The 228,491-nt window shown below is 62.6% G+C and carries 215 protein-coding genes, 2 tRNA genes and 2 pseudogenes (1 of these 219 running past the window's edge); 111 read left to right on the top strand and 108 right to left on the bottom strand.

The annotated features are described in order from the left end of the window. Nucleotides 1-14 carry the 3' end of an MFS transporter gene (locus LB568_RS12010; protein ID WP_224730224.1) on the top strand. Its footprint begins 1,426 nt before the window's first position, so only the last 14 of its 1,440 coding nucleotides appear in the window; its start codon lies off the left edge, out of view; the stop codon is at nt 12-14. A 14-nt stretch (nt 15-28) separates the two neighbouring features. Here the strand turns inward: LB568_RS12010 and LB568_RS12005 are convergent, their stop codons facing one another. From LB568_RS12005 to LB568_RS11960, 10 genes are all read right to left on the bottom strand, one after another. Further along, the gene (locus tag LB568_RS12005; RefSeq protein ID WP_140571011.1) at nt 29-721 is read right to left on the bottom strand and encodes a response regulator transcription factor; all 693 of its coding nucleotides are present in this window, start codon (nt 719-721) and stop codon (nt 29-31) included. Continuing rightward, on the bottom strand, nt 718-3,447 hold the full coding sequence (locus tag LB568_RS12000) for a sensor histidine kinase (RefSeq protein ID WP_224730223.1): 2,730 nt from the start codon (nt 3,445-3,447) through the stop codon (nt 718-720). Before LB568_RS12000 ends, LB568_RS12005 begins: the two co-directional genes overlap by 4 nt. A 55-nt stretch (nt 3,448-3,502) precedes the next feature. Continuing rightward, complete coding sequence (gene kdpC, locus LB568_RS11995; RefSeq protein WP_224730222.1) at nt 3,503-4,069, bottom strand: potassium-transporting ATPase subunit KdpC; 567 nt, start codon at nt 4,067-4,069, stop codon at nt 3,503-3,505. A gap of 73 nt (nt 4,070-4,142) precedes the next feature. Then, a complete protein-coding gene (gene kdpB, locus LB568_RS11990; protein ID WP_224730221.1) occupies nt 4,143-6,236 on the bottom strand; it encodes a potassium-transporting ATPase subunit KdpB in 2,094 nt (697 codons plus the stop codon). Then, nucleotides 6,233-6,460 carry a hypothetical protein gene (locus LB568_RS11985; protein ID WP_224730220.1) on the bottom strand — a complete coding sequence of 76 codons (228 nt, stop codon included), beginning with the start codon at nt 6,458-6,460 and terminating at the stop codon, nt 6,233-6,235. The genes kdpB and LB568_RS11985 overlap by 4 nt, the downstream gene beginning before the upstream one ends. 25 nt (nt 6,461-6,485) lie before the next feature. Continuing rightward, nucleotides 6,486-8,189 (bottom strand): potassium-transporting ATPase subunit KdpA, encoded by a 1,704-nt coding sequence (gene kdpA / locus LB568_RS11980; RefSeq protein ID WP_224730219.1) that lies wholly within the window; start codon nt 8,187-8,189, stop codon nt 6,486-6,488. A gap of 12 nt (nt 8,190-8,201) precedes the next feature. Next, nucleotides 8,202-8,291, bottom strand: coding sequence for a K(+)-transporting ATPase subunit F (locus LB568_RS11975; protein ID WP_023669708.1), 90 nt, complete (start codon nt 8,289-8,291; stop codon nt 8,202-8,204). Nucleotides 8,292-8,764: 473 nt separating this feature from the next. Further along, nucleotides 8,765-9,070, bottom strand: a complete 306-nt coding sequence (locus LB568_RS11970) for a hypothetical protein (protein WP_224730218.1) — start codon at nt 9,068-9,070, stop codon at nt 8,765-8,767. 300 nt (nt 9,071-9,370) lie between these two features. Further along, nucleotides 9,371-10,333 carry a hypothetical protein gene (locus LB568_RS11965; protein ID WP_224730217.1) on the bottom strand — a complete coding sequence of 321 codons (963 nt, stop codon included), beginning with the start codon at nt 10,331-10,333 and terminating at the stop codon, nt 9,371-9,373. Nucleotides 10,334-10,594: 261 nt separating this feature from the next. Next, nucleotides 10,595-10,684, bottom strand: a tRNA-Ser gene (locus LB568_RS11960). Between the two features lie 303 nt (nt 10,685-10,987). Between LB568_RS11960 and LB568_RS11955 the strand changes: the two genes are divergently transcribed. The 3 genes from LB568_RS11955 (at nt 10,988) to LB568_RS11945 (ending at nt 13,541) form a co-directional block, all read left to right on the top strand. Continuing rightward, on the top strand, nt 10,988-11,824 hold the full coding sequence (locus LB568_RS11955) for a DUF2569 domain-containing protein (RefSeq protein WP_224730216.1): 837 nt from the start codon (nt 10,988-10,990) through the stop codon (nt 11,822-11,824). 150 nt (nt 11,825-11,974) lie between these two features. Further along, the gene (locus tag LB568_RS11950) at nt 11,975-12,298 is read left to right on the top strand and encodes a hypothetical protein (protein WP_013893048.1); all 324 of its coding nucleotides are present in this window, start codon (nt 11,975-11,977) and stop codon (nt 12,296-12,298) included. Nucleotides 12,299-12,551: 253 nt separating this feature from the next. Continuing rightward, complete coding sequence (locus LB568_RS11945; protein WP_013893047.1) at nt 12,552-13,541, top strand: BMP family lipoprotein; 990 nt, start codon at nt 12,552-12,554, stop codon at nt 13,539-13,541. A 321-nt stretch (nt 13,542-13,862) separates the two neighbouring features. Here LB568_RS11945 and LB568_RS11940 read toward each other — a convergent pair whose 3' ends face one another. Both LB568_RS11940 and LB568_RS11935 read right to left on the bottom strand, forming a co-directional pair. Then, nucleotides 13,863-14,270: a hypothetical protein gene (locus tag LB568_RS11940; protein ID WP_224730215.1), complete on the bottom strand. Its 408-nt coding sequence runs from the start codon at nt 14,268-14,270 to the stop codon at nt 13,863-13,865. 22 nt (nt 14,271-14,292) lie between these two features. Further along, nucleotides 14,293-14,502 carry a SlyX family protein gene (locus tag LB568_RS11935; RefSeq protein WP_013893045.1) on the bottom strand — a complete coding sequence of 70 codons (210 nt, stop codon included), beginning with the start codon at nt 14,500-14,502 and terminating at the stop codon, nt 14,293-14,295. A gap of 198 nt (nt 14,503-14,700) precedes the next feature. Here LB568_RS11935 and LB568_RS11930 point away from each other — a divergent pair, with 198 nt between their 5' ends. The 6 genes from LB568_RS11930 to deoA all read left to right on the top strand — a co-directional run bounded on the left by LB568_RS11930 (nt 14,701) and on the right by deoA (nt 20,972). Beyond that, nucleotides 14,701-16,233 (top strand): ABC transporter ATP-binding protein, encoded by a 1,533-nt coding sequence (locus LB568_RS11930; protein ID WP_013893044.1) that lies wholly within the window; start codon nt 14,701-14,703, stop codon nt 16,231-16,233. Next, on the top strand, nt 16,230-17,369 hold the full coding sequence (locus LB568_RS11925) for an ABC transporter permease (RefSeq protein WP_023779296.1): 1,140 nt from the start codon (nt 16,230-16,232) through the stop codon (nt 17,367-17,369). Before LB568_RS11930 ends, LB568_RS11925 begins: the two co-directional genes overlap by 4 nt. A gap of 1 nt (nt 17,370) precedes the next feature. Continuing rightward, complete coding sequence (locus LB568_RS11920; RefSeq protein WP_013893042.1) at nt 17,371-18,342, top strand: ABC transporter permease; 972 nt, start codon at nt 17,371-17,373, stop codon at nt 18,340-18,342. Between the two features lie 78 nt (nt 18,343-18,420). Continuing rightward, entirely contained in the window at nt 18,421-18,813 is a 393-nt protein-coding gene (gene cdd, locus LB568_RS11915) for a cytidine deaminase (RefSeq protein WP_023779295.1), read from the top strand. A gap of 30 nt (nt 18,814-18,843) precedes the next feature. Continuing rightward, nucleotides 18,844-19,653, top strand: a complete 810-nt coding sequence (locus tag LB568_RS11910) for a purine-nucleoside phosphorylase (protein WP_224730214.1) — start codon at nt 18,844-18,846, stop codon at nt 19,651-19,653. Further along, entirely contained in the window at nt 19,653-20,972 is a 1,320-nt protein-coding gene (gene deoA / locus LB568_RS11905; protein WP_224730213.1) for a thymidine phosphorylase, read from the top strand. Before LB568_RS11910 ends, deoA begins: the two co-directional genes overlap by 1 nt. A 16-nt stretch (nt 20,973-20,988) precedes the next feature. On the opposite strand, the gene LB568_RS11900 is transcribed toward deoA, so the two are convergent. The 3 genes from LB568_RS11900 to LB568_RS11890 all read right to left on the bottom strand — a co-directional run bounded on the left by LB568_RS11900 (nt 20,989) and on the right by LB568_RS11890 (nt 23,381). After that, nucleotides 20,989-21,558, bottom strand: coding sequence for a TIGR02281 family clan AA aspartic protease (locus LB568_RS11900; RefSeq protein WP_013893038.1), 570 nt, complete (start codon nt 21,556-21,558; stop codon nt 20,989-20,991). Between the two features lie 96 nt (nt 21,559-21,654). Continuing rightward, nucleotides 21,655-22,284 (bottom strand): uracil phosphoribosyltransferase, encoded by a 630-nt coding sequence (upp, locus tag LB568_RS11895; protein ID WP_013893037.1) that lies wholly within the window; start codon nt 22,282-22,284, stop codon nt 21,655-21,657. 122 nt (nt 22,285-22,406) lie between these two features. Further along, a complete protein-coding gene (locus LB568_RS11890) occupies nt 22,407-23,381 on the bottom strand; it encodes an adenosine deaminase (RefSeq protein WP_013893036.1) in 975 nt (324 codons plus the stop codon). 134 nt (nt 23,382-23,515) lie between these two features. On the opposite strand from LB568_RS11890, the gene ubiE reads away from it, so the two are divergent. The 3 genes from ubiE to coaBC all read left to right on the top strand — a co-directional run bounded on the left by ubiE (nt 23,516) and on the right by coaBC (nt 27,541). Further along, nucleotides 23,516-24,292 carry a bifunctional demethylmenaquinone methyltransferase/2-methoxy-6-polyprenyl-1,4-benzoquinol methylase UbiE gene (gene ubiE / locus LB568_RS11885; RefSeq protein ID WP_013893035.1) on the top strand — a complete coding sequence of 259 codons (777 nt, stop codon included), beginning with the start codon at nt 23,516-23,518 and terminating at the stop codon, nt 24,290-24,292. Between the two features lie 70 nt (nt 24,293-24,362). Next, the gene (gene ubiB, locus LB568_RS11880) at nt 24,363-25,937 is read left to right on the top strand and encodes a 2-polyprenylphenol 6-hydroxylase (protein ID WP_224730212.1); all 1,575 of its coding nucleotides are present in this window, start codon (nt 24,363-24,365) and stop codon (nt 25,935-25,937) included. A gap of 89 nt (nt 25,938-26,026) precedes the next feature. Further along, nucleotides 26,027-27,541 (top strand): bifunctional phosphopantothenoylcysteine decarboxylase/phosphopantothenate--cysteine ligase CoaBC, encoded by a 1,515-nt coding sequence (coaBC, locus tag LB568_RS11875; protein ID WP_224730211.1) that lies wholly within the window; start codon nt 26,027-26,029, stop codon nt 27,539-27,541. 102 nt (nt 27,542-27,643) lie between these two features. Here coaBC and LB568_RS11870 read toward each other — a convergent pair whose 3' ends face one another. Further along, entirely contained in the window at nt 27,644-28,219 is a 576-nt protein-coding gene (locus LB568_RS11870; RefSeq protein ID WP_224730210.1) for an invasion associated locus B family protein, read from the bottom strand. 328 nt (nt 28,220-28,547) lie between these two features. On the opposite strand from LB568_RS11870, the gene LB568_RS11865 reads away from it, so the two are divergent. After that, entirely contained in the window at nt 28,548-28,856 is a 309-nt protein-coding gene (locus tag LB568_RS11865; protein ID WP_224730209.1) for a hypothetical protein, read from the top strand. A 128-nt stretch (nt 28,857-28,984) separates the two neighbouring features. After that, nucleotides 28,985-29,461, top strand: coding sequence for an NUDIX hydrolase (locus LB568_RS11860; RefSeq protein WP_013893030.1), 477 nt, complete (start codon nt 28,985-28,987; stop codon nt 29,459-29,461). A gap of 244 nt (nt 29,462-29,705) precedes the next feature. On the opposite strand, the gene LB568_RS11855 is transcribed toward LB568_RS11860, so the two are convergent. After that, entirely contained in the window at nt 29,706-30,239 is a 534-nt protein-coding gene (locus tag LB568_RS11855) for a GNAT family N-acetyltransferase (protein ID WP_013893029.1), read from the bottom strand. Nucleotides 30,240-30,434: 195 nt separating this feature from the next. On the opposite strand from LB568_RS11855, the gene LB568_RS11850 reads away from it, so the two are divergent. After that, entirely contained in the window at nt 30,435-30,890 is a 456-nt protein-coding gene (locus tag LB568_RS11850) for a DUF2214 family protein (RefSeq protein WP_023779283.1), read from the top strand. Here the strand turns inward: LB568_RS11850 and nth are convergent. After that, on the bottom strand, nt 30,887-31,687 hold the full coding sequence (nth, locus tag LB568_RS11845; protein WP_140571047.1) for an endonuclease III: 801 nt from the start codon (nt 31,685-31,687) through the stop codon (nt 30,887-30,889). The genes LB568_RS11850 and nth overlap by 4 nt on opposite strands. A 22-nt stretch (nt 31,688-31,709) precedes the next feature. On the opposite strand from nth, the gene LB568_RS11840 reads away from it, so the two are divergent. After that, nucleotides 31,710-32,204: a DUF2244 domain-containing protein gene (locus tag LB568_RS11840; protein WP_013893026.1), complete on the top strand. Its 495-nt coding sequence runs from the start codon at nt 31,710-31,712 to the stop codon at nt 32,202-32,204. Between the two features lie 208 nt (nt 32,205-32,412). Here LB568_RS11840 and LB568_RS11835 read toward each other — a convergent pair whose 3' ends face one another. The 3 genes from LB568_RS11835 to LB568_RS11825 all read right to left on the bottom strand — a co-directional run bounded on the left by LB568_RS11835 (nt 32,413) and on the right by LB568_RS11825 (nt 35,230). Next, nucleotides 32,413-33,060: a VOC family protein gene (locus tag LB568_RS11835; protein ID WP_224730208.1), complete on the bottom strand. Its 648-nt coding sequence runs from the start codon at nt 33,058-33,060 to the stop codon at nt 32,413-32,415. A gap of 235 nt (nt 33,061-33,295) precedes the next feature. Continuing rightward, nucleotides 33,296-34,288, bottom strand: coding sequence for a carbon-nitrogen hydrolase family protein (locus tag LB568_RS11830; RefSeq protein WP_224730207.1), 993 nt, complete (start codon nt 34,286-34,288; stop codon nt 33,296-33,298). Between the two features lie 126 nt (nt 34,289-34,414). Continuing rightward, on the bottom strand, nt 34,415-35,230 hold the full coding sequence (locus LB568_RS11825; protein ID WP_224730206.1) for a class I SAM-dependent methyltransferase: 816 nt from the start codon (nt 35,228-35,230) through the stop codon (nt 34,415-34,417). 115 nt (nt 35,231-35,345) lie between these two features. Between LB568_RS11825 and LB568_RS11820 the strand changes: the two genes are divergently transcribed. The 8 genes from LB568_RS11820 to LB568_RS11785 all read left to right on the top strand — a co-directional run bounded on the left by LB568_RS11820 (nt 35,346) and on the right by LB568_RS11785 (nt 41,495). After that, nucleotides 35,346-36,224, top strand: coding sequence for a methylated-DNA--[protein]-cysteine S-methyltransferase (locus tag LB568_RS11820; RefSeq protein WP_224730205.1), 879 nt, complete (start codon nt 35,346-35,348; stop codon nt 36,222-36,224). Between the two features lie 221 nt (nt 36,225-36,445). Continuing rightward, a complete protein-coding gene (locus tag LB568_RS11815) occupies nt 36,446-36,916 on the top strand; it encodes a hypothetical protein (RefSeq protein WP_013893022.1) in 471 nt (156 codons plus the stop codon). A 22-nt stretch (nt 36,917-36,938) separates the two neighbouring features. After that, nucleotides 36,939-37,328: a hypothetical protein gene (locus LB568_RS11810; RefSeq protein ID WP_013893021.1), complete on the top strand. Its 390-nt coding sequence runs from the start codon at nt 36,939-36,941 to the stop codon at nt 37,326-37,328. Further along, on the top strand, nt 37,295-37,804 hold the full coding sequence (locus LB568_RS11805) for a hypothetical protein (RefSeq protein WP_013893020.1): 510 nt from the start codon (nt 37,295-37,297) through the stop codon (nt 37,802-37,804). Before LB568_RS11810 ends, LB568_RS11805 begins: the two co-directional genes overlap by 34 nt. Next, entirely contained in the window at nt 37,773-38,261 is a 489-nt protein-coding gene (locus tag LB568_RS11800) for a hypothetical protein (RefSeq protein ID WP_140571051.1), read from the top strand. The genes LB568_RS11805 and LB568_RS11800 overlap by 32 nt, the downstream gene beginning before the upstream one ends. 153 nt (nt 38,262-38,414) lie before the next feature. Further along, nucleotides 38,415-39,320 carry a ribokinase gene (locus tag LB568_RS11795; RefSeq protein WP_140571053.1) on the top strand — a complete coding sequence of 302 codons (906 nt, stop codon included), beginning with the start codon at nt 38,415-38,417 and terminating at the stop codon, nt 39,318-39,320. A 1-nt stretch (nt 39,321) separates the two neighbouring features. Further along, complete coding sequence (locus tag LB568_RS11790; protein ID WP_224730204.1) at nt 39,322-40,767, top strand: amidase; 1,446 nt, start codon at nt 39,322-39,324, stop codon at nt 40,765-40,767. Between the two features lie 113 nt (nt 40,768-40,880). Then, nucleotides 40,881-41,495: a LysE family translocator gene (locus LB568_RS11785; protein WP_224730203.1), complete on the top strand. Its 615-nt coding sequence runs from the start codon at nt 40,881-40,883 to the stop codon at nt 41,493-41,495. 177 nt (nt 41,496-41,672) lie between these two features. Here the strand turns inward: LB568_RS11785 and LB568_RS11780 are convergent, their stop codons facing one another. Further along, complete coding sequence (locus tag LB568_RS11780) at nt 41,673-42,614, bottom strand: nucleoside hydrolase (protein WP_224730202.1); 942 nt, start codon at nt 42,612-42,614, stop codon at nt 41,673-41,675. A gap of 323 nt (nt 42,615-42,937) precedes the next feature. On the opposite strand from LB568_RS11780, the gene LB568_RS11775 reads away from it, so the two are divergent. Beyond that, the gene (locus LB568_RS11775; protein ID WP_013893014.1) at nt 42,938-43,363 is read left to right on the top strand and encodes an Hsp20 family protein; all 426 of its coding nucleotides are present in this window, start codon (nt 42,938-42,940) and stop codon (nt 43,361-43,363) included. Nucleotides 43,364-43,439: 76 nt separating this feature from the next. After that, nucleotides 43,440-43,694 (top strand): DUF1150 family protein, encoded by a 255-nt coding sequence (locus LB568_RS11770; protein WP_013893013.1) that lies wholly within the window; start codon nt 43,440-43,442, stop codon nt 43,692-43,694. 152 nt (nt 43,695-43,846) lie between these two features. Here the strand turns inward: LB568_RS11770 and ptsN are convergent, their stop codons facing one another. The 6 genes from ptsN to lptC all read right to left on the bottom strand — a co-directional run bounded on the left by ptsN (nt 43,847) and on the right by lptC (nt 49,307). Continuing rightward, nucleotides 43,847-44,311 carry a PTS IIA-like nitrogen regulatory protein PtsN gene (gene ptsN / locus LB568_RS11765; RefSeq protein ID WP_013893012.1) on the bottom strand — a complete coding sequence of 155 codons (465 nt, stop codon included), beginning with the start codon at nt 44,309-44,311 and terminating at the stop codon, nt 43,847-43,849. A gap of 105 nt (nt 44,312-44,416) precedes the next feature. Next, a complete protein-coding gene (gene hpf / locus LB568_RS11760) occupies nt 44,417-45,001 on the bottom strand; it encodes a ribosome hibernation-promoting factor, HPF/YfiA family (protein ID WP_013893011.1) in 585 nt (194 codons plus the stop codon). Nucleotides 45,002-45,346: 345 nt separating this feature from the next. Further along, nucleotides 45,347-46,873: an RNA polymerase factor sigma-54 gene (gene rpoN / locus LB568_RS11755; RefSeq protein ID WP_224730201.1), complete on the bottom strand. Its 1,527-nt coding sequence runs from the start codon at nt 46,871-46,873 to the stop codon at nt 45,347-45,349. A gap of 325 nt (nt 46,874-47,198) precedes the next feature. Continuing rightward, nucleotides 47,199-48,017: an LPS export ABC transporter ATP-binding protein gene (gene lptB / locus LB568_RS11750; protein WP_013893009.1), complete on the bottom strand. Its 819-nt coding sequence runs from the start codon at nt 48,015-48,017 to the stop codon at nt 47,199-47,201. Continuing rightward, nucleotides 48,017-48,607: an LptA/OstA family protein gene (locus LB568_RS11745; protein ID WP_013893008.1), complete on the bottom strand. Its 591-nt coding sequence runs from the start codon at nt 48,605-48,607 to the stop codon at nt 48,017-48,019. Before LB568_RS11745 ends, lptB begins: the two co-directional genes overlap by 1 nt. Then, nucleotides 48,594-49,307 (bottom strand): LPS export ABC transporter periplasmic protein LptC, encoded by a 714-nt coding sequence (lptC, locus tag LB568_RS11740; RefSeq protein ID WP_013893007.1) that lies wholly within the window; start codon nt 49,305-49,307, stop codon nt 48,594-48,596. The genes LB568_RS11745 and lptC overlap by 14 nt, the downstream gene beginning before the upstream one ends. A 357-nt stretch (nt 49,308-49,664) precedes the next feature. On the opposite strand from lptC, the gene sppA reads away from it, so the two are divergent. The 4 genes from sppA to LB568_RS11720 all read left to right on the top strand — a co-directional run bounded on the left by sppA (nt 49,665) and on the right by LB568_RS11720 (nt 52,370). After that, nucleotides 49,665-50,621, top strand: a complete 957-nt coding sequence (gene sppA / locus LB568_RS11735; RefSeq protein WP_013893006.1) for a signal peptide peptidase SppA — start codon at nt 49,665-49,667, stop codon at nt 50,619-50,621. An 80-nt stretch (nt 50,622-50,701) separates the two neighbouring features. After that, nucleotides 50,702-50,986 carry an integration host factor subunit beta gene (locus tag LB568_RS11730; RefSeq protein ID WP_006200394.1) on the top strand — a complete coding sequence of 95 codons (285 nt, stop codon included), beginning with the start codon at nt 50,702-50,704 and terminating at the stop codon, nt 50,984-50,986. Nucleotides 50,987-51,022: 36 nt separating this feature from the next. Further along, nucleotides 51,023-51,367, top strand: a complete 345-nt coding sequence (locus LB568_RS11725) for a DUF1049 domain-containing protein (protein ID WP_013893005.1) — start codon at nt 51,023-51,025, stop codon at nt 51,365-51,367. Nucleotides 51,368-51,404: 37 nt separating this feature from the next. Further along, the gene (locus tag LB568_RS11720) at nt 51,405-52,370 is read left to right on the top strand and encodes an ornithine cyclodeaminase family protein (protein WP_013893004.1); all 966 of its coding nucleotides are present in this window, start codon (nt 51,405-51,407) and stop codon (nt 52,368-52,370) included. Here the strand turns inward: LB568_RS11720 and LB568_RS11715 are convergent. The 3 genes from LB568_RS11715 to LB568_RS11705 all read right to left on the bottom strand — a co-directional run bounded on the left by LB568_RS11715 (nt 52,367) and on the right by LB568_RS11705 (nt 53,965). Beyond that, entirely contained in the window at nt 52,367-52,807 is a 441-nt protein-coding gene (locus tag LB568_RS11715; protein ID WP_013893003.1) for an EVE domain-containing protein, read from the bottom strand. The two genes, LB568_RS11720 and LB568_RS11715, sit on opposite strands and share 4 nt — an antisense overlap. Further along, a complete protein-coding gene (locus tag LB568_RS11710; RefSeq protein WP_013893002.1) occupies nt 52,804-53,199 on the bottom strand; it encodes a VOC family protein in 396 nt (131 codons plus the stop codon). The genes LB568_RS11715 and LB568_RS11710 overlap by 4 nt, the downstream gene beginning before the upstream one ends. 76 nt (nt 53,200-53,275) lie before the next feature. Further along, on the bottom strand, nt 53,276-53,965 hold the full coding sequence (locus LB568_RS11705) for a helix-turn-helix transcriptional regulator (RefSeq protein WP_013893001.1): 690 nt from the start codon (nt 53,963-53,965) through the stop codon (nt 53,276-53,278). A 99-nt stretch (nt 53,966-54,064) separates the two neighbouring features. Here LB568_RS11705 and LB568_RS11700 point away from each other — a divergent pair, with 99 nt between their 5' ends. The 7 genes from LB568_RS11700 to LB568_RS11670 all read left to right on the top strand — a co-directional run bounded on the left by LB568_RS11700 (nt 54,065) and on the right by LB568_RS11670 (nt 61,802). Beyond that, entirely contained in the window at nt 54,065-54,550 is a 486-nt protein-coding gene (locus tag LB568_RS11700) for a DUF1772 domain-containing protein (RefSeq protein ID WP_224730200.1), read from the top strand. Nucleotides 54,551-54,638: 88 nt separating this feature from the next. Continuing rightward, nucleotides 54,639-55,730, top strand: coding sequence for a class I SAM-dependent rRNA methyltransferase (locus LB568_RS11695; RefSeq protein WP_013892999.1), 1,092 nt, complete (start codon nt 54,639-54,641; stop codon nt 55,728-55,730). Nucleotides 55,731-55,747: 17 nt separating this feature from the next. Next, nucleotides 55,748-56,605 (top strand): TrmH family RNA methyltransferase, encoded by an 858-nt coding sequence (locus LB568_RS11690; RefSeq protein WP_013892998.1) that lies wholly within the window; start codon nt 55,748-55,750, stop codon nt 56,603-56,605. A 13-nt stretch (nt 56,606-56,618) separates the two neighbouring features. After that, a complete protein-coding gene (lspA, locus tag LB568_RS11685; protein ID WP_224730199.1) occupies nt 56,619-57,176 on the top strand; it encodes a signal peptidase II in 558 nt (185 codons plus the stop codon). 57 nt (nt 57,177-57,233) lie between these two features. Further along, nucleotides 57,234-58,223: an MDR family oxidoreductase gene (locus LB568_RS11680; protein ID WP_013892996.1), complete on the top strand. Its 990-nt coding sequence runs from the start codon at nt 57,234-57,236 to the stop codon at nt 58,221-58,223. A gap of 129 nt (nt 58,224-58,352) precedes the next feature. Continuing rightward, the gene (locus LB568_RS11675; RefSeq protein ID WP_224730198.1) at nt 58,353-60,641 is read left to right on the top strand and encodes a PAS domain-containing hybrid sensor histidine kinase/response regulator; all 2,289 of its coding nucleotides are present in this window, start codon (nt 58,353-58,355) and stop codon (nt 60,639-60,641) included. A gap of 285 nt (nt 60,642-60,926) precedes the next feature. Further along, nucleotides 60,927-61,802 (top strand): GNAT family N-acetyltransferase, encoded by an 876-nt coding sequence (locus tag LB568_RS11670; RefSeq protein ID WP_041164038.1) that lies wholly within the window; start codon nt 60,927-60,929, stop codon nt 61,800-61,802. Between the two features lie 77 nt (nt 61,803-61,879). Here LB568_RS11670 and LB568_RS11665 read toward each other — a convergent pair whose 3' ends face one another. Then, a complete protein-coding gene (locus LB568_RS11665; RefSeq protein ID WP_013892993.1) occupies nt 61,880-62,512 on the bottom strand; it encodes a trimeric intracellular cation channel family protein in 633 nt (210 codons plus the stop codon). A 111-nt stretch (nt 62,513-62,623) separates the two neighbouring features. Beyond that, nucleotides 62,624-63,256 (bottom strand): nucleotide exchange factor GrpE, encoded by a 633-nt coding sequence (grpE, locus tag LB568_RS11660; protein ID WP_013892992.1) that lies wholly within the window; start codon nt 63,254-63,256, stop codon nt 62,624-62,626. A 237-nt stretch (nt 63,257-63,493) separates the two neighbouring features. Here grpE and LB568_RS11655 point away from each other — a divergent pair, with 237 nt between their 5' ends. Then, nucleotides 63,494-63,697, top strand: coding sequence for a NepR family anti-sigma factor (locus tag LB568_RS11655; protein WP_224730197.1), 204 nt, complete (start codon nt 63,494-63,496; stop codon nt 63,695-63,697). 61 nt (nt 63,698-63,758) lie between these two features. On the opposite strand, the gene LB568_RS11650 is transcribed toward LB568_RS11655, so the two are convergent. From LB568_RS11650 to LB568_RS11625, 6 genes are all read right to left on the bottom strand, one after another. Then, a complete protein-coding gene (locus tag LB568_RS11650; RefSeq protein ID WP_013892990.1) occupies nt 63,759-64,835 on the bottom strand; it encodes an ABC transporter ATP-binding protein in 1,077 nt (358 codons plus the stop codon). Nucleotides 64,836-64,869: 34 nt separating this feature from the next. Further along, nucleotides 64,870-66,978, bottom strand: coding sequence for an ADP-ribosylglycohydrolase family protein (locus tag LB568_RS11645; protein WP_224730196.1), 2,109 nt, complete (start codon nt 66,976-66,978; stop codon nt 64,870-64,872). Nucleotides 66,979-67,004: 26 nt separating this feature from the next. Then, nucleotides 67,005-67,838: a carbohydrate ABC transporter permease gene (locus LB568_RS11640; RefSeq protein WP_013892988.1), complete on the bottom strand. Its 834-nt coding sequence runs from the start codon at nt 67,836-67,838 to the stop codon at nt 67,005-67,007. Beyond that, the gene (locus LB568_RS11635; protein ID WP_013892987.1) at nt 67,835-68,680 is read right to left on the bottom strand and encodes a carbohydrate ABC transporter permease; all 846 of its coding nucleotides are present in this window, start codon (nt 68,678-68,680) and stop codon (nt 67,835-67,837) included. The genes LB568_RS11640 and LB568_RS11635 overlap by 4 nt, the downstream gene beginning before the upstream one ends. A gap of 114 nt (nt 68,681-68,794) precedes the next feature. Then, nucleotides 68,795-70,114 carry an ABC transporter substrate-binding protein gene (locus LB568_RS11630; RefSeq protein ID WP_224730195.1) on the bottom strand — a complete coding sequence of 440 codons (1,320 nt, stop codon included), beginning with the start codon at nt 70,112-70,114 and terminating at the stop codon, nt 68,795-68,797. A 33-nt stretch (nt 70,115-70,147) separates the two neighbouring features. After that, on the bottom strand, nt 70,148-71,149 hold the full coding sequence (locus tag LB568_RS11625) for a LacI family DNA-binding transcriptional regulator (protein ID WP_013892985.1): 1,002 nt from the start codon (nt 71,147-71,149) through the stop codon (nt 70,148-70,150). A 185-nt stretch (nt 71,150-71,334) separates the two neighbouring features. Between LB568_RS11625 and LB568_RS11620 the strand changes: the two genes are divergently transcribed. Next, nucleotides 71,335-72,357, top strand: coding sequence for a fatty acid desaturase (locus tag LB568_RS11620; protein WP_224730194.1), 1,023 nt, complete (start codon nt 71,335-71,337; stop codon nt 72,355-72,357). A gap of 101 nt (nt 72,358-72,458) precedes the next feature. Here the strand turns inward: LB568_RS11620 and LB568_RS11615 are convergent, their stop codons facing one another. The 7 genes from LB568_RS11615 to cysG form a co-directional block, all read right to left on the bottom strand. Then, complete coding sequence (locus LB568_RS11615; protein WP_224730193.1) at nt 72,459-73,079, bottom strand: DJ-1/PfpI family protein; 621 nt, start codon at nt 73,077-73,079, stop codon at nt 72,459-72,461. A gap of 193 nt (nt 73,080-73,272) precedes the next feature. After that, on the bottom strand, nt 73,273-74,880 hold the full coding sequence (locus LB568_RS11610; RefSeq protein ID WP_224730192.1) for a GMC family oxidoreductase: 1,608 nt from the start codon (nt 74,878-74,880) through the stop codon (nt 73,273-73,275). Nucleotides 74,881-74,975: 95 nt separating this feature from the next. Continuing rightward, on the bottom strand, nt 74,976-75,509 hold the full coding sequence (locus tag LB568_RS11605; RefSeq protein WP_140571103.1) for a DUF934 domain-containing protein: 534 nt from the start codon (nt 75,507-75,509) through the stop codon (nt 74,976-74,978). Between the two features lie 232 nt (nt 75,510-75,741). Then, nucleotides 75,742-76,506 carry a phosphoadenylyl-sulfate reductase gene (locus LB568_RS11600; RefSeq protein ID WP_013892981.1) on the bottom strand — a complete coding sequence of 255 codons (765 nt, stop codon included), beginning with the start codon at nt 76,504-76,506 and terminating at the stop codon, nt 75,742-75,744. Beyond that, the gene (locus LB568_RS11595; protein ID WP_224730191.1) at nt 76,481-78,151 is read right to left on the bottom strand and encodes a nitrite/sulfite reductase; all 1,671 of its coding nucleotides are present in this window, start codon (nt 78,149-78,151) and stop codon (nt 76,481-76,483) included. Before LB568_RS11595 ends, LB568_RS11600 begins: the two co-directional genes overlap by 26 nt. 41 nt (nt 78,152-78,192) lie before the next feature. Continuing rightward, entirely contained in the window at nt 78,193-78,498 is a 306-nt protein-coding gene (locus LB568_RS11590; protein WP_013892979.1) for a DUF2849 domain-containing protein, read from the bottom strand. Then, nucleotides 78,495-79,943: a siroheme synthase CysG gene (cysG, locus tag LB568_RS11585; RefSeq protein WP_224730190.1), complete on the bottom strand. Its 1,449-nt coding sequence runs from the start codon at nt 79,941-79,943 to the stop codon at nt 78,495-78,497. Before cysG ends, LB568_RS11590 begins: the two co-directional genes overlap by 4 nt. Before the next feature lie 418 nt (nt 79,944-80,361). On the opposite strand from cysG, the gene LB568_RS11580 reads away from it, so the two are divergent. Beyond that, a complete protein-coding gene (locus LB568_RS11580; RefSeq protein WP_224730189.1) occupies nt 80,362-80,805 on the top strand; it encodes a host attachment protein in 444 nt (147 codons plus the stop codon). 234 nt (nt 80,806-81,039) lie between these two features. Continuing rightward, nucleotides 81,040-82,824, top strand: coding sequence for a cation:proton antiporter (locus tag LB568_RS11575; protein ID WP_224730188.1), 1,785 nt, complete (start codon nt 81,040-81,042; stop codon nt 82,822-82,824). A gap of 11 nt (nt 82,825-82,835) precedes the next feature. Here the strand turns inward: LB568_RS11575 and LB568_RS11570 are convergent, their stop codons facing one another. After that, entirely contained in the window at nt 82,836-83,645 is an 810-nt protein-coding gene (locus tag LB568_RS11570) for an AraC family transcriptional regulator (RefSeq protein WP_013892975.1), read from the bottom strand. A gap of 150 nt (nt 83,646-83,795) precedes the next feature. Between LB568_RS11570 and LB568_RS11565 the strand changes: the two genes are divergently transcribed. Then, complete coding sequence (locus LB568_RS11565) at nt 83,796-84,716, top strand: zinc-binding dehydrogenase (protein ID WP_224730187.1); 921 nt, start codon at nt 83,796-83,798, stop codon at nt 84,714-84,716. A gap of 21 nt (nt 84,717-84,737) precedes the next feature. On the opposite strand, the gene LB568_RS11560 is transcribed toward LB568_RS11565, so the two are convergent. Then, entirely contained in the window at nt 84,738-85,490 is a 753-nt protein-coding gene (locus tag LB568_RS11560; RefSeq protein WP_013892973.1) for an SDR family NAD(P)-dependent oxidoreductase, read from the bottom strand. A 141-nt stretch (nt 85,491-85,631) separates the two neighbouring features. Here LB568_RS11560 and LB568_RS11555 point away from each other — a divergent pair, with 141 nt between their 5' ends. Continuing rightward, on the top strand, nt 85,632-86,003 hold the full coding sequence (locus LB568_RS11555; RefSeq protein ID WP_224730186.1) for a nuclear transport factor 2 family protein: 372 nt from the start codon (nt 85,632-85,634) through the stop codon (nt 86,001-86,003). Nucleotide 86,004: 1 nt separating this feature from the next. Here LB568_RS11555 and LB568_RS11550 read toward each other — a convergent pair whose 3' ends face one another. From LB568_RS11550 to LB568_RS11515, 8 genes are all read right to left on the bottom strand, one after another. After that, nucleotides 86,005-88,263 carry a transglycosylase domain-containing protein gene (locus tag LB568_RS11550; protein WP_224730185.1) on the bottom strand — a complete coding sequence of 753 codons (2,259 nt, stop codon included), beginning with the start codon at nt 88,261-88,263 and terminating at the stop codon, nt 86,005-86,007. A 105-nt stretch (nt 88,264-88,368) separates the two neighbouring features. Further along, nucleotides 88,369-89,358 (bottom strand): lactonase family protein, encoded by a 990-nt coding sequence (locus LB568_RS11545; RefSeq protein WP_224730184.1) that lies wholly within the window; start codon nt 89,356-89,358, stop codon nt 88,369-88,371. 202 nt (nt 89,359-89,560) lie between these two features. Continuing rightward, a complete protein-coding gene (locus tag LB568_RS11540) occupies nt 89,561-90,475 on the bottom strand; it encodes a hypothetical protein (protein ID WP_224730183.1) in 915 nt (304 codons plus the stop codon). Between the two features lie 35 nt (nt 90,476-90,510). After that, nucleotides 90,511-90,657: a hypothetical protein gene (locus LB568_RS11535; RefSeq protein ID WP_013892968.1), complete on the bottom strand. Its 147-nt coding sequence runs from the start codon at nt 90,655-90,657 to the stop codon at nt 90,511-90,513. A gap of 25 nt (nt 90,658-90,682) precedes the next feature. Then, nucleotides 90,683-90,937 carry a GlsB/YeaQ/YmgE family stress response membrane protein gene (locus LB568_RS11530; protein WP_013892967.1) on the bottom strand — a complete coding sequence of 85 codons (255 nt, stop codon included), beginning with the start codon at nt 90,935-90,937 and terminating at the stop codon, nt 90,683-90,685. Nucleotides 90,938-91,195: 258 nt separating this feature from the next. Next, nucleotides 91,196-91,396 carry a hypothetical protein gene (locus LB568_RS11525; protein ID WP_023779242.1) on the bottom strand — a complete coding sequence of 67 codons (201 nt, stop codon included), beginning with the start codon at nt 91,394-91,396 and terminating at the stop codon, nt 91,196-91,198. Nucleotides 91,397-91,490: 94 nt separating this feature from the next. Further along, complete coding sequence (locus LB568_RS11520; RefSeq protein WP_224730182.1) at nt 91,491-92,111, bottom strand: ribonuclease D; 621 nt, start codon at nt 92,109-92,111, stop codon at nt 91,491-91,493. A 78-nt stretch (nt 92,112-92,189) separates the two neighbouring features. After that, nucleotides 92,190-93,575, bottom strand: a complete 1,386-nt coding sequence (locus tag LB568_RS11515) for a M20/M25/M40 family metallo-hydrolase (protein WP_224730181.1) — start codon at nt 93,573-93,575, stop codon at nt 92,190-92,192. A 420-nt stretch (nt 93,576-93,995) separates the two neighbouring features. Between LB568_RS11515 and polA the strand changes: the two genes are divergently transcribed. Together polA and LB568_RS11505 are read left to right on the top strand one after the other, a co-directional pair. Continuing rightward, nucleotides 93,996-96,941 (top strand): DNA polymerase I, encoded by a 2,946-nt coding sequence (polA, locus tag LB568_RS11510; protein WP_224730263.1) that lies wholly within the window; start codon nt 93,996-93,998, stop codon nt 96,939-96,941. A gap of 5 nt (nt 96,942-96,946) precedes the next feature. After that, nucleotides 96,947-97,567 carry a LysE family translocator gene (locus LB568_RS11505; protein WP_140571268.1) on the top strand — a complete coding sequence of 207 codons (621 nt, stop codon included), beginning with the start codon at nt 96,947-96,949 and terminating at the stop codon, nt 97,565-97,567. A 39-nt stretch (nt 97,568-97,606) separates the two neighbouring features. Here the strand turns inward: LB568_RS11505 and LB568_RS11500 are convergent, their stop codons facing one another. Then, a complete protein-coding gene (locus LB568_RS11500) occupies nt 97,607-98,011 on the bottom strand; it encodes a Fur family transcriptional regulator (protein ID WP_224687424.1) in 405 nt (134 codons plus the stop codon). A gap of 255 nt (nt 98,012-98,266) precedes the next feature. On the opposite strand from LB568_RS11500, the gene LB568_RS11495 reads away from it, so the two are divergent. The 5 genes from LB568_RS11495 to amrB all read left to right on the top strand — a co-directional run bounded on the left by LB568_RS11495 (nt 98,267) and on the right by amrB (nt 106,372). After that, nucleotides 98,267-100,468, top strand: coding sequence for a caspase family protein (locus LB568_RS11495; protein WP_224730180.1), 2,202 nt, complete (start codon nt 98,267-98,269; stop codon nt 100,466-100,468). Nucleotides 100,469-100,648: 180 nt separating this feature from the next. Next, on the top strand, nt 100,649-100,969 hold the full coding sequence (locus tag LB568_RS11490) for a hypothetical protein (protein ID WP_013892960.1): 321 nt from the start codon (nt 100,649-100,651) through the stop codon (nt 100,967-100,969). Continuing rightward, nucleotides 100,966-101,673, top strand: a complete 708-nt coding sequence (locus LB568_RS11485) for a hypothetical protein (RefSeq protein ID WP_013892959.1) — start codon at nt 100,966-100,968, stop codon at nt 101,671-101,673. The genes LB568_RS11490 and LB568_RS11485 overlap by 4 nt, the downstream gene beginning before the upstream one ends. Continuing rightward, a complete protein-coding gene (locus LB568_RS11480; protein ID WP_224730179.1) occupies nt 101,670-104,696 on the top strand; it encodes a caspase family protein in 3,027 nt (1,008 codons plus the stop codon). The genes LB568_RS11485 and LB568_RS11480 overlap by 4 nt, the downstream gene beginning before the upstream one ends. Next, nucleotides 104,693-106,372, top strand: a complete 1,680-nt coding sequence (gene amrB / locus LB568_RS11475; RefSeq protein ID WP_224730178.1) for an AmmeMemoRadiSam system protein B — start codon at nt 104,693-104,695, stop codon at nt 106,370-106,372. The genes LB568_RS11480 and amrB overlap by 4 nt, the downstream gene beginning before the upstream one ends. 59 nt (nt 106,373-106,431) lie before the next feature. On the opposite strand, the gene LB568_RS11470 is transcribed toward amrB, so the two are convergent. Beyond that, complete coding sequence (locus tag LB568_RS11470) at nt 106,432-108,264, bottom strand: MORN repeat-containing protein (protein WP_224730177.1); 1,833 nt, start codon at nt 108,262-108,264, stop codon at nt 106,432-106,434. Nucleotides 108,265-108,410: 146 nt separating this feature from the next. Then, complete coding sequence (locus LB568_RS11465; protein WP_224730176.1) at nt 108,411-109,499, bottom strand: trypsin-like serine peptidase; 1,089 nt, start codon at nt 109,497-109,499, stop codon at nt 108,411-108,413. Between the two features lie 400 nt (nt 109,500-109,899). On the opposite strand from LB568_RS11465, the gene LB568_RS11460 reads away from it, so the two are divergent. Beyond that, on the top strand, nt 109,900-110,997 hold the full coding sequence (locus LB568_RS11460; RefSeq protein WP_224730175.1) for a S1 family serine peptidase: 1,098 nt from the start codon (nt 109,900-109,902) through the stop codon (nt 110,995-110,997). Between the two features lie 69 nt (nt 110,998-111,066). Here LB568_RS11460 and mgrA read toward each other — a convergent pair whose 3' ends face one another. From mgrA to LB568_RS11425, 7 genes are all read right to left on the bottom strand, one after another. Continuing rightward, on the bottom strand, nt 111,067-112,113 hold the full coding sequence (gene mgrA / locus LB568_RS11455; protein WP_224730174.1) for an L-glyceraldehyde 3-phosphate reductase: 1,047 nt from the start codon (nt 112,111-112,113) through the stop codon (nt 111,067-111,069). A 133-nt stretch (nt 112,114-112,246) separates the two neighbouring features. Next, complete coding sequence (locus LB568_RS11450) at nt 112,247-113,389, bottom strand: Gfo/Idh/MocA family protein (protein WP_224687431.1); 1,143 nt, start codon at nt 113,387-113,389, stop codon at nt 112,247-112,249. 11 nt (nt 113,390-113,400) lie between these two features. Next, nucleotides 113,401-114,147 (bottom strand): sugar phosphate isomerase/epimerase family protein, encoded by a 747-nt coding sequence (locus LB568_RS11445; RefSeq protein ID WP_224730173.1) that lies wholly within the window; start codon nt 114,145-114,147, stop codon nt 113,401-113,403. A 47-nt stretch (nt 114,148-114,194) separates the two neighbouring features. Further along, nucleotides 114,195-115,292, bottom strand: a complete 1,098-nt coding sequence (locus LB568_RS11440) for an ABC transporter ATP-binding protein (RefSeq protein WP_224730172.1) — start codon at nt 115,290-115,292, stop codon at nt 114,195-114,197. Between the two features lie 2 nt (nt 115,293-115,294). Then, on the bottom strand, nt 115,295-116,215 hold the full coding sequence (locus LB568_RS11435; protein WP_049802444.1) for a carbohydrate ABC transporter permease: 921 nt from the start codon (nt 116,213-116,215) through the stop codon (nt 115,295-115,297). A gap of 7 nt (nt 116,216-116,222) precedes the next feature. After that, nucleotides 116,223-117,116, bottom strand: coding sequence for a carbohydrate ABC transporter permease (locus LB568_RS11430; protein WP_224730171.1), 894 nt, complete (start codon nt 117,114-117,116; stop codon nt 116,223-116,225). Nucleotides 117,117-117,204: 88 nt separating this feature from the next. Then, entirely contained in the window at nt 117,205-118,443 is a 1,239-nt protein-coding gene (locus tag LB568_RS11425) for an ABC transporter substrate-binding protein (RefSeq protein WP_224730170.1), read from the bottom strand. A 404-nt stretch (nt 118,444-118,847) separates the two neighbouring features. On the opposite strand from LB568_RS11425, the gene LB568_RS11420 reads away from it, so the two are divergent. Then, a complete protein-coding gene (locus LB568_RS11420) occupies nt 118,848-119,900 on the top strand; it encodes a LacI family transcriptional regulator (protein ID WP_023763999.1) in 1,053 nt (350 codons plus the stop codon). Here LB568_RS11420 and gndA read toward each other — a convergent pair. The 6 genes from gndA to LB568_RS11390 form a co-directional block, all read right to left on the bottom strand. Next, nucleotides 119,897-121,324 carry an NADP-dependent phosphogluconate dehydrogenase gene (gene gndA / locus LB568_RS11415; RefSeq protein WP_013892945.1) on the bottom strand — a complete coding sequence of 476 codons (1,428 nt, stop codon included), beginning with the start codon at nt 121,322-121,324 and terminating at the stop codon, nt 119,897-119,899. The genes LB568_RS11420 and gndA overlap by 4 nt on opposite strands. Before the next feature lie 127 nt (nt 121,325-121,451). Then, nucleotides 121,452-123,089 carry a copper resistance CopC/CopD family protein gene (locus LB568_RS11410; protein ID WP_224730169.1) on the bottom strand — a complete coding sequence of 546 codons (1,638 nt, stop codon included), beginning with the start codon at nt 123,087-123,089 and terminating at the stop codon, nt 121,452-121,454. Nucleotides 123,090-123,144: 55 nt separating this feature from the next. Then, the gene (locus tag LB568_RS11405; RefSeq protein ID WP_224730168.1) at nt 123,145-123,663 is read right to left on the bottom strand and encodes a YcnI family protein; all 519 of its coding nucleotides are present in this window, start codon (nt 123,661-123,663) and stop codon (nt 123,145-123,147) included. A 38-nt stretch (nt 123,664-123,701) separates the two neighbouring features. Next, the gene (locus LB568_RS11400) at nt 123,702-124,238 is read right to left on the bottom strand and encodes a copper chaperone PCu(A)C (RefSeq protein WP_224730167.1); all 537 of its coding nucleotides are present in this window, start codon (nt 124,236-124,238) and stop codon (nt 123,702-123,704) included. A gap of 97 nt (nt 124,239-124,335) precedes the next feature. Continuing rightward, nucleotides 124,336-124,689, bottom strand: coding sequence for a DUF2946 family protein (locus LB568_RS11395; protein WP_224730166.1), 354 nt, complete (start codon nt 124,687-124,689; stop codon nt 124,336-124,338). Nucleotides 124,690-124,827: 138 nt separating this feature from the next. Next, complete coding sequence (locus tag LB568_RS11390) at nt 124,828-125,727, bottom strand: GntR family transcriptional regulator (RefSeq protein ID WP_023779223.1); 900 nt, start codon at nt 125,725-125,727, stop codon at nt 124,828-124,830. Between the two features lie 248 nt (nt 125,728-125,975). Here LB568_RS11390 and LB568_RS11385 point away from each other — a divergent pair, with 248 nt between their 5' ends. The 6 genes from LB568_RS11385 to LB568_RS11360 all read left to right on the top strand — a co-directional run bounded on the left by LB568_RS11385 (nt 125,976) and on the right by LB568_RS11360 (nt 133,670). After that, complete coding sequence (locus tag LB568_RS11385; RefSeq protein WP_224730165.1) at nt 125,976-127,481, top strand: UxaA family hydrolase; 1,506 nt, start codon at nt 125,976-125,978, stop codon at nt 127,479-127,481. A gap of 63 nt (nt 127,482-127,544) precedes the next feature. Continuing rightward, nucleotides 127,545-128,543 carry an aldo/keto reductase gene (locus LB568_RS11380; RefSeq protein ID WP_224730164.1) on the top strand — a complete coding sequence of 333 codons (999 nt, stop codon included), beginning with the start codon at nt 127,545-127,547 and terminating at the stop codon, nt 128,541-128,543. Between the two features lie 332 nt (nt 128,544-128,875). Further along, nucleotides 128,876-129,868 carry an ABC transporter substrate-binding protein gene (locus tag LB568_RS11375; RefSeq protein WP_013892937.1) on the top strand — a complete coding sequence of 331 codons (993 nt, stop codon included), beginning with the start codon at nt 128,876-128,878 and terminating at the stop codon, nt 129,866-129,868. 192 nt (nt 129,869-130,060) lie between these two features. Further along, nucleotides 130,061-131,614, top strand: coding sequence for a sugar ABC transporter ATP-binding protein (locus tag LB568_RS11370; protein ID WP_013892936.1), 1,554 nt, complete (start codon nt 130,061-130,063; stop codon nt 131,612-131,614). Beyond that, nucleotides 131,611-132,579, top strand: coding sequence for an ABC transporter permease (locus LB568_RS11365; protein ID WP_013892935.1), 969 nt, complete (start codon nt 131,611-131,613; stop codon nt 132,577-132,579). The genes LB568_RS11370 and LB568_RS11365 overlap by 4 nt, the downstream gene beginning before the upstream one ends. A 71-nt stretch (nt 132,580-132,650) precedes the next feature. Then, the gene (locus LB568_RS11360) at nt 132,651-133,670 is read left to right on the top strand and encodes a zinc-binding alcohol dehydrogenase family protein (RefSeq protein ID WP_224730163.1); all 1,020 of its coding nucleotides are present in this window, start codon (nt 132,651-132,653) and stop codon (nt 133,668-133,670) included. A gap of 334 nt (nt 133,671-134,004) precedes the next feature. Here the strand turns inward: LB568_RS11360 and phnF are convergent, their stop codons facing one another. Then, a complete protein-coding gene (phnF, locus tag LB568_RS11355; RefSeq protein ID WP_224730162.1) occupies nt 134,005-134,754 on the bottom strand; it encodes a phosphonate metabolism transcriptional regulator PhnF in 750 nt (249 codons plus the stop codon). Nucleotides 134,755-134,892: 138 nt separating this feature from the next. Between phnF and phnG the strand changes: the two genes are divergently transcribed. From phnG to phnE (LB568_RS11295), 12 genes are all read left to right on the top strand, one after another. Continuing rightward, nucleotides 134,893-135,354: a phosphonate C-P lyase system protein PhnG gene (gene phnG / locus LB568_RS11350; RefSeq protein ID WP_140571276.1), complete on the top strand. Its 462-nt coding sequence runs from the start codon at nt 134,893-134,895 to the stop codon at nt 135,352-135,354. Beyond that, nucleotides 135,354-135,965: a phosphonate C-P lyase system protein PhnH gene (gene phnH / locus LB568_RS11345; protein WP_013892931.1), complete on the top strand. Its 612-nt coding sequence runs from the start codon at nt 135,354-135,356 to the stop codon at nt 135,963-135,965. The genes phnG and phnH overlap by 1 nt, the downstream gene beginning before the upstream one ends. A 1-nt stretch (nt 135,966) precedes the next feature. Continuing rightward, nucleotides 135,967-137,079 carry a carbon-phosphorus lyase complex subunit PhnI gene (locus LB568_RS11340; RefSeq protein ID WP_224730161.1) on the top strand — a complete coding sequence of 371 codons (1,113 nt, stop codon included), beginning with the start codon at nt 135,967-135,969 and terminating at the stop codon, nt 137,077-137,079. Continuing rightward, nucleotides 137,076-137,987: an alpha-D-ribose 1-methylphosphonate 5-phosphate C-P-lyase PhnJ gene (locus tag LB568_RS11335; protein ID WP_013892929.1), complete on the top strand. Its 912-nt coding sequence runs from the start codon at nt 137,076-137,078 to the stop codon at nt 137,985-137,987. The genes LB568_RS11340 and LB568_RS11335 overlap by 4 nt, the downstream gene beginning before the upstream one ends. Continuing rightward, a complete protein-coding gene (gene phnK / locus LB568_RS11330) occupies nt 137,984-138,760 on the top strand; it encodes a phosphonate C-P lyase system protein PhnK (protein WP_013892928.1) in 777 nt (258 codons plus the stop codon). Before LB568_RS11335 ends, phnK begins: the two co-directional genes overlap by 4 nt. A 205-nt stretch (nt 138,761-138,965) precedes the next feature. Next, nucleotides 138,966-139,673, top strand: coding sequence for a phosphonate C-P lyase system protein PhnL (gene phnL, locus LB568_RS11325; protein ID WP_013892927.1), 708 nt, complete (start codon nt 138,966-138,968; stop codon nt 139,671-139,673). After that, nucleotides 139,670-140,287, top strand: a complete 618-nt coding sequence (locus LB568_RS11320) for a DapH/DapD/GlmU-related protein (RefSeq protein ID WP_013892926.1) — start codon at nt 139,670-139,672, stop codon at nt 140,285-140,287. The genes phnL and LB568_RS11320 overlap by 4 nt, the downstream gene beginning before the upstream one ends. Before the next feature lie 83 nt (nt 140,288-140,370). Beyond that, nucleotides 140,371-141,081 (top strand): DUF1868 domain-containing protein, encoded by a 711-nt coding sequence (locus LB568_RS11315; protein ID WP_013892925.1) that lies wholly within the window; start codon nt 140,371-140,373, stop codon nt 141,079-141,081. A 134-nt stretch (nt 141,082-141,215) separates the two neighbouring features. Further along, nucleotides 141,216-142,073 (top strand): phosphonate ABC transporter ATP-binding protein, encoded by an 858-nt coding sequence (gene phnC / locus LB568_RS11310; protein WP_013892924.1) that lies wholly within the window; start codon nt 141,216-141,218, stop codon nt 142,071-142,073. Nucleotides 142,074-142,174: 101 nt separating this feature from the next. Beyond that, the gene (phnD, locus tag LB568_RS11305) at nt 142,175-143,083 is read left to right on the top strand and encodes a phosphonate ABC transporter substrate-binding protein (RefSeq protein WP_013892923.1); all 909 of its coding nucleotides are present in this window, start codon (nt 142,175-142,177) and stop codon (nt 143,081-143,083) included. 55 nt (nt 143,084-143,138) lie between these two features. Further along, a complete protein-coding gene (gene phnE / locus LB568_RS11300) occupies nt 143,139-144,098 on the top strand; it encodes a phosphonate ABC transporter, permease protein PhnE (RefSeq protein WP_013892922.1) in 960 nt (319 codons plus the stop codon). 65 nt (nt 144,099-144,163) lie between these two features. Beyond that, nucleotides 144,164-145,531: a phosphonate ABC transporter, permease protein PhnE gene (gene phnE / locus LB568_RS11295; RefSeq protein ID WP_224730160.1), complete on the top strand. Its 1,368-nt coding sequence runs from the start codon at nt 144,164-144,166 to the stop codon at nt 145,529-145,531. Between the two features lie 234 nt (nt 145,532-145,765). Here the strand turns inward: phnE (LB568_RS11295) and LB568_RS11290 are convergent, their stop codons facing one another. From LB568_RS11290 to LB568_RS11280, 3 genes are read right to left on the bottom strand one after another with little or no spacing between them, the layout of a single operon-like run. After that, nucleotides 145,766-146,617 (bottom strand): sugar phosphate isomerase/epimerase family protein, encoded by an 852-nt coding sequence (locus tag LB568_RS11290; RefSeq protein WP_224730159.1) that lies wholly within the window; start codon nt 146,615-146,617, stop codon nt 145,766-145,768. A 38-nt stretch (nt 146,618-146,655) separates the two neighbouring features. Beyond that, complete coding sequence (locus LB568_RS11285; RefSeq protein ID WP_140571192.1) at nt 146,656-147,843, bottom strand: Gfo/Idh/MocA family protein; 1,188 nt, start codon at nt 147,841-147,843, stop codon at nt 146,656-146,658. 52 nt (nt 147,844-147,895) lie between these two features. Then, on the bottom strand, nt 147,896-148,951 hold the full coding sequence (locus LB568_RS11280) for a sugar phosphate isomerase/epimerase family protein (RefSeq protein ID WP_224730158.1): 1,056 nt from the start codon (nt 148,949-148,951) through the stop codon (nt 147,896-147,898). Nucleotides 148,952-149,352: 401 nt separating this feature from the next. On the opposite strand from LB568_RS11280, the gene LB568_RS11275 reads away from it, so the two are divergent. The 5 genes from LB568_RS11275 to LB568_RS11255 are packed head-to-tail and all read left to right on the top strand — an operon-like array spanning nt 149,353 to nt 153,610. Further along, on the top strand, nt 149,353-150,240 hold the full coding sequence (locus LB568_RS11275; protein ID WP_013892917.1) for a sugar phosphate isomerase/epimerase family protein: 888 nt from the start codon (nt 149,353-149,355) through the stop codon (nt 150,238-150,240). Nucleotides 150,241-150,298: 58 nt separating this feature from the next. Then, complete coding sequence (locus LB568_RS11270; RefSeq protein WP_013892916.1) at nt 150,299-151,468, top strand: mandelate racemase/muconate lactonizing enzyme family protein; 1,170 nt, start codon at nt 150,299-150,301, stop codon at nt 151,466-151,468. 2 nt (nt 151,469-151,470) lie between these two features. Next, nucleotides 151,471-152,190 (top strand): FadR/GntR family transcriptional regulator, encoded by a 720-nt coding sequence (locus LB568_RS11265; RefSeq protein ID WP_013892915.1) that lies wholly within the window; start codon nt 151,471-151,473, stop codon nt 152,188-152,190. 2 nt (nt 152,191-152,192) lie between these two features. Beyond that, entirely contained in the window at nt 152,193-153,179 is a 987-nt protein-coding gene (locus LB568_RS11260; protein ID WP_013892914.1) for a hydroxyacid dehydrogenase, read from the top strand. Between the two features lie 41 nt (nt 153,180-153,220). Beyond that, entirely contained in the window at nt 153,221-153,610 is a 390-nt protein-coding gene (locus LB568_RS11255; RefSeq protein ID WP_013892913.1) for a hypothetical protein, read from the top strand. Nucleotides 153,611-153,635: 25 nt separating this feature from the next. On the opposite strand, the gene LB568_RS11250 is transcribed toward LB568_RS11255, so the two are convergent. Next, nucleotides 153,636-154,931 carry an amidase gene (locus LB568_RS11250; protein WP_224730157.1) on the bottom strand — a complete coding sequence of 432 codons (1,296 nt, stop codon included), beginning with the start codon at nt 154,929-154,931 and terminating at the stop codon, nt 153,636-153,638. Nucleotides 154,932-155,044: 113 nt separating this feature from the next. Between LB568_RS11250 and LB568_RS11245 the strand changes: the two genes are divergently transcribed. Further along, complete coding sequence (locus LB568_RS11245; RefSeq protein WP_140571196.1) at nt 155,045-155,392, top strand: GFA family protein; 348 nt, start codon at nt 155,045-155,047, stop codon at nt 155,390-155,392. Between the two features lie 85 nt (nt 155,393-155,477). Here the strand turns inward: LB568_RS11245 and LB568_RS11240 are convergent, their stop codons facing one another. Beyond that, a complete protein-coding gene (locus tag LB568_RS11240) occupies nt 155,478-156,692 on the bottom strand; it encodes an MFS transporter (RefSeq protein ID WP_224730156.1) in 1,215 nt (404 codons plus the stop codon). 91 nt (nt 156,693-156,783) lie between these two features. On the opposite strand from LB568_RS11240, the gene LB568_RS11235 reads away from it, so the two are divergent. Then, complete coding sequence (locus tag LB568_RS11235; RefSeq protein WP_013892909.1) at nt 156,784-157,770, top strand: AraC family transcriptional regulator; 987 nt, start codon at nt 156,784-156,786, stop codon at nt 157,768-157,770. A gap of 107 nt (nt 157,771-157,877) precedes the next feature. Continuing rightward, nucleotides 157,878-158,309: a DUF4437 domain-containing protein gene (locus tag LB568_RS11230; RefSeq protein ID WP_224730155.1), complete on the top strand. Its 432-nt coding sequence runs from the start codon at nt 157,878-157,880 to the stop codon at nt 158,307-158,309. Between the two features lie 9 nt (nt 158,310-158,318). On the opposite strand, the gene LB568_RS11225 is transcribed toward LB568_RS11230, so the two are convergent. The 7 genes from LB568_RS11225 to LB568_RS11195 form a co-directional block, all read right to left on the bottom strand. After that, on the bottom strand, nt 158,319-159,422 hold the full coding sequence (locus tag LB568_RS11225; protein ID WP_224730154.1) for an ABC transporter ATP-binding protein: 1,104 nt from the start codon (nt 159,420-159,422) through the stop codon (nt 158,319-158,321). Further along, complete coding sequence (locus LB568_RS11220) at nt 159,422-160,525, bottom strand: ABC transporter ATP-binding protein (RefSeq protein ID WP_023763963.1); 1,104 nt, start codon at nt 160,523-160,525, stop codon at nt 159,422-159,424. Before LB568_RS11220 ends, LB568_RS11225 begins: the two co-directional genes overlap by 1 nt. Beyond that, nucleotides 160,522-160,758, bottom strand: a complete 237-nt coding sequence (locus LB568_RS11215; RefSeq protein WP_013892905.1) for a hypothetical protein — start codon at nt 160,756-160,758, stop codon at nt 160,522-160,524. The genes LB568_RS11220 and LB568_RS11215 overlap by 4 nt, the downstream gene beginning before the upstream one ends. Beyond that, a complete protein-coding gene (locus LB568_RS11210; protein WP_023763962.1) occupies nt 160,755-161,714 on the bottom strand; it encodes a carbohydrate ABC transporter permease in 960 nt (319 codons plus the stop codon). Before LB568_RS11210 ends, LB568_RS11215 begins: the two co-directional genes overlap by 4 nt. Before the next feature lies 1 nt (nt 161,715). Further along, entirely contained in the window at nt 161,716-162,621 is a 906-nt protein-coding gene (locus LB568_RS11205; protein ID WP_023763961.1) for a carbohydrate ABC transporter permease, read from the bottom strand. A gap of 67 nt (nt 162,622-162,688) precedes the next feature. After that, entirely contained in the window at nt 162,689-164,005 is a 1,317-nt protein-coding gene (locus LB568_RS11200; RefSeq protein WP_224730153.1) for an ABC transporter substrate-binding protein, read from the bottom strand. Between the two features lie 359 nt (nt 164,006-164,364). After that, on the bottom strand, nt 164,365-165,048 hold the full coding sequence (locus LB568_RS11195; protein ID WP_224730152.1) for a TetR/AcrR family transcriptional regulator: 684 nt from the start codon (nt 165,046-165,048) through the stop codon (nt 164,365-164,367). A 51-nt stretch (nt 165,049-165,099) separates the two neighbouring features. On the opposite strand from LB568_RS11195, the gene LB568_RS11190 reads away from it, so the two are divergent. The 3 genes from LB568_RS11190 to LB568_RS11180 are packed head-to-tail and all read left to right on the top strand — an operon-like array spanning nt 165,100 to nt 167,591. Then, complete coding sequence (locus LB568_RS11190; RefSeq protein ID WP_224730151.1) at nt 165,100-166,296, top strand: Tm-1-like ATP-binding domain-containing protein; 1,197 nt, start codon at nt 165,100-165,102, stop codon at nt 166,294-166,296. A gap of 11 nt (nt 166,297-166,307) precedes the next feature. Next, the gene (locus tag LB568_RS11185) at nt 166,308-167,165 is read left to right on the top strand and encodes a phosphoenolpyruvate hydrolase family protein (protein WP_224730150.1); all 858 of its coding nucleotides are present in this window, start codon (nt 166,308-166,310) and stop codon (nt 167,163-167,165) included. Between the two features lie 6 nt (nt 167,166-167,171). Then, the gene (locus tag LB568_RS11180) at nt 167,172-167,591 is read left to right on the top strand and encodes a cupin domain-containing protein (RefSeq protein WP_031257424.1); all 420 of its coding nucleotides are present in this window, start codon (nt 167,172-167,174) and stop codon (nt 167,589-167,591) included. A gap of 191 nt (nt 167,592-167,782) precedes the next feature. On the opposite strand, the gene LB568_RS11175 is transcribed toward LB568_RS11180, so the two are convergent. Next, on the bottom strand, nt 167,783-168,973 hold the full coding sequence (locus tag LB568_RS11175; RefSeq protein ID WP_224730149.1) for a M24 family metallopeptidase: 1,191 nt from the start codon (nt 168,971-168,973) through the stop codon (nt 167,783-167,785). 62 nt (nt 168,974-169,035) lie between these two features. Then, complete coding sequence (locus tag LB568_RS11170) at nt 169,036-169,257, bottom strand: hypothetical protein (RefSeq protein WP_224730148.1); 222 nt, start codon at nt 169,255-169,257, stop codon at nt 169,036-169,038. Between the two features lie 89 nt (nt 169,258-169,346). Here LB568_RS11170 and LB568_RS11165 point away from each other — a divergent pair, with 89 nt between their 5' ends. From LB568_RS11165 to LB568_RS11140, 6 genes are all read left to right on the top strand, one after another. Then, nucleotides 169,347-170,957: an ABC transporter substrate-binding protein gene (locus tag LB568_RS11165; protein WP_224730147.1), complete on the top strand. Its 1,611-nt coding sequence runs from the start codon at nt 169,347-169,349 to the stop codon at nt 170,955-170,957. Nucleotides 170,958-171,230: 273 nt separating this feature from the next. Further along, complete coding sequence (locus LB568_RS11160; RefSeq protein ID WP_224730146.1) at nt 171,231-172,217, top strand: ABC transporter permease; 987 nt, start codon at nt 171,231-171,233, stop codon at nt 172,215-172,217. Then, nucleotides 172,214-173,044 (top strand): ABC transporter permease, encoded by an 831-nt coding sequence (locus LB568_RS11155; RefSeq protein ID WP_224730145.1) that lies wholly within the window; start codon nt 172,214-172,216, stop codon nt 173,042-173,044. Before LB568_RS11160 ends, LB568_RS11155 begins: the two co-directional genes overlap by 4 nt. Next, nucleotides 173,041-174,045 carry an ABC transporter ATP-binding protein gene (locus LB568_RS11150; RefSeq protein ID WP_224730144.1) on the top strand — a complete coding sequence of 335 codons (1,005 nt, stop codon included), beginning with the start codon at nt 173,041-173,043 and terminating at the stop codon, nt 174,043-174,045. The genes LB568_RS11155 and LB568_RS11150 overlap by 4 nt, the downstream gene beginning before the upstream one ends. Beyond that, nucleotides 174,042-174,827, top strand: a complete 786-nt coding sequence (locus LB568_RS11145; protein ID WP_224730143.1) for an ATP-binding cassette domain-containing protein — start codon at nt 174,042-174,044, stop codon at nt 174,825-174,827. The genes LB568_RS11150 and LB568_RS11145 overlap by 4 nt, the downstream gene beginning before the upstream one ends. Beyond that, nucleotides 174,824-175,330: an L-2-amino-thiazoline-4-carboxylic acid hydrolase gene (locus tag LB568_RS11140; protein ID WP_013892891.1), complete on the top strand. Its 507-nt coding sequence runs from the start codon at nt 174,824-174,826 to the stop codon at nt 175,328-175,330. The genes LB568_RS11145 and LB568_RS11140 overlap by 4 nt, the downstream gene beginning before the upstream one ends. Nucleotides 175,331-175,452: 122 nt before the next feature. On the opposite strand, the gene LB568_RS11135 is transcribed toward LB568_RS11140, so the two are convergent. From LB568_RS11135 to LB568_RS11120, 4 genes are all read right to left on the bottom strand, one after another. After that, nucleotides 175,453-176,208, bottom strand: a complete 756-nt coding sequence (locus LB568_RS11135) for an ATP-binding cassette domain-containing protein (protein ID WP_023763951.1) — start codon at nt 176,206-176,208, stop codon at nt 175,453-175,455. Next, entirely contained in the window at nt 176,201-177,262 is a 1,062-nt protein-coding gene (locus LB568_RS11130; protein WP_023763950.1) for an ABC transporter permease subunit, read from the bottom strand. The genes LB568_RS11135 and LB568_RS11130 overlap by 8 nt, the downstream gene beginning before the upstream one ends. 103 nt (nt 177,263-177,365) lie before the next feature. After that, the gene (locus LB568_RS11125) at nt 177,366-178,343 is read right to left on the bottom strand and encodes an ABC transporter substrate-binding protein (protein WP_224730142.1); all 978 of its coding nucleotides are present in this window, start codon (nt 178,341-178,343) and stop codon (nt 177,366-177,368) included. A gap of 420 nt (nt 178,344-178,763) precedes the next feature. Continuing rightward, nucleotides 178,764-179,669, bottom strand: a complete 906-nt coding sequence (locus tag LB568_RS11120; protein WP_224730141.1) for a sugar-binding transcriptional regulator — start codon at nt 179,667-179,669, stop codon at nt 178,764-178,766. Between the two features lie 288 nt (nt 179,670-179,957). Between LB568_RS11120 and LB568_RS11115 the strand changes: the two genes are divergently transcribed. Continuing rightward, entirely contained in the window at nt 179,958-180,866 is a 909-nt protein-coding gene (locus tag LB568_RS11115; protein ID WP_224730140.1) for a tagatose-bisphosphate aldolase, read from the top strand. 73 nt (nt 180,867-180,939) lie between these two features. Then, nucleotides 180,940-182,409 (top strand): ROK family protein, encoded by a 1,470-nt coding sequence (locus LB568_RS11110; RefSeq protein ID WP_224730139.1) that lies wholly within the window; start codon nt 180,940-180,942, stop codon nt 182,407-182,409. A 23-nt stretch (nt 182,410-182,432) separates the two neighbouring features. Here LB568_RS11110 and LB568_RS11105 read toward each other — a convergent pair whose 3' ends face one another. Next, on the bottom strand, nt 182,433-183,044 hold the full coding sequence (locus tag LB568_RS11105; protein WP_224730138.1) for an NAD(P)-dependent oxidoreductase: 612 nt from the start codon (nt 183,042-183,044) through the stop codon (nt 182,433-182,435). Nucleotides 183,045-183,082: 38 nt separating this feature from the next. Then, nucleotides 183,083-183,721, bottom strand: a complete 639-nt coding sequence (locus LB568_RS11100; RefSeq protein ID WP_224730137.1) for a DsbA family protein — start codon at nt 183,719-183,721, stop codon at nt 183,083-183,085. A gap of 136 nt (nt 183,722-183,857) precedes the next feature. On the opposite strand from LB568_RS11100, the gene LB568_RS11095 reads away from it, so the two are divergent. After that, nucleotides 183,858-184,775, top strand: coding sequence for a LysR family transcriptional regulator (locus tag LB568_RS11095; protein WP_023780636.1), 918 nt, complete (start codon nt 183,858-183,860; stop codon nt 184,773-184,775). A gap of 140 nt (nt 184,776-184,915) precedes the next feature. On the opposite strand, the gene LB568_RS11090 is transcribed toward LB568_RS11095, so the two are convergent. From LB568_RS11090 to LB568_RS11080, 3 genes are all read right to left on the bottom strand, one after another. Then, a complete protein-coding gene (locus LB568_RS11090; RefSeq protein WP_224730136.1) occupies nt 184,916-186,565 on the bottom strand; it encodes a recombinase family protein in 1,650 nt (549 codons plus the stop codon). Next, entirely contained in the window at nt 186,562-186,837 is a 276-nt protein-coding gene (locus tag LB568_RS11085) for a hypothetical protein (RefSeq protein WP_224730135.1), read from the bottom strand. The genes LB568_RS11090 and LB568_RS11085 overlap by 4 nt, the downstream gene beginning before the upstream one ends. Before the next feature lie 253 nt (nt 186,838-187,090). Continuing rightward, the gene (locus tag LB568_RS11080) at nt 187,091-187,720 is read right to left on the bottom strand and encodes a hypothetical protein (protein ID WP_224730134.1); all 630 of its coding nucleotides are present in this window, start codon (nt 187,718-187,720) and stop codon (nt 187,091-187,093) included. A gap of 622 nt (nt 187,721-188,342) precedes the next feature. On the opposite strand from LB568_RS11080, the gene LB568_RS11075 reads away from it, so the two are divergent. Further along, nucleotides 188,343-189,188, top strand: coding sequence for a DUF4336 domain-containing protein (locus tag LB568_RS11075; protein WP_224730133.1), 846 nt, complete (start codon nt 188,343-188,345; stop codon nt 189,186-189,188). A gap of 231 nt (nt 189,189-189,419) precedes the next feature. Here LB568_RS11075 and LB568_RS11070 read toward each other — a convergent pair whose 3' ends face one another. Beyond that, nucleotides 189,420-191,336 (bottom strand): PAS domain-containing sensor histidine kinase, encoded by a 1,917-nt coding sequence (locus tag LB568_RS11070; protein ID WP_224730132.1) that lies wholly within the window; start codon nt 191,334-191,336, stop codon nt 189,420-189,422. Nucleotides 191,337-191,616: 280 nt separating this feature from the next. Here LB568_RS11070 and LB568_RS11065 point away from each other — a divergent pair, with 280 nt between their 5' ends. The 3 genes from LB568_RS11065 (at nt 191,617) to LB568_RS11050 (ending at nt 195,416) form a co-directional block, all read left to right on the top strand. Beyond that, a complete protein-coding gene (locus tag LB568_RS11065; RefSeq protein ID WP_224730131.1) occupies nt 191,617-193,056 on the top strand; it encodes an ATPase domain-containing protein in 1,440 nt (479 codons plus the stop codon). Then, complete coding sequence (locus LB568_RS11060; protein ID WP_224730130.1) at nt 193,053-194,105, top strand: sensor histidine kinase; 1,053 nt, start codon at nt 193,053-193,055, stop codon at nt 194,103-194,105. Before LB568_RS11065 ends, LB568_RS11060 begins: the two co-directional genes overlap by 4 nt. A gap of 678 nt (nt 194,106-194,783) precedes the next feature. Further along, the gene (locus tag LB568_RS11050; RefSeq protein ID WP_224730129.1) at nt 194,784-195,416 is read left to right on the top strand and encodes a tyrosine-type recombinase/integrase; all 633 of its coding nucleotides are present in this window, start codon (nt 194,784-194,786) and stop codon (nt 195,414-195,416) included. Nucleotides 195,417-195,535: 119 nt separating this feature from the next. Here LB568_RS11050 and LB568_RS11045 read toward each other — a convergent pair whose 3' ends face one another. Next, nucleotides 195,536-196,129, bottom strand: a complete 594-nt coding sequence (locus tag LB568_RS11045; RefSeq protein ID WP_224730128.1) for a TetR/AcrR family transcriptional regulator — start codon at nt 196,127-196,129, stop codon at nt 195,536-195,538. Nucleotides 196,130-196,227: 98 nt separating this feature from the next. Between LB568_RS11045 and LB568_RS11040 the strand changes: the two genes are divergently transcribed. The 5 genes from LB568_RS11040 to LB568_RS11020 all read left to right on the top strand — a co-directional run bounded on the left by LB568_RS11040 (nt 196,228) and on the right by LB568_RS11020 (nt 200,185). Further along, entirely contained in the window at nt 196,228-196,599 is a 372-nt protein-coding gene (locus LB568_RS11040; protein WP_224730127.1) for a VOC family protein, read from the top strand. 51 nt (nt 196,600-196,650) lie between these two features. Continuing rightward, nucleotides 196,651-197,541 (top strand): haloalkane dehalogenase, encoded by an 891-nt coding sequence (locus LB568_RS11035; protein ID WP_224730262.1) that lies wholly within the window; start codon nt 196,651-196,653, stop codon nt 197,539-197,541. Between the two features lie 24 nt (nt 197,542-197,565). Beyond that, complete coding sequence (locus LB568_RS11030; protein ID WP_224730126.1) at nt 197,566-198,444, top strand: SDR family oxidoreductase; 879 nt, start codon at nt 197,566-197,568, stop codon at nt 198,442-198,444. A 469-nt stretch (nt 198,445-198,913) separates the two neighbouring features. Then, nucleotides 198,914-199,780 (top strand): NmrA/HSCARG family protein, encoded by an 867-nt coding sequence (locus LB568_RS11025; RefSeq protein WP_224730125.1) that lies wholly within the window; start codon nt 198,914-198,916, stop codon nt 199,778-199,780. Nucleotides 199,781-199,882: 102 nt separating this feature from the next. Next, nucleotides 199,883-200,185 (top strand): putative quinol monooxygenase, encoded by a 303-nt coding sequence (locus LB568_RS11020; RefSeq protein WP_224730124.1) that lies wholly within the window; start codon nt 199,883-199,885, stop codon nt 200,183-200,185. A gap of 201 nt (nt 200,186-200,386) precedes the next feature. Here the strand turns inward: LB568_RS11020 and LB568_RS11015 are convergent, their stop codons facing one another. Continuing rightward, entirely contained in the window at nt 200,387-200,800 is a 414-nt protein-coding gene (locus LB568_RS11015; RefSeq protein WP_224730265.1) for a hypothetical protein, read from the bottom strand. A gap of 27 nt (nt 200,801-200,827) precedes the next feature. Beyond that, nucleotides 200,828-200,941: pseudogene (locus LB568_RS33775) on the bottom strand (TetR family transcriptional regulator); the annotation flags it as partial. A gap of 217 nt (nt 200,942-201,158) precedes the next feature. Here LB568_RS33775 and LB568_RS11005 point away from each other — a divergent pair. The 5 genes from LB568_RS11005 (at nt 201,159) to LB568_RS10985 (ending at nt 205,614) form a co-directional block, all read left to right on the top strand. Beyond that, a complete protein-coding gene (locus LB568_RS11005) occupies nt 201,159-201,944 on the top strand; it encodes a phosphohydrolase (protein ID WP_224730123.1) in 786 nt (261 codons plus the stop codon). An 8-nt stretch (nt 201,945-201,952) separates the two neighbouring features. Then, the gene (locus LB568_RS11000) at nt 201,953-202,567 is read left to right on the top strand and encodes a nuclear transport factor 2 family protein (RefSeq protein ID WP_224730122.1); all 615 of its coding nucleotides are present in this window, start codon (nt 201,953-201,955) and stop codon (nt 202,565-202,567) included. 48 nt (nt 202,568-202,615) lie between these two features. Further along, entirely contained in the window at nt 202,616-203,383 is a 768-nt protein-coding gene (locus LB568_RS10995; RefSeq protein ID WP_224730121.1) for an alpha/beta fold hydrolase, read from the top strand. 103 nt (nt 203,384-203,486) lie between these two features. Next, entirely contained in the window at nt 203,487-203,978 is a 492-nt protein-coding gene (locus LB568_RS10990; protein ID WP_224730120.1) for a hypothetical protein, read from the top strand. A gap of 718 nt (nt 203,979-204,696) precedes the next feature. Continuing rightward, nucleotides 204,697-205,614, top strand: a complete 918-nt coding sequence (locus tag LB568_RS10985; protein ID WP_224730119.1) for an NADP-dependent oxidoreductase — start codon at nt 204,697-204,699, stop codon at nt 205,612-205,614. An 810-nt stretch (nt 205,615-206,424) separates the two neighbouring features. Here LB568_RS10985 and LB568_RS10980 read toward each other — a convergent pair. The 3 genes and pseudogenes from LB568_RS10980 to LB568_RS10970 all read right to left on the bottom strand — a co-directional run. Next, nucleotides 206,425-207,013: pseudogene (locus LB568_RS10980) on the bottom strand (transposase); the annotation flags it as partial. Nucleotides 207,014-207,028: 15 nt separating this feature from the next. Continuing rightward, a complete protein-coding gene (locus LB568_RS10975) occupies nt 207,029-210,700 on the bottom strand; it encodes a hypothetical protein (RefSeq protein ID WP_224730118.1) in 3,672 nt (1,223 codons plus the stop codon). Between the two features lie 175 nt (nt 210,701-210,875). Further along, entirely contained in the window at nt 210,876-212,399 is a 1,524-nt protein-coding gene (locus LB568_RS10970; RefSeq protein WP_224730117.1) for a hypothetical protein, read from the bottom strand. Nucleotides 212,400-212,710: 311 nt separating this feature from the next. On the opposite strand from LB568_RS10970, the gene LB568_RS10965 reads away from it, so the two are divergent. The 3 genes from LB568_RS10965 to LB568_RS10955 all read left to right on the top strand — a co-directional run bounded on the left by LB568_RS10965 (nt 212,711) and on the right by LB568_RS10955 (nt 216,827). Then, nucleotides 212,711-214,570, top strand: a complete 1,860-nt coding sequence (locus LB568_RS10965; protein ID WP_224730116.1) for a hypothetical protein — start codon at nt 212,711-212,713, stop codon at nt 214,568-214,570. Between the two features lie 151 nt (nt 214,571-214,721). Next, the gene (locus LB568_RS10960) at nt 214,722-215,630 is read left to right on the top strand and encodes a tyrosine-type recombinase/integrase (RefSeq protein ID WP_224730115.1); all 909 of its coding nucleotides are present in this window, start codon (nt 214,722-214,724) and stop codon (nt 215,628-215,630) included. A gap of 3 nt (nt 215,631-215,633) precedes the next feature. Further along, complete coding sequence (locus LB568_RS10955; protein ID WP_224730114.1) at nt 215,634-216,827, top strand: IS91 family transposase; 1,194 nt, start codon at nt 215,634-215,636, stop codon at nt 216,825-216,827. Between the two features lie 493 nt (nt 216,828-217,320). Here the strand turns inward: LB568_RS10955 and LB568_RS10950 are convergent, their stop codons facing one another. Further along, complete coding sequence (locus LB568_RS10950; protein WP_224730113.1) at nt 217,321-217,851, bottom strand: gamma-glutamylcyclotransferase; 531 nt, start codon at nt 217,849-217,851, stop codon at nt 217,321-217,323. A 183-nt stretch (nt 217,852-218,034) separates the two neighbouring features. Between LB568_RS10950 and LB568_RS10945 the strand changes: the two genes are divergently transcribed. Together LB568_RS10945 and LB568_RS10940 are read left to right on the top strand one after the other, a co-directional pair. Next, nucleotides 218,035-222,627: a hypothetical protein gene (locus LB568_RS10945; protein ID WP_224730112.1), complete on the top strand. Its 4,593-nt coding sequence runs from the start codon at nt 218,035-218,037 to the stop codon at nt 222,625-222,627. Beyond that, on the top strand, nt 222,611-224,527 hold the full coding sequence (locus LB568_RS10940; protein ID WP_224730111.1) for a hypothetical protein: 1,917 nt from the start codon (nt 222,611-222,613) through the stop codon (nt 224,525-224,527). Before LB568_RS10945 ends, LB568_RS10940 begins: the two co-directional genes overlap by 17 nt. A 426-nt stretch (nt 224,528-224,953) precedes the next feature. On the opposite strand, the gene LB568_RS10935 is transcribed toward LB568_RS10940, so the two are convergent. Together LB568_RS10935 and LB568_RS33465 are read right to left on the bottom strand one after the other, a co-directional pair. Continuing rightward, on the bottom strand, nt 224,954-225,250 hold the full coding sequence (locus tag LB568_RS10935; RefSeq protein WP_224730110.1) for a hypothetical protein: 297 nt from the start codon (nt 225,248-225,250) through the stop codon (nt 224,954-224,956). A gap of 71 nt (nt 225,251-225,321) precedes the next feature. Continuing rightward, a complete protein-coding gene (locus LB568_RS33465) occupies nt 225,322-225,456 on the bottom strand; it encodes a hypothetical protein (protein ID WP_263496985.1) in 135 nt (44 codons plus the stop codon). A gap of 203 nt (nt 225,457-225,659) precedes the next feature. On the opposite strand from LB568_RS33465, the gene LB568_RS10930 reads away from it, so the two are divergent. After that, nucleotides 225,660-226,565 (top strand): Shedu anti-phage system protein SduA domain-containing protein, encoded by a 906-nt coding sequence (locus LB568_RS10930; RefSeq protein ID WP_224730109.1) that lies wholly within the window; start codon nt 225,660-225,662, stop codon nt 226,563-226,565. 371 nt (nt 226,566-226,936) lie between these two features. Here LB568_RS10930 and LB568_RS10925 read toward each other — a convergent pair whose 3' ends face one another. Both LB568_RS10925 and LB568_RS10920 read right to left on the bottom strand, forming a co-directional pair. Next, the gene (locus tag LB568_RS10925) at nt 226,937-227,902 is read right to left on the bottom strand and encodes a DUF4238 domain-containing protein (RefSeq protein WP_224730108.1); all 966 of its coding nucleotides are present in this window, start codon (nt 227,900-227,902) and stop codon (nt 226,937-226,939) included. Between the two features lie 512 nt (nt 227,903-228,414). After that, nucleotides 228,415-228,491: transfer RNA gene (locus LB568_RS10920), tRNA-Met, on the bottom strand.

Here is a 228,491-nt window from a genome sequence, read left to right as displayed (position 1 = left end):
AAGCAATCGGTTAAGTGACGGCTCTCGCCTACTCGACCTCGCGCAGGCGATAGCCGACGCCGGTCTCCGTGGTGATATAGCGTGGCTGGTCGGGGGTCTTCTCGATCTTCTGCCTGAGTTGCCGGACATAGACCCTGAGATACTGCACGTCGGTCGAATCGCCCCAGACCTGCTTCAACAGGAAATGGTGGGTCAGCACCTTGCCGGCATGCTGCACCAGCATGCGCAGGATCTCGTATTCCTTCGGCGAGAGCTTCACCTCCTTGCCCTCGACCTTGACGACGCGCTTGACCAGGTCGACGCTGAGGTCGCCGGTCTGGAAAACCGGCCTCTCGCCCTGCTGCTGGAATTTGTGGCGCAGCGCCACGCGGATGCGGGCGACCAGCTCGTTCATGCCGAACGGCTTGGTGACATAGTCGTCGGCGCCGAGTTCGAGCGCGTTAACGATGCCGGCCTCGTCGGTGCGGCTGGAGAGGATGACGACGGGAATGTCGAGGCCGTCGTCACGCCATTTGCGCAGCAGTTCATGGCCGCTCATGCCCGGCAGGCCGAGGTCGAGCAGGACGAGATCAGGCTTTTCCGTCTCCATCAATTCGATCGCCGCCTTGGCGCTCGGCGCCTCGCTGATGGCATAGCCCTGGCTGCCGAGCCCTACCCGCAGCAGCTTGCGGATCGGCGGCTCGTCATCCACGACCAGTATCCTGACGGTCGAGTTTGTCATGCCAAGTCACCCACATCGTCGGTAGTGGAGGTGTCGAGGTCGGGCGGGATCGCCGGCTTCGGCATGCTGATGGTGAAAACCGCGCCCGGACGGTCGGTTCGGTTCGCGGCTGTGATCGTGCCGCCCATCGCTTCGATGAAACCACGGCAGATCGACAGGCCGAGCCCGGTGCCGGCGCGGACCTGGTCGCGCTTGCGCACCCGGTAGAAGGTGTCGAAAATCCGTTCCACGTCTCCGGGCGGAATGCCCGGCCCTTCATCCATGACCTGCAGGATGACGGAACCATTGTCGGTCCAGCCCTGCACGCGGATCGTCGAGCCGGGTGGGGCGTATTTCGCCGCATTGTCGAGGAGATTGAACAGCGCCTGCTCGAACAGGACGGGATCGACCTTCAACATCGGCAGATCCCGGGAGATGTCGATCTCGGTCTTGTGCTCGGCGATGATCTTCCTCGCCCTCTGCAGGGCCGAGCCGACGATATCGCCGACATAGTGGAAAGCGTAGTTGGGCTCCATCGCCCCGGACTCGATCTTGGTCATGTCGAGCAGATTGGCGATGAAGCGGTTCAACCGCTCGGATTCGTCGAGCACGGTCGACAGCAGCTCCGCCCGATCCTGTTCCGGCAATGCCGGTGCGAATTCCCGCAGCGTGCCGGCCGCACCCATGATGGCGGCGAGCGGCGTTTTCAGATCATGCGAGATCGAAGTGAGCAGCGCCGAACGCAGCCTGTCCGCCTCGGCGGCGAGCTTGGCACGGTCGACGTCGGCGACCAACTGAATACGTTCGATGGCGACCGCCGCCTGGTCGGCCAGCGCGTCGAGCAGGCGCTGCTGCTCTGGCGTCAGCAGCGGACCCTGCTTGTCGTTGTCGAGGCCGACGACGCCGATCGCGGTGCGCCCTGTCCGCAGGGGCAGATAGAGGCGCTTGGCGCCGGGGAGCGTGTCGGCGCCGCGTCCTGCCGCGCGGTTGTGCTCCCAGGCCCAGCGGGCGGCGGCGATGTCGGCCTCGGCCAGCGTGTCGTCGGGCGGATAGCCGGCCTTGACGGTGATCGTTCCATCTTCCGGCAAAAGCAGCACCACGCGCAGCTTCAGCATCGAGGCGATCTGGAAGGCGGTGGCCCACAGAACGTCGTCGAGCGTGCCGGCACCGGCAAGCTTCTTGGAAAAAAGGTAGATGTCCTCCGTGGCCCGCGCCCGCGAGCGGGCGGCGACCGCCTGGCGTTGCACGCGCGCCGTCAGATTGCTGGCGATGACGGCCACGACCAGGAACACGCCGAGCGCGACGATGCTCTCCGGATCCCGGATCGTCAGCGTGTAACGCGGCTCCAGGAAGAAATAGTTGAAGGCGACGGCGCTGGCGAGACAGGCATACAGGGCCGGCCAGAGGCCGCCGGTCACCGCCGACGTCAGCACCCCGATGAGAAAGATGATCGCCAGATTGCGAACGTCGAGAAACTGATCGAGCAGGACGGCGAAGGCGAGCGAACCGGCGACAAAACCCGTGGCGCTGAGATAAGGCCAGATCTGGAACTGCCACTGCTCGTCCGCCGCCTTGACGCTTCTCGACGTCGCCTCGGTGTTGCGCTCGGTTCCCGAAATGACATGGACGCTGATGTCGCCGGCATTGCGGATGAGATCATAGGTGAGCGAACCTTCGATCAATTCGCGCCAGCGCGACCGGGTCGGCCGGCCGACCACGATGTGGGTGAAATTGTTGGCCGTCGCATGCCGCACGATGTCCTGAGCGACGTTCTGGCCGGGAATGGTCGTCACCTCGGCGCCGAGCTGTTCGGCAAGGCGCAGCAATGCCGCGAGCCGGTCCTTGTCCTCCTCGGACATGGCGGCCGAACGAGGCGTATCCACATGCAGCGCCGTCCACGGCGCGCGCAGCCGGTCGGCCAGCCGGCGCGCATAGCGAATGCGGGCCGCCCCGCCCGGACGCGCGTCGACGCAGACGAGCACCCGCTCGCCCGCGGCCCACGGCCCCGGAATGGCGTGGGCCTGCATATGGATCAGCAACTGGTCGTCGACGCGCTGCGCCGTGCGGCGCAGCGCCAGTTCCCTAAGCGCGGTCAGATTGCCCGGCGAGAAATAGTTCTCGATCGCGCGCTGGGCGGTGTTGGGGAAATAGACCTTGCCTTCCTCGAGCCGCTTGATCAGGTCGTCGGGCGTGAGGTCGATGATCTCGACGTCGTCGGCCTGGTCGATGATGGAATCGGGAACCGTCTCGCGCACCCTGACCTTGGTGATCTGGGCGACGACATCGTTCAGGCTTTCGACATGCTGGATGTTGAGCGTCGTGTAGACGTCGATGCCTTGCGTCAGGATTTCCTGGACGTCGAGATAGCGCTTGGGATGGCGGCTGCCGGGCGCGTTGGTGTGGGCGAGTTCGTCGACGAGAACCAGCGCCGGACGCCGGGCGAGGATGGCGTCTATATCCATCTCGTCGAGGATGCGGCCCTTGTAGTCGACCTTGCGGCGGGGAATGACCTCATAACCCTCGACCAGGGCCATCGTCTCCTTGCGGCCATGCGTCTCGACGACGCCGATCACCACGTCCGCGCCGTCGGCCAGGCGGGCACGGCCCGACATCAGCATTTCATAGGTCTTGCCGACACCTGGTGCCGCACCGAGGAATATCCGCAAACGACCGCGACCTTCCCGCTCGGCATGATCGAGCAGTGCGTCGGGAGAAGGTCTGGATTCGTTGCTTCGGTCGTCCGGCATCAGCTTCGATCATGGACGGCGCCAGGGGTACTGTCGATCCCCGGTCATCCCTTCGTCATTTCGCATCGTCGAGTGCGAGGTTGAGCGCCAGCACATTGACGACCGGCTCACCGAGGAAGCCGAGTTCGCGGCCATCGATGTGGCTGTCGACGAGCGCCTTGACCTTGGCCTCGTCGATGCCCCGGGCCTTCGCCACCGTGGCGACCTGGAAGTAGGCGGCCTCGGGGCTGATGGCGGGATCGAGGCCGCTGCCGGACGTCGTCACCAGGTCCATCGGGACCGGCTGGTTCGGATTCTCCGCCTTCAGCTTTTCGGCATCGCCCTTGATGCGATCGATCAGCTTCGGATTGGTCGGGCCGAGATTGCTGCCGCCGGAGGCGGTTGCGTCGTAGCCGCTGCTGCCGGCCGCCGAAGGCCGGCCATGGAAATACTTGTCGCTGGCAAAGCCTTGGCCGATCAGGCCGGAGCCGATGACCTTGCCGTCCTTTTCGATCAGGCTGCCATTGGCCTGGCGCGGGAACAGCGCCTGCGCGATGCCGGTCATGCCCAGGGGATAGATCAGGCCGGTCAGCACCGTGAAGAAGACGATCATGATGATCGCGGGTCTTATCTGGGAGAGCATGGAAATTTTCCTCAAAGCAATTCCAGGAAAAGTGTGAAGCGGTTTCCCGCAGGAATTGCGTTAAAACGAAGAGTTAAGCGAGGCCAAGGGCGGTGACGATCATGTCGATCGCCTTGATGCCGACGAAGGGGACGATGATGCCGCCGAGGCCGTAGACCAAAAGGTTGCGGCTGAGCAGCGCACCGGCGCCGATGGCACGATACTTGACGCCTTTCAGCGACAGCGGGATCAGCGCGATGATGATCAGCGCGTTGAAGATGATCGCCGACAGGATGGCGCTCTGCGGCGTCCCCAGATGCATGATGTTGAGTGCCTGCAGCGGCCCGGTCGTCTGTCCCGGCGCGACATAGAAGACGGCGAACATCGCTGGGATGATGGCGAAGTACTTGGCGACGTCGTTGGCGATCGAAAACGTCGTCAGCGAGCCGCGCGTCATCAACAGCGCCTTGCCGATCTCGACGATCTCGATCAGCTTGGTCGGATCGCTGTCGAGATCGATCATGTTGCCGGCCTCGCGGGCCGCGACGGTGCCGGTGTTCATGGCCACGCCGACATCGGCCTGGGCAAGAGCGGGCGCATCGTTGGTGCCGTCGCCGCACATGGCGACCAGCTTGCCCTTGGCCTGTTCGTCGCGGATCAGCTTCAGCTTGTCCTCGGGCGTCGCCTGGGCCAGGAAGTCGTCGACGCCGGCCTCCGCGGCGATCGCAGCGGCCGTCATCGGATTGTCGCCGGTGATCATCACCGTTCGGATGCCCATGCGGCGCAGTTCTGTGAACCGTTCGCTGATGCCGCCCTTGACGATATCCTTGAGGTGAACGACACCGAGCAGGCGCCCGTCGCGTTCCACCGCCAGCGGCGTGCCGCCGGACTTGGCGACCTCGTCGGCAATGGCCTGGAGGTCGCGGATGGAGTCACTGCTCGGGCGCACGCCATGGGCGGCCGATGCCGACTGGTTGACATGGGCGAGCACCGAATCGACGGCACCCTTGCGCACCGACGAACCGTCGATGTCGACGCCGCTCATACGTGTCTGCGCGGTGAAGGGCACGAAGGTGGCGTGCAGCGTTGCCATGTCGCGGGCGCGAATGGCGTATTTCTCCTTGGCCAGCACCACGATCGAGCGGCCTTCCGGCGTTTCGTCGGCGAGCGAGGCGAGCTGCGCCGCGTCGGCCAGTTCCTGCTCGGTGACACCCTTGACCGGCCGAAATTGCGTCGCCTGGCGATTGCCGAGCGTGATCGTACCGGTCTTGTCGAGCAGCAGCGTGTCGACGTCGCCCGCTGCCTCGACGGCGCGGCCGGACATTGCCAGCACGTTGAATCGCACCAGGCGATCCATTCCGGCGATGCCGATGGCCGACAGCAGCGCGCCGATCGTGGTCGGGATCAGAGTGACGAACAGGGCAACCAGGACGGTCACCGGGATGTAGCCGCCCGAATAGGAGGCGAAGCTCGGGATGGTGGCCGTGGCCAGCACGAAGATCAGCGTCATGCCGACCAGCAGGATGTTGAGCGCGATCTCGTTCGGCGTCTTCTGGCGCTCGGCGCCCTCGACCAGCGAGATCATGCGGTCGAGGAAAGTATGGCCCGATGCCGCCGTGATGCGCACGCGGATCCAGTCGGACAGCACCTGCGTGCCGCCGGTGACCGCAGAACGGTCGCCGCCGGATTCACGGATGACCGGCGCGGATTCGCCTGTTATCGCCGCCTCGTTCACCGAGGCGACACCTTCCACCACCTCGCCGTCCGACGGGATGATGTCGCCGGCCTCGACCAGCACGGCATCCCCGACCTTCAGGCTGGTGCCGGGCACCAGTTTGTATTTCGTGCGGTCCTCACCGGTCAGAAGCTTGGCCTGGGTTTCGGTGCGCGCCTTGCGCAGCGAATCGGCCTGCGCCTTGCCGCGGCCTTCGGCGACGGCCTCGGCGAAATTGGCGAACAGCACGGTGAACCACAGCCAGATGATGATCTGCAGCGTGAATTTGGAATCGCCGCCGCCGGTGATCAGGTCCTTGGCGAACAGGACGGTCGTCAGCGCCGAGACGACGGCGACGACGAACATGACCGGGTTCCTGATCAGGGTACGCGGGTTCAGCTTCCTGAAGGCTCCGCCGACAGCGGGCCATAGGATGCCGGCATCCATGATGCTGGCGGATTTGGACTGGCTCATTTGTTGGCTCCAGTATCGATGTTGTTGGCGGGCACCGATCGCTCGGATGCCGAAAAGGGCGGGCCATAGACCAGCAGCCAGATCACGATCATGACTGCCGCAAGGCCCAGGAATGTGGAGATGGTCGGGAAGGGAGGGGGAGTTGGCTCCCCCTCGTTTCCGGCCCGGGGCCGGCTCTTCCGTCGCATGATGTTGAACCAGGACATGATGTTGAGCCAGGACATGGTTTTGATCCAAAGCTGAGCCGTCTCAGAATGTCTGCCCATGGATCATGGCCAGGTGTTCGACGATCGGTCCGATCGCCAGTGCCGGGAAGAAGGTCAGGCCGGCGACGATCAGGATGACGCCGACCAGCAGGCCGACGAACAGCGGGCCATCTGTCGGGAAGGTGCCGGCCGAGGCCGGGACCGTCTTCTTCGCCACCAGCGAGCCGGCGATGGCGAGCGCCGGGATGATGACCAGGAAGCGGCCCATCAGCATGGTGATGCCGAGCGTGATGTTGTACCAGGGCGTGTTGCCGCTGAGGCCGCCAAAGGCCGAGCCATTGTTCGCCGCCGCCGAGGTGTAGGCGTAGAGCACCTCGGAGAAGCCGTGCGGCCCGCCATTGGCCATGGACGCGACACCCGTCGGCAGCACCACGGCGATTGCCGTGAAGATCAGCATGGCCAGCGGCAGGCACAGTATGGCCAGCATCGCCATCTTGACTTCCTTGGCCTCGATCTTCTTGCCGAGATATTCCGGCGTGCGGCCGACCATCAGGCCGGCGACGAAGACGGCGAGGACGATGAACATCATCATGCCGTAGAAACCGGCGCCGACGCCGCCGACGATGACCTCGCCGAGTTGCATGTTGACCATCGGGATCAGCCCGCCGAGCGCGGTGAAGCTGTCATGCATGGCGTTGACGGCGCCGCACGAGGCTGCCGTGGTGATGACCGCGAACAGTGCCGAGAGGGCAATGCCGAAGCGGCTCTCCTTGCCTTCCATGTTGCCGCCGTCGATGCCGAGCGCATGGACCAGCGGATTGCCGGATGCCTCCGCCCAGTAGCAGATGGCGACGCCGGCGATGAACAGCACGCCCATCGTGGCCAGGATCGCCCAGCCCTGGCGCTGGTTGCCGACCATGCGGCCGAAGACGTTGGTCAGCGCCGCACCCAGCGCGAAGATCGTCACCATCTGGATCAGGTTGGAGATGGCGTCGGGATTTTCGAACGGATGCGCGGCATTGGCATTGAAGAACCCGCCGCCATTGGTGCCGAGCATCTTGATGGCCACCTGCGAGGCGACCGGGCCGAGCGCGAGGGTCTGCTTGGCGCCTTCCAGCGTGGTGGCGTCGACGTACGGACCGAGCGTCTGCGGTATGCCGAGCCAGACATAGACCAGCGTCAGCACGATGCAGAGCGGCAGGAGGATGTAGAGCGTGCAGCGGGTCATATCGACCCAGAAATTGCCGATCGATTTTGCCGAGGCACGGGCAAAGCCGCGGATCAGCGCGACGGCGATCGAGACACCGACGGCGGCCGACATGAAGTTCTGCACGGTGAGGCCGGCCATCTGCACGAGGTAGGACATCGTGCTCTCGCCGCCATAGTTCTGCCAGTTGGTGTTGGTGACGAAGCTGGCGGCGGTGTTGAAGGCGAGGTTGGCGTCGACGGACGCCATGCCGGCCGGATTGTAGGGAAGCACACCCTGGAGCCGCTGCAGGACATAAAGCACCAGGAAGCTGGCGACGCTGAAGAACAGGATGCCCGCCGCATAGGCGGTCCAATGCTGTTCCTCGCGCTCACTGGTTCCCGAAATGCGATAGAGCCCGCGTTCGACCGGACCCAGAACCGGCGACAGGAATGTCCGGTCGCCATTGAAGACGCGGTACATGTAGCCACCGAGCGGCTTCACCAGCAAAACGACGATCCCGCAGTAGACGAGGATCTGTAGCCATCCGTTGAGAGTCATGGTCTTCGGCCTTCAGAAGCGTTCTGGACGAACGAGGGCGTATGTCAGGTAAACGAGCAGGAACAGCGTCACGCCGCCACCAAGAATGTAGTCGACAAGCATCGTTTCGTCCTCGCGTTAAAGAATGTCGCAGGCTTTGATGTAGGCGAAGGAAAGAACGAAAAACAAAATCCCTAATCCGAGAACAACGATATCCATCGCGTTTATTCCTTGCTTTCGCTTTTCTACGTTTCGCCCACTCGAAGCAGGTGGAAATACGTGATACGGCGCGCCACACCTCGATTGGTGAGGGCGTTCGACGTTTTTGCTCGAGATGGAATATGGACCCGATCGCCATAAAGGTTCGAGACGGGGCGAAGCGGAAAGAAATAGGAATTTCATAAAGGTTTTCGGGGCGGCAGCGTGGCTGGCCCCGTGGGACCGCCGGCATCAATGGCGGATCAGCGGGATAAGCAGGACGTGGCGATCACTGTCCCGTCCGGCGACAGAATGATAGCAGGCAAAAGGCGGAAGGCAGCGCCAAACACCGATGTCGGGCGGCTAGGTCCGCGACCCGACCCACGTCTCGCGGCATCCTAGAATCGATCGTTCACCGCTGTGAACCGGGCATGTGCGAATAGGAGCGATGGGTTGCGCTCGAGCCGCACGACCGTGGGAGGCTTTGCGTGAATCCTCTGGCCTTCGGCAAAGGCCAGAGCGAAAGATTTCAACGTGAAAGAGTAGGTGCGCTCCTCGTCATGTTCAACAATTCGCACCAACCACTCACCGTCGGCCTCAATCACTTCAATACGCGTTGCCAGAGGGCCTCCATAACTGGCCAGATAACCATCAACGTTGCGCTGGGGACCAGGCACTGCTTTCCTCCCGATGTGGCGAAACATGCAACTATGCCAATCAAGATATCGGGTGGACTGAAACAGACTATGACATAGCTCACACGGGTTCGGCGGGCACGGGCAATGGCATGCCAACGAGCCCCGAAAGTGAAAGCGCCGGTCGGCGCGGCATTGCCTGAAAGCCCGCGCCGACCTTGGCGGTGGGTTGGGCACCGCCGCAATCCAAAATTAGGCAATTCTAATTGATTGTAACTGTGGCCCAATGAGAGGCCTTTACCCGTCTCCTGCGAGTTCCTAAGAACTCCTCGCAATGCGTTCGGGCCAAGGAGCTTCCGGCATGGACGCTCACGGGTTCGCTGTGAAGAACCCAGCCACGGCCCCCAAGGCGAGTGCAAGCTTTCCGCTCAAAGCGCCATAGGCGGCCGCCGCGAGTGTGCCGGCAGCCGTAGCGATTACAACCGATATCGCCTGCTCCGAGTAAATGCGCAGCGTTCGCGGTCGCTCTTCATTCATAAAAATCTTCGCATTGCTCACAAAGGCCTTATGCAGCTGCATTATGGCCACCATGATGGCAAGAAGGATCGCCAGAAATGCAACGCGCCTGCCGAATGTTAGCTCTGGCAGGGCGGCGATCGAAACAAGCAGTATCAATCCATTGACGTTCAGCCCAAATTTTTTGATTGAGGTGATCGTTCTCGTTAGGCCGCGGTCAACCACAGACTTCAGAAAATCGGCCTCACCGCGCACCCAAGATTCCTGACCGCCCTGAACAAGAATCGCGCTTTCACCTTTTGAATCCAATTCCACCACGGCCATGCGATTTAGATTGGGAGTTTCCTTTTCTTGGATGTTCATGCGCAGATAGTCGATTGTCGGAAGATTTTTGCTGGCCTCAATGAACTGCTCGACGGGCATAGTTCGTCGGGTTTTCCTGTCGTTGAATGTTATGAACAGCTGACCGACTTTGAAGTCTTTGCGAATGGCTGCCACCAGTTCCTGGAAATCGGACCGGAATAAGCGAATGGCACCGAGAGACCTGTTCTCGGTGTGAAGCGTTTCCGTAAGCTCATTTGCAGTTTCGCCAATGCTGACCGAGTCATGCGGATGAAGGAGAAATGTTCCCGCTGTGCCAAGATCGGACTCCCAGTCGCCAACAATTGATCCTTTTGAATTCAGTTCCCCGTTCGCCCGGATCGGGGCCGTCTTGACGTTTGGTTCGGCCTGTATGGGCTTTGCCGTGAAGCGGAAGGCCGATCCATCAAAGCTTCCATCGCCCTCGTAGAGCGCCAAGCCGAACAACTGGTCCATCACGCGGAGCCGTATATTGAAGTTGGCGTCATCGCCCTTCAACTCACAGTAGACGTTACCTGTATTGGTTCCGAATAGGGCCCCCGCCCACCGCTTCGATAATCCTGGCATCTCACCACCCAACTCCAATTCCCGTTCTGACGATAGCTAAATTATCAACGTGGCGTAAGCGAATCTTAGGGCACCCAGTTGGGGCGCACCGCCAAGCAGGGCCAAACAATTAATGCTGCAATATTAGTTATTTACCTGACCATCCGAAAATGGCGGAGAGAGCGGGATTCGAACCCGCGTTACGGTCTCCCGTAAACACACTTTCCAGGCGTGCGCCTTCAACCACTCGGCCACCTCTCCGTCCTTGCATGTCGCGCCGGCCGGTTTCGCCGCGCGGGTTGGGGAGATGCATCTCCCTTGGGGCTGCGATGCGGAACTTCCGCGCCATGGACGCCGCCCAACCAGCGGACGTCCTTCCCCTGCACCTGAGCCGTCGAAGCAACAGGCGCGGGGCTCATCTAGTCGATCCCGCGCCGAATGCCAAGCCATAACGGCAGTCTATTCGCTTTGCCGGCGACATGGGATTTCGCGGGCCGCCGGCAGAGCCGCTTTTGAAGCGCCGCCACCCGAATGATGTGCACAGCCAGGACCGCGGAGGCGGCCGTGCTTGACTTCGCCTCGAACGAACTGTCGAGTGACCGGGAGGCTTTGCGGGGGCACCGGCCGGACATGACGTCAAGAAGTGGAATTCCGGGCAATGCGCCGGACAATGGCAAGGCGCCGTCCGGGCGCCCAGGCAATAGTCCGCGCAACGGCCCAGATAGCGGATTGTCCTTCGTCCCGGTAGCATGGCTCATCTTCGTCATGGCGTGGTCGGTCTACGGTCTGGCGTCATCCTGGTGGCTGTTCGGGAATTCCGGCCTGCCGGACGACATCTTCTATTTCCTCATCGGCGGGCTCATCGTCGACGTCGTCACGATCCTGTGGGGGCTTTACCTGCTCGGCCTCGCCTTTAGCCGCTCAGCGCGCTTCCCGCGCCACTTCATCATCTGGCAGGCCGTCACCATCATCTGGTCGCTGGCGAGGCAAGCCTATGTGCTTGCCTCGCCGAGCTTCGTTTTCTCCGCCGAGAACCTGGCCATCACCGGCGCCGAGATCGCCATCGGCCTGCTTTGCATCTACCTGCTGCGCCGTGGCTCCGGCGCCGAAACCGTCTACGCCAAGCCGGAGACCGAAGCGCCGTCGGTCTTCGTTTCCATTGTCGCAGCCTTGCTCGGCATCATCCTCGGCGCCGTCATCGGCGCCCTCGGCGGTTTTTTCGCCGGCTCGGTGATTGCCGATGTCGCCGAAGTAAGCTGCTTCGAGGGCGGCTGCGGATATTTCGCGGCGTTCATCGGTCTGGCCGGACTAGTGGTCGGCGCCATCGTCGGCGGCATTCTCGCTGTCTGGCTCGTTCACCGGCGCAGGCGCAGGCCAGCCGTACAGGGGCCGGTCGCATAGGGCCAGCCGCATCGCATGGGGAGAGAACGCGCAAGCCCTCAAATTCGCGTATCGTGATTGCGGACCAGTCACACCCACTCTATTTGTCGTTTCGGGACACGTGCCGGCGATCCCTTGGAAAGCGTCCAGCATCGGCCGGGGGAGAGCTTGATGTTTCGTTTCGTCTTTCGGCTTGCTGCCATGGTCGCGCTGTCGGTTTCCGTCATCATGGCGGTGCTCGACGCGACACGCACGGTGGCGGCCTCGGCGCTTGTGCTGACCCCGCTCAACGCAAGCTGGCTGGCCGTCTCGCCGGACACGCGGGCGGCCTTCGAAACCTTCGTCCGCGCCAAGGCCGGTCCGTTGCTGTGGGACGGCGCCATCGCCTGGGTGCTCAACCAGCCGGGATTTGCGGTGTTCGCGGTGCTGGCCTTCCTGCTTTACGCCATCGGCTACAGGCGGCAGCGGCGCACGGGGCAGTTCGCCGCCAACTGATCGATTTGCTGCTCCCTGCCCAGCGACGGGCCACCTCCTGACGGCTTGCGCGCAAGGATCGGACTGCGGCGCGGCTTGGCCGGGGCATGCTTTTCCAAAAGGTCAAAATTCCACGTGAATTTTGTTTCGGGCCGTGCCAGATTGCCCGGGAGCGGGAGGGGAATACACTCCTGGCTGACGTCGCATGCCTGCCGGTGAACCGGGCAGGCAAGCGGTGCGTAACGGAAAAAATAACCGACAGGGTGTGGATCACATGAAACGTATCGTTCTCGGCCTCCTGGCCGCAACCGCAATGGTTCTTCCGGCTTTCGCCGCGGATGTGCAGCCGGCCATCCTTTATGACCTCGGCGGCAAGTTCGACAAATCCTTCAATGAGGCAGCCTATCACGGCGCCGAGAAATTCAAGACCGAGACCGGAACCGCCTATGTCGAGTTCGAGGTCTCCAACGCCTCGCAGCGCGAACAAGCGCTGCGCCGCTTCGCCGAGGACGGCCGCAACCCGATCGTCATGGCCGGCTTTGCCTGGGAGGACGCGCTCAAGGTGGTCGCCAAGGAATATCCTGACCTCAACTTCGCCATCATCGACGATGCCGTCGATCTGCCCAATGTCCGCTCGCTTGTCTTCAAGGAGAATGAAGGCTCCTATCTCGTCGGCATCCTGGCGGCGATGGCCTCGAAGACCAAGAAGGTCAGCTTTATCGGCGGCATGGACATCCCGCTGATCCGCAAGTTCGAATGCGGCTATGTCGGCGGCGCCAAGTCGGCGGGAGCGACCGACGTCATCCAGAACATGACCGGTGACACGCCGGCGGCCTGGAACGACCCGGCCAAGGGCGGCGAGATCGCCAAGACGCAGATCGACCAAGGCTCCGACGTGGTCTACGCCGCGGCCGGCGGTACCGGCGTCGGCGTGCTGCAGGCGGCGGCGGATGCCGGCAAGCTGGGCATCGGCGTCGATTCCAACCAGAACGGCCTGCAGCCAGGCAAAGTGCTGACCTCGATGATGAAGCGCGTCGACGTTGCCGTCTACACCGCCTTCATGGACGGCAAGAACGGCACCTTCAAGGGTGGCTTGCAAAATCTCGGCCTCAAGGAAGGCGGCGTCGACTACGCCCTGGACGACAACAACAAGGCGCTGGTGACCGACGAGATGAAGGCGGCGGTCGAAAAGGCCAAGGCCGACATCATCGCCGGCAAGCTCGAAGTGCACGACTACACCGCCGACAACGCCTGCCCCTATTGATCGGTAGGCACCAGGTTTCGAACCGCCGGGTGAAAGCCCGGCGGTTTTGTTTTTTGGAGGGATCTCGAAGGACGCTGAAGATTGGCGAAGGTCTCGGCGATATCCGATCTCCCCCCTTGCGGGGGAGATGCCTGGCAAGGCAGAGGGGGGTGCTGTCCCTCGGCCTAACAGCCAATTCACCGTTATTCAGAAGTCATTCAGGTTGGCGATCCTTCACACCCCCCCTCTGGCCTGCCGGCCATTTCTCCCGCATGGGGGGAGATGGCAGTTCCGGCGTTGCGGGTCCTTGTTCGCAAGAATCTTATTTGATTGGCTCGCAGGTCAGGGCCGAAGCGCGCTACCCGTCGACCAAAGCCCAGCCAGATAGCCAAGCGCGAAAACCGCGATCAGCACGATGGCGATGATGGCCCCGCGCCGGCCGCCAAGCGAATGCACGCCGACGCCATGGGGACGGTGCTCCAGCTTGCTGATCACCGGCGTCGGCTTCGCCCTGTCCTGGCCGACCACACGCATCTGCGGCAGTTCGGCGATGCGTTGCGTCACCAGCGCCCAATGATTGGCGCCACCTGGCTTTTCGGCGCGGTCGAACATATGCATGCGTTCGGCAAGCTGCACCACCGCGTCGCGGAAGGCGGGGTCGATTTCCAGATCGCGCTCGGCCCGTTCGCGCTCCGCGTCGTTCATAAGGCCAAGCACATAGTCACCGGCCCTTGCGATGCGGTCGCTCATGATTGCGCCCTCCCCTTTTTCCTCACCAATGTGGCGGCTTGGTCACCGGCACGTCGGGAGCGGACTGCTCCTCCAGCGCCAGGAAACGGTCGGTCAACGCGTCGAGCTTGCGCTGCATGCGCTCGATCACCTTCCACTGCTCGGCAATCTGGCCTGACAATTCCTCGATGGTCTTCTCCTGCTCGGCGGCGCGAATTTCCAGCGTCGTCAGCCGGTCGGCGGGCATGGTCATTGGCAATCCCTGGCTTTCATCAAGATGCTGATTTCGGCTCGTCATATTAGCGAATATGAAGGCCAGGGACACGTTGGAAATTGACAAGCGCACCGGGATTTGCCGAGAGTGGACGCCGCTCCGGCCGATTGGCATGGGCGGAGCGTCATGCTAGGCATTTTGACCAAGCGATAAAAAAATAAGAGTGGGACTGGCTGCATGGCGCAAGCCGCGATCGAACTGATTGGCATCAACAAGAGCTTTGGCGCCGTACGCGCCAACCGCGACATCAACCTGGAGATCGCGCGCGGCACCATCCACGGCATCGTCGGCGAAAACGGCGCCGGCAAATCGACGCTGATGTCGATCCTCTATGGCTTCTACCAGGCCGACAGCGGCGAGATCCACGTTGGCGGCAAGCTGGCATCGATCAAGACGCCCAACGATGCGATCGCGCTCGGCATCGGCATGGTGCACCAGCATTTCATGCTGGTCGACAATTTCTCGGTGCTAGAAAACATCATCCTCGGCGCCGAAACCAATGCCTTGCTGAAGAGCAGCATCGCCAAGGCGCGTTCCGAACTGGAGCGGCTCGAGCGCGAATACGGGCTCGAAGTCGATCCCGACGCCATCATCGAGGAACTGCCGGTCGGCCTGCAGCAGCGTGTCGAAATCCTCAAGGCGCTTTATCGCGGCGCCGATATCCTGATCCTCGACGAACCGACGGGCGTGCTCACGCCGGCCGAGGCCGACCATCTCTTCCGTATCCTCAAGCAGTTGAAGGAACAGGGCAAGACGGTGGTGCTGATCACCCACAAGCTGCGCGAGATCATGGCCATCACCGACACCGTGTCGGTGATGCGCCAGGGCACGATGGTGGCGACCCGCGAGACCAAGAAAACCACCGTCGGGGAACTGGCCGAACTGATGGTGGGGCGGCGCGTGCTGCTCCGGGTGGAAAAGGGCGAGGCGGAAGCCGGCGGCGTCAAGCTCGCGGTCAAGAACCTGACGGTCAAGGATTCCCGCGGCGTCACCATGGTCGACGACATCTCCTTCGACGTGCGCGCCGGCGAGATCGTCGGCATCGCCGGCGTCGCCGGCAACGGACAATCCGAACTGCTCGAGGCGATTTCCGGCATCAGGCGCGCCGTTTCAGGCTCTGTCATGCTCGACGGCACGCCGATCGACCTGACGGGTGCCGCCGATCCGGGCGAACTGCGCGACCGGGGCTTGGCCCATGTGCCGGAGGATCGCCACCATGTCGGGCTGGTGCTGGCCTTCGAGGAGAACGAGAATTCGATCCTCGGCTATCACGACGACCCGCGCTATCTCAAAGGGCCGCTGCTCAACATTGAGGCCATCATCGCCGATGCCAAGGACAAGATCGAGAAATATGACATCCGCCCCGGCAATCCGCGCCTGAAGACCGCCAATTTCTCCGGCGGCAACCAGCAGAAGATCGTGCTCGCGCGGGAGATGGAACAGGACCCCGGTGTGCTGATCGTCGGCCAGCCGACGCGCGGCGTCGATGTCGGCGCCATCGAATTCATCCACAAGCGCCTGATCGCCATGCGCGACCAGGGCAAGGCAGTGCTGGTGGTGTCGGTCGAGCTCGACGAGATCCGTTCGCTCTCCGACCGCATCCTGGTGATGTTTGCCGGCCGCATCGTTGGCGAGCGCGGCCCAGAGGCGACCGAAGGCGAGCTCGGCCTGCTGATGGCCGGCGTCGAGCGCCAGGAGGCTGCGGAATGAGCACGCCTTATGCCAAACTGCCGGCCTGGGCCGACTATGGGCTGATCCCGCTGATCAACCTTGCGGTGGCTTTCATCGTCGCCGGCTTCGTCGTGCTTCTGGTCGGCGAAAATCCGTTCCGCGCCGCAATCATCCTGGTCGAGGGCGCCTTCGGCAAGGGAACAGGCATCGCCTTCACCCTCTTCTATGCCACCACATTCATCTTCACCGGGCTTTCGGTTGCGGTGGCGGCGCATTGCGGCCTGTTCAACATCGGCACCGAGGGGCAGGCCTATATCGCCGGCCTCGGCATCGCCATTGTCTGCCTCCCCTTGGACAGCGTGTTCCCGTGGTGGCTGACATTTCCGCTGGCGATCGTCGCTTCGGCGCTTGTGGGCGCGTTGTGGGCGCTGATTCCCGCCTATCTGCAGGCCAGGCGCGGGTCCCACATCGTCATCACCACCATCATGTTCAACTTCATCGCCGCCTCCATCATGGTCTACCTGCTGGTCGGCCCCTTGAAGCCGGCCGCTTCGCAGGCCCCGCAGACGCGCAACTTCCTCGCCGGCGCCGAATTGCCGAAGCTCAACTGGATCATCGAACTGTTCGGCGCCAAGATCCGCTCGGCACCGCTCAACGTCACCTTCCTGCTGGCGCTGGTCATGGCCTTCCTGGTCTGGCTGCTGATCTGGCGTACCAAGCTCGGCTACGAAATGCGCACCTATGGCCACAGCCCGAAGGCGGCGCGCTATGCCGGCATTTCGGAGACCCGCATCATCATCACCGCCATGATGATCTCGGGCGCGCTCGCCGGCATGATGGCGCTCAATCCGGTGATGGGCGACCAGCACAACGTTGCGATCGACTTCGTTTCCGGCGCCGGCTTCGTCGGCATCGCCGTGGCGCTGATGGGGCGCCTGCATCCGGTCGGCATCGTGCTGGCGGCGATCCTGTTCGGCATGCTCTATCAGGGCGGCGCCGAACTCGCGTTCGAGATGCCTGCGATCAGCCGCGACATGATCGTCATCATCCAGGGGTTGGTGATCCTGTTCGCTGGCGCGCTGGAGCACATGTTCAGGCCATACATCCAGGCGCTGTTCGCCTCGTTCAGTCCGGGATCGGTCGGGATGGAAGCGGTCAAGGGAAAGGGTGCCTGAGATGGATGTCTTTATCGCCATCGTGCAGATACTTGACTCGACCATCCGCCTGTCGGTGCCGCTGCTGCTGGCCTGCCTCGCCGGCCTTTATTCCGAGCGTGCCGGCATCTTCGACATCGGGCTCGAGGGCAAGATGCTGGTCGGCGCTTTCGCCGGCGCCGCCGCCGCTTCCGTGTTCCATTCGGCCCTTCTCGGCCTCGGCATGGCCATCCTGATCTCGGTCGCCTTCGCGCTGGTGCACGGCTTCGCCTCGATTACACACCGCGGCAACCAGATCGTCTCCGGCGTGGCTATCAATTTCATCGCCGCCGGATCGACCATCATCCTCGGCCAGGCCTGGTTCCAGCAAGGCGGGCGCACGCCGGCACTCGGACCTGGCGAGCGGTTCGACGCGATCATCTGGCCCGGCGCCGAGGCGGTTCGCGGCGTGCCGATCATCGGCCCAATCTACGCGGAACTGATCTCCGGCCATTCGATTCTGGTCTATCTCGCCTTCCTGATGGTGCCGTTCACCTGGTGGGTGCTGTTTCGCACCCGCTTCGGCCTCAGGCTGCGCGCCGTCGGCGAAAACCCGGCTGCCGTCGACACCGCCGGCATCTCGGTCGCCTGGCTGCGCTACCGCGCGCTGATCTGCACCGGCATCCTCACCGGCGTCGCCGGCGCTTATCTGTCGATGGTGCAGAATGGCGGCTTCGTGAAGGACATGACCGCCGGCAAGGGCTACATCGCGCTGGCCGCGCTGATCTTCGCCAAATGGAAGCCGGTCAACGCCATGTTCGCTTGCCTTCTGTTTGGCTTCCTCGACGCGGCGGCAATCCGCCTGCAGGGATCACCGCTGCCCTTGATCGGCAAGGTGCCGGTGCAGTTCATGCAGGCCCTGCCCTATATCCTCACCGTCATCCTGCTTGCCGGCTTCATCGGCAAGGCGATCCCGCCGCGCGCCGGCGGCGTGCCCTATGTCAAGGAACGCTGAGACCGCACCAGCGGGGAATCGCAGCGGTCGAAATCGGCACCAGCTTTTTGAACAAGATCATGGGAGAGAAGTACTAAAATGTCGCATGATCTGTTCGAGGCGGCCAGGGCCGCCATGGCCAAAGCCTATGCGCCCTACTCGAAGTTTCCGGTGGGTGCTGCCTTGCGCACCGAGGACGGGCGCGTCTTCACCGGCGCCAACATCGAGGTCGCCTCCTATCCCGAAGGCTGGTGCGCCGAGACCACCGCGCTTGGCCACTACATCATGGGCGGCGGCGGCAAGATCGTCGAAATCGCCGTCCTTGCCGAGCGCATGGCCAAATGCTCGCCTTGCGGCGGCTGCCGCCAGCGGCTGGCCGAATTTTGCCGGCCGGAAACCAAGCTCTACCTCTGCGACAATACCGGCGTCGCCGAGACCGTGACCATGGGCGACATGCTGCCCTACGGTTTTCGCGGCGATATTCTCAAGTGAAGAATCGGCTCCAATGAAGGGCAGGCTGGAATGACCGAAAAGGCCGTGGATCGTCTTATCGAAAAGCTGGACGGCTTGGCACCGACCACGGCGCTGGTGCTGGGGTCGGGCCTCGGCGGCTTGGTCGACCGGATCGAGAACCCGATCCGCGTCTCCTATGCCGACCTGCCCGGCTTCCCCAGAAGCGGCGTCAGCGGCCATGCCGGCGAAGTGGTGGCGGGGCTGTTTGCCGGCACGCCGGTGCTGATGCTGTCCGGCCGTGCTCACTATTACGAGCATGGCAACGCCGCGGCAATGCGGCCGGTGCTGGAGGTGCTTGCCGGCATCGGCATCACCAAATTGATCCTCACCAACGCCGCCGGCTCGGTCGATCCCGAGATGCTGCCGGGCTCGATCATGCTGATATCGGACCATATCAACTTCTCCGGCACCAATCCGCTGATCGGCGAGCCGAGCGACCGCCGCTTCGTCGGTCTCACCGAAGCCTATGATGCCGGCATCCGCAAAGCGATTGAACAGGCCGCGAAGGCAACCGGCACGGCGCTGCACAAGGGCGTCTATATGTGGTTTTCCGGCCCGTGCTTCGAAACGCCGGCCGAGATCCGCATGGCGCGCATCATGGGCGCCAACGCCGTCGGCATGTCGACCGTGCCGGAGGTCATCCTCGCCCGTTTCCTTGGCCTGCGCGTCGCCGCCTGCTCGGTCATCACCAACCTGGCGGCAGGCATGACCGGAGCCGAGCTTTCGCACCAGGAGACTAAGGACATGGCGCCGGTCGGCGGGTCGCGGCTGGCGACGGTCCTGCAGCGTGTGTTCCGCGACGGACTGCTGGAGACCTGATGCTTCCGCAGGAAATCATCCGCCACAAGCGCGACGGCCAGAGGCTGCCGGCTCGTGAGATCGCTGCCTTCATCGACGGCGTCACGTCGGGCGCCGTCACCGATGGCCAGGTCGCGGCTTTCGCCATGGCGGTGTTCTTCAACGGCATGAACCGCGACGAGGCCGTGGCGTTGACACTGGCCATGCGCGATTCCGGCGACGTGCTCGACTGGTCGGATCTGCCGGGTCCCGTCACCGACAAGCATTCGACGGGCGGCGTCGGCGACAATGTCTCGCTGATGCTGGCGCCGATCGTTGCCGCCTGCGGCGCCTATGTACCGATGATCTCGGGCCGTGGCCTCGGCCATACAGGCGGCACACTGGACAAGATGGATGCCATCCCCGGCTATGCCAGCCAGCCCGATATCGCGCTGTTTCGCAAGGCGGTGCTGGAAACGGGTTGCGCCATCATCGGCCAGACCGCCGATCTCGCGCCGGCGGACCGCCGGCTTTACGCCATCCGCGACGTCACCGGAACCGTGGAATCGGTGCCGCTGATCACCGCCTCGATCCTGTCGAAGAAGCTGGCCGCCGGCCTCGGCTCGCTGGTGCTCGACGTCAAGGTCGGCAACGGCGCCTTCATGGAGAAGTCGCGCGACGCGACAGCGCTCGCCAACAGTCTGGTCGAGGTCGCCAGCGGCGCGGGATTGAAGGTCTCGGCGTTGATCACCGGCATGAACGAACCGCTGGCGTCCGCCGCCGGCAATGCCGTCGAGGTGCGCAACGCCGTCGATTTCCTGACCGGCCGTTTTCGCGACCGGCGGCTGGAGGATGTGACGCTGGCGCTGGCGGCCGAAATGCTGCAGTCGGCGGGACTGGTATCATCCAACCAGGATGGCATGCGGCGCGCCACGGAGACGCTTGTCAGCGGCCGCGCCGCCGCCACCTTCGCGCGCATGGTTTCGGTGCTCGGCGGCCCCGCCGATTTCATCGAGAGACCGGAAAAATACCTGGCTGAGGCGGCAACCGAATTTGCGGTCAAGGCAACGACCGACGGCTTCGTCACCGGCATCGCCACCCGCGATATCGGCCTGGCGGTGGTTGGCCTGGGCGGCGGGCGCACGCGGCCGGACGACAAGATCGATCCGGCGGTCGGCATCACCAGGCTGCTGCCCATCGGCGCCGAGGTGGGGGCTGGCGAGCCGCTGGCGCTGGTGCATGCCCGCTCGCCATCCGATGCCGAGGCCGCCGCCGCAACCGTGCTTTCCGCCTACACCATTGGGGCTTCGAAACCACCGGCGGATAAAACCGTCATGCGGCGGATTCTGGCGCGCGGTTGACCGGGCCAAACCCTTCCTATTGGGCGAGCAGCAAGGTGCCGTTCTCGGCCTGGTATTTGCCAAGCCTGTTGAGGAAGCTCATGCCGATCAGGTTGGTGTGCAGCGCCTTGTCGTCGAGCACGATGGCCTGCACGTCATTGACGGTGATGCTGCCTATCTGCAGCCGATCGATCATCACCACGGCCGCCTTGATGGTGCCGTTGGCGGTGCTGACCTCACGGCTGAAATCGGACGGATTGAGCGACAGCCCGATCCTGCGCGCCGTCGAGGTATTGACCGCGACCAGTGTCGCGCCGGTGTCGATCATGCCATCGACCTGACGGCCGTTGAGCTTGAAGGTCGATGAAAAGTGTCCGCGCTCGTCCGCCGCGACGACGACCTTGCGGCCGGCCGGCTGCGGCGCCACCGGCTTGTCGGGCACCGATGCCAGGTTGATGTCCGGCTGGGCCTGAGCCTCGGCGTCGGGCTTGGCCGTAACCGCCGATCTCAGAAGGTTTTCGAAGACCTGCGGATTTGACTGGTAGACAACCGGGATCGACGCCGATGTGCCGGCAAAGACACTGAAGATGAGAAGTTTGCGCAGCATGGATCGGCCTTTGTGAGTACCGATCCTTTAGCGCCGGATGGTGTTTGCCGCTTTAACGGGCGCTAAAACCGCGCCGTTGCGTAAACATTTGGTAAATTATTTGGTCCCGTACATGCGGTCGCCGGCGTCGCCGAGGCCGGGCATGATATAGCCCTTCTCGTTGAGCTGGCGGTCGATGGACGCGGTGAAGACCGGAACGTCGGGATGCGCGGTGGTGAAGCGCTCGATGCCTTCGGGTGCCGCCAGCAGGCACAGGAAGCGGATGTTGGTGGCGCCGCGCTCTTTCAATTTGTCGATCGCCGCGATCGCCGAATTGGCTGTCGCCAGCATCGGATCGACGACGATCACCAGCCGGTCGGCCAGATCGCTCGGCGCCTTGAAGAAATACTCGACTGCTTCCAGCGTTTCGTGATCGCGGTAGAGGCCGACATGGGCGACGCGAGCCGCCGGCACCAGGTCGAGCAGGCCTTCCAGCAAGCCGTTGCCGGCGCGCAGCACCGAGGCGAAGACCAGCTTCTTGCCCTCGAGCGTCGGCGCTTCCATGGTCTCCATCGGCGTTTCGATCGTCGTCGTCGTCAGTTCGAGATTGCGGGTGACCTCGTAGCCGAGCAGCAGCGATATTTCGCGCAGCAACCGCCGGAAGCCGGCCGTGGAGGTCTCCTTCTTGCGCATGATGGTCAGCTTGTGCTGGACAAGCGGATGGTCGACGACGGTGACGCCCTTCATGATGTTCTCCTCATGCGTGTCGCCCTATGCGCGCAGGCGCGGCAGGCAGCTCGGACGACCCTAGCGGCTATGCGCCGGCCAAGGAACCGCCTGGGCTCGGTGGACCACAGATTTCGCAGAAATCAGCGCGCCGCCGCGTTCAGCCGGGCAAGAAGCGCGGACTTGGTCTTGCGATCGACGAAAGCGGCCTCGATCGCCGTTTTGGTGACGGCGGCCAGCGCCTTCTCGCTCATCGCGAAATGTTCGGCGGCGATGTCGTATTCGCGCTTCAGCGAGGTCCAGAAATAGGGCGGGTCGTCGGAGTTGAGCGTCACCTTGCAGCCGGCGGCCTTGAGCGCCGGAAACGGATGATCGGCAAAACTGTCGAACACTTTGAGCGCGATGTTGGAACCCGGGCAGCACTCCAAAACGACGCCTTCGTCCGCGATGCGCCGGACAAGATCCGGGTTTTCGATGGCGCGCACGCCATGGCCGATGCGCGAGGGACGGATGTGGTCGAGCGCTGCCTGGACAGTCTCCCAGCCGGTCAGTTCGCCGGCATGGACGGTGATGCCGAGCCCAGCCTCGCGGGCGATCTCGAAAGCCCTGACATAGTCCTCCATGTCGCCGATGCGCTCATCGCCGGCGACACCGAAGCCGGTGACCAGCGGATGCCCGCAGCGCGCCGCAAAGCGCGCCGCCCGCTCGATCGATTCCACGCCGACATGACGCACGCCGGTGACGATCATGCGGCCCTCTATGCCCGTCTTGGCCTTGGCGCGCAGCATGCCTTCGCCGAGCGCGTCGGTATAGGCCTTGGGCGACAGTCCGGCTTTCGCCGCATGGTCCGGCGAGGTGAACACCTCGGAATAGATGGCGCCGTCGCGGGCCAGGCTGGTCAGATAATGGTCGGCCAGCCGCGCATAATCCTCCTCGGTCCGAAACAGATCGGATGAGAAGTCATAGGCCGCGAGAAAGGACGTGAAATCATGCCAGACGAAGGAACCGTTCTGGATATAGGGCGAGGTATCCTTGCCGTATTTCTGCGCCTGGCGGATGACGAGTTCGGGCGCCGCTGCCCCTTCGATGTGGCAGTGCAGTTCCGCTTTCAAAGGCATTCAAACATCCCGTCGGTCAGTCCAGGTCCTTGAAAACCAGCACCTGGAAGCGCGGCTGAACACCGCGCCTTAAACAATAGCGCCCGCACCATCGATCGGCTATGGTCCCGCCGGTTTTATGACGGATCAAAAAAATGTCAGTTGAGAGAACCACGGCCGCGGGCGGCATGGAAACCTCCTATGGTTTCAAGCGTGTAGGGGAAGGCGAAAAGCAGTCCCTGGTCAACGATGTTTTCCACAAGGTCGCCAACCGCTACGACCTGATGAACGATCTGATGTCGGGCGGCCTGCACCGGCTATGGAAGGATGCCATGGTGACGTGGCTGAACCCTCCGAAAAGAGTGGGCTGGAAGGTGCTCGACGTGGCCGGCGGCACCGGCGACATCGCGTTTCGCATCGTCGACGCAAGCCATGGCAACGCACATGCCACCGTGCTCGACATCAATGGCTCGATGCTCGCTGTCGGCCGCGACAGGGCGCAGAAGAAAGGCTTGTCCGGCAACACCGACTTCGTCGAGGCAAATGCCGAGGAACTGCCTTTCGCCGACGCCACTTTCGACGCGTACACCATCGCTTTCGGCATTCGCAACGTGCCGCATATCGACGTCGCTCTGGGTGAAGCGTTCCGCGTGCTGAAGCCGGGCGGCCGTTTCCTGTGCCTGGAATTTTCCGAGGTCGAGATGCCGCTGCTCGACAAAGTCTATGAAGCCTGGTCGTTCAACGCCATTCCCAGGATCGGCAAGATGGTCACCGGCGACGGCGAGCCCTATTCCTATCTGGTCGAATCGATCGCGAAATTCCCCAACCAGGCAAACTTTGCTTCCATGATCACCCACGCGGGCTTCGACCGTGTTTCCTTCCGCAATTATTCCGGCGGCATCGCGGCATTGCATTCGGGCTGGAAGCTTTGAGGCTGCACCGCGTTTCCCATCCTCGATATGGCTCCTGCCTGTTCTTTGAACCGGCCGGATGGATGCAGCCATGAGCAGCGTCGGCGCTGGTTTCAGGCTGGTGCGGGCCGGCTGGGTGCTGGTGCGCGAGGGCGTCGTCGCCGCCTTGCCGGGCGAGGAACTCTCAGGCCTGCCGAAACTCGGCTGGCGACTGGCGCGCCTGTTCACCCGCCGCCGCGCACTGGCCTATGAGCGCAGCGACCGGTTGGCCAAGGCGGTGGTTCGGCTTGGCCCCTCCTACGTCAAGCTCGGCCAGTTCCTGGCGACAAGGCCCGACGTCGTCGGCAACGACATGGCGCTCGATCTCGCCATGTTGCAGGACAAGATGCACACCTTCCCGAAGGTCGAGGCGGTCGCCGCCATCGAGGCTTCTCTCGGGCGCAAGATAGGCGATCTCTACACGCAATTCGGCGATCCGGTCGCCGCTGCCTCGATCGCCCAGGTTCATGCCGCCGAAACCGTCCAGGACGGCGCCGCGACCAGGGTGGCGGTCAAGGTGATCCGGCCGGGCGTGCGCCGCCGCTTCTTCCAGGACCTGGAAAGTTATTTCCTCGCCGCGCGCCTGCAGGAGAAATACATCCCGTCGTCACGCCGGCTGCGGCCGGTGGAGGTGACCGAGACGCTGGCGCAGACCACCAGGATCGAGATGGATCTGCGCCTCGAGGCGGCGGCACTCTCGGAACTAGGCGAAAGCACCAGGAATGATCCTGGTTTTCGCGTGCCATCCGTCGACTGGGAGCGCACCGGCCGCGACGTGCTGACCATGGAATGGGTCGACGGCGTCAAGATGAACGACATTGTCGGCCTCGAAGCCGCCGGCCATGATCTCAAGGCCATCGCCGCCAATCTCATCCAGTCGTTCCTGCGCCATACACTGCGCGACGGCTTCTTCCACGCCGACATGCATCCGGGAAACCTGTTCGTCGAGGCAAACGGCACCATCGTCGCCGTCGATCTCGGCATTGCCGGCCGGCTCGGCAAGAAGGAGCGCCGCTTCCTCGCCGAAATCCTCTACGGCTTCATCACGCGCGACTATCTGCGTGTCGCCGAGGTGCATTTCGAGGCCGGCTACGTTCCGCGCCAGCACAATGTCTCGGCTTTCGCGCAGGCGATCCGCGCCATCGGAGAGCCGATCCATGGCCAGCCGGCCGAGACGATTTCGATGGCCAAGCTTCTGACGCTGCTGTTCGAGGTCACCGAACTCTTCGACATGGCGACGCGGCCCGAACTGATCCTGCTGCAGAAGACCATGGTGGTGGTCGAGGGCGTGGCGCGCACGCTCGATCCGGCCTTCAACATGTGGAAGACGGCCGAGCCGGTGGTCGGCGGCTGGATATCAGGCAATCTCGGCCCGCGTGGCCTGATGGCCGATGCGCGCGACGGCGGCAAGGCGATGCTGGCGCTGCTTCGCCAGGTGCCTGAGCTTGCGGTGCGCACCGAGCGGCTGTCGCGCGAGATCGACCTGATGGCCGAGCACGGCCTGCGCTTCGACGAGAACACCGCCCGCGCCATCGGCAAGGCCGAAGCGCGCTACAGCCGCTCCGGCCGTGTCGCGCTGTGGGTGATCGCGCTGACGCTGGTATATATCGCCTGGAAGATCTTTTAGGCTCGGCTATCGCCATAGCGCCATAGCTTGCGAGCATTTGATTGCATTGATATCATTGCAATCGATCAATCTCGGCAAAGTGCAATCATATGGCAAGCATCACGATCCGCAATCTCGACGATGAGGTCAAGGAACTGCTGCGCCGACTGGCGGCGGACAATAACCGTTCCATGGAAGAACAGGCGCGGGTGATGATCCGGGCCGCTGTCGACGGGCAGATCGGGCCGGCCCGTATCGACCAGATCGGGCCAGCCCGTATCGACCAGATAGAAAAGACCCTGCGCGAGCTGACCAGCGTGCACGGCACGGCGATCCCGGCTGCCGCCCTGGCAGGCAAGATGTCGCCGCGCGGCGCCCTTTCCGGCAAACGCATCCTGCTCATCATCGGCGGTGGCATCGCCGCCTACAAATCGCTCGATCTCATCCGCCGGCTGCGCGAGCGCGGTGCCGCGGTGCGCGTGGTCATGACACTGGCGGCGCAGGAATTCGTCACCACATTGTCGGTCGGCGCGCTCTCGGCGGATCATGTCTTCACCGAACTGTTCGACCGCAATGACGAGCACGATGTCGGCCACATCAGGCTGTCGCGCGAAGCCGACCTTTTGGTGGTCGCTCCCGCCACCGCCGACCTGATGGCCAAGCTCGCCAATGGCCATGCCAACGATCTTGCCTCGACAGTGCTCATCGCCACCGACAAGCCGGTGCTGATGGCGCCGGCCATGAACCCCAGGATGTGGTCACACCCCGCCACCCGCCGCAATCGCGCGACCCTGGGCAAGGATGGCGTCGGCTTCGTCGGCCCGGCCAAAGGCGAGATGGCCGAGAGCAACGAGGCCGGCGAAGGCCGCATGGCCGAACCGCTGGAGATCGTGGCCGCCGTCGAGGCGCTGCTCGATATCGGCCCCAAGCCGCTGGCGGGGCGCAAGATCATCGTCACCTCCGGCCCGACGCACGAGCCGATCGACCCGGTGCGCTATATCGCCAACCGTTCGTCCGGCAAGCAGGGCCATGCGATCGCCGCCGCATTGGCAAGGCTTGGCGCCGACGTGCGCCTCGTCTCCGGTCCTGTCGGCATCGCCGATCCCGCCGGCGTGACGACCATCCATGTCGAACGTGCGCGCGAAATGCGTGACGCGGTGGAACAGCTCCTGCCCGCCGACGCGGCGGTGTTCGTCGCCGCCGTCGCCGACTGGCGCACCGAAAATTCAGCCGATGAAAAGATCAAGAAGGTGGCTGGCGAAGGGCCACCGGTACTGCGCATGGTCGAAAACCCCGACATCCTTGCAGGGGTCGGCCACCACAAGCAGCGACCCCGCCTTGTCGTCGGCTTCGCGGCCGAGACTCAGGATCTCCTGCGCAACGCCGAGGCCAAGCTTTCGAAGAAGGGTGCCGATTTCATCGTTGCCAACGACGTGTCGCAGGAAAGCGGCATCGGTGCTTCGGGCGTGATGGGCGGTGATCGCAACCGGGTGCGGATCGTGTCCGAGGCCGGTGTCGAGGAATGGCCCGAGATGACCAAGGATGAGGTGGCGGCACGGCTCGCCGCCCTCATCGCCGAGCGGCTGAAAACGATCGCCGTCAGAGCAATTCCAGGGAAAGTGTGAAACGGTTTTCCCGGGAAAAGCGCGTAGCGCTTTCCCTTGGGAATTGCGTCAAAACAAAGAGTTAGAGCAGTTCACCGGTTCCGTTGACAGTGAACTGCTCCGTCAATTGGACAGGAGTTCCGCGGTTCGAGCCAGCGCTCCACCGAAACCGTTGAGCGGAATGGAGAAACTCACCGCCTGGCCGGTATCGGCTGCGAAGGCGTCGATCTTGAGCGTCGTGCCCGTCTTGAGCAGCGGCGTGGTGTTGGCATCGAACGCCACCGGCACCAGGCAGCCGACGGCCTGACAGGTGTTGAATGACAGGCTGCCGTCGAGCTTCTGGTCGTCGATGGTCAGGCTGACGCCCTTGGCGAGCGCCAGTCCGAACGGCAAGGCGAGCGTACCCGTCGCGTCATCGCCGGTCTGGCTCGACAGTTCTATCGCCAGCAGGCGCTGGTTGTTTTGCTTGTTGAACTGTTGATGCGACAGGCTGCAGATCTTGTTCGTGCCCGATATCTGGCAGTTGACGGTCCAGTCGCCATGGGTTTCGGACAGTGCCGATGCCCCGCCGGGCAGTTGTGGCGCATCGGCTGCCGGCGGCGCCGCCACCTTGTCGCCCTTGGTTTGCGCCGCCGCTGCCGGCAGGCCGGCGATGCAGGCGGCACCCAGCATCGCCACGAAATACACGGACTTCCGCATCAAGATATCTCCCGCCCAGCTCCGCCTCGAGCCAGCCTGGAAACTGACCTTGAGAGACGTGCTGACTGCATTCTGTTTGACCGTTTCCCCGAAAGCGCCGTTGTACCTGACGGACACGCCGACACCATTGACGCCATTCGTTTCGAGACCGGCGCCAACCCGATAGAGCGGCGAATCGATCGCTTCCGTCAAGTGCAATGCTGGGTTGCCGGGCAGATTCTCCGCCGCCGCGAAGGCAATCCAGGGCGATCCATGTGCCGGCCATGGCATCGCCGGACAAACACCCTATATGCAAGGGATGAACAGGATTTTTTGCAGGAACGAGCGAATGTCAGCGCGTCGAACACCGGCGGCCATTGCCGCGGCGCTATTGGCCGCTGTGGTCCTGGCGGGCTTTGGTCAATCTGCTTCCGCGCAGATCGTCATTCCCTCTGCCAACGGCAATGCCCAGATCCAGCAGAACGACCTGCAGGCCTTGCAGAACCGGGTTCAGCGCCAGCAATTCCAGCAGCAGCAGCAGCAGTATCGTGCCCAGGACCGCGTGGTCGTCCAGCCGCCGCAGCCGGTCGTGCCGCGGGTCAAGCCGAGCTGTCAGACGCAGATAATTGGCAACACCGCCGTGAGCACCTGCCGCTGACAGGCGGCTACCTTCTTTTATTTAGCCGACTTACATGGTAGGGGCCTTCAAGTGCCCCTGCGGCAGTTTGGGTTTTGCAAAGATGCCGCATCACGCTATGGGGCACTGCACCGACTGGATTTTTACGAATGGCAGCCACCAAGAAAAAGGCCGTGCGCAAAGCCAAGAAAGGCGAGAGGATCCGCCAGGTGGCGGCTATCCCCTTTCGGCTGAACGCGCACGGCGGCATCGAGGTGATGCTGGTCACATCGAGAACGACGAGACGCTTCATCGTGCCCAAGGGCTGGCCAATGAAAGGCAAGAGCGGGCGCAAGGCGGCCACCATCGAGGCGCAAGAGGAAGCCGGCGTGCTCGGCAGGACGCTGAAGCAGCCGGCGGGCCTCTATTCCTACTGGAAGCGGCTGGCCAACCGTTTTGTCCGCGTCGACGTCATCGTCTATCTGCTTGAAGTGACCGAAGAGCTTGCCGACTGGCAGGAAGCCAAGCGGCGGCAGCGGGCCTGGCTGGCGCCGGCCGACGCGGCGATGCTCATCGATGAGCCCGATCTCTCGACGCTGGTGAAGACCTTGAAGCTTCCCGAGCCCCTGCCGGTCGACGCTGCCTGAGGCAAGGCCATGGGCAAGCGCACCATCGCCGAGGTCGTCGAAAGCGACGGCATCGCAGCCGCTCTGCCGGCGATCGGCGTCGACTATGCCCAGGGCTATGGGATCGCCATGCCGCAGCCCTTCGATGCCTCGGCGGTGCGCTCGGCCCGAGAAGCACTCCAGCCACAGCCGACACCGCCGATCCTTGAGCCGATCAGGCGCGCAAGCTGCGCCGCAAGGCGGGCCAAGGTCTCCAATCCCGGTTTTAAGGCTGCCGCTCCAGCAGGACCATCGGGGCGTCGTGATAGCTTGTCCGAACCACTTCCCGGTAGCCGCACTTCGTCGCGACGTTCAATGAGGCGGTATTCTCCGGATCGATGATGCAGACGGTTTTCGTGCGCCCGAATGTCTCTTCACCCCATGAAAGCACGCGGCCGACGACCTCGGTGGCAAGGCCGGCGCCATGCACCGTCGGCGCCAGCGCCCAGCCAGCCTCCGGGATACCCTCTATCGATGGCTGGATATCGCGCTTCAGGTCATGAAAACCGGCCTCGCCGACGAAGCGGCCCGTCGCCTTCTCCTCGATGGCCCAGAAGCCGTAGCCGAGCAGCGACCATAGGCCGGCGTGGCGCAGGAAGCGGATCCAGCTTTCCTCGCGCGTGCGTGGCTTGCCGCCGATGAAGCGGGTGACGATCGGATCGGCCCACATGGCGACATAGGCATCGAAATCGCCGAGCCGATGCGCCCGCAGGATGGTTCGCTGCGTCTCGATGACCGGAACGCCGTGCGGATTGTTCATGATGATCTGCCTCGCTGGTCGTCAGCGCTTATCAAATCGCCGCTGCGGCGCAAGGGCCAGGGCGACACGCGCCATCATCCAGGGCGCCGTGGCGCTACACAAGCTCGCTCTGGGAATTTTGTCCGGGAGTGTTATTTTCCCGGCAGGCAGATTCAAGCACCCTTCTGGTGCCGTCATCAAACCAAGGGAACGAGCATGGACACCACCGACCTTGTGCTTGCCATCGTCCATCATCTGCTGGTGTTTTCCCTTGCAGGCATCATCGGCGCCGAGTTCGTGCTGATCCGCGGCGACCTCGCCGCCGCCACGCTCAAGCGGCTCGCCGGCATCGACCGCCACTATGGCATCATCGCTGCGCTGATCATCATCGTCGGCATCGGCCGTGTCTTCTGGGGCCTCAAGGGTTGGGAATTCTACGTCTACAACTGGGTGTTCTGGGCCAAGATGGCGGCGTTTGGTGTTGTCGGCCTGCTGTCGATCATCCCGACCATCCGTTTCATCTCCTGGAACAGGCAGGCCAGCGCCAATCCAGCCTTCGCCGTGCCAGCAAGCGAACTGGCTTCGGTCAAGACCTATATCCGCGCCGAAGCCTTCGTCTTCCTGCTGATCCCGGTCTTCGCGGCGGCGATGGCGCGCGGCTACGGCTATTAACCAGCGGCAACCGTTTCGAGCGGAGCGATCGGCACCAGTGGCGCCGGAATGCTGGTCGTCTTCACCTCCGCCTTGCAGATGTCGGCGATGACGCAGGCCGGGCAATCCGGTTTGCGCGCCTTGCAGACATAGCGGCCATGCAGGATCAGCCAGTGATGCGCATGGCGCATGTATTCGTCTGGGATGATCCTTAGCAACCCCTGCTCGACCTGCTCCGGCGTCTTGCCCGGCGCCAGCCCAAGCCGGTTGCCGATCCGGAAAATATGTGTGTCGACCGCCATCGTATGCTGGCCGAAGGCCATGTTGAGCACGACATTGGCGGTCTTGCGCCCGACCCCGGGCAGTTTGACCAACTCATCGCGGTCGTCAGGCACTGCGCCGCCATGGTCGCGGATCAGCGCTTCGGACAGCGCGATGACGTTCTTGGCCTTGTTGCGCCACAGACCGATGGTTCTGATGTGGTCGCCGACCTTGGCCTCACCCAGCGCCAGCATCTTCTGCGGCGTATCGGCGGCCTTGAACAGGGCTCGTGTCGCCTTGTTGACGCCGGCATCTGTCGCCTGCGCCGACAGCACCACCGCCACCAGCAGCGTGAAGGCGTTGATGTGTTCGAGTTCGCCCTTCGGCTCCGGCCGCTGGACGGAAAAGCGCCGGAATATCTCGTGCACTTCGGCCGGGCTGTAGCGCGACGAACCCCGTGCCGGACGTGGGCGTGGTTTGGCGTTCGAGCCGTCACGCCGGCCGGGAGCGAGTTCTTTTTTGGGCATGGAAGACTCTTTGGACTTGGGGCTCGCCATTCCCTTCCTATAATATCCAGTCATGAGCGACACAAACGCCTCATTCCAGGCCGACGAACCATTCTTCCAGGCACTGCTGACCCCACACCGGTCGCTGGGCAGGACGGGTTTCTTCGTGCTGATGGGAGCGCTGCTGTTCGGCTGGCTGGTGACGGGCGCGTTTTTCCTGTCGCGCGGCGCCTGGCCGGTGTTCGGCTTCTTTGGCCTCGACGTGGTTGCCGTCTACATCGCCTTTCGCGTCAATTATCGGGCTGCCCGCGCCCGCGAGGAGGTGTCGGTCTCCCGCACCAGCCTCGACATCCGCAAGACCGCCCCCTCCGGAAAATCGGAAGCGCATCGCTTCAATCCGTTCTGGGCAAGGTTTTCGGTCGCCCGCCACGCCGAGATCGGGATCACCAAAATGACGGTCGAGGGGCAAGGCCAGAACGTACCAATCGGCGGCTTTCTCGATCCCGAGTCACGCGAGAGTTTTGCGACGGCCTTTTCGCGGGCGCTGGCGACCGCCAAGACGCGCTAGTACCTCTGCGCAGAGGATTTGATGGGTTGCGCCATCAAAGCCTGGGATCAAACATCTAGGGTGTCGCAAAAGTCCTCACGATGTCACCGAGTTCTGCGCCCGACTTACGCGACAGAAATTCCCCTTCAGTTGCAAGGCGGCCGACATGTCGCGAAATTTAGAAATTTCGCGACAATCCAGGGCGGCGCCCGGAGATTCGAGGATATATTCAGTCGGCCGGACCAGCAAACAGTATGAGATTTCCGTCCGGGTCCAGAACAATGAAATTTCGAGCACCCCACGGCTCTTTCTTGAGCGTCTGGTGAAAATCCACTCCGGCGGCTTGGAAATCCAGAAACAGTCGCTTGATCTCGCTTGCGGTGTCGACCGTGATTGAGGCGGAGAGCAGATGTTCGCGTTGTCGTATATCGTCAACAAATACAGGTTCGCAGACCAGCCGCAGCGCGAGCTGCGCTTTGTCACGTGTGACCGCACCGTAGAATGGTGGGTCCCCATAGACGAAGTCGATTGCAAAGCCGAGTTTGTCCGCGAAAAAGCGACACGAAGCTTTGATGTCGGAGACGAACAGTTGCGCGGAGGTGGAACTCAGAATGGGGCGGGGTGCGCTCTGTTTGCTTTGAGTCGTCATGGCATGGGCTCCTGACTTGAGCGCCTGCCATCCCTCGAATCCCAATTGACGTGCGACAAGTTCTTGCGCGTCCATTAGCTTGAAACTGGATTCCAGTATCTGAGTATCGTCGAGGTGCTGAAATCGTGGCAAAGCCGCCCGGATAAGGGCCGCGATCGGATAATACCGCTCGCGATGCCACCGCAAATACTGCTTGGCCTGCTTCTTAAGGTTTTCGAGGTTCGGCATAGGCGCTACCTTTGAAGTTCGCAGGCGGGCATTGCCCAGTCGGCCCAAAGCCGGTGCACCCTGCGTAGCGCGTGATCTCAAAATGCAAAATTCGCGTGAGATCGTCAAGAACCACGCTTTAGTGCTCTCCTGCAACTAATAGTGCGAAACAGAACTTAGGGTTTCCGCGACAAGGTCCTTGCCGTGCGCCGGATGGCCAGCGGAGTAAACCGCCCCGCTGACCAATACCTGTTCGTCAGAACAGGGTGCGGCCGTCGCTCCTCGGATCACTGTTCACCTGATGAGGGGTGTAAAGATCGGCACGAGCCTTTCGCCGCCACGGCCGCGCTGGATGCTCCCGATCAATGGCGATGTCCGCTACAGCAATAGCGGGCGCGCCATCCGACGAGCACTGGGCGGCCCAGTGACCATCGGGTGCCGCGATTCCCGCAGGGGCGGCCACGCTCTGCGGCGCGTGGGCGGAATAGCTGATCCAATACGTATTGCTTGCGGCGTGTCCCAACGTCTCTGCTGCGAAAGCCGGCGCGGCGGAAGGCGTCTCACCTGTGGTCGAAAACAGGATGCAATCCGCATCAAGCCGTTCATACTCGGTGAATATTTCTGGGTAGTGCGTCTCCATGCCGAGCGCGCAGCCGAAGCAGATACCATCGACGTCAAATGTCACCGGAACTTTCCCCGGCGAATACATGAAGGAGATTTTCGTGTTCGATAACATCCGCTCATCGTAGCGAGTCATCAGCTCTCCACGATCAGAGATGACATACAGGCTATTGTGCGGGCGATGCGGCGGGGTGAGCTGATGGACCGACCCGAACACCGTCCATAGCTTAAGCTCCCTCGCAAGCTTGCCGGTCGTGTCCAGTTCTTCACGTAGAACCGCCCAATTAAACCTAGCCCAATCAGAAGGGCCGATTTCGCGGGGTCCGTTCTCGGACATAACCCGCTTGTTGGGAGAGCACGTTGCTCCCTCAGGAAAATGTATAAGTCGCGCCCCGGCTTTATGGGCGTCACGCATCAAGCCCCGCATTTCCATTCCGCTGGCCCGGAGCCCGGAAATATTGCGAGGATCGTTGAAGATCGACGTTTGCGCGACAGCCAGAGGCACCGATTTGGTGTCGGGATGATCCGGCGATGCCCGCCGAATATGTCTGAGAGCTGCGGTGTAAGACTCGCCTGTTTTAGCTGCGCGAGCACGCACGCGGCGTTTGAGATTTCCGTTTTGCGTCATTGTCAGGGCCTTTCACGTCCCGGACGCAAGTTCCCCAGCAACCCGCCCGAAACGATCGGACCAAGACAGCGACCCGAGACGGAAGTCCCTTTGCCCTTCCTTGGGAACTACGGCAAACAACGTACTTCAGAACCTGTAGCGCAAAAGCCTGCCGATCTTGCGCAATGCGGGAATGTGCTTCCAGAGGCGAACGAACAGCTTGGCGGGCCAGCCCATGCGAGCAGCGTGTTCGGGCTTGTAGGCTGGGATATCCTCGACGAACCGCAGCTTCGGAACCGCCAGTTCCAACTCGTGCGGATCTTCGATCGCCCAATGGACCTCGGCGCCTGTCGCCCTGACCGCCGGATTGAGGCGAAGCAGCTTCAGGCCGAAACGGCTATAGGCGTCGAATATCAACTCGCCGCCGGCAAGATGGGAGACAAGCCTCGAAAGCAGGCGTGGCCCTTCTTCGGCCGAGAGATAGGGCGTCAGCCCCTCCGCCACGACGATGGCTGCGCGGTTGCGCGGCACCTCGGCCAGCCAATCGGGATGGGTCAGCGACGAACCGACCAAATGGTAGCGATCGCGTGGCGGGTAAAGTTTGCGCCTGAGTTCGATGACCTCGGGATAGTCGACGTCGAACCAGTCCACGCCTGATGGTGGATCGACCCGAAAGACACGCGTATCGAACCCGCAACCCAGATGCAGCACGATGGCGTCGGGATTTCTGGCCAGAAAATCCTGCACGTGGACGTCCAGTGTCTTGGCCCGGATCGCCAGGCCGATGCCGAGGTTGACGTCGACCTTGAGCCTGGCAAAATCATAGTCGATCTTGCCAACCGCCTCGTCGGCGAAATGGTCCTCCAGCAGCGAATTGGGCAGCCGGCTCTCCAGCGCCTTGCCGTAGAGCGTCATCAGCAAGGTTTCCCTTTCCCCGGTCAGATGCACTTTCTCGCCAGCCATCGGTGCCTCGTGGTTCGAAATTGCGTGTCTATCTGGGTATGCGCCGCAAGAAGGCAAGTTTCGGGTGGCGATCGGCGCCCCAAGGGGCGATATTCCGGCTCAAGGAGATGCTTCCATGAGCACACACACAGCAGCCCTCGAGAAGGACATCACGCCGCAAGGCAGCGACTACGAGATCGTGCGCCGCGCCATCGAGAAGATCAGCCTCGACTACCGTGATCAGCCATCGCTGGAAGAACTGGCCGAAGAGGTCGGCGAGACACCGACCGGCCTGCAAAAACTCTTCACCCGCTGGGCCGGCCTGTCGCCCAAGGCGTTCCTCCAGGCAGTGACGCTGGACCATGCGCGCAGATTGCTCGATTCCGGCATGCCGCTGCTTGAAACCTCGTTCGAACTGGGCATGTCCGGCCCCGGCCGGCTGCATGACCTGTTCGTCACCCATGAGGCGATGTCGCCGGGCGACTACAAGACGCGCGGCGCGGGCCTCACCATCCGCTATGGCTACCACCCCTCGCCGTTCGGCACCGCCCTGATCATGGCCACCGACCGTGGGCTTGCCGGCCTTGCCTTCAGCGATCCGGGCGAGGAGCGCACCGCCTTCGCCGACATGTCCAGCCGCTGGCCGAACGCCAACTATGTCGAGGACATGGCCGCGACCGGCCCCTATGCCGCGCGCATCTTCGACCCGACGCTGTGGCGTCCCGATCAGCCGCTGCATGTCGTCATGATCGGTACCGACTTCCAGGTTCGTGTCTGGGAGGCGCTGCTCAAGATCCCGATGGGCAAGGCCCGCACCTATTCCTCGATCGCCGCCAGCATAGGCGCGCCAAGCGCCAGCCGGGCGGTCGGCGCCGCCAACGGCTGCAATCCGCTCTCCTTCGTGGTTCCCTGCCACCGCGCCATCGGCAAGTCCGGCGACCTCACCGGCTATCACTGGGGCCTGACCCGCAAGCGCGCCATCCTTGGATGGGAGGCCGGGCAAGTGTCGACGTGAATGTCGATTTTTCTATTTTCCCCGAAGAAATATATAAATGCCGTTCTGATGGAGTATTACTGCGATTGTTGTTCCGAATTTTCCTTTATGCAACCAGCAACAACCTAGGGTTATTACGAATGTTATTTTCGTCTATTATTTAAGTTAACGCTAAATTAACCACGATACCGCGATGATGACCTGTATTAATTCGGGCGAGCCGGCTTGATAGGAGGGTCTCGATGCTGTCGTTTCGCGCCGCCTTCGGCGCCGCTCTGCTGGTTGTCTGTTTTGACCGGGCCGCATTGGCCACAACGCAGAACGTCACTTTCAATGGCACGATCAACCCGACCTGCACGCTTGTCGTTGCCACCAATGGCACGATGATGGTCAGTCCCGATCTCCAGTCCCTCAGTTCCCACAACAGCGGCGGCTCAGCCGGAACCGTCACGCTGACGACAACCGGAGGCGTGTCGCTGAGCGTCGATCCCGTCACCACCACCACGGTGCCATCCGCCGACACCACCTCGACCACCTGGACGCCGACCTACTTCGCCGCCGGCGCGCATTCCATCGCCGAGACCGGCTCGGCCACCAGCATCGGCACACCCGGCGCCGACCTCGTCTCGGTCCATCTCGCCGGCACCAAGGGCGGCAGCAACCGCTTCGCGAACGGAAACTATCAGGCAACGGTCACGCTGCGCTGCGAATAGCGTCATCGCGAAGGAGGGATCCTTGAAACAAGCTCGAATCCTGATGGCCCTGACTCTCGGCTTGCTGCCGATTGCCGCCGGCGCCCAGTCGATGTCGCCGATGCGCGGCGAGGTCAACAGCTTCACCGACGTCTTCGCGGTTCGCGTTTTCCCGGCCAATCCCTACGATCGGAAGATCAAGGTCGAAATCCATGTCTACGATCAGGATTTTGAGCCGGTGGACGCCAGGATATCTCCGCCTGCCTTTCAACTCGCTTCCCAGGCTTCCCGCCCTGTCCTTGTGGTCGTGCCCTTCGACGGCGCCGCCGAGCGTAAAGTGCGTATCTGTACCGAAAGCATCCCCTTCCCCAATCAACAGACGCAGATAAGGGCACAGATATGCGGAAAGTTTTTTGGGCGCCGCAAGTCCTGACAGCCGCGCTCGCGGCCGCGTCGGCGGGGATCAGTCCGGTGCTGGCCGAGGATGTCTACAACCTCAACCAGAACGAGAGCGGCTTCAACCTGCCCGGCGTCACCTTGCCCCAGGGCCAGGACGAGGTTCATGCCGCTGACGGCACCACCTGCCGCTCGGCGGTTTCGGGAAGCGGCGCCTATCTCGATCTCGGCGTCATCAGAGGCAACAGCCAGTCGAACAATGACGTCGCCACCTACGGCCGCGTGGTGATCCCGATCGGGCGTACGCCCAAGCGTGTCGATTGCAGCCGCCTCTACGAACTTGAGGTCGAGCGCCTGCAGCTGGAGCTGAAACTTCTCAAGATGGGCCTCGGTGCCGACGGCCAGACGGCGAGCGTCGCCGCCGCGCCCACGGCCGCGTCACCTGGGTGGGCCAATGAAGGCTGGAGCATCAGGACCGGAAATGGCGACGGCAGGAAAAAGAAGAAGAAATAACCGCGCGCTGCTGGCGATTGCCGCACTTGCCGGCCTTTGCCTTCCGGCGCAGGCCGCTATCATCGGCACTTGCACCATCATGGTCGGGGGATCGGGGACGATGACCGCCAATCCGGCCATCGGCATACTGAGTTCCAAGCAGGCAGGCGGATCGAGCGCGAGCGCGACCATCGTGGCAAGCTCGCTGCTGTGCTCCCTGTTCAACCTGCTGGACTGCTATTCCGTTTCGGCCCCAGCGCCTGCCGCATTCTCGTCCGCGCCGAGCGGCGGCGGCACCAACGTGACCTTTGCCTCGGTCTTCCGCCTCGATGGTGCCGGGGTCGACAACACCGGCAGCGTGGCGCAGAAGGTCGTCAACGGAACGCACAGCATGCAGGTCGACCTCATCGCCACCAAATCGAGCGGAATCTTTCCTGCCGGCAGCTATCAGGGCACGGTCACCGTGCGCTGCGAATAGGCTCCGGCAGGACAAATCCGGCTGGACCACTCGCGTGGTCTGGCAAGCTGCGGCCTTACAGGCTAGCTTCCCGCGCGATTGGAGCGACGTGCGTCGGCAGGATGCGCAAGCGACGCTCCGGCGTCTTGAATTTGTACCGGCAGGAGGCCTTGCTTGATTATCGTTGTCGGCTCGATCAACCTCGATCTTATCGCCAATGTCGACCGATTGCCGAGCCCTGGCGAGACGGTGAGCGGCTCGAGTTTCGCCACCGCGCCAGGCGGCAAGGGCGCCAACCAGGCGCTGGCCGCCGCGCGCGCCGGTGGCCAAGTGCGCATGGTGGGCGCCGTTGGCAAGGACAGCTTCGCCGCGGAGGCGCTGGCACTGCTGCGCGACGGCAAGGTCGACCTGTCCGGCGTCGCCGAAACCTTTGCCTCGACGGGTACGGCGCTGATCATGGTCGGCGATGACGGCGAGAACATCATCGCCGTGGTGCCGGGCGCCAACGCTTCCGTCCTGCCCGGCGACCTCTCCAAGGCCTTTCTGAAAAAGGGCGATATCGTGCTTTTGCAGCACGAGATCCCGCTGGCGACCGTCGATGCAGTACTCGACCAGGCCAGGGCGGCCGGCGCCATCACCGTGCTCAACACGGCGCCCTTCCAGGGCGAAGCAGCGGCCTTCCTCGGCAAGGCCGACTACGCGATCGCCAACGAGACCGAGTTCGACCTCTATGGCGAAGCGTTGAAGCTGAGCGGCCGCGACCGGGCGGCACGCATGCGCGACTTCGCGGCGAAAACCGGCCGCACCATCGTCGTCACACTCGGCGGCGACGGCGTCATGGCGGCGACGCCAGCCGACTTCCTGACTGTTCCGGCCATGAAGATCGCGCCTGTCGACACGGTCGGCGCCGGCGACACGTTCTGCGGTTACTTCGCCGCCGGCCTGTCGTCCGGCCTTGCGCTCGACAAGGCGCTGGCGCGCGCCGGTGCGGCCGGCTCGCTGGCATGCCTCAAGCCGGGCGCCCAGCCGGCAATCCCGCTGGCCAAGGATGTCGATCAAGCCTTGCGGGAAGTCAGCTGAAATGACGCGTCCCCAGACGAAACATGCCGTGCCGCCGGCCGGTGACATCTGCCGCCTGTCGGCGATCGACCTGGCCGCCGCGATCCGGCACAAGAAACTTTCCGTGCGCGAGGTGGTGGCGGCCTTCCTCGACCGCATCGAGGCGGTCAATCCGCAGGTCAACGCCATCGTCTCCTTGCGCGACCGTGGCGACATCCTGCGCGAGGCCGATGCGGCCGATAGTCGCCGGGAGGACGATACAGGCCCGCTCTTCGGCCTGCCGATCGCCATCAAGGACCTCGCCTCGACCACCGGCCTCAGAACCTCTTTCGGCTCGCCGATCTTCGCCGATTTCGTGCCCCAGGAAGACGATTTCTTCGTCGAGCGCATCCGCAGCGCCGGCGCCATCATCATCGGCAAGACCAATGTCCCCGAATTCGGGCTCGGCTCGAACACCTACAACCCCGTATTCGGGCCGACACTGAACGCTTTCGATCCGGCGCTCACCGCCGGCGGATCGAGCGGCGGCGCGGCGGTGGCGCTCGCGCTCGACATGGTGCCCGTCGCAGATGGCAGCGATTTCGGCGGCTCGCTGCGCAATCCGGCGGCCTGGAACAATGTCTACGGCTTCCGCCCGTCGCAGGGGCTTGTCCCCGGCGGGCCGGACTTCGAGGTCTTTCACGCGCAGATGGGCGTCGACGGGCCGATGGGCCGCAATGTCGCCGACATGGCGCTGCTGCTTGACGTGCAGGCGGGTTACCATCCGCATGCGCCCTTGTCCTATGAGAAGCAAGGCTCGTTCCTCGACGGGCTTGGAACGCCGGCGAAAGGCGGCCGCGTCGCCTGGTTCGGCGATCTCGGCGGCCATCTGCCGGTCGAACCGGGCATCCTCGACCTGTGCGAGGCGGCACTGGGCCGGTTCACGGAAGCATCCTTCCTGGCCGACCCCTTCAAGCCGGATTTCGATTTGGAGGGGCTGTGGCAGGCCTTCGTGACGCTGCGCCAGGCCAGCAGCGGCTGTGCGCTCAAAACCCACTATGACGATCCTTCCAGGCGTGGCCTGCTGAAGCCGGAAGCCGTCTGGGAGGTGGAAAACGCAATGCGGCTGACGGCACCGCAGATCCGCGCGGCATCGGTCATCCGCACGTCCTGGCATCGGATGCTGCTGTCGATCTTCGACCGCTTCGACCTCATCGCGCTGCCGACCGCGCAGGTCTTTCCCTTCGACGTCGGCACCCACTGGCCGCGCGAGGTCGCCGGCCGGGCGATGGACAGCTATCATCGCTGGATGCAGGTTTCGGCCTTCGCCACGCTGGGCGGCTGCCCGGCGGTCAACGTGCCCATTGGCTTCGACGACAAGGGCCGGCCAATGGGCATGCAGCTGATCGGCCGGCCGCGCGGCGACCTCGCCGTGCTCAAGGCGGCGGCGGCCTATGAGGCGACACTGCCCTGGCAGGCCGGCGCCTGACCGGGCGCATCGGCGTATCGCAACGCTTAGCGCGCCGGCTTGCATGGCCGTCGCCGCCATGCATTGATTGCCGCCAGCCGCACCGCATCGGCGGCATTCCAAGGGAAAAATCCATGTCGCTGGAACTCTACGCCGCCTATGTCCTCGCCTGCATCGCCATCATCCTTGTGCCCGGTCCGACGGTCACCTTGATCATCGCAAACAGCATCCGCCACGGCTCCCGCGCCGGCCTTGCCAATGTCGCCGGCACGCAGGCCGGGCTTGCCATCATGATCGCCATCGTCGGCATCGGCCTCAACACGCTGATCGCGGGCATGGGCCACTGGTTCGAATGGGTCAGGCTGATCGGCGCCGCCTACCTGATCTGGATGGGCGTGCAGATGTTCCGCTCCAAGGGCACGCTGAATGCCGACGGAACGGCGCGAAAGCCGCGCGGCGGCTTCTTCCTGCAGGGCCTGCTGGTGGCGCTGAGCAATCCCAAGACGCTGGTGTTCTTCGGCGCTTTCTTCCCGCAGTTCATCGCCCCGCAAGGCAATTATTCGCTGCAGATCGCCGTCATGGGCCTCACCGCCATGATCTTCGCCGCCTTCTCGGATTCGTCCTATGCGCTCGCTGCCGGCCGCGCCGGGCGCCTGCTGTCGGCCAGCCGTATCAAGCTCATGTCCAGGATCAGCGGCAGCTTCCTGGTCGGCGGCGGCCTGTGGCTGGCGTTTTCACGGTCGAAGTGAAGCGGAACCTTGCCTCCTTCTCCCCCTGTGGGAGAAGGTGGATCGGCGCGCAGCGCCGAGACGGATGAGGGGTGTTCCAGCAGAGTGAGACGTTGGTGTTCCCTGGAGCACCCCTCATCCGACCGAGCTTCGCTCGGCCACCTTCTCCCGCAGGGGGAGAAGGCAAAAGGACGGCCCCTAAAGCCGCCCCAGCCTTTCCACCAGCAGCGCGAAAAATCCGTCATGGTCGATGTCGCGCATCACCATGGCGTTCTTTTTCCGATTGGTGACGCCCCACCAGTCGATGACGGTCATGCCCATGGTCAGCTCCGAAGCGGTTTCCACGCTGACGTTGCAGTTGCGGCCCTTGAACAGGTCCGGTTTCAGCAGATAGGCGATGACGCAGGGATCGTGCAGCGGGCCGCCGTCGGTGCCGTATTTCTCCTCGTCGAAGCGCTCGAAGAATTCCAGCATCTCGGCGGCGGCGATGCCGACCTTGGTGCCGAGTTTGCGGAAGGCCTGCGTGCGCTTGGCTGTGGTCAGCGCCTTGTGGGTGACGTCGAGCGGCATCATCACGATCGGAATGCCGGACTTGAACACCAGGTCGGCCGCCTGCGGATCGACATAGATGTTGAATTCGGCCGTCGGGGTGACGTTGCCGCCTTCGAAGAAGCCGCCGCCCATCAGCACGATTTCCTTGATGCGCGGCGCGATGCGCGGTTCGCGGATCAGCGCCAGCGCGATGTTGGTGAGCGGCCCGAGCGGGCATAGCGTGATGGTGCCACTGTCTTCCTTCATAAGCGTCTCGACGATGAAGTCGACGGCATACTGCTCCTGCAGCTTCATCGTCGGTTCGGGCAATTGCGGCCCGTTGAGGCCGGTCTTGCCATGCACTGCCTCGGCGGTGACCAGTTCGCGCGCCAGCGGACGGATGGCGCCGGCATAGACCTTGATGTCGGGCCGGCCGGCCAGTTCGCAGATTTTGCGGGCATTCTTTTCGGTAAGCTTCAGCGGCACGTTGCCGGCGACGGCGGATATGCCGACGATCTCCAGTTCGGGGCTGCCAAGTGCCAGCAGAATGGCGACGGCATCGTCCTGGCCGGGGTCGGTGTCGATGATGATCTTGCGTGGTTGAGGCATTTCAATTCCTTGTTTGGCCGGCCGTGAGCTCACCGGGTCGATCACGCGCCCGTAGGACGCCGAAACGTCTGCAAACTGCCGAACCGCTCGACCGGGAACGATCCCGACCCCAACGCTTCTCCTTGCATCCGCGCGTCGTTTCAAGCGCCATGTCGATTATTCCTGTGAGTCGTCGATTATTCCTGTGAGTCCAAGGCCTGGTCTTTTTGGGCGGGTCTTTTGACGGCTTGAACTTGGTCGTGGGGCGGACCATATCAAGGACAACGGGAAAAATGCCATCTGGGTTTTTCCACTTTATGTCGCTCTTGAGAGGACAGTGTAACATGAGCCGAATGACGCCTTTCTCCAGCCCGCTTCTCCTGGGTTTCGACGCCATGGAAAAGACGCTGGAACGTCTGGCGAAATCCGGCGACAGCTACCCTCCCTACAACATCGAACGGCTCAGCGGTGCCGACGGCAAGGCCGAAAGGCTGCGCATCACGCTCGCCGTCGCCGGTTTCGCCGAAAGCGATCTCGATGTGACAACGGAGGAAAACCAGTTGGTCGTGCGCGGCCGTCAGACCGACGACACCGAGCGCGAATTCCTCCATCGCGGCATTGCCGCGCGCCAGTTCCAGCGCTGCTTCGTGCTGGCCGACGGCATGCGGGTTATCGCGGCGGAACTGAAGAACGGCCTTTTGTCGATCGACCTCGATCGGCCGGAGTCCGAACGGCTGGTACGGAAAATAAACATATCGGTGAAAGACTGATCTTTACCGATGGCTCTCATGCGGGATGGCCTATGCCCCTGAAAAGGGCGGCGTCTTCGCGCCAAGGAGGCTTGAAATGACCAGAACTGAAAATATCACCATGACCAATGGCGAATTCGCCCATCTCGGCGAGGGCTCCGTCGCTTATCTGCGCAAGGTCTCGAGCGATGAACTGCTCGGCCGCTTCCCTAATATCGGTGAAATCGCGCCCGGCATGGAATTGTGGGCCCTGTTTGCCGCCAATGGCCAGCCGATCCTGCTTTCCGACGCGCGTGACCGCGCACTGGCCGGCGCCATGGAAAACGACTTGACCACCGTCGCCATTCATTAAGGCAATTCCAGGAAGAGTGTTTGGCGGTTTCCCGGGAAAAACGCATGGCGTTTTCCCTTGGGAATTGCATTAAGACAAAAATCGGCGGACTGGCCGGCTGAAACGAAAAGGGCCGCTCATCGCGGCCCTTGGATATCCGTTCAAAAGAGACATCAGGCGGCGTGCGAGGCCTGCGTATCCGACAAAAGCGCGTGGATCGCCGTGGCATCGCGCGTACCCCTGACCTTGGCCACGGTGTCGGCGTCGCGCAGCACCCGGGCAATGCGCGACAGCGCCTTCAGGTGATCGGCGCCCGCCCCTTCCGGCGCCAGCAGCAGAAACACCAGATCGACAGGCTGGTCGTCCAGCGATTCGAAATCGACCGGCGTCTCCAGCCGGGCGAAAACACCGGCAATGCGCTTCACGCCGGCCAGCTTGCCGTGCGGAATGGCGATGCCATTGCCGACGCCGGTCGAGCCCAGCCGCTCACGCTGCAGGATGGTGTCGAACACCTCCCGTTCCGGAATGCCCGAAATCGCCGCGGCACGCTCGGACAGCAACTGCAGAAGCTGCTTCTTGGAGTTGGCCTTCAACGCCGGCAAAATCGCCGGAACGCTGATAAGATCGCTCAGACCCATACTTGAAAATCCTTGTTCGCCTGCCGTCACCAGTCCCCACCCCTCGTGCGGCCGGCTTTTATCCCAGTGCGACCCTTGTCGTCACGCCCAGTGCGACCCTTGTCGTCACCCTTGTGAGACCTTGGTCGTGGACGGGTCGATCCAGCCGATATTTCCATCGGGCCGACGATAGACGATGTTGAGATGGTCGGTTCCAGCGTTACGGAAGACGAAGACCGGGCTGTCCTTGGTGTCGAGTTCGATCACCGCCGACGCCACCGACATTGTCTTCAGCGTCATGGTCGATTCGGCGACGATGGCCGGCGCGAAATTCTCCGGAATATCCTCGTCGTCATCAGCCAGCGGCGCCATCACCGTATAGGCGATGTTGGTCGGATCGCCATTGGCGGAGCCTGAATTGTGCGATTTCAGGCGACGCTTATAGCGCCGAAGCCGGGTCTCCAACCGGTCCGCCGCCGTCTCGAAGGCAAGCGTCGGATCCTGGGCATCGCCGGTGGCCTGCAGCGAAGCGCCCGAATCCAGCCGGATCATGCAATCCGCCGAATAGCGCGAGCCCGATTTGATGACCGTGACGTGTCCCGCGAAGCCGCGATCGAAATATTTGCCGATTGCTTCGCCGACACGATCGTTGATGCGTGTGCGGAACGCATCGCCGATATCCATGTGTTTTCCCGATATGCGCAGATTCATCTGAAAACTGACCTTCCTTGCTCAGGCTTCAAACTGGCCAGAGTTTATACTCGTGGTCCGTGCGCACAAGCTTTGCGGCGTCACTCGCGCCGATTTAAATCCAAACTTTCCGGTTGATCACAAGCCGCCTTCTTGACCATCCCGAGGTCATTGTCGTGACGGACCATCCGCTAGCGGGCATCGAGCCCGTCTCATGCGGGCGGGCTTCTAGCCACTTCACCGCGGCTTGTCAATGAAGCTCGAAAGCTGTGGAAAATCGGGGGCGTCTGGAGCGGTTCGTCGTTTCGCGGAAACGCCGAACCGCTTCATCTCTTTGCCTTCACGCAATTCCCTCGGGAATTGCCTCTAGCGTCCGGCGCTGGCCAACGCTCGTTTCTCGCGCCGGCGCTGCACGGAGGATGGAATATTCATGCCTTCCCGGTATTTGGCGACCGTTCGCCGCGCAATATCGACGCCGCTTTCCCTGAGCATGTCGACGATCGCATCGTCCGACAGCACGTCGACGGGCTTCTCCTCGTCGATCATCTGCTTGATACGGTCACGCACGGCTTCCGAGGAATGCGCGTCGCCGCCGCCCGATGCCGCGATCGAAGCGGTGAAGAAATAGCGCAGCTCAAACACACCGCGCGGGGTCAGCATATATTTGTTCGCGGTGACCCGGCTCACGGTCGATTCGTGCATGCCGATGGCATCGGCCACCGTGCGCAGGTTGAGCGGCTTCAGGTGGCGCACGCCATGGACCAGGAAGGCATCTTGCTGGCGGACGATCTCCGAGGCCACTTTGAGGATCGTCTTTGCCCGCTGGTCGAGGCTGCGCGTCAGCCAGTTGGCGTTTTGCAGGCACTCGGCCAGGAAATCCTTTTCCGCCTGGTTCTTGGCGTGCGGAGAGACCTGGGCGAAATAGATATGATCGACCAGCACGCGCGGCAGCGTTTCGGCATTGAGTTCGACGGTCCAGCTGCCGTCATTGGCCGCGCGCACCTCGACATCGGCGACGATGGCGTCGCTGGCGCCGCCCGAAAACGCCATGCCCGGCCGCGGATCGAGAGCTCGGATCTCGGCCAGCATGTCGAGCAGGTCTTCTTCGTCGACGCCGCAGATCCGTTTCAGCGCGTGGAAATCGCGCCGCGCCAACAGTTCGAGATTGGCGACCAGGGCCTTCATCGCCGGATCGAGCCGGTCACGCATGGCAAGCTGCAGCGACAGGCATTCGGCAAGATCGCGCGCGAACAGCCCCACCGGCTCGAAGGTCTGGCACACGGCCAGCACCTTGCCCACGGCAGCGGCGTCGGCGCCCAGCCGCGTGGCGATTTCGGCGAGATCGGCCCTGACATAGCCGGTTTCGTCGAGGCCATCGGCGAGTTCCCTGGCGATCAGGCGTGCCGCGGGATCGATGAAGGCGAGTGCGATTTGCTCGCCGACATGGTCGCGCAGCGTGATGGCGCTCGCCGCCATGTCGCCGGCATCGAGCCCTTCGGACGAGGAGCCGCCGCTATTGCCCGAAGCCGATTTCCATTGCGCCGTCAGGTCAGGCCCGAGCCGCTCGCTGGTGCCCGGGTCGTCGGGAAACAGGTTTTCCAGGGACGTGTCGAGCTTTTCCGAGATCGCCTCGGCGCTCCAGCCCGCCTCGTTCTCGAACCAGTCGCCTTCGGCGGCCGCTTGCGGCTCCGCCACGGTTTTCTGCGCCAGGTCGCCCACGGCATCGTCCTGCGGCTCGGCGCGCTCCAGGAGGGGGTTGCGCTCGATCTCCTCGTCGATGAAATGTTCGAGTTCGACATGGGTGAACTGCAGCAGCCGAATCGACTGCATCAGCTGCGGTGTCATCACCAGCGACTGCGATTGTCGGAGCTGTAGTTTGGCCGCCAACGCCATGGTTCGGTTTCAAACGCCTCGTCTACGCATCCGGACATCCGGAAAAGAATTTTCGCGGCCGGCCATAGAAACTGGCCCGGCTTTTGCTTGTCAAGGCAAAGGCTAGCAAAACCCGCTTACCGGAGCGTTATCCCGGAGCAAAATCGCGGAAAAACGGGCCGCAACGCGCCAAAAATCGTGTCAGGAAACAAATTTCACGCTCAGAGCGATTCCAGACAAAGTGTCAGACGGCCTTCCCTGGGAAAAGCACCCAACGCTTTCCCCAGGGAATTGCGTCACGACAAAAGGCTGAGCGGCTTAGCGTTTCCGTGAAACGGTGAACCGCTTACAGCGTAAAACCCTCACCGAGGTAAAGTCGCCGCACGTCGGGGTTTGCCACCACTTCATCGGCGCGGCCATGGGTCAGCACCTGGCCGGCGTGGATGATGTAGGCGCGATCGATCAGGCCGAGCGTCTCACGCACATTGTGGTCGGTGATCAGCACGCCGATGCCGCGCGCCGTCAGGTGGCGCACCAGCTGCTGGATGTCGGCGACGGCGATCGGATCGATACCGGCAAAGGGCTCGTCGAGCAGCATGTAGGCCGGGCGCGTCGCCAGAGCGCGCGCGATTTCCAGGCGCCGCCGCTCGCCGCCCGACAGCGACATGGATGGCGCCTTGCGCAGGTGGCTGATGTGGAATTCCTCGAGCAGTTCGTCCAGGTTGCGCTCGCGCACCTTGCGGTCCTTCTCGACCACTTCCAGCACGGCGCGGATATTCTGCTCGACGTTGAGGCCACGGAAAATCGACGCTTCCTGGGGCAGGTAGCCGATGCCGAGGCGGGCGCGGCGGTACATCGGCATCGAGGTGACGTCGAAGCCGTCGATCTCGATCGTGCCTTCATCGACCGGCACCAGGCCGGTGACCATGTAGAAGCAGGTGGTCTTGCCGGCGCCGTTGGGGCCAAGCAGCCCCACAGCCTCGCCGGCACGCACGCCGAGCGTGACGCCACTGACGACCTTGCGGCCCTTGTAGCTCTTGGTCAGACCCTTGGCGATCAAGGTTCCCTTGAACTTCGCCTTGTCGACGGTGATCGTGGCCGGAGCCGAAAGCTTAGCTGCGGCTCGTCCCGGAAGACGTGCCGTCAGCGACGACAGGCTGGCCATCAGGGGTTCGTCGCTCCCGATTTCGGCGGCGGCGTGATCGACATGATGACACGACCGCCACAGGCGTCGACTTGGGCCAGGCCGCTCTTCATCTGCACGGTGAGCTTGCAGCCCTTGAGAACGTTGTCTCCTTGCGAGAGAACGACTTCCTTCCCCGACAGCACCAGCACTTGGGTCTTCATGTCGAAGGTTCCGTTGTCACCGGTGGCGACCTGGTCGTTCGACTTTATGTAGACCTTGCTGCTGACCTCGAGATGATCGATGTTGGCTGAGCCGGTCATGGCCGCCGCGCCGGCGGCTTCCGTGCCTTTGGCACCAGCGTTGGGATCCTTGACGTAGTAGACGGTCATCTTGCCGGCCTTCATCATGGTCGCCCCTTGCACGACGGTGACGTTGCCGGTGAAGATTGCGGTGCTGTCGGCCTGATGGACTTCCAGCTTGTCGCTCTCGATCTGGATCGGCTGGTCTCCGGACAGTTTGAGCCCGGACATCTGGCTGGCGGCACCGGACTGCGCCGACGACGGTGCCAGGCCCAGCAGGAGCAGCGCTGACGTTGCGGCCACCAGCCGTGTCGAACTATTGAGCCACATTCGCTTCTTCGCCCTTTGCCTCAGCCGCCTTCAGAGCGGCGGGATCGATGTTGACGCGCACTTTGTTCTCGAACACCAGGACCTTGCCATTGTCCTGGACCGACATCGAATCCGCCGTGATCTGCGACCCGCCACGGCTGACATCGACGGGATCATCCGTCTTCATAGTGCCTTTGCCCATGTCGAGGAAGACCGATTTGAACTTGGCTTGCAAGCCGTCTGTCGTGGTGATCGTGACATCGCTGTTCAGTTTCATCGTATTGCCGTCGCGATCGTAGGTACCGTGCGAGGCTTTGACCGCCGCGACATTGTCGGGCGCGATCGGCACCTTGGCGTCTATGCCCTCAAGCTCGATGATGCCTTGCGTGCTGACGTCCTGTATCGCCCGCAGGGCCGTCATCGAATAGGGCTGCTTCAGCTTGGTGAAACCGTTGAGCTTGGGATTGGCCATCACCAGCTTGCCATTCGAAAAGGCGGTACCTTCCGCCTGTACGGCGACGGAAACGGGTGCGGCGAGATAGGAATAGACCGGGAAGGCGACGGCGATCAGCGCCGCGGCCAAGGGCACGGCGAATTTGAGCACCCGCACGCGGCGCGAATGACGCTGGGCGCGGTCGAACGCATCGCCCCGCGTCTGGTCATCCGCCGGGGGCGCCAACTCCGCCTCGGGACTGGTCGGTTCAATCGGTCGCGCTAACATGACTGCTTTCTTCTAAAACCCCGCCCGCCGGGGAGCACCGCCTATAGGTGGGACGCCAGCGCTCTCAAGCAAGCACAAGCCCACGAAAACCGCAAAAATGTGACAGCTGTCGTTGTACAAACGAAAACGAGGTCAGCACAACAGCCGCTGCTTCATAGCAGAAATGGACGCCCTTGCGTCTTTTTTTCATGACTGGCGCGCCTCGGCTCACCTTGCGTGCGTTGCGCGGGCCATCCACAAAACCGACCGCATGGAAACGCCGTGCGCGGATTGCCGCGCCGTAAAAGGACGGAACTGCTTCCCGATAGGGACATCATGGTCTAAAAGCGTCTCTTCCCGCCGACTGTGAGGCTGACCATGGCACTAAGAGCCGACGACCTGATCGACCGCCGCCGTTTGCGGCGCAAGCTGACATTCTGGCGTGTCGCGGCCTTCGGCATCGTGGCCCTCGGGGTGATTGCGCTGTCGGCCTGGCTTTATGGCGACGATTTCGGCGGCGCGACGGTCGACCATATCGCCAAGGTCAGGATCGAAGGCACCATCACCGAGGATGACGAACTGATCAAGCGGCTGGAGACCATCCGCCAGTCGTCGAAGGTGAAGGGCGTGATCCTGGCGATCGATTCGCCCGGCGGCACCACCGTCGGTGGTGAATCGATCTACGAGGAGGTGCGCAAGCTGGCCGCCGACAAGCCTGTCGTGGCCGAGGTCGGCACGCTCGCCGCTTCGGCGGGCTACATGATCGCCAGTGCCGCCGATCACATCGTCGCCCGCAAGACCTCGATCGTCGGCTCGATCGGCGTGCTGATCCAGTATCCTGACGTCAGCGGCATGATGGACAAGCTCGGCGTCAAGCTGGAAGAGGTGAAATCCTCGCCGCTGAAGGCCTCGCCCTCGCCCTTCAAGCCGACCAATGACGACGAGCGCGCCATGGTCCGCAAGCTTATCCTCGACAGCTACGACTGGTTCGTCGGCATCGTTGCCGAGCGCCGCAAGATGAGCCATGAGCAAGCGCTGGCGCTGGCCGATGGTTCGATCTTCACTGGCCGCCAGGGCGTCGCCAACGGACTGATCGACGCTGTCGGCGGCGAGACCGTGGCGATCGACTGGCTGGCGACCAAAGGGGTCGATGCCAAACTCAAGGTGGTCGAGTGGAAGGAGACAGAACGGCGCGGCGGCTTCCTGTGGTCAAAATCCATGGTGAAAACGATCGGCAGCGCGCTCGGCCTGCCCGATTCCGGCGGCGACATCATCCATGAACTTGGCGCCGACCGCTTGTTTCTTGACGGTCTCGTTTCCGTCTGGCACCCTTGAGCGCCGTTTGGGACAGCCGAAAAAGCAAATAAAATCATCCTCATAATTTTGACCGCAGTACTTTCACGGGGACCCGTCTGATGATCAAGTCCGAACTTGTGCAGATTATTGCCACGCGCAATCCGCATCTTTTCCTGCGCGATGTCGAAAACATCGTCGGCGCGATCTTCGATGAGATCACCGACGCGCTTGCCGAAGGCAACCGGGTCGAGTTGCGCGGCTTCGGTGCGTTTTCTGTGAAAAACCGCCCTGCCCGCACCGGCCGCAATCCGCGCACCGGCGAATCCGTCGAGGTCGAGGAGAAGTGGGTGCCGTTCTTCAAGACCGGCAAGGAACTGCGCGAAAGGCTGAACGGCGGCAAGTAGGCGCCGCGTCAGCGCCAGCTTCCGACGGAAAACACAATGCTCAATCGTTTCATGCTCATCGTGGTCTTCGTGCCTCTCGCGATCATCCTGATCGCGCTCGCCGTCGCCAACCGCGAACTCGTCGCCTTCACGCTGGACCCGTTCAACCCAGGCAATCCAAAGCTGACGCTGAGCTTGCCACTGTTCATCTTCCTGTTCGCGGCTCTCGCCATCGGCATGATCGTCGGCAGCCTGGCAACCTGGGTCAAGCAGGGCCGTTACCGCAAGCTGGCGCGCCAGCGCGGCGTCGAGGCCGAGAACCTGCGCCAGGCGGTCAGCCGCGCGCCGGCGGCACCACAGGGGCCTGTCCAAGGGGCAGTATTGCCGAAGCCGACCGCTTGAACCGCTGGTCGCCGTCTTTCGTTCAACGGAGCTTTTCATGCTGACCATTTCGGCCGCCGAGGTCGACCGTGCGCTGACCTTTCCTGGACTGGTCGAGACATTGCGCACGGCGTTTCGCGAGGGCGCGGTGCAGCCGGTCAGGCATCATCATGCGGTCGAGCGGCCGGATGGCGCGGCCTCGACCTTGCTGCTGATGCCGGCATGGACCGATTTCAACGCCGCCGGCACCTCGGCCGGCGGTCACATCGGCGTCAAGATCGTCACCGTCTCGCCCGACAACAACGCCGTCGGCAAGCCCGCGGTGATGGGGCTCTATCTCCTGCTCGACGGCGCCACCGGCGAACCGGAAGCCTTGATCGACGGCCAGCGGCTAACCCAGTGGCGCACGGCCTGTGCATCGGCGCTGGCGGCGTCCTATCTCGCCCGCGACGATGCCGCGCGGCTGCTCGTGGTCGGCGCCGGGGCGCTGTCGCCCTTCCTCGCCAAGGCGCATTCGGCAGTGCGGCCGATCAAGACCATCCGCATCTGGAACCGCACGCCGGCCAACGCCGAGAAAGTCGCGGCCGAGCTGCGCGCCGAGGGCTTCGCGGCCAGCGCCGCGACCGATCTCGATGCCGAACTTGGGCAGGCCGACATTATCTCCTCGGCGACAATCACCACCACGCCGCTCATCAAGGGCGCACTGCTCAAGCCCGGAACCCATGTCGACCTGGTCGGCGGCTTCACGCCGGCGATGCGCGAGAGCGATGACGACACCATCGTGCGCGCCCGCGTCTATGTCGACACCCGCGCCGGCGCCACCAAGGAGGCCGGCGACATCGTCCAGCCGTTGGCCTCGGGCGTACTGAAGCCGGAAGCCATCGTCGCCGACTTGCACGAACTGGCGCGCGGCCAGAAGAAGGGCCGCGAAAGCGCCGGCGAAATCACGTTGTTCAAATCGGTCGGCGCCGCGCTCGAGGATCTTGCCGCCGGCATTGCCGTCTACGAGGCGCTCAAGAACTAGCTTGACGCCGGCACCGCCACTTCGGCACCCATTGCCCCGGCGATCAGCGCGAAATCGGCCGCGCTGATCGGGAACAGGCCAAAGCGCAGCTGATACCCCCAATTCGATTTGCCGACGGTGAAGTCCAGCCTGTCGAGCAACGGCTTGATCGGCGTTTCCTCGGCCCTTGCCCAGTCGACATCGCGGCGGAACGGCGTGAAGCCGCCGCCCATCTCGCCTTGATAGAGTTCGCCTTCCCGCACCGTGCCGATCGCCGTGAACGACTGCAGGCCATCTTTCTCGCCCAGGATAGTAGTCGGCGAATAATAGACGACGCCATCGCCGGGCTTGACGCGGCGCAGGGGTGCCGACTTGCCGTGGTTGACCTGCATGAAGCCGCCCTGGCGGCCGCGCCGGACATGTTGCGCCGACGCCACCGCAATCCAATGCGCGCTCATTTCTTTTCCCCGTCGGCCTGTTCCCCGTCGGACAGCCAGTAGACGCGCAGCCGATGATTGTCGGGATCGAGCGCGACGAATGTGCGGCCGAAATCCATGTCGGTCGGCGCCTGCAGGATCTTCAGGCCACGCCCGGACCAGTCGGCATGGGCGGCATCGACCGCCTCAGGCGTATCGAGCGCAAAGACGATCTCGGCGCCGCCACCGACCGCTTCGGCCGCCGGCTCCACCGTATGCCGCGACCAGAGGCCGAGCTTGAAGCCGTTGTCGAGCACGAACAGCACGAAGGTCGGCGCGCTTTCCACCGGCTCGCGTCCCAGCAGCGCACTATAGAAGGCGCCGCTCCGCAGCGGCTGGTCGACATAGAGGATAACGAAATTCGGGGTTGCCATATCTGTTCTCCAGGGCTGAGCGTTTCGATATGTGCCCTGTATAGGATGACATACTGTCAGATTCTGGCAGCAGCATTCATGGACCACGCGGCTGGTCGAGCGTCGCCCGCCATTCCTTGAGCAGCGCCTGCCGGCGGCGCGGGTAGCGCATGTCGGTTGCCTTCAGCTCGGCGATACGATCGGCGCGAAAATGGCGAAAATCCTGCCGCATTTCGCACCACGCCACCACTACCCGCACCTTGTCGAAGAAGCCGAGCGCAAACGGCCAGACCACGCGCTCGGAAGCGGCGCCACCCGCGTCGCGATAGAGGAAGCCGAGCTTGCGTTCGTTGCGGATGGCCTGCCGCACGACGCCGAGGTCGATGCCCTCGATAATCGCCGCGGGCGGCCCGACAAGCAGCGTCGAGGCATCGAGATCCTCGCGCAGATCATCCGGCAACACCGCGGCGATCTTGGCCAGCGCATTGGCGGCCGCGGCCGAGAGACGCCGGTCCGGCTGCTTTGCGACCCAGCGCGAGCCGAGCACGATGGCCTCGATCTCCTCGTCGCTGAACATCAGCGGCGGCAGCATGAAACCAGGCTTGAGCACATAGCCGACACCTGCCTCACCCTCAATCGGCGCGCCCTGCCCCTGCAGCGTTGCGATGTCGCGGTAGAGCGTGCGGATCGAAATCCCGAGTTCAGCGGCCAGCGCTTGACCGCTCACCGGCCGGCGGTGCCGGCGCAGGCACTGGATGAGGTCGAGAAGGCGTTCGGAGCGGGACATGATGCTACAATCCGGTACTGCCGGACGATAGGGCTCCCGCGCTTTCGACGGCAAGCGATTTGACCTGGAACACGTTCGGCATCCCCCCGTTATCCGAAGATGACGGAGATCCGCGGCTTCCTGTTGTTCTGGTGTGCCCTGACCGCCACCATCGCGGCGCTCAGCCTTGGACCGTCCTTCGCCCATGTCCTGGAATCGGTCCCTCGACTGACCAAATGGTCGCCATCCCTCTGGCGCGAAACCACCGTTTTCAACGGCCAATTCCTGCTGTTCGCGGTTATTGGCGCTCCCCTGGACGTGGCTGCGATTGCCTGTCCGGGGCTTCTGGCGTTGCTGCGTGCCGATCGTCCGGCCTTCTGGTTCGTGCTGGCCGCCGCCGTGCTTTATGCCGTCTCCCTGGCGATGTGGTCCGTTCTGGTCAAACCGGCGAATGACGTTCTGGCCACATGGGTACCCGGACCGATCCCTGAGAACTTCGACGCCATCCGGCTGCGTTGGGAAACCGGCCATATGGTCGTCACCGGCATCAAGGCCGCCGGCTTCGTATCGCTGGTTGTCGGCTTGCTTTCGATCCGGCACGGCTGACCGGTTGGAGCCGTCGGCGATCGCCGTTTGTTGCGCACAGGGGTGAAGCTGTGGCAGAAGCGGGCCGAACCGCCGGAGATGCTGCTTCTTGAAGTCTTTTCGCGACAAACGCCGCGACGGCCGCCCGCACCAGCCGACGAAAAGTGGGGCCGCACAGCCGCGCCCGCCGGAGAATCGGCCGGCGGTCAAGGCAGACGCCAGGCCGCGCGAACAACACATCGTGAAACCGGACAACCAGCCCGAGCCGAAATCCGCGCCGCGCATCCTGGCCCGCCGCGATGGCGCCCTGCCCGCCGAGCAGCTTCCCGTGATCCTCGAAGTGGCGCCGAATGCCGATTATGCGCTGCTCGACAGCGGTACTGGCCAAAAACTCGAGCAGTACGGCCCCTACCGGATCGTGCGGCCGGAAGGCCAGGCGATCTGGCAAAAGGCCTTGCCGGCGAAGGACTGGGAGCGTGCCGACGCCGTCTTCACCGGCGATACCGACGAGGAAGGCATTGGCCGCTGGCGTTTTCCAAAGATGCCGCTCGGCGAGACCTGGCCGATGAAGCATGACGGCATCGATTATCTCGGCCGTTTCACCTCGTTTCGCCATGTCGGCGTCTTTCCCGAGCAGGCCTCGCACTGGGACCACATGGCAGGGCTGATCACGGCGGCCAAGCGTCCGGTCAAGGTGCTGAACCTGTTCGGCTACACGGGTCTTGCCTCGCTGGTGGCGGCCCGCGCCGGCGCCGAGGTCACCCATGTCGACGCCTCGAAGAAAGCCATCGGCTGGGCGCGTGAAAACCAGGAGATGGCCGGGCTTGGTGGCAAGCCGATCCGCTGGATCGTCGACGACGCGGTGAAGTTCGCCGAGCGCGAGGAACGCCGCGGCAGCCGCTACGACATCGTGCTCTTCGATCCGCCGGCCTATGGTCGCGGCCCCAGGGGCGAAGTCTGGCAATTGTTCGAGGATTTGCCGGCGCTGACCGATCTCTGCCGCTCGATCCTGACCCCAAAGCCGCTTGCCGTTGTGCTGACCGCCTATTCGATCCGAGCTTCCTTCTTCGCCATCCATGCCTTGATGCGCGATACGTTTGCCGGCATGGGCGGCAAGGTCGAGTCGGGCGAGTTGATCATCCGCGAAAAGTCCGCCGGCCGGGCACTTTCGACCTCACTGTTTTCGCGCTGGGTAGCGTGAATGCCCCGGAGTCCTGAATGAACGAACGGCACGCCGGCGCACCCGGGCAGGTTAAGGAAGTCACCAGCCTCGCCAATCCGCTGGTCAAGGATATCAAGGCGCTCGCCTTGAAGAAATTCCGGGACCAGCAGAACGCCTTCATGGCCGAAGGACTGAAGCTGGTCATCGATGCGCTCGATCTGGGCTGGCAGATCCGGACGCTTGTGTTCGCCAAGGCCGGACGCGGCAACCCCGCGGTGGGAAAGGTCGCGGCGCGCACGGTTGCCGCCGGCGGCACGGTGCTCGAAGTGTCGGAAAAGGTGCTCGTCGCCATCACCCGCCGCGACAATCCGCAAATGGTGGTCGGCGTCTTCTCGCAGAAATTCCTGGCCCTGAAAGATGTCCACGCCGACAATGGCGACGTCTGGGTGGCGCTCGACCGGGTGCGCGATCCCGGCAACCTCGGTACCGTCATCCGCACCGTCGACGCCGTCGGCGCCAAGGGTATCATCCTGGTCGGCGACACCACCGATCCGTTTTCCGTGGAGACGGTGCGCGCGACCATGGGTTCGATCTTCGCCGTACCCATCGCCAAGGCGACGACCGAGGCTTTCCTCGCCTGGCGCGGAGCCTTCTCAGGCCTCGTCGCCGGCACCCACCTGAAGGGCGCGGTCGACTACCGTTCGGTCGATTTTTCCCGCGGCCCGGTGCTCCTGATGATGGGCAACGAGCAGCAGGGCCTGCCTGAAAGCCTGGCGGCGAGTTGCGACAGGCTGCTCAGGATTCCCCAAGCGGGCCGCGCCGATTCGCTCAATCTGGCCGTCGCCACCGGCATCATGCTGTTCGAGATCCGGCGCGGCGCGCTGAAGCTCGAACCCGTTGCCGACCAGCAGTGAAGGTTGCCTGCCCGTGAGATCATGGTCCCCCTATGCACTGCTCGCCATCGTCGCCATAGCGCTCGACCAGTGGATAAAACACCTGGTCGAGACCGGCCTGCCCTTTCAGGAAAAGCTCGATCTCTTGCCGTTCCTGGCGTTGTTTCGCACCTACAACACCGGCATCGCCTTTTCGATGTTCTCCTCCCTCGGCGATACCGGCCTCGTGGTCATCGCCGTGTTGGTCGTCGCTTTCGTGCTCTACCTTGCTACGCACACGCCATCGGGCCATGTCATCGCCCGCACCGGCTTTGCCCTGATCATCGGCGGAGCGCTGGGCAATCTGATCGATCGCGCCGTCTACGGCCACGTCATCGATTACATCCTGTTTCACACTCCGGTCTGGTCCTTCGCCGTCTTCAACCTCGCCGACGCCTTCATTTCCGTGGGCGCGGCATTGGTCGTCTTCGACGAGCTCATCGGCTGGCGGCGCGAGCCCAAGCCTTCCAACGCCAAGCCTTCCAACGCCAAGCCTTCCAACGCCAAGCCTTCGAGCGCCGAGGCTTCGGACGCCAAGCCTTCCAAAGATTGACCGCGCGCGGCCATCGCCGCACAGTTCACACCGCCAAGCAAACTCGCGGAGAAGAAGATGCCCGAAACCTTCAAAGCCATCCTCGTTTCGCGCGACGCCGACAAGAAGCAGTCGGTAGCCGTGACAAATCTAACCGATGCCGACCTAATGGACGGCGACGTCACTGTCGCGGTGGAGGCAACGACGGTGAATTACAAGGACGGACTGGCCATTACGGGCAAGGCGCCGGTGATCCGCCGCTGGCCGCTGGTGCCGGGCATCGATCTCTCCGGCACCGTCGTCTCGTCTTCCCATTCCGGCTGGCGCAAGGGAGACAAGGTGATCTTGAACGGCTGGGGTGTCGGCGAAACGCATTTCGGCGCCTATGCGGTGCGCGCCCGTGTCAACGGCGACTGGCTGGTGCCGCTGCCGGAAGGCATGAGCCCGCATGATGCGATGGCGGTCGGCACCGCCGGCTATACCGCCATGCTCTGCGTCATGGCGCTGGAACGGCACGGCATCCTACCCGATCGCGGCCCGGTGGTGGTGACGGGCGCCGCCGGCGGCGTCGGTTCGGTCGCGGTCTCCATCCTGTCCAGCCTCGGCTATCATGTCATTGCCTCGACCGGCCGCAATGCCGAAAGCCCCTATCTGATCAATCTTGGCGCCGCCGAGGTGATCTCGCGCGACGAGCTCAACCAGCCCGCCAAGCCGCTGGCCAAGGAACGCTGGGCCGGCGGCATCGATGCGGTCGGCAGCCACACGTTGGCCAATGTGCTGTCGATGACCTCCTATGGTGGCGCTGTCGCCGCCTGCGGCCTGGCCGGCGGCATGGATCTGCCGTCGAGCGTGGCCCCCTTCATCCTGCGCGGCGTTTCCCTGCTCGGCATCGATTCAGTGATGGCGCCGAAGGCAGTGCGCCTCGAAGCCTGGCGGCGCATCGGCTCCGATCTCGACCTGCAGAAGCTCGCCGGCCTGTCCACGACTATCGGCTTCGACGGCATCATCGATGCCGCGCGCGACATCGTCGACGGCAAGATCCGTGGGCGCGTCGTCGTTGACATGTGACCTGCCTGGTAGGCCAGAATCGGCCAATCCGGTGGCAAATCCGCCGCTGTCGGGACAAAAACGCTTAACCGCTAAAATTCGAACGATCCGCCGCAATTTTCCATAATCTCTGTCTGGCAAGGGTTTCGCATGATCGCGGAATCCGGCAGCCAACAGGCGGATATTGGCAACGACGTCGACGCGCTTGCCGCGCCGGCGCCGGCGCGGCGGTGCCTCGCCGCGCCACCGCTGGTGCCCGAGCAGCAATTGGCCGGGCGGGAAGGTCTGCCGCTTGTGACCTTCTTTGCCATCGTCGTGCTGGCCGGCCTCGCGCATCTGACCGGAGCCCCGATCTTCATCAGCCTCGCTCTGCTGGCAACCGGCCTCGCCGGCCTTGCCATGCATCTGCATGCCAGGCGCAGCGTACACCGCACCGCGGTCCTGCTCGACGAGACCAGCGCCCGCAGCCGCGCCGAGATCGAGACGCTGGCCGACCGCATGTGGGAAATGCAGGAAAGCGAAGAGCGCTTTCGCGGTCTCATCGACGCACTTGGCGACCTCGTCATCCATCGCGACCGCGATGGCTACATCGTCTATGCCAACAAAGTATTCGCCGACCTCGTCGAAACCGATCAGCGCGACCTTGCCGGCAAGACGCTGGCCGAACTCGGAATCGAGGTCGGCATCGTCCCCGATGCCGCCTTTTCCGACCATGAATGCCTGAGTTCCACCGATGTCGCCATCCGCACGCCGAGCGGCCCGCGCTGGTTCTCGTGGATCGAACTGTCGGTGCGCGACAAGGACAGCGGAGCGGCTTCGCATCGCGCGATCGCCCGCGACATCACCGCCCGCAAGCGCGCCGAATCCTCGCTGATCACCGCGCGCGAGCGGGCCGAATACGCAAGCCAGGCCAAATCGCGCTTCCTCGCCACCGTCAGCCATGAGATCCGCACGCCGATGAACGGCATCATGGGCATGGCCAGGCTGCTCGCCGACACCAGCCTGTCGCCGGAGCAGCAGACTTATGTCGGCGCCATCTCGACATCGGCCAGCGCCTTGCTCGCCCTGATCGAGGACCTGCTCGACTATTCCAAGATCGAGGCCGGCCGCTTCGACCCCGAGCCGCAGCCGATATCGGTGCGCGAGATCGCCGACAACATCATCGAACTCCTGGCCGCGCGCGCCTTCGCCAAGGATATCGGCCTCGGCTGCCACGTCGAACCGGATGTGCCGCAGATGATCACCGCCGATCCGGGCAGGGTCAGGCAGGTGCTGCTCAATCTCATCGGCAACGCTATCAAGTTCACCGACGGCGGCGGCGTGCTGGTCAGCGTCGCGCGCGCCCGCACCGCGACCACCGACCGCATCTGCTTCACCATCGCCGATACCGGTCCCGGCCTGCGCGACGAGGATATGGAGCGCATCTTCGAGGAGTTCGAGCAGGCCGACGGCACCTCGACGCGCACGCATGGCGGAGCCGGCCTGGGACTTGCCATCTCCAAGCGCCTGGTGGCTGCCATGGGCGGCACGATTTCGGTCTCCAGCCGGCTTGGTCAGGGATCGGAATTCGTCTTCGAGATCCCCGCCACAGCGGCCACCGAGGCGCCGCAGGGCCGGCTCGACGCGCTTGCCGGCAGGCGCGCTGTGATCCTGTCCAGGAACGCCGTCGAGGCCGATGCCATCGCCCGCACCATCCGCGCCAGTGGCGGCACGGCCGGGATCGCCACCACCGTGGCGCAGGCCGCGCCCTTCGCTCACGGCTGCGACGTGCTTCTGGTCGACGCGGCCATGGAAGAGAGCGATGGAAGGCTGCTCAAGCGGTTGCGCCAAAGCGGCTTCTCCGATTGCGAGGCCATCACGCTGATCGCACCGACCGACCGCGGCATGCTGGGCGAATTCCGCGCCAGCGGCTACACGACCTTCCTTGCCCGGCCGGTGCGCGGGGGAACACTTTTGCGTGTCCTCTTGAGCAGCCATGCGCCGGCACTTGCCCACCCGCAACCGGAAAAGCGTCGGGCACCGGCGCTGCGTGCATCGAGCGAGCGCCAGCAAGGCCTGTCCGTGCTGATCGCCGAGGACAACGACATCAATGCCATGCTGGCCCGCGCCACGCTGCTGAAGGCTGGGCATCGCGTCCAGGTGGTCGGCAATGGCAAGGCAGCGGTCGAGGCCGTCACCAGCGCCGGGCACAAGCACCGCTTCGACGTGGTGCTGATGGACCTGCATATGCCGGTCATGGATGGGCTGGACGCCATTGCCGCGATCCGCCGCCATGAGGAGGAGACATCCGCGCCGCCCGTGCCGATCATGGTGCTGTCGGCCGATAGCCAGGAAAAGACCCGCCATGCCGTGCTTGCTCACGGCGCCAGCGGTTTTGTCACCAAGCCGCTCGATCCCGACGCGCTGGTCAACGCCGTCGAGGGCCAGGTCGCCGCTTGAGCCGGTTTTTTCCGGTACGCGGCTGATCCATTTGCCCAAAAGTGGGCCTCCGCTTCGGAAAAACGACATGCATGAAAACAAGGCCTGGAGCGCGTTGCCTGAACCCGCGCGGGCGCGTCGCGCCTCGAGTCTCCTTACCGAACGTAGCCGGTTGACCGTTTTCGCCAGCCGACGAAGTATTGCCCGCGACGTCGTATCACGGTACTGTCACAATCCTGTTGCACCTACACCGTATCCCCGTGCCAAGAGGGATGGCTCGAAGGAGAATCACTCGTGCATACAGTTATGCCGGAATGTGACACTCGGCCGAACGCCAGCAGCGCCTTGCTTGCCGGACGTAATGTCGATTCCGTCATAAAGGGCGCAGCACTCGGCCGAATCGGCAATCTCGAAGTGCGGCTTGCTCGCAACGAGGCCGAGATCGCGGCCGCGCAGGAAGTGCGTTACCGGGTGTTTTACGACGAGCTTGGTGCCAGGAAAGATCTGTTCCAGGCGCAGGACCGCCGTGACGCCGACCGGTTCGATCCGCTCTGCGACCATCTGCTTGTCTTCGACAATTCAATTTCCGGCCCCGAGCATCGCCGCATCGTCGGCACCTATCGCCTGCTGCGGCAAGAAATCGCGGCTGCCGCCGGAGGCTTCTATTCCGAAGGCGAATTCGAGCTGACCAAGCTCATCGCCCGTCATCCTGGCCAACGTTTTCTCGAGCTCGGCCGTTCCTGCGTTTTGCCCGAATACCGGTCGAAGCGCACCATCGAGGCGCTCTGGCAAGGCATCTGGGCCTACATCAATCACTACGAAATCGGCGTGATGACCGGCTGTGCTTCCTTCCAGGGCACCGTGCCGGCGGCGCATGCCGAGGCGCTCACCTATCTCTCTCATCATTGCCGTACGAACTCGGCCTGGGACGTGCGCGCGGTGTCCGGGCGCTATTGTTCCATGGACCTGATGCCGATCGAGGCGGTCAATGCCAAGGCAGCGATCGCGGCGATGCCGCCTTTGGTCAAGGGCTATCTGCGCGTCGGTGCCCGCATCGGCGACGGCTGCGTCATCGACCGCGAGTTTTCGACGGTCGACGTCTTCGTGGTGATGCCGGTCAAGGAGATCGGTGCCCGCTACGTCAACTACTATGGCGGGGAAGCCCAGCGCTTCGCCGCGTGAGGCAGTAGGCAGTAGGCAAGACGTCACGAGTCACGCTCCTCTCACTACTCACTACTGACTAGTCCCTACTGCCTCTTTTACGGAATATCCTCAGGCCGCCGGCCGGGCCGGCTCTTGTAGGACGGAAATGCCCAGCCGAAACGAAGCGCACCGCCACGCACCGCGAGCGCCACGGCGAAACCGGCCAAGCCTGAGACAAGCTGCGGCAGTCCGGCGACGTCGCCCAGTGTGAAGATAGCGGCGCCCGCCAGGGCAGCCGTGACGTAGATCTCGGGCTTCAGCAGCACCGATGGCTCACCGGCCAGGAGATCGCGCAATATGCCGCCGAAGGTCGCGGTCAGCATGCCGGTGATGATGGAAACCACCGGCGAGCCGGTGATTGCCAGGCCCTTTGCCGCGCCCATCACCGAAAAGGCAGCCAGCCCGACGGCGTCGAGCCAGAGCAGCAGCCTATAGCGGGATTCGACGCGGTGCGCGGTGAAGAACACCAGGACCGCCACCACCGCGCAGATCAGCACATAGTCGCGGTTTCCCACCCAGAACACAGGCACATTGAGGATGAGGTCGCGAAACGTGCCGCCGCCGATGCCGGTGACGCTGGCCAGGAACAGGAAACCGATGACGTCGAGCTGCTTGCGCGACGCAGCCAACGCCCCCGTCGCCGCAAAAACGGCAATGCCGGCATAGTCGAGAAGGGCGATGGGGTGCATGGAAGGCCAGGCAGTAGGGGAGTAGGGGAGTATGTTTAGCACGAAGCCGCACCGTCGGTGGGACTCCCTTTTTCCCTACTCCCCTACTGCCTTACTCCCCTACTGCCTTAATCACGCATCCTTCTCCGCCTGCTCGTTGACCGGCCCCGGTTCGACCGGCGCCTCGGCGGCGACCTTCGGGCCGCCCTTGGCGACGCCGACCATGGCCGGCCGCAGCACGCGCTCGCCGATCGAATAGCCCGGCTGCACGACCTGAACCACCGTGTTGGCCGGGACATCGGGATTGGGCACTTCGAACATCGCCTGATGGAAATTGGGATCGAATTTCTCGCCTTCCGGAGTCAATTTCTTGACCCCGTGCCGTTCCAGCGCCGACAGCATGGCGCGCTCGGTGAGGTCGACGCCTTCGATCAGCGCCTTGAAGCCGGCATCGCCCGACGCCTTGGCCTCGGCCGGAATGGCGTCCAGCGCGCGGCGCAGATTGTCCGATACCGACAGCATGTCGCGGGCGAAATTCGCCACCGCATAGGTGCGTGCGTCGTGTACGTCGCGCGCGGTGCGGCGACGCAGGTTTTCCATCTCGGCCGCGACGCGCAGCGCGCGGTCCTTCAGCTCTTCATTTTCCTTGAGCAATCGCACAAGCGCTTCATAGTCGCCGTCGATGCCGCCTTCCGTGCGCTCGGCATTGGCCTCGGCCGCCTCGGCTTCGTTGGGCGCGCGTTCGTCTTTTGCCTGGTCGCTCATCGCCGTTTCCCGTCATCTCGAATGGTTTGGATTTTGTGCCCGATATCGAGGTTTGACGCTCAAAAATCAAGGGGCAAGCGACCGTGAAGGCCTTCGGCCGGCCCAAATGGCGCCAATGGCAATACTTCGATTTTAATTCAAACTTTACCGTACTTGCCGGCTTTGCTTGCCACAAGCGCGTGATGCGGGAACCATTCGCTTGCTGGAGGAGTTTCGGAGCCGACACAGGATTTTGAAATGATGACCCGCAACAAGGCTGAAAAGGAAAAACGGCTTGCCGCGGAGGTCAGGCGCCAGGTCGGCGCCAAGGCAATGACGCGCTTTCTGCGCACCCTGCCGGCCTTCCGCATCGACGCCGACATTCCCGACCGCTTCAGGGATTTACTTGACCGCCTCGATCGGGCAGCCGGCAACCCCTCAGGCAGCAGCGGGCGCCGGTAGCGACACATCTGGCCCTATGCGACGCAGGGCTCCAGCCAGGATCCGCACACGAATTGGCTCGTCAAATATCCAGGGCCTTGCCCGTTCCGGCATCGAACAGGTTCAGCTTGGCGATGTCGGGGGCGACGAAGAGCGTCTCTCCGGGACGGGCGCTGATTCTGTCGCGAAACACGGCGACCGCCGGCTCACCGCCGATCGTCAGATGAACCTGGGTCTCCGAACCCATCGGCTCGACCACGCCAACCAATGCGGCAGTCCCCTTGCCCGGCGCACAGACGCTCAAATGCTCTGGCCGGAACCCGTATTGGACCGGCTTTCCGTCTGGCGCGCTGAAGGCTGAACCGACCGGCAACAATGTCCCGTCGGCTGTTCGCACCGCCGGTATGCCGTTGTCGCGTGCGACCACGCCGCTGATGATGTTCATCGACGGCGAACCGATGAAGGTCGCGACGAACATATTGACCGGGTGATCGTAGAGATCGAGCGGCGTGCCGATCTGCTCCACCCGTCCGTTGTTCAACACGACGATCTGGTCGGCCATCGTCATGGCTTCGACCTGGTCGTGCGTTACATAGACAGTGGTGGTGCGCAGGCGCTGGTGCAGCCCCTTGATCTCGGCGCGCATGGCCACGCGCAGTTTGGCGTCCAAGTTCGACAGCGGCTCGTCAAACAGGAAGACCTGCGGGTTGCGCACGATCGACCGCCCCATGGCGACACGCTGCCGCTGGCCGCCCGACAGCTGGCGCGGATAGCGATCAAGCAGCGGCGTCAGGCCCAGGATTTCCGCGGCCTTGGCCACCCGCTCGGCCTTTTCCGCCTTCGGCGCCTTGGCAAGCGTCATCGAGAACGCCATGTTTTCAGCGACCGTCATATGCGGATAGAGCGCATAATTCTGGAACACCATGGATATGTCGCGTTGCTTGGGCGGCAGGTCGTTGACCACTCTGTCACCGATGCTGATCGTGCCGCCCGAAATATCCTCCAGTCCGGCGATCATGCGCAGCAAAGTAGACTTGCCGCAGCCCGACGGACCGACGAGAACCACGAATTGACCGTCCGGAATCTTGACCGAGACGCCGTGCAGCACCTCGTGCCCGGCGTAGGATTTGAGGACGTTGGCGATTTCGACTGAAGCCATCGGGATTTTTCCTGGGATTGTGGTCGCGAGACGTTCAGGTCGCGCTCACATGTATGTTGTCGGTGGACAGCGCGCCTTCCGCGATCAGCAATCCGATGCCGCCGTTGGTGAGCGCCTGCGAACTCGTGTCGTCAGCCTCGAGCGCCACGCCGCCGAAAAGCGCCGTGATGCGGCTGCCCTTGACGGTCAGCGTCACCGGAATGGTCTTTTCGAAGACCAGTTCGAAATCGGTCTCCGCCAGAACGACCGTTTCGGCATCCCGTGTACGCACGATCTGCAGCTTGCCATCGCGCGTGGCGCGCACGGCGTAGTAGCGCCGCAAGCCCTGGACGCGCGCGCAGACACCGCCGTAATTGCCAAGGTGGATGACGATGTCGCTCGATACCTTGTAATCGGTCCACTGCCGCGTGCCGTGAATGACGATGCCCTCGTCGCGGCTCTGCGAAATGCGGAAACTCGGCGGAAAACGCTTGGAAAAGAAGCTGACGCCGTTGACCCAGGCCATGCGCCAGAAGTCGCAATCGCCGGCCGGCCGATGCAAGTTCAGGTCCGGCGCCCCATCCCATCTGAGATAGTCGAGCAGCACACGACCGTCGGCGCGCCTGCCCTCGCTGGTGAGCATGATGCCGATCTCGGCGATCGGCTGGCCGTCCAGATCCGGCAGGCGCCATGAAAGCACGCGGTCCTCGCCGGCATTCAGGGCAATCGCATCGCTATCGATGTCGCGCAGGCGATCGTCGCCATCATAGGCGCGAATGCGCAGCCGCACCGACACCGCGCCCTTGTTGCGGCGATCGGCGACGACGCGCGCCTTGACCACCTGCCCGGGATAGACGAGCGGCGTGGCCATCAGGTCGTAGGTGCGCATCGACAGCACCTCCCGCGGCGAGAAGGTCGGTGTCGTCACGACGGCAGCCAGGCCGGGAGCCAGGGCTTCATAGCTTACGGTCAGGGCACGGCCATTCTCGAACTCGACATTGCCGACGCGAACGCCGCTGGCCAAGCCATGCCCCTCCACCGGCCGAAAACCCTGCTGGCTGCCGGAAAGCGAGAAGTGGAATTGGGCGCCGGCCTTCGGCGCGTCGAGCGGATTTCCACCGGCGAGCGCCATGCCGAGATTGGCGATATAGTAGGCTGTTCGCACCGCGTCGTTGATCGAGTTGCCGCCGTCGGCCGAGGAAATCAGCAGGCGGTCGGCGATCGGCCCGCGCCAGTCCGGTCCGGCCTCGATGCCGTCGAGGCCGAGCATCAGGGCAAGCAGGCAGCCGACATTGCCCGCATTGCAATCGGTGTCCCAGCCCGACGTGTTGACGATCATCTGCGCCTTTTGGAAATCGTCCGGCGCATAGAGCACGGCCATCACCATCAGCGCGTGGTTGGGCACGACATGGCAATTACCTGGATATTTGTCGTAGCCGTATTTGTCTTCGATCTTCTGGCGCGTGTCGTGCCAGTCGGGATGTGCCTTCACCCAGCCGCGGATGTCGGCGATGAGTTTGGCGATCAGGCTGTCGCGCGGGATGACCGACAGGCCGGTATCGATGAGATGGTCGATGTCGCTGGAGACAAAGGCTTCGGCCTCCATTGCCGCCCACAGCATCGCCGCATGGACGGATTCGCCGTCATGCGAGACCTTGCCGGCCTGTTCGGCAAGCTTTGCCGCCAGTTGCGGCTGCCCAGGCGCCACCATCGCCCAGCCGTCGATGAAGATCTGGGCGCCGATCTGCTCGGCGACGGTCGCACCATTGGTGGCGATGGAACCCGAATGCGGGGCCGGTATGCCCTTCTTGAGATTGAGCCATGCAGTATGCTCGGTCGAGTTGCCGCTGCCGCCCCACCACAGGATCGAACGCTCCTCGACGATATAGTTCAGCCATGCCTTGCCGATGGCCTCGGCGGGCAGATTGGGCGAGATGCCGTAATCCTCGAGCGCGCGGATGAACGTGAAGGTGCCGGCAACGTCGTCATCGGTCACCACCAGCGGCTGGTTCAGGCGCTCATGCACGTAATAGTCGATCGGGCCGAGCTCCTTCATGATCTTCTGGTAGGTCCAACCCTCGAACGGCCGGCCGAGATAGACACCCACCAGCTTGCCGAGCACACCGGCATAGACCCGTTCCAGATAGTCGTTTGGCAACTGCATGTTCTGCTCCAGATAATCCAAAAATTTCAGCCTTTGACCGAGCCGCCCGCCATGCCTTCGATGAACCGTTTCTGCATGGCGACGAACAGCACCACCACCGGCACCACGATGATCAGCGCGGCAGCCATGATCTCACCCCAGTCCGAGCTGTACTGCCCGCTGAGCAGGTAGAAGGCGATCACGGCGGTGACCTTGTCCGCCTTCTGCAGGAAGGTCGCCGCGATCAGGAATTCGTTCCAGGAGTTGAGCCCGATGATCAGTGCGACGGTCAGGATGCCGGGCGACACGATGGGCAGCATCACCCTGGAAAACACCTGCCAGGAGGTGGCGCCGTCGATCAGCGCGGCCTCCTCGAGTTCCTTCGGCACGGCGATGAAATACGTCCTCAGCAGCATCACCGCGAATGGACTGTAGAGGGCGGTGTAGATCAGCGCGACGCCGAACACGTTGTTGATCAGCCCGAGCTTGGCGAAGCCGAAATAGAGCGGGAAAATATAGAGCTGGATCGGCGCCGTGGTCGTCGCCAGCAGGTAGAACGTCCAGATCTTCCACGAAGCGATTTTCCTGCGCGCCAGCACATAGGCCGACAGCGAGGACGTCGAGCAGACGAGGATGATCGTCGTTCCCGAAAGCAGCAGCGAATTGACGAAGGTTTTCGAAAACTTGGCGTGGGTCCAGGCGTTGACGAAATTCTCCCAGCGGATGGGATTGGGCAGCGCCAGCGGGCTCTGCACGATCTGCGCCGCTGGCTTCAGCGAATTGAGCACCAGCAAGGCGATCGGAAACAGGGCGATGAAGGCACCGATACCCAGCACCACGTAGGAGATCGTCAGGGTGGCCCGGCTTTCGACCATTCTCATTGCTCGCCTTCCTGCGTCTGCAGGCGTACGTAGAAGAACGTGCCGACGAGGCCGAACAGGCTGATGACCAGCGCCGCCGCGGCTGCCTGGCCGACGTTGAGATCGTAGAAGGCGTGGCGGTAGGCCAGCGTCGACAGCACCTCGCTCGAAAAAGCCGGGCCGCCCTGGGTCAGGATGTAGACGAAATCAAAGGCGAGGAAGCTCCAGATCACCGTCATGATCATCATCAGCATGATGGTCGGCCGGATCGCTGGCAGCAGCACGTAGCGCATCATTTGCCCATAGCTCGCGCCCTCGATACGCGCCGCCTCGATGTGCTCCTGCGGCACCTGGCGCAGCGCCGCGAAGAAGATGACGCACAGAAATCCCCACCAGTGCCAAAGATCGACGGTCGCCACGCCCAACAGCGCTGTCGATGGCTGTGCCAGCGGATTGGCCACATGCAGGCCCATGCGTGCCAACATGCCGAACACGCCGGTGACCGGGCTGTAGATCATCCCCTGCCAGACGCGGGCCGTGATCACCGTGGCGATGACCACGGGCAGGAAGTAGACGACCTGGAAGAAATTGCTGCCGCGCCTGACGATCAGCAGCATCGAGGCCGCCAGCAGCCCCATGGCGATCGGCACGATGAGGAAGATGCAGGTCCAGATGATGTTGTTGGCCAGCGCCGACCAGAAGACGCCGTCGGCGAACAGCGCCCGGAAATTGTCCAGTCCCGAAAAGGTCGGCGTCGAAATGCCGTCCCAGCTGCAGAACGCCAGGACGACCGTCAGCAAGGCCGGGACGAGGACGATGACGAAATTGATGATCAGCGTCGGGACGAGATAGAGCCGGTGCATGGACGATTGCCCTGGGTTTTAGAGGGCGCCGGACGGGCGCCGCTCCTTTCGCTGCGTTCGGATGGTTCGCGGCGCTGCCGGTGCCCGCCGCGTCAAGCCCGCTTCAGGCCCGCTTCAGGCCCGCTTCGGAACTGCCGGCACCTTGCCGGCCGCCTTTTCCTGCTGGAAGGTCTCATCGAGTTTCTTGAGGTAGTCCTTCGAGCTGATCTTCTTCAGCCAGACCTCCTCCATGCCGCTGACCAGATAGGTGTCGGTGGCGGGCGGCAGGAAAGTCCATGTCGTGTAGCCGTACTGGCCGGCGCCGACGGCCGTCGACAGGTTCTTCATCACCTCGGTATAAAGCGGCAGCACCTTGTCGGAGAGTTTTACACCGGACAGGTCCTTCAACGGCAGATTCCACTCGCCCTGCCATACAGAGTTCATCTCGCTGTAGAACTTGTCGTTGAAAATATAGTCGAGCACCGCCGCCGCGCCGTCGGCATTTTCGGATTTCGCGTTGATCGAGAGCGTCGAGCCAATGCCGAGCGCATAGACCGGCGGGCCGCTCGTGCTTGGAAAGCCGACGAACGCCGCTTCGGCGTTGTTGGTCGGGAAATAGGTCGGGATGTTGGTGAAGCTCCAGGTGCCGCTCGGCGCCATGCCGGCCTGGCCGGTCGCCACCTGGGCGAATGCCTGCTCCAGCGTCAGCGAGAAGTAGTTCGGGCCGTAGTAGCCCTTCTGCCACCACTCATCGAGCTTATCGATGGCGGCCAGGATGGAGGCGTCTGTCCAGGGACTGGCACCGGTCAGCGCCTTGTAGACATTGTCGGGGCCGGCCACCGAATTGAGCACGATCGAGACATGGTGCTCGTTGGCCGGCCGCCAATCGGCATTGCCGCAGCCGAACGGGACCAGGCCCTTGCCCTTCATCTCGTCGGCGAGCGTCTCGAGTTCGGCGATGGTGGTGGGCGCCTTCCAGCCGTTCTTGTCGAACAGCGTCTTGTTGTAGAACAGGCCCAGCGTCTCATAGGTCTTGGCAAGCGCGTAGAGCTTGCCGTCATACTTGCCCAGTTCCATGAATAGCGGCAGCAGCCGGTCGTTCCAGCCGAGCTTTGCGGCGTAATCATCGAGCGGCAGCAACTGCCCCGCTTGCGCCATCGACGCCACATAGCTTGGACCGGCGGTGAAGACGACATCCGGGCCATTGCCCGAGAGCATGGCGATGCGCAACTGCTTGTCGAGGTCGGAGCCGCGGAAATCGATCGAGAGATCGTCCTGCGGATGCGCGGCATTGAATGGGTCGATCAAGATGGTCTTGAGATTGTCCTGGTTTTCCGGCGAGGCGGACTCGTACCAGAAACCGACGGGCTTCTTGTCCTCGCCAAAGGCCAGGCGTGGGAGCAGCGGCAGGGCGGCGAGGCCGAGGCCGGTCTTGAGCAACGTACGGCGTTCCATGTTTTCTCCTCCGATGACTTTTCGTTTCTTGTTTCAGGTTGAGCCACGTTCGATCAGGCTGAAGGGCATTTCGAGCGCGGTGCCCGCGCCGGGCTTGGAGCCGCGCAGCCTTTCCATCAGGATCTGTGCTGCCTTGACCCCGATATCGCCCTGGAACTGGGAGACGGTGGTCAAGGACGGCGTGACCAGCCGGGCGGCTGAAATGTCGTCGAAGCCGGCGACGGCGATATCGCCGGGGATGGCGATGCCGCGATCGCGCAGCGCCTGCATCACGCCAATGGCCATGAGGTCATTGGCGGCAAAGATCGCCGTCGGCGCATAGCCGCTGGCCAGCACCGCCTCCGCGGCCCGGGCACCGCCGGTTTCGCTGAACTCCTCGTCGATGACGACGTAGGGTGCGCCGCCTGCTTCGGTCAGCGCGGTGCGATAGCCCTCGACCCGAACGCCCTGAGGGCCACCCCGGCCGGCGACCATGGCGATGCGGTGATGGCCGCGACCGATGAGAAATTGTGTTACCGCAAGGGCGGCGGCGTAGCTGTCGATGAAAATATCGTCGATGGCGATATCGCCGCCGCGCTTCTTGCTCGATTCGATGCGCACCACAGGCACGCCCGCATCGACCAGTGGCTTGAAATCGCCGGCGCGCAGCGTGAAGAACACCCCTATCACGCCGTCGACGCGTCCCTGCCTGGACCAGTCGAGGAAATGCCGCTCCCGCTCGGCGGAGCCATCGGTGCTGACCGCGATCACGTCATAGTTGAGTTCTTCGGCCACCGACTGGATGCCTCGCATCAGCGCCGGATAGAAGGGATTGGTGATGTCGGGCACGATGCAGGCAATGGTCATGGTGCGGTTGGTCTTGAGCGCCTGCGCAAACCGGTTGGGCGTATAGCCGAGCTGCGCCGCCGCATTGGTGATCCGCTCCCAGGTCTCGGATGACAGCGCCGGAGAGCCGCCGCCACTCATCACCATCGAGACGCTGGCCTGCGAAACCCCGGCCAGCCGCGCGACATCCTTTTGAGTGGCTCGCTTCAAGAAAAGTTCCTTATACGTATTAGTGATACGTATAAAAGGCAAGCGAGCCGGAAAGTCAAGAGCATGCCCGTCGCGGCGCCATGGCATGGCATGGCATGGAATTGATCCATCGCGCGACAATTACGCACAGTAATTTCGCGTGATCTTTGTCTTGCGGTGGCGGAACGCGCCGCCTATGGTTCCTGATGAACATGATTTCCCCTGAGGCCGCGGCCAACAGCAAGCGCGCCTGGCTCAAAATTCTGGCGCGCTACAAGAAGCCCGACCGGCGGCGCAGCACACTTGAGCTCGCCATCACCCTCATTCCGTTCGTCACGCTCTGGGCGCTCTCTTCGGCTGCCTATGCCTATGGCCATTGGTGGGGACTGATCCTCATCCTTCCCGCGGCCGGGTTCCTGGTGCGGATCTTCATGATCCAGCACGATTGCGGCCATGGCTCCTTCTTCGCCAATCGCTACGCCGACGACTGGATCGGACGCGTGCTCGGCATTCTGACCTTGACGCCCTATGACTGCTGGCGGCGCGCTCACGCCGTGCATCATGCCAGCGCCGGCAATCTCGACGAGCGTGGCATGGGAGACATCAGGACGCTGACCGTTGCCGAATATCGGCAACTGTCATGGCGAGGCCGCCTGGCCTATCGTCTCTATCGCCATCCCCTCGTGATGTTCGGCCTGGGGCCGATCTGGCTGTTCATCTTCGAGCAAAGGCTGCCTGTCGGCATGATGCGCGGCGGCCTGACACCCTGGGTGTCGTCGATGACCACCAATCTCGGCATCGCGCTTGCCGCGGCTATCCTCATCTGGTTCGTCGGCCCCGGCGCCTTCCTGGTGGTCCATCTGCCGATCGTCATCCTCGCCGGTTCGGCCGGCATCTGGCTGTTCTACGTCCAGCATCAGTTCGAGGAGACGGAATGGGCAAAGGATTCCGAATGGGAATTCCAGCATGCCGCTTTGCACGGGTCATCCTACTACGACCTGCCGCGGGTGCTGAACTGGTTCACCGGCAACATCGGTGTCCACCACGTTCACCACCTCTCCGCCAAAGTGCCCGGATACAGGCTGCAGGAAGTGCTGCGCGACTATCCGGAGCTGCGTGGCATCGGCCGCGTCACGCTGATCGAGAGCCTGCGCTGCGTAAAACTGGCATTGTGGGATGAAAGCCGCCGCAAGCTGGTGTCGTTCCGCGAGGCACGGGCAGCGGTCTAGGCAATTCCAGGAAAAGTGTGAGGGTTCCCCGGGGAAAAGCGCGTAGCGTTTTCCCGTCGAAAACCGCCGCGCCTTAGGCGCGGCGGCTGGCAACGTCCGGGTCAGGCCGCCTGGCGTTCGTCGCGCATGAGGATCTCGCCATGGCGGATTTCCGTGCCAAGCACTTTCAGGCATTCGCGGATAAAGTTGGATAGGCCCGGCCAGCCCTTGGCTGACACGAGATTGCCGTCGACATGGGCGCCGCTCGGCGCGACGTCGATGTAGATGCCACCGGCCAGCGTCACTTCCGGCTCGCAATAGTGAAGTGCCGCGACTTCCCTGCCGCGCACAACGCCGTCGACGGCGATCAGGATCTGCACGCCGTGGCAGATGGTGAAGATCGGCTTGCCGGCCTCGTGGAAATGGCGCACCAGCGCCTGCACGCGCTTGTCGATGCGGATGTATTCCGGCCCGCGTCCGCCCGCCGCGTAGACGGCGTCGTATTTGGCCGGGTCCACTTCGGAAAACGTCTTGTTGAGGATATAGTCGTGGCCGAGCTTTTCCGTATAGGTCTGGTGGCCTTCGAAGTCGTGCAGCGAGGTCTTCAGGACGTCGCCCGCCTTCTTGTCCGGACAGACGACATGCACCGTGTGGCCGACGGCATGCATGGCCTGTTCAAAGACGAAAATCTCATACTCCTCGCTGAACTCGCCAACGAGCATCAATATCTTCTTGCCAGCCATTTCCGGTTCCTCCCTTGTAGCCATATTTATTTCGGATCACGAAATAATAGCCATATCCTAAGGGCAGGACGACGAAAGGGAAAGCACAAATCGTACAATTGGTACGACCAGTTGGCGTCGATAGCTGTGCCCCCGGTCAGTGAGCACTTCGCTGCAGAGGAAAACGGCGCCACTGGTTCGACCAGAGCTACAATCAGGCGGCCGTCTTGATCATGTCGGCGGCCTTTTCGGCGATCATGATGGTCGGCGCGTTGGTGTTGCCGCCGATCAGCGTCGGCATCACCGAAGCGTCGACGACACGCAAAGCCTGCATGCCGCGCACACGCAGTTGCGGATCGACAACCGCCATATCGTCGACGCCCATCCTGCAGGTGCCCACGGGGTGATAGACGGTGTCGGCGCGAGCGCGGATATGGGCCATCAAATCGGCATCGCTCGAAGCGCCGGCGGTGTAGATCTCCCTGGCGCGGTATTTGGCCAGCGCCGGCGCTTCCAGGATGCCGCGCATCGTCCTGACGCCCTTGAGGAGCAGATGGGCGTCGCGTTCGTCGGACAGGAAGCGCGGATCGATGCGCGGTGGCGCCAACGGGTCCGGCGTCGACAGCCCGACTTCGCCGCGCGAATGCGGCCGCAGCACGCAGACATGGCAGGAGAAGCCGTAGCCCATATGCAGCTTGCGGCCATGATCATCGACGATGGCGATGCAAAAATGGAGTTGCAGGTCAGGGCGGTCGATCGCTGGGTCGGATTTGAGGAAGGCGCCGCCCTCCGCATAGGGCGTGGCGATCATACCGCCGCCATCCTTGCGCCAGCGCAGCATATGCCGCAGCAAGCCAGGCAGACCGCGCAGCCCGATGCCCATCATGTCGGCATCCCTCGATGTCCAGCCCATGATGAAATCCAGATGATCCTGCAGGTTCTTGCCGACGCCAGGCAATTCATGGACCATCGGAATTCCGTGGGCGGCAAGCTCGACGGCTGGGCCTACTCCAGACAGCATCAACAGTTGCGGCGAGCCAAAGGCGCCGCCGCAGACGATGACCTCGCGCGTGGCTCGCGCAACGGCTTCGCTGTTGCCCTTGCGATAGCGCACGCCAGTGGCCCGCTTGCCGTCAAGGACAATGCCGGTGGCATGCGCTCCGGTGATGACGGTCAGATTTGGCCGGCCGATCGCCGGATGCAGATAGGCCGCCGCCGCCGAACAGCGTTCGCCATTGCGGTCTCCGCCCCAGAACTGCGTGACCTGATAGAGTCCTGCTCCTTCCTGTTCCGGTCCATTGAAATCGTCATTGCGGCGGATCTGGTTTTCGCCGCAAGCCTCGACAAAGGCCCGGGAGAGCGCACGCGGCTCCTGCTGCTCGGCAACCCGCAGCGGCCCGTCATCGCCGTGCAGGGCATCGCTCCCGCGCTGGTTGCCTTCCGCGCGCCGAAAATATGGCAACACCTCGTCCCACGACCAGCCGTCGCAGCCGAAATTGGCCCACTCGTCATAGTCGCTGCGATGGCCCCTGACATAGAGCATGGCATTGATGGCACTCGAGCCGCCAAGCGCCTTGCCGCGCGGCTGGTAGCCCTTGCGGCCGCCAAGACCTTGCTGCGGCACCGTCTCGAATGCCCAGTTGTGGATCTTCGGCCGGCCGGGCAACAGCGCGATGACGCCGGCCGGGGCGCGGATGAACAGGTTCCTGCCCTCGCCGCCGGCTTCGACCAGGCAGACCGTCTTCGATGGGTCCTCGGAGAGGCGCGCGGCAAGCGTGCAGCCGGCGGACCCGCCGCCGGCGATGACGTAGTCGAAAGTCATGATTCCCTCCTCGCACCCGGCGGATGTTTCCGTCCGGATAGCCCAGAGAAGGCCCGATCAGAGCTGATGTAAAGACGTCGGCGATTACCGCTGCGTCAGCTGTTGCGAAGGCGCCGCCAGGAATATTTCGGGCCCTTGGGTTCCTGCGCCTCGGCCGGCTGGTAGTAGAGCCCCAGGCCGCCGATGCGGCCCTCCTCCAGGCGCTTCAACAGCACAGGGTTGGAGATTTCGAACTCGTCGAAGCCGAGGCGCAGCATATGCGGCAGCTGGTCGACGAGGACCTGGCCGGTCGCGCGGACGGCGCCCTCGAAATCGTAGCGCTCGCGCAGCAATTCTCCCTTGGAGAAGGAGCGGCCATCGCTGAAGGCAGGAAAGGCCAATGCCACCAGCGACAGCTGGTCGAGCAGGTCGGCTATCTTCTCGAGCTGATCGCCGGGCTGCAGCGCCACGCCGAGCCGCTCCCTGGCGGAGCGGCGCACCTCCGGATCGAGATCTAGGAATGCCTGCAGCGGCAGGATGAAGCGGCCATTGCCGGTGAGCGCGTCCGCACTCTCGGCATGCGTCCACTCATCCTCGCGAAAACCATCCGGGGTCCAGAGCCGGGTGACCGGTGTCGTCGGTTCAGTCATCAAAAATTCCTAAATTCGAACAGGCTCGGCATGTGATGAGATTCAGGTCAGGCTGCGCCGAAAATGGCGGCTTCCGAGAACCGGAGCGGAGCGTACTAGAAGTACGTGAGCACCGGCCTTCGCCGACCGTAGCCTTAATTACCACGGCCATTCAAGAGTGCTTCGGCCGGCGAAGGCCGGAAGCGCAGTAAGCTGGCATTTGCAGCCATTCTCACCTGAATACCAGCATATCCTACAGGGATGCGTCGGTCAGCGATACTTCCAGCCCCGACAGGTGAATGCCGCACTCGGTCTTGGCATGGCCGGCCCAGCGGCCGCTGCGCGCGTCCTCGCCCGGCTGCACCGGTTGCGTGCACGGGAAACAGCCGATCGACAGATAGCCATAGGCGACGAGCGGATTTTCGCGCAGCGCATGCGCACGCATGTAGTCCGCCTGGTCCGATGTCGTCCAGTGCGCCAGCGGATTGATGCGGATGCGCGGACCGACCGCCTCGAACACCGGCAGTGCGGCGCGCGTCGAGGCCTGGAAGCGCTTGCGCCCGGTGAACCAGGCACGGAACGGTGCAACGCCACGCGCCAGCGGCTCGACCTTGCGCACGTTGCAGCAGGCATCGGTATTGCTCTGGTGCAAATTGCCCGTCGGGTCGATCCGCTCGAGCGCCGCTTCCTCGGGTTTGATCACCCTTATGTTGGTCAGCCCGAAATCGGCGACGAGCGCGTCGCGGTAGCCAAGCGTCTCCTCGAAATGCTTGCCGGTGTCGAGGAAGATGACAGGCAGTGTACGGTCGATCTCCGAGATCATGTGCAGCAGCACGGCCGAATCCGCCCCGAAGGACGACACGGCCGCGATCTCGTCGTGAAACAGATCGCTCGCCGAGCGTTCGATGATCTCGAGCGCGTTCAGGTGACCATAGAGCGCATCGAGCCCCGCCGCCTTGGCGGCGGCGCCGTCATCGACGTCGGCTATATGGTCAAGCGGCCTTGGCTTCGCCAGCATAGAGCGCCTCCTTGAACGGCGCGGGACCGACTCGGCGGTAGGCGTCGATGAATTTTTCCTGCGGGTTGAGCCGAAGGCCGAGATAGGTGTCGACGATCTGCTCGATGGCGTCGGTGATCTCTTCCGACGAGAAGCCGCGGCCGATGATCTCGCCGACCGACGTGTTTTCGTCGGCCGAGCCGCCCAGCGTCACCTGGTAGAGCTCGGAGCCCTTCTTCTCGACACCGAGGATGCCGATATGGCCGACATGGTGGTGGCCACAGGCGTTGATGCAGCCGGAAATCTTCAGCTTCAACTCGCCGATCTCGCGCTGCCGCTCCAGCGAGGCGAAGCGGCGCGAGATTTCCTGCGCGATCGGGATCGAGCGCGCCGTGGCCAGCGCGCAATAGTCGAGGCCCGGGCACGCGATGATGTCCGATATCAAATTGGAATTGGCCGTCGCCAACCCGATGTCGACCAGCGCGTCATACACGGCCTTGAGGTCGGCGCGCGCCACATGCGGCAGGATCAGGTTCTGCTCATGGCTGACGCGAAGCTCGTCGAAACCGTATTTCTCGGCGATGTCGGCGACCGCTTCCATCTGGCTGTCGGAAGCGTCGCCCGGCACTTCGCCGATGCCCTTGAGCGAGATCGTCACCGCCGCATAGTCGGGATGGCGATGCGTCACCACGTTCTGGTCGAGCCATTCCGAGAAGCCCCTGGAATCGAGACGTGCCAGTTTGACCGTCTCGTCGCCGTCCGGCCGATCCGTCAGCGCCGGCGGCGCGAAATAAGCCTCGATGGCGCGGATGTCGGCATCCGGCAGCTTCAGCTCCGCATCCTTCAGCTCCTGCCACTCGGCCTCGACCTGGCGGGTGATTTCCTCGACGCCGGTCTCGTGCACCAGGATCTTGATGCGTGCCTTGTACTTGTTGTCGCGGCGGCCATAGAGGTTGTAAACGCGCAGGATCGCCGTGCAGTAGGACAGGAGGTCGGCTTCCGGCAGGAAGTCGCGGATCTTGCGGGCCACCATCGGCGTGCGGCCTTGGCCGCCGCCGATATAGACGGCAAAGCCCAGTTCGCCGGCGGCATTCTTCTTCAGGTGCAGGCCGATGTCATGCGTCTGGATGGCGGCGCGGTCGCGCTCGGCACCGGTCACCGCGATCTTGAACTTGCGCGGCAGGAACGAGAATTCCGGATGCACCGACGACCACTGGCGCAGGATTTCCGCATAAGGGCGCGGATCGGCAACCTCGTCGGCGGCGGCTCCGGCAAAATGGTCGGCGGTGACGTTGCGGATGCAATTGCCGCTGGTCTGGATGGCGTGCATCTCGACGCTTGCGAGATCCGCCAGGATCGCCGGAATGTCCGACAACGCCGGCCAGTTGAACTGGATGTTCTGGCGCGTGGTGAAATGGCCGTAGCCCTTGTCGTATTTGCGGGCGATGTGGCCGAGCATGCGCAGCTGCTTGCCGTTCAGCGTGCCATAGGGCACCGCGATGCGCAGCATGTAGGCATGCAGCTGCAGATAGACGCCGTTCATCAGCCGCAGCGGCCGGAACTGGTCCTCGGTGATCTCGCCGGACAGCCGGCGCTGGACCTGGTCGCTGAACTCGGCGACGCGGGCCTGGACAAAATCGTGGTCGAACTCATCGTAACGGTACATGCTTCGTCTTTCAGGGCGCGTCCGCCCGCGTCTGGTGTCTGTTAGGCCGCCCACGTCGACTGCTTGGCGGCCTGCTTGCCGAGATCGTTGCGGATGGTCGGACCTGCGGCGCGGATCTTCTCGCGCAACCGCACCGGCTCGACCATGCCGCCGACGACTTCAGCGTCGATCAGGTTGACGTCGACCACCTCATTGTCGGCATAGGCCTTGGCGCCGATCGCCTCCAGGCGGTCTTCGTCCGCCTTGTCATGAGCAAGGTCGGCGTGGTCCACCGTCTCGGCCCAGCCGCCATCGGCGTACCACACGGCGATGCCGTCGCTCAGGCGGTTGGCGGTCAGTATCTTCATGACTGAACTTTCTCGGAGGTGGCCTTGGCCACGCCTTCATGCGTGTGTGCCGCAAGCGGCTCTGAACGTTCAAAATTGGCGCCGGCGACGGCGTCGCCGATAATGGTCATGACCGGCCCGGAGAGATCGACGCGCGCTTCCAGCGACGGCAGGTCGGCCAGCGTGCCGTGGAAGCGGCGGCGGTTGGCGAGGCTGGCATTCTCTACCACGGCGACCGCCGTGTCCGGCGACAGGCCGGCCTCGATCAGCCGGCCGGCAACCTCGGCCGCAACCGAGCGGCCCATATAGACGGCGACGGTGGCGCCGGAAATCGCGAGCTTGGCCCAGTCGGGCAATGAATTGCCCTTGAGGTCGTGGCCGGTGGTGAACACCATCGACGATGAAACCCCGCGCAAAGTGAGCGGCAGTTCGAAATCGGCGGCGGCGGCAAAGGCCGCGGTGACGCCGGGAACCACCTCATAGGCGATGCCGGCATCGCGCAATGCCGCCATCTCTTCGCCGGCCCGGCCGAACACCAGCGGATCGCCCGACTTGAGCCGCACGACGCGCTTGCCCTGGCGGCCGAGCTCGACCAGCAGCGCATTGATTTCGGCCTGGCTCTTGGTGTGGCAGCCTTTGCGCTTTCCCACCGGCAAGCGCTCGGCGTCGCGGCGGCCCATGGCAACGACCGCCTCCGGCACCAGTGCGTCATGGACGATGACGTCGGCCTCCATCAGCAGGCGATGCGCCCGCAGCGTCAGAAGATCCTCGGCACCGGGACCAGCGCCGACCAGGGCGATGTGGCCCGAGACCGGTGCGTTCGACAGCAACAGGTCGGTCGCGGCTTCATGCGCCTGCGAAAGCTCGCCCGCCTCGACGGCACGCGCTGGCGCACCGCCAAAGAAGTCGCTCCAGAAGCGGCGGCGGATATTGCCCTTGGGCAGTCTCTCGGCGGCGGCACGGAACGAAGCGGCAAGCGCCGCAAGCCTGCCGAGCGACGGCGACAGCATGCGGTCAATGCGGCTGCGCAATATCTGGGCGAGCACCGGGCCGGCACCCTCGGTGCCGATGGCGATGGCGACCGGCGCACGGTTGACCAGCGCCGGCGTGAAGAAATCGCAAAGTTCCGGCCGGTCGACGGCGTTGACTGGAATGCCCAGCGTGCGCGCGTCCTCGGCGACCCGGCGGTCCAGCGCCTCTTCGCCGCTGGCGGCAAACACCAAGACCGCGCCTTCGAGCTGCGCCACGTCGTAAGCCGCCGCGACATGGTTCGCGCCGGTCTGGGCGATGAAAGCCAACAGCTCCGGTTCGGCGTCTTGGGCGATGATGCGCAAAACCGCACTCGACTGTCCGATCAGCCGCGCTTTGGCCAGCGCTTCCTCGCCGCCGCCGACAATGGCCACGGCTTCGCCCTCGACCCGCACGAAGACGGGGAAGGCATTGAGCTTGGGGGCGGTGTGCGGCATGAAAATGAGCAGAGTCCTGAACAGGCTGCAGTTTTACGCCCGGGCGCGGAAAACCAGAAGCAAAGCACTCGCGCATCCTGTGATGGCAGGCAATCGCTTTTTCGCAACTGCGAAGGGCAAGAGAAAAATATTCCACATCCGCGCAAAGAGCGGATTCAAGCAGCCACGGCAAAGCTTGATTTCAGGTCTTTTTAGCCATTGGCGCAGCATCTCGCAAAACAGTTTTTTCTAATTTCTACCAATTCAGTAGATTAAAGCAGCCTTCGGGCGCCTCTGCCTTTCGGCGTCCGTCGCGCCGGCCTCAAGGCCGATTCCAGAGGCTGGAACATTAACGGTTCGCCACGCGTTCCCCTCGTGCCGAAGTCGAACTGTTCGGGGCGCGCGGAAAGCCATGACGTCGAAGAAAGGAACCCGCCACATGATCAAGCTGAAGCACGGTGTCTGGATCATGGTGGCTGATGGCGAAAAGGCACTTTTCCTCAGGAACGCCGGCGACAACAAATTTCCGGACCTCCAGGTCGTGCAGGAGATGGAGCAGGAAAATCCGCCCACGCGCGAGCAAGGCAGTGACAGTCCGGGTCGCTACAATGACGGTCCCTCGGCGCACCGCAGCGCGGTCGAGGACACGGACTGGCACCGCATCGGTAAGGAACGCTTCGCCGACGAGATCGCCGACCGGCTCTACAAACTCGCGCATGGCGGCGAATTCAACGAGATCGTGCTCGTCGCCCCGCCAATGGTGCTCGGATCCATGCGCAAGAAATTGCACAAGGAGGTCGAGGACAAGGTTATCGCTGAAATCCCCAAGACATTGACCAACCACGCCATACCAGAGATCGAGGCCATGCTGCGGGCCGCCTGATCGGCAGCCTGCCGATCGCCATCGAGGGGCGCAACGTCGTCCGATTTTCAGGTCGGATGGGTTGCTGCCCGGCCCTGCGCTCAAGCATCCGCGGTCAAGCATTTGTCTCCCAGCCGGCGATTTCGCCGCTGTGCGGGTTGCATCGCCGACATCCCATCCATCATATTGCAAAAAGGCGACGGCTTCGGGCGGCGCACTTCCGACATCGCTAGCTTGAAAGGCGCTCCATAGACAATGCCGCATGACACGCCCCTTATCGCCACCATCGTCGCCGGTCTGGGGCTGGCTTTCGTCTTCGGGGCTCTCGCCAATCGTTTCCGCATTCCGCCGCTGGTCGGCTATCTCGTGGCCGGCGTGCTGGTGGGGCCGAACACGCCCGGTTTCGTCGCCGATGCCGGCCTCGCCAATGAATTGGCCGAGATCGGCGTCATCCTGCTGATGTTCGGCGTCGGCCTGCATTTCTCGCTCAAGGACCTCTTGTCGGTCCGCGCCATCGCCGTGCCCGGCGCCATCGTCCAGATCGGCTTTGCCACCGCGCTCGGCGCCGGCCTTTCCTGGATGCTCGGCTGGTCGATGGGCGCGGGGCTGGTGTTCGGCCTGGCGCTGTCGGTCGCGTCGACCGTGGTGCTGCTGCGCGCGCTTCAGGAGCGCCGGCTGATCGAAACCGAGCGCGGCCGCATCGCCGTCGGCTGGCTGATCGTCGAGGATCTGGCCATGGTGCTGGCGCTGGTGCTTTTGCCGGCCCTCGCCGGCGTGCTTGGCGGCCAAGAACAGGCGGATGTGCACGCTAGCGGCCTGCTTTCGTTGCCGGCAAGCTACGGCATCTGGGGCGTCGTCGGCATCACGCTGGCCAAGGTCGCCGCCTTCGTCGTCGTCATGCTCGTGGTCGGCCGCCGGGTCATTCCCTGGATCCTGCACTATGTCGCCCACACCGGATCGCGCGAGTTGTTCCGCCTCTCGGTGCTGGCCATTGCGCTCGGCGTCGCTTTCGGCGCCGCCAAGCTGTTCGGCGTCTCGCTGGCGCTGGGCGCCTTCTTCGCCGGCATGATCATGAGCGAGTCCGAACTCAGCCATCGCGCGGCGGAAGAATCGCTGCCACTGCGCGATGCTTTCTCGGTGCTGTTCTTCGTCTCGGTCGGCATGCTGTTCGACCCGTTCAGCCTGGTCAGCAACGGCCTGCCGATCCTGGCGACGCTCGCCATCATCGTGATCGGCAAGTCGCTGGCGGCGTTCGTCATCGTCGTCGCCTTCGGCTATCCCCTGGCCACCGCCTTGATGATTTCGGCAAGCCTTGCCCAGATCGGCGAATTCTCCTTCATCCTGGCGGAACTCGGCGTCGGTTTGAAACTTCTGCCGGAACAGGGCCGCGACCTGATCCTGGCCGGCGCGATCCTGTCGATCCTGCTCAACCCGCTGATGTTCCTTGTCATAGACTGGATGAAGCCGTGGCTGGAGGCGCGTGCCGCCAGGACCGCGGTACCGGCCGACGCAAAGCCGGTTGGTCCGGCGACGGAACCGGGCCAGGTCGCCTCGGTTGCCTCGACTTCCAAAAATGAAGACGGTCCGCCACCGAAGACGGCACTCACCAATCATGCCATCCTGATCGGCTATGGCCGTGTCGGCGGCCTCGTCGGCGCTGCGTTGAGAGACGCTGGAGTACCCTTCCTCGTCATCGAGGACGCCGACAAGACGCTGGCGAAGCTGAAGGCGGACGGCGTCGAGACCGTTGCCGGCAATGCGGCCAACGCCGAAGTCTTCGCCGCCGCCAATCCGGAAGGCGCCAGGCGGCTGATCCTGGCCATTCCCAATGCGTTCGAGGCCGGTCAGGTCGTGCTGCGTGCCCGCGCCGCCAATCCCGGCATCAACGTCGTCGCCCGCGCCCATTCCGACGCCGAAGTCGAGCATCTCAAGGGGCTCGGCGCCGACACGGTGATCATGGGCGAGCGCGAGATCGCGCGCGGGATCGTCGAAGAGGTGCTCGGCCGCAAGCCGGAGGCGGCTGAACCGTCTGCTGCCTAAGCCGATCCTGGTTACGCCACGAAGGCAGAGCCGCCATTTTGCGCGATGCCGCCGAGATATTTTGCCGGCGGCTTCCCGAGCGCCTTCTTGAACATGGTGATGAAGGCGGTGACGGAACCGTAGCCCAGATCGCCAGAGACCTGCTGCACGCTGGCACCGGAGGCCAGTTCCCGAATTGCCACGATCAGATGCAATTGCTGGCGCCAGCGGCCGAAGCTCAGCCCTGTTTCCTTGACCACCAAGCGCGCGAGACTGCTCTCGCTGAGCGCAACGCGGTTGGCCCATTGTGCGAGAGTGCTGCGGTCGGCCGGATCTTCCGCCAACGCTTCGGCGATTCTCTTCAAGCGCGGCTCGGACGAGATCGGCAGGTGCAGTTGCTGGACAGGCATGCGCGGCAATTCGGTGAGCAGCGTCCTGGTCAGCAGCTCATCCCGCGCCGGATCGTCCTGGACACCATCGGAAAGCTCGATGATCAGTTCGCGCAGCAGCGGCGAGATCGACAGCGTGCAGCACCGATCCGGCAGGTCGGCGGCTCCCGGCTCGATGTAGACGAAGAAGATCCGGGCGTTGGCCGTGGCGACATTGCTGTGTTCCATGTCGCCCGGAATCCAGACCCCGCAATGCGGCGGCACCATCCATAGGCCGCTTGGGACGCGGCATGTGACGCCGCCCCCGAGCGTGAAGACGAGCTGGCCTTTGCGGTGCCGATGGGCGGGCACCTCTGCCTTGGTCTCGGGAACGTCGACGCGCACGGCAATCGCCGGAACGGAAGGATCGTCCACATCGAAATCGAGCCAGGGGTAGCGGAGAGGCTGTCTCATGATTGACTGTTTTTAGAGATCATCTGGTTTGATATCTAAATTACTCAAACGGGAAAATCGATAGGATGCGCTGGTGAATGAGCATCCCTGGAGCGTCTTCGGTTGCCCCAGGAGCTGTTCGTTCCGCCATGCGGCAATGAGGTATGGACCATGCTCGCCCTAGTCATTTCTTCCGATAGTGTGACCGGGCTGACGCTCGCCGAAGTCGACGAACCCCAGCCTCTCCCGAATGAAGCGCTGATCTCGGTCCACACAACCTCGTTGAACCGCGGTGAGCTGCGCCTGCTCACCATACGTCCGAATGGCTGGATACCCGGCCAGGACATCGCCGGGATTGTCGAACGGGCTGCCGCCGATGGCTCCGGACCGGCCGTGGGCGCCCAGGTTGCGGCTTTGGTCGACCAGGCCGGCTGGGCCGAACGTGTCGCCGTTTCAACCGACCGTCTTGCGGTCATCCCCGACGCGGTTAGCTTTGCCTCCGCCGCCACGCTTCCGGTCTCGGGCACCACGGCGCTTCGGACTTTGCGCCATGGCGGCGACCTGGCCGGCCAGCGGGTCTTGATCACCGGTGCGAGCGGCGCTGTCGGCCGTTTCCAGATCCAGATCGCCCGCGAGCAAGGCGCTTCCGTGACAGCAATCGCCGCCGCCCGGCATGCCGAGGATCTCCGCGGCCTCGGAGCCGAGCAGATTGTCGGGTCGATAGAGCAGGCCGAGGGGCTATTTTCACTGATTACAGAGTCGGTCGGCGGCGAAAGCCTGGCACACGCGATCGAACGCGTCGCACCCGGCGGCACCATCGTCATGTTCGGTTCGAGCAGTGGCGAACTCACGCCGGTCGGGTTCCGCCAGTTCGTTCCGGGCCACGAGGGGGCGAAGCTCCAGACGTTCGCCTACTACACGTCCGGTCCTGACATTGGCACGGACATCGCCTCGCTGCTCACCCTGGCCGCGGCCGGCAGGCTGGAGACCCGCGTCGCCATGACCGTGCCGTGGACGGACACCGCCCAAGCCCTGGACGCACTGCGACAGCGCAGCTTCAGCGGCAAGGCGGTTCTCACCATGACCGGATGAGGCGATCCCTAGCCTGAAGCCTCATACGTGCTGGCCGCCATTGATGTGGATTTCCGAGCCGGTCACGTAGGACGCCTGCTGCGAGCACAGGAAGAAGATAATGTCGGCGACCTCGGCCGTGGTGCCGAGGCGCCTCAGCGGAATGGTCTCGACGATCTTGCCCGTGCCCGGCGACAGGATCGCCGTGTCGATCTCGCCCGGTGCGATGGCGTTGACGCGGATGCCGTGCGGGCCGAAATCATGCGCCATTTCGCGCGTCAGCGAGCCGAGTGCCGCCTTCGATGTCGCATAGGCGGTGCCGGCGAAAGGATGCACGCGCGTGCCGGCGATCGAGGTGACGTTGACGATCGATCCCTTGGCCGCCGCCAGTTCCTTGAACAGGCCGCGCGCCAGCATGATCGGCGCGAAGAAATTGACCTGGAACACGTCGCGCCAGACATGCATCGGCGTGTCGATCGAGTTCATGCGGCTGTTGCCATCGCTGAGCTTCGGCGAAATGCCGGCATTGTTGACCAGCGCGTTGAGCTGGCCGCCATGTGCTTCCAGCCGGTGGCGGATTTCCGAGACGGCGATGCCGACGTCTTCCTGGTCGGCGAGATCGACCTTGATGTGGTCCTCGGGACCTGCCGGCCATGGGCAATCCTCGGCAAAGGCCTGGCGCGAACAGGTGATGACGCGCCAGCCCTCGCGCGAAAAGCGCTTGACCGTGGCATGGCCGATGCCCCGGCTGGCGCCGGTCAGCACGATGGTTTTTCGGGTGTCGAGTTCAGCCATGTCGGGTCTCCTAGCTGGAGATGTAGCCGAACGTCAGCGAGGTGGCGAGAGGCCGAAATGTCACCATTCGCCAGAAAGCCGGAACCGGGAAGCCGCCGCCTCGTTGGTTCGACAATGCAAGCCAATCGACGGGACAGAGCCATGACACAGACAGCACCTCTCGACATCGCCACTGCCTTCACCACGGCGTGGACCAGCCATGACCTCGAAAAGGCCGCATCCTATGTCGCCGAGGACGTCGTTTTCGATGGGCCGATGCAGCAGTCGACCGGTAAAGAACCCTATCTGAAGGGCCTGGCGAAGCTCTCGCAGGACGTGACCGGCGTGCGCATGATTGCCGCCTTTGGCGACGATCGCCAGGCGTTGCTCATGTACGACCTGATGACGAGGTCGTCCGGAGCGCTGTCCTGCGCCAAACATCTTACCGTCAGCGACGGCAAGATCCATAGCGACAAGTTGACCTTTGACAGCAAGAAGCTTGGCAGCGCCAAGCCAAAGGCAAACGGCGGTTAACTCACCCCCCGCCAAGGATGTCGAGGATCGAGGTCTGCCGCTTCTTCAACGGGCCACCGACGCTGCCTGGCGGCACGGGATGTCCGACCGAGGCCGTGGTGCCATCATCCGCCGGCATGCTGAAGCCATCGGCATCGACAGTCTGGGCAGGCCGCGCCGCGCGAACCGGCGCGGCCGCTTGTGCGGCCGGCACCTGCTGGCCGACCGACGCGGACGGAACCGGCGCCGGCTGGCTGTTGCCGGCCGACGGTATCTCGTCGGGTACGATCGTGTCGGGCGGCGTCGATTTCCAGGTGCCGGGCAGCGGCCTCACCGGCACACCCTCATGCGCGGCGACCATGAACTCGTGCCAGGCCTGCGCCGGAAGCGCGCCGCCGGTGACCTTCTTCATCGGGCTACCGTCATCATTGCCGAACCATACGCCTGTGGTGAGATTGGCGGTGTAGCCGACGAACCAGGCGTCGCGCGAATTCTGGCTGGTGCCGGTCTTGCCTGCCGACGGCCAGGCAAAGGCTGCCTTCTTCGCGGTGCCGATCTCGACGGTGCCGGTCATCATCGAATTCATCATGCCGACGATCTCGGGCTTGACGACACGCGGCGCGCTGCCGCCACCGCTGTCGTACAGCACCTTGCCGTCGGCGGTTGTGATGCGGCGGATGAAGTGGATGTCCGGCTTGTACCCACCATTGGCGAAAGGCACATAAGCCGAGGTCAGTTCCAGCGGCGTCACTTCCGACGTGCCGAGCGCGATCGAGGTGTTGGACTGCAGATCGGATTGCACGCCCATGCGGTGCGCCGCCTCGACCACCGCGTTCGGCCCCACTTCCATGGTCAATTGCGCGGCGACCGAGTTCAGCGACTTCGCCAAGGCGGTCGCCAGCGTCACCTTGCCAAAATACTTGCCGCCGTAATTGTCAGGCGTCCAGTTGCCGATCTTGATGGGCGCATCGTTGCGTACGCTGTCGGGCGTACGGCCGGCTTCGAGCGCCGCCATATAGACGAACGGCTTGAACGCCGAGCCCGGCTGGCGGCGTGCCTCGGAGGCGCGGTCGAACTGGCTGGTCGAGTAATCGTAGCCGCCGACCATGGCGCGCACCGCGCCGGAATCGTCGATCGACACCAGCGCGCCCTGGGTGACGTTGAGCTTCTTGCCGCTGTCGTCGATCAGCCTGCGGATCGACTGTTCGGCCAGCTTCTGCAGGTTCAGGTCGACAGTGCTATCGATGACGATGTCGCCGCGCACGTCGCCGATCAGGTCGGGCAGTTCTTCCATGATGGTGTCGGCAACGTAGTTTTCCGACCCGGTCCAATAGGACGGCGAGCGCGTCGCCGGCGCGCTCAGCGCGGTCTTGAGCTCCTTCTCGCTGATCTTGCCCTCCTCGCGCATGGCGGCGAGCACGAGCTGCGATCGCTCCTCGGCGGCCTTCGGATCGCGCGCCGGCGACAGCCGCGACGGGGCTTTCAGCAAGCCGGCAAGCAGCGCTGCTTCCGACAGGGTGACGTCGCGCGCGCTCTTGCCGAAATAGCGCCGGGAAGCCGCCTCGACGCCATAGGCGCCGGAGCCGAAATAGACCCGGTTGAGGTACATTTCGAGGATCTGGTCCTTGGTGTGCTTGTGCTCCAGCCACAGCGCCAGCAACACCTCCTGCACCTTGCGCTCCAACGTGCGGTCGGGCGTCAGGAACAGGTTTTTGGCCAATTGCTGGGTCAGCGTCGAACCGCCTTGCGAGAAATGCCCGCCGATGACGTTGGTCACCATGGCGCGCGACAGGCCGATCGGGTCGATGCCGAAATGCGAATAGAAACGGCGGTCCTCGATGGCGATCACCGCCTCGGGAATATAGGGCGACATTTCGTGCAAGCCGACCGCCTCGCCGCCGCTCATGCCGCGATTGGCGAGCAACTGGCCGTCGGCCGAGACGATCTTGATGTTGGGGGCGCGGTCCGGGATCGACCAGGTGGTGGCCGCCGGCATCTTGGCGCCGTAATAGACGACAACGCCCGCCACCGCGATTCCGCCCCAGATGGCGAGCACGAAGCACCAATAGAACAGCCGGCCAAACACACCGAACAGGCCGCGCCGGCTTCTGCCACGCCCACCGCGCGACGACTTCGCCTTCGACGATTTGCGCTTTGCGGAGGCTTTGCGGTTGCTCGGCACGACGCGATCCTCTTCGCTCACCGAAAGACCCGGCTGGGATCGCACCTGTGGCGGTCCCTCGAAACTCGGTTCGATACGGTTGTCCCTGCGGTTCGCCATGCGCTGCGCTGTCTGTCCCCGGTGCCTATGGCGCTCCGGTTGAAGAGTAGATGCGGCGATTTAAGGGCGGGTTAAAGCAGGGTTTATGCACCCTTTTGAAATTCCTTACGATTTTCTAAATTCGTCACTGCCCGTCACCGCTATGAGAGAGAAAAAGGCCAGCGCCTGCTCCTCGCAGGTCACCGCCACGACGCTGTTCGACCGGTCGATGTCGAGGCCTTTCGGGCCGCCTTCCTCGATGCTGGCTCTGCCGCGCTGAAAAATTTCCTCATCGAGCACGGCGACCGAACGCGACGGGCGGCGATGCCCGGTCCAATCGCCATTGCTGGCATAGACATGCACCGCCGCGCTGCCCGCGTCGGCGACAAGGATGTGCCGGTCGTCATCGGTAAAGCGCAGGCCATGCGGAAAGCCGGCGTCCTGCAGGATGCCGGTGGGCTCGCTGTCGGGCCCAAGCGATGGGGACATCTGGTAAAGCTTGACGTCCCTTGTGCCGTGGCTGCTGACGGCAATCCACCGGCCGTCATGGCTGAGCGCGATGCCGTCGGGAATGTCCAGCCCATTCCTGAGCAATGGCCGGTTCCTGATCGTCCGGTAGCCTAGCCAGCGGACAGCCACATGCCGGGTGATCAGATGCGTGTAATTGTTGCAGACCAGCAGGCTGATGCGGCCGCCGGACTGACGCCGGACGACGACCGAGCCCGGTGTGTTAAGTTTGCAAAAGGGCTTGCCGTTGATCCGGCGAACGGCCGTGATTTCCCGATGCTGCCCCGCCATGCTTTCCACCGGCAGTTCGAACACCGCAAGCTTCCCGTCGCGGTTGGCCACCACCAGGGTCCGGTCATCGATGAAGTCCAGCCCATGCACCTCGCCGATGCTCTCCGATCTCAGCTCCATGAAATCATGGATCGTGACATCGGGACCACCCGGCCCGATCCCGACATCGACACGCAGGACCAGGCACCGCTTGCGCGCGAAGCCCGCGATCGCCAGCAGCCGATTGTCCGGCGAAAAGCGCAGGTCCTCGGTTCTTCCGATCGCTGAAAGGGCCGCCCGCACCGCTTCACTGGCCTTGAAGCCGATCTGGGGTGTCATGATTTGCTTCTCGTCCAGATCGAACGCCGGAGATACTCGGTTTGCACCCGCCGGCGAATCTCCAACCGGTTTGATGTCATGCTAGAGACCCGTTGCCTTTGCCAGATAGCCCTTGAATTTCAGGCTGCCAGCCATGCTCTTTGCGCCTATCGGTCAAGGCCGTCCGCCATCTGCACATCGAGCAAAATGAAGACCCCCATTTTCAGATCGGCTCGAACGTCACATCCGGCTGGTCGGGACCGCCGGCTTGCCGCAGCAAAGCAACCAGGTGTTCGCGCCTGTCGACCGGCTGTTTTCGCCAGTTCGATGCATTCGTTATGTGCAGCCAGCCGTCGACAGACATGAAAAAGTCCTCATGCCGATCATCCCCCTCGCCGAAGCGGAGCAAGGTGTCCTCCGTAAACCTGATCGACGCCGGATCCATCGACCGGTAAAGCACCGGCCAGTTGCCGCCGCCTGAATCCATGTGAAATTTGTAGCTCGGGGCGAAATCCAGCGGTCGCCGCAGCAGGCTCCCGTCGAAGAAGCAGAAGGCGGGCCACAGGAACCAGCCGCCCGGCGTCGGCGTATCGCGCCGCACGCTGCCGTAGGCGCTCTTGCCCTCAAGCCGGTCGCGGATGGAGAATGCTTGCGTGGGAAAGATATCATGGTCGATGAAACCGAAGAGCTTCGGGCCGAAACCGGTCACGAAGTTCCGCACGATCCAGTTCAGCGCCTGGCCGTGCGATCTGGAGACGACAAGCCTGTTCTTCGGCAAGGCGACATAGGGGACCTGCTGGCGGCGACAGAGGTCGCGGATCGCCTTCCTTGCCTCGTCCTTCTTGCTGTTGTCGAAGACGATGTAGCTCTCATGTTCGGCTAGGTATCGGCGCACGAGATGGATCTGCCACTCGATCACATCGGGCCGGTTGAAGGCCACGGTGGCGACGACCGCGTTGCGGAATGCCTGTTGTCGCCCCTGCAATTCGCTGACCGGCGCGGCCGTCCGCAGGAAGCGAAATGTCCGCCAGTGGTAGCGTAGCAGCGCTTCGCGCCTTGGCGGCCTGTTCAGCCGCTCCCATTCCGCCACGCTAATCCTGGGCTGATCGTCGCCCTCCGGCGCGTTGGAAGCCCCCATGTCGCGCTCCTGCATCCGCCAAATCAACGGCGGGTTCAGTTCTGCTGGATCGAAATGCCCTTGTCGTCGATCTTGAGTTCGACGCCTTTCGGCTTGGTCTGCTCGCGGTAGACATAGACGCCGAGCGCGATGACCACGACGGCGAGCGCGCCAATGATGAGATAGAGCGTATTCTGTTTCATGCCGCGCTCTTTCCGATGTCGAGCCTCAGGCTCGTTTCAGCACCTTCACCAGCACCAGCAGGATAATGGCGCCGATCGTGGCGTGGATGATGGAAGCGATGACGCCGCCGCCGATGGAAAAGCCGATCCGCGGGAAAAGCCAGCCGGCGATGAAAGCGCCGACGATGCCGACGATGATGTTGCCGATCAGGCCGAAGCCGAAACCCGAGACGATGAGACCGGCAAGCCAACCGGCGATGGCACCAATGATGATGAAGACGAGAAGGCTTTCGACACCCATAGCGATTTTCCTCCAAGCAAGAGGGCAAACCCGGAGCGGAAGCTCCGAATCGGCCTCGATATCAACGGCTTCAGGCTATGCGAAAGCAGCCGGTCTCGCCAGCGGCGCACTCACTGGAGCATGATCCTGACAAGTGGGAACTGGTTGTCGAAAAAGACCATGCTCCAACAAAGGGATAGAGCAATTCCAGGAAAGCTGTGAGCCGGTTTCCCCTGGAAAAGCGCGTAGCGCTTTGGCTTGGGGAGATCGCGTCAAAATCTAATCGTCATCATCGCTGGCGGCGGGCCGCCAGCTGGTCGGCTCGACCTTCTTTTGCGTGTGGCTGTCGGTGTAGACCCACCAGCCGTCGTCGCGATATTGCGCGATGGACTCGTTCAGCACGCCGTCGCTGTCCTTCCAGGTAACGCTGACCTTGGAGCCGTCGGTCGGCGCGGTCGCAATGGGCTTTCGGTCGACCATGTCATCCCCTTCGAACCGACTAACTGAGCCGACAGAACGCGACGGCTTGCACGTGGTTCCAAACTGCTCCGGCAACGCAGTTGCGCGAGGCCTGTCAGCTGTGAGCGAAGATATCCTCTTCGCCCCAGCCCATCAGGTCAAGCTTGGCCCGCGTCGGCAGGAAGCGGAAACAGGCATCGGCCTCCTTGGTCCGCCCATCGCGTGCCAGCCGCCCGGAGAGCACATCGCGTAGCCGGTGCAGATAGAGCACATCGGAAGCGGCATATTCGAGCTGTTCGGGCGACAGTATTTCGGCCGCCCAGTCCGACGATTGCTGCGCCTTGGAGAGGCCGACGCCGAGAAGCTCGAAGCAGATGTCCTTCAGCCCGTGACGGTCGGTATAGGTACGGGTCAGCCGCGAGGCGATCTTGGTGCAGAACACCGGCTCGGGCATCACCCCGAACGCATTGTAGAGCACGGCAAGGTCGAAGCGCCCGTAGTGGAACAGCTTGGTTATGCCGCGGTTCCTGAGCAGGCTGATGAGGTTCGGCGCCTTCTTCTGCCCTGGTGCGATCTGGATAACGTCGGCGCTGCCGTCGCCGGGCGAGATCTGCACCACGCACAGCCGGTCGCGATGCGGGTTGAGGCCCAGCGTTTCCGTGTCGATGGCCACCGCCCCGACATTGTAATGCGTGAGGTCAGGCAGATCATGCTTGTGGAAACGGATATCGGCCATTGTCTTCTCCGGTCGCGGCGTTACCCGTCCTCGCCGCGATCCGGTTAAAAATCAACAAGAAATCTCGTTTTCCGCCGCTCAGCGCGTCAGTGCATCGAGAATGCGCGCCCAGGAACGCTGTCCCTTGTGGAAGGATGAGAGCTCATATTTCTCGTTGGGCGAATGGATGCAGTCGTCGTCGAGGCCGAAGCCGACCAGCAGCGATTCCATGCCGAGATAGGTCTGGAAGTCGCCGACCACGGGAATGGAGCCGCCGCTGCCGGTCGTCACCGCAGGCTTCGGCCACTCATCGGACAGTGCATTCTTGGCCTTGGCCAGGAAAGGCGAGTCGTAGGAAAGCTGGATTGCCGGGGAGCCGCCATGCGGGTGGAACTCGACCGAACAGTCGGCCGGAATGCGCTCGCTGACGAATTTCTGGAAGGCTGCGCGGATCTTCTTGGGATCCTGCTTGTGGACGAGGCGGAACGACACCTTCGCCGATGCCTCCGCCGCGATCACCGTCTTGAACCCCTTTCCGGTATAGCCGCCGATGATGCCGTTGAACTCGGCGGTCGGCCGCGCCCATGTCAGTTCCAGCACCGAACGGCCTTTTTCCCCCGACGGTATCGATAGGCCGACAGGCCCGAGGAAGGTCTCTGCCGTCTCGCCAAGCGTCTCCCATGATTTCAGTACCTGCGACGGCGTTTCCTCGACGCCGTCATAGAAGCCGGGGATGGTGATATGGCCGTCCTTGTCATGAATGTCGGCCAGCACCTTGGCCAGGATGCGGACCGGGTTGGCGGCTGCCCCGCCATAGAGGCCGGAATGCAGGTCGCGGTCGGCGGCCTTGACCGTGATCTCCTCGCCGACCAGTCCGCGCAGTCCCACGCAGATGGACGGCGTGTCGCGGTCCCACATGCCGGTATCGCAGACCAGCGCGAAGTCGGCCTTGAGCTCCCCGGCATTGGCTTCGAGGAACGGCTTCAGCGACGGTGAGCCGGACTCCTCCTCGCCCTCGAACAGGATGGTGATGTTGCATGGCAGGTTGCCATGCACCTGCTTCCAGGCGCGGCACGCCTCCACGAAGGTCATCAGCTGGCCCTTGTCGTCGGCCGAGCCACGCCCGGTGATCACCTTGTGGCCAGGCCCGACCTCCTTGATGGCAGGCGCGAACGGATCGTTTTCCCACAGTTCGATCGGGTCGACCGGCTGTACGTCGTAGTGGCCATAGAACAGCACATGCGGCGCACCGGCCGGCCCGTCATGATGCGCGACGACCATCGGATGTCCGGGCGTGTCACGCACGCTGGCATCGAAGCCGATCAGCTTCAGCTCCGCTACCAGCCATTCCGCCGCTTTGCGGCAGTCTGCGGCATAGGCCGGATCGGTGGAGATCGACTTGATCCTGAGCAGGCCGAACAGCCGTTCGAGGCTCTGGTCGAGATTCTTGTCGAGGCGGTCTAGGACGGGGGAAATTGCGGACATTTGCTAAGCCTTTCGATTCAGTGCCGGAACCGTAAAGGCAGAGCGGCAAAACGAAAAGCCCGGGACGATTGGACCACGGCCGCGCAGCTATGTCGCAAGGCAAAAAAATGCCGCCGTGGTGGAGGGGAACCACGGCGGCCTTTACTCGAAACGATGCGGCAGCCCGGAGAGGGGGGATAGGCTGCCGCAAGTGTCCGGGATAGGCGGGGGACGGGCCTTGCTCCGGACTTCGGCGAAAACTGCCGATGACATCTATTTGGGTCTGTGAACGTGGCGATTCAAGGGCACGAGTATTACACTTTTGTAACGTGGCCGTGATCAGGCCGCCTCGACCTGGTTCTGTCAGGGTCTTGCCGGAACCGATATCTGGCGATGTCTTTGGCATGGACCAAGCCGTCGCGCCGCGCTATCCCTGCCGGCATGAAAAAAGGCGATCATCTCTTCCTTGTCGACGGCTCCGGCTACATCTTCCGGGCCTATCACGCGCTGCCGCCGCTGACACGCAAGTCCGACGGCCTGCCGGTCGGCGCCGTTTCCGGTTTTTGTAACATGCTGTGGAAGCTGATGCAGGATGCCCGCAACACCGATGTAGGCATTGTGCCGACGCATTTCGCAGTCATCTTCGACTATTCCTCGAAAACCTTCCGCAACGACCTTTATCCCGAATACAAGGCCAACCGTTCGGCGCCGCCCGAGGATCTGATCCCGCAATTCGGCCTGATCCGCCAGGCGACCCGGGCGTTCAACCTGCCCTGCATCGAGATGGAAGGCTTCGAGGCCGACGATCTCATCGCCACCTATTGCCGGCTGGCCTGCGAGGCCGGCGGCGACACCACCATCATCTCCTCCGACAAGGACCTTATGCAACTGGTCGGTGCCACGGTCGGCATGTACGACCCGATGAAGGATCGCCAGATCGGTGTTCCCGAAGTGATCGAGAAATGGGGCGTGCCGCCGGAAAAGATGGTCGATCTGCAGGCGTTGACCGGCGACTCCGTCGATAACGTTCCCGGCGTGCCTGGCATCGGCCCGAAGACGGCAGCGCAACTGCTGGAGCAGTTCGGCGACCTCGACGGGCTGCTGGCCCGCGCCGGCGAGATCAAGCAGGACAAGAGGCGCGAATCGATCATCGCCAACACCGACAAGGCGCGCATCTCGCGCCGGCTGGTGACGCTGAAGAACGACGTGCCGGTGGCCGAGGGGCTGGACGACTTCGTCCTGCACGCACCGGACGGCCCGAAGCTGATCGGCTTCCTCAAGACCATGGAATTCACCTCGCTGACCCGTCGTGTGGCGGAAGCGACCAGCACCGAGGCCGGGGATGTCCCTGCCGTCGCGGTCACCGTCGAACGCGCCGACAGCGCGCATGGGCCGGATGTCGGCGCCGGAGCCCCCGTCATGGCCCGAAACGGGGCCGAGCCAAGCCAGGCCAACGGAACGACCGAAACACCAAAGCAGGGCGACACGCCTTCCCTGCTCGCGGCGCTGCGGCTGGAGCGGGCGGCCACCCGCAAGATCGACATATCGGCCTACCAATGCATTCGCGATATCGCGACCTTGAAAGCATGGGTGGCCGAAGCGCGCGAGGCTGGTATCGCCGCTTTCGACGTCAGGGCGACAGCGGCCGATCCGATGCAGGCCGAACTGATCGGCATGGCAATGGCGACCGCGCCCGGTCGCGCCGCCTACATTCCCTTTGCCCACAAGAGCGGCAACGGTGACCTGCTCGGCGGCGGTACGCTCGAAAACCAGATTCCTCTTCGCGAGGCGCTGGCGGTGCTGAAACCACTGCTGGAGGACAAATCAGTCCTCAAGATCGCGCAGAACCTGAAATACGATCTCGTCATCATGAGCCGCTATGGCATCGATGTCGCGCCGTTCGACGACACCATGCTGATCTCCTATGTGCTCGATGCCGGTACCCCGCATGGCCACGGCATGGACGCGCTTGCCGACAAATGGCTTGGCCATACCCCTCTTCAGCTCAAGGACGTGATCGGCTCCGGCAAGAACTCGGTCGGTTTCGATCAGGTCGACATCGACAAGGCAACCGCCCACGCCGCCGAGGACGCCGACGTGACGGTCAGGCTCTGGCTGGTGCTGAAGCCCCGGCTTGCCGCCACCGGCTTGGTATCGGTCTACGAGCGGCTGGAACGACCGCTGGTGCCGGTGCTGGCGCGCATGGAACAGCGCGGCATTTCGGTCGACCGGCAGATCTTGTCCAGGCTGTCGGGCGAACTGGCGCAAGGTGCCGCCCGGCTGGAGGAGGAAATCTACCAGCTCGTCGGCGAGCGCATCAACATCGGCTCGCCCAAGCAGCTCGGCGACATCCTCTTTGGCCGCATGGGCCTTCCCGGTGGCTCCAAGACCAAGACCGGCCAGTGGTCGACCTCGGCGCAACTTCTGGAAGACCTTGCCGCCGAGGGTCACGAACTGCCGCGCAAGATCGTCGACTGGCGCCAGCTGACCAAGCTAAAATCGACCTATACCGATGCGCTGCCCGGCTTCATCCATCCCGACACCAAACGCGTCCACACCTCCTACGCGCTTGCCGCGACCACCACGGGCCGCCTGTCATCCTCCGACCCGAACCTGCAGAACATTCCCGTGCGCACCGCCGAGGGGCGCAAGATCAGGACCGCCTTCATCGCCGACAAGGGCAACCGGCTGGTCTCGGCCGACTACAGCCAGATCGAACTGCGCGTGCTCGCCCATGTCGCCGAGATCCCGCAACTGCGGCAGGCTTTCGCCGACGGCGCCGACATCCACGCAATCACCGCCTCGGAAATGTTCAACGTGCCTGTGGAGGGCATGCCTTCGGAAGTCCGCCGCCGCGCCAAGGCGATCAATTTCGGCATCATCTACGGCATCTCCGCCTTCGGCCTTGCCAACCAGCTGTCGATCCCGCGCGAGGAGGCAAGCAACTACATCAAGAAATACTTCGAGCGTTTCCCCGGCATCCGCGACTATATCGAGGAGACCAAAGCCTACGCCCGCGAGCATGGCTTCGTCGAGACGATCTTCGGCCGCCGCATTCACTATCACGACATCAGATCGTCCAACCCCTCGATCCGCGCGTTCAACGAGCGCGCCTCGATCAACGCCCGCCTGCAAGGCACCGCCGCCGACATCATCCGCCGCGCCATGGTGCGCATGGACGAGGCGCTGGAGAAGGCAAAGCTGTCCGCCCGCATGCTCTTGCAGGTGCATGACGAACTGATTTTCGAGACGGTCGAGGCCGAAGTCGAGGCGACGATCCCAGTCGTACGCCATGTCATGGAAAATGCGGCGATGCCGGCTGTATCGATGTCGGTCCCGCTGCACGTCGACGCCCGCGCGGCCAACAACTGGGACGAGGCGCACTGAGCGACATGCTGCCCCTGTCGACTTCGACATTTCTCTCGTTCGTATTGGCGTCCTTCCTAATCGAACTGACACCCGGGCCAAACATGACCTATCTGGCGCTGGTTTCGGCCAGCGACGGTCGCAGGGCCGGCTTCGCCACGGTGGCCGGCATCGCAACCGGCCTCGCCATTATCGGCGGCATCGCCGCCCTAGGCGTCGCCGAACTGATCCAGGCGTCTTCCCTGCTCTATGAGGGTCTTCGCTGGGCGGGGGTGCTGTTCATGCTCTATCTGGCTTGGGACGGATGGACCACCGAGACAGGCGCGCTTTCGGCTCAAGAAGATTCAGGTAGCAAATATTTTACGCGAGGTCTTGTCACCAACCTCCTCAACCCGAAGGCGGCGATCTTCTACGTGGCCGTTCTGCCGACATTCATTGAGCTTGAACGGCCGATATTTGCGCAGACCTTCCTGCTGACTGGAACCTACGTGGTCGTAGCGACCCTCGTGCATGGAACTATCGTCGTGCTGGCGGGAACACTGGAACCATTTCTGAATGATCCGCATCGGGAACGCATCGCCCGACGATCGCTTTCGGGCTTGCTGGCGCTGGTTGCCTCGTGGTTCGCCTGGTCGACGGCGCGTTGAGTTGAAGCCCTACGGGGCGAGTTGCCCTCGAACGGCCTTCTAAGCCGCTTCAGCCCGGCACTTGGCGCACGTCCCACGAAATTCGATCACCGCCTTCTTGGCGGCGAAGCCGGTCGAGTTGACCCATTCGTTCAACCGGTGATCGACGTCGTGATCGGACATTTCGGTCACCTGCCCGCATGTGTCGCAGATGGCGAAGGCGGTCATCGAATGGCTGTGGTCGTGCGGTTCGGCGCAGGCGACGAAGGAGTTGATGCTTTCCAGCCGGTGCACGAAGCCGGATTTCACCAGCGTGTCGAGCGCGCGGTAGACCTGTAGCGGGGCGCGGAAGCCCCGCTCACGCAGCTGGTCGAGCAAGGTATAGGCGCTGAGCGGCCCACTGGCGGTCTCGAGCTTCTCGAGCACGCACAGCTGGTTTTTCGTCAGCACATCCCTTGCCGCCATGGTTCCGTTCCAACTTATCCTGCGCCGTTTGCAGGCTGCTTGTTCGAACACACAGCCTGGTCCCATTCAGATAGCGACGAACCGCGGTCTTTGCTACTCTTCTGTTGCTGTCCTACCCGATCGATGACCTGCCGGCACATTTGGGCATTGCGGGGGGATGGCGGGATCGATGGCGAAGCGACATTCAAAATACTGACAAGATTCTCGGTGAGGGTGGCCTCGCTTGGGAAATTCGATCGGGCTTGGGGAAGCAATATGATCAAATTGACACGCCGGACGCTGCTTGTCGGCACGTCGGCGCTGATGGCCGCCGGTACGGTGCCGTTCCGGGCGCTCGCCGCATCGCGCACCTATCATGCGCTGCTGGTGGCATGCACTGAATATCCTGCCCTGCCGCAGAGGAACTGGCTGATCGGGCCGAAGAACGATGCCGGCCTTGTTCACGAATATCTTCTCAAGAACGTGCCCGATCCGGTGCGGTTCGCGCCCGAAAACGTCACGCTGCTCGCCAAGGACGTGCCCGCCGCCAAGGGCTTGCCAACCCATGCGGCGATCAAGGCCGCGCTCGCCGATCTTGCCGAGAAAGTGCAGAGCGACGATTTCGTCTATCTGCATCTGTCCGGTCACGGCGCCCAGCAGCCTGCGAGAGTCAAGGGCGACGAGACCGATGGGCTCGATGAGATCTTCCTGCCTGTCGATATCGACAAGTGGATCAATCGTGATGCCGGCGTGCCCAACGCGCTGGTCGACAATGAGATTGGCGACGCGCTGGACGCCATCCGCGACAAGGGCGCCTTCGTCTGGGCGGTCTTCGACTGCTGCCATTCCGGCACTGCGACACGCGCCGTCGAAGTCGATGACGAACTGGAGCGCAAGGTCGAATTCGCCGATCTGGTCGGCGGCGACGAGGCAGCCCGGGCGGCAGCCGTCAAGACCTATGAGGACACGGTCGCAAGCGCCTCGCGCGGCCTCGACGAAAGTGGCGCGCGCAAGCCCGCCTTCAACCTGACGCCGACCGGCGGCGAACCGATCGCCAAGGGCAAGCTGGTCGCCTTCTACGCCGCACAGACGGTGGAGACGACGCCGGAGATGCCGCTGCCCAAGGGCACCGTGGATGCACCGCGCTTCGGCCTGTTCACCTTCACCATCCTGTCGAAACTGGCCGAGAACCCCAACATCACCTATCGCCAGCTTGGCCAGGCCGTGCTGCAGCAATATTCGGCCGACAGCCGCACCCGGCCGACGCCGCTGTTCGAGGGCGAGCTCGACGCGCGCGTCTTCGGCACCGACAAGACGGACGCGGTCATGCAATGGCCGGTCGTCGTCAAGGACGGTGAGGTGACGATCGGCGCCGGCCTGCTGCACCGCCTGACCCCCGGCAGCAAGCTCGCCATCCTGCCCTCGGCGCTGTCGTCGCTGTCGGATGCCGTCGGCTATCTCGAAGTGCAGTCGGCAAAGAACCTGGAAAGCCGCGTCAAGCCAGTCGAGTTCGACAAGAAGCCGGCGCTGAAGCTGGCCGACATTCCAGCCACCGCCTATGCGCGGGTGGCGGAGATCGCCGTCGACTACAGGCTCACTGTCGCGCGGCCTGCCGCGACCAAGGGACTTGAGAAGGAAACCGCTCTCGTCAATTCGGTTCTCGACGAGTTGGCCACGGCCAAGGAAACCGGCTTCAACATCGAGCTGGTCGATCCGGGCAAGAGCGCCGAGCTGCGTTTCGCAGTGATGCGCGAGAACGCCATTGCCGGTGCCGCCAAGGACGCGACCGACAAGCCGGCGCTGTGGTTCCTGCCGGCATCGGGCGACGTGACCCTGAAGGACGGCAGCAAGCCGCCGCTGATCGTGATCCACCCGGACGATCGCCAGAAACTGGTCGATGCGACGACCAGGAATTTGCGCACCATCTTCCGGGCCACCGGGCTTTCGCGGCTGGCGGCGGCCTCCGACTACAAGCCCGAGGATGTCGACGTCCAATTCCAGGTCAAGCGCAGCGACAAGGACGGGCTCGAGCCGTTGCAGGCTTCGGTGGTTCCCCGCGTCTCGCCTGGCGACGAGGTGCATGTGCTGGCCAGGAATAGCTCGGACCAGCTGGTCGACATCAACGTGCTTTACGTCGGCAGCGACTATTCGATCACCCACATCGTTGCCGAGCGCCTCGCGCCGCAGGCCACGCTGGAGGAAGGATTGCTGGCCTTCACCGACACCAGTTTCGGCATGGAGCGGATGATCGCGGTGCTGACCGAGGCGCCACCGGAGAGCGAGAAGGAGGATCTGAGCTTCCTGGCGCAGGACAGCGTCGCGTCGATGACGCGCGGCCTTGGCGCCGCCAGCTTCTCCGACATGCTCGCCGATATCGGCATGGCGCCGCCGACCCGCTCCGTGATGCGGCTTGCCGACAAGAGCGGCCCGAAAGGCGCGGTGATGATCTTTCCGATGGAGACGGTGCCGCGCGCCTGAAACTCCGGCGCCAGGGCCGCGCGGTCCTGTTGCGCCGGCCCTTGCGCGCTTGGCGCGATATGAGAGCATTCCCGGCCGCAGCCAAAGGGTGAGCGGCTGATGAAACAGATAGGATCGGTCTTGAGGAACAGTGTTTTTTCCTGGCGTGGAGCGGTTGCCGGACTTGCCGGTGGCCTGTTCATGATCGCCAATGCCTCGGCGCAGGACACTTGCGGCCTCTGTGCCAAGCAGGTGGTCATCAATTCGGAACTGGCAACTTGCTTCCTCGATCAATACGACCAGTTCGCCAAAACCAGCAGTGACGCGGTCGTGGTCGATCTCTCGAGTTGCGCCTCGCGCGGCGTGGTCGAAGCGTTGCCCTCGCCGAGCAAGGCGCCGGCGGAGCCGGACGTGCAGTTCATGGTTTCGCGCCCGCAGCTGGCATGCCTGAAAAAGCAGCTTGAAGCGCCGGGCGTGGTGCTCGATCCCTCCGCCACCATCGAATTGGACAACTGCAAATGAAAAAGCCGGGGGGCACGACAAAGCAGACACAGGTGGTTGCGACCACCAAGGCGACGGCGGCGACGCAGACGCTTCCTGAAACCACCGAAGGTTTCCCCTGGCCGAGCAGCCATGAGATCAAGAAGGAGAGCAATCCGTTCACCGACCGCGACTGGCGCATGCTGGTTTACGCCTGGTCGGGAATGCTGGTGCGCTTTGCCATCATCTTCACTTTGGCGTTCTCGGTCTACCAGTTCCTGGCCAACCAGGAGCAGAAGCGCGTCGAACAGACCATGTCGCTGGTCGAGCTCTGGGAGACCAAAGACTACCAGCAGGCGCAGCGGGCGCTGAAGGATCGTCTCGCTGCCCTCAACGCCAAATACGACAATCTGCTCAGTGCCAATCCCTCGCCGACCGAGGAGCAGGTGTTCCGGCAGCGCATCGGCATCGAGGCGATGAGCGCTTCGGGGGGTGACATGCCGCTTGCCGATTTCAACGAGAATTTCGACCGCATCGTCTATTTCCTCAACCGCCTGTCCTTCTGCGTCGACGGCGACCTGTGTTCGCGCAAAGTGACCGATGCCTATTTCCACGACTATGCCGTCTCGTTCTGGAGTTACTTTGCCGGCTATGTCGACAAGCAGCGCAAGGCGGGTTCACCGACTTTCGCCACGGCCATCGAAGCCTATGTCCGCAATGGGCAGCCCGCTGCCGAAGCCAAATGACGATCGGAAAAGCGGGTTCTAACCTTACGCGCGCCTGCCGCTGGCTGGCCGTGGCTGGAGCCCTGGTTTCCGCCTCGATCGCCCGCGCCGAGGACGTCCCCGATTTCCACCTCGACCTCGACACTGGCGGGCACAGCGCCCAAGTCACCGATCTTGCCTTCACGCCCGACGGCGAAGACATCGTCTCTGCGTCCGACGACAAGACCATTCGCATCTGGGATTGGCAGAGCGGCGTGACGCTGCGCACCATCCGCGGTTATCTCGGCAATGGCAGCGACGGCAAGATCTTCGCGGTCGCGGTTTCGCCGGATGGCAAGACGATCGCCGCCGGCGGCTATTTCGGCGTCGGCCTCGGCGACAAGCCGCCCTATGGCGACGTCAGGCTGTTCGACTTTGCCACCGGCAAGATGAAGGCCGTGCTCAAGGCCGCCGACTACGCGACCTATGACCTCGCCTTCTCCCCCGACGGCAAGACCCTTGCTGCCGGTGGTGGCGACGGCATGGTCTATCTCTGGGGGCTCGACGACGCGACCGGCTGGACGTTGGACAAAAAGCTCGACGCCGATTCCTGGCACATCGACAAGCTGGCCTTCGCCGCCGGGGGAACCCGCCTGGCTGCGGCCACCACCGACAATGGCATCCGGCTCTGGGATGTCGCCAAGGGCGAGGAGATCGCCTTGCCGGCCGAGGCGGAACAATTGAGGGACGTCAGCGTCCAGGCGCTGGCCGCCTCGCCGGACGGCAGCCTGTTTGCCACCGGCAGCAAGGACGGACAGGTCCAGCTCTGGCGCGCGGCCGACGGCACGCTGGCGCGCACAATTCCGAAGCAGGATTTCCTGATCGGTTCGCTGACCTTCGCCAAGGGTTCGCGGCTGGTTGCCTCCTGCGGCTATCGCTGCGCCGATAAGCATCGTTCCACCGTCTGGAACATCGACACCGGTGAAAAGCTGCTCGACTACTCCGGTCATGACGGCACCGTCTATGCCAGCGCCGCCAACGCAGATGGCTCGCTGGTGGCGACCGCCGGCGGCACGCGCAACGCCATCCAGGTCTGGGATCCGGCCACTGGCGAACACAAGGCATTGCTGCAGGGCTTGGGCGAGCCAGTGACATCAGTCGGCATTGATGCGGCGAACGGCGTCATCGCCTGGGGCAACGCCAACCCCTGCCCCGATCGCGTGGCCTGCCCGGAAAAGCAGGGCACGTTGAGCAACACGCTGATATTGCCCACAACCGAACGGTTTTTCGATGGCCCGCAGCCGCTGACGGAACCGGGCTCGTTTGCCCGCGCCGTGCTGGCCGACGAACACTGGTCGCTACGTGCCGCCACGGGTGGCAAGGACGCGCTGGAAAATGCGGTGCTGGAGATCGTCCATGACGGCAAGGCTGTGCGCTCGATCGAAAACGATGCAACCGACGGCTTTGTCCATTCCGCCTTTACCCTGATCGATGACGGGCTTGGCCTGATCACCGGCGGCAATGACGGCACGCTGCTGGAATACAAGGCCGCGACCGCCAGGGTCTCCGGCGAATTCACCGGCCACACCGGCGAAATCAACGCCATGGTCGCTTCGGAGAAGGGCGGCCTGCTGGTCACCGGCAGCGCCGACCAGACGCTCAGGCTGTGGAACCTGAAGACCCACGAACTGATCGTGTCGATGTTCTTTGCCGGCTCGCAATGGATCGCCTGGATGCCGCAAGGCTATTACTATTCCTCTGACGAGGGCGACAAGCTGATCGGCTGGCAGGTCAACCAGGGCCGCGACCACGAAGGCCGTTTCATCCGCGCCGGCCAGTTGAAGAAATACCTCTGGAGCCCCGAAATGGTGCGCCGCGCCATCATCCTGCGCAGCGCCAGACAGGCGGTCGAGGAGATGCGGCCGGGCGTCGATAACGAGCTGCAAAAGCTTTTGCAGCGCAAGCCGCCGGAATTCGGCGTCCGCCTCGCCGAAGACCAGAGCAAGGTCCGCGACGGTTATGTCGCTGTCGAGATCACCGGCACCAGGGAAGCCGGAACCGATGTCGCCGGCTTCTCGATCCTGTCGAACAGCCGCAATGTCGGGGACCTCACCGCACGCTCGGTGGACGGCAACAGCACCATCGTCGAGGTACCGGTCGAGGACGGAAAAAACACAATCCGCATCACCGGCACTAACGAATATGGCTATCTGACCGAGCGCAGCGTCACCGCGCTGGCGAGGAAAACCGAGAAGACCGAGCCCAAGGGCAAGCTCTATGTCGCGGTGATCGGCGTCGACAAATATCCGTTCCTGACCGACGCCTGCTCCGGCCACGCCTGCGACCTGCGCTACCCCGTCGATGACGCCACCGAATTCCTCAAGGTCATTGCGCAGAAATCGGCGCCGCTGTTCTCGTCCATGGAGACGCTGGTTTTGATCAACCGCGAAGCGCTCGACGAAGCCCCCGACAATGCCAAGCAGGCCTACGCGGTCGCCAGCGCCGACAACATCATGGAGCCCGATTCGGACACGATCGACGACCAGCTCGCCGATTTCCTCGACCGGCCTGGCGAGCACGACACCACCATCATCTTCGTTGCCGGCCACGGCATCAACATCGACGAGGACTACTATTTCATCCCGACCGACGGCCGCAAACAGGATGCCGAGCGCTGGAAGCGCTCCTCGCTTGTCGACTGGTCCGACATCCAGAAATCGGTCGAACGGGCCAAGGGCATGCGCTTCATGCTGCTCGACACCTGCCACGCCGCCAACGCCTTCAACCCGCGCCTGGAAAAGGACGCGCAGGATGCGCGCATCGTCGTTTTCTCAGCCACCGCCGCCAACAACACCGCCGCCGAACTGCCCGAACTCGGCCATGGCGTCTTCACCTATTCGATCCTCGAAGGCCTGCGCGGCAAGGCGAGGACATCGGACGGTGGCGTCACGCTGTTCGGCCTCGCCGATTTCATTTCGCGCGAGGTGGTGCGGCTGACCGCGTCGAAGCAGAAGCCGTTCTACTATGTCGGCGGCGTGGAGAACATCGTGTTGGTGGAGCCATGAGGCCGATCTTCCTAATCGTGCTCCTAACCCTGCTCCCCCTCCCCACCTTCGCCGCCCCAGTCGTCTGCCCGCCCGGCACCGAAAAGTTTCCGCCCTTCTACGACGACGCCACTTTGTTCAAAAATGCCATCGCCAACGTCGCCAATGTCCAGCCATCCAACCAGCGGCTGACCGGCATCACGGTGCCGCATCATCTGCTCGCCGCCGATCTGGTGGCGCTCGGTTTCAGGGCAGCCTCCGGCTTCCGCTACAAACGCATCGTCATCCTGTCGCCGGACCACTTCCACAAGACGCACAAGCTCTACGCCACCTCCGTGCGCGGCTTCGACACCGTGCTTGGCTCGGTTGCAGCCGACGCTGACGCGGTGCGCCGGCTGGAGGCAAACAGCGACATGGTCGAGGAATCCTGCCTGTTCGACAAGGAACATGGCGTGCGGGCTATGCTGCCTTTCCTGCACCATTATTTCCCCGAGGCGAGCATCGTTCCGATAGCGATGTCGGTGAAGGCGAAGCGTGGCGATTGGGACCGGCTGGCGGAGGCGCTCAAAGCCATCGTCGACCAGGACACGCTGATCGTCGAATCCACCGACTTTTCGCATTACCTGCCGCAGCACGATTCCAGGCGTTTCGATCAGCAGTCCCTGAACATGCTGGCCGCCGGCTCGCTCGACGGCATAGCGGCGCTACGCCAACCCGATCACGCCGATTCCGTCGGTGCGCTCTACATCCAGACCAGGCTGCAGCGCGAATTGTTCGGCGCCCAGCCGCTGGTTATCGCCAACGAGAATTCGCAGGAGCACACGCCGGATTATGTCGAGCGGACCACCAGCTACGTGGTGGCGCTGTTCGGCGCGTTCGGCCCCGGCTTCAACAATCCGGCACGGCCAAAGGACAAGATCTACTATCTCGCCGGCGACGTGAATTTCGGCCGCGCCATGAAGAAGATTTTGGTCCGCGACGGCATCGCCGCTCGAATAGTCGACAGCATCCTTTCGCTGACTGGATCGCGGCCGCTGATTGTCAATCTCGAAGGCGTCATCCTGCCCAACGTGCCGGAAGCGATCGACGACATGACGCTGGCGATGCCGGAGGGCCTCGCCGTCGACATGCTGAAGCGGCTCAATGTCGCCGGTGTCAGCCTCGCCAACAACCATGCCTACGATCTCGGCCCGTCAGGCTATGCCGAGACGCTGCGCGCCCTGGACGAAGCCGGCATCCCTCATGTCGGCCAGGGCGAAACGCTGGCGCTCGCCGATCTCGATCTTGTCGGCCTGACCGACATCGACACCAACGGCTCGAAGGACACCGACCTGCTCACCCCTGCCCTGCTCGACCGGCTGCTGCATGAGAATGCGCAGCGGCCGGTGGTCGCCTTCGTCCACTGGGGCCGTGAGTACAAGACCGAGCCGTCGCCGCGCGAAGACATGCTGGCCGACGAGATGCGCCTGCGCGGCCTGTCGGCCATCGTCGGCGGCCATCCGCATGTGTCGAGCGAGGCGATCGTGCCGCTGGCCGGCGGCGATGTCGCGGAGGTTTATTCGCTCGGCAATTTCCTGTTCGACCAGAGCGCCGAACGCTCATCGGGATCGATGCTGGAACTGCGCGTCTTCGCCCAGGGCACGATCTTCACCAGGCTCATTCCGCTGCCGAATTATTTCGAGATGGGCAGGAAATAGCACCTGCCCGATCAGGCTATGTTGAGATTCGGGTCAGGCCGGCTGAATATCGACATACCTTAGCCGCAGCCGACCATATCGCGCGGCAGATAGCACGCCGCCGGCTCGGTCTTGGTCTCGAACAGCGACCGCTTCGGCTTGAAATAGAAGAAGGTCACCGGCTTGCTCTCGCGCACGCTGCCATCGGCGAAATGCGCCGCGATGCTGAAGCTGTGGATCGACGACATCGACGACCACATCTTCAGCCGCGCCGTGTAAGCGCTGATGCTCTTGTTGCCACGCACCGGCATGGCGATCGTGTAGTCATGCTTGCCAATCGGAAACTCGATGTTCTGGTAGCGCATCGCCTCCGGCGTGCCGCCGCCGCCATCGCCACATTCGGCCATCGATTCCGGGGTCTCGAAAACCGCCATGGTCACGGAGGTGCGGAACGGCTCGCTCTGCTGGTGGACGTGACCTTCGTCATCCGCCCAGGAATAATCGAACTTGCCGATAGCATTCAGCGTCATCGCCTGTTGCATGTTGCCGAGATAGTCGGCGACCTCGCCGAACTTGATCTTGTTGGTCAGTTGGCTGCGGCAGACATTGAGACTGTCGACCGAAGGACAGGGAAAGCGTCCGGTCTCGAGGCTCGCCGTATCGACGCCAGCCTCGGCGAGCACACTCTTGACCGACACGTCGACACCTTCGCCGAAACCGCCGATGTCCTTGGTGAACATGCGGCTTGGCTGGCCGGTTGGGTCGCCATCCTCGTTCACCGCTGTGAACTGGATTGACATCTTCATGTCCTTGGCATCGCCCCAGCCGTTGTTGATAATCGAGAAATCCGGCCGGAAGCCGACGCAGCCGAAATGCTCCGATATCGACAGCATCGGCTTGCGGTAGGCATCGCTCGAAGCAACCTTCATTTCCAAGCTGTCGAGCTTGACTTTGGATTTGCCTGTCGTCTTGAGGTCGACCTCGGCGAAAGCCGGCGCATCGTCCCAGTCCTTGCTGCCAAAGACATTGCTGGTCGTGATCTGCCCGCTGCCGTTCCAGCTGTCATTGTCCTCATCTGCCTGCGGATAGATCGCAATGTCCTCGTCGCGTACCAAGTGCTGGTACTGCATGTCGGACTGCTGGGTCATGCGCTGATCGACCACGACGCCGATCTCGACCTTGTCGGCGTCACCCCCACCGGCCTGCGCCTTGATGAGGCCGCCCACCCTGGCGTCGGCCAGAACGTCGGGGCGCGACCCGCCGACCTCCTTGCCCATCACCCATTGCGACGCGTAGATCGTGCCACCGGCGAGTCGGGTCCGGCCCCTGCCGTTTTTCAGTCCGTCGACAAATGAACCGGCAAAAATCTCCCCGGTCGTTGACGACAATTGGCCCTCGCCATTCGCAATGCCGTCGACGAACCGGCCCTCGTAGCGGTTGCCGTCGGCGTCGATATGCATGCCCTTGCCGTTGAGCTTCCCGGCGAGCCAATGCCCTTCGAAAACCTCGCCCGATCGCAGTTCGAGCCGGCCTTGCCCGTCGGGCCGGCCGTTCCTGACATCACCGAGATAGCTGGAATAGATGGTCTTGGGATCGTAGCTCGCCGAGCCTCGCACCCGCCAAACCAGCCTGCCCTTGCCATTGACGGTGCCGTCCTCGGCGATCGTCCGATCCGGCGATTGGCCTGCAGCCGGTTCCCAGACGAAATCGAGGTTCTTCTCCGGATGGAAATCCCAAACGCGCACTGCCCTGCGCAACACGGAACGGGTGTCGGCCTGATAGAGGATCTGTACCCGCTCCGCCCAGGCGCCGCCGGCAGGCGCGGCAGCCGGATCGGCGAAAGCCGGTGAAAGCATCAGCGCGCCCAGCATCGATGCGGCCGCGACCCCGAACACTGCCCTTGCCCGCGCCATCCCTTGAGCCCCCTGGACGCCCCAACCCCTTGTCCGATCGAAGCGTAGTCGGCGACCCGGCCCCGTGCAAGCGAAGCCGCATCAACCCAGGAAAAAGGCGGCGAGATCAACCCGCCGCCTTTTCCCGTGTCGTGAATGTGCAGCGATTATTTATACAGGCTGTTGATCCACTGGATGTTGGCGGCGTTCAGACGCACGGCGGTGTTCGCGTCGGGGCTTTCGGCCACGTTGACGCCGGTGATGATGCGCTGCTTGGAGTTGTTGTCATAGGCATAGACCGAGCTGCCGCTCGACCCCGGGAACGTATCGCAGTCATACTGGAAATATTCCGGACCGATGTTTTCGGCATGCACTTCGCAGCTTGCCTTCCACATCGTGCCCATCGGCTTGTCGCCGGGATAGCCGACGAGGTTGGCGGTGAAGTCGCCGAGATCGTCATAATTGGCATAGCCCAGCCAGCCCAAATTGGTGCCGACATCCTGCTTCAGCGTGACGATGCCGAGATCCCACGGGATGACCGAACCATAATAGCCCTGGTAATTGTCGATGAAGCCCTGCAGCACATAGGCGCTTTCATAAGCGAAGGCGCCGAACGGCGCGTCGTCTGCCGTGCTGCCGTTGAGGCCCGGCACGAACAGATAGTCCGCCAACCAGTCCTTGTCCTCATGGCTGTAGAGGCAGTGCGCCGCGGTGAGAACGGTGCGCGGACCGATCAGCGTTGCCGAGCAGCTGCCGAAGCCGGTCTTCGACTTGGCTTCGAGATAGCCGATCGCCGAGAACGGATAGGTCTTGGTGTTCTTGACCTGCACCCGATCGTCGGGGCCGAAAACCTGTCGCCCGGCTTCGCCTTCGCCAAGGTCCGGATCATCGGTCTCGCGCTGGGCCCCGTCCGCGCCATCCGCCGGCGCGTTCAGTTGCTTGATGATAAGCTCCCGCAGCGCCTCGCTTGGCTCTATCTTGATCTCCTTGCCATCGGCGGAACGCCCGACGATGCCATAGGATTTGACAGCCGTTGCCTCGTCGGCGAGCGGCGCGGCGCGGCTGTCTTCGTCGGTCAGCTTGGGCGGTGCGATCGGCTTTGCCCGCCCAGGCTTGAAGTCGCCCGAAGTCACGTCCCGCATGCTTTCGCCGTTGCCGGCACTGGCTGAGCCGGGGTCGGCGGCGAAAGCGGGGACCGCCCACATTGCAGTGGAAAGCAATGCGGACGCAATCATAGCGTTTGTCAGTTTTGTCATGGTGAGACTCTCCCAAAAGTCAGCAAGGACTGGATCAAAATACAGAAATATTGTCGAGATCGTGGTGGCGTCGAAAAATCAGCAAGCCAATCGGCGTGCAGGCCGGATCGTTATTTGCCATGGTCAATCTAAAGCCCCCGCCAAAATGACCCTATCCGATATACTGCCTAAAATAATCCTAGATTGGCAATGATAAATCGCTTCCACGTAGCCCGTGGGGGGCTATAGGATTTTGTGCGGGTTCTGCTCGCGGGCACGGTTAGCAAAAGTGGGATTCGGTTTTGTGACCGATCGCGCGCCGATTGAATGCGGCAAGTGATCGGATGTCCGAACCGGCACCGCCTCCTTGCACAATGCCCGGCGCCGGTCCGCGCGGGAAATTGTCTTAGGAGGGGTTCAGGTGAACATCACAAATCGGTTCGGGTCGATCGTTGCCGCTTCGCTGCTTGGCGTCGCCGCTGCCGTCACATTCATCAACACCGGCCAGGCGGGTGAAGGCAACGCAAGACCCGAAGCGGCTGTCTCGCCGATGAAGCGCGTGACCGATGCCAGGGCAAAGGCCGCGGCGGAGAATCCGGACGGCGCCGACCGGGTCTATGGCGGCAACCAGGCCGAGAAGGGTGCCTATCCATTCCAGGTCGCGTTGCTCACCACCGAGAGGCTGGACGAGAACCCGGCCTCTCAGGCCAACGCACAATTCTGCGGCGGCAGCCTGATCGCGCCGCAATGGGTGCTGACGGCGGCACACTGTCTCAACGACAACGGCCAGCCGATCTCGCCAGACTCCGTCACCGTGCTGACCGGCGCCACCGAGCTCAGCGAAGGCACGCGCCACAAGGTGGCTGAAGTCATCGTCAACGAGGGCTACAGCGAGCAGACGCTCGACAACGACCTCGGCCTGCTCCGGCTTGCCGAGCCGGCCGATGCGCCGGCCATCAAGGTCACCCATGATGCGACCCCCGAGGCCGGCAAGACCACGGTCACCGGCTGGGGCAAGATGCAGGACGGGACATTTCCGACCACGCTGATGGTCGCCGACCTCGACTTGCAACCCAACAGCGCCTGCAACACCGGCATCAAGGCCATCTATGCGCATGACCTGAAGGCTGCACTTGGCGATCTGTCCCATCGCATGCGCTATTCGGAAAAGGGCATCGACGCCGCCGCGAACGCGATCGCCGCCGATATGACGGATCCACTGACCGGCAACATGATCTGCGCCGGCACGACCAGCGGCGTGCGTGACGCCTGCAATGGCGACAGCGGCGGCCCGCTGTTCATGGTCGGCGCCGACGGCCCGGTCCAGGTTGGCGTCGTCAGCTGGGGTGAAGGCCCGGCGGACGGAAGTGCAGCCTGCGGCCATAAGGATGCCTACGGCATCTACACGCGGCTGGCCAACTACACCGGCTGGATCGAAGCCAAGATGAAGACCTCGGTTCCGGCGCCGGAAAAACCCAAGGCGGGGCTAGGCACGGCCCAGAAGCCGAAAGCACCCTGAACCGGCGATGGCGCGCAAAATGGCGGGAGAGGCTCCCGCCATTTTGTTTGCCGGCTTGATGCGCGCGCCTTACTTCCTCGGCGGACCTTTGCGCTCGGCGGAGGCCGCCCACAAATTGATATCGGACTCACGCGCGTAAGTATCGATCTCGGCCAATTCGGCATCGCTGAAGTCGAGCACCTTGAGCGCTCCGACGCAGTCCTCGACTTGCTCCGGCCGGCTGGCGCCGATCAGCGCCGACGTCACCTTGCCCCTGCGCAGCACCCAGGCGAGCGCCATCTGCGCCAACGTCTGGCCGCGTTTGCCGGCGATCGCGTTGAGCGCCTTGATGTTGGCGATGGTGCGGTCGTTGATGAAGGCTGTCTTCAGCGACTTGCCCTGGGAAGCGCGGCTGCCCTCGGGAATGCCGCCAAGATATTTATCGGTCAGCATGCCTTGCGCGAGCGGCGAGAACACGATGGAGCCGACGCCGAGCCCATCGAGCGTGTCGAGGAGACCGTCATCCTCGACCCAGCGATTGAGCATCGAATAGCTCGGCTGGTGGATGATGCATGGCGTGCCGAGCTGCCGCAATATGTCGGCGGCTTCGCGGGTGCGCTGCGAGTTGTAGGACGAGATGCCGGCATAGAGTGCCTTGCCCGAACGCACCGCATGGTCGAGTGCACCCATGGTTTCTTCCAGCGGCGTGTCGGGGTCGAAGCGGTGCGAGTAGAAGATGTCGACATACTCGAGCCCCATCCGCTTCAGGCTCTGGTCGAGGCTGGCCAGCATGTATTTGCGCCCGCCCCATTCGCCGTAGGGACCAGCCCACATTTCATAACCGGCCTTGGTCGAGATGATCAGCTCGTCGCGGTATCCGGCGAAATCGGTGCGCAGGATTTCGCCGAAAGCGGTCTCGGCCGAGCCGGGCGGCGGGCCATAATTGTTGGCGAGGTCGAAATGGGTGATGCCGAGATCGAAAGCCTTGCGGGCGATCGCCTGCTTGGTCCTGTGCGGCGTGTCATTGCCGAAATTGTGCCACAGCCCGAGTGAGATCGCCGGCAGTTTGAGGCCGGACCGTCCGCAACGGTTGTAGATCATTATCTCATAGCGGTTTTCGGCAGGAATGTAGCGCATGACAGGAATCCTCGAATTTGAACGGAGGGAGCACGGTCATCGTCGCCTGATAACAGTGCCCGCGCCCCCTCCTTACGCTCTCCCCGGCCGAACGGGGAGAGGGGGTAGATCAAAATTATCGATAATCCTGTGCCTACTTTGTCTTCGCCAGCAATTCCTTGGCTGCCTTGACGCCAAGAGCGGCCGGCCGCTCACAAGTGGTCTGCATGGCGACGAATTTGCCGGTCTCGCCGGAGCGCAATATGCCGGTCATGACGTCGACGGCATGCAGCGCCAGTTCCATCGAGCAGCGGTGCGGCCGCCCTTCGGCGATTGCCAGCGCCATGTCGGCAAGGCCGGCGGTGCGGTAATTGGCCATCAGGCCCTGGCCGTGCATTTCGTTCGGAATGCCAAGTGGATGTTTCCACTTCGGCAGCTTCTTGACCGGCTTGCCCTCGGCGGTAAAGCGCACCTCGCCGCCGAAAAAGTTCGGATCCGGTACGAACACAGTCCCCGCTTCGCCATAGAGTTCCATCGGCGCGTGGCCGTGAGCCCAGACGTCCCAGCTGGTGTTCAGCGTCACCACGGCGCCATTCTCGAACTCCAGCAGGCCATGGATGGTGGTCGGCGTATTGACCGGGATTTTTTCGCCCGCACGCGGCTTTGAGCTGATCGTCCGTTCCTTGGCCGGGGTTATTGCGAAGGCCGCCACCTGCTTCACCGGTCCGATCAACTGGATCAGATTGGTGATATAGTACGGCCCGATATCGAGCACCGGCCCAGCACCCGGCTGGAAGAAGAAGTCCGGATTGGGGTGCCAATGCTCCATGCCATGGCCCATGACGTGGCAGGTGCCGCTGGTGATCTTGCCAAGCTTTCCCCCGTCGATCAGTTCACGCACCAACTGGTGCGCGCCGCCGAGGAAAGTGTCGGGTGCCGAGCCAATGCGCAGCCCCTTCTTTTCCGCCCGCGCCTTGAGGTCCAGGCCCTCTTTAAGCGACAGCACGAACGGCTTTTCCGAATAGACGTGCTTGCCGGCATCGAGCACCTGTTTCGACACCTCATAGTGCACGGCCGGTATCGTCAGGTTGACGACAATGTCGATATCGTCGGCCTTGAGCAGGTTCTCGACGGTCTCGGCGCGCAGCTTGAACTCCTTCGCCCGCGCCTTGGCCACATCCATGTTTATGTCGGCGCAGGCGCGCATCTCGATGCCGCGAAACAGCGGCGCCAGCGAAAAATACGCCTTCGAGATGTTGCCGCAGCCAATGACGCCAATACCCAATTTCTTTGCCATTATGATTGTTCCTAGTAGTTCTTGACGGTTGCGATCGAGCGGCGGGCGAAGCGCTCGATATCGTTGGGATTGTCCTGTTCCATGACAAAGTATTTTGCCGCGCTCTTGGCCCGCAGCACCCTGATGAGGCCGGCCCAGTCGATCGTGCCGTGGCCGACATCCGACCAGCCGTCCTCGTCCAGCCCCTCGCCCGGCTTGGCGATGTCCTTCACATGCACGGCGACGATGCGCTTGCCGTGCTTTTCGATCCAGGGCAACGGATCGGCGCCGCCGCGCACCACCCAGGCAAGGTCCATCTCCCAGCCGACATCAGGGGCGGAAGACAGGATGTGATCCTGCGGCACCGAGCCGTCGGCGAGTGCCTTGAACTCGAAATCATGGTTGTGCCAGGCGAAGCCGTAGCCGGCCTTCGATGCCACCTCGCCGACCTTGGCCAGGCGCCCGCCGAAGCCGCGCCAGCCGGCGCTGTCGGACGGCCTATCCTCGGCCATCAGATAGGGGCAGATCAAGAGCTTGATGCCGAGCGCATCGGCGATCTTGCGCACGCCGCCGAAGTCGTTCTCCAGCGCATCGATGGAAAAATGCCCGGTCGGCATGGCAAGTCCGTTCTTGTCGAGTTCGGCGCGGAAGGCCTTGGGATCGTCATAGACGCCGCCAAAGCCTTCGACCTGTGTATAGCCGAGCTTGCCGAGTGTCTCGAGCACGCCTTCCCAGGGCTGGAAATTGCGGGCGCTGTAAAGTTGGAATGACCAGTTCATCGTCTTTGTCCGTTTTGCTTGTTTTGCTTGGGATGGTTATTCGGGCGTTAGATGCGGCTGCCGGTTTCGGCGTTGAATAGCGAGGCTCGCATCGGGTCGAAGCCCACCGTCACCGCCTCGTCGTTCTTGGGCGTGCGTTCCGAGGTTACCCGGACGCTGAATTTCTGCTCGGCAAGCTTCAGCCACACCAGCGTGTCGGAGCCCATCGGCTCGACCACCTCGACATTGGCCGCTGTCGAGAACGGCCAGCCCGTGCCGCTGTTCAGGCTGACATGCTCAGGCCTGATGCCGAACACGGCTGGGCCGGCTTCCGGTTGCCCGTCGAACTGATAGGTGCCGAGTGGAATATTGAGATCTTCGGCCACAAAGAACCAGCCGTCACCGCGCTTCTCCAGCCGCCCTTCGACGAAGTTCATTGCCGGCGAACCGAGGAAACCCGCCACGAAGCGATTGACCGGGCGGTTGTAGATGGTCTGCGGCGCGTCGAGTTGCTGGATGACACCGCCCTTCATCACCGCGATCCGGTCGGCCAGGGTCATGGCCTCGATCTGGTCGTGGGTGACGTAGATCATCGTGTTCTGCAGCCTGCGATGCAAAAGCTTGATCTCGACGCGCAGTTCCGAGCGCAGTTTGGCGTCGAGATTGGAAAGCGGCTCGTCGAACAGGAAGACGTCGACATCGCGCACCAGCGCCCGCCCGATCGCCACCCGCTGGCGTTGGCCGCCGGAAAGTGCCGAGGGCTTGCGCTGCAGCAGCGGCTCGATCTGCAGGATCTCGGCGGCGCGCGCGATGCGTTTGACGATCTCGCCCTTTGGCAGGCCCGCGACACGCAGGCCGAAGGACAGGTTCTTCTCCACCGTCATCTGCGGATAGAGCGCGTAGGACTGGAACACCATGCCGATGCCACGGTCCTTGGGCTCTTCCCAGGTGACGTTCTTGCCCTTGATGAAGATGCGGCCCTTCGAGATGTCGAGCAGCCCGGCAATGCAGTTGAGCAAGGTCGACTTGCCGCATCCGGAGGGCCCCAGCAGCACGATGAACTCGCCATCGGCGATATCGAGATTGAGTGTCTGCAGAACCGACACCGCGCCGTAGTTCAGCGACAGGTTCTGGATCGATACGCTGGGATTTTCAATTTCTGCCATCATCACCCTTTCACCGCGCCGGCGGCAATGCCACGCACGAAAAGCCTGCCGGAAATGAAGTAGATGACGAGCGGGACCAGCCCCGTCAGGATCGTAGCCGCCATGTTGACGTTGTATTCCTTCACGCCCTGCACCGAGTTGACGATGTTGTTGAGCTGCACCGTCATCGGATAGGTGTCGGGGCGGGTGTAGACGACGCCGAACAGGAAGTCGTTCCAGATGCCGGTCACCTGCAGGATGACGGCGACGACGAAGATCGGCAGCGACATCGGCACCATGATGCGCAGGTAGATGCCCCAGAAGCCGGCACCATCGACACGCGCCGCCCGGAACAGTTCCTCCGGCATGGAGGTGAAATAGTTGCGAAACAGAAGCGTCAGGATCGGCATGCCGAAAATGGAATGGACGATGACCAGGCCGCTGAGGCTGCCATAGAGCCCGATCTCGCGCAGGATGATGACGATCGGATAGATCATCACCTGATAGGGAATGAACGCACCGACGATCAGGATGATGAAGAACGTGTCGGCGCCCTTGAAGCGCCAGTTGGCCAGCGCATAGCCGTTTACGGAGGCTATCGCGATCGACAGGATCACCGAGGGCACGGTGATGCGAACTGAGTTCCAGAAGCCGCGCGAAAGTCCGTCGCAATTGAGTCCGGTGCAAGCCGTCGACCACGCCTTGACCCAGGGCTCGAAGGTGATCTCGAGCGGCGGCGAGAAGATGTTGCCAAGGCGGATTTCCGGCATGCCCTTGAGCGAGGTGACGATCATCACATAGAGCGGCAAAAGGTAGTAGAGCGCCACCAGGATGAGCGTGCCATAGAGGAAGATGTTGCGGCGCGAGAACATGTGACGCGGCTTCGGCCCATTGGGTTCCGAGGCATCGGCTCGAATGGTGCCGGGCGGTGCGGACAGGGAAATGGCAGGATCAGACACGCTTCCTGCCTCCGAATTCGAGATAGGCCCACGGCACGATGACGATCATCACCGAGAGCAGCATCATGGTCGAGGCGGCAAAACCCTGGCCGAGGTTCTGGGCGAAGAACATGTAGTCGTAGACATACTTTGCCGGCACCTCCGACGCGATGCCAGGCCCGCCGCTGGTCTGGGCGACGACCAGGTCGTAGACCTTGACGATGCCCGATGCGATGATGACGAGGGTGGTGATGAAGACCGGTCGCATCATCGGGATGATGATGAACAGATAGGTCTTCCACATCGGTATCCCGTCGACCCGTGCTGCCTTCCAGATGTCCTCGTCGATGCCGCGCAGGCCGGCCAGCATCAGGCACATGATCAGCCCGGTGCCTTGCCAAAGCGCGGCGATCGATATGCCGTAGATGACGATGCTGGAATTGTAGAGCGGATCGAAATTGAAGCTTGTCCAGCCAAGGCCTCGTATCACGCCCTGGATACCGAAATCCGGATTGAGCAGCCATTGCCATACAAGACCGGTGACGATGAAGGAGAGCGCGAAGGGATAGAGGAAGATCGTGCGGAAGGTGTCCTCGAAACGGATCTTCTGGTCGAGCAGAGCGGCCAAAATGAAGCCGATGACCAGCGAGAACACCAGTGAGATCACGCCGTAGATCAAAAGGTTCTCGATCGAAATCAGCCAGCGCGGAGTCGCCCACAACCGGTGATATTGGTCGAGGCCGACAAAATTCAGCCGCGGCAACAGCTTCGAATTGGTGAAGGAATAGAGCACCGTCCACGCCGTGCCGCCGACGAACACCACCAGCGCGGTGAGGATCATCGGGATCGAGGCGACCTTCGCATTCAGGTTGCGAAACAGTCGAATGGGGCGTTCGCTCTTGCTCATCGGTACAGCCATGCTGGATCGGGTAAGGGCGGCGGGGGCCCGGCCTGGTTTTGCACCAGGCCGGGAGGAAGGGAATTTGCCTGCGATATCAGTCCGCCGTCGCGATGATGTCGGCGAAGCGCTTCTGTGCCTCTTCGAGCGTCATCTCGGGCTTGGCGAAGAACTCGGAGAACAGGTCCTCCTTCTGCTTCTGGCTGTCTTGCGAAAGCAGCTGGTCTGTCCACGGGATGACGGCGCCCTTGGCCAGGATGGCGAGGCCCTTCTTCATGCAGTCGTTAGCCGCGTTGAGGTCGACGTCGCCACGCACCGGCAGGGAGCCCTTCTTGAGATTGAAGGCGACCTGGGTCTTGGGATCGAGCAATGTCTGGGCCAGCACTTCCTGCGCCTTGGACTTGTCGGCATCCTTGAGCAGCGGGAAGTAGAAGGCATCGCCACCGGTGGCGATGACCTCATTCAGGCCGAGGCCGGGAAGGCAGGTATAGTCCTTGCCGGCGGTCTTGCCGGCCACCTGGAATTCACCTTGCGCCCAGTCGCCCATGATCTGGCCGCCGGCCTTGCCGGTGATGACCATGTTGGTGGCCTGGTTCCAGTCCTGCACATTGGTATTCTTGGCCATCTTGCGCGCATCGTCGGCCGCCTTGAACACTTTGGCGACCTCGGGACCGGCGGCGAACTTGGCATCCTTGTCCTTATAGACTTTGAGGAAGGTGTCGGTGCCGCCGACCGCGGCAAGCAACACGTCGAAAGCGCCGGACGATTGCCAGGCCTGCCCGCCGACCGCGAGTGGCACGATGCCTGCCTTCTCCAGCGCTGGAGCGGCGGCGACATATTCATTCCAGTTCTTCGGCACCGGCACGCCGGCTTTCTCGAACGCGGCATTCGACAGCCACAGCCACTGCCAGGAGTGGATGTTGACCGGCACGCAATAGATCTTGCCATCGATGGTGCAGCTGTCGAGCAGGCTCTTCGGCCGAACGACCTCGGTCCATTTGCCCTTGGTGGCGACATCGGTGAGGTCGCGCATCAGGCCGGCCTGCACCAACTCTTCCGCTTGCCGGCCATGATTGAACTGGGTGGCGCCCATCGGATCGCCGCCGGTGATGCGGCTGATCATGATCGGCCGCGCCGTGCCGCCGGAACCGGCAATGGCGCCATCGACCCAATGGTTGCCGGTGGCGTCGAAAGCCTTGGCGAGTTCCGCGACCGCCGCCGCCTCGCCGCCAGAGGTCCACCAATGAGTGACTTCCAGGTCCGTCGCGGCGGCTTGGCCGGCGAACTGCAGAGCGGCCGTTGCCGCTAACGCGGCGGTCAAAAGTTTGTATCGCATTTCGGTTCCTCCCAGAATCTGAAACGTTACAGATTTTCGATACGGCAATTGCGCGGATGGCGCAACCCCTTGAGCAAACGGGCTCCGACATTTTTTCGAGCCGTGAACAAATTCGGTCGAAAACCCGTGTCGATGTGCACCGCAGCATAGATCGCTGCGACGCAAAAACACCAAACAGTGCATTAAAGCCGGCAAAAATCCGTGATCAAGGCATTTTCCTCTGGAATCCCAAGGGGTTTCGCAAAAGGCGCCATCACCTCTCGGACACGCTCAAGCCTGGCGACATTGGCAATCTGTAACGTTTCAGTATATTGAGCCAATTCTGGCTGGAGCGCATATCGTATCGCAATGACGGCGATTGCCGACCCAGCCTGCGGCTGCTATGCGCCTGACGGGCGGGACGAATGGACAGACGGCGTACGGACAAGAATGACGAGGCGTCGGCGCAAGGGCGGCCGACGTTGAAGACGCTTGCCTTCATGACCGGGCTCGGCGTCACCACCGTCTCGCGCGCCTTGAAGGATGCTCCGGAGATCGGCGCCGAGACCAGGCGCCGCGTCCAGTTGGTCGCCAAGCAGATCGGCTACCGGCCGAACCGCGCCGGTGTGCGACTGCGCACGGGCAAGACCAATGTCATCAGCCTCGTGCTCAACACCGAGCAGGAGATCATGAGTTTTGTCTCCGACATCATATACGGCGTCTCTGAGGTCATTGCCGACACGCCCTACCACCTGATCGTCACGCCTTATTCGCGCTCGCAGGATCCGCTCGACCCCATACGCTATCTGGTCGAGACCGGTTCCGCCGACGGCGTCATCATTTCACGCACCCAGCCGAACGACGCCAGGGCGCGCTACATGCTGGAACACGGCATTCCCTTTGCCACGCATGGACGCACCGAGATGGGGCTGGTTCATCCCTATCATGATTTCGACAACTACGCCTTCGCGGTGGAAGCCGTGCGGCGCCTGGCCGGCATTGGCCGCCGCAGGCTCGCTTTGCTTGCGCCTCCGGTCGGGCTGACCTATCACAGCCACACCGTCAACGGCTTTGCCGACGCACTGAGCGAGGTCGGTGCCAGCGAGATCCCGTTCAGCACCGTGTCGATCGATCAGTCGATCGAGCAGATCAGGACGAGGACCGCGCAGTTGATGCGCCGCGACGTCAGGCCGGACGGCTTCGTCAGCAGCGCCGCCGCCGCGACGCTCGCGCTCGTCGCCGGCATCGAGGATGCCGGCCTCAAGCTCGGTCGTGACGTCGACATCGTCTCCAAGCAGTCGTCGGACCTTTTGCATTTGTTCCGGCCGGAACTGCTGATCGTCAACGAGAACTTCCGGCTGGCGGGCTCCGAGCTCGCCCGCTCCGTGCTCGGCTGGATCGGCGGCGCCGCGCCCGGCACGCTGCAGTCGCTCAGCGTGCCGGGTGAAGTCCTGGCCTACAGGCGTTCGGGCGATTAACCCGCCGCGCCGCTGCCCCACGGGCCGTGGAATGCGCCCTGTTCGCCGATGCGTTCGAAGCCGTGCGCGCCGAAGAAGTCACGCTGCGCCTGGATCAGGTTGGAGGTGCCGCGGCCCTGGCGGTAGCTGTCGAAATAGGCAAGCGCCGAAGCCAGCGCTGGCACCGGCGAGCCGGCCTCGGAAGCCCTGGCCACGGCCCGCCGCAGCGACGGATGCGCCTCCTGCATCATGGTGATGAAGGCCGGCGCCATCAAAAGATTGGTCGAAGCGCCGCCGCTGCCGAAAGCCTCGGCCATCGTATCCAGCATCTGCGAGCGGATGATGCAGCCGGCCCGCCAGATCTTGGCGATGGTCGGCATCGGCAGGTTCCAGTTGAACTCCTTCGAGGCGCCGCTCATCACAGCGAAGCCTTGCGCGTAGGCGGATATCTTGCCGGCGAACAGCGCCAGTTCGAGGTCTTTCAGCAGCGCATCCTTGTCGCCGGAAATTTTCGTCACGCCGATGTTGCCATAGGCCTTTTGCGCCGCCTGCCGCTCGTCCTTGATCGACGACAGAACGCGCGCCGCCACCGCGGCCTCGATCGCGGTCGCCGGAATGCCGAGCTGCTGCGCCTCGATGACCGACCATTTGCCGGTGCCCTTCTGGCCGGCGCGGTCGAGGATGATGTCGACCACCGGCTTGCCGGTCTTCGGATCGTCGGCGGCCAGCACCTTGGCGGTGATCTCGATCAGGTAAGAATTGAGCCGGCCCTTGTTCCAGGTTTCAAACACTGTGCCGATGTCTTTCGGCCCCATGCCCAGGCCGTCGCGCAGGATGCCGTATATCTCGGCGATCATCTGCATGTCGGCATATTCGATGCCATTGTGGATGGTCTTGACGAAATGCCCGGCGCCGTCGGTGCCGAGCCAAGCGGCACACGGCTCGTCCTTGAACTTGGCGGAGATCGCGGTCAGCACCTTCTCGACACGCTTCCAGCTATCTTCGGTGCCGCCGACCATGATCGACGGCCCGTGGCGCGCACCCTCCTCGCCGCCCGACACGCCCATGCCGATGAAGGTCAGGCCCGAGCCCGAAAGCTCGGAGAAGCGCCGCATCGTGTCACGGAAATTGGCATTGCCCGCATCGATGACGATGTCGTTGGCCGACAGCACGCCGCGCAGGGCTTCGATCTGTTCGTCGACCGGCTTGCCGGCCAGCACCATGATGATGATCGGGCGCGGCGGCCGGATCGCGGCGGCGAGCTCTTCCAGGCTGTAGCAGGGAACAACCATATCCCTGAGCGCGCCGGCATTCTCGACGAAAGCGTCGGTGCGCGCCTTTGTGCGATTGAAGACGGCGATGCGGTGCCCGTGCTCGGCGATGTTGAGCGCCAGGTTGGAGCCCATCGTACCAAGGCCGATCAGGCCGATTTCCGCTTTTTCCATCGTTTCTTCCCTGCCTTCGGATTTTGTTGAGACCGCGTTTTGCGAACGATGATTGACGGGCCTTGCGGGTCGCGTCAACCGCCTCGCCGAATTGTGTTGCGCCGAACTCCGGTCGGGGTGCTCGGCCCTACGGCCTGATATCCACCGGCGCTTCGATCTTCACCATGTCGAAATCCGAGACCAGGATGTCGAGGCGCACCGTCCAGCGGCCGGGAACCGGAATGACCAGGTTGTCGACACGCCAGCTGCCGTCGCCGGGCTTGGTCGCCGCTCGCTTCAGCGGCTCGATGCCGGAATCGGGTTTCGACAGGACCAGCGTCACTTCCTTGGCGTCGAGCGGCCCGAAATCGCCGCTCATGATGATCATCGAGGCGGCAACCGGTCCGGCATGGCCGGGGGTGATGCTGAGATCGGCCATCGCCTGCAGCGCGTGGACGTGAACCGAGACCGGCTGCGCCGCCGCGATCGCGAGCGCCCTTGGCGGCGGTGTGAAGCGCCAGCCCGCGGCAACGCCGAAGATCGCCAGCACGATCAGAATTTCGACGCCGATCGAACGGGCGAGCCGGCGCTGCACCTCCGTCGATCCCGCCTCGGCCGCGGCGGTGAGCCTCCAACGGTTGACGGCGGCCAGCGTGAACAGAAAGACCAGCAGCGCGAGCTTGACCAGCAGCAGCCGACCATAGGCGGTGTTGACCAGCGCCACGGGCGTCTGCACCTGGATGACCGCCAGTGCGACGCCGGCCACGGCAAGCACCGCCACCACCGGCATGATCAGGCGCGAAAACCGCCGCAGGAAGGCTGCCGCATATGCGGACGAACCCTTCAGCGCCAGGCCGAGCGGAACAAGGGCGCCGGCCCAGAAAGCAATGCCGATGCCGTGCAGGAACACCAGCGGCCGCGTCAGCCATTGCGGTTCGGCCGCACTGGCATGGCCGCTGGCGGCAAGCGCAACGCCGACACCGGCGAGGCCCGCAAGGGCGAATGGCCTGGCGACCACGCGCGGTCCGGCCAGCGAAAGCAGGCCAAGCCCCAGTGCGATCAGGGCGATCAGCACCGTCCAGCCGAAGCTGGTGCCAAGCCCGGTTCTCCAGATGACGGGCTGTGCCAGATGGGAGAGCGGCGCCCCGAGCGCATCGAGACCCTGAAAGCCCAGCGAAAGCGGCGCCGCCACCAGCCCACACAGGACCGCGGCCGTGACGAAGCGCTGACCGGCTCGTGCTTCACCGGCCAGCCAGGCAAGCGCGAAGGCTCCGCCAACACCGAGGAAAAGGCCTGTGTAGAGGAAGATCTTGCCGATCCAGATCGCCGACCGCAGCGGCCAGTCGACCGCTTCCGACACGACCGGCGGCTCGCTTGGCGCGCCGATCGAAAACAGCAGCGAGCCGCCGACCGGATGGCCGTCGGCGGAAATGACGCGCCAGCTCAGCACATGCGTGCCGGATCTGAGTGCCTGCGGATTGCCGATCTCGACAGTCTGGTCGCTGAGGCGGAAATCGGTCAACGGAGCCGGCGTGCCGTCGGGCTTCACCAAGGTCAGCACCAGTGGCGAGACCGGCTCGCTGAAGGTCAGCGAGAACCGCGCCGGAGCCTGCGCCAGCACGGCGCCATCGGCCGGATCGGTCTTGATCAGCACTGCGTGGGCAAAAGCCTGATTTGTCGAGGCCATGACGATAAGCGCCATGACCACGGCGAGCAGCCCGCCGGCGGTCCAGCCGGCGCGCTTGCCGGTCATCGCGGCCCGTTGAAGTGGAAATATCGCGCTCATGCCACCGCCATCGAACCGGCGGCGCACTTCGCGGACAGAGTGCGCCGCCAGCAGATCATTTCTTCGGCAACAGCTTGATGCCGGGCGCCGGATTCTCCAGCGCGTCTTCATCCTGCCCCGCAGCCGGGATCTCGATCCAGCGGTCGGCGGCGCCGTCGCATTCCTGCACCACCGGGAAGTAGAGTTTCTGGCCGACGGGCAGGTCCGCCGTCAGCGTCGCGCGGAAGACGAACTCGTCGTAGAATTCATCCGGCAGGCTGCCGCCGCTCCAGTCGACTTCCTTGACCCCATCGGTCACCGCCTGTCCGTAGAGCTGGTAGGACTTTTCGTATTTGCCCTTCTTGGTCTGCAGCGTCCAGCCGGGCTTCGGCATCGGCTTCACCGCGATCACCCCTTCCGGAATCTGCACTCGCACGGCGGTCGTCGCTTTGCCCTCGCAACCATGCGGCACGCGCAGGACTGCCTTGTAGGTCGAGCCGACGGCCGCTTCCTGGGTTTCGAGCGTAATGTGCGCGAAGGCGGCATTCGTCCCCAGCGCCAGAAGTGCGCCGGCCGCCAAGAGATACTTGTTCATGATGGTCCCTCTGATCTCAAATTGTAGAACTGGCAGGATCAATTGGCGTGGTCGTCCATGCCGCCGCCCATGCCCTCGACCGCGAACTCGACGTTGACGGTGCCGGCCTTCTCGAAAGTCAGCGTGGCGGAGAATTTTTCGCCCTGCTTGGGTTGCCGCTTCAGGCCGATGAACATCAGGTGATAGCCGCCGGGCGCCAGCGCCACCTTGCCGCCGGCCGGAATCTCCAGGCCGCCGGTAACCGGCCGCATGGTCATGACGCCATCCTTGACGCCCATTTCATGCAGCTCGGCTTTTTCAGAGACGTCGGAGGAAATCGACAGCAGCCGGTCCGATGCGCTGCCCTTGTTGGTGATGGTGAAATAGCCGCCGGCCACCTTGGCGCCGGCCGGCGTGGCGCGCGACCAGGGATGTCCGATCTCGAGGTCGCCGACCTTGAACTCGTGCGCCAGGACGGCCTGGGCGCCCAGGAGCACAAGCCCGAAGGCCAGTGCTGCAATGCCGAATTTTTCACGCAAGCGCGAGAGGATGCGGCCGAACATGATGTCCGCCACGATGTGGAGGGAATAAGACATGGTTGCTCCATGAATTGGCGATCGCGCCGATGCCGGCCGCGAACAGTTTGATCTTTGGATGGGTGCGCCCGCGAAAGGTTCCACCGGGCGAACAAGCTCAGGCCGCCGGAGGCGCGCGGGGATTCGACGGCGAGCGCTCGCGGGCGAAGTCGAGATGGATGCTTGCCGGAAAGACGAAGGCGACCGCTTCGGAGGACAGGCCTGCCAACGCCAGACCGGCATCGGGCGGCGGGGCATGCGCGGACGAAAACATGCTGCAGCCAAGCGTGCAGCAGGCCGGCAAATGAGATGGGTGCTGGTCTTCGCCAGGAAGCTGCGTGGCGCCATCATGGGTACAGATGACGTTGCCGAAGGAATCTAACTGCGCGGCGTTCGGCCCGATGCCAAAGGCGAATGCGCCGAGCGTCGACTGGAGCAGCAGCAGATAGGCCGCGACAAGCGCGACCGGCATGCTCCACCGTCTCCCCTTCTTGTTCAAACGACTTGCCTGTTTCAAACGACTTGCCTGTTCAAACCATCTAGAGAGATACCTATCACGCCCACAGAAGGTCGAAAATCGCCAAATCCAGACTGCGGCAACACGGCACGATCAGGATTTTTGCGGCCGGCTTTCGGGGATCGACGTCAGCAATGTCTGGCGCGCCGACTTCAGGTGCTTGCGGCAGGCGGCGTCGACCTTGCCGAGGTCGCGCGACTTGAGCGCCTCGATATAGGCAAGATGCTCGCCGACCGCGACTTCATTGCGCTCGCGTTCCTGCGCCTTGTTCCATTGGTAGTGGTAGTGGAAGATCATGGCGATGACGTCGTAGAAATCGACGATGAAGCGGTTGTGCGAGGCACGATGGATGAGCCGGTGGAAGCGCTCGTCCAACTCGGAGAACTCGTTGAAGCGCGTCGCGATCTCGCTTGCCAGGAGACGATGCTCCCCGTCCAGTCGATCGAGATCGGCCCAGACCGGGCTGTCCTGTGGCAGCGCCGCGAAGGCGGCGGCCGAGCGCATTTCGAACATCTCGCGGATTTCGGTCAGTTCGAGTGCAAAGGCCCTTGTAAAGCCCTTCAGCACCCAATGGCTGTTGCGGCGCTTCTCGATCAGGCCGAAGCGGGAGAAGCGGATCAGGAACTCGCGCACGCTGGTGGTGCCGACGCCGATCTCGCGCGCCAGTTCGAGCTCGTTGATCTGCATGCCGGCCTCGGCGCCGCTGGCGAGCAGCCGCCGCATGAAGGACCGCTCGATGATCTCGGCCAGCGTGTCGGTCTCTTCCTCGGGGAAGAAATCATCGGGACGCGGATCGCGCAGCACCGTCTTGGCACGCTTGTTCCAGGCGATCAGCCCGGTTTCTTCCATGCGCGTCAGGATGCTGCGCACGGTCGTGCGGCTGACGCCGAGCAGCGCGCCCAACTCAGGCTCCGACGGCAGGCTGCGCGTCTCGTCGAGCAGCCGGAGGCACCTGTTGTAGGCATCCTTGTAGACGTTATTGCTCTTCGACATCCCCTGCCCCATTCATGCCGGCGCTTGCGGCAGCCGGCTTGAAGCGCAATATGACGTTCACATGCCCCTGAAAAGCGGAATTGCTTTCGCCAGAGGCTCGCCCACCGGTTGCAGCACCACTCATCCAAGGCGGAGCCGCCACGAAAAAACAATTGACGCAAAACTGTTTTTTCCCGATAAAAGACATTAACTCTTAACAGGCGCGTGTCAATCCGCCCGCGCATCCCAGGATCACCCAGGAAACGCTCGTGAACGCCTCAAACACCATTCTTCTGTCCCCCGCCGACAATGTCGCGGTTGCCAATGGCCGCATCGAAATGGGCACCGTGCTGCCAGGCGGCGCGCTTGCCAGCTCCGTCATCGAACCCGGCCACAAGGTCGCGATCAAGCCCATTCCCGCCGGTTCCGCGGTGGTCAAATACGCCCAGGCGATCGGCCGCGCCACGCAGGACATCGCGCCGGGCGAGCACGTCCATTCGCACAATCTGGTATTCGAGGCCGGCCGTCTGCCGGTGGTGCCGCCGAGCGAGGCCGAACACGCGACCGAAGCCGATCGCGCCCGCACCTTCATGGGCTATCGGCGCGCCGACGGCCGTGCCGGCACGCGCAACTTCATCGGCATCGTCGCCAGCGTCAATTGCTCGGCCACTGTCTGCCATTCCATCGCCGACACCGCCAACCGCACCTTGCTGCCGAAATATCCCGGCATCGACGGCTTCGTGCCCATCGTCCACGGCCAGGGCTGCGGCATGAGCGGCACCGGCGACGGCATGATGGTGCTGCACCGCACGCTTGCCGGCTATGCCCGACATCCCAATTTCGGCGGCGTGCTGATGGTCGGCCTCGGCTGCGAGGTCAACCAGCTCACCCTCTACGGCCAGAAGGGTGCGGCCGCGGGAAAGCGCCATTTCAACATCCAGGACGCCGGCGGGTCGCGCAAATCGGTCGAAAAGGCGATGGGCGTGCTGGCCGAAATCGCCGAGGAAGTCGGCCAGTTGAAGCGCGAGCCGATCCCGGTCAGCGAGATCGTCGTCGGCCTGCAATGCGGCGGCTCCGACGGCATGTCGGGCATCACCGCCAATCCGGCACTGGGTGCTGCCGTCGACATATTGGCCGGCGTCGGCGGTATCGGCATCCTGTCCGAGACCACGGAAATCTATGGCGCCGAGCATCTGCTCGCCTATCGCGCCGCGACGCCGGAGATCGCCAAGAAACTCGACGGCTATGTGAAGTGGTGGGAAGACCACGTCGCCAAGCATGGCGCCTCGATCGACAACAACCCCTCGCCCGGCAACAAGCGCGGCGGCCTCACCACCATCCTGGAAAAGTCGCTGGGCGCGGTCGCCAAGGGCGGCCAGACGTCGCTCAACGGTGTCTTCGGCTATGCCGAGAAAGTCACCGGCAACGGACTGGTGTTCATGGACACGCCTGGTTACGACCCGGTCTCGGCCACCGGCCAGGTCGCGGGTGGCGCCAATGTCATCGTCTTCACCACTGGCCGCGGTTCCTGCTTCGGCTGCCGACCGACACCATCGATCAAGGTCGCCACCAACTCGACCATGTATCACCAGATGGAAGAGGACATGGACGTCAATTGCGGCGTCATCGCTTCGGGAGAAAAGACCATCGCCGGCATGGGCCGCGAAATCTTCGAACTGATCGTCGAGACGGCTTCGGGCCGCAAGACCAAGAGCGAGGATTTTGGCTATGGCGACAACGAATTCGTGCCCTGGCATCTCGGCGCGACGCTCTAACGTCGACTGAATATCTGCTAGACTTGCCGCGCCGGATAAGGGCCGGCAACGGGGAGGTTGTGCATGGAAAAACGCCGCATCGGCCAGACAGCGCTGGAGGTCACCGAAATCAGCTTCGGCGGCGCCGCGATCGGCGGCCTTTACCGCGCCTGTTCGCGCGAGGCGGCGATGGAGACGCTGCAAGGCGCCTGGGAGGCGGGCTTGCGCTATTTCGACACCGCACCCTTCTATGGTTTCGGCCTGTCGGAACGGCGCTTCGGCGATTTCCTGCGCTATAAGCCGCGCGATTCCTACGTGCTGTCCACCAAGGTCGGCCGCCTGTTCCGCCCGGTGCCCGAGGACCAGGTTCCCGACCATTCCTATGTCGATCCGCTGCCCTTCGCGCTCGACTACGACTATTCCTATGACGGCATCATGCGGTCGGTCGACTTCAGCTATGCCCGGCTTGGCCTGAACAAGATCGACATCCTCTATGTGCATGACATCGGCACCTACACGCACGGCGTCGAGAAGACCAAACTGCACTTTCGCCAGTTGATGGACGGTGGCCTCAAGGCGCTCGAGGAGCTGAGGCGGTCGGGTACGATTTCCGCCTACGGGCTCGGCGTCAACGAAGTCCAGATCTGCCTCGACGTGATGCGCCGGGCGCCGCTCGACTGCATCCTGCTCGCCAGCCGCTATTCGCTGCTAGATCGCAGCGCGGAAGCCGAACTGCTGCCCTTGTGCCGGGCGCAGCAGACATCCCTTGTCATCGGCGGCGTGTTCAACTCCGGCATATTGGCGACCGGGCCCGTACAAGGCGCGCATTTCGACTACCGGCCCGCCAACCGCGATATGCTCGACCGTGTCGACGCCATGGAGAAGATTGCCGGCGAAGGCGGCTACCCGCTGGCCGCCGCCGCATTCCAGTTTCCCCTGCACGAGCCAGCGGTCGCTACCGTGCTGACCGGCACCGCCAAGCTGGCGAACCTGACGCGAAACCTCGAACTGCTCGACATCGACGTGCCGGGGACGGAATACGCCAAATATCGTCCCTACACCCTGGTCCAGGATCTGACGTGAAGCCGGTATCCGTCTCGGTATGCCGTCAATGGCAGGCCCGGCTTCACAAATCCGCGACCTCGCAGGAAGAATGAATATTCCATATTGACTGACACATGGAATTAATATTCCATGTGTTTCCAGAATGGAACGGGAGCTTCTGGCTGCATTTGGGAGGAGCGGCGTATGAATGTGTCTTCGCCCGAGACCGGGCGCGAAACACCGCTTGCATCCGCCGGATCGATGCACTATCAAAACAGCGTAAATGTTTTTTATTGATAAAGTTCTGTTTGGGCCACGCCTATCCGAACGGAGCTTCCGTAACGTTCACCGGGCGACTTAGGGAGGATCCTATGAAATTCGTGACCAGCATTCTCAACCGCCGCGCCGTCATGGCGCTGGCCGCGGCGTCCATGCTCGCCGGCGTCATGCATTCGGCGCCGGTTTCGGCGGCGGACGTGACCATCCCGATCATCGTCAAGGACACCACGTCCTTCTACTGGCAGATCGTGCTTGCCGGCGCCCGAAAGGCCGGCAAGGATCTCGGCGTCAACGTGCCGGAACTCGGCGCCCAGGCTGAAACCGACGTCAACGGCCAGATCTCGATCCTCGAGAACGCCGTGGCCGGCAGCCCGGCCGCGGTCGTCATCGCGCCGACCGAAGCCAAGGCGCTCGGCAAGCCGATCGACGAGGCGGCGAGCAAGGTCAAGATCATCGGCATCGACTCCAGCGCCGACTCCAAGGCGTTCACCTCGTTCCTGACCACCGACAACGTCCAGGGCGGCCGCGTCGCAGCGGACGGTCTTGCGGCGGCCATCGGCGCGGCCAATGGCGGCAAGGTCGAAGGCAAGGTTGCCTTGATCACCGCACTGCCCGGCGCCGGCTCGCTCGAGCAGCGCGCCCAGGGCTTCAAGGAACAGCTCAAGGCCAAGTATCCCGGTCTTGAACTGGTTGCCGACAAATATGCCGACGGCCAGGCCACGACCGGTCTCAACATCGCGACCGACCTGATCACCGCCAATCCAGACCTGAAGGGCATCTTCGCGTCCAACCTGATCATGGCGCAGGGCGTCGGCCAGGCGATCGCCGAGAACAACCTTGCCGGCAAGGTTGGGCTGATCGGCTTCGACAGCGACGAGAAGCTGATCAAGTTCTTGAACGACGGCGTCATTTCCGGCCTCGTTGTCCAGGATCCGTACCGGATGGGCTATGATGGCATCAAGACCGCGCTCGCCGCCTCGAAGGGCGAAAAGGTCGAGGCCAATGTCGACACCGGCGCCAATCTCGTCACCAAGGCCAACATGAAGGATCCCAAGATCGACGCGCTGCTCAATCCGAAGCTCTAGCATCGGTACAGCCGCACAGTTTCCGGGGCCTGGTGCCCCGGAAACGACAGTCATATCGCTTGGAAATCCGTCAGCCTGGGCTAGGCTGCCTCAGCGGGCGTTCAAGAGCCTCGCGGCGTGCCAAATCGTGAGGCCGGTCTGGGAAGCCAGTCTCGGAGGCCCATTTGGGAGGCCCATTTTGGGAGGATTGTCATGACATCGACGGCGCAAGATCTGCACCCTGCCCCCGTTCTGGAGCCTGGCAGGACGATCCTGGAGCTACAGGGGCTGGAGAAGAAATATCCTGGCACCCATGCGCTGAAGCCGGTGACCCTCGCCTTCAAGGCGGGTGAGATCCACGCCATCGTCGGCGAGAACGGTGCCGGCAAATCCACCCTGATCAAGCTTCTGACCGGCGTCATGCCGCGCACCTCGGGTGAGGTCATCTGGGAAGGCAAACCGGCTGCACTCGCGACCCCCCATGAGGCGATGGCGCTCGGCATCAATGCCGTCCACCAGGAAGTCGTGCTCTGCCGCCATCTGACCGTCGCCGCCAACATGTTCCTCGGCGAGGAGAATTCGCGCTTCGGCATCCTGCAGCAGCGCGCCATGGTCAAGGAAGCACAGAAGATCATCGACGATCTCGGCTTCGACCTGCCGGCGCATGTCGTGCTCGGCGACCTCACCATCGGCCAGCAGCAACTGATCGCCGCCGCCCGCGCCACCGTGCGCGGCACCAAATTCCTCATCTTCGACGAGCCGACCGCCTACCTGACGCGCAAGGAAGCGGATCAGCTCTTCACCCTGATCCGCAGGCTGAAATCCGAAGGCGTGACCATCATCTACATCAGCCATCGCATGGAGGAAGTGTTCGAACTCGCCGATCGCGTCTCCGTGCTGCGCGATGGCACGCTGGTCGGCACCAGGAACATCGCCGAGACCAACGACGCCGAACTGGTCAAGCTGATGATCAACCGCTCGATCGAGCAGATCTACCATAAGGAGCATTTCACCCCGGGTGCCGCGATCGTCGAGGCACGCAACCTGTCCGGCAAGGGGTTTGAAAATATCTCGATGACGGTTCGCGCCGGCGAGATCGTCGGACTCTACGGCCTGATCGGCGCCGGCCGCAGCGAATTCGTCACCACCCTCTACGGCCGCCATCGCAAATCGGCCGGCCATATCCTGTGGGAAGGCAAGGACGTTCTGGTCAATTCCGAGCACGACGCGATCAGGCTCGGCATGGCGCTAGCGCCTGAAAGCCGCCGCGACCAGGGCCTCTGTCTCAATCTGCCGGTCGGCTTCAATCTCAACCTGCCGATCTACAAGCGCATCTCGAACAATCTGCTGATCTCCGGCGTGCAGGAAAAAACCCAGGCCGACCGCCAGATCGCCGATCTCAGGATCAAGACGCCGACGCGCAATGCACTGGCCTCCAGCCTGTCGGGCGGCAACCAGCAGAAGATCGTCATCGGCAAATGGCTGGCGCATGGCGCCAAGCTGTTCATCTTCGACGAGCCGACGGTCGGCGTCGATGTTGGCACCAAGGCCGAGATCTATCGCCTGTTCAGCGCGCTCTTGTCGAAGGGCGCCGGCATTATCCTGATCTCGTCCTATCTGCCGGAGGTCTATGAGCTTGCCGACACGCTGCATGTGTTCCGCCGCGGCAAACTGGTGGCGACACACGGGTTCCGCACCGCCGATCACGAGGAAATTCTCACTCAGGCGCTCGCCGAGAAACAAGAAAAGCTGGGAGGACAGATATGAGCACCGAGGCGATTCCTGCTGAAAAACCGAAGCGCAACTACAACGCCTTGTTCGGACTGACGCTGCTGGCGCTGCTGGTGCTGCTGTGGGTCATCCTGTCGCTATCGACGTCGAGCTTCGCCTCCGCGAACAACATCTCGAACCTCTTGCGCCAGGGCTCGATGATCGCCATCCTGGCTGTCGGCCAGACCTTCGTCATCATCACCGGAGGCATCGACCTCTCTGTCGGCGCCGTGGTCGGCTTCGCCACCGTCATTGCGGCGATGCTGATCAATGCCGGCATACCAGTGTTCCTCGCCATCCTGATCACGCTGCTGGTGGGCGTCGCCATCGGCTTGTTCCATGGTTTTGGCATCGTCAAGATGGGGCTGCCGCCCTTCATCATCACGCTGGCGACGCTGACATCCTTGCGCGGCATCGGCCTTCTGATGACCAACGGCAACTCGATCTCGATCAACAACGATGCCTTCCAGGTATTCTCGCGCAACTCCTTCCTCGGTGTCCCCAATCTGTTCTGGATGGTCATCCTGGTCGGCATTCCGGCCTATGTCTTCCTGCATCACAGCCGCTGGGGGCGTTACCTCTTCTCCGTCGGCTCCAACGCCGAAGCCTCGCGCCTGTCGGGCGTCAACGTCCAGCGCACCATCTACATGGCCTACACGCTGTCGGGTCTGTGCGCTGCCTTCGTCGGCGTGCTCTTGGCCTCGCGCATCGGCATCGGCAACCCGACCCAGGCCGAGGGCTGGGAACTGCAGGCGATCGCGTCCTCGGTGATCGGCGGCACCTCGCTGTTCGGCGCGGTCGGCTCGGTGCATGGCCCGCTGCTCGGCGCCTTCATCTTGGCCACCATCAACAACGGCGCCAATCTCTTGAACGTCAACGCCTTCTGGCAAAGGATCATCACCGGCGTTCTGATCATCGTCATCGTCTATTTCGACGGCCTGCGCCGTCGCGGGGGCAAGTGACCACCACTTAAATCGATCGCCGGCCCGTATGAAGATGGGCCGGCGACTTCATGATCGACTGGATTGAAAGCATGAAAGCCGTCGTCTGCCGCTCGCCCGGCGAGCTTGTCCTGGAGGATCGCCCGGCGCCAGGAGCCCCCCCTGCCGGCTGGGCGCTGGTCGCGGTCAGCCATGTCGGCATCTGCGGCACCGATTATCACATCTTCGAAGGCAAGCACCCGTTCCTCGCCTATCCCCGCATCATGGGCCACGAAGTGTCGGGAACGATCGTCGAGGTCGGCGAAGGCGTCGACCTGGCAATTGGTGAGCCGGTCGTCATCAATCCCTACCTGTCCTGCGGCAAATGCATCGCCTGCCGGCACGGCAAGCCGAATTGCTGCGTCAGGATCGAGGTGCTCGGCGTCCATCGCGACGGTGCCATGTGCGAACATATTCTTGTCCCGGCCCAAAATCTCTACCCGGCGAACGGCCTGTCGCTGGCGGACGCCGCCGCCGTCGAATTCCTGGCCATCGGGGCGCATGCCGTGCGCCGCTCGCGCGCCGATCCCGATGCCCGCACGCTGGTCATCGGCGCCGGCCCGATCGGCCTCGGCACCGCCATCTTCGCCCGCATCGCCGGGCTCGACGTGACGCTGCTCGACATGAGCACCGAGAGACTTGCCTTCGCCGCAACAGAACTCGGCTTCAAGACCCTCGACGGCTCGCGCGGCGCGGTGCCCGATCTGGTCAGGGACGCGACATCAGGCGAAGGTTTCGACGTGGTCTTCGACGCCACCGGCAACACCCGGTCGGTGCAGTCGGCCTTCGCCCATGTCGCCCATGGCGGCTCGCTGGTGTTGGTCAGCGTCGTCAAGGACGACATCGTCTTTTCCGATCCCGAATTCCACAAGCGCGAGATGACGCTGATCGGCAGCCGCAATGCCTTGCGCGCCGACTTCGACCATGTCGCCGCCTCGATCCGCAACGGTACGGTGCCATTGGCCAAGCTCGTCACCCACCGCACCACACTCGACGGCACGCCGCGCGATCTCACCCGCTGGGCGCATGAGAAATCCGGCCTGATCAAGGCCGTGATCGAGATCGGGTCATAACCTGGCAGACGTCGGGCCCGGCCCGAATTGACGACGTCCCGCGCAGGTCGACCCCCACTCCGTCTCGGCTTCGCCGAGCGACCTCTCCCCCGATCGACGGGGTAGAGGAAGGGCGCAAGCCTGTTGTAGCCAGCGCTCCTTAACCAGACTCCCTCCTCTGCCAGCGGACTCCCTTCCTCTCCCTCCGGAGGGGGGAGAGGTGGCTCGGCGAAGCCGAGACGGAGTGGGGGAAGGCGGTCCTCAAATGCGCCGCCGCTGACAAGTGACCGCGACCGAGTTGGGCTGATGTCAGCGTGAGCCAGATAATCACGATCTCGTACAAGGCCGGCAATCCCTACAGCGCCGACAGCTTCAACTCCACCCGCTCTGCCGAGAAACGCGTCTCGGAAAACTGGATCGGCTGGCCGTCAGGCGTGACGTTGATGGCGGCCGTGACCAGTACGATGGCGCCCGGCTGCAAGCCGAGATCGGCAAGATCGCCCGCATCGGCGTGGCGCGCCGACAGCACGGTCGATTGCCGGAGATAATCGTCAATGCCGAAACGCGCCAGCGACGCGGTGATCGAGCCCGTCTGCGCCATGGCCTTGTCGATGCCGGCAAAGCGCCTGGCATCGAACCAGCTGGCCGCGCGCGACACCGGCCGGCCATCCGCTTCGCCGCGCGTCTCCAGCCTTATCACCTCGGCACCCTTGGCCAGGCTAAGACCCTCGGCGACGCGCTGGCTGGCCGGCTCGACCGAGGAATCCAGCAGCACGGTGTGCCGCTCCGACGTCTGCCCTTGCAGGCCTGTCGAGAAGCGGGTGCGCGCGCCGATCGGATAGGACAGCCGCTTGCGCGACAGCACGAAAGTGCCGCGTCCCTGCTCGGCTCGCAAAACCCCTTCCTGGACGAGGGCTGATATGGCGCTGCGCACCGTATGACGGTTGACGCCATAGCGCTCGGCCAGCGCCACCTCCGGCGGCAGTGCGGCATTCTCCGCGAAATCGCCTGTCGCGATCGCGTGCAGGATCTTGTCGGCGATCTGCCGCCACAGTGAAACGCCGCTGCGCCGCTCGATGCTGTCAGCCGCTATCTGCCCGATCATGACTTGCCCCACCCCAGCTTCTGTCGCCCCAACCGTCATGGCTGTCACGCACCCGTCATGGACTCGCGCTAGGTAATATGTATAATTTGTATAGTTGTCTATATCAATAGACAAATTTGGCAGAGAGGAATGCTGCTGATGCGAGGACAGGAAGCCCGCGACCAGGCGGGGCGCAAAGCCGCCATGGCAACGCTGGCGCAATCCAGCGGCGACGACATCGTCCGGCTCTGGAATGAGGCCGGGCTGCCTTCGGAGGCTGAATTGCTGCGTGGCCCCGAGACCGGGCTGGTGACGCTGCGCGGCCGCATCGGTGGTGGCGGCGCGCCTTTCAATGTCGGTGAGGCAACCGTCACCCGTGCCACCGTCCGCCTGCCGTCGGGACAGGTTGGGCATTGCTATGCGCTTGGCCGCGACAAGCAGAAGGCGAAGCTGGGGGCAATAGCCGACGCGCTGTGGCAGGACCCTGCCCGCCGCGCCGAGGTCGAGACCCGCCTGATTGCGCCTCTGCAATCCGCCTTGGCCACCTCCCAGGAGAAACGCCGCGCCGAGACGGCGGCAACAAAGGTGGACTTCTTCACCATGGTTCGCGGAGAAGATTGATGGAGATCGCAGCGCAATCGATTGAAGGTGGTTTCGCCGATCCGGTCTTCAACGCCCAAGCGGTGTTCCGCGCGATCATGGACGCCATGGCGCGGCCGGGCAGCGTTCAGCCCTTGCCGGTCCTGGCCCGCCCGCCGGCACCGCTCTTGGCAACAGCCGGCGCCATCGCGCTGGCGCTCTGCGACAACGACACGCCGCTCTGGCTCGACCCCGCCCTGCACGCCTCCGCCGCGATCGGCTCCTGGCTCGGCTTCCACACCGGCGCACCGCTGGCCAACACGCCAGCCGATGCGCATTTCGCCTTCATTGCCACACCGGCCGAGATGATGGCGCTCGACGGCTTTTCGCAAGGAACGCAGGACTATCCTGACCGCTCGACCACGCTGATCCTGCAGGTCGGCGATCTCGTGTCGGGCGCCCCGCTGTTGCTTGAGGGCCCCGGGATCGAAACCAGCGCGACGATCGCACCGGCGCAGATGCCGCGCCATTTTGTCGAGCAGTGGAAGCAGAATACCAAGCGCTTTCCACGCGGCGTCGACATCATCCTCGCCACGTCAGGCGGCATAGCCTGCCTGCCGCGCACGACGCGCGTCAAGACGATGGAGGCCTAGGATGTATGTCGCGGTAAAAGGCGGCGAGGCCGCAATTGCCAACGCCCACAGCCTGCTTGCCGATCGCCGGCGCGGCGACCGTACGGTGCCCGCGCTGCGCCTCGACCAGATCGTCGAGCAGTTGGCGCTCGGCGTCGACCGGGTGATGAGCGAGGGTTCGCTCTACGACCGCGAACTCGCCGCACTCGCCATCGTCCAGGCGCGCGGCGACATGATCGAGGCGATCTTCCTGGTGCGCGCCTACCGCACCACGCTGCCGCGCTTCGGCTACTCGAAGCCGATCGACACCGGCGCCATGCGGGTCGAGCGGCGCGTGTCGGCAACCTACAAGGACCTGCCTGGTGGCCAGCTGCTCGGACCGACCTTCGACTATACCCACCGGCTGCTCGACCCGGACCTTGCCGCCGGCGCCGATGTCGCGGAGCCGCTGCAGCGCGAGACGGAGACGCAGGCGATGCCGCGCGTCTCGGCGATCCTTGCCCGCGAAGGCTTGATCGAGCCGGATGGCGAGATGCCGCAGGATCATGTTCCCGGCGACATCACCCGTGAGCCGCTGGAATTCCCGATGGCGCGCGACATCCGCTTGCAGGCACTGTCCCGCGGCGACGAGGGTTTCCTGCTGGCGCTCGGCTATTCCACCCAGCGCGGCTATGCCCGCAACCACCCCTTTGTCGGCGAAATCCGCATCGGCGAGGTCGAGCTGGAGCTCGACGTGCCCGAACTGCCTTTCGCGGTGCCGCTCGGCAGCGTGCGCGTCACCGAATGCCAGATGGTCAACCAGTTCAAGGGCTCGGCCAAGGCTCCGCCGCAATTCACCCGCGGCTACGGTCTGGTCTTCGGCCAGAGCGAGCGCAAGGCGATGGCGATGGCGCTCTGCGACCGCGCGCTGCGCGCCTCGGAACTGGGCGAGGACGTCGTTGCCGCAGCACAGGACGAGGAATTCGTCATCTCCCATTCAGACAATGTCCAGGCGACCGGCTTCGTCGAGCATCTGAAGCTGCCGCACTATGTCGACTTCCAGGCCGAACTCGACCTCGTGCGCCGTATGCGCGCCGAGTATGAGGCACGCGAAAATCCGATGACGAAGGACGAGAAGAAGGAGGCGGCGGAATGACGACGCAATCGACCGACATCGCCACCTACAACTTCGCCTATCTCGACGAACAGACCAAAAGGATGATCCGCCGGGCGATCCTCAAGGGCATCGCCATCCCCGGCTACCAGGTGCCGTTCGCCTCGCGCGAAATGCCGATGCCTTATGGCTGGGGCACCGGCGGCGTGCAGGTCACCGCCTCGATTATCGGCCCCAACGATGTCCTGAAGGTCATCGACCAGGGCGCCGACGACACCACCAACGCGGTCTCGATCCGCGCCTTCTTCAAGAAGGTCGCCAATGTCGCCGTCACGACCGATACCGCCAGCGCCACCATCATCCAGACCCGTCACCGCATCCCCGAGCATCCACTGACGGCGGGCCAGGTGCTGGTCTATCAGGTGCCGATCCCCGAACCGCTGCGCTTCCTCGAACCGCGCGAGACTGAAACGCGCAAGATGCATGCGCTGGAGGAATACGGCCTCATGCATGTGAAGCTCTACGAGGACATCGCCAAGCATGGCCGCATCGCCACAACCTATGCCTATCCGGTCAAGGTCGAGGGCCGCTATGTGATGGACCCGTCGCCGACGCCGAAATTCGACAATCCCAAGATGCACCGCTCGCCGGCGCTGCAGCTCTTCGGCGCCGGCCGCGAGAAGCGCATCTACGCGGTGCCACCGTTCACCGAGGTCGTCAGCCTCGACTTCGAGGATCATCCGTTCGAAGTCCAGACCTTCGACCAGCCCTGCGCGCTGTGCGCGGCCGAGAACGTCTACCTCGACGAGGTCATTCTCGACGACCATGGCGGCCACATGTTCGTCTGCTCCGACACCGATCATTGCGAGAAGCGGCGGGCCGACGGCCATCGCGGCCACCTTGCTCCGGAAACCCATTCTGTCTCGGAAAAAATGGAGCCGGCGCAATGACCGACGAACCACTGCTGCGCGTCTCGGCACTCTCCAAATTCTATGGCTCGCGCGTCGGCTGCGACAATGTTTCGTTCGACCTGTGGCCGGGCGAGGTCCTGGCTGTCGTCGGCGAATCCGGCTCCGGCAAGACGACGCTGCTGAATTGCCTGTCGACGCGGCTGCTGCCCTCCTCCGGCACCGCCAGCTACCGCATGCGCGACGGCCAGTTCCGCGAACTCTACCGCATGAGCGAGGCCGAGCGCCGCTTCCTGATGCGCACCGACTGGGGCTTCGTCCATCAGAACCCGGCCGACGGCCTGCGCATGACGGTGTCTGCCGGCGCCAATGTCGGCGAGCGGCTGATGGCCGTCGGTGACCGCCACTATGGCAAGATCCGCGCCACCGCCGTCGACTGGCTGTCGCGCGTCGAGATCGAGCAAGACCGCATCGACGACGAGCCGCGCGCCTTTTCCGGCGGCATGCGCCAGCGCCTGCAGATCGCCCGCAATCTCGTCACCGGACCACGGCTGGTGTTCATGGACGAGCCAACGGGTGGCCTCGATGTTTCGGTCCAGGCCCGCCTGCTCGACCTCCTGCGCGGGCTGGTCACCGATCTCGGTCTCGCGGCCATCGTCGTCACCCACGACCTCGCGGTGGCGCGGCTCCTGTCGCAGCGCATGATGGTGATGAAGGACGGCCGCGTCGTCGAAAGCGGCCTCACCGACCGCGTGCTCGACGATCCGCGCGCGCCCTACACGCAATTGCTTGTTTCCTCGATTTTGCAGGTGTGACGATGGCGCCAAGGCACCCCCCTCTGGCCTGCCGGCCATCTCCCCCTCAAGGGGGGAGATTGGCTGTCACTTCTGTTTTCGCCAATTTTCGACGTCGGAGAATGTGCGAGGCCGAAAAGCTTTCGATCTCCCCCCTTGAGGGGGAGATGGCCGGCAGGCCAGAGGGGGGCGCTGGCCCGCAAACGAACGACTGGAGACCCCTCTGATGCCGACCCCGCTCGTTGTCTCCGACGTCGCGAAGAGCTTCACCATGCATCTGCGTGACGGCATCAAACTGCCGGTCGTCGCTGGTGTCTCGTTCTCCATCAAGGCCGGCGAATGCACGGTGCTCGGCGGCCCGTCCGGTGCCGGCAAGAGCTCGATCCTGAAAATGCTCTACGGCAATTATGCCGCCGACGAAGGCCAGATCATCGTCAATCATGAGGACGGGCTGATCGATCTCGCCAACGCCAGCCCGCGCACCGTTCTTGCCGTGCGCCGGCAAACGATCGGCTATGTCAGCCAGTTCTTGCGCACCGTGCCACGCGTCTCGGCGCTGGATGTGGTCGCCGAACCGCTGTTCGAGCGTGGCGAGGAGCGCGAGGCGGCGAGAGGCAAGGCGCGCGCGCTGCTGGCGCAGCTCAACCTGCCGGAGAAACTCTGGGCGCTGCCGCCGGCGACCTTCTCCGGCGGCGAGCAGCAGCGTGTCAACATCGCGCGCGGCTTCATCACCGAGCACCCGATCCTGCTGCTCGATGAACCGACCGCCTCGCTCGATGCCAGGAACCGCGACGTGGTGATCGAACTCATCGCCGCCAAGAAGGCGGACGGCGTCGCCCTGCTCGGCATCTTCCACGACCACGACGTGCGCGAGGCGGTTGCCGACCGCATCATCGACGTCACCGCGTTTGCCCCCGGGAAAATCGCCGCATGAGCAGGAAATTGTCGGAGACGCCGCTGGTTCACCCGACGGCGGAGGTGCACAATTCCACGCTCGGCCGCTGGACCGAGATCGCCGACCGCAGCCGGGTCTCGGAAAGCGAACTCGGCGACTATTCATACATGATGCAGGATTGCGCCGTCTGGTGCGCGACCATCGGCAAATTTGCCAACATCGCCGCAAGCGTGCGCCTCAATGCCACCAATCACCCGACCTGGCGGCCGACGTTGCACCACTTCACCTACCGCGCCTCCGACTATTGGGACGACGCCGAGCATGAGAGCGAATTCTTCGCGGAGCGTCGCGCCAAGCGCGTCACCATCGGCCACGACACCTGGCTCGGCCATGGCTCGACCGTCCTGCCCGGCGTCACCGTCGGCGAGGGCGCGGCGGTTGGCGCTGGAGCCGTCGTATCGAAAGATGTCGCCCCCTACACGATCGTCGCCGGCGTGCCGGCAAAACCGATCCGCGAGCGCTTCGACCGCCGCACGGCGGAGCGCTATCAGGCACTCGCCTGGTGGGATTGGGATCACGCCAGGCTGCGCGCCTCGCTCGATGATTTCCGGGAACTGTCTGCCGAAGCCTTCCTGGAGAAATACGAGGGATAGCTCCTCACATCGTCGTCATGGGAACTCGTTCATACCCTTGACATACGACTCGGACAGGAGGCCATCTTCCCAGGGAGATCGCCATGCCCGACACAATCAGCCCCTCGCTCGCCGGATTCTTTGCCGGCTCCAATCCTACCACCCCGGCGCATCTCGGCACACGCCACGACATGTCGGGCAACTTCCTGATCGAGCCCGGCAACACCGTCGTTAGTCACCTGGTCGGCGGCTCGCCGTCGGAGGCCGTGGTGCTTGCAGTGCGCGAGAAGATGCTGGCGATGCCTGACGCCGACCGGTTGGCCTTCACCCCCATCTCCAGCCTGCACATGACGCTGTTCCAAGGCGTCATCGAGTATCGCCGCCGCTTGCCCTACTGGCCCCAGGACGTACCGCTCGACACCAGCATCGAGGCCATGACCCGGCTCTATCTGGAACGGCTGAAGGATTTTCGGGGCTTCGGCCCGTTCAACATCAGGGTGGTCGAAATCGTGCCGAGCGGCCTCACCGTTGCCGGCGCGACCGACGACGACGTGCGCATCATGCGTCAATGGCGCGATGCGCTGGCGGTCCCGTTCGGGTATCGGCACCCCGATCACGACGCTTACGTCTTCCACATCACCTTCGCCTATCAGATCCAGCGTCTTGCCGACGACAGGGCGGCCGCGTGGCAGACGCTGTTCGACGATTGCCTGGCGCTTTTCGCGCGCCAGGCGCCGGTCATCGAGATCAAGCCGCCCGCATTCTGCAGCTTCCGCGACATGGAGCATTTCGAGGAATTGCAAGTGCTCGGCTGATCGCGCGGAAACGGGCGCATGACGCAGCGCCTGTGGAGCGTAACAAAACTGACATCCAGGCGACACGGCAGGTTCATCTGGCTGCGTTAGGCGAGAAGCCTGACGATCAACATGGTCCTGACGGGAACCTGCCCATGCCAGCAACCTCAGCCACGCTCGAAATCCGCGGCGTCACCCGACGATTTGGCAAGAACACCGCTGTCAGCGATATCAACATCTCGATCCCGCAGGGTCAGATGGTCGGCGTCATCGGCCGTTCCGGCGCCGGCAAATCGACCCTCCTTCGCATGATCAACCGCCTCATCGATCCCAGCCAGGGGTCGATTTTTTTTGACGGCGCCGAAGTCTCCCAGTTGCGCGGCTCGCCGCTGCGGCGCTGGCAGCGCGACTGCGCCATGATCTTCCAGCAATTCAACCTGGTGCCGCGCCTCGACGTGCTGACCAATGTGCTGCTCGGCAAGCTGAACCACCGTTCGACGATATCGAACCTTTTCGGCATGTTCTCCCGCGCCGAATGCGCCGAGGCCGTCGCCGCCCTCGAGCGGCTCGACATCGCCCGCACCGCGCTGCAGCCCGCCGGCACGCTTTCGGGCGGACAGCAGCAGCGCGTCGCCATCGCCCGCGCCATGATGCAGCAGCCCAGGGTGATCCTTGCCGACGAGCCGATCGCCTCGCTCGACCCGCTCAATGCCAAGGTGGTGATGGATTCGCTGCAGGACATCAACCTGCGCGAGGGCATCACGGTCGTCACCAACCTCCACACGCTGGATACCGCCCGCACCTATTGCAACCGCATCATCGGCATGGCCGCCGGCAAGGTCGTCTTCGATGGCGCGCCGGAAGAGCTCGACCGCGAGGCCGTCCGCCTCGTCTACGGCGCCGACAGCAATGGTGGCGAGATTTCGGAGGCCATCACCTCCACCAGCGTTGCCTTCAAGCGAAAGATCGCCGCATCCGCCGGACCGCTCGAACCTGCATTCCCAGCTTACTGAGTTCAAGAAAGAGCGGCTCGGATCGTCCGCCCGCGTCAAGGGCACCTGTCAAAATCGATAACGCTGCCGGCGCGGGGCCGGAACCTACAGGAGAGATATCAATGTTCAGGAAGATGGTTCTCAGCGCCGTTTCGGTGCTCGCCATGGCCACCAGCATGGCCCACGCCGCCGATATGAAGGAATTCCGCGTCGGCATTCTCGGTGGCGAGAACGAGACCGACCGGCTGCGCAACTACCAGTGCCTGGCCGACCATTTGAAGGCCGAATTCGGTTTCGAAAAGGTCTCGCTGTTCCCGGCCGCCGACTATGACGGCGTCATCCAGGGCCTGCTCGGCGGTACGCTCGACTTCGCCGAACTCGGCGCTTCCGGCTACGCCAGCGTCGTCCTGAAGGACCCGAAGGCCGTTACCCCGATCCTCACCACCCAGCAGACCGACGGCGCCACCGGCTATTATTCGATCGGCCTGGCACTCAAGTCCTCCGGCATCACCGACATCAAGTCGGCCAAGGGCAAGAAGCTCGGCTACGCCGATCCGGATTCGACCTCGGGCTACCTGATCCCGCTGACCCAGATTCCGAAGGAGACCGGCGCTTCGAACGAGACCTTTTTCGCTTCGACCCAGTTCAACGGCGGCCACGAGAACAACGTCCTGGCCGTGCGTGACGGCAAGGTCGACGTCGCCGTCGATGATTCCTCGGGCATCGGCGACTTCAAGAACGGCTACACTTCGGGCACCTTCCACAAGGAAGTCGCCAAGGGCGCCGTCGACCCCAATGACTTCGTCGAAGTCTGGCGCTCGGGCCTGATTCCGAACGGCCCGCTGGTCGTGCGCACCGCGCTCGGCGACGACATGACCGCCAAGCTGGCCGCCTTCTTCACCGACCTGCCCAAGAAGGACAAGGCTTGCTTCGAAGGCGTGGAAGGCGGCGATTTCACCGGCTACGTTCCGGTGAAGGCGGACTTCTACAACGTCATCGTCGAAGCCCGTAAGGCAGCCATCGGCGGCTAACGGCGAAATCGGAAAGGGCGGCGCTGAAAACGCCGCCTTTTTTGCATCTCCGATCATGACCCTTTCCGTGACAGCCCCCTCTTCTGGCGCTACCCATCAGATGGCCGACGCCTGGCGACGGCAGACGTCGTTGCGCCGGTTCTATACCGCCCTCGGCGTCGCGCTGCTGCTTGTCGCCATGCTCGCCAGCATGTGGTTTGCCGACGAAGCCAATGCCGGCCACTTCTTCGACCGGCTGCCGCACATCCTGGATTTCCTGAGCTGGCTCGTCCCCAAGGACTGGAACGACGTCTGGCGGGCTTTGTTCGACATCGCCTCGCCGCATGATACCGGCACCCAGGAATTCAACTTCCCGCTTGGCCGCGTCTATGTCTGGGGCGGCTTCTACATCCCCGAATATTTTGAGCTGATGCTGACCACGGTGAACGTGGCGCTGGTCTCGACCTTCATCGGCTTCGTCTTCGCCGTGCCGTTCTCCTTCATCGCCGCGCGCAACCTGACGCCGCACCCTGTGCTGCGGCTTGTCGTCAAGCGCTTCATGGAGCTGCTGCGCGCCTTCCCCGAGATCGTCATCGCCGGCCTGTTCGCGGCCATCGTCTCGATCGGCCCGGTCGCCGCCATCATCGCCATCGGCCTGCATTCGATCGGCGCGCTGGGCAAGCTGTTCTACGAGATCAACGAGAACATCGACATGCGGGCCGAGGAAGGCCTGCGGGCGGTTGGCGCCAACTGGTTCGAGCGGGTTCGCTTTGCCGGCCTGCCGCAGGTTCTGCCCAATTTCATGTCCTACACGCTGCTGCGGATCGAGATCAACGTTCGCATCTCCACCATCATGGGCGCGGTCGGCGGCGGCGGCATTGGCGAGGAGTTGAAGCTCTCCATCTCGCGCGGCTTCGGCGCCAAGACGCTGGCGCTGGTGCTGCTCCTGTTCACCACCATCTTCATCGTCGACCAGTTCTCCGCCTGGCTGCGCCGCAAGCTGGTCGGCGAGCAGGCCTTCGTGATGGGGGCTTAGACCATGGTCCCGAAAAGTGGACGCCGGTTTTCGGGAGAGATCATGGTCAAACAAAAAGATGAATCATGGTGACGATGACGTCAGACGAAATCAGCGCGATCGAGGACCGCTTTCCGCATGTGTTCCGGCGGCCGGCCTACAAGCGCTTCGGCCCGCTGTTCCTGCTCCTGGGCACGGTGCTCTACCTCGCCTATGCGATGTGGTTCTTCAGCCTGCCGCAGGTGCTGCGGGAATCGCACTGGGAGCGCCTGCCGCTGTTCCTGTCGCAGTGGGTCAGCTACGATTTGCAGCCGGAGTTTCGCCTCGACCAAGCCGAGATCACGCCAAAATATCCGCGCTTCTCCGCGCTTGGCGAGAACCCGAACCCCGACTGGGTGATCAGGAACCCGGACGGCACGTTCACCGTGCAGATCGACGGGCCGGCTAAGTCCGTCACCTTCGACAAGGCGCAGGCGACGATCATGGCCAACGGCCAAACCGTGCCTGTCACGCTGACCAGCGGCAAGCCTGTGATCACGGGTCCGGTGCCGGACTGGATCACCGCGCATGACGACGAAGTGGTCGCCAAGATGGGCTTCGCCGGCGAGGTGCGCGTCACCGTCGACCGCGTCAAGGTGCGCAAGCGCTTCCTCGGCTGGGCGAATTTCGTCTTCGACACCCGCTCGCCCTTCTTCGGCAAATCGGCGGGAGACGTGGTCTCCCTGATCGTGTCCGGGCCGCAGTTGAAACCCGGCACCTCGAACCTCGCACTGGCCGGCGACAACATCTGGAACAACGCCCAGTGGCAGCACGGTGACGTCTGGACGAAGCTGCTGCAGACCATCGTCATGGCGTTTCTCGGCACGCTGCTCGGTGGCATCGTCGCCTTTCCGCTGGCTTTCTTCGCCGCCCGCAACATCACGCCGAGCGGCTTGCTGAGCCAGGTGCTCAAGCGCTTCTTCGACTTCATGCGCTCGGTCGACATGCTGATCTGGGCGCTGTTCTTCACCCGCGCGTTCGGGCCGGGGCCCCTGGCCGGCAGTGCGGCGATCTTCTTCACCGAGATCGGCACGCTCGGCAAAACCTATTCCGAGGCGTTGGAGAACATCGACGACAAGCCGCGCGAGGGCGTCGTCTCGACCGGCGCCAACGGCCTCTTGGTCCAGCGCTACGGCGTGATACCGGAAGTGGTGCCCGTGTTCATCAGCCAGACGCTCTACCAGTGGGAATCCAACACCCGCGGTGCCACCATCATCGGCGCTGTCGGCGCCGGCGGCATCGGCCTGAAGTTGTGGGAAGCGATGCGCACCAATTCCAACTGGGCCAATGTCTTCTACATGGTGCTGCTGACGCTGGTGGTGGTCTTCATCTTCGACAACATCTCCAACTTCCTGCGCCGCAGGCTCAGCCGGACGATCCACGATTACAACAGGATCCAGGCTGAACAGGGGTAGGCATCTTCCAGAATGAGGCGAGACGTCGGCGGGACAGCACCCCCCTCTGGCCTGCCGGCCATCTCCCCCGCAAGGAGGGAGATTGGCAGTTTCACAGGTGGCGCCTCCATTGCAACACTGGAGACTGGCGAAAGCCAGCACAACATCCGATCTCCCCCCTTGCGGGGGAGATGTCCGGCAGGACAGAGGGGGGTGTGAAGGAACGCGGCGTTCGTTGGACGGCGGCATTGTTACCTAAGCCGCCCCTCTCCACCCGTCCTTGATATGCTTATACCCCTCCCGATACACCGCTTCCGGCGTCTCGGAAAAATCGCGCCACACCTTGGTCGCCGCCGCCAGATCCTTCAGCGAGCGGCCGAAAGCTTCGATCGTCAGCCAGTCGTCATAGCCGCTCTTGCGGATCGCCGCGAACGTCTCTTTCCATGGAATGTTGCCGCGCCCCGGCACGCCGCGATCGTTTTCCGAAATATGGATATGCACGATATTGCGGCGGTGCTTCGTGTAGGCGCCGATCGGATCTGCCTCTTCGATATTGGCGTGGAATGTGTCGTACATCGCCTTGATATGCGGCCGGTCGATGGCGTCGATGTGCTCCGACAGGTCGGCCATCGTGTTGAGAAGATAACATTCGAACCGGTTCAGCGCCTCGAGCCCGATGGTGACGTTCCGCTTGCCGGCATGGTCGCCGATGGCGCGCTGCGAGACGATCGAGCGTTTCTTCTCGGCGGCTGTCGGCCCGGAACCGGAAAAGGCACCGAGCGTCGAATGCAGCGGGCCGCTCAGCGTGCGGGCGCCAAGCGCATCGGCGCAATCGACAGCCCATTTCATGTAGTCGACACCCGCCTTGCGCGTTGCCGCATCGGCCGAGATCAGGTTCATCGCTGGATCGCCCATTGCCGAGACCGCGGTCCGCTCCAAGCCGATGCGGTCAAGCAATTCGCCCAGTTTCCTGTAGTCGTCCGGTGTGCCGGAAAAGATCGGTATCTCGACGCCATCGAAGCCGGTCGCCTTGATGTCGCGTAGCAGCGGCTCGTGCTTCTTAGACACCGCCGTCGTCCACAAGAACATGCACATGCCGATTTTCATCGACGCCCCTCCCCTTGATCCCCCAGATCCCCTCAGTCTTAGAGTTTGGTCCACGCCCCGTTCTTCTTCGACGACTTCACGCAGGCCTCGATGAAGGCCATGCCCTCGACGCCGTCGGCGATCGTTGGGAAGACGACATCCTTTGCCGGCTTGCCGCCCTTCCTGCGCGCTGCCCGGATGGCGCGCGCGGCTTCCTGGTAGATGTTGGCGAAACCTTCCAGATAACCCTCGGGATGGCCCGATGGGACGCGGCTGACACGGCCCGCCACCGGCAGCGCGCCGGCACCGTTGCGGGTGATCAATTGCTTCGGCTGTCCGAACGGCGTGTACCAGAGATAGTTCGGATCGGCCTGCACCCATTCCAGCCCGCCCTTCGAGCCATAGATGCGCAGCTTCAGCCCGTTCTCATGACCCGGCGCCACCTGGCTTGCCCAGATCATGCCCTTGGCCGGATGCGTCTTGCCGGAGGGCTTGAAGCGCAGCATGACGTTGACATTGTCGTCGAGCAGCCGCCCCGGCACGAAGGCATCGAGATCGGCCGAGAGCGAATCGAGTTCCAACCCAGAGACGAAGCGGGCGAGATTGTAGGCATGGGTGCCGATGTCGCCCAGCGCACCGCCCGCACCGGCCTGCTTCGGATCGCCGCGCCATGATGCCTGCTTCTGGCCGGTGGCGGCGAGATCCTCGGTCAGCCAGTCTTGCGGATATTCGGACTGCACAATGCGGATGTCGCCGAGCACACCCTTGGCGACCATCTCGCGCGCCTGCCGCACCATCGGATAGGCGGTGTAATTATGGGTCAGCACGAACACCTTGCCGGTCTTCTCGACAATCGCCGCGAGCTTCTTCGCCTCGGCCAGCGTCGTCGCCAGCGGCTTGTCGCAGATGACGTGGATGCCCGCCTCGAGGAAGGCCTTTGCCGCCGGCACATGCACATTGTTGGGCGTCACGATGGCCACCGCCTCGATGCCGTCGGGACGTTTGGCCTCGGCCTTGGCCATCTCGGCATAGGACGCGTAGCTGCGGTCCGGATCGAGCCCGAGTTCGGCGGCCGAAGCCTTGGCGCGCGCCGGGTCGGACGACAGCGCGCCGGCAACCAGCACGAAATCATTGTCCAAGCGCGCCGCGATCCGGTGCACCGCGCCGATGAAGGCGCCCTGCCCGCCGCCGACCATGCCGTAGCGGATCGGGCCGCCTCCCGTCTCCGACTTCGATGCGCCGACCATGTCTTTCTCCCTCATGTCTGAAATATCATTCCCTCGATGGAGGGAAGCCGCGTCAAATTCCCATCATGGCGCGCAACAGCTTCTTGTCGGTGGTGCCGGCGGCGAAATCGTCGAATGCCTTCTCCGTCACCCGGATGATGTGGTGCTGGATGAAGGGCGCCCCTTCGGCAGCACCGTCTTCCGGATGCTTCAGGCAGCATTCCCATTCCAGCACGGCCCAGGAATCATAATCGTACTGCGTCAGCTTGGAGAAGATGCCGCCGAAATCCACTTGCCCGTCGCCGAGCGAACGGAAGCGGCCGGCACGGTTGGTCCAGCTCTGATAGCCGGAATAGACGCCCTGCCGGCCGGTCGGGTTGAACTCGGCGTCCTTGACGTGGAAGGCCTTGATGCGCTCGTGATAGATGTCGATGAATTCTAGATAATCGAGCTGCTGCAGCAGGAAGTGCGACGGGTCGTAGTTGATGTTGCAGCGCTTGTGGCCGCCGACCGCGTCGAGGAACATTTCGAAAGTGGCGCCGTCGAACACGTCCTCAGAGGGGTGAATTTCATAGCCGACATCGACGCCATTGTCCTCGTAGACGTCGAGGATCGGCTTCCAGCGTTTGCCGAGCTCGCCAAACGCTTCCTCAATGAGTCCAGCCGGCCGCTGCGGGAACGGATAGAGGTAAGGGAACGCCAGCGAGCCGGTAAACGACACAGAAGCATTCAGGCCCAGATTGCGCGATGCTTTGGCGCCGAACTTCATCTGCTCGACAGCCCACTTCTGCCGGGCTGCGGGATTATTGTGCACCGACGGCGGCGCAAAGCCATCCATCTGCGCGTCATAGGCCGGATGAACCGCGACCAGCTGCCCCTGCAGATGCGTCGACAGTTCGGTGATCTCGACGCCGGCGTCAGCGCAGATGCCCTTCACCTCGTCGCAATAGGCCTTGGAAGACGCCGCTTTCTCGAGGTCGAACAGGCGTGCGTCCCAGGTCGGGATCTGCACGCCCTTGTAACCGAGACCCGCGGCCCATTTGGTGATCGAAGGCAGCGAATTGAACGGCGCCGCATCACCCGCGAACTGCGCCAGAAACAGTCCAGGACCCTTCATTGTCGTCGGCATCGGCATCCTCCTCATTTGTCGCGACCAAGCATAGCGCCGATTGGAAGCAGGGCCAGCCATTTTGGTCTTCTCGCATCGGGCGCTTTGCAGGCACTGCCATTCTGGTATTACCAAATGGGCAAATTTGGTCAAGCCTCCCAATGCGCCGCCAAAGCCCTCCAATTACTCAAAATGATGGCATATATCGCAATATAATCAATAGCGTAATCCGCGCGAAAAGTTGCGATGCCGCGCTTCTTGCCGTTCCGGGGAATTTGCTGTAGACCTCATTTAAGGCCCAATTGGTCGAACCAGTTTGCAAGGAAAAGGCTGGGGATGCCTTGGGGAGGAACACTTGCGTCGCCTTTCGGCGATGCATGTCGCAGGCAAACCATACGGACGAACTTTGGGAAGGACGGACCATGCATCTTTCGACGCACAACTGGATGCGCGCGGAACCTCTGGAGACGACGCTCAAACGCATCAAGAAATTCGGTTACGAGTCGATCGAGATTTCCGGCGAGCCCGAACAGTACAAGACCAAGGAGACGCGGGCGCTGTTAAAGGAACATGGCATCCGCTGCTGGGGCGCGGTCACCTTGATGCTGGGCGAACGCAACCTCGCCGCCAGGAACCAGGGCCAGCGCGAGCGCTCGGTGCAGTATGTCAAGGACGTGCTGACCATGGTCAGCGAACTCGATGGCGAGATCATCACGCTTGTCCCCGCGACCGTCGGCAAGGTGGTGCCTGACGGCACCGAGGAAGAGGAATGGAAGTGGGTGGTCGATGCGACCCGCGAGTGCTTCACCCACGCCAAGAAGGTCGGCGTCAAGATCGCGGTCGAGCCGCTGAACCGCTTCGAAACCTATCTGTTCAACCGTGGCGCCCAGGCGCTGGCGCTGGCCGACGCGGTCAGCCCCGAATGCGGCGTCTGCCTCGACGCTTATCACATCCACATGGAGGAATTTAACGTCCACGACGCCATCCGCCAGGTCGGAAAGCGCCTGTTCGACTTCCACGTCGCCGACAACAACCGCTTCGCCGCCGGCCTCGGCCAGATCGACTGGCCCAGGATCGTCGCCACCTTGAAGGAAGTCGGCTACGACGGCGCGCTGACCAACGAGTTCGTCGCCCCCGTCGACCGGACGCCGGCGGCACCCTACCCCGAAATGGTCGAGCGCCATCCGGTCGACATCTCGCCTGAACAGCTGAAGTTCATCCAGGACCATGGCTCCAGCGTGCTCACCGAAAAATTCTACACCGACCAGATGCGCATCACCGCCGAAACGCTGCTGCCGCTGATCAAGTAGTCGACTGCTTTGGGATTTTGCCCTTTCGCCCTGGCCGGCGGCAGGGCTGGGGAAAAATATGCGCATCAAGACCGTCCAAGCCTGGTGGGTCCGCATCCCGATCGAAGCCGCTCGGCAACACCGTAGCGACTTCGGCCAGGTCACGACCTTCGACGCCGCCATCCTGCGCATCGAAACCGATGATGGGCTGGTCGGCTGGGGCGAAGGCAAGAACGCCGCCGGCAGCGCCGGCAGTTACGGCGCCCTTGTCCACATGCTGAACCATGAGGTTGGGCCGCAGCTGATCGGCCGTGATCCGGCCGACATCGGCGTCATCTGGGAAATGCTCTACAACGGCGTGCGCCACGACAGCGCCATACGCGCCGGCCATGCCATGCCGCAGCTGGCGCGGCGCGGCATGAGTGTCGCCGCCATCAGCGCCGTCGACATCGCGCTCTGGGATATTCTGGGCAAATCGCTGGGCGTCCCGGTCTGGCGGCTGCTGGGTGGCCGCAAGGCCGACCGCATGCAGGCCTATGCCTCGGGTGGCTGGGCCGCCGCCGATGCCATTGGCGAGCAGTTGAAGTCCTATATCGCCCGGGGTGGCTTCAAGGCGCTGAAGATGCGGGTCGGCGCCATGGATGGCGCCGCGCACATTTCCGCCGCGCGCGTCCGCGCCGCGCGCCAGGCGCTCGGCCCCGACGTCGAACTGATGGTCGACGCCCACGGTACCTATACGGTCGCCGAAGCAAAGCGCTTCATTCATCTGGTCAACGACCTCGATCTCGCCTGGTTCGAAGAGCCGATCATCGCCGATGACAAGCCTGGCATGGCTGAAGTGCGCGCCTCGTGCGCCGTCCCGATCGCCACCGGCGAAAGCGAGGCGACACGCTATGCCTTCCGCGACCTCGCCGTGCTCAAGGCCGCCGACATCTTCCAGCCGGATCCTGCCTTCTGCGGCGGCATCAGCGAGGCGATGAAGATCGGCACCATCGCCAGCGCCTTCAACCTGCGCTTTGCGCCGCATCTGTGGGCCGGCGCCCCCTGCTTCTTTGCCGGGCTGCATGTCTGCGCCGCCTCGCCGGCGAGTTTCACGGTCGAATATTCGCTCGGCGCCAACCCGATGATCCACGATCTGATCGAAGAGACTGTCGAAGCAAGGGACGGTATGATAGCGATCCCCGAAAAGCCGGGTCTGGGATTCACCATTTCGGAGCGGTTCCTGGAGGCGCACGCGCAACGCAATTGACGATGAAAGAAAAGAACCTTCTCGCGGAACTCGCCGCCTATCTGTTCTCCCACTCGGACAAGGAGACCGGCCGGACACCGTCGGAACGTGAGCTGGCGGAGCATTTCGGCGTCAGCCGCGGCCAGATCCGCGAGGCGCTCGCCATCCTCGAAGCCATGCGGATCGTCGAACGCCGCGCCAAGTCCGGCATCTACATCGACACAAAGCAGGCGAGCGTCGAGGCGCTGGCGCTGTTTGCCCGCGCCGGGCTGCCGCTCGATCCGCTGCAGATTTACGAGACAGTCGAGTTGCGCAAGATCCACGAGATCAAGGCCGCAGAACTTGCCTGTTCGCGTGCCACCGAGGAAAATTTCGAACGCCTGCGCGAAATCCTCAAGGCTTCCGAGGAGCGCATCGCCGCCGGCGAGGGCCTTGCCAAGGAGGACCGCGAATTCCATCTTGAGATCGTGCGCGCCACCAAGAACAGCGTCTTCCACAACATCTGCAGCGTCTATTATTTGATGGGCGAGCAGCGCCTGCCGATCTATTTCAACGATCCCGAACGCAGCGTGCGCTCGCATGCCGAGCACGTGCAGATCTACGAGGCGCTGCTGCGCCGCGACGGCAATCTCGCCCAGGCGCTGATGAGCGCGCATCTGCAAGGGGCGGAAAGCTACTGGAAGGGCCTGATCGAAGGCGGCATGGCGGCTGCGCCGCCGAGCCCAGCGCTCGAAAAGGCCTGACCGTGGCCCAGCCGAAGATCCTGTCGACCCATCCGCTGCACCCGCGCGCCGCGGCCAAACTGGCGGGCGCCGGCCAGCTTGTGATCGCATCGGCGCTCGATGCTGGCACCTTGGCCAGGGAAGCGAAGGACGCCGACATCGTCATCGTGCGTGCACCGCTGCCGCCGGCGCTGTTCGAGGGTGCCTGGAAGCTGAGGGCGGCCATCCGCCATGGCGCCGGGCTCGACATGATCCCGATGGAGGCGGCGGCCGCCGCCGGTGTGCTGGTGGCCAATGTGCCGGCGGTCAATGCGCGCTCGGTTGCCGAACACGTCATGTTCACTGCACTTGCCCTGCTTCGGCAATTCCGCAAGGTCGACCGCGACCTGCGAACCAAAGGCTGGCTCGCCGGACGCGAGCATGCCAACGCCAACGTCGAACTCGCCGGCAAGACCATCGGCATCGTCGGCCTTGGCGCCGTCGGCCAGGCTGTCGGCCATATCGCAGCGCACGGCTTCGACTTGAAAGTGGTGGCCACGACGCGCAGCATGCAGCCGGCGCCGGAAAAGGTCGGATTCCTGTCGATCGATGCGCTGGTCGAGCAGAGCGACATCATCGTGCTCTGCTGCCCGCTGACGCCGGAGACGCGCGGCCTGATCAGCCGAGAGCGCATCGCCCGCATGAAACCCAATGCGCTGTTGATCAACGTGTCGCGAGGCCCGGTCGTCGATGACGACGCGTTGATCGAGGCCTTGCAGAAGCGCCGTATCGGCGGTGCCGCGCTCGACGTTTTCTCGACGCAGCCGCTGCCGTCGAATCATTCCTATTTCGGCTTCGACAACGTCATCATCACCCCGCATATGGCAGGGATTACCGAGGAATCGATGATGCGCATGGGCGTCGGCGCCGCGGGCGAGGCCCTGCTGGTGCTGGCTGGCAAACTGCCGGTCAACCTGCGCAATCCGGAAGTGGTCGATCACTACCGGCGGCGCTTTCCGCTCGACATATAGCGCATCGCGGTTTCGCCCCAATTCTCCGCGACGTTGCAACCATGTCCGGTTTTCGCCTCGCATTTCTGACTGTTGTAGCTTCGTCGATCTTCGCTGTGCCGGCACTCGCCGCAGGCGAAAGCAGTTATGTCTATTGCGACAACGGGCTTCGCTGCTTCAAGGCGCCCTGCCCGTCGAACAGCGCGCTCGACCTTGCCACCGGCACGATCATCAAGGGAGTATCGATCGACACCAGCGGATTGCCGCAGGCCGACAAGGCGATAACGGATCAGTCCGACGTGCTTTACAGCGGAAAGATCATCGTCAGGGGTTCGATCGAGCACCGTACCCAAACCATCACCGGCAAGGACTACAGCCTGCCCTGGCTGGTCGCGACCCGCATCGTGCGCACCGCCAAGGACAGCGAACGCAAGCACTGTTCGTCGCACTGATCCGCCATCTGCGGTCGACTGCCGATCATCCGCCCAGCAGCCTTTCCACTTCAGCGGCAATCCGCAAAAGACGGCGATCATGGCCATTGCGCGCCACCAGCATCAGCCCCGCTGGTAGCGTCATGCCCGGCATGGGCAGCGAGATCGCGCAGAGGTCGAACTGGTTGGCAACCTGCGTGTTGCGCAGCAGCAGGCCCTCTATGTGATCGCGCAGCTCGGCATTCTCGGCCATCGATACGATACTCGGCGCCGTCACCGGCGTCGTCGGCAAGGCCAGCACATCGAACGATGTCAGCCGCTCGTCCATGGCGGCGACCAGCGCGGCGCGGCGGCGTAGGGCCCTGATGTAGACCGGCGTCGGTATGGCAGCTGCCCGCGACAAAGGTCCGCTGACATGCGGGTCGACCGGCACCGATGCTCCCGTCGCCAGCCAGTCGGCATGGATTTCGGCCCCTTCCATCGCAGCGATCGAGCCACGCTTCGTCGCCGCGCGCATCTCTCCAAGCAGATCGTCTATCGACATGTCAGCCAGGCGCGCATCTGCCTGTTCGATCTTGCCGAGACAATGCTCGAACGCCGCGGCCACCTCGCTTTCCGTGTCTCCAAAGAGAACGCCGCGCGGAATGCCGATGCGAAGGCCTGAAAGGGGGATCGGCGCCAGCTCGGCCGGCATATTGCCAGCCATCACGGCATCGGCGGCGGCGCACTGGACTACAGTTCGAGCGAGCGGCCCGATCGAGTCGAGAGTGGCGGACAGCGGGAAGGCGCCAGTCAGCGGCACGCGCCGCGCCGTCGGCTTGAAGCCGACGACACCGTTGAGCGACGCTGGTATGCGCACCGAGCCGCCGGTGTCGGAGCCGATCGATATTTCGCTCGTCGCCTCGCCGACGGAAACGCCGGCACCTGAGGACGAACCGCCGGGAATGCGGCTGGCATCGACGGCATTGCCTGGCGTGCCGTAGTGCATGTTGTCGCCGATCGCGGTGAAGGCGAATTCGGTCATGTTGGTCTTGCCGATGATCACAGCGCCGGCTTGCCGCAACCGGCTGACGGTGGCCGCGTCGCGCGAAGCGGGCATGGCGGTCTTGCGCATCAGCGAGCCGGCTGTGGTTGGTTCGCCGGCGACATCGAACAGATCCTTGACCGAGACGATGGTGCCGTCGAGCGGTCCAAGTGTCACGTCTGCCCGTTTGCGGGCATCACTGGCATCGGCTGCCGCCCGCGCCACTTCGGCGTAGAGCTTGGTAAACACGCGTTCCTCACCGGCACGAGCGGCAAGGCGCGCCAGGATGATTTCCAGATGATCGCGGGCTGACTGCATTTTCGGTGTCGGACTCCGGACGCCTCGAACGTCCTTGGGCAAGCGCATGGAATGCCAAGACTTAACCCGGCGCAGGTGGTTTTGCACCCCTGCCGGACGCAAGGAAGAAAACGATGCTCTACAAAGGCAGCTGTCACTGCGGCAAGGTAGCCTTCGAATTCGAGGCGGAGCTGACCGGGGCCGTGCGGTGCAATTGTTCGATCTGCTCGCGCAAGGGCGCGCTCCTGTGCGCCATTCCGCACGCGGCCTTGGCCGTGCTGGCCTGGGGTGATGATTTGGGCACCTACACATTCGGCAAACATGCGATGGCGCACCGCTTCTGCCGCACCTGCGGCATCCACCCTTTCGCCGAGGATGTACGCGAAGGCGGGGAACGCAGTGCCTACATCAACCTCAACTGTGTCGCCGATCTCGATCCTTCGACCCTGTCGATCTTCGACTTCGACGGGCGCTCGGCCTGATACTGTTGCACAAGCCATCACAAAGACAGCGGCCCGAAGACCGTGACGGTTTTCGGGCCGCTCCCAAATCAGGGATTCGGCGACACTATTCCACGCGCTTCGGGCCGCGCAGGAACACCACGATGGCCGCCAGCAATGTCGCTGTGCCGCAATAGGCGAAGGCGCTGGCGACGCCGGCATGGTCGACCAGCAGGCCACCAAAGACGGCGCCCAATGCAATCGCCACCTGGAACGTTGCCACCATCAAGCCGCCGGCGCTTTCAGCCTGGTCGGGCGCGGCCCGCACCAGCCAGCTCTGCAGCCCGACCGGCACCGCGCCGAAGGCAAAGCCCCAGACCGCAACTGAAACCGCGGCAATGGTCGGCGAGGCGCCAAGAACCAGCATCGAGGCGGCGGCCAGTGCAATCAGCAGGGGTGCCAGCGCGACCGCTGCCTTGAGATTGCGCTCGGCCAGGATGCCGCCGGCGACATTGCCGAAGAAGCCGCCTATGCCGTAGGCCAGCAGCACCAGCGAAATCGTCTCGATGTTAAGCACGGGCACCTTTTCGAGGAACGGGCGCACATAGGTGAAACCGGCAAAGTGCCCCGACGCGACCAGCAGCACGACCAGCAGCGCCACCCGGATCGACGGCCGTTCCAGCACCTCGAGCAAGGTGCGGAAGCTTGCGACGCCCACGGGCGGCAGCTTCGGGATGGTCGCCACCTGCACCAGCAGCGCCAGCGCGCCGACGATGGTCGCGATCATGAAGGCGGTGCGCCATCCCCAGATGTCACCGACATAGGCCCCGACGGGAGCCGCGGTGACGGTGGCGAGCGAAACCCCGGTCAGGATGATCGACATGGCGCGCGGCATCAGCCGCATCGGCACCAGCCGCAGCGCCATGGCAGCCGACATCGCCCAGAAGCCGCCCAGGGCGACGCCAAGCACGACGCGGGCAAGCAGAAGCATGGACAAGGATGAAGCAAAGGTGGCCAGGAGATTGGACAGGATCAGGAACATCGTCAGCATCCACATCACCAGCCTGCGGTCCATGCGCCTTGTGATGATTGCCATTGTCGGTGCGGCAATGGCGCCGACGATCGCGGTCGCCGTCACCGCTTGTCCCGCCACGCCTTCTGTGACGCCGAGATCGCGCGCCATCGGGGTCAGCAGGCTGGCGGGCAGGAATTCAGCGGTAACGAGGCCGAAAACCCCAAGCGCGAGCGAGACCACGGCACCCCATGCCGGTTCTGTTCGTTCCTCCTGGTCTGCGGGGTTCAGTAGGGCGGCGTCGACAGCGCCCGTCGCGGATTCGGCCATGGTCAGTCTCCGATGAAGTTGCAGCGCAGCATTTGGCTGCAGTGCAACATAGGGAGTGACGGGCTGGAGTTTCCATGTTAGAAACACCATTATGTTTGACCGTTCGTCCAAAATTCCGGTCACTGGCGACGCGCTGACCGACATATTGCGCGGCTTGCGTCTCGATGGCGTCGAGTATGGCCGCTGCGAAATGAAAGAGCCCTGGGGCATCCAGTTCCCGGCCCAGCCTGCGGCCCGGTTTCACTTCATCGGCCGCAAGGGCTGCTGGCTGAAGCAGCCATCCGGCGAGTGGGTGCAGCTCAATGCCGGCGATGCGGTGTTGCTGCCGCGGGGCGCTGCTCACGTGTTGGCCAGCGAACCCGGCGCCCAGGCCTGGCCAATTCACAGCTACGGCCGCGAAGAGGTCTGCAAGGACGTCTATTGTACGTCGAACGCGGAGATGTGCGACAAGAATGGCCAGCCGGGCACGCTGCTGTTCTGCGCCAGCATGTATTTCAACCTCGATGGCCTGCATCCGCTGCTCGGGATGATGCCGGATGTGATGCGCACACACGAGCTCGAAGACTACGAACCGGGCATTCCGCACCTGCTGGATTCGATGGCGCGCGAAGTGACGATGGAGCGCGTCGGGTCCGGCGGCATCCTGGCGCGGCTGGCCGATGTGCTTGCCGCCACCGTCATCCGCTCATGGGTCGAGCGTGGCTGCGGCGACTCCTCCGGCTGGATCGCGGCGGTCAGGGACCGCGACATCGGCCGCGTGCTGGCCGCCATTCATCTCGAACCGGACCATGACTGGACGGTCGAGTCGCTGGCCCGGATGATGGGCGCCTCGCGCTCGGGCTTTGCCGAGCGCTTCGCCACCATCGTCGGCGAAACGCCGGCAAAATATGTCACCCAGGTCAGGATGCATCAGGCGCGGCAATGGCTGGTCCGCGACCGGATGAAGATATCGGTCGTTGCCGCCCGCCTCGGTTACGAATCGGACGCGGCCTTCAGCCGCGCCTTCAAGCGCGTCATCGGTTCGGCGCCCAGCCACCTGCGGGCCGAGGAACAGGCTGAGATACGGCAGGCCAGCTGATGCGCCGGCCGTGACGACTGGTGATTCCGGTTTGCCAAGTTGCCCCCACGCAATAGTTTGCCCGCTAATGGAGGGCCGGCGGCAAATCAGCCTATGGAGCATAGTCGATGCTAAATCATATGAAAATCCTGACGCTCGCCGCCATGCTCGTGGTCTCCGGCCAGGCCTTCGCCCTCGAAGACAGCTATCTGCCGGCGGACAAGATTCCCTATGTCGCCGAAGTGCCCGACCAGCCGCATCGCCTTGGCCCGCTGTGGGGCGAGCGGGCCAAGGGCCCGGCGGGCACGTTGCTGAAGGTTCCGGGCAACTGGCGTGCTCCTGTTCACGCGCACACCGCGGACTACCGGGCGGTGGTCATAAAGGGGCTGTGGGCGCATCGGCAGATGGACGGCGGCGAAGCAACCAAGGTGGAACTGCCTCCGGGATCCTACTGGACCCAGAAGGCCAACCAGATGCACGACGACGCCTGCCTCTCCGACACGGAATGCGTGATCTTGCTGATCAACGACACCCCTTACGAGACCTACATGGCAAAGTGATCGGGCGCTCTATCCGGCGTGCCGCAAGCTGACGCCGCTGCCTTTGTCGAACAGCACGACCTTGTCCGCGTTCCAGGCAAAGCGCACCGGCTGCTCGATCGCGACATCGGTCCTTGCCGGCACCGTCGCGCGCAGCGTCGTATCGCCGACCCTGAGCGTCAGGATCTTTTCGACGCCGTGATTCTCGACATCGTGGACGCGCGCCTCGACCGGCGCGCCGCTTTCCAGATAGACATCCTCCGGACGGATGCCGAAGACGAGCGGGCGGCCGTCGGTCGCGCCGCTCGTCTTTGGTCCCCCCGAGCTATTGGCTCCCCCTGCATATGGCAGTTCGAAATTCAGCGGTGCCATCACCGCGCGGCCGTTGACCAGTTTGCCGTCGATGAGGTTCATCGGCGGCGAGCCGACGAAGCTCGCCACATAGGTGTCGCGCGGGTTGTTGTAGATCTCGTGCGGCGTGCCAGTCTGGACGATGCGGCCATGGTTGAGCACGCCGACCTTGTCGCCCATCGACATCGCCTCGATCTGGTCGTGGGTGACGAACAGGAAGGTGGCGCCGAGTTGTATCTGCAGGTTCTTCAGTTCCGTGCGCAGCGCCTCGCGCAGCTTGGCGTCGAGCGCCGACAGCGGCTCGTCCATCAGGAACACGCGCGGCTTGCGCACGATGGCGCGGCCGATGGAGACGCGCTGCATCTCGCCGCCCGACAGGCGGTCGGTCTTGCGGTCGAGCAGATGCTCGATCCTGAGCGTACGTGCGGCGCGGTCGACGCGATCCTTGATCTCGGCGTCGGGCAGCCGGCGGATCTTCGGCTTCAGCGGGAATTCGAGGTTTTCGCGCACCGTGTAGCGCGGATAGAGCGAGTATTGCTGCAGCACCAGCGCCACGTCGCGCTCGGCCGCGCCCCAGTCGGCGACGTCGACGCCGTCGATGAAGACCTGGCCTTCGCTTGGCTTTTCCAGGCCGGCGATCAGCCGCAGCGTCGTCGTCTTGCCGGCACCCGTCTCGCCCAGCAGGACGAAGAACTCGCCATCGGCGATGTCGAGATCGAGCCCGGCCAAGGCGGTGTGGTTGCCGAAGGTCTTGGAAATGTTCTTGAGCTGGATATGCGCCATCAGAGTCTCACATCAAGCGACTTGCCGCTTGCCTTGTCGAAGAAATGCGCCTGGGTCGGGTCGATCCTGGCGAACACCTTCTCGCCGGGTCCGGCGACGAAACCGCTTTTGGTGCGCGCGCGCAGCATCTTGGAGCCGACCTTCAGGTCGACGATGTCGAAGGAGCCGAGCGGTTCCACGATCTGCGTTTCGACAGCCATGAACCCCTCGGCCGCGTCACGGCGGATGAGCACGCCTTCCGGCCGGATGCCGAGTGCCAGCCCACCCGCGGCATGGCCGTTGAGCTTCGACAGGAGAGCTCGCGGAAACTCGAAGCCGGTGGCCGCGTCACCCACGGTCACCGATGCGGACGAGGCTTTTTCGGCCACCGCCGCGTCGGCGACATTCATCACTGGACTGCCGACGAATTGCGCCACGAACAGATTGGCCGGGCGCGAATAGACTTCGTCCGGCGAACCGACCTGCTGCAGCACGCCTTCATGCATGATGACGATGCGGTCGGCGAGGCTCATCGCCTCGATCTGGTCGTGCGTGACATAGATGGTGGTCGAGCCCTGCTTGATGTGCAGCCGCTTGATCTCTGCCCGCATCTCCTCGCGCAGCTTGGCGTCGAGCGCGCCGATCGGCTCGTCCATCAGCATGGCCTTCGGCCGCCGCACCAGCGCCCGGCCGATGGCCACGCGCTGCATGTCGCCGCCCGACAGCGCCGACGGCTTTTTGGCCAGCAGGTCCGTTATCTGCAGCGTCTTGGCGACCGAGCGCACCTCGCTGTCGATTTCCGCCTTGCTCTTGCGCGTGGCACGCAGGGGAAAGGCGATGTTCTCGTAGACGCTCATATGCGGGTAGAGCGAAAACGATTGGAAGACCATCGCGATGTCGCGGTCGGCGGCCTTCAGATGCTGGATCGGTTTGCCATCGATGAGGATATCGCCTTCGTCGATCGTCTCCAGCCCGGCGATGGCGCGCAGTGTCGTCGTCTTGCCGCAGCCCGACTGGCCGAGCAGAACGATGAACTCGTTGTCGGCGATCTGGAGGTTGAGGTCCTTGATGACCTGGACGGCACCGAAGAACTTCTGGACGCCGCGAAGCTCGATCTGGGTCAATGCTGTGCTCCCGGATTTCGCGCCTGCATGTCCCCGGAATGCCCGGTACCGGCCTTGTCTTCCGGTGCGATCTTCGAGGTGACGTTGAAGCCGATCAGCCCGATCAGGATAATGGTCAGGCCGTATGTGTGCAGCAGCATGTTCCACGGCTGGCAGAGCGCGACGATGCCGAGCACCATCAGCACCTGGCTGCCTGGCTCCAGATATTTCTGATTGATGGCGCGAAAGCTCATTTGCGGATCGCTCCGAAAGACATGCCACGCAGCAGGTGATTGCGCAGCAGGAAGGTGAAGATGGCGACCGGCAGCAGGAACAGGAAGGTGCCGGCGGCGATCACCGTCCAGTCCGGCAGGCCGGAGCCGACCTGGCTGGGGATGAACGGCGGGGCGGTCTGCGCACGGCGATTGGTCATGATCAGCGCGAAGGCATATTCGTTCCACGCGGTGATGAAGCAGAACACGGCGGTGGCGGCGATGCCGGTGGCCGCCTCCGGCAGCACGATCTTGAAGAAGGCTTCCATGCGCGTATAGCCGTCGACGAGTGCCGCCTCCTCATATTCTTTCGGTATCTCGTCCATGAAGCCCTTCATCAGCCACACCGAGAAGGACAGGTTGAAGGCGGTGTAGAGGATGATCAGCCCGACATGGGTGTCGTTGAGGCCGACCGCTCGGTACATCAGGAACATCGGGATCGCCACCACCACCGGCGGCAGCATGCGCGTGGACAGGATGAAGAAGAGCAGATCCGCCTCCCCCTTCACCTTGAAGCGCGAGAAGCCGTAGGCGGTGAACGTGCCCATGCCGACCGCCAGCACCGTCGAGGTGATGGCGATGATCAGCGAGTTCAGGAAGCGGCTCGGATAGCCCGACCACTGCACCTGACCTTTACCGTCACGCACGATCTTCTCGCCGCCATCGAAAACGACGCGCTCCCACCACGGGGCGGCCGCGTACTCTTCGGGCGTCGGCGGGCTGCGCAATTGCGAGCGCTTGGTGAACAGCTTCACGAAAGGCGAAATTTCCGGCTGGAAGACGACCGTCGGCGGGATGGTGGTGGCCAGGTTGCGCGGCTTGAACGCCGTCGAGGCGATCCAGTAGATCGGGGCGAGGAAGATGATCGTCACCAACAGCACGGCGACGATGGCGATGCGGTTGAAGCCGATCTCTGAAGAAGTGCGGACTGCAGCCATCTCAGCGCTCCTTCACCTTGTTGAGGTATTTGACATAGATGTTGGTAATGGCCAGCACCATGATCAGCACGATGTAGGCCATCGCGCAGGAACGCCCGGTCTGCCACTCCTGGAACGCCATCTTGTAGAGCCGGATCGAGATCAGCTCGGCCGTCGGCTGGCTGGTCAGGATGTAGGCGAGGTCGAAGGTCTTGAACGCCTCCATGGTGCGGAAGATGACTGCGATCATCAGGATCGGCGCGACCAGCGGCAGCGTGATGCGGAAGAAGGTGTAGAACGGTCCGGCGCGGTCGATCGCGGCGGCCTCGTAGAGATGTTTCGGCACCGCCGAGAGGCCTGCCAGCGACAACAGCATGACGAAGGGCGACCACATCCAGATGTCGGTCAACGCAACCGCGTAGAGCGCCATCTTGGGATCGGCCAGCCACTCGAAATTGCCGAGCCCGAGCGCATAGTTGATGACGCCCCATGATGGATCGTAGAGAAGCTTCCAAAACAAGCCGACAACAGCCATCGACAGCATCATCGGCAGCAGCAGGAGCGTGGTGATAAGGCCCTTGAGCGGGATATCCCGGTTGAGCAGCATCGCCACGCCGAAGCCGACAAACAACTGGCCGGCGACCGAGATGATGACGTATTTGGCGGTGATGGCGAAATTGGACCAGACATAGGGGTCGTTGAGCAGGTCGCGATAGTTCTGCAGCCCGACGAAAGTCGCCGGCGCATTGGTCGACGCACGAAAGTCGGTGAAGGAATAGCCGAGCGAATAGATCAGCGGAAAGATGTTGAAGACGATCAGGAACAGGACCGTCGGGATGATGAAGAGATTGCGGATGGAAGTGTCGCTCAGGCCGCGCGCGGCCGCTCTTGAAGACCTGTCCAGCGTGGTGATCATCGTGGTCGCCAAGACCCTGCTCCCGGTTGCGGAAAAAGAAACGGAGGGGGCTTCAAGCCCCCTCCGCGAGGCATGATCGTTATTGGCCGCGGCCGTACTTCTTGAAGGTCGCGTTCCAGTCGGCCGCCAAAGCGTCCAGCGTTTCCTTGGCGGTACCTTCCCCGCCGATCATGTAGGGATAGACGCGCTGGTTGAGCTGCTGCAGCAGTTCGGCATATTCCGGCACCGCCCAGAAATCCTTCACCTTGAACATGGTCTCGTAGAAGGCCTTGTTGTAGGGCGTGGCGTTCTGGAATTCCGGCGACTTGAGCACCGCCGCGCTACAGGTATAGCCGCCAAGGGCCGCCCACTTCTTCTGGGTCTCGTCCTTGATGAACCATTCGAGGAACTTCGTCGCCTCTTCCTGCTTCTGCGAGTAGGAGACGATGGAGATGCCCTGCCCGCCGAGTGCGGCGAACTGGTCGCCGTTCGGGCCCGGAGGGTTGGCGAAGAAGCCGGTGTTCTTGGCGTTCGGATTCGACGCCTCGTTGATCAGCGAGGGGAAGAACGCGAAGTAGTTCATGCTCATCGCGGCCAGGTTTTCGGTGATCGCCTGGTTGTCTTCGACGAAGAACGACTTGGCCCAGCCTGGAGGGGTGAACTTGTAGAGTTCCTTGTAGGCGTCGAGCGCTGCGACCGCCTTGTCGGAGTTGATGAAGCCATCGACCTTGTAGGTCGAATAGTCACCCAGTTCGCCGCCATAGGAGAACAGCGCGTTCTCGAAGCCCATCGCCATCGCGTCGTAGGAATTGTCGGTGTAGATGGCGATGCCGTACCTCTTCTGGTCCGGCCGATAGAAGAATTCGGCGATGTCGCGCAACGCCTTGAAATCCTTCGGCACGTCGAGGTCGTAACCATACTTGGCCTTGAACGCTTCCTTTTCCTTGGGATCCTCGAACCAGTCCTTACGGTAGGACCAGCCGACGGCATCACCTTCAAGCGGGATGGCCCAGTACTTGCTGCTGCCGCCCGGATATTCGGCATAGTACTTCACCGTCGCCGGCGCCATCACATTGCCGAGGTCATGCTTCTTGAAGAAATCGGTCAGGTCGACATAGTGGCCGCCGGTCGAGCCGGCGCCAAGCCACTGCGAGTCGCCGACGACCAGGTCGTAGGCGTCGCCATGGGCGTTGAACTCGGTGAAGGCCTTGGTCTGGAAGTCGGACCACGGGGTGGTTTCCACCGTGATCTTGACGCCCGTTTCCTTCTCGTACTCGTTGCCGAGTTCCTGCAAATAGTTGGCCGGATCCCATTCCGCCCAGAAGATGGTGAGCGACTTTTCCTGCGCGTAGACGGACGTTCCGCAGGCAAGCGTTAAGCCGATACCAGCAAGCACGCTGGTCACTAACTTGCGCATAATGATTTCCTCCCTTGTGCGCGTTCTACCTTGTCATCCGAGCCGGCGACGCAGCCGACCCTGGTAGTTCCTCCCGTAATCGCACCTTTCCGGTTTCGGCCTCCTCGCCCTGCCGGAAAAATGGATCGCAACCCTCACTTTCAATCCACTTTTCTGATCCAATCTGGTATTACCAATCCTGCGTCGACGTCAAGCCCTTTCTTGGGAGCTCGACATCCTCAGCGCTCTCGGATTCAGACATTATCTGCCTGTTTTCGCATGATTTTCCTACTCAGTGATATGCACAGGTGTTGCCTGGCACCTCGCGCTGGAGCTAATATCAATAGTCGGCATGCAAATCTGGTCGAACCAGATTGGTGCTATTTCACGGCTGTCCTTGAACCGGCACCGCCTCCTTCATCGATCGATTCCGCGACCGCCGCACGCACCAGCGCACCAGCCGCCCATTGCGCGACCGCCATCGTTTTGCGGCTATCCAGCCCCCAGATGTCTTTCAGCACGATCAGCACCTCGACGCCGAAGATCAGCGACAGTGCCTGCGCCAGGCGTTTGAAGTCGCGCGGCGGCAAGCGGCCTTTGAGCGGCGCGATCGCCTCCTTCAAAAGATCGACGCGATGACCGCGCGTGAGGGCCGGCTCGCCGCCCAGCGTGCCGGCCTGGCGCCTTGCCCACTGGTCGAGCGACAGCTTCAGCGCCGCCTTGAACGTCGCCTCGAAGGCCTCGATACGCGGCATGGCGGTGGCGAACAGCTCGGCGACCCGGCGCCCGGCATCGGGGGAGGTCGATTGCCAGGTAAGGATCGGGCCGAGCCCCTCATTGACGACCGCCTGCACCAGCGCCGCCTGGCTCGGGAAATAACGATAGGCGGTGGCACGGGAAACCTGCGCTGCTTCCGCGACTTCGCTGACCGAAGGCGTGACGCCCGCCTGCATCAGCCGCGTCGCCGTCTCCAGCATCAGCCGTTTCGTGCGCGCCCGGGGTCCGCGCTCGGCTCTCTCGCCGGCGTCGTCCTGCACGGCGGCTTGTTGACGTGAGACATCCATATCAATACGATACGCGCGTCTCAAAAATTTGCAATGACCTGGGAACGGCCCGTGAAGCGCATCTACGTCGTGGGCACCGCCGACACCAAGGGTGAGGAACTCGCCTTCCTGGCCGATGCGGTCGCCGCCACCGGCGCCGCTGTTTGCCGTGTCGATGTCGGAACGCGCAACGCAACCGTGCCTGTCGACATCACCGCCAAGGAAATTTCCGGCCATCACCCCGACGGCGTCAACGCCGTGCTCGGCGGAAGTGATCGCGGCGCCGCCGTCGCCGCGATGGGCGTCGCCTTCGCCCGCTTCATCCAATCGCGAAACGACATTGCCGCGATTATCGGTATCGGCGGCGGCGGCGGCACATCGATCATCACCTCGGGCATGCGCGCCCTGCCGCTCGGCCTGCCCAAGATCATGGTCTCGACGCTCGCATCGGGCGACACCGCGCCCTATGTCGATGTCTCCGACATCATCATGATGCCTGCGGTGACCGACATGGCGGGGTTGAACCGGCTCTCCCGCGTCGTCCTGCACAATGCCGCCCAGGCGATCTCCGGCATGGCGGCGAGGCCTGCGCCGCCGCCCGACGGCAAGGCTTCGATCGGTCTCACCATGTTCGGCGTCACCACGCCGTGCGTGACCGCCATCGCCGACCAGCTCCGCTCCCGATACGATTGCATGGTTTTTCACGCCACCGGCACCGGCGGCCGCAGCATGGAGAAGCTCGCCGACAGCGGCTTGCTGTCCGGCGTCATCGACGTCACCTCCACCGAAGTCTGTGACCTTCTGCTCGGCGGCGTGCTGCCGGCGACGCAGGATCGTTTCGGAGCGATCATGCGCACCCGCCTGCCCTATGTCGGTTCGGTCGGCGCGCTCGACATGGTCAATTTCTGGGCGCCTTCGACCGTTCCGGAACGATATCGCGGCCGGCTGTTCTACGAGCACAATCCGAACGTCACGCTGATGCGCACCACGGCTGACGAGTGCCGCCAGATCGGCGAATGGATCGGCGCCAGGCTCGCCCGCTGCGAAGGGCCGGTGCATTTTCTGATCCCTGAAAAGGGTGTCTCGGCGCTCGACATCAAGGGTGGCGCCTTTTTCGATCCGGAGGCCGATGCCGTCCTGTTCGAAGCCATCGAGCGCACCATCCAGCCAAACAACACGCGCCGCGTCACCCGCCTGCCGCTGCACATCAACGACCCCGAATTCGCCCGGGCGGCAACCGCTGCCTTCCTCGACATCGCCAGACACTGAGGTCCAAGAACATGCCCGCAATCCCTCGCAAGGACATATTGAAGAAGTTCCGGGGAATGATCGACAAGGGCGTCCCGATCATCGGCGGCGGCGCCGGCACCGGCCTGTCGGCCAAGGCCGAGGAGGCCGGCGGTATCGACCTCATCATCATCTACAATTCCGGCCGTTACCGCATGGCCGGGCGCGGCTCGGCGGCCGGCCTGCTCGCCTATGGCAATGCCAACGAGATCGTCAAGGAGATGGCCTACGAGGTGCTACCGGTGGTGAAGAAGACGCCGGTTCTTGCCGGCGTCAACGGCACCGATCCTTTCGTCATCATGCCGTTGCTGCTCGCCGAGCTGAAGACGATGGGCTTTTCCGGCGTGCAGAACTTTCCGACCATCGGCCTGTTCGACGGCTCGATGCGGCAGAGTTTCGAGGAGACCGGCATGGGCTTTGGGCTCGAGGTCGACATGATCGCCGAGGCGCACAAGCTTGACCTCATGACCACGCCCTATGTCTTCAACCCCGAGGAGGCCCGCGCCATGACCAAGGCCGGTGCCGACATCGTCGTTGCCCATATGGGCGTGACGACAGGCGGCTCGATCGGCGCCACCTCGGCCAAGTCGCTCGACGACTGCGTGGTCCAGATCGATGCCATCGCCGAAGCAGCCCGCTCGGTGCGCAAGGACGTCATCCTGCTTTGCCATGGCGGCCCGATCTCGATGCCCGACGACGCGCGCTACATTCTCTCACGAGCCAAGGGCCTGCATGGCTTCTATGGCGCAAGCTCGATGGAACGGCTGCCGGCCGAAGCGGCGATCGCCAGGCAGACTGCCGATTTCAAGGCGCTCAGTGGCGAGAAAGCCGCGAAGAAAAAGAAGGGATGATGAGAGATGATCGACAAGAGCAAGGTGTTTGTCTACCCGAAGGACGTCAGCGCCTTCGGCTTCGACTGGGGCAAGCTGTCGCTGACGGTGGCTCCGGAAGTGAACGGCGCTGTCCGCTTTTCCGGCGGCGTGGTCGACCTGCCCTCCGGCAAGGGCCACGCCCGCCACAACCATCCCGGCGCCGAAGAGATCATCTTCGTCATTTCGGGCCATGGCGAGCAGATGGTCGAGGACGAAAAGGGCAATCCGGTGGTCGAGAAGGTCGGCCCCGGCTGCACCATCTATGTGCCGGAAAGCCGTTTTCATTCGACATTGAACACAGGCGACGGGCCGATGCAGCTCTTCGTCGTCTATTCGCCGGCTGGCCCGGAACTGGGCTTGCGGGAACTGCCGGATTTCAGGCTGATTCCGGCGGGTGGCGAGTAGTCTCTCCTCGCGCTTCCGCGTTTATGGGGAGGCTCCCTCATCCGGCCGCTTCGCGCAGCCACCTTCTCCCCGAGGGAGAAGACAGAAGCCAGCGCCGGCGCGAACTCCTCTCCCCTTGGGGAGAGGTCGGATTGCCCCGAATTGCCCTTCGCAATTCGGTTGGCAATCCGGGTGAGGAGGCCCGCGCCGAGCTAGGCTGTCCCGCCCCGGTTCCACCCCCGCCCCCGATCACCGAACATCACATAGCCGCTCTCGGTCACCGCCAGTGTATCCTCAAGCTTGATGAAGCCACGCGTCGGGTGGAGCATCGTCGTCTCGACCGACAGCACCATGTTCTTCTCCAGTGGCTTGGCCGCATAGGTGCCTTCATAGGTCACCGGATGGTTGGTCATCAGGAATGGCGCCTCATGCGTGATCAGGCCCATGCCGTGGGCGAAGAAATCCGTATAGGCAGCGACTTTTGATTTCTTCAGCACGCCCTCGGCGTGGGAAATCATCTCGCCGCCGAGCGTGCCCGCTTTGACCTTCGAGAAGGCAGCCTGCTGCACCGTCTCGACCTCGGCCAGCAGATCCTCCAGCTCGGCATCGGGCTCGCCCAGGATGCCCATCCGGCAGAGATCGCCGATATAGCCGTGATAATTGCCGCCGGAATCGATCGACAGCACCTCGCCCTTCTTCCATGCCTGCGGTGAAGCGGCGCGGTTATGGCTGGAGCCCAACGTCAGCAGGCAATATTCGAAATGGATCCCGCGATTGGTTTCCTCGCGCCGCAACTGCTCGATCATCTCGGCCTTGGTCGTGCCTTCGCGCGCCCATTGGATGGTCGCCAGCATGGAATCGGTGATCAGTTCGGAAGCCGTGCGCAGCTTCTTCAGCTCGGCATCGGTCTTGATCGCACGCATGCGCTCCAGCATGTCGGTCGCATCGATCAGCTTGGCATCCGGCAGCGCCTTGCGGATCAGAGTGTAGGCGTCCGAGGGCAGGAAACCCGGCTCGATGCCGATGCGCGCGCCCGCCTTGCCGATCTTCTGCAGATGCTCGACGGCGAGGTTCGCGGCATCGAGCGTGCCCCAGCAGGCGGCGTGCAGCGTCGGCGTCCAGAACGGGTTGTTCTGGTGCTCGCCGCCTTCCATGCGGTTGCCGATATAGGCGGCGTGATCGGGTCCGCCCTTCTCGTAAACGACTATGGGCAGATAGCGGCTGTGGCCGATCGCATCCATGGCGGCGAAAAAGATGAATTTGTAGCCGCCAAGCAGATATTGCGTGTTGTGCTTGGAGGTCGCGAGCAGCACATCGATGCCCGCCTCCTCCATCAGCCGATCGACCCTAGCCTGGTCGAACGGGATCTTGCTGACGGCACTCTTGCCCGGGGCAATGTTCATCTCTCTCTCCCTGGATTGCCTGGGATCACTGGCCGCTCCGCGCCCGATCCGCTGGCTGTCGATCAAATCTGCACCATTTTTCCCACACTGGTCCAGCCAGAAATATCCGAAGACCGCGACTGCGCCGTCACCAAGCCGTCATTGGCCGTATATGCATCAAATCTGGTCTTACCAGATAGATTGAATTGAGCCATTTCCCGCAAACTGGTCCAGCGGACGAAAATTTCAAAGCCAAGCAAGGATGCGCCAATTCCGTCTCTGGCGAAACCTTTGGCAAGGCTCATAATCGCCGCCGCAAGGATGCCGGCGGGCTCGCAGGCGTCCGAGGGGTATGGCGCGCCGTGTGGGGTCGCGGAGAGGACGGAGTTCGATCATGTCAGGTTTCACGATTTCCAGACGCAAAATGCTTGCCGGCTCGGCGATGCTGCTCGCCTCCACCGCCATGCCGACACTTGGCTGGGCGCAGACGCCGAAGAAGGGGGGCCGACTGGTGCTCGCCGCCGATTCCGAGCCACGCAACCTCAACCCGGCGATCGTCGCCTCCAACGGCGTCTTCTTCATCTCCAGCAAGATCGTCGAAACGCTGGCCGAAGCCTCCTTTGACGGCAAGGACGGGCTTGCGCCACGCCTGGCTCTGAGCTGGGAAGGCGCCGCCGATGGGCTTTCGGTGACGTTCAAGCTGCGCGAAGGCGTCAAATGGCATGACGGCAAGCCGTTCACGTCGGCCGACGTCGCCTTCTCGGCGCTGCAGATATGGAAGCCGCTGCAAAATCTCGGCCGCACCGTGTTCAAGGACCTGGCCGCCGTCGACACGCCCGACGATCTCACCGCCGTGTTCAAATTCGCCAAGCCGACGCCGTTCCAGCTGATCCGCAACGCGCTGCCGGCGCTGAGCAGCGTCGTGCCGAAGCATGTCTACGAGGTCGGCAAGATCGAGGACAACCCGGCCAACAACGCGCCCATCGGCACTGGGCCGTTCAAGTTCGGCGAGTACAAGGCCGGCCAGTATTACCGGCTGATCAAGAACACGGATTACTGGGGCAAGGACGAGCCCTACCTCGACGAGATCATCTACCAGGTGCTGCCCGACCGCACGTCGGCCGCAAGCGCGCTGGAAGCCGAGGAAATCCAGCTTGCCGCCTTCTCGGCCGTGCCGCTGGCCGACCTCGACCGCATCTCCAAGGTGCCGGGCCTGAAGGTGATCACCAAGGGTTATGAAGGACTGACCTATCAGCTCGTCGTCGAGATCAACCATCGCCGCAAGGAACTGGCCGATGTGAAAGTGCGCCAGGCGATCGCGCACGCCATCGACAAGGATTTCGTCGTCAAGACGGTGTTCCTTGGCTATGCCGCGACCGCCACCGGCCCGGTGCCGAAGAACGACCCGCAGTTCTACACCGCCGACGTGCCGACCTATGCCTTCGACGTCGCCAAGGCCAACGCCTTGCTCGACGAGGCCGGCTACAAGAAAGGCCCGGACGGCAAGCGCTTTTCGCTCAAGCTCCTGCCCGCGCCATATTTCAACGAGACCAAGCAGTTCGGCGACTATTTGCGCCAGGCACTCGCCGCCATCGGCATCGACGCGGAGCTCGTCAACAACGACTCCGCCGCGCACATCAAGGCCGTCTACACCGACCACGCCTTCGACCTTGCGGTGGGTCCGCCGGTGTTCCGCGGCGATCCCGCGATCTCGACAACCATCCTGGTGCAGAGCGGCATTCCCGACGGCGTGCCGTTCTCCAACCAGGGCGGCTACAAGAACGACGCGCTCGATGCGCTCATCGCCAAGGCGTCCGAGACGCTCGACACCACGGCCCGCACCGACCTCTACAAGGAGTTCCAGAAGGAGGTGGCCGCCGACCTGCCGCTGATCAACGTCGCCGAATGGAGTTTTATCAGCGTCGCGCGCGATACGGTTGGCAACATCGCCAACAACCCGCGCTGGGCGGTGTCGAACTGGGCGGACACGTATCTGGAATCGTGACACATTTGCGCGGATGAGAATTCGCGAGAAAAGGGGAATTTGGCCGAAGGCCGAGTTCCTTCGCACCCCCCTCTGTCCTGCCGGACATCTCCCCCGCAAGGGGGGAGATCAGCTATTTGTCCGCTCCGCCAATTATGCGGCGTCGAAAGTTGGCGAAGCCGTCGGTGACATCCAATCTCCCCCCCTGCGGGGGAGATGTCCGGCAGGACAGAGGGGGGTGCCTGGGCTCGGCATTTCTTATAGGCGGACATACGCCAACACTCGGAGGGGCCTATGACCCGCGCCCTCATCCTCCTCCGCCGCCGCCTCGTTGGCAGCATCTTCGTGCTGCTGATCGTCGTCATCGGCACATTCCTTTTGCTCGAGGCCGCCCCCGGCGATGCCGTCGACGCCTACATCGTCTCGACCGGCGGCGACGCCGGCATGATCGAATTGCTGCGTCATCGCTGGGGTCTCGACCAGTCGGAGCTGACGCGGCTCGCCAACTATCTCTGGGCGCTGCTGCATCTCGACCTCGGCCAGTCGGTGACCTTCTCCCGGCCGATCCGCGACGTCATCCTCGAACGCCTGCCCAACACGCTGCTGCTGATGGTCAGCGCCACCGCGCTCTCCTTCGGGCTCGGCTCGGCGCTCGGCATCTATGCGGGCGCGAGGCCAGGGAGTTTGCGCGACCGCTTCCTGTCGATCGGCTCGCTGGCGCTTTATGCCGTGCCCGGTTTCTGGCTCGGCCTGGTGCTGATCGTCGTCTTTGCCGTCGACCTGCGCTGGCTGCCGATCGGCGGCATCGAAACCCTGGCCTCGGACAAGACCGGCCTCGACCGCGCCGCTGACATCGCCATCCATCTCGTCCTGCCGGTTTCCGCTCTCGGCTTCATCTATCTCGCGCTCTATCTGCGCATGATGCGTGCCGGCATGGCCGAAGTCTGGCGGCGGGATTTTGTCCTGGCCGCCCGCGCCAGGGGGCTTTCGCGCCGCCGCATCGTGCTCGCCCACATTGCCCGCAATGCGCTGCTGCCGCTGGTCACCATGCTTGGCTTGCAGTCGGCGCAGATGCTCGGCGGCAGCGTCGTCATCGAGAGCGTCTTCTCCGTGCCCGGCCTTGGCCGGCTGGCGCAGGAAGCGGTGGCCGCGCGCGACACACCTTTGCTGCTCGGCATCATCTTGGTCAGCGCCGTGCTGGTCATCGTTATCAACCTCCTGGTCGACATCGCCTATGCCTTCCTCGATCCGCGCGTCGGCGCCAGCGAGGCCGGCGCGTGAACCCGCTTCGCCGCTTTCTGCGGAGGCCTGAGGCCGTCGCCGGCGCCATCCTTCTGGCGGCGCTGATCGCCATGGCGCTGTCGGCTCCGCTGCTGTTCTCCGGTGATCCGCAAGCCATTGCCGGGCCGTCGCTGCTGCCGCCGTTCCAGGACTGGTCGCTGCCGCTCGGCACCGACCGGCTCGGCCGCGACGTGCTGGCCGAGCTTTTCCACGGCGCCCGCACCTCGCTCGCCGTCGGGCTTGCGGCGGCGACGGCGGCACTGGCCATCGGCGCAGTGGTCGGCACTTTGGCCGGCTTTTCCGGCGGCCTCGTCGACGAGGTGCTGATGCGCGTCACCGACGCCTTCCAGACCGTGCCGGGCTTCCTGCTGGCTCTGGCCTTCGTCAGTGTCGTCGGGCCATCGCTCGGCGTCGTCGTGATCGCCATCGCGCTCGGCACCTGGACCGGGCCTGCCCGTATCGCCCGCGCGGAAGTTCTCTCCATTCGCGAGCGCGACTATGTCGCCAGCGCCCGCGCCATCGGCATGCATCCGCTCGAAATCGCCTTTCGCGAAGTGCTGCCCAATGCGCTGCCGCCGGTGCTGGCGATGTCATCGGTGATCGTCGCCGCCGCGATCCTCACCGAGGCAGCCTTGTCGTTTCTCGGCCTCGGCGACCCCAATCGGGTCACCTGGGGCGGCATGATCGCCGAAGGCCGCACTGTTTTGCGTACCGCGCCCTTCCTGTCGATCGTCCCTGGCATAGCACTGGTGCTGACGGTGCTCGGCGTCTATCTCGCCGGTGAAGGCATCGTCGAGACGACGGCAATCAGGAGAGGCCTGTCGTGACTGCACTCGCAGCGATCCGCGACTTGACGGTCACCTACCGCCGTGACGGCGGCGAGGTCGCGGCGTTGAAGCACGTCAGCTTCGATATCGTCGCTGGCGAGCGCCTGGCCATCATCGGCGAAAGCGGATCCGGCAAGAGCACGCTGGCGCTGACGATTGCGGGGTTGTTGCCGGGGTCTGCCGCTGTTGAAGGCCGCATCGACTGGTCCTTGCCAACCTTCGGCGCCAAGGCACCCCCCTCTGTCCTGCCGGACATCTCCCCCACAAGGGGGGAGATTGTGCATTCATCTCCGCTTTCGCCAGTCACCAACGTTGCCAAAAGTGGGCCGTCGAAGACGCTGCCGATCTCCCCCCTTGCGGGGGAGATGTCCGGCAGGACAGAGGGGGGTGTGACGGAACGCCAACCTTTCGAATCCGAGCTCAGCAGAATCCCCCTCGGCGGCCGCGATATCGGCTTCGTCTTCCAGGACCCATCCGCCAGCCTCGACCCCGTTATGCCAATCGGCAAACAAATCGCCGAAGTCGCCCGCACCCACCTCGGCCTCACCTGGCCACAGGCATACACGCAAGCAAAAACCCTGCTCGAACGCGTCCGGCTGCCCGATCCTGACTCGGCCCTGCGAGCCTTCCCGCACCAGCTCTCCGGCGGCCAGAAGCAGCGCGTGGCAATTGCCGCCGCCATCGCCGCCGGGCCGAAATTGCTGATCGCCGACGAGGCGACCAGCGCGCTCGACACCATCGTGCAGGCCGACATCGTTGCCTTGATCCGGCGGCTGGTGGCCGAGGACGGCATGACGCTGCTGTTCATCAGCCATGACATCGCGCTTGCCGCGGAGCTTGCCGAGCGCATCGCCGTGTTCCGCCATGGCCAGTTGGTCGAACTTGGCACGACGCCACGGATTATCGACGCGCCGGCCCAGGCCTACACGCGCGCGCTGCTTGATGCCCATATCGGCCTCGATGCCGAACCGTTGTTGAACCGGAGCGGGCGCCACGCATGAGCCTGCTCTCGGTGTCCAGCCTCACCAAACGCTACCGTCGCGGGGGCAAGACCGTTGCCGCCGTGGACGATCTCTCTTTTCACATTGAGCCGGGCGAAACGCTGGCGCTCGCCGGCCCTTCCGGCAGCGGCAAATCGACAATCGCGCGGCTGGTGCTGCGATTGACCGATCCGGATGCCGGCCGCATCGAATTCGAAGGCAATGATTTCCTGGCTTTTGGTGGTGCCGCGCTGCGAACGCATCGCGCGCGCCTGCAAATGGTGTTCCAGGATCCGCTGGCCGCCTTCAATCCACGGGCCACGGTGGCGCGGGTGCTCGACGACCCCTTGCGCATCCATCGCATTGCCTCGCGCGCCGAGCGCCCCCACCGCATCGCGGCCTTGCTCGAACGCGTAGGGCTGGCAGCGGATCTTGCCGCGCGCACCATCCACGAAATCTCCGGCGGCCAGCGGCAGCGCGTCGCCATCGCGCGCGCCATCGCCACGAAACCGTCGCTGATCGTGCTCGACGAAGCGGTGTCGGCGCTCGACGTCTCCGTGCGCGGGCAGATCCTTGATCTTTTGCTCGACCTGCAAAGGCAGGAACGGATCGCCTATCTCTTCATTTCACATGATCTCGGCGTGGTCCGCGCGATCGCTCAGCGCGTCATCCTCCTCGACGCTGGGCGAATTGCCGAGAGCGGCGACGCCCGTGCCGTCATCGACGCACCGCAATCGGCCATCGGCAAGGCCCTGGTGGCCGCCGCGCCAAAACTCAAGAGAACCGCACAGGACGTATCATGACCGACCCCGTAGCCAGAGCCGAGAAACTGTCGCGCGAACTCGATTCCGCCTTCCGCAACCGCGCCGATCTCTACCGCCTGTTCCTCGACGAGCTGACCGGAGAGCTCGGTGCCGAAAAGGCCGAGGCGGTCATGATCCGAACCATCGAGCAGCGCGGCAAGGAAGTGGCTGCAGCCGCCTTCGCCAGCTTCGGCGCCAACGACGCGCGCGCCATCGGCGAGGCCTTCCTGGCGGTCAGCCCGGATGGCGGCCTGATGTACCCGACCGATGTCGAGCGCGGCGATGACCGCATCGCCTTCAAGGTGAAGCGCTGCCCGCTCAAGGACGCCTGGGTCGAGGCCGGAGTCGGTGACGAAAAGCTCGCCACGCTCTGCCGCATCGCCGGCGCCTTCGACCGCGGCCTGTTCGAGGCGACGGGCGTGCGTTTCGACAATGTCACCTGGACGCCGGGCCACGGCCCAGGCTGCTGCCACATCGCGCTGACCAATCGCGATGCCGGCTAGAGCAATTCCAGGAAAAGTGTGACATGGTTTTCCCGGGAAAAGCGCGTAGCGCTTTCCCTTGGGAATTGCGTAAAAACAAAGAGATAGAGCGGTTCGCCGTTTCCGTGAAACGGTGAAATGCTCTAGCCGCCGACCATCAGCCTGACGACTTCGTCATGGTTGGTCTCGGAGATTTTGCGCTCGCCGGCCTGGATGCCGCGCCGCAACACGACGATGCGGTCCGAGACGGCAAAGATGTCCTGCAGATTGTGCGAGATGAAGATCACCCCGCGCCCCTGCGCCTTGAGCTGGTGGATGAGCGAAATCACCTTGCGCTGCTCCGGCACGCCAAGGGCTGCGGTCGGCTCGTCCATGATCAGGATCTGCGCATCCCAGTAGACGGCGCGGCCGATGGCGACGGCCTGGCGTTGGCCGCCGGAGAAGTTGCTGACCGGGGCTTCGAGCCGGCTGACGTGGAAATCCAGCCGCCCCATCGTCTCCTTGGCCGCCGTGGCCATCGCCTTGCGGTCGAGCACCGGCAGGAAGCCGAACGCCTTGCGCATCGGTTCGCGGCCAAGGAAGATGTTGGCGCCGATCGACAGATTGTCGGCAAGCGCGAGGTCCTGGTAGATCGTCTCGATGCCCTTTTCGCGCGCCTCCTGCGGCGTCGCGAACGTCACCGGCTGACCCCTGAGCAGGATTTCGCCGCCGGTCGGCTGGAACACGCCCGATATCGCCTTGATCAGCGTCGTCTTGCCGGCGCCATTGTCACCGGCGAGCGCCACCACTTCACCCGGCCGCACGGCCATGGAGAAGTCGTTCAGCGCCCGCACGGCACCAAAGTGCTTCGACAGATTGCGGACTTCCAGCAGGGGTGCGTTCTGGTTGGTGCTATTCATCCTGACGGGCTCCACTGAACCGGCGCTGCGCCTGGTCGATGAGAACGGAAATGATGATGACGATGCCGACGGCAATGAATTGCCAGAACGGTTCGACATTGACGAAGACCAGCCCGTACTGGATGACCGCGATCACCAGCGCGCCGGCGACCGTGCCGAAGATGGTGCCGGAGCCGCCGAACAGGCTGGCGCCGCCGATCACCACGGCCGCGACGCTATCGAGCAGCAAAGGCTCGCCGGCTTGCGCGGCACCGGCGGTGAAGCGCGCGGCATAGAGCGCGCCGCCAAGGCCGGCGCACATCGCCGACAGCACATAGAGCCGAAGGATGTGGCCCCTGATGTCGATGCCGGCGCGCCGCGCCGCCTGCACGTTGGCGCCGATGGCATAATTGTGCTGGCCGAACCGGGTCTGGCTGAGCAGATAGTGCATCACGACGACGAAGACGGCGGCGATCATCACCAGATAGGGGACGCCATGGAACTTGCCGTTGCCGAGCAGCGCGAACCACGAATTCTGCACCGGCACCGTCGTGCCCCCGGCGAGCAGGAAGGCGGCACCGCGCGCGACGCCGAACATGCCAAGCGTGCCGATGAAAGGCGGGACCCTGAGGCGCGATATCAGCAAGCCGTTGATGACGCCCGGCACGCCGGCAACGATCACCGCGGCAAGGATGCCCGCCAGCATCGCCAGCGGCAAGGGGATGGCCGCGCCCGCCATGTTGGTGGCATGCGCGGCGATGACGGCGGCCAGCCCCATGATGAAGCCGAGCGACAGGTCGATGCCGCCCGAGATGATGACGAAGGTCTGCCCTGTCGCCAAGAGCAGCGGCGCCACCGCGAATATCGCGATGGACTGCAGGTTGAACGGATTGAGCACGAAGGTCGCGCCGAAGTCGGTCCTCGACCAGATCTCAAAGCAGATGATCAGGCCGGCAAGGAACAGCCAGGCGCGCGCTTCCGCTATGCGTGCGATCCAGTTCCTGGCCGGATCGCCGTGATCGGCCTGAGGGGCGACATGCTTCTCGGCCGGCTGGGCTGGTGATGTCGAGGTCATGGATTCTCCACGGCGCGGCTGCCATCAAAAAAGGTCCTGCCTTCGGCGAGAACCCGGCACGGGCTCCTCCCGGCGGACCGGGAAGAGCCAGTCTCGTCTGGACTTACTCGGAGTAGAGGTACTTCGAGACGTTCGGATCCGCGATGTTGGACTTGTCCATGATCGTGAAGCCGGTGCCGATCGTGACCGGAATCGACTGGCCGGTCAGGTGGGCATAGGCCGAGACCACGCCGTAATAGCCGATCTCGGCAGGATGCTGGGCGATCGCCACGTCCACCAGGCCGGTGTTGATGTTGTCGACGATGCTGGTCGGAGCATCGAAGGCGACCACCTTGACGGTTCCCGTCTGTCCAGCCTGCTTGACGCCATTGGCCGCGCCCAGCGCCGAGAACAAATTGGCGCCGAACACGCCGACCAAGTCCGGATTGCGCGCGAACACGGCCTGCAGTTGCGAGGCCGCCTTGTTGGCATCGTCGTCGTTGAACTGGGTCTCAAGCACGGTGATGCCCGTATGCTTGGCCATCTCCTTCTTGAAGCCCTCTTCACGCTGGTCGGTAGTCGAGATTCCGGGCTTGACGTTCGAGACGTAGACCTTGCCCTTGTCGCCAACCGCGGTGGCCAGCGCGCGAGCGGCAATCTCGCCGCCGAGCACATTGTCCGAGGCGATGTAGGACAGCGGGAAATCAGCGTCACCCGCGCCGGTCTGGTAGGCGCCGCTGCCGATGAAAGTGTCGACGGTGATGACCGGAATGCCGGCATCATTGGCCTTGCGCAGCGGCTCGACCAGCTGAACCTTGTCGGTCGGCGCGATCAGGATCGCGTCAGGCTTCTTGGCGATGACCGCATCGAGCACCGGCACCTGGGTGACCGGGTTGAATTCCGGCGCGCCCTGGAAAACCAGGTTTACGCCAAGCGCATCGGCAGCCGCCTGGGCGCCCTTGCGCATGGTGATGTAGAAACCATCGGTGGTGAGGCCCGGAATGAGCGCAATGGTGTATTTCTTGTCCTGCGCCTGCGCGGGCGCGATCAGCACCGTCGCACTGACGGCAAGCGCCGCGAGCGCGGCAACAATCTTCTTCATGACATCCTCCTCATTATTGGCAGATCTGCCGTTGCAAGTGACATTGGAATGGCCGCCATCCGCTTGGGGACAAGGCGGCGTGAACGCCTTTTTGCCGTCACGGGCAGCTTTCCTCCCAAGCGCCCTCCAGTCGATATGTCAGCCGGTCAGTCAGACCGGTACACTTGGCCACAGCCCCATTCCCCTACCTCCGCGAGGTCCGGCAAACTGTGCCCCGCCGCGCCTTGCTGGCGGGCATCCTGACTTGTAACACTTTGCAGAAATAAATTGCAACTCGGTTTTTCCGAGCTTGCAGCGCCGGGTTTTTCACACCGTACGACATCCGACTGCTCCGTGGAGCCCCAGCCAACTATTGCCCGCGCCTCTCGGCGACACAACTTGTTTTCGCGGCGGGCTCCATCCGCCAGTGTCGTGCCGGTCCTATCGCTGCGCAAGCGCCGCGAGGATGGCCTGCGCCGTCTTCGTATCGGTGACCAGCGTGTTGATCAGTCCTGCGCGAGCGGCGCCGATGATTGCCGTCGCCTTCTCTGGCGATGCGGCAAGGCCGATCACCTGCGGCACGGCGCGAAGCTGTGCCGGCGACATAGCGATCATCCGGCTCTCCCCTTCCCACGCGATCGGCTGCCCCTCGACATCGAAATAATGCCGAAGCACATCACCGGCCGCATGGACCAACGCCTGCTCGCTCGGCGTGGCGGCACTTGCCTCCGGCGCATTGATGGCATGCGGCAGGCCGATACCGACGATCGCGATGTCGGTCTTCTCCCACAAGGCGACGGCGTCGCGGATGGCGACATCGCGCAGGAAGACATCCCGCAACTCCGTGGACGGCAGATAGGGCGCATGGATGAAGTGCGGCGTGCCGCCGAACTCCTCGGCGGCGAGCCGCACGAACTCGTTGACCTGAAAATGCGCCGCGTGCTGCTGCATGCCGCCGGTGGCGGCGACGGTGAGCACACCGGGCATGCGCGGCAGGCCGGCCCGGATAACTTCGCGCACAGCGCGCCCCCAGCCGATGGCGACCACGGAGCCTGCCACCAGTTGCGCCTGCCTGAGCAGCCCGCCAAGCGGTGCCGCTAGTGCTGCCAGCGTGCCTGCCGCCGGCGTCTCGACCACCGCGGCATCCCGCAACTTCAATCCATCGATCAACTGCCTGGTGATGTCCTCCGGCGTCGCCAGATCGAGAACCTCGATACGCACGATCCCTTCCGTCCGCGCCCGCTGCAGCAGGCGCGAAATCGTCGCGGTGGAGACACCGAGCTGCCGCGCGATGTCGACCTGCGACATCTCCTCCAAATAATGCAGCTTGGCGACCGTGTGCAGCAATGTCCGCGACGCGGTCGCATCCTGGATGGAGGGAACAGACAGCTTGCAATTCCTTTCAGCAACGTGTTACACACGTATACGCCGATGGGAGTTATCGCGCAAATCCAGCCAACTCGCAACGTGGGGCCGCTTTCCATGCGGCAATGCCGGCGGGCACCGTTTTTGAGAGCGGAGGGCGCACCACGCGGCAAAAATCTCCTCGCCGGCAAAGGCGGGCAGAACTGAACATTGTTGTTTCCACGGGATCCGCGCCCTCGGCAAGACGGCGCCAACATCGGACTGAAGATCATGACGAAGATGACCACCGCGGAGCTGCGCGGCTACCAGCAGATATGCGGCAAGGACGGGGCCATGGTGGCCATCGCCTGCGACCAGCGCGGCGGCATGCGGACCTTGCTGGCATCGGATCCGGCAGAGCAGGCCAAGATCACCAACGACATGCTCGGCGACACCAAGGCTGACATCACGCGCTACCTCGCCAGTGCTGCGTCCTGCGTGCTGCTCGACCCGCTCTGCGCGGTGCCGCGCATTGTCGACGAGGGCGTCTTGAACCGCGATACGGCACTGCTGATCGGCCTCGACGCCTCCGGTTTTGACGTCTCGCCCGAGGGCTACCGGCTGTCACGCCTGGTTCCAGGCATCGATGCGCGCCGTGTGCGCGCCCTGGGCGGCACGGGCGGCAAGATCATGGTCTATCTGCGGGCCGACAAGTCGCAGGCCAACGAACACAACATCGCCATCCTGCGCCAGTGCATCGCCGATTTCGGCAAGGAGGACCTGTTGCTGGTCGTCGAGTTCCTGACCTATCCGCTCGAAGGCGAAAGCCCCGAGGACTATGCGGCCATGACACCACGGCTTGTCGAGGAAGGGACAAGAATCTCGCTGGAATGCGGCGCCAAGGTGCTGAAGCTTCCCTATCCCGGCACGCCCGAAGCCTGTGCCAACATCACCGCAATGGCAGGCGATGTGCCCTGGGCGGTGCTTTCGGCCGGCGTCAACCACGCAACATTCCTAGGCCAGGTCGAGATCGCCATGCAGAACGGCGCCTCGGGCGTCATCGCCGGCCGTTCGCTGTGGAAAGACTGCATCTCGCTCGATCGTGACATCCAGCGCGAAAGGCTTAAGACCATCGCAGTGCCGCGACTGCGTGAGATCCAGGCCGTGATCGGGCACTACCGGCAAAAAGCAGCTGCCTGACAATTGCGTTTGGACTAGAGCTGTTCCAGCAAAAGTGTGAAGCGGTTTTGCGTCCGGAATTGCGGAAAAACAGATGCAGGACGTCATGCCCCTCAGCATAGGGATCGATATAGGCGGCACCAATCTGCGTGCCGCCCGCGTCTGCGGGACCGGTGAAATCCTCAAGCGCGTTTCCGAAAAAAGCGCGCCCGACCCGGAGCTGGTGCTTGGCCGCATCGCCGACATGGTGCGCCTTCTCGACACGCCCGATGTGAAGGCCATCGGCGTCGGCGTCCCCGGCCGTGTCGATGCGCGGCGCGGCGCCGTCCTGTCGGGTGGCTACGTCAATCTCGCTTCGGTTGCGCTGGCGCAGCGCCTGGAAGACATGACAAGCAAGCCCGTCATCATCGACAACGACTGCAACATGGCGTTGGCGGCCGAGATGGCGCTCGGCGCCGGGCGCGGCCATGACAACATCGTCATGTTCACCATAGGCACCGGCATTGGCGGCGCCGTCGCTCAAGACCGCCGGATTACGCGTGGCTCGGCAACGGCGGGCCAGCTTGGTCACATCACCGTCGATGTCGACGGCGAGGTTTGCGCCTGCGGCCGGCGCGGCTGCGTCGAGACCACCAGTTCAGGCACCGCGCTCGGCCGCCACATTGCGCGCGCCGGGCTCGGCGCCGACATTTCTGTCGATCAGCTTTTTGCCCGCGATGCGGCCGGCGACATCCAGGCGCGCGGCATACTCGACGCCTGGGCGAGACCGCTGCGTGCCGCCATCGACACGGCCGTTGCCGTGCTCGATCCCGACATGGTGCTGCTTGGCGGCGGCCTTGGCCGGGCAGCACATACAGCACTCGGCCGAGCGCCGGCGCTAGCGCCCTGGTACCAATGCCAAGTCGAACCCGCGCAGCTCGGCGACGACGCCGGCGTGATCGGCGCTGGCCTCCAGGCACTCGCCATGGAACCGGGCACAGGTCCGGTTCCGCGCTTGGCCCAGTCCAGCCACGCCAGGCGGGCCGTGCTCGTCAACGGCATTCCCGCAAGCGGCAAGAGCACCGTCTCGCGCGGCATCGCCGACCGCATGGGATGGCCGTTGCTCGCGCTCGACACGATCAAGAATCCGTTCCTCGAAGTGCTTGGCGGCGGCGACCGCGAATTCAACCGCACGCTCGGCCGCGCCAGCTATCAGGCGATCTGGTCGGCCGTCGGCGAAGCTCCGGCGGGCAGCACCTTTGTCATCGATGCCTGGTTCGGCTTCCAGCCGCGTGAAGTTCTCGAGGACTATCTGCGAAAAGCTGGCGTCGAACAGACCGTCGAAATCTGGTGTCACGCGCCCGGCGAGGTCCTTGCCGAGCGCTATGGCGCCCGGCTCGACCAGCGCCCCGCTGGCCATCCGGGTGCGGCCTATATCCCCGAACTGATCGAGCTCGCCAAGCGTGCCGAACCGCTGCGGCGCGGACCGCTCTTCGACGTCGATACGACAAAACCGATTGACTTCGATGCCATCACGGCATGGCTGCGGGCGGTCATGGCCGCCCGCTTGGATGTACCTGGCTGAACCAGGACGTCAGTCCCGTTTGATCAATAGCCGACCGTAAAACGCTGCCTGACATGCGCAGGCTTTTCGATCTCGTCGACCATGACGATCGCGTAGTCCTCGAAGGAGATGCTGCTGCCCTTGTCCGAGGCGAGGAGCGTGTCCTGGCCGAGGCGGAATTTGCCGGTGCGCTCGCCAGGGATGAACATGGCGGACGGCGAGAGGAACGTCCAATCGAGATCGCCGACGGTCTTCAACTTGTCGAGGAAGTCGGCGCCCTTCTGTGCCTCGGCCTTGTAGATTGCAGGGAATTCGGCTGTATCGACCAGGCGCTTGCCTGGCGCGACCTCGAGGCTGCCGGCGCCGCCGACAACGAGGTAGCGCTTCACGCCGGAAGCACGCACCGCGGCAATCAGCGTGTCGGCGTCGCTGTCCAGAAAATGCACCGAACTGATCACCACGTCATGGCCGCGGATCAGGTCGGCGAGAGCTTGGCTGTCGAAGACATCCCCCTTCCTGGCCGTGACGCCGGGCAGCGCAGCGATCTTTTCCGGATGTCGCGCAAGGCCGGTGACTGTGTGGCCACGATCCGAGAGTTCCTTGAGGATGCGCGAACCGACGGCGCCCGATGCACCGATGAGAGCGACTTTTGCCATGTCTTTTTCCATTCCTTGCTGAGGTCAGTTGGGAGAGATCACGCCGCCTCGATATGGGCGACAAGATTGTCGAAGCTGCCGAACAGTGCGTTCGAACCGATAAGCCGGGGCGCATCGTTGCGGATGACCGCGAGCGAAGGCACGCCGTTGGCATGAAGGCGCTCGAACAGCGTGCGGCCTTGGCCGACCAGGTCGCGGTGCGCTTTCATCAGCTGTTCCGTCGGCGCCTGCAGCAGCCCGGCGGCATCCGCCATGCCGGCGGCGGCAAGCACCTCTGCGACACCGTCGATCGTCACGATATCCCTGCCATCGACGTAACGCGCCCACTGGATCGCCTTCAGCGCCGTCAGCCGGCCGCCGGGGCCTTCCAGGCCAGCCGCGCTGATGCCGAGCGTGGCGGCATGGGAATCGAGCAAGGTGCCACGGACATTGAGGACATCGCGCCGATAGGCCTGCGTGAATCTCTGCCCGGTCAGGCGCTCGATGCGCTGGTCGTTCGCCCAGGCGTGGGCGGCGAAGGCTTCATCCATCGGTCGCGCCCCTGCGCCGGAGAACAAGCCGGTCGGCAGCAGGTCGATGAGCACGCCGCTGGCCGACAGCCTGTCCAGCATCGGGGTGGCGCCGTAGCACCAGCCGCAGAGCGGATCGAAAAGATAGGTCACGTCTGGATTGCTCATGATCATGCTGTCCTTGCTGTGGGCATCGGGCGCGGCCCACCGGAATGTGCTGGCCATATGTGGCAGACGGCGACCTTGCGATAAACCAGAGCCAATAATACAAACTGTCCGATCAAATCGGACAAAGGCAGGTCATATGGCCGAGCTTCTGAATCTCAATCGGCTCGTCTACTTCACCACGGTGATGGAGACCGGCTCGTTCACCGTGGCGGGGGACCGGCTGGGCGTGGCCAAGGCCGTGGTCAGCCACCAGATCGGCAAGCTTGAGGAAGAATTGGGCGCAACGCTCATGCGGCGCACGACGCGGCGCGTCACGCCGACAGAAGAGGGGCGCCTCTTCTATGACCGCGCGACCATCATCCTGCGCGAGGCCGAGGCAGCCTATGGCGAGATCTCGCACGGGGCGGTCGAGCCCGCCGGAATGCTGAGGCTGACCGCGCCGCTCGACTATGGCGCTAAGGTGGTCGCGCCGGTGATGGCCGCGTATCTGAAGACCTATCCGCAGATGCGTGTCGAGGCGATCTTCGACGACGCTGTGAGCAACCTGGTGGACGAGCAGATCGACCTCGGCATCCGCGTCGGCTGGCTTGCCGATTCCTCCAACCAGGCACGGCGCCTGGGCACGATACGGCAGATCGTGGTGGCGAGCCCGGCCTTTGCAGCGAGCCTGCCGTCCGACGTCGGACCGCTCCAGGCAAGATCGCTGGCCTGGGTTGGCAACGCGCAGCTGCGCGGCATCGGCCAGTGGCTGTTTTCCAGGGATGGGGAAACGGTGCTGACCGAACTCAATCCGATCATCATGTGCGACAAGAGCCCGGCGGCCCTGGCCTGTGTGCTCGCCGGCATCGGGTTGGGCATCTTCCCGGACTACAGTGTCAATGATGACATCGCCGAGGGACGGCTGGTGCCGGTGTTCGCTGATTGGACCTTGCCGACCGGCGGTATCCACGCGGTCTTCCCGCCGGCCCGCTTCCGGCCCGCCAAGGTGCGCGCCTTCGTCGACTTGCTCGCGGCGGTCGAGAGAAAGCGCGCGCGCCGCCTCGAAACGGCATGACGCCGCCGGGCGCGCGACATCGTCAGCAAGAACTTACATTCACGCGCGGAGCCGTGCCGTTCGATTGCCGGCGAGAGGCACTCCTCATTGTCTGGAACTTGCCGCCTGAATGCAAACGGCCCGCATTGATGCGGGCCGTTTTAAGTTTGGTTGCGGGGACCCGCAGCCCCCTTTGTCATAACATCGTCGGACTCTTGATTTTGATCGGGTTTGGCGAGTTCGAGGATGCCGAACAACTCGCCGCGTAGCTCCGCATGCACCTCGCCGCGCTTGTCGCCGGGCGTGAGCACGATCTCTCCGATCAACGAGCGCAGCGCCTCGGCGGCCGGACGTCCGTCCTCGTGGTCGTCAAGCACTTGCGTGAACTGCTCGACCCGCTTCTTATAAAGAGTGGCGATGTTGGGATGCAGGTCGGGCACGTTAGTTGGCGCCACCGCCAGACGCGCGATGATCTCCGCCTTCTGCCTCTCCAGGTCATTCATTCTGGCTTTCATCGAAGGTTGGTAGAGGCCATCCTCGATCGCGGCCATGATGCCGGCGATGGCGCGCTCGATCTTCTCGAGCGCCTTGCGGTCCAGTTCGCCTTGCGCGCGGCGCTCCTGGTTAAGGCGGTTGGTCTCCTGGGCATAGGCTCTGATTGCCTCACCCACGGCATCGGCCGAGACCAGCCTTTCCTTCAGGCCTGCGAGGACGCGCTGCTCGATTTTTTCGCGAGTGATGGTGCGGCCATTGTCGCAGATGCCACGACGCTGGTGGTTGAGGCAGGCATAGCGGTCTCGCGTAAACAGGCCGTAGCGCCCGCCGCAGCAGCCGCAGGTGAGCAATCCGGAAAGCAGGGAGACGGGCCGCTTCATGGTGTGCAGCTTTCTGGCCCTAGCCTTGCGCGTGGCGATCGCCACGGCCTCGAACTGGCTGGCGATGGATTTCTGTCTCTCCTTCGCGGCCTGCCACAATTCGTCCTCGACGATCCTGAGATGCGGCACCTCGGTGCGGATCCATTTGGCGTGTGGATTGGCCCGCGACACTCGCTTGCCGGTGGCAGGATCCTTGACGAAATGCAGGCGGTTCCAAACCAGCACGCCGGTATAGAGTTCGTTGTTAATGACGCCGGTACCCCGGATTACATGCCCGCGTACGCTGGTGTCGCCCCAATGGCGGCCGAGCGGGCCAGGAACGCCCTCCTTGTTGAGGTCGACGGCGATCGCCTTGGGGCTTTTGCCGGCGGCGAATTCCCGGAAGATGCGGCGCACGACGGTCGCTTCCTCCGGCATGATCTCGCGATCGCCACGGACGGGCTCGCCTTCGGAATCGAGTTTCTTCACCACCCGGTAGCCGTAGCAAAGCCCGCCCCCGGCCTTGCCTTTCTCTACCCTCCCCCGCAGGCCGCGATGGGTCTTGAGCGCGAGGTCTTTCAGGAACAGGGCATTCATCGTGCCCTTTAGGCCGACATGCAGTTCGCTGATCTCGCCCTCGGCCAAGGTGACGATCGCAACGCCGGCGAATTTGAGATGCTTGAAGAGGGTGGCGACATCTGCCTGGTCGCGGCTGATGCGGTCGAGCGCCTCGGCCAGCACCACCTCGAAGCGGCTGCGCTGGGCATCGCGCACCAATTGCTGGATGCCCGGCCGCAGCACAGTGCTGGCGCCAGAGATTGCAGCATCCTCATAGGTTGCCGCCACGCTCCAGCCTTCGCGCGCCGCCTGCTCGTGGCACAGCCGCAACTGGTCCTCGATGGAGGCATCCCGCTGGCTATCGGAAGAATAGCGGGCATAGAGTGCAACACGGGTCATGGCGGCAGATCCTCTCTCCTGTCCCCGAGGGGTTTACCATCCGGCTCCCTGCCCTCTTCCTCTCGGCGGCCCGGCCGATTGTCGTTGGCCGCCAGCCCCGCCTCGAATGCCTCCCGCGCCATCTGCCGGCCGATCAGCCGGGCGATATCCAGCACCGTCCGGTCCAGCTTGGCCGCCACCGTGAGTTCGGGGCGCCCCTCGGGGCCGACAAGGTCGCCATTATCGTTGGCCGGAACCAGCGTCTTCGGCCCAGTCCTGGTTTCCTCAGCCATCGCAGTCGCTCTCCCAATGGTGGATCGACCCACCATCAGAGTCCTCCGGACTGCGAAGGAAAGCACGAAGTTCATGTCGTCGGGTCACAGCGTGAAATGGCTTGCGCCGTGCGGTTTCGCCTCAATAATCAAGGTCGGGCCGTAGGCGATAAGTGGGAACGTCCTGATGCTGACATCCGGCCGAACCATCAATGGGAAACGAACCGTCGTAATCTGTTGGCCGGCTCTCGACAATCCGGGCTGTTGATACGCTTCAGAGGGCGCGTCGGAAGTCCGCTACATCGGCAGACTGCTCCGCCTCCCCTTCCTCTTTCAGAGCCGCGACCAGCTTGACGGCGGACTCCCAATGCTTGGCGACATCGCTCCGCGTCTTTTCCCGGCTCCGGCGAACAACCGGCAAGCCTCCCGCGATCGCCTTCAAGTCACGCAGTGCGGAAGCTATGTGCGGCCACGGGAAGTCGGTAGGGTCACCAATATCCCGATCAGCGCCGACGATGATTTCTAGCTTGGCGATGGCGCCGGCGATCGAGGTAGCCGCGACTTCGGGAATCGAATCTTGAAGTTTCAAAGCTTCGGTCATCGCAAAGACCTCGGCCTCCCGCGCAACCGCATAGTCCCATGGACCACCGAAAGTGCGCGACGTTTGGTCTTGAACTCCAGTCGGTGAATCTGCGGTCAATCCCTGAATACCCGGATTGACCATGATTTGGCTCTCCAACCGCTGCTGGACGCGACACAGCAGCAATGAGGCATGTCGAGCTCGTTGCCACTCGCTCCATAGGCGCAAAGCTGAATCTATAGCTTGGGGTGTCCAACCTTCAGGCTCATCGCGTGGCTGACCGATGACGAGAGGCAAAGTCGTGGTATTGTCGGAATCAGCCATGATCCGAGCTCCAAACAGCTTGGGTTGTGGTCAGGCCGAGCGACGTGTTCGAGCACGTTGTTCGGCCGCAAAGCGCAAACCACAATTTACGTACATACCGTACATTACGGACATAGTCATTGTCAAACACGCCCGATGCCATTGATAACAAAACTGAGCGCTTCGAACTGCGGCTCACGAGTGACTTGCTTGCCCGGGTCGACGAATGGCGCCGCAACCAGCCCGATCTTCCCACCAGGTCGGAGGCTTTTCGTCGGCTTGTCGAGGCTGGTCTAGGCTCTAAGATAAGCGGCGGCACAACATAGGGCTTAGCCATCGAGGGCAAGGTGATTTCCTAGTGGAGCGCCAATGGCCAGCAACCTGACAACCGAGAGTTTAAGCGTCTCAAATTTCCGCAGCACGATTGCGGTCACACTTGCCGCGCGCCGTCAAAGACCTTCTACGAATCCAAGGCGTCGAGCGACGGCCCCGAACCACGTGTGAATGCCGAACGGCCTATTAAGTGCACCCGGCCAGATTTATGACTCTGGAACAATCAGCAAGATGAGCGATGATCCCCTGACCAGCTTGCGATCCGTGGCGCGCTGAGTGAGTCCACAGTAATTCATAGGTAGGAGGAGCCGTGCACACACCTGAGGTGTATCAGCGGCGCGCACTTGGGACGATCTTTGCCGTGTCAGGCGATCGCTTTCGATTCCGCCTCGATCGCACCATGACGCTCTTGAGGGGGTGGAAAGCGTTCATTTGGCGGACTAGATTTCGCCACATGCTGGAGCCGTTGGGATCGGACCTTTGGTTTGCGGATGGCGGAGTCGTATCGTTCAAAGGCTTCGACTATCCAACACGCATGGTTGTCGTGCGTCTTGCCGATGGCGGACTGTGGCTATGGTCGCCAGTCGAAAGAACGGCAGCAATTGAGGCCGAGATTCGGGCCCTGGGTCCTGTTCGGCATATCGTCAGCCCCAACAAGCTGCACTATCTGTTTCTGGAGGACTGGCAGGCCGCATTCCCGGATGCGAATCTGTGGGCGACGGCGACGACAATCGCAAAGTGCAGGCAACTCCGCTTTTACGGGGTACTGGCCGACAATCCGCCCGCCGAATGGAACGGGCAGGTCGACCAATTCTACTTCACCAATTCGCTTTTCATGGACGAACTGATCTTCTTTCACCGCGCGTCGCGGACCGCCATCATCGCCGACCTCTCGCAGACCTTCAGCGCGACATTCTTGAAACACCATTGGCCTAGCTGGATGCGAGCAATCGCAAGAGTTTCCAAAATGATCGAAGGGTGGGGTTATCCCCCGATCGACTATCGGGTCAGTTTCCGTAACCGCGCAACAGCGCGCCCAAAAATCCGCGAGTTGATCGGAAAGCATCCCGAGCACGTCGTCGTGGCGCACGGTGAGGTTGTCAGGACGGGTGGCGAAGCCTTTTTGCGGCGGGCGTTTTCATGGTTGCTCCATTAGCCCCAACGTCAGCAGTTGGAGGGTCGCGAATGGCCATTATCTGCTAATCCTGCAGGATAGTAGACGGTCATCTTCCGACCCAATGCTGCCGAGCGGCAATGCGCCTCAATATCGCTCATTGCGCTGACCCCATCGTCCTCCAGAAGCGGACATCGCCGGTGTAAACATATGGAAGCCGGTGTGCGGTGGCAATCCAGCGCCGGAACTAAGCTGGGCAGTCTCGCAGCGACCCTATATAAGGTTAGCGGTTGCAATTGCGCTCGCTAGTTCTTCTTCTGTGAACGGCTTGCTGAGAAGGTTCAGCTCGCGAGTGCCCGGGAGATCGGCGTAGCCCGTTGCTATAATGACGGGGATGTTCGGCCACTTGTCTTTGATCGTGTTCGACAGCTGTAGGCCAGTCATCTTCGGCATCGCGTGATCCGTTATGACCAGGTCGAACCGCTGCTCCTCCAACAAGCTTAGGGCTGTTGCCGCAGAATGCGCCTCCGCAACTGTATGGCCGAGATCCTCGAGCATCGCAGCGGTATTCAACAGGACCAGGGCGTCGTCATCCACTGCCAGGATCCGCAGAGACACCGCCTCAATGGGCTCCTGGGCGAGTACATCCGGCCCGCGTGAGACTTCTGAGTTTGCGGTTGCGACCGGCAGCCACAGCTCTGCCGTCGTCCCAGCCCCCTTCCGGCTCCTAAGCGCCAGGCGCCCGCCCATTTGCTCTGTCATCCCATGCACCATAGACAGACCGAGACCCGTGCCTTTGCCGACACCCTTTGTGGTGAAGAATGGTTCCGTTGCCCGCGCCAGCGTTTCTTCGTCCATTCCTTCGCCACTGTCTGCTACCGAGAGGCAAACATATTGGCCCGGAGCCAAGCCGGCATCATTGCTTTCGCCGACCTGTTCCATCCGGGCGGAAATGACGATGGTCCCACCGTCAGGCATTGAGTCCCTGGCGTTGACACACAGGTTGATCAATGCAAGTTCGATCTGACTTTCATCGATCATCACATGATCGAGCGATAGCGGAAATTTCGTTTCTATGATCGCCCTTGAGCCAAGCGAGCGCTCCAGCAACTCTCTCATTCCCTGGATAAGGGCAACTAGGTCGACAGGCTTTGGATCGAGTTGCTGCCGCCGCGCAAAAGCCAGCATGCGCTGCGTCAAGGACGCTCCCCGTCGCGCCCCGAGCACCGCGTTGTCGAGAAGACGCAGCAATTGTGGATCGTCGGGAAGCCGTTTGCGGAGTAGCTCGAGACTACCCAGAACCGCCATCAGCAAATTATTGAAATCGTGAGCGACGCCGCCCGTCAGCTTGCCGATCGCATCCATTTTTTGTGAATGGAAAAGGGCTTCACGGGCCTGGTCCAACGACTCCTGTGCCTTCTTTCGTTCGGTAATGTCGCGCGTGACCTTCGCGAAACCGAGGAGCTTCCCGTCCTCGTGCCGAATGGCGTCGATAACCACGTGGGACCAGAAGGCGGTCCCGTCCTTTCGTATTCGCCAGCCTTCGCGCTCAACCCGACCTTCACGGGCGGCGATCTCCAAGGCGCTTTGCGGACTGCCCCGCTCACGGTCCTCGAGGGTATAGAATTGCGAAAAGTGCCTGCCGATTATTTCATCTGCCGAATAACCCTTGATGCGTTCCGCACCCGCATTCCAGCTCGTGATTACGCCTTCTGGGTCGAGCATGTAGATCGCGTAATCCGTCACGCCTTGGACCAGACGTTGAAACTGTTCCTGGCTTTGGCGCAGTTCTTCCTCGGCCTTCTTGCGTTCGGTAAGATCACGCGTGACCTTGGCGAAGCCCGTCAGATTGCCGCTTGGGTCGCGGATCGGGTCAATGACAACGTGAGCCCAAAAACGCGTCCCGTCGCGGCGGACCCGCCAGCCTTCACTCTCAAACTTGCCTTCTCGGACGGCTGTCTCCAAAGCCCGCGAGGGAAGCCCAGTTTCCCGATCCTCCTCGGTGTAGAAGCAAGAGAAATGCTGGCCGATGATCTCACTCGCGGAGTATCCTTTGAACCGCTCGGCCCCTGCGTTCCAACTTGTCACGGTTCCCGAAGGGTCCAACATATAGATTGCATAGTCGGTAACGGCCTCGACGAGAATGCGGTAGCGATTCTCATCGGCTTGATTGACGGTCCCGTGAATCATTCCCCATCCCATCTATTGCTAACTCTACGAAACCGCTGTCGTCTCGGATGGTTCCACGATGAACGGATGCAGCGGTCGCGAAGGCGTACGCGCTTGTGCCACCCCGCGTGAGATTGCCGTGGCTTACAATGAGCTACTTGCCTGAAAGAAGCGCGGCCATTACAGAAATTAGAAATTCAGATAGCCGGGTCTGGCCGCCGGTCGGTCCTCCCCCGGTTCTACTTCGAACGTATGGCAGCCAACGACGGGCTTACGATTCCCGTTTGGAGACGAGAGCGTAATGGCCGAGCGAAAGAAGCAGCCCGTTGTAAGTTCCGGTATTTCCGGTCTGGACGAAATCCTCCGCGGTGGACTGCCCGCTTCGAATCTCTACATCGTGCAGGGCGATCCGGGGGCAGGCAAGACGACCGCGGCGCTGCAGTTTCTGCGCGCCGGCGTGGCGGCCGGCGAGCGCTGCATCTATGTCAGCCTTTCGCAAACCGCAGCCGAACTGCAAGCGATCGCATCTTCACACGGCTGGACGCTGGATGGAATCCGTGTTGAGGAGCTGTCAGCTTCGGACACCGTGAGTGGCGCGGCCGATCAGACGATTTTCCAGACTGCCGACCTTCGCTTGGATGAGACTCGCAAGGCGATCGAACGCGCGATCGAAGAATATCAACCGCACAGGCTGGTCTATGACTCGCTCCTTGAAATCCGGCTGATTACCGGCGACACGCCGAGGTTCCGGCGCGAACTGATCGGCTTCAAGGCTTTCCTGGCCAAGCGGGGCATTGTGGCGGTTTTGCTCGACACCCAAACAAGCGGCGGCGATCACAACGGCGAGGAGATCGAAGGCATCGCCCACGGAGTCATCCGGCTTGATAAATCTCTCGAGGATTACGGTGCGGTGCGCCGGCGTATCGAAGTGAGCAAAATGCGGGGCGTGCCGTTTGCTGATGGTTATCACGACATGGCCATTCGCGAGGGCGAAGGTGTTGTGGTGTTTCCGAGACTTGTTCCCGGATCGCCTCCCGAAGTGAGCAAACCGCAACTGATCAAATCTGGGGTCGATGCGCTCGACGAGATGTTCGGCGGCGGCCAGGAATCGGGAACTATAACGCTCGTGATTGGCCAGTCGGGGACAGGCAAATCGACGATGTCCTCGCTTTACGCCACTGCCGCGCTTCAGCGGGGCGAAAGCGTCGCACTGTTCCTTTTTGAGGAGCGACTGGAGACTTTCTTTCGCCGCTCAGAGGGGCTTGGGATGGACCTTCGGCAGTTCTACAAGGATGGGCAACTCGTCATCTACGATTTTAGTCCGAACGAAATCTCGCCGGGCGAGTTCGGCCAGATCGTTCAACAGGTCGTCAGCCGCAATAACACTCGTGTCGTGGTGATCGACAGCTTTACCGGGTATCTGAATTCACTTCCTCATCGCGAAAAGGCGGTGCTGGACATCCAGTCTCTCCTGAAACATCTCGCGCGCGCTGACGTGCTGACCATGCTCATTGTTGCTCAGCATGGATTGCTCGGACAGAATGTCGGGATAGACGTGGACGTGAGTTTTCTCGGTGACACGGTGCTTCTTCTTCGGATGGCCGAGCATGAGGGCCGCCTGAGGCGCAACATCACCGTCGTCAAGAAGCGCCACGGCCCGCACGACCTTGATGTTCGGGAACTTTTCATCGCGAGTTCCGGGGTTTCGGTCGTTGCATACAATCCTCTGCCCGAGACGTGAGCGACACCGAGCGCAATAGTCTGGGAACACTGGATTGGGTGCTGATTTTGGCGCCCTACCGCAAGGATGCTGCTTACACGGCCTCCCTGCTGCAAGAACGAGGTCTACGAGCTCAAGCCGCGAGCCCCGAGGATTTGAAGGATTTGCTCGCACTGTCCCCTGGAGTGCTGGTTGTTACCCACGAAGCCTTAGATTCCGAGGCTATCGCAACAGTTGGCGGCTTCCTTCACGCCCAGCCGAATTGGTCGGAAATCCCCATTGTTGTTCTGCTGGACCGCGCGGCACAGCAGTCGCGCATCCAAGCGGCCCTGAGTGCTGCTTGGCCACGTTCGCGGCAGATATTCTATCAGCGTCCCGTGGCCGCGCTCGAGCTGATAAGCGGAATCCAGTCGGCACTCCTCACCAGGGCACGACAGCGCGATGTGCGCGACTATCTTGAGCGGGAGACGGAGCTGCGCCACGAGCTCAATCATCGTGTGAAAAACATTCTGGCAACCGTGGTATCCATTTTTGACATGACGCGGCGCGGGGCGACCTCGACAGATGGCCTCGCCCAAGATTTCAAGGGGCGATTGCGGGCGCTGTCGAACGTGCATTCCGCAGTCTTTGACGCCGGTGGCGAGACCGTGACCTTAACGGACGTCTCAAAATCGGTCCTCGCGCCGTACATCTCCAAAGGACAAAGTGGCATCACGATTGAAGGACCTGAGGTGCTGCTTTCGCGCGATGCCGGCACAACCCTCGCACTTTCCCTTCATGAGCTCGCGACAAACGCCATCAAATATGGCGGCTTGTCTCAGCCCGAAGGCCGGATACGCCTGGAGTGGAATGTAGTGTCGAGTTCGGAACCGATGCTGACGTTGAGATGGACCGAGACAGGCGGACCGACGGTAGTCGAACCCTCGCGAGTAGGATATGGAACGCGCTATATGCGCGCCGCATTGACCAGTCTGTTCGGCGAGGCTCCCGATCTCGTCTTCGCATCGGATGGGTTGCGTTTCTCGATTAGCGGTCTACTCTCCCGCCTTACACCGGAGGTGCTGAGCTGATTGCGGCTGTCCTCTTCAAGATCTTCGACGCTTGTTCGAATGCCGGCTCTCTGACTTGGCTATCCCCACCCATCAAAGTAAGTAGATCATTCTGCGGACTTCGGTGCGCCACATGCCCCTGGCTACTCCGGTGGGCCAGCCGTTTTGTTGGCATCACTCGCGCTTTGCGGTCGAGATCGGCATCCGACTTTGCCCTGGGGAACAGTTCGGTGGCGATCGGTTTCGGGGAACTACGGCTTTGACTGCTATGCCACGTGATCCAAGTTCCTTGGCAGCGATCCGAATCCTGCCGTCCAACAGAGCCTTCGCGGCGTTGTAGATGCTGTATCCAAGGCGTTGAGCGCCGGCAGCGGCGCGGGCTCCTAGACCGTTCGCGTCAGCCTATCGCTCACTGAGTTGAAGAGCCGAAAGGCCTGACCCTAGCGCCGGGCATGCCCGTCGAGGCGTTCTTTTCGACCAGTAGCCGCACCATGCTGTCCTATTTGGTGAAACCGCTCGCCGATCAATAGCGCGTGCGTTCCGGAAAGTGACGACTCCGGGCTTCTGCTTGGCCATTGAAGTGACCACAGCTTTTCGACAGCATAATCCCGCAAGCTGACCGTCTCCTTGCGGCCCCCCACTCGTCAACGGTCTACCGGCTTTTCTCCGGTGGCCAATCATGGCCGAAGGAGAAACGAAATGGGACACTCGTGCTACGACCTCGCCGCCTCTGATCGCCGGGCATGGAATGCAGGCAAGAGGGTTGGAACGAAACGCCCTCTGAAACCTCGACAGATATGGGCGATACGCTTCTTTCTCGATCGAGAACGGCGTCTGCGAGACAGAGCGCTCTTCGACTTGGCGATCGACAGCAAGTTGCGCGGCTGCGATCTCGTCAAGATCAAAATCGGCAACCTGGTTATAGGGCCGGAAATCCGAACTCGCGCGATGGTCATCCAACAGAAAACCGGCCGACCTGTTCAGTTCGAGTTGATGAGCGACGCACGCTCCAGCCTTCTCGCATGGCTGGAACGACGCGGCGGGACAGTGGATGACTACGCATTTCCCAGCAGGATCGATCCAAGGGCTCACATGAGCACAAGGCAGTATGCCCGCCTCGTCGACGAATGGGTCGAGGCGATCGGGCTTCGACCCCAGGAATACGGCACCCATTCCCTGCGTCGCACCAAGGCTTCGATTCTCTACAAAGCGACGGGAAATCTGCGAGCCATCCAGATTTTGCTCGGTCATACCAAGATCGAGAACACGGTCCGCTATCTGGGAGTCGATGTAGAGGATGCTCTCGAACTTGCCGAGGCAACTGAGGTTTGATCAAGAGCGGCTCCACCTCACGAGTGGAGCCGTGAACAATTTGCGCCCAATATCGGACCGAGAGCTTAGCTTTGCGCTGTCTCTAAAGCAGACATTGTTCGCACCGTTGGAAGCTTGACCTATCCATGGCCTCTGGAATCCCAGCCAGATGCCCTTTCGACGACGCCGAGAACAAAAGCGTCATCCAGATCTTGCCGCGAAAACCATCGGCGATAAAAGAGCGGCCCGGCGATCGCCGCCGTGAGATCGGATACATCGAAATCCGGCCCGAGTTCACCGCGCGCTTGCGCCCGCGCCGCAATCTCGCTGAACCCCGACATCATCCCGGCATGAGTGCGCGACTGAAACTCAGCGACCTCATGATCGCGCTCGGCGGCGTCGATGATGGAGGGCATCGCGGACGACCATCGACCTGTCTGCAAGCGTTGAGCAAAGCCCAACGTGAATGCGGTCAGGTCGCCGCGAAGACTCCCTGTATTGGGCGTCACCAGGCGGGGGGCGAACTGCATGACGGCATCAAACAGCAAGGCTGTGCGTGTCGGCCAATATCGATAGAGCGTGGTCTTGGCGACGCCCGATCGGCGCGACACTTCGTCGAAGCTGACGCCGCTGAAGCCAGCCTCTGTCAGGAGCTCATAGGCTGCGGACAAGCTCGCGGCCTTCACGGCTTCTTTGGAACGCCGTAGCGGCTCCGGTCCTTTGGCTGGCGGCACGACGCTGCGAGACTCTTTGGGCACGTCTATTGACTCCCTAACCGTAGCTACTATATCGTAGCTTAGAAATGCAGTACGACATTTTTGGAGAAGTTACCATGACTCTCAAACAAACCCGACTGGTTACAACCGATGTGGCGAAGCTGACGCGCTTCTACGAAAGCGTCAGCCAAGCGAAGGCAGAGGTCCTTAGCAATGACTATGCCCAATTCCAAAATGAACCTTGCAAAGGATTGGCAATAATAGCCCAAGCGACGACTCAGGCGTACGGCGACGGCGTCGCCGAAGCGGCGGCCAATCGTTCCGTGATCCTCGATTTCGAAGTCGACTGCGTCGATGCTGAATATGAACGGCTGCAGGACATCGTGAGCGATTGGGTGATGTCGCCGAAGCTCATGCCTTGGGGCGCCCGCGCTATCGTCTTTCGCGATCCTGACGGAAACCTCGTCAATATTTATGCCCATCCGTGACGGCCGCTCCTTTCTTTGAAAATCACCGAAACCTTTGACAGGAGTCTAAGCATGGCTGCCTCCGATCCACATCCTAGAAAGCGTGTCGCCGTCCTCGACACAGAGATGAGCTATATAGACGTGGGTGAAGGCGATCCCATCGTCTTCCTGCACGGCAATCCGACGTCGTCGTACCTCTGGCGGAACATCATTCCGCACGTCAGCGACATCCGGCGGTGTCTTGCGCCCGACCTGATCGGCATGGGGCAATCGGGCAAGTCGCCCACCTATTCCTACCGCTTCGTCGATCATGCGCGCTACCTCGACGCCTGGTTCGACGCGATGAATTTGAGCAAGGCCATCCTGGTCATCCATGACTGGGGCTCGGCGCTCGGCTTTCACCGCGCCTACCGCTATCCGGATCAGATCGCGGCGATCGCTTACATGGAAGCTGTTGTCCGACCGTTCAGCTGGGACGATTTTGGTGCATCGGCCGACGGGTTCCGCGCACTTCGGTCGAGCGAAGGCGAACACCTCGTCCTGGACGAGAACTTCTTCGTCGAAAAAATGCTGCCGGGGGCGATGATCCGAACCCTGAGCGAGGAGGAGATGGACGTCTATCGCGCGCCTTACGCCCAGCGCGAAGGACGGCTGCCGACGTTGATCTGGCCGCGACAGGCCTCCATCGACGGCCAGCCCGAGGACGTGACGTCGATCATCCGGGCCTACTCGGAATGGCTCAGCCAGAGCGAGATGCCAAAGCTGTTCATCGCCGGCGACCCCGGGGCGGTTATCTCGGAGGGTAGCGCAAACCAGCAGTTCTGCCGGACCTGGAAAAACCAGCGCGAAGTCACCGTGAAGGGCCGGCACTTCCTCCAGGAGGACTCGCCCGACGAGATCGGCGCCGCCCTTCGACAGTTCGTCATCGAAACACGCCGCTCGGTGCATGGCCAAGCCGGCTAATTCATAACAAAACCGGAGATAATTATGACTGTTTTAGTTACGGGCGCCACCGGCAACGTTGGCTCGGTTGTTGTCAATCAACTTGTTGCGGCAGGCTTTGACGTTCGAGCTTTCACGCGCTCACCCGAAAAGGCTACATTTCCGGCGGGTGTCACGCCGTTTAAGGGTGAACTGCTCGATGTGGATGCGCTGCGGGCCGCAATGGACAGCGTCGAAGCGGTGTTTCTCCTAAGTCCGGTCGTGCCTGATGAGCTGAACGTCACGATTTCCGCGCTCAATCTCTGTCGCGAGGCGAAGATCAAAGCTATCGCGTACTTGTCCGTGTTTCGGGTCGAGGAGACCGAAGACGTTCCGCACTTCGCGTCAAAGTTTGCCGCCGAGCGCCTGATTGCGAAACACAATATGCCGGTGACCATATTGCGTCCGAACGCGTACATGCAGAGCCCGGGCGTTAAGGATGCGCTCGGCCACGGCTTGTTCCCGTTCCCAATCGGGCAAAAGGGTGTTTCGTTTACCGACGTTCGCGACATCGCCGAGGTGGCTGTGCTCGAAATCCAGCGCCGGCTGGCGTCGAATGAACCCCTCGGCCCGGAAATTTACGAGGTGGTGGCCGAGGACGTGCTGACCGGAGAAAGCGGCGCGAAACTCTGGAGCGAGGCGCTTGGCCGCCCGATCAAGTATATCGGCGACGATATCGACCGATGGGTCCAGAGCTTGCGAGCCTTCGCCCCCAACTGGATGGCCTACGACTTCAAATACATGATGAAGCATTTCCAAGAGGAGGGCCCGGTCTCGACCGCCGCCGGACTTGAGCGCCTGCGCGAGCGTCTCGGCCGCAACCCGCGCTCCTACCACGACTTCGCCCTGGAGAGCGCCAAGCTGTGGAGCGCTGCTTCCAACTAACGAGGTTGAGGCGCTGCACGATGACTGCGCCTCGCTCGCTCCCCAAGCTTAAATTGCAAGGACAACCAAATGAAAATCACACGCCATCGATACACAGTGAAGCCAGAGTTCGTTGAAAAGAACAGCGGAACCTTGATGAGTTCATCGCAGCGCTGACGGCAGCTGCGGTGACTGGCCTTTCCTATCGGTATTTCTTGAAGGAGACGGGCAAACCTTTCTTCATCTGGTGGCCTCTCAAGACGATCCCTCGGCAGTCATCACTGGCCTGCCATCGTTCAAGAAATTCCAATCGGAGTTGGTGGCGAGCGAGCCTGTCGCAAAGCCAGACCAGGTGAGCATGTCGCTCATCGCGACAAGTGGAGAATCGTTCAGGTAGACCGCTGGCCGGTCACCGTCGTCAGCCTTTCAGTGCGAGCCTGTCGCAGTGCCGACGCGCTTTTCCCCGAACAAGCAAGAAGGAATGAAATCTATGTCTAATGAAAAAGTGGTGCTTGTTACTGGCGGAACCGGCAGCCAGGGCGGCGCGACCGTCACGCATTTGTTGGCGGCGAAAAAGGTCCGTGTGAGGGTTCTGACGCGGAACTTGGACTCACCGAAGGCCAAGAGCCTGGCCGCGCGTGGCGTGGAACTGGTCAAGGGTGACTTCGACGACGTGGCATCGCTTAGGAAGGCGTTGGCGGGCGTGTCCGCTGCGTATTCGGTGCAGCAATGGACGGAAAAGGGGGGTACCCCGGCGGAGGAGTTAAACGGGAAGCGATTTGCCGATGCGGTAAAGGCAGCGGGCAGCCCTCATCTCGTTTACTCGTCGGCCGAGGGGGTCGAGCGGAACAGCGGCCTTGCCCATTACGAGAGCAAATGGGCGATCGAGCAACACATCCGTGATCTAGGACTACCGGCGACCATTCTGCGCCCGGTCGGTTTCATGGATGCGTTTGGCGTCCCGCCGATCAAGCGCGGAATGTTCCTCGGAATTTTCAAAGCGAACTTTGGCCCCACACTCCCCATCCAGTTCGTGGCCACCTACGACATCGGTTGGTTTGCTGCGCGCGCGCTCGAAGAGCCAGAGAAATACGCCGGACGCATTATTCCGCTCGCCGGGGATCAGTTAAGCATCGACGATATCGTCAGGACCTTCAAGACCGTCACCGGGAAGAAGCCCTGGGTGGCGCCGATTCCCGCCTTCCTGGCCAAGAGGGCGATGCCGAAGGAGTTCTTGGACATGTTCACCTGGATTCGCGAGAATGGTTTCAAAGCAAACATTGCAGAGGCGCGGCAAGAAAATCCCCAGATGCTGACATTTGCCGGTTGGGTAAAGAAATATCGGGATGAACACTGACCAGAGATCGTTTTTTAGAGTCGGTCGCCAAGTAGCACATGGCTGTCAAGCTCGAAGAGCCGTCCGCTCCCTTTCCGCAGTTTAACATCGAGGAGAAATCATATGACCAAAGTCGCAATCTTCATTCAGCTGAAGGCGAAGGCTGGCAAGGAACAGGAAGTCGCTACATTCCTTCAGAGTGCACAAGGGCTACTTCCGCAGGAACCTTTAACCATCGCCTGGTTTGCGGTCCGTTTCGATCAATCGACATTCGGCATATTCGACGCGTTCGAGGAGGAAGAGGGGCGCCAAGCGCATCTTAACGGTTCGATCGCCGCCGCCCTCATGGCAAAATATGACGAATTATTTGAAGGGCCGCTTGAAATCAGACAACTCGAGGTTCTGGCGGACCGCCTTTTGGCCTGAAACAACATTCTCGGAGCGAGCGAAGTGCAGCCTGCTTCGAGAAGTTTTAGCCGTCCCGACATGCGGAATTGTGCCGTCGGCCGCCGGGCTGGAAAAGGCCGCTCGGTCGATTTGGCATTCAGGGATGCAGCGAAGAGGCTCAGTCCCGCTAACGAGCCAAACAGCAAGCTTAAAGGCCTCACTAGCACGTCGTCGTGGCTCCTATTGAAGGTCATTCGACGTCCACCCTGTCAGAATCGTACCGGTCGCCTGTCGATGCATCTTGGACAGATTTTCGGGGGTGAAGCCTGCCCGGGCATACAACGCCAGCGTTAAGAGGACTCCGGTCAATGCTATCGCCAAGCCTTCCGCGTCCGCACCGGGAGACAGATCGATCCCGGCGGCATTCGAGAGTTTTCGCTGCAATATGGATCGAGCTGTTTCCAATGCGCTCGCCAGTGCGGTTTGGATCTCTAAGTCATTGCCACTCGCGGCCGGAGCAGTACCGAAAACGAAGCAGCCGAGCCCATCACGAGTGTAGATGGTTGCTGCGAAGTCGAAGAATTGATCGAGGCAGTTCCGCAAACTACCAGGCTGATCCAGAATTCGACCAGCCTCGTCCACGAATTTACTCATGAATCTCTCGAGCGTGGCTAGGTATAGCCCGCGCTTATCACCGAACGCGGCAGCGAGGTTCGGGCGATTGAGGCCCGCCGCAGCCGCAAGCTCATCGAGGGAGGCGCCGTCGAATCCCTTGCGCCAGAAAACCGGAAGCACCCGGTCTAGCGCAGCTCCTCTATCGAAGCTCAGGGGTCGGCCGCGGGTACGGGAAGCATCCAACTTATTTTCCTTCGAGTTCGCAAGAAATGATTGACTGACGCATTATCCTGCGGTATCGCAGGAAAATCAAGTTCGCAATCAAAGACAGGGGTTAATGGCTATGTCGGCAGCAAGGATGGGGACTTTGGCCTGGGCTGATAGGACGGGCGGTCGGTTGAGTGCGGACGAAACAATTGCACTTGTGCGGAACCTTGCTTCTCTGAGGGCTGAAATCGTGTTTGACGAGGCCCGTTACCGGCTTGGGCTCCTTCGTCCTGCTAGGATTGAGTTGGATACCCTGACTCCGCCCGATACGCAGTTCGTGCGCGACGCAGATGAATTCGCCCGTAGTGCCTACAGCGACGTGCTGTGGGCGCACTGCCTTCGGACATACTATTTCGGAGCGCAGGTTGCAGCGTTTGACGGCATTAAGTTTGATCGCGAGTTGTTCTACGCAGCGGCGATCTGCCACGACGTCGGCGTCAACGAGGAAGTCGGAGGGCCTGCTGCCGCCTGCTGCTTCGCGCACAGTGGCGGTCGCCTAACCTGCGAGAGACTTGCCAACAAGGGACACGGCGAGTGGTCTGTTCGCGTCGGTGATGCAATCTCCACGCACATGAATCTGGTCGTGCCCCGGGATCAATACCCTTCGGAAAGCACGCTCGTCGCGGTGGGCGCAACTTGCGATATTTTCGGCGCTTACGTTCGCCGGATCGAGCCTACGACGCTGGCCGCAACCGTAGAGCGCGCTCCGCGCACCGGCTTATTTGAGGCATTTGGACCATTTCTCTCCAAGCCACATCTGGATGGCAGCAGAACCGCGCTCCTCGTGCAGATGGGTGCATTCGAGAGCAATGGGACGCATCCGGTCGAGAGCGTACTTGCGAGCCAGCGATCAGCCGACGCCAACAACGCAGCCGAGCAAGACATGGGCTCAGCTATGCCCCTTTCGGAAAGGTAATTCAGTCAATGTCGCAAGAGAACATCCAGAACAACAGTGCCGCAATCAACTCGATCCTCGATCGGTTCGCGATCGAGGACTTACTGACCTCGTACGCTCGTGCGATTGACCGGCTGGACATTGAATTGCTCAAGTCGCTCTATCACGAGGACGCGCGAACCGAACATGCCTGGTTCGAAGGTACGGCCCGCGATTTCGCCAACAAGGTGATTGCCTTTTCTCGCGACACATTCGCCTCGACGATGCACCACGTGACCCACACGCATATTGCCTTGAACGGCGATGCTGCGGCCGCTGAGTCCTATTATTACGCCTATCATCTGCTTGAAGGCGACACCGACAAGGTCGCCGGGTTCTTCGGAAAGTCCTACGCCGAGCGTTGTGCAGAGGACGGCACGATCAACGACGGTCATGAATTCATATCCGGTGGCCGCTACGTCGATTCGCTTACCAAGCGGAACGGCGTCTGGGGTTTGGCCAACCGCGAGACCACGGTCGAATGGAAGCATTTCCACCCGGTGACCCGTGGCGATCCGGGGTCGGGCATTGAGAAGATCGTTGCGCCGGCCGGCCGCGACCGAAATGACGTTGCCTATCGCGTTTTCGCCGCGATCGGACGCTGAAGCAAGGCGGACCGACCGCAGTAGATCAATTTGACAAGGACAACGCACATGGGCGCTAAAGGGCTAATCGAAGATAATTTTGCGACCTCGGGGGGGTCCGGAGCGTCTAAGCCGACGATCGTGCTCGTGCACGGCGGCCTCGAAGATGCGTCAATCTGGCATTTGGTGATCCCTCGGCTCCAACGCGATGGCTACCCGGTCGTCGCCTTTGCCAATCCGCTACGCAGTCTGGGCATCGACGTCGCTTACCTGCGCAGCGTTCTAGACGAGATCCAGAGCCGGGTCATTCTCGTTTCCCACGCCTACGGCGGGGCCGTCATTACCCAAGCTGGGGACCACCCAAACGTCAAAGGCCTTGTCTACGCAGCCGCCCCCATGCCTGCGGTCGGAGAGTGCCTCAAGGATTGCCTCGAACGGTTTCCCGGCTTCGACTTCGCCTCATCCGTCAACGTCACCAGATATACCCTGCCCGACGGAACCAGCGGCGCATATTCCCTTATCCGAGCCGACAAGTTCCGCGGCCTCGTCGCCGCCGACGTGTCTGAAGGCGAACTTGCCTTGATGATGGCCACCCAGCGCCCGATCGACCTGGCCGCAATCTCCGAGCGGCTGACGTCTGCGGCATGGACGAGCAAACCGAGCTGGCAAATCAGGCCTCTGCAGGATGCGGTGTTTCCTGTGGAAGAATATAAGCTCCAAGCCGATCGCGCCCACTCCACCGTCATCGAGGTGAACTCCTCGCACGCCGTCCCCGTCACTTACCCGGAAGTCGTGGTCGATGTGATCGGGCAAGCTGCGCGCTCCACCACGACATAACGACAGCTGTTTAGCGGCGCTGCCAGCGCCGGCATTTTAGTTCGTATCTGGATTCAGGAGTGCCGCGGATGTGCGGCCAGTAAACCATTGAGAGAGATGACCGATGAATAACGTTTCGATTTTCTGGACGCAGCTTGCCGCAAGTGTATTCGTCTTGACTGTCATAGCGGTTTGGTATGTTTGGCCCGCACTAACCAAGCTTCCCCTTAAATCTGCTCTAACCATCCTGCTCTTTGCGCATGTGCCGAGATACGTGGGCATGACACTGCTCGTTCCGGGCATGGTCGATTCAAAGCTGCCGTCCGCCTTTCTTTCCAGCGCCGCCTACGGCGACCTCCTGGAAGCAGGGCTCGCGCTCGCTTGCATCTTTCTCCTGCGTACCAATTGGCGTGTCGCTATTCCTCTCGTGTGGGTAACCAACACGTGGGGATTCGTAGACCTAGTGATCGGAGTACGCGGTCTTCTGCAAATAAACTTACCGAGCTACGACTTGGGCACTTTTTGGTATATCTATATTTTCTACGCTCCCGTCGTACTCGTCACTCACTTACTCATCTTTTTGGCCTTGGTGAAAGCTAAGTCGTGGCGAATATAACTCTGTGACGTGACCGTCTTTGTGACAATGTCATTGTATTTGGGCGGAAACGAAATGGGCCTCCGGATGTTTGAAGCTGGCGCCTATTACCACCCACCTGCCGCTGCGGCGAGACGCTGTCGCATGTGAAACGCAGCAGCCCGACGATTGCGACAAGCCTGCCCGCATGCCCTAGCGTTTCAAGCTCGTCTGGGAATACCGGTTGGCCGGGGGCTGAATTTTACAGAGCCCGGTTGGCGCGCGCGTTGGAGCCGGGCGGGACGTGTGGAGGCGTGCGTGGCGCCTATTCGTAACGGCCGCCGAACAGGTCTCCCACTGCCCGCCGCTTCTTGTAGATGAGGTCCCACTGGCGGAGGTGTGCTACGGCTGTCGTGCAGCATGTGGCAGCGCTGGCAGAATGCGCGCAGGTTCCTTGGCGCGTTGTTCGAAAGATCGTGGTCGAGGTGTGCGGCCGCCAAGAGCGGGCTCCAGAAACCGGCTCGGCCGGATTGGGGCTTCCCTCTTATCCCTTTCTCTGCCGGTGGCGCCAAATTCGATCGTCGATAGCGCGACCGCTGTCACCTTCAGAGCGGGCTAGCGGCGCTTCTGACTATGAAGCCCCAGCCAAAGTCGCGCAGCTGAAAGCAACAAGAATTCCAGATTCGGGGCGCGCGATGACTCCGAGGAACCGGAGCAGTAAATTACCCCGAACCAACACATCACTGAGGAGACAATTCCCATGAAAGCGATCGTAGTGATGGACCAAGCTGCAGGAACAGCCGGGATGAAGCTGATGGAGCGGCCCGAGCCGCAGGCAGCGATAAACGACGTCATTGTAGAGGTTCATGCGGCGGGGTTCGTCAACACCGAACTGGAGTGGCCTTCGACCTGGGCCAATCGGGCTTTTAGTGCCCGGACGCCATCAATCCTCGGCCATGAGCTGGCGGGGGTGGTCACCGCACTGGGCTATGGGACCACGGGGCTATCAATCGGTCAGCGCGTGTTCGGCCTAGCCGACTGGCATCGCGACGGCACGCTCGCGGAATACATCGCCATGGAGGCGCGTAATCTCGCGCCGTTGCCGCGCGACGTCGACTTCACGGTGGGCGCGAGCCTGCCGATCTCGGGCCTGACCGCATGGCAGGGACTGTTCCAGCACGGCCGCCTTCAGGCGGGGCAGAGGGTGCTTGCGCATGGCGCCGCTGGCGCGGTCGGTTCGATGGTGGCGCAGCTCGCACGAGAGGCCGGCGCCTACGTCATTGGCACCGGACGCTCTGCCGACCGTCAGAAGGCACTCGACTTCGGCGCAAATGAGTTCGTTGACCTCGAGAACGACGCACTGGCAGACGTTGGCGGCGTCGATCTGGTGTTCGATGTCATCGGCGGCGACATTCAGAAGCAGTCAGCAGCCCTCATTCGAGCCGGAGGTACGCTAGTGACCGTCGTTGGACCGGCCGAGGCACGACCGGCCGATGGTCTGGCCGTGGACTTCGTCGTTGAGGCGGATCGCGCCCAACTAGGCGAGATCGTCCAGCGGGTGCGGGACGGACGACTGCGGACGAACATCGGTAAGGTCTCGTCGCTCGACGATGCCGTCGCCACCTTCAACTCTACCGAGCGGCGTGCGGGGAAGACGGTTATACGCGTTCGTCCGTAACGGCTTGGGGAGAGAGGGAGGTTCGTCTCTTTCTCTACGTCGCCTACGCATCTCACCGGCCCGCGCGCTGAGCGATATGACGACGCGATTACGACTGGGCCTTCGAAGATCGGCTACGGCGTGGCCCCAGAAAGCCATGGCCGGCTCATGGCCGAACGACAGCTTCCTGCTCTTTTGGATTCAAGCCGGGCTGTCCGGTAACGCCCCCCAGTGCCGACGTTAGAAAGACAAGCGGCGAACCCGATATTAGCCAGTGGGAGTGATTCGCACCTTGTAGATTCCAACATGAGATGAATAACTTGTGGTAAAATCACACATTGCAGCAAAGGCTCGCAATGTGCGATAAATGGCGGAAACGCCAGCAAAAACAACCAACCGATCGCTGCACAATGTGCGGCCTTTTATCTTGCCGTCTTAATCGGCCGTACTTTCCAATTCTTACTATCCATCGTCGTTCATCCTCCAATATACGATAATACAACATTCTATGCTCTAAAGCACGATTCCGCTTGCTGGCGTTGAAGGTCCAATGCGCCGTGCAGTCTTCCGCGCTCTGCGAAGGCGTAGCAGCGCTGCTTATTTGCAGCAGGGGAACCGTCGTGGCACACTTTTCCATCGGAGTGGCGGAGCATCGTCACAGGCAATCCGGCGCGGTCCGGCCGTCTCGCGATCGGCGCGACCGCAGGCAAGATAACGTGCGTTCCGTCGTTCCTGGTCTGCATCAGCCCTCATCCGACGGAGCGGATTCCTTGTGTCAGATGGCGCTCGTCAGCGTGCCGGCGCCATGCGTTCCAACTTCCATTGCGCTGCTCATCGATGCGCTTCCAGCAGCCGGCGATCCTTGTGATGGGCGCGCCGCGCGGCGTCCGCCTGGCTTGCTGCCGGACTCGCCGACATGGAACGTTCCGTCGTTCCACATCGCGCGCATGATCACCGCCAGCTTGCGCGCCACGGCGACACAAGCCTTGCGGTGGCAGGAGCGTTTGGCGATCGCCTAGCCCCAGTTCTTGATCTTGTCGGAGCCCTTGAAGCGCGCCATCAGACCCGACGCCGCCTCGTAGACCGAGCGTCGCACATCAGCGTCGCCGGCCTTCGATATGCCGCCCTGAACACGATCGAGGGCCCGACTGCCAGCGCCGCGAGGTCACCCCGAAGTAGGCCGCGACGTCGCGCGAGCGGCGGAAGCGTGACGGATCATCGATGGCCGTCATGAACGAAATTGCTGTGACGAGGCCGACGCCGGGGATCGCCTAGAAGCGTCGGCACAGTTCGCTCGTGCCACCAAGCAACCGGCAATACTGCCTTGACTGCGGCGCACGCGCCGACGGCATGTGGCATCCTTTAGCTCCCTCAATAGCGGATCGTCCGCCATGGCGCTGCGCACCGCCGTAACCAGGCGCAGCGTTCTCAATCATCAGGAACCCAAGGATCGGCGTCGCACGCCATACTCGCAATTTGCAATGGCATCGGCGCACGCCTCGCGTAGACTCGATGGCAGCCGGTCGAAAAGTGTGAGATCGCGTCGTTCGCCGAAATAGAGAAGCGCTTCGCAAAGCAGCTCCACTGCTTCCACACTGACGCGGTCGCGCACCCACTCGCCGATGACGGCAATAAGTGAGCTTCGTTCCCAAAGCTCTGCCTCACGCCTTTCAAACCAGTAGTCAATCGCGAACCAAGCTTGCCCACGCTCGACATAGCGCTTCACTTCCCCGTCGAGCGCAGTGAATAACGCCTGCGCATTCGACGGACAATCGCCAAACTTGGTCTCATGGATTATGGGGTCGAGATGTCTCTTTCGCCATTCGAGTGCCCCCAACCGATTGGCCGATTCAAAGAAGGTGGAGACGTAGAGCTCCCCATATTGGAGCTTACTAATTTGAACGTAGTAGGGTTCAAGGGCCCGCAGCTGAGCAAGACTGGTTATCCCTTTGCGGCCAGTGGTCTTGATCCCCCAATGCGAATCGATAAACGCGAACGTCTGTTCCGGAGCATTCGCTTCGGCGATGGCAGCGTGCGCAAGCGCCAGGGTTTTAGATGTGGCAAGATAAAGCGCTGCCTGCACGAAGACCGGGCTCAATTTGAGTTGATCCCAGTTGCGGTCGATGACTTCCTCAGCAAACGCGTCATTCTCATCGAGGAGCAACTCAGCCAGAATTGTGTCGGCGTCGGTTACGCGATTGGCCACAGGCGGATCCGCGCGGCGCACCTGCAGATAACGCTGCACATCATCATGGAGATTAGACAACCCGACGCCTCTAGCATTAAACCACCAATAGTTGCCGCGCTCGGAATTCCAGATTCTCTGTTTGAGAAGGGGGACCGCTGTCTGATCGCCAGCCTCGAGGCGCGTTCTCAACGCGGCATCGGCAAGCACCGGGTCGGCTTCGAGAGCGGCAAGCGAGGCAAGTTCATCTCGGGTCGGCGTCTGGCGCCAAATATTGAAAGCGGCCTTGCGATCATAGGCGTTACGGCGTCGATTCCTCCAGACTAATTCAAGCGCTGTGCGCGACTTCGCGCTCAAGGCGCGCCCTCGTTGGTCTGGCGACCATTGCCGTTCCAGCCGCATCGAAAAGGAGTGAAAGCCACCCGTGTTCTCCGCTCGCCGAGACAATTTCGCTTCGAATTGGCCCGCAAAGAGCACTGCCTCGGGCAGGTCCACATGGCTGAGTATCCAGCTCAGACTACCACAAAGCGCACGGTCTTGCTTGGCGCGAGCGATGAGAAACGCGACCGCGCTGGGCTCGGGTTTGCGAGCAAAACCGAAGGGTAGGCTATGAACCGCAATATCGCTACGCGGATTGCTATCGTGGTTGCGCCCTGAATGACGGACCCTGGTAGGAAGTTTGGCCCACGCATCGCACAGCGCGTCCGCCAAGGGATGTCCGATCGGCGGGCAGCAGCGAAGCCCCGCCCACAGCCACCCTTCGGTAAGAGATGGTGTCTTTGACCAACGCGCGGCGAGCGCATCGCACAAGACTGGATCACCGATCTCCCCAGCAAGATTGAGCGCGCCCTCGAAGTGCTTTTCGCTGAGGGAAGCGTCGCTAATCAAAGATGCCAGGTCTGATAGGAATTGCGGATGGAGGGAGAGCGCATGCGCTATCATGCGATCACGCCAGGAATCTCTTGTCACGGCTCCGGAGTTCGCACAGTACGCAGCCGCTGCCTTGGCGCTGCCATTTCGGATCAGAGGCTCATACTGAAGAAGGGAGAACGGGAACTGCCTAGCAAGGGGGATCACAAAGTCTCCATCGATTCGTCCCAGACAGCGCATAGCGTGATAGCGCTGCTGCTCGATTCGATTGGAGTTGAAGCCGCCTGAAGCAGTCCATGCCCGCGCTAGGCCAAGAACCTGCTGGCGCCGTGTTGCCGTCAGTCTCGAATCTTGCAACGCCGCGAACAGGGCGACGGGATTGAGCTTCGCTACCCGCTCAATAACGGTTGGGGTAAGCGCGGCCAAAGCGCCGCCGATCAGCTCTGTGTAAAATGGCTCAGCCCACATGTCATCGCGCAACCGGTCGCTGCTGATCAGTCGAACCATCGCCCGGATCAGCAGATGATCTCGGACACGATCATGCCGATAGGCCAAGGTATCGCCACCACCTCCGGCACCAAGTCGAATAATTCGCGTCTGGTCGATCAGCCTGCGGAGCGCAGCAACTGTGTCCTGGTCGTTGGAGAACCAGCGACGAATTTGTTGCCAATCGGGAAAGGTCGTTCGCTCCTCGACAAGCTTCTCGGCAAGCGCGTCGAGTGCATGCCTTAGATCGCTTGCCAGCAGTCTGTCGTCCGCCGCTTCGTCGATGTTCGCTGTAACGTATGACTGGATTGCGTCGTGTGCGCCCGGCGATTCCCAGTTTTGGTTCAGCCCGATAAGCAGTGGATCGTCACCAAGGGCGCGGGCGAGGTCGTCGCATTGCAGCCTGGTGAGCTCCGTACCCGCCGCGAGCCCACGAGCGCCAATTACCTCGACAGATTCAGCGCGCTCGAACCGTTCCACGACGATTGAGCTTTGCACGACGCGATCTCTGAACCGCATATCCGATAGCCCGGCATTGCCGCGCCAGACCGGGCAGAGCAACCGCCATTGCTGCGTGCTGCCGGCGGGATCGCCGGTGGCCTTCACGATCGCGGACCATCCCAGGAGCCGTTCAATGATCCGGTTCGGATTGGAGGACTGGTTGACGTCCTCAACGATCAGCAAAATCGGCATGTCGGGCGTCGCCAGGCTCAGAGCCGTTGCACCGGATGACAGATCAAGCGATGGCGACCAATGCCTAAGAGCGAGCGTGATTGCCTGCTCGATACGGCTGGCCTGTTCGACCCACATATGCGACAGCACCAAAACAATACCGCCGCTTGCGTGCCAAGCATCGCCAAGCCGGCGCAAGCCGGCACTCTTGCCCAGTCCCGATTCTCCGATGATGAAACCCGCGCCGAGCGTCTCACGCGCGAACCTGCCCAGAACGTCGTCGAGAGCCCGCGGTATCATGTCGGCGCGATCTACGAGCGGCAGATACTCATCCAACGATTGGCGCGAAATGGTCCTGGCTTTAGACGCCGATAGCCGGATCGCCGGCGTCCCGAACTGCTGTTCACGCAACCATTGCCCTTCAGGGTTACGATCGAGAAAATCGGCAATTCTGGAGGCGGTCCAAAAGTCAACCCGAAGGCCCTTTCCCGCTGCCGCGTTCGCGTCGCGAACAAGCTCCTGGTCCGGATCCGTCGCGCAAGTGAGGACCAACGTAGCCTCGCAAATAGCGCCTCGTGCCAGCTCCTTTTCGGATATCGCGCGAGCCTTTGTGACGTCGCCGCGCTGATCGTCAAGCCACTTGCGACGTAGGTCTTTGCGCGCCGTAATTGTGTGCTGCACCAGTAGCAGACGTCGGCCACCGCGATAAACGCGGATGTCAATTCCATCGATCGGCGAAACAATCGCACGGCCCGCATCGTTCAGACCGACATGGATCAGGGACGCATAGTCAGGATCGGCCGCACGCAGGACTGCAGTGACCAGCAGTTCGAATTCCTCCGGCGAGGCAAGTTCGCCTAGCTTCTTGCGGGTCTGAGTTACGAGAGATGACATGGTCGGCAGCCCAAATGGGAATTGACAACGGTCGCCAGCGCTTCCAATGGCACTACGCCGACTGGAAAGGTTGGCTTTCTAGCCCGAAGCCCAGCAAGCGCTGTTCCGCTTTTCAGCCCAGAGCAGACCTTCGCAGGATGCACCTGGCTCTTAGGGATGCCGGAGTGGGCGGATTTCATGCGGCCTTTGACGCCGAAGGCTTATTGTCCCGCCGTGCATCGATCAAAACCACGTCCCTGTTCCCCTCCAGGCCGAGCTTCTTAAGGATGCCCTTCACGCGCATTAGCTCAGCTGCGGTGAAATAGATGATCGCCTTGATGGCCTTCTTCGCATCACTCGCCGCCTGGTAAATCTCAGCCTGCTTGGCTAGGTTCTGCTCGAGTTTGGTATTCTTCGCCAGCTTCATCTCAACTAAGGTCTTGTCTCGGCCTCGACTGATCTTGAAGTCCACCGGCCCTCGGCCGTCATTGGCTTCGGCGCCGGCATCAGACGGCGTACCGAACCACACCAAACGATAGAGGACGTGTAAATCCTTCTCGCGTTCGAACGGCTCGCCCTTGTCGTCATAGAAAAAGCGGTGGCCGCCCTTATTTTCGATGACATCCTTTAGGTAAGCTAGGCGAGCGTGCGCCTCGTCGTAGGTCGTCTTGCCGATCTTATAGAAATCCGTTTCCGCCATCAGGACCGATTGGAGCTTCTGCAGCTGCTCGATAAAGAGGTATTCGATCGCGAGGACCTTTTCCTCACTGACATCCTTCGCCTCGTCCCCGCGCATCTCCTTTAGGCGTATGTAGTAGTCGATGATCTGCGGGAATCTCTGCATGGTCGCGACCACTGCAGCCGAGCGTTCTTTTTGAGACGGTTTTTTCTCTCTTCTTGGTCGTCGACGACCCCTTCGAGAATCGGGAGCTTCCTCCACCTTTGTCCTGCGACGAAGCTCTAACTCAAAGTAATTGAAAACTGCCGCTCTCAGCTGGGCATCAGGTATGGCCTCGGGGATTTCTTCGAAGCCCGTGACCAGGTCGTCGCGATTGATCCAATTTTCGTCACGGGTAAGCACATCCCTCGGGGTCAAGATCACATAATCGCCGTTGACCCAAGGCAACTTGTATCGGCCGCGAGACCAGCTCTGAGTCTTGTAATTAAACTTCGCCCGGTCAACCCATACGTCGCGCACCGCGTCGGCGGGCAAATGTTCTTCCGTAAACTTCTCGGTATAACGGCATAGGAAGTCTTTAATCAGGTTCGTGGTGAAGTCGCTAATGTTATCGCGGCCAACTCCGTTCGACACCAGGCAGACCTTCTCGAGGTGACTGCTTTCGGTGATTTTCTCTGCGCCGAAATCAGAAAAGATGACGTGCAGATTTGCATGAAGATTCCGGGCAAAATCGATACCGAGGCCAGCACCATCATTTCCCGTTTCGGAGAACCCCAGCCAATTCTGCTTCACCTCGGGAAAGCAGTACCAGTTCCTCAGTTGCCCATCGCTCACACGCCCTTCCGCAGCGCGATCTCGCAGGAACACCAGATATTCAATGATCTGCTCATGAAGTGCCACGTACTCTGGCTTTTCGCTATGGAACAGCAGGAACGGATCGACGAACAAAGGCAGGTCGTTGACCACGGAAATGTTCACCGCCCCGTAGTCCTCGAATACAGACTCGTCGAGAGAAAAGTAGTCGCTGAGAAACGTCGCCATTCATGTTCCCCGAGGAAGGCATAGATTACGCCAGAAAGGTACTGCGGCAAGAGAATAGTTCTGTGTCATGCTGCCGTGACCGGGTAGCGTCCATTGTGGCCTCCCCGGGGAATGAAAAACCTTATTAGTCATGGTCCCCATTCATCGATTTCTGGTGCAGCGTGTCTCCGTTTTCAGGAAACCTGGCTAGAAGGCAAACCTTTGCGCCCAGCCTGAAGTGTGCGGTTTTGCGCCAACGTTTGGCGCTGACCATGGGCTGCTCAGCGTCGAGCCGTGCACATAGCCAAAGGCCACAATACTTCGCTATACTGATGTATTTCGTTCTCGCCGAGTCAAACGATGAGGGGCTTTTTTGGATGATTGACGATCTCTCGGTCGCAAAGACGGCCGCCTTTTTTTCTATCCGACGCGATCTCTCAGACAAGTCTATTGAGGACCTGTTTCGATCAATGCGTGCCGCCCACGGCGCGACCCGGCACAACATTTTCCACCACACACGAGAGCATGCAGGAGACACCCGTTGGTCGGCAATCTGCTTTACTTATGAGAGGGCGCCGGGATTCTTGGACGACTCGACCGACGTCGTAGAGACGTTGTGTGGCTACGTGATGCTCGTCGAATATCGGAACTACCTTGCCGTGTTCTCGTCACGACTGAGCATACCGGCGCACTTCAAGACGATGCACCTCGCGCCGGTATCAATAAGTCGGGTCGAACGCGCTATTGCCAAGCAGAACGCTGTTTTCCAGAAGATGCGCACGCGCAACATGTCCATCTCGCGATACGCCATGCGCTCCAAGATGGTTGAGGCTCCCGATCTCTCAAACGTCGTCGGCCCGGCCGGTAGCCGTAGGCAGGCGCCGCAGACCTACAGCGTCGCTGTGGACGGCACACACATGACCGCAACTCCCAGCACGGGGCGTATTGCCCTTCGGTCCGATCGGGCAGGGTACGAGGAGATCATCGGGTTCGCCGAGGAGATGATCGACGCCCTACGCGCCGACGCGGGGGAAGTCTCTGCTTTTCTGCGGACCTTTGCGCGACCCATGACTCTGGTCGATGCGCTTTCCCTCGCCCAACCAACGGCGCTCGGCATCGACACAACGCGGTTGACTGACGCTGCAACGGGCGATGCACCAGCAATCCGGATTGTTCACGCCGGGGATAACCCCACCCCGCTAACCATCGCCGAACTTGGCACTCTCATCGAACAACTCAACCGGCCGCTCGATATCAACGGAGACGATAAGCTGCGACACGCGACACTGCCTGACACCGAGGAGCAGGTAGCTTCGCTCAGCCTCAACAAGACTCGCATTGCACTTCGTTCGCTAGATCTACCCCCAGCTGCCACAGTGGAGGTCGAGTCAACGGCCTTTCCGTTGGGCGAAGATCCCGACCGCCAGCCACTGTACCGCTACCTCGACGCGAAAGACGCCATCATTGTGTTGTTCGACGACGTGCGCCTCGCGTACATCGACGGGATAGTTTTCCGTGACGAGACACTGCGGGACGGTGGCGCAGCTTTTTTGCGCTACCTGCGTGCGGAGCCCAGCTTGAACGGGGTTGAGACCGAAAAGGGAGAGTTTGCTGCAGCCAAAACGGCGTTTGACGCCGACTCTACATTTGGCGTCGTTGTCGACCACCTGGCGGCCGCCGACACAATTCTCGTCTGCGATGATCTCGATGACGAATGGGCGGACTTCATCGGCCTGAGGACGGATGGCACGCTCACCCAAATCACCTTTTATCACGCCAAAGCTGGCGACTTGTCCTTGGGCGCGGGACAATTCCACATCGCAGTGAGCCAAGCGCTCAAAAATTTAGGGAACATGACCTTTCCGGCCGAGCGAATGGACGCAAAGATTCAACGTTGGTCGAACCTCTATAACAACGATGGGCACGCCACACAGATATCTCGGACGATCAGGACTAACACGCCGGATCTCGGCGAGGCGATTGCGCAGGCGAGATCCGCTCCGGAAGCCATTCGGCGTGCGGTCATTGTCACCTCATCGCTGAGCAAACAGGCTGTGACAAATGTACTCAACAATGCGCAGAACGGCATAAGGCCGAGGCCGTCCTTCGTTCAAATGTACTGGCTGCTGCAGTCCTTTTTCTCGGACTGCGCCGAGGCTGGGGTGTCCGGCTCGATCGTCTGCCGACCCTGAGGACGTCCGAATTGGGGCCGCAGAACGAACCCGCTGCGCGGGAGGGGCGCTTGCGGTTGAGGTAGAGATCAAGGATCGATCGTCGCGCTCGCGTTGAGCGGAGTTCGGCAGCGGCAGAGCATTGCAGGCTTCGTCAACAAGGAGCCTGACCATGCCTCATCCCGTTCTCGAAGCTTCGATCAGCCCGCTGCGCCAGCGGCTGATCGACGACATGAACATGCGGCGTTTCTCACGCGAGACGCAGCGCAACTATCTCCGCGATATCGGACGCCTGGCGACATTCCTCGGGCGCTCACCAGACACAGCGACCGCCGACGACCTGCGTCGGTTCCAGATCGAGCAGCAGGAAGACGGCGTTCCCGTGCCGACGATGAACAGCATCGTGTCGGCGCTACGCTTCTTCTTCACCCAAACGCTTGACCGCCCGGACCTGGCGCGCCGGCTCGTCCGGCTGGCGCATCCGCGCAACCTGCCCGTGGTGCTCAGTCGCGACGAGGTGGCCCGGCTGCTCAACGCCACCACCTGCCTCAAGCACCAGGCCGCGCTGTCAGTCGCCTATGGCGCGGGTCTGCGGGTCGCCGAGGTGTCGATGCTGAAGGTTGCCGACATCGACAGCGAGCGCATGCTGCTGCGCGTCGAGCGTGGCAAGGGCGGGCGCTATCGCAACGCCATGCTCTCCGAGGATCTGCTCGCTCTCCTGCGCGAGTGGTGGAAGGTCGGACGACAGCAAGGCGTGATGCATCGCGACGGCTGGTTGTTCCCGGGACAGCACGCGATGAAGCCGATCAGCACGCGGCAGCTCTATCGCATCGTCGTCGAGGCAGCGCAGGCGGCCGACATCGCCAAGCGGGTCGGGCCGCACACGCTGCGTCACAGCTTCGCCACCCACCTGCTGGAGGACGGCACCGACATCCGGATCATCCAGGTCCTGCTCGGGCACGCCAAGCTGAACAACACCGCCTTCTACACCAAGGTTGCAACCCGCACGGTTCGCACGGTCACGAGCCCGCTCGACAAACTCGGCCTGTTCAAGCCGGTAGAGGGCTCGCCCGACATCTGAACCGTGCGCGCCTCGATCGAGGTCGCCGACATCTTCCGTGCTGCCGGACCCGCTTACCGGGCCGCCCATGCAGGTCATCTGAGCCTCGCCCAGCTCAAGGTCATGTCGGCGATCGAGTATTGCCGCACCGCAGCCCTTGGCGGTCACGTCGAGGCCTGCGAGGACTGCGGCCAGTGGCGCATCGCCTACAATTCCTGCCGCAACCGGCACTGCCCGAAGTGCCAGGGCGCGGCGGCGCGGACATGGCTTGCCGAGCGCGAGGCCGACCTGCTGCCGGTCGGCTACTTCCATGGCGTGTTCACGCTGCCCGCCGAGGTCGCCGACATCGCGTTCCACAACAAGGCGCTCGTCTACGACCTGCTGTTCAAGGCGGCAGCGGAGACGATGCTGACGATCGCCGCCGACCCGAAGCACCTCGGCGCCAGGATCGGCATCACCGCCGTACTCCACACATGGGGCTCGGCGATGACGCACCATCCGCACCTACATATGATCGTGCCGGGCGGCGGCATCGCGCCGGACGGAAGCCGCTGGATATCGTCGCGCCCGGCCTTCCTGCTCCCGGTGAGGGTTCTCGGAAAGCTGTTCCGTCGCCTGTTTCTCACCCGGCTGGTCGCGCTGCACGAGGCGAGCCGGCTCAGCTTCTTCGGGTCGATCGCGCACCTGATCGAGCGGCGGGCATTCCTGCGCCATCTTGCTCCCGTGCGGAAGAAGCGCTGGGTGGTTTACGCCAAGGCGCCGTTCGCGGGACCGGAGGCGGTGCTCGCCTATCTGTCCCGCTACACTCACCGGGTCGCGATTTCGAACAGCCGGCTGATCGCCTTCGACAAGAGCGGCGTCACTTTCCGCTACAAGGACTACCGCCGCGACGGCGCCGATCGCCAGCAGGTCATGACACTGGCGACCGACGAGTTCATCCGCCGCTTCCTGCTTCATGTCCTGCCACGCGGCTTCCATCGCATCCGGCACTACGGCCTGCTCGCCGGTTCCGCTCGCAAGGCCAGCCTCGCGCTGGCTCGCGAACTGCTGGGCGTTGCCGCGTCGCCCGACCCCGGCGACCCCGACGAACCGGACGACTTTCACCCGCCATGCCCCTGCTGTGGCGGACGCATGATCATCATCGAGGTGTTCGAACGGTGGAAGCAACCGCGTGGACCGCCGGACACAACGGCGACGAACCGGGAGAACTCTCCATGACCCGGCATGGCATGCTCCAGCCTTCAGCCGCAGGCACCCAGCCTCCGGCAACGGAGCCACGCACGTCCATCGTGATCATCGACGCCGAACGAGTCGCATCCGGCCGCGCGACGCGCCGACAATACCGCATGGCTGAAAGGCGAAGCGGTCCGGCCGCATCAAACCCGCCGCTTGCCGGCGGCTGCCGCGCCATCGCCGACACCAGCCGCAAATCGAAATCCCCATAGCCATCGACTGTGGCCCACGGGTTCCTTCCTCGGGGACTTTCGTACGCCTGCCGGCGCCCGAAACTCTTCACGCAAGCAGTCGGTCCGCTTTCGGCCGCAGGTCGCTGATAGCCGACGTTCAGCAACTTGGCTCAAAGCGGACCCGGGGCATGCGGTCAACGGCCGTACCGAAGGTCGGCTGGCTTCGCATCCTGCAGGCAAGCAAGCTCCCGGCACTGTCCTTTGCAGCGAACATACCGGCTTGCAGGGGGCGGAAGGATACTGGCTCAAGAAGCGGGAAGCCCGCCCACACGCCTGACGGCGTCCCAGAGCTTATCGACAGCAGCATCGGCGATACCGACCGACTTCAGGTTGGTCTTGCAATCCAGCACATAGTCTAGCGCCGCGCCATCGGTGCCGCGCGCACGAAGAACCATCCGTGCGATATCTTCATCGGTCTTTCCTAGAATGATGTTCGTTCCGGCGTAGACGAATGTCGTTGCCGGCACCCGCTCGCCGGAGGGTAACGCTACGTCGATCGAGACTTCCGAGAAGCCGCCTTCGCGCTTTCGAAGATAGGCGAGAACGTCCTGGCGCCGGCTTTCGTCGAACTCGAACGCGACACCGTGGCACTCGGATTTCGCGTCGGCAATCACCCGAAGCGTTGGCCCCGGAGTGAACTTCGTGCCCCAATTCTTGATCGAAGCCTTGGTGAAAGAGCGCGCGTACCCCGTCAGAACGGCCCGTTCCCTGCATTTGCAGTCGAACGTCGCTTCCCAACCGTCCCACATGAGGGAGCCGTAGCCGAATATCCACATAATAAAGCCTCCAAATCATCTTAAAGCGGAGCCAAGCCCCATTACCATCGATCGCAATTTTGATAAGTCGATATACAACTAGACTAACGAAGCGCGGCCGGAAATCCGTGTTCTCTATATGTTCAGCATCGGTGATTTAGAGGAAGTGCGAGATCTGTCTCGCGCTAAAACTTAAGTAGCGCTATGGCGAAATCGGCGAGCAACGATCCGAACTTGTTGGCCAGCGGCGGAGGGAACGCGACTTCCGCCGGCGTCACCATGCAAGCTTCGGTCGCTGCGTCCATCTCGGTGCAGATCATTCGAGGAATTGCACTCGATCCCCGCCTGTGTCTAGGCGCAGCGAGGCCAGTTTCGATTCGGGTCGAGACTGAAGTGCCCGTCGACGACATCCTTGTCGAAACTGACAAGGGCGGATGGGTCTTCGTTCAGGCGAAGAATTCTCTTCGCAACGGAACCACGCTCACAACTGAGCTCGGCAAGACTTGCGACGAGTTCGCCCGCCTCTGGTTGATGGCGCAAAACGGCAGCGGAACCCGCGATTGGGACAGACCATTGGCGAGCGGCAAGGACGCGATGCTGATCGCAGTAGGTCCAACGTCATCTGGAACAATCAAGTACGACCTGGAGAAAGCCCTCGACGCAGCGCGCATGCAGTCCACGGCAACGCTTACCGCCGCACAGCGAGCCGCGTTGATGTCGTTTAAGACGCTTTTGAAGGACGCTTTTAAAGCACGGGGTGCCCCCAAAGACCTAGATGTCGACAGTGTCTTGAAGTTCATCCACGTGCTCCATTTTGATCCCGCGGGCGCACTTCGCGAAGTCGCAGAGTCCAGGCTGGAAAACGCACTGGATTTGCCGGAGACGGCGCCAGCCGCTTTCCGAGTAATAGAACGCGAGTGTCAAAATGCCATGACGGCTCGGGGCCGCCTGGACGCTTCGCGAGTTTGTAGCGCTTTAGACGCTGCAGGTACGCCCGTTAAGGCCCGAAATGAGAGCTTGCTGGAAACGCAGATCGCGATACGCGATGCACAGCATCAGCTTCTGACAGGCCAGCGCGATATCTTACGAGCTTTCTCCGGCGCACCGCCAGAGAGCCCTATCGTCACGCGAGAAGCGAAGTCAATTCTAAGACGAGTAAGGCAATCGCGCTTTGCGGCCGGGTTCAATCCCGCAAAGCAAATCGGGAGTTTGATGGATGCTGTCGAACGCGGCGAACTTGCAGCCTCGTCGGCTGCTGTCCGTCAGTCGATCTATGCATGGTCTGCGCGCATTCTCGCCATGACGGACCTGGATGGGGCTAGAAACGCCCTTGCAAAGGCCGAAGAGATCGGGACAAGCGATGAGACCGTTATCGCGCGCGCCTTTCTTCAAGCATATTCCCCGGGAGGCGACAGAGCCGCAGCGTTGGCATCCCTCGAACCGCTCGCCGCACCGGAGGCCCTTACTGCCTCGCTGATGATTGTCGCTCATGAGGAGCCTCCGTCGGTTGGACTTGGCTGGTGGCAAAGTACGGGCTTGCCGTTGGAGATGCTTCACCCGGACGGAAAGTTTAGAATCCTCGGCCTGCAACTAACTGCAGACGACTGGGCCGGTGCGCTTGCAACGGCGAATGCGCTCACCGAAGGCGACTTTCTTGAAACGCCCGCGCTTCTCTTCTTGGCCGCGACCGCCAACCTTGGCCAGGCGATACACGCCGACTTCAGAGAAATCCTTCAACTCCCGCTCCCGCAGCAGCTCACCGATTTTCCGCTGCAAGAGGATGCCGGAGCGATGGGCCGTCGCGCGAAGGCCATCGATCTCTACCAGAGGGCAGCATCCGAGTTTACTTCGCTCGGCGCTGCCAAAGCGGCGGCTATTGCGTCCGATAGAGCGCTTTGGCTTGGACTGAGAAACCCGGCGACACGCGGCGCTGCTCTTGAAGAGCTTCAGAAAAGCATGGCGGACGATAAGCTCCGACTGAGACGAGTGCCTCTGGCCGTGGCGTTCGGTCTGAAACCGAAAATAGAGGCGATCGAACGCGATATCGAGCGGGCGCAAGCTCTCACAGGCGGCCAATCGACCGAAGCTGTCGTTGCTCGCCTGGTGGTCGCTCTCATGCGAAAGGGTCCCGAAGTTGCCGACTACATCGAGGCGCATCGGGAGCAGCTCATTAATTACTACACGCCGGGCTACATCGATTCCCTCGCAATCGAGACGCTCGCGAAGGCAGGACGGACCGAAGAAGCACGCGATAAACTCGCGCAATCGACCGAAACGATCGCAGACGAGCGCATCGTCGCTACCTTACAAAGTCTGATCGAGGAAGCCGAGGGCGCCGATCCTGTCGCCAGACGCGAAAGCGAGTATGCGGCCGATCCCTCGGCTCAATCGCTTATCAACCTTGTCGACGAACTAGAACGTGCGCGCGACTTTCCCCGCATTGCGCAGTACGGAGAGAGACTATTCCAAGAGCTGAAGACGGTCGCCAGCGCGAGGTCCTATGTTGCGGCGTTGAACGAGATCGACGCCGATGACAGGATTGCGGAGTTCGCGGAAGCGAACCCCGAGATGGTCCAAGCGTCCCAGGATATAAAGACCGCAACCTCTTGGGCATACTACCGTCTTGGCCGCCTTTCTGATGCGAAGGCCATGTTGGCAGAGCTTCGTGCCGGACGCGACGTTGCCAACGATCGCTTTCTCGCGATTAACATTGCGATCGCTTCCGGCGATTGGAGTGCACTAAGCACCTTCGTCGAAAGCGAATGGGAACACCGAAACGAGCGGGAACCCATCGAGCTTCTTCGGGCCGGCGCTCTCGCTCGGCGCATCGGATCCGGCCCACGATCGAAAGAACTCATCCGCGAAGCGGCGAGAAGAGCGGACGGGGATGCGCATGTTTTGGCTGGAGCTTACGAACAAGCGTCTTCGGCCGGATGGGAGGACGACGCCGATATTCATGAGTGGCTCGCGACTGCGATCGAGAGATCGGGTGAGGATGGGCCCATTCAGCGCATGGATGTGCGCGAACTTCTCGACGGCCAGCCTCGTTGGAACGAGCGCATCGACAAGACGTGGGATTTGCTGCTCGCGGGTGAGGCTCCCATGTTCATTGCGGCGCAGGCAGCGAGACGAACGCTATTGGACCTTACACTACGTCCGGCTCTGCAGAACTTGAAACAACCCGATCCCCGCAAGCGTGGGTTGATCTTTTCCTTTGCCGGTAACAGGCCGATCCGGCGGCTGCCCGGGAAACGTATCGTGCTCGATATCACGAGTCTGCTTACCCTAGGGCTTGCCGGTGTCTTGCGCAAAGCGCTCGAGTGGAGCGCAAGCGTTAGGATTTCTCACACAACGCTCTCGTGGCTATTCGAAGAGAGAGCGAAACTCGCATTCCATCAGCCCAGCCAGGTGACAAGAGCGCGGGAGGTCAAACGCTTAATGGACGCAGGCGACCTTCATCGATTTGAGGGCAGCGCTCCTCCCCCCGCTCTCGAATATGAGGTCGGAGACGACATCGCTAGATACCTCGTAGCTGCGCAGACACTCGATCCGGAGGACAAATCGCAGAAGGTCTTTGTTGGCCCCTACCCATTGTTCCGTCCCGGGAGCCTTCTCGAAGAACAGGCGGACATCGGCGGGTTCGAGGACCATATTGCTGGGTGCACAGATGTGATTGAAGCGTTGCGCGCCGGCGGTCAACTGACCGAATTGGAGCGGACGAATGCACTGGCCTTCCTCCGAATTCAAGAGAGGCCGTGGCCTCATAATCCGCGCATCCAGCCAGGAGCTACCCTGTATGTCGACGACGTAGCCCTCTCGCATTTTCAACATTTGAAACTGTTGCCGAAGTTGGCTCAGGCAGAGTTCAAAGTGTTCGTGTCGCCTTCCGAAGCGGACCGCGCGGATGAACTCATGGATTACGACGAGGCCGGGGCTGAGGTGCATGCGGCTCTCGAAGAGATTCAGCACGCTATTCGCGACGGCATTGCAGCCGGCAAAGTGACGCTCGGTCGTCTGGTGCCGGTCAACGACGATGAAGGCAACAACGAGATCCATCCTAGCCGGCTTGCGATTGCCGAGACTTTGGACGTCGACACGTACGTCGTCGATGATCGCTTCGTAAACAAATTCCCGACGACCAACGAGACCCCGAACGCCACGTCCATCGATCTCTTGGTGACTATGGCCGAAGACGGCGCCATTGCGCCAGAGCAGTTGACGGAGTTTATGACGTTGCTCCGTCGGTCGGGAGCACTTCTAGTGCCGCATCGCGATGGCGAGATTGAGAGCCTTCTGAGCGCCGCGCCGGCGGCGGGCGGAGACTTGCAAGAGACATCGGAACTTCGGGCCATTCGCGAATCCGTCACCCGTGTGCGTATGACTGACGTCCTACAACTTCCGAACGAGGGTGAGTGGATCGATACTCTCACCCGGCAACTGATCGCCGCGCTGAGAGCGCAGTGGAACGACACGATGCCAGACGACGAAGCTCGTGCGCGGTCGAATTGGACGCTCAGGCTTCTCGATGCCAGGGGATGGGCCCACAGAGCCGCTACCGCTTCAATGGATGCGGTCGAACGCTACCGTGCGCAGGTTTTGATGCTTTTGATCTTCCCCGCCGTCTCGCCAGCGGCGCGCGAGAGGTATTGGAAGTGGCTCGAGGACGTTGCCCTTCAAGAATTCAAGGACGAGCAGCCGAAGCCTTATGCAGAGCTTCTTGCCGCCGTTCGCGACATAATCGACCGGCAAGTCGCGCGAACCTTGCCCGAGGGAGGTTCCGATGACCAGACCCGTTGATGCTCGAGCTGCACTCGCTTTGGAACTGCTCAAGTTGTTTCCATCTTCGGTCGCCGCGGACGCGGCGGAAGATGTCAGTTTCAGGGAACGCTACGGTCTGACGTTCGATGCGACCATCGCGTTTAACGGCCCGGGAGTATCTGTAAAGAGATCGAAGTTTTATCCGGCTATTCGCACTCTCTTCGCTAGAACGCAGTCGTCGGTAACGCTTGAGACGACCGATGGGCGATCCGTCGAGCTTACTATGGAGCATGACGAAAAGGAGCTGCCCAAGCTCTTCATTTCCTTCGGCGAAGCTCGCGAGCAGATACCGCCTTTTTGGATGCTCGCAGATAGCAAGACCATCCGCTCTGCCTTTGTCGATAGCGAGATTGCAGGTCGAAATTTACCGCCGGAAACGATCGAAGCATGGACTCAGAATCTTCAAGATCATGCGCTGAACGACGATGAAATCGATGCGTTGATGGAGGACTTACGGTCGACCCCGCAGGAGGTGGCGGTAACGATCCGTGACGAGTTGCGAAAAGAGGAAGGCACCGTATCGGTCCTGATCCCGAGGTCTCGCAAGTACTATCGCGGGCTCATCGGAGATCGTGGGGAAGCGAGGACGATCGAAGAATATGCCGCCGGAAACGCCCGGGCACAAGTTGAACGTCTCTTGAAGTGGGACTTCAAACGCGGCCTGGCGCAATGTCTGCTCTTTTGCGCAAATCCTCGGCTCAGTGCACTGATCGACATCTCCGGTAAACCAGCCGACGAGGTCGAAGAATTCTATTCATGGCTCGCCGATGAAGCGGATCGATCCTCCCAAATCGCCGGCATCGAAGTGGGTGTCCGCTCACTCGCCGAGTACCCGCAACTAGAACCCATTCTGTTGAAGCTTCTCGAAGAGATTCGCGACGAAGACACATCGTCCAGTACAACTCGGTTGGCTCTGATGACGAATGTCTTCGTTTTCGTCGACGGGGAGCTGGCAAGAACAGCTGTGTTCGCAGACGAGCCGCCTTTCTGGAGACGTCTTGCCGCAACCGCGCAGGCATCGATGATCGAGCGCACAGTTGTAACGCTGGGGGCAGCCGATGAGGACTGGAGTGACTGGGGAAGGCTACGCGGAGAACAATTCTTCATGCAGACCTTAGTCGATCTGCGCGAAGAGCCTCGGTGGATACCGGACCTAATGAGCGCTAAGCAGCTTCGCATCGAGCTTCTGATGCGCGCCCGCATCGTAGGCGAGGAGGCGCGTGAAACTATTCCCGAAAGCCCTCTACGTGAGTTCCTGCTCGGAAAAGAGCTCAAGGCTCTGACGTCGGTGCCTTCCGCCTACGCACCGAGCCCAGTCGAAGGAGGCGTCGAATCTCCTCGCCCTTTCCCTGAGGAGCTCTTGACCGATCTCCGAAATGCCAAGAACGACAAAGCGCTCGAAGAGCGAACCCTCGCGAGTGTCGTCAACTTTTCTCAAGTGTTTCGCTTCGATCAGGAGATCGCCGGTTCAATTGCCGAGCTGCTTCGCAAAGTGAAGTACAGGGTTAGCCTGCGACCCGAATCCGAGATCACTTTCACGATCTTAATGGGCCTCGCCTCTATCGCTGCCTCAGCGCGTAACCCTGAACTTGCCGATGAGGTTCGCGTCCTTACGAGAGTGCTGACCCGGCGCGGAGACCTAAGCGGGGACTTCGAAGGTCGCTTGCGAATTGCGCTTCTTGCCTGCGCCTCTCGGAAAGACAAGGGCGATTGGTGCAAGGCGGTCGGCGATTGGCTGCTGGAAATTGCAAACGGCGAGTTGAAGCGCGAAGAGGCGGCGCGCTTCCGGTCCTACCTTCGCAGATTTTTTCACGCCGCGCCCGACTTATGGGCGCACGCAGCGAAGGTTGACGCGACTCTCGCTGCAATTTCCGATTAGGGGGCCGTTGTGGCGTTTTGCACTCGTCCACAAGCGGCGTGAGCTGGGCATGCTAGGGTAACCGTCGCGTTGGCTGCTTTCGGCGCGGAAACCGCCGCCGCCACCTCGCGCACAGATGTTGTTGTTCCCAAAGGTCGGCCCGAGCGGCGGCAATGAGGCGCAATCCAGACGCTTCCCCGCCTCCAAACGCAAAAACCGTCCCGGTCAGACCGGGACGGTTAGCGTGTTATGACAGAAGTGGTTGCGGGGACAGCTTTCTTTGCCCCGCGGCGTCGACTTTGCCTGCTTGCGGGCGACTGATGAGAGTTCAAATCAGCCGGCCACCACAGCCAGATATGAAAACGCCGGCACGAAGAACGGATCCCGTAAAGTTGGACACAACCTTCGGGGGTCAGTTCAGATGAGCCGGGGTTTTCATTTTCAAGGCTAGATGTTCACCGAGGTCGGCAGGTCGTCGGCGTCGGCGCCGCGGTGGTTACGAAACGCCGGCCGCTCCTCCGCAATCGCCATCAGAAGCCGGGCAATCCGCAAGCTCGGGATACGTGTTTGCCCGCGAAGCGGCAGCAGGTTGCCGCTGCCGTCCCGCCAGGAGAAGCGGAAGCCATCCTCGAACGGCTGGTTGGGGATGTGGTAGCGAACCGCCTGAAAACAGAGGGTCGCGCCGTGCTTGTAGCGGACGCTGACTTCGTCGAGGATTTCGACGTTGGTTTGATCACTTGCCATGTTTTGGTTCCTGAAAAGGGCACCGCCGGGATGGCGGATTTGATTTCCCTTTTAGAACCCCGGCAATGGCGTCAATTCAGCCTCGGAAAAAAGCCTTTTTTGCAGTCAGCCGAAATCTCTACCTTCCGCACAAACACGTCGGCTTCCTTGGCCGCTGCGGCATCGTAGAGATCAGCGTCGGTCTGAGCCTTTTCGTTGTCCAGCACTCATAGGCTTTCGCATTGGCCTTAACGACGGCCATGCCGTTCTCCGCGAGGGGCTTGCCATCGACCAGCACGGGGTCGGACCTGGTGATTGCGCTTCACCTTTTTCGCCGGAACGAGCGTGTAGCCACTGCGCATTCCTTCAGTTATGTCACTATGAGCCAGCTTGCAATTCTGCAAGGGCTTTCAGCAATCAGGACCGGACCATGCCTTGGCTTGAGTACGACGACGCGCTTGTGCAGGAGTTCCTGAAGGTGCTTGAAAGCCGAGCGCCGGCCAGACGACAGAAGGAGCAGGTCGTTCAGGACTTCCTGGAACAGCACACCGAGCTGGTACCAACGCCCAACCTCCTAAATCACCACCTCGCGCTCAATTCGATCATCTCGAAGTTCCGGCTCTCCACGTCCCTCATCACCGACTACATCTACCTGACCAAAAGCTCAGGCCTTTGGAAGATCACGTTTGTCGAACTTGAGACACCGGACAAGGCCATTTTCACAGCGGACATGAGACGTGCGACGGCAACGGCCGCGTTCAATAACGCGCTCGACCAGGTGGTGGACTGGAAAACCTATCTGGACGAGCACAAAAACGAGATTCTCGAAAGACTGAGGCCGCTTATCGTGCCGATCGGGATGCGCGAAAATCCGGTGACCTTCGAATACCAGCTCATTATCGGGCGCTCCGACAACAAGAATAGAAGCCCCAAGAGACTCAAATATCTTGAGCATATACGTCAGGGTCTCGGGATCGAGGTCTACTCCTACGACACCCTGCTTGGGTTCTATACCCACGGTCAGAGATATCGGAAGAACGTGATGAGGGCTGAGGGTGACCGCTTCGCCTTTAAATACATGCTTCCCTACGTGCCCCATATTTTTGCCCACGTAGGCCCGGCTGACCTCAGTCTGACGACCGAACAGGGGGCCGAACTGATCAAACGGGGATACGAAATTGAAAAATGGAAGAGCGGCGAGTTTCTGACCGTGAACGGCAAGCTTGCCGCATCATCAGATCGACCATTCGGAATTTCGCCTCTTGGGCGTCCAAAGCTTGCGGCAATGCCTCCGGACGTTGGCGAAGATGGTGAAACTGAACCCACTGCATCGTGACCCCCACTACTGGCGCTTGACCTTCTTCCTCCACTTCTCCCAGCAGCTGCCCTTTCCGCGATCAAGCGCGTAATAGGTCTCGCCGCCGAACTCGGCCCCCATGGCTTCGGCTTGTACCGGCTCCTAGAAGCGGGGGCCGAGATATTCGCGGTCATTGCGGCGGATGAAGACCATTCGCTCCGCGCAATCCATGCGACGAGCTCGGCCGTGCGCAGGCTCAGAAGCCTTCTCGCAGCAATTCTCCTAGCGGATGACAGCATGGTGCGCCCAATAGCTATCGAGATAGGAATCCGGGCGGATGTCTTTGTGACGGGGTGACATGGATTTCTCCGGCCTGTCAGGGCCGAAGGAGCCAAGGCCGCGTCATCAGCTTACAGATTGAGATCTGTGCGTTCCGACACCGGCTTAGCAATCTCTGCCATGCGGCGCCTGTTGATCCTCTCCAGAAAGGTCTCCTCGCGAAGCTTTCCCATGTGTTTCTGAACGAACCTCAGGGCCGCGCCATTGCTGCCATAGACGTAATCTGTAGCGTTGTTCACGACGTATGTGTTGACGGTCATCACAAAATCCCACGGCTGTTTCTCGACCAGCTGGCGCCTGAACTCTTCCGTCTTGGTGGCAACAAAAACGCGGTGCGGGCCTATAGGTAGAATGATGTGGGCCTTCGGACCGTTCATCCCGACCGATGCAATCAGGGGGCGATCCGAGGTGAGAAATTCTCGGGCACCATCGATGTTGTGCACTGTCCACTGTAGCTGCCCGATCGCTCTGATCGCAGTCTCGACCTGCATCATGCCACTGAGCGCTACCATGGCAGCCCGCTCGTGGAACGTTGGCCCCAGCAGCTTCTGGTAGTCCTCCACCGTCCGGGGATTGCCCTCCATGCCAGACTTCTTGAAGGCGGCTTGCAAGCTAGGGAGATCTGAGAACCAGTCGTATTTGACGTAGTGCTTGAGCCGTTTGATGTCGGCCGGCATGCGCATCATCAGGGATAGCAGGAACTTGATCCATGCAACCGCTTCCGTTTGAGTTGCCTCGGTATCGAACCTACCCGTCATTAGTCGCTGCATTGCAACCGCAGCATCCGTGTCGACAGGGCGAGTGAACTCGGTCTCGAAGAGGTTAGCTACCTTTTCAGGTAGTCCCTCAACCGCATAGAGGCGCTTGATATAGCCAACCGCGCTTGGGTGCCGCCGGAGCATTTTCACCCTCTCGTCATTAGGGTTCGGCCTGCTGAACTGGACAATGCGTCCATCGGCACCAGCCCATCCCTTCAGGTAGAAAACCGGAAGGAAGTGGTGCTTGTTGGGCTCGTTCTGTTTGGACTCCTTTGTCATGCAGCGTCTATATCGCGCTACACGCCTACCTTGATACGGCCACTGTTTACCGCGGCTTGGCCGTACAGACCGATCGCCGCCAGGTACTCTGCCTTACGCTCATTGGCTGCAGCGAAATAGCGGCCGCCGTAGTCTCAAAATCGCGAGGCACGACGCCTTCGATCGCTGCGACCAAGAGATGATCGACGGACAGCAGAACAGGGCTATCCGCCGACTCTCCCGGCACCTGAATGACGGCCAATGATGTAGTTGAAGAGGCGTTGGTTTCGTAAGTGCCTTGTGTCGGGACTCGCCTCCGCAGGAGATGAGGTGACGGCTTCGGTCGGCCAAGCTGCTAATCCCCGCGACACTTTCTTGAGAACGCAGATTTCGGGATTCGTTACCAGCGGCTTTAATCCGCCTAGATTAGTCCGGCCCCACGCGGGCAGGCCGGCGGCGCTCATTGCACTGCATGCCCATAACGCAAAAACCGCCCCGGTTAGACCGGGACGGTTATTGATTTATGATGAAATTGGTTGCGGGGACAGGATTTGAACCTGTGACCTTCAGGTTATGAGCCTGACGAGCTACCGGGCTGCTCCACCCCGCG

Source organism: Mesorhizobium sp. B263B2A (assembly GCF_020165775.1).
In the GTDB taxonomy this organism is placed as follows: domain Bacteria; phylum Pseudomonadota; class Alphaproteobacteria; order Rhizobiales; family Rhizobiaceae; genus Mesorhizobium; species Mesorhizobium opportunistum.
Note: the sequence above shows the minus strand (reverse complement) of the source record. Positions and strands in the feature narration are given on the sequence as shown.

Bases quoted from the DNA above. Each gene is read 5' to 3' on its own strand.
- LB568_RS12005 (WP_140571011.1), bottom strand. From the start codon at position 721: ATGACAAACTCGACCGTCAGGATACTGGTCGTGGATGACGAGCCGCCG.
- LB568_RS12000 (WP_224730223.1), bottom strand. From the start codon at position 3,447: ATGCCGGACGACCGAAGCAACGAATCCAGACCTTCTCCCGACGCACTG.
- kdpC (WP_224730222.1), bottom strand. From the start codon at position 4,069: ATGCTCTCCCAGATAAGACCCGCGATCATCATGATCGTCTTCTTCACG.
- kdpB (WP_224730221.1), bottom strand. From the start codon at position 6,236: ATGAGCCAGTCCAAATCCGCCAGCATCATGGATGCCGGCATCCTATGG.
- LB568_RS11985 (WP_224730220.1), bottom strand. From the start codon at position 6,460: ATGTCCTGGCTCAACATCATGTCCTGGTTCAACATCATGCGACGGAAG.
- kdpA (WP_224730219.1), bottom strand. From the start codon at position 8,189: ATGACTCTCAACGGATGGCTACAGATCCTCGTCTACTGCGGGATCGTC.
- LB568_RS11975 (WP_023669708.1), bottom strand. From the start codon at position 8,291: ATGCTTGTCGACTACATTCTTGGTGGCGGCGTGACGCTGTTCCTGCTC.
- LB568_RS11970 (WP_224730218.1), bottom strand. From the start codon at position 9,070: ATGTTTCGCCACATCGGGAGGAAAGCAGTGCCTGGTCCCCAGCGCAAC.
- LB568_RS11965 (WP_224730217.1), bottom strand. From the start codon at position 10,333: ATGGACCAGTTGTTCGGCTTGGCGCTCTACGAGGGCGATGGAAGCTTT.
- LB568_RS11950 (WP_013893048.1), top strand. From the start codon at position 11,975: ATGTTTCGTTTCGTCTTTCGGCTTGCTGCCATGGTCGCGCTGTCGGTT.
- LB568_RS11945 (WP_013893047.1), top strand. From the start codon at position 12,552: ATGAAACGTATCGTTCTCGGCCTCCTGGCCGCAACCGCAATGGTTCTT.
- LB568_RS11940 (WP_224730215.1), bottom strand. From the start codon at position 14,270: ATGAGCGACCGCATCGCAAGGGCCGGTGACTATGTGCTTGGCCTTATG.
- LB568_RS11935 (WP_013893045.1), bottom strand. From the start codon at position 14,502: ATGACCATGCCCGCCGACCGGCTGACGACGCTGGAAATTCGCGCCGCC.
- LB568_RS11930 (WP_013893044.1), top strand. From the start codon at position 14,701: ATGGCGCAAGCCGCGATCGAACTGATTGGCATCAACAAGAGCTTTGGC.
- LB568_RS11925 (WP_023779296.1), top strand. From the start codon at position 16,230: ATGAGCACGCCTTATGCCAAACTGCCGGCCTGGGCCGACTATGGGCTG.
- LB568_RS11920 (WP_013893042.1), top strand. From the start codon at position 17,371: ATGGATGTCTTTATCGCCATCGTGCAGATACTTGACTCGACCATCCGC.
- cdd (WP_023779295.1), top strand. From the start codon at position 18,421: ATGTCGCATGATCTGTTCGAGGCGGCCAGGGCCGCCATGGCCAAAGCC.
- LB568_RS11910 (WP_224730214.1), top strand. From the start codon at position 18,844: ATGACCGAAAAGGCCGTGGATCGTCTTATCGAAAAGCTGGACGGCTTG.
- deoA (WP_224730213.1), top strand. From the start codon at position 19,653: ATGCTTCCGCAGGAAATCATCCGCCACAAGCGCGACGGCCAGAGGCTG.
- LB568_RS11900 (WP_013893038.1), bottom strand. From the start codon at position 21,558: ATGCTGCGCAAACTTCTCATCTTCAGTGTCTTTGCCGGCACATCGGCG.
- upp (WP_013893037.1), bottom strand. From the start codon at position 22,284: ATGAAGGGCGTCACCGTCGTCGACCATCCGCTTGTCCAGCACAAGCTG.
- LB568_RS11890 (WP_013893036.1), bottom strand. From the start codon at position 23,381: ATGCCTTTGAAAGCGGAACTGCACTGCCACATCGAAGGGGCAGCGGCG.
- ubiE (WP_013893035.1), top strand. From the start codon at position 23,516: ATGTCAGTTGAGAGAACCACGGCCGCGGGCGGCATGGAAACCTCCTAT.
- ubiB (WP_224730212.1), top strand. From the start codon at position 24,363: ATGAGCAGCGTCGGCGCTGGTTTCAGGCTGGTGCGGGCCGGCTGGGTG.
- coaBC (WP_224730211.1), top strand. From the start codon at position 26,027: ATGGCAAGCATCACGATCCGCAATCTCGACGATGAGGTCAAGGAACTG.
- LB568_RS11870 (WP_224730210.1), bottom strand. From the start codon at position 28,219: ATGCGGAAGTCCGTGTATTTCGTGGCGATGCTGGGTGCCGCCTGCATC.
- LB568_RS11865 (WP_224730209.1), top strand. From the start codon at position 28,548: ATGTCAGCGCGTCGAACACCGGCGGCCATTGCCGCGGCGCTATTGGCC.
- LB568_RS11860 (WP_013893030.1), top strand. From the start codon at position 28,985: ATGGCAGCCACCAAGAAAAAGGCCGTGCGCAAAGCCAAGAAAGGCGAG.
- LB568_RS11855 (WP_013893029.1), bottom strand. From the start codon at position 30,239: ATGAACAATCCGCACGGCGTTCCGGTCATCGAGACGCAGCGAACCATC.
- LB568_RS11850 (WP_023779283.1), top strand. From the start codon at position 30,435: ATGGACACCACCGACCTTGTGCTTGCCATCGTCCATCATCTGCTGGTG.
- nth (WP_140571047.1), bottom strand. From the start codon at position 31,687: ATGGCGAGCCCCAAGTCCAAAGAGTCTTCCATGCCCAAAAAAGAACTC.
- LB568_RS11840 (WP_013893026.1), top strand. From the start codon at position 31,710: ATGAGCGACACAAACGCCTCATTCCAGGCCGACGAACCATTCTTCCAG.
- LB568_RS11835 (WP_224730208.1), bottom strand. From the start codon at position 33,060: ATGCCGAACCTCGAAAACCTTAAGAAGCAGGCCAAGCAGTATTTGCGG.
- LB568_RS11830 (WP_224730207.1), bottom strand. From the start codon at position 34,288: ATGACGCAAAACGGAAATCTCAAACGCCGCGTGCGTGCTCGCGCAGCT.
- LB568_RS11825 (WP_224730206.1), bottom strand. From the start codon at position 35,230: ATGGCTGGCGAGAAAGTGCATCTGACCGGGGAAAGGGAAACCTTGCTG.
- LB568_RS11820 (WP_224730205.1), top strand. From the start codon at position 35,346: ATGAGCACACACACAGCAGCCCTCGAGAAGGACATCACGCCGCAAGGC.
- LB568_RS11815 (WP_013893022.1), top strand. From the start codon at position 36,446: ATGCTGTCGTTTCGCGCCGCCTTCGGCGCCGCTCTGCTGGTTGTCTGT.
- LB568_RS11805 (WP_013893020.1), top strand. From the start codon at position 37,295: ATGCGGAAAGTTTTTTGGGCGCCGCAAGTCCTGACAGCCGCGCTCGCG.
- LB568_RS11800 (WP_140571051.1), top strand. From the start codon at position 37,773: ATGGCGACGGCAGGAAAAAGAAGAAGAAATAACCGCGCGCTGCTGGCG.
- LB568_RS11790 (WP_224730204.1), top strand. From the start codon at position 39,322: ATGACGCGTCCCCAGACGAAACATGCCGTGCCGCCGGCCGGTGACATC.
- LB568_RS11785 (WP_224730203.1), top strand. From the start codon at position 40,881: ATGTCGCTGGAACTCTACGCCGCCTATGTCCTCGCCTGCATCGCCATC.
- LB568_RS11780 (WP_224730202.1), bottom strand. From the start codon at position 42,614: ATGCCTCAACCACGCAAGATCATCATCGACACCGACCCCGGCCAGGAC.
- LB568_RS11775 (WP_013893014.1), top strand. From the start codon at position 42,938: ATGAGCCGAATGACGCCTTTCTCCAGCCCGCTTCTCCTGGGTTTCGAC.
- LB568_RS11770 (WP_013893013.1), top strand. From the start codon at position 43,440: ATGACCAGAACTGAAAATATCACCATGACCAATGGCGAATTCGCCCAT.
- ptsN (WP_013893012.1), bottom strand. From the start codon at position 44,311: ATGGGTCTGAGCGATCTTATCAGCGTTCCGGCGATTTTGCCGGCGTTG.
- hpf (WP_013893011.1), bottom strand. From the start codon at position 45,001: ATGAATCTGCGCATATCGGGAAAACACATGGATATCGGCGATGCGTTC.
- rpoN (WP_224730201.1), bottom strand. From the start codon at position 46,873: ATGGCGTTGGCGGCCAAACTACAGCTCCGACAATCGCAGTCGCTGGTG.
- lptB (WP_013893009.1), bottom strand. From the start codon at position 48,017: ATGGCCAGCCTGTCGTCGCTGACGGCACGTCTTCCGGGACGAGCCGCA.
- LB568_RS11745 (WP_013893008.1), bottom strand. From the start codon at position 48,607: ATGTGGCTCAATAGTTCGACACGGCTGGTGGCCGCAACGTCAGCGCTG.
- lptC (WP_013893007.1), bottom strand. From the start codon at position 49,307: ATGTTAGCGCGACCGATTGAACCGACCAGTCCCGAGGCGGAGTTGGCG.
- sppA (WP_013893006.1), top strand. From the start codon at position 49,665: ATGGCACTAAGAGCCGACGACCTGATCGACCGCCGCCGTTTGCGGCGC.
- LB568_RS11730 (WP_006200394.1), top strand. From the start codon at position 50,702: ATGATCAAGTCCGAACTTGTGCAGATTATTGCCACGCGCAATCCGCAT.
- LB568_RS11725 (WP_013893005.1), top strand. From the start codon at position 51,023: ATGCTCAATCGTTTCATGCTCATCGTGGTCTTCGTGCCTCTCGCGATC.
- LB568_RS11720 (WP_013893004.1), top strand. From the start codon at position 51,405: ATGCTGACCATTTCGGCCGCCGAGGTCGACCGTGCGCTGACCTTTCCT.
- LB568_RS11715 (WP_013893003.1), bottom strand. From the start codon at position 52,807: ATGAGCGCGCATTGGATTGCGGTGGCGTCGGCGCAACATGTCCGGCGC.
- LB568_RS11710 (WP_013893002.1), bottom strand. From the start codon at position 53,199: ATGGCAACCCCGAATTTCGTTATCCTCTATGTCGACCAGCCGCTGCGG.
- LB568_RS11705 (WP_013893001.1), bottom strand. From the start codon at position 53,965: ATGTCCCGCTCCGAACGCCTTCTCGACCTCATCCAGTGCCTGCGCCGG.
- LB568_RS11700 (WP_224730200.1), top strand. From the start codon at position 54,065: ATGACGGAGATCCGCGGCTTCCTGTTGTTCTGGTGTGCCCTGACCGCC.
- LB568_RS11690 (WP_013892998.1), top strand. From the start codon at position 55,748: ATGAACGAACGGCACGCCGGCGCACCCGGGCAGGTTAAGGAAGTCACC.
- LB568_RS11680 (WP_013892996.1), top strand. From the start codon at position 57,234: ATGCCCGAAACCTTCAAAGCCATCCTCGTTTCGCGCGACGCCGACAAG.
- LB568_RS11675 (WP_224730198.1), top strand. From the start codon at position 58,353: ATGATCGCGGAATCCGGCAGCCAACAGGCGGATATTGGCAACGACGTC.
- LB568_RS11670 (WP_041164038.1), top strand. From the start codon at position 60,927: ATGCCGGAATGTGACACTCGGCCGAACGCCAGCAGCGCCTTGCTTGCC.
- LB568_RS11665 (WP_013892993.1), bottom strand. From the start codon at position 62,512: ATGCACCCCATCGCCCTTCTCGACTATGCCGGCATTGCCGTTTTTGCG.
- grpE (WP_013892992.1), bottom strand. From the start codon at position 63,256: ATGAGCGACCAGGCAAAAGACGAACGCGCGCCCAACGAAGCCGAGGCG.
- LB568_RS11655 (WP_224730197.1), top strand. From the start codon at position 63,494: ATGATGACCCGCAACAAGGCTGAAAAGGAAAAACGGCTTGCCGCGGAG.
- LB568_RS11650 (WP_013892990.1), bottom strand. From the start codon at position 64,835: ATGGCTTCAGTCGAAATCGCCAACGTCCTCAAATCCTACGCCGGGCAC.
- LB568_RS11645 (WP_224730196.1), bottom strand. From the start codon at position 66,978: ATGCAGTTGCCAAACGACTATCTGGAACGGGTCTATGCCGGTGTGCTC.
- LB568_RS11640 (WP_013892988.1), bottom strand. From the start codon at position 67,838: ATGAGAATGGTCGAAAGCCGGGCCACCCTGACGATCTCCTACGTGGTG.
- LB568_RS11635 (WP_013892987.1), bottom strand. From the start codon at position 68,680: ATGCACCGGCTCTATCTCGTCCCGACGCTGATCATCAATTTCGTCATC.
- LB568_RS11630 (WP_224730195.1), bottom strand. From the start codon at position 70,114: ATGGAACGCCGTACGTTGCTCAAGACCGGCCTCGGCCTCGCCGCCCTG.
- LB568_RS11620 (WP_224730194.1), top strand. From the start codon at position 71,335: ATGAACATGATTTCCCCTGAGGCCGCGGCCAACAGCAAGCGCGCCTGG.
- LB568_RS11615 (WP_224730193.1), bottom strand. From the start codon at position 73,079: ATGGCTGGCAAGAAGATATTGATGCTCGTTGGCGAGTTCAGCGAGGAG.
- LB568_RS11610 (WP_224730192.1), bottom strand. From the start codon at position 74,880: ATGACTTTCGACTACGTCATCGCCGGCGGCGGGTCCGCCGGCTGCACG.
- LB568_RS11605 (WP_140571103.1), bottom strand. From the start codon at position 75,509: ATGACTGAACCGACGACACCGGTCACCCGGCTCTGGACCCCGGATGGT.
- LB568_RS11600 (WP_013892981.1), bottom strand. From the start codon at position 76,506: ATGCTGGCGAAGCCAAGGCCGCTTGACCATATAGCCGACGTCGATGAC.
- LB568_RS11595 (WP_224730191.1), bottom strand. From the start codon at position 78,151: ATGTACCGTTACGATGAGTTCGACCACGATTTTGTCCAGGCCCGCGTC.
- LB568_RS11590 (WP_013892979.1), bottom strand. From the start codon at position 78,498: ATGAAGATACTGACCGCCAACCGCCTGAGCGACGGCATCGCCGTGTGG.
- cysG (WP_224730190.1), bottom strand. From the start codon at position 79,943: ATGCCGCACACCGCCCCCAAGCTCAATGCCTTCCCCGTCTTCGTGCGG.
- LB568_RS11580 (WP_224730189.1), top strand. From the start codon at position 80,362: ATGATCAAGCTGAAGCACGGTGTCTGGATCATGGTGGCTGATGGCGAA.
- LB568_RS11575 (WP_224730188.1), top strand. From the start codon at position 81,040: ATGCCGCATGACACGCCCCTTATCGCCACCATCGTCGCCGGTCTGGGG.
- LB568_RS11570 (WP_013892975.1), bottom strand. From the start codon at position 83,645: ATGAGACAGCCTCTCCGCTACCCCTGGCTCGATTTCGATGTGGACGAT.
- LB568_RS11565 (WP_224730187.1), top strand. From the start codon at position 83,796: ATGCTCGCCCTAGTCATTTCTTCCGATAGTGTGACCGGGCTGACGCTC.
- LB568_RS11560 (WP_013892973.1), bottom strand. From the start codon at position 85,490: ATGGCTGAACTCGACACCCGAAAAACCATCGTGCTGACCGGCGCCAGC.
- LB568_RS11555 (WP_224730186.1), top strand. From the start codon at position 85,632: ATGACACAGACAGCACCTCTCGACATCGCCACTGCCTTCACCACGGCG.
- LB568_RS11550 (WP_224730185.1), bottom strand. From the start codon at position 88,263: ATGGCGAACCGCAGGGACAACCGTATCGAACCGAGTTTCGAGGGACCG.
- LB568_RS11545 (WP_224730184.1), bottom strand. From the start codon at position 89,358: ATGACACCCCAGATCGGCTTCAAGGCCAGTGAAGCGGTGCGGGCGGCC.
- LB568_RS11540 (WP_224730183.1), bottom strand. From the start codon at position 90,475: ATGGGGGCTTCCAACGCGCCGGAGGGCGACGATCAGCCCAGGATTAGC.
- LB568_RS11535 (WP_013892968.1), bottom strand. From the start codon at position 90,657: ATGAAACAGAATACGCTCTATCTCATCATTGGCGCGCTCGCCGTCGTG.
- LB568_RS11530 (WP_013892967.1), bottom strand. From the start codon at position 90,937: ATGGGTGTCGAAAGCCTTCTCGTCTTCATCATCATTGGTGCCATCGCC.
- LB568_RS11525 (WP_023779242.1), bottom strand. From the start codon at position 91,396: ATGGTCGACCGAAAGCCCATTGCGACCGCGCCGACCGACGGCTCCAAG.
- LB568_RS11520 (WP_224730182.1), bottom strand. From the start codon at position 92,111: ATGGCCGATATCCGTTTCCACAAGCATGATCTGCCTGACCTCACGCAT.
- LB568_RS11515 (WP_224730181.1), bottom strand. From the start codon at position 93,575: ATGTCCGCAATTTCCCCCGTCCTAGACCGCCTCGACAAGAATCTCGAC.
- polA (WP_224730263.1), top strand. From the start codon at position 93,996: ATGAAAAAAGGCGATCATCTCTTCCTTGTCGACGGCTCCGGCTACATC.
- LB568_RS11505 (WP_140571268.1), top strand. From the start codon at position 96,947: ATGCTGCCCCTGTCGACTTCGACATTTCTCTCGTTCGTATTGGCGTCC.
- LB568_RS11500 (WP_224687424.1), bottom strand. From the start codon at position 98,011: ATGGCGGCAAGGGATGTGCTGACGAAAAACCAGCTGTGCGTGCTCGAG.
- LB568_RS11495 (WP_224730180.1), top strand. From the start codon at position 98,267: ATGATCAAATTGACACGCCGGACGCTGCTTGTCGGCACGTCGGCGCTG.
- LB568_RS11490 (WP_013892960.1), top strand. From the start codon at position 100,649: ATGATCGCCAATGCCTCGGCGCAGGACACTTGCGGCCTCTGTGCCAAG.
- LB568_RS11485 (WP_013892959.1), top strand. From the start codon at position 100,966: ATGAAAAAGCCGGGGGGCACGACAAAGCAGACACAGGTGGTTGCGACC.
- LB568_RS11480 (WP_224730179.1), top strand. From the start codon at position 101,670: ATGACGATCGGAAAAGCGGGTTCTAACCTTACGCGCGCCTGCCGCTGG.
- amrB (WP_224730178.1), top strand. From the start codon at position 104,693: ATGAGGCCGATCTTCCTAATCGTGCTCCTAACCCTGCTCCCCCTCCCC.
- LB568_RS11470 (WP_224730177.1), bottom strand. From the start codon at position 108,264: ATGGCGCGGGCAAGGGCAGTGTTCGGGGTCGCGGCCGCATCGATGCTG.
- LB568_RS11465 (WP_224730176.1), bottom strand. From the start codon at position 109,499: ATGACAAAACTGACAAACGCTATGATTGCGTCCGCATTGCTTTCCACT.
- mgrA (WP_224730174.1), bottom strand. From the start codon at position 112,113: ATGCGCTACATTCCTGCCGAAAACCGCTATGAGATAATGATCTACAAC.
- LB568_RS11450 (WP_224687431.1), bottom strand. From the start codon at position 113,389: ATGGCAAAGAAATTGGGTATTGGCGTCATTGGCTGCGGCAACATCTCG.
- LB568_RS11445 (WP_224730173.1), bottom strand. From the start codon at position 114,147: ATGAACTGGTCATTCCAACTTTACAGCGCCCGCAATTTCCAGCCCTGG.
- LB568_RS11440 (WP_224730172.1), bottom strand. From the start codon at position 115,292: ATGGCAGAAATTGAAAATCCCAGCGTATCGATCCAGAACCTGTCGCTG.
- LB568_RS11430 (WP_224730171.1), bottom strand. From the start codon at position 117,116: ATGAGCAAGAGCGAACGCCCCATTCGACTGTTTCGCAACCTGAATGCG.
- LB568_RS11425 (WP_224730170.1), bottom strand. From the start codon at position 118,443: ATGCGATACAAACTTTTGACCGCCGCGTTAGCGGCAACGGCCGCTCTG.
- LB568_RS11420 (WP_023763999.1), top strand. From the start codon at position 118,848: ATGGACAGACGGCGTACGGACAAGAATGACGAGGCGTCGGCGCAAGGG.
- gndA (WP_013892945.1), bottom strand. From the start codon at position 121,324: ATGGAAAAAGCGGAAATCGGCCTGATCGGCCTTGGTACGATGGGCTCC.
- LB568_RS11410 (WP_224730169.1), bottom strand. From the start codon at position 123,089: ATGAGCGCGATATTTCCACTTCAACGGGCCGCGATGACCGGCAAGCGC.
- LB568_RS11405 (WP_224730168.1), bottom strand. From the start codon at position 123,663: ATGAACAAGTATCTCTTGGCGGCCGGCGCACTTCTGGCGCTGGGGACG.
- LB568_RS11400 (WP_224730167.1), bottom strand. From the start codon at position 124,238: ATGTCTTATTCCCTCCACATCGTGGCGGACATCATGTTCGGCCGCATC.
- LB568_RS11395 (WP_224730166.1), bottom strand. From the start codon at position 124,689: ATGCCGGTCGCGCTTGTCGCGGCCTATCTGCTGCTGCTCCAGTCGACG.
- LB568_RS11390 (WP_023779223.1), bottom strand. From the start codon at position 125,727: ATGTCGAAGAGCAATAACGTCTACAAGGATGCCTACAACAGGTGCCTC.
- LB568_RS11380 (WP_224730164.1), top strand. From the start codon at position 127,545: ATGGAAAAACGCCGCATCGGCCAGACAGCGCTGGAGGTCACCGAAATC.
- LB568_RS11375 (WP_013892937.1), top strand. From the start codon at position 128,876: ATGAAATTCGTGACCAGCATTCTCAACCGCCGCGCCGTCATGGCGCTG.
- LB568_RS11370 (WP_013892936.1), top strand. From the start codon at position 130,061: ATGACATCGACGGCGCAAGATCTGCACCCTGCCCCCGTTCTGGAGCCT.
- LB568_RS11365 (WP_013892935.1), top strand. From the start codon at position 131,611: ATGAGCACCGAGGCGATTCCTGCTGAAAAACCGAAGCGCAACTACAAC.
- LB568_RS11360 (WP_224730163.1), top strand. From the start codon at position 132,651: ATGAAAGCCGTCGTCTGCCGCTCGCCCGGCGAGCTTGTCCTGGAGGAT.
- phnF (WP_224730162.1), bottom strand. From the start codon at position 134,754: ATGATCGGGCAGATAGCGGCTGACAGCATCGAGCGGCGCAGCGGCGTT.
- phnG (WP_140571276.1), top strand. From the start codon at position 134,893: ATGCGAGGACAGGAAGCCCGCGACCAGGCGGGGCGCAAAGCCGCCATG.
- phnH (WP_013892931.1), top strand. From the start codon at position 135,354: ATGGAGATCGCAGCGCAATCGATTGAAGGTGGTTTCGCCGATCCGGTC.
- LB568_RS11340 (WP_224730161.1), top strand. From the start codon at position 135,967: ATGTATGTCGCGGTAAAAGGCGGCGAGGCCGCAATTGCCAACGCCCAC.
- LB568_RS11335 (WP_013892929.1), top strand. From the start codon at position 137,076: ATGACGACGCAATCGACCGACATCGCCACCTACAACTTCGCCTATCTC.
- phnK (WP_013892928.1), top strand. From the start codon at position 137,984: ATGACCGACGAACCACTGCTGCGCGTCTCGGCACTCTCCAAATTCTAT.
- phnL (WP_013892927.1), top strand. From the start codon at position 138,966: ATGCCGACCCCGCTCGTTGTCTCCGACGTCGCGAAGAGCTTCACCATG.
- LB568_RS11320 (WP_013892926.1), top strand. From the start codon at position 139,670: ATGAGCAGGAAATTGTCGGAGACGCCGCTGGTTCACCCGACGGCGGAG.
- LB568_RS11315 (WP_013892925.1), top strand. From the start codon at position 140,371: ATGCCCGACACAATCAGCCCCTCGCTCGCCGGATTCTTTGCCGGCTCC.
- phnC (WP_013892924.1), top strand. From the start codon at position 141,216: ATGCCAGCAACCTCAGCCACGCTCGAAATCCGCGGCGTCACCCGACGA.
- phnD (WP_013892923.1), top strand. From the start codon at position 142,175: ATGTTCAGGAAGATGGTTCTCAGCGCCGTTTCGGTGCTCGCCATGGCC.
- phnE (WP_013892922.1), top strand. From the start codon at position 143,139: ATGACCCTTTCCGTGACAGCCCCCTCTTCTGGCGCTACCCATCAGATG.
- phnE (WP_224730160.1), top strand. From the start codon at position 144,164: ATGGTGACGATGACGTCAGACGAAATCAGCGCGATCGAGGACCGCTTT.
- LB568_RS11290 (WP_224730159.1), bottom strand. From the start codon at position 146,617: ATGAAAATCGGCATGTGCATGTTCTTGTGGACGACGGCGGTGTCTAAG.
- LB568_RS11285 (WP_140571192.1), bottom strand. From the start codon at position 147,843: ATGGTCGGCGCATCGAAGTCGGAGACGGGAGGCGGCCCGATCCGCTAC.
- LB568_RS11280 (WP_224730158.1), bottom strand. From the start codon at position 148,951: ATGCCGACGACAATGAAGGGTCCTGGACTGTTTCTGGCGCAGTTCGCG.
- LB568_RS11275 (WP_013892917.1), top strand. From the start codon at position 149,353: ATGCATCTTTCGACGCACAACTGGATGCGCGCGGAACCTCTGGAGACG.
- LB568_RS11270 (WP_013892916.1), top strand. From the start codon at position 150,299: ATGCGCATCAAGACCGTCCAAGCCTGGTGGGTCCGCATCCCGATCGAA.
- LB568_RS11265 (WP_013892915.1), top strand. From the start codon at position 151,471: ATGAAAGAAAAGAACCTTCTCGCGGAACTCGCCGCCTATCTGTTCTCC.
- LB568_RS11255 (WP_013892913.1), top strand. From the start codon at position 153,221: ATGTCCGGTTTTCGCCTCGCATTTCTGACTGTTGTAGCTTCGTCGATC.
- LB568_RS11250 (WP_224730157.1), bottom strand. From the start codon at position 154,931: ATGCAGTCAGCCCGCGATCATCTGGAAATCATCCTGGCGCGCCTTGCC.
- LB568_RS11245 (WP_140571196.1), top strand. From the start codon at position 155,045: ATGCTCTACAAAGGCAGCTGTCACTGCGGCAAGGTAGCCTTCGAATTC.
- LB568_RS11240 (WP_224730156.1), bottom strand. From the start codon at position 156,692: ATGGCCGAATCCGCGACGGGCGCTGTCGACGCCGCCCTACTGAACCCC.
- LB568_RS11235 (WP_013892909.1), top strand. From the start codon at position 156,784: ATGTTTGACCGTTCGTCCAAAATTCCGGTCACTGGCGACGCGCTGACC.
- LB568_RS11230 (WP_224730155.1), top strand. From the start codon at position 157,878: ATGCTAAATCATATGAAAATCCTGACGCTCGCCGCCATGCTCGTGGTC.
- LB568_RS11225 (WP_224730154.1), bottom strand. From the start codon at position 159,422: ATGGCGCATATCCAGCTCAAGAACATTTCCAAGACCTTCGGCAACCAC.
- LB568_RS11215 (WP_013892905.1), bottom strand. From the start codon at position 160,758: ATGAGCTTTCGCGCCATCAATCAGAAATATCTGGAGCCAGGCAGCCAG.
- LB568_RS11210 (WP_023763962.1), bottom strand. From the start codon at position 161,714: ATGGCTGCAGTCCGCACTTCTTCAGAGATCGGCTTCAACCGCATCGCC.
- LB568_RS11200 (WP_224730153.1), bottom strand. From the start codon at position 164,005: ATGCGCAAGTTAGTGACCAGCGTGCTTGCTGGTATCGGCTTAACGCTT.
- LB568_RS11195 (WP_224730152.1), bottom strand. From the start codon at position 165,048: ATGGATGTCTCACGTCAACAAGCCGCCGTGCAGGACGACGCCGGCGAG.
- LB568_RS11185 (WP_224730150.1), top strand. From the start codon at position 166,308: ATGCCCGCAATCCCTCGCAAGGACATATTGAAGAAGTTCCGGGGAATG.
- LB568_RS11180 (WP_031257424.1), top strand. From the start codon at position 167,172: ATGATCGACAAGAGCAAGGTGTTTGTCTACCCGAAGGACGTCAGCGCC.
- LB568_RS11175 (WP_224730149.1), bottom strand. From the start codon at position 168,973: ATGAACATTGCCCCGGGCAAGAGTGCCGTCAGCAAGATCCCGTTCGAC.
- LB568_RS11170 (WP_224730148.1), bottom strand. From the start codon at position 169,257: ATGAGCCTTGCCAAAGGTTTCGCCAGAGACGGAATTGGCGCATCCTTG.
- LB568_RS11165 (WP_224730147.1), top strand. From the start codon at position 169,347: ATGTCAGGTTTCACGATTTCCAGACGCAAAATGCTTGCCGGCTCGGCG.
- LB568_RS11160 (WP_224730146.1), top strand. From the start codon at position 171,231: ATGACCCGCGCCCTCATCCTCCTCCGCCGCCGCCTCGTTGGCAGCATC.
- LB568_RS11145 (WP_224730143.1), top strand. From the start codon at position 174,042: ATGAGCCTGCTCTCGGTGTCCAGCCTCACCAAACGCTACCGTCGCGGG.
- LB568_RS11140 (WP_013892891.1), top strand. From the start codon at position 174,824: ATGACCGACCCCGTAGCCAGAGCCGAGAAACTGTCGCGCGAACTCGAT.
- LB568_RS11135 (WP_023763951.1), bottom strand. From the start codon at position 176,208: ATGAATAGCACCAACCAGAACGCACCCCTGCTGGAAGTCCGCAATCTG.
- LB568_RS11130 (WP_023763950.1), bottom strand. From the start codon at position 177,262: ATGACCTCGACATCACCAGCCCAGCCGGCCGAGAAGCATGTCGCCCCT.
- LB568_RS11125 (WP_224730142.1), bottom strand. From the start codon at position 178,343: ATGAAGAAGATTGTTGCCGCGCTCGCGGCGCTTGCCGTCAGTGCGACG.
- LB568_RS11115 (WP_224730140.1), top strand. From the start codon at position 179,958: ATGACGAAGATGACCACCGCGGAGCTGCGCGGCTACCAGCAGATATGC.
- LB568_RS11110 (WP_224730139.1), top strand. From the start codon at position 180,940: ATGCAGGACGTCATGCCCCTCAGCATAGGGATCGATATAGGCGGCACC.
- LB568_RS11105 (WP_224730138.1), bottom strand. From the start codon at position 183,044: ATGGCAAAAGTCGCTCTCATCGGTGCATCGGGCGCCGTCGGTTCGCGC.
- LB568_RS11100 (WP_224730137.1), bottom strand. From the start codon at position 183,721: ATGAGCAATCCAGACGTGACCTATCTTTTCGATCCGCTCTGCGGCTGG.
- LB568_RS11095 (WP_023780636.1), top strand. From the start codon at position 183,858: ATGGCCGAGCTTCTGAATCTCAATCGGCTCGTCTACTTCACCACGGTG.
- LB568_RS11090 (WP_224730136.1), bottom strand. From the start codon at position 186,565: ATGACCCGTGTTGCACTCTATGCCCGCTATTCTTCCGATAGCCAGCGG.
- LB568_RS11085 (WP_224730135.1), bottom strand. From the start codon at position 186,837: ATGGCTGAGGAAACCAGGACTGGGCCGAAGACGCTGGTTCCGGCCAAC.
- LB568_RS11080 (WP_224730134.1), bottom strand. From the start codon at position 187,720: ATGGCTGATTCCGACAATACCACGACTTTGCCTCTCGTCATCGGTCAG.
- LB568_RS11070 (WP_224730132.1), bottom strand. From the start codon at position 191,336: ATGATTCACGGGACCGTCAATCAAGCCGATGAGAATCGCTACCGCATT.
- LB568_RS11065 (WP_224730131.1), top strand. From the start codon at position 191,617: ATGGCCGAGCGAAAGAAGCAGCCCGTTGTAAGTTCCGGTATTTCCGGT.
- LB568_RS11050 (WP_224730129.1), top strand. From the start codon at position 194,784: ATGGGACACTCGTGCTACGACCTCGCCGCCTCTGATCGCCGGGCATGG.
- LB568_RS11040 (WP_224730127.1), top strand. From the start codon at position 196,228: ATGACTCTCAAACAAACCCGACTGGTTACAACCGATGTGGCGAAGCTG.
- LB568_RS11035 (WP_224730262.1), top strand. From the start codon at position 196,651: ATGGCTGCCTCCGATCCACATCCTAGAAAGCGTGTCGCCGTCCTCGAC.
- LB568_RS11030 (WP_224730126.1), top strand. From the start codon at position 197,566: ATGACTGTTTTAGTTACGGGCGCCACCGGCAACGTTGGCTCGGTTGTT.
- LB568_RS11025 (WP_224730125.1), top strand. From the start codon at position 198,914: ATGTCTAATGAAAAAGTGGTGCTTGTTACTGGCGGAACCGGCAGCCAG.
- LB568_RS11020 (WP_224730124.1), top strand. From the start codon at position 199,883: ATGACCAAAGTCGCAATCTTCATTCAGCTGAAGGCGAAGGCTGGCAAG.
- LB568_RS11015 (WP_224730265.1), bottom strand. From the start codon at position 200,800: ATGAGTAAATTCGTGGACGAGGCTGGTCGAATTCTGGATCAGCCTGGT.
- LB568_RS11000 (WP_224730122.1), top strand. From the start codon at position 201,953: ATGTCGCAAGAGAACATCCAGAACAACAGTGCCGCAATCAACTCGATC.
- LB568_RS10995 (WP_224730121.1), top strand. From the start codon at position 202,616: ATGGGCGCTAAAGGGCTAATCGAAGATAATTTTGCGACCTCGGGGGGG.
- LB568_RS10990 (WP_224730120.1), top strand. From the start codon at position 203,487: ATGAATAACGTTTCGATTTTCTGGACGCAGCTTGCCGCAAGTGTATTC.
- LB568_RS10985 (WP_224730119.1), top strand. From the start codon at position 204,697: ATGAAAGCGATCGTAGTGATGGACCAAGCTGCAGGAACAGCCGGGATG.
- LB568_RS10975 (WP_224730118.1), bottom strand. From the start codon at position 210,700: ATGTCATCTCTCGTAACTCAGACCCGCAAGAAGCTAGGCGAACTTGCC.
- LB568_RS10970 (WP_224730117.1), bottom strand. From the start codon at position 212,399: ATGGCGACGTTTCTCAGCGACTACTTTTCTCTCGACGAGTCTGTATTC.
- LB568_RS10965 (WP_224730116.1), top strand. From the start codon at position 212,711: ATGTATTTCGTTCTCGCCGAGTCAAACGATGAGGGGCTTTTTTGGATG.
- LB568_RS10960 (WP_224730115.1), top strand. From the start codon at position 214,722: ATGCCTCATCCCGTTCTCGAAGCTTCGATCAGCCCGCTGCGCCAGCGG.
- LB568_RS10950 (WP_224730113.1), bottom strand. From the start codon at position 217,851: ATGTGGATATTCGGCTACGGCTCCCTCATGTGGGACGGTTGGGAAGCG.
- LB568_RS10945 (WP_224730112.1), top strand. From the start codon at position 218,035: ATGGCGAAATCGGCGAGCAACGATCCGAACTTGTTGGCCAGCGGCGGA.
- LB568_RS10940 (WP_224730111.1), top strand. From the start codon at position 222,611: ATGACCAGACCCGTTGATGCTCGAGCTGCACTCGCTTTGGAACTGCTC.
- LB568_RS10935 (WP_224730110.1), bottom strand. From the start codon at position 225,250: ATGGCAAGTGATCAAACCAACGTCGAAATCCTCGACGAAGTCAGCGTC.
- LB568_RS10930 (WP_224730109.1), top strand. From the start codon at position 225,660: ATGCCTTGGCTTGAGTACGACGACGCGCTTGTGCAGGAGTTCCTGAAG.
- LB568_RS10925 (WP_224730108.1), bottom strand. From the start codon at position 227,902: ATGACAAAGGAGTCCAAACAGAACGAGCCCAACAAGCACCACTTCCTT.